This window comes from Paenibacillus sp. FSL H3-0457 (genome assembly GCF_037981725.1).
Taxonomy (GTDB): domain Bacteria; phylum Bacillota; class Bacilli; order Paenibacillales; family Paenibacillaceae; genus Paenibacillus; species Paenibacillus amylolyticus.
On the sequence record NZ_CP150283.1, the window covers coordinates 2,595,218 to 2,825,903 of the forward strand.

A 230,686-nucleotide genomic window follows, 5' to 3' on the forward strand; every position below is an offset into this window, starting at 1 on the left:
GTTCAATTATTCGAATTTGCAGTGAAACATGCGGCCGGTCGGTGCAAAATTATAGCCGGAACGGGAAGCAATAACACGGCACATTCCATCCATTTGACACAGGAAGCTGAACGTGCCGGAGTGGATGGCATTTTGTTGGTTGTTCCGTATTACAACAAACCTAGCCAAGAAGGTTTGTTCAAACATTTTGAAGCGATTGCAGGCTCCACCAAGCTGCCAATTATGCTCTACAACGTGCCTGGGCGTACAGTAACCAGCCTGTCAGCAGAGACAACGCTTCGTCTTGCACAGATTCCTAACATCGTCGCTACGAAGGAATGTGCGTCTATGGAGCAGGTTACGCTGATTGCAGCAAGTGCTCCGGAAAATTTCAGAGTTTATTCCGGTGATGATGCTTCAGGCTTACCAGCGATTGCGGTTGGAGCACATGGAATTGTCAGCGTGGCCAGTCATGTCGTAGGAGCAGAAATGAAGAAAATGATTGACGCCTTCTATGGCGGAGCACCTCTTCAGGCTGCTCAGATTCATCAGCAGTTGTTCCCGGTGTTCAAAGGCCTGTTTGAGTGTCCACAGCCTCTACCAAACCCTGTAGCGGTGAAATATGCGCTGACATTGCGTGGTCTAGACGTTGGTTCCGTACGGTTGCCCCTTATTCCCCCAACGGAAGAGGAGCAGGTTTATATCAAAGGTTTGCTTAATTTGTAATCATTTTGGTTGTATATGGACTATTTTATTAATCATGGGAATATCCTTCAGATCAGCAAAAGAACCGCTCCTCTTCGTAGAGGCTGCGGTTCTTTTTTTTACGAGTAATGTGAGGTTTCTTTTCCACTGCTAAGGGGAAACCTACAGGTTAACGAGAGAGTGACTTGTTTTTTTTGTTTTTAATCATGTATAATGATGTCAAGTGACTGGGTGCGGTATTTTTTTGAAATTGAAAGCGACATCGCTTCGTGGTGTAGCTTTGCGGTGAAAAAGGAAGGAACGGCTAAGAGGGAATTTCAACTCCAACTTGTTGGTCAAAGGGAATAACTTCGAAGAACTTCTTCCAAATATCGTGAATAAAGGTGTTCTTTTGCATTCATCCCGATAGGTGGGTATGTGATGTATGGACTACTTTTCTTAACTTACAAATAAATAATAAGGTACGACGTCCAACTACCATAGGAGGTTTAGATTCATTTGTCTAAGAAAAATAATAACGATAAACTGATGATTTTTGCTTTGGGCGGCGTAGGCGAGATTGGTAAAAACATGTACGTCATCCAATACGCCAACGACATTGTAGTCGTAGATGCTGGTCTTAAATTCCCGGAAGAAGATATGCTTGGTATTGATATTGTCATCCCTGACATTTCTTACCTGACTGAGAACCGTGACAAAGTAAGAGGAATCATTCTTACTCACGGACATGAGGATCACATTGGTGGTCTGCCATATGTTCTCAAACATCTGAATGTTCCTGTATACGGAACAAGACTTACGCTTGGACTTGTAGAAAACAAGTTGAAAGAAGCGAATTTGCTGGGTGATACAAAACGTATTCTGATTGATGCTGATTCCGAGATCCAACTTGGATCTGTTCTGAAAGCATCGTTCTTCGCTACTAACCATAGTATTCCGGATTCTGTTGGTGTATGTGTCGAAACACCGGAAGGTGCAGTTGTTCACACAGGTGACTTCAAATTCGACCATACTCCAGTCAATGGTCAATATGCAGATCTTCAGCGTATGGCACAGATCGGAACAAATGGCGTGTTAGCGCTGTTGTCCGACAGTACGAACGCTGAGAAACCTGGATTCACACCATCGGAGAAAAATGTGGGTATCGTGCTGGAAGATATCTTCCGTAAAGCAAGTCAACGTGTTGTTGTAGCGACATTTGCTTCCAACGTACACCGTATCCAACAGGTGATCAATGCAGCAGAAGTGACTGGACGTAAAGTTGCAGTTATCGGACGCAGCATGGTGAACGTGGTTGGTATTGCTTCAGAACTGGGTTATCTTGAGATTCCGGATGGCATGATCATTGAACCTGAAGAAGTAGGCAAGATGGCAGCTGATCGTGTCGTGATTCTCTGCACAGGAAGTCAAGGAGAGCCAATGTCAGCACTGACACGTATGGCTCGTTCCACACACCGTAAAGTGGACATCCTGCCAGGTGACACCGTCATTATCGCAGCAACTCCGGTTCCAGGTAATGAGAAATATGTAGGCCGTACGATTGATGAACTGTTCCGTCTGGGTGCTAACGTGCATTACAGCGGTGCTAACAGTGGCGTCCACGTATCTGGTCACGGTAGCCAGGAAGAGCTGAAACTGATGCTCAACCTGATGAAACCGAAATTCTTCTTGCCAATTCACGGTGAATTCCGTATGCAGCGTCGCCACGCGGTTCTTGCTGAATCTGTAGGGGTAGAACCTGAGAACATTTTCATCACGGATATCGGTGAAGTGATTGAAATTCAAGGTGGAGCAGCACGTAGAGCAGGTAAAGTTACTGCAGGTAATGTGTTGATCGACGGCTTGGGTGTAGGCGATGTGGGTAACATTGTACTTCGTGACCGCAAATTGTTGTCACAAGATGGTATCCTTGTTGTTGTGGTAACACTGAGCAAACAGGATGGAAAAATTGTTTCCGGTCCTGACATCATCTCTCGCGGATTTGTGTATGTACGTGAATCGGAAGGACTACTGGATGAGGCCAACCGGATCGTTAGCAGCACATTGCAGAAGTTGATGAGTGAGAACGTTAACGAGTGGGCTTCACTCAAAACAAATGTTAAAGATGCACTGGGACGCTTCCTGTATGAGCAAACTCGTCGTAGACCGATGATTTTGCCAATCATTATGGAAGTTTAAAATAGGCTAAACAAAAACATATATTCAGGCACACAGTCGCCCCTTCTCTACGAGTAATATTGGACGGTTCCTCGTAGAGAAGGGGCTTTTTTTGCGTTTTCAGGAAGATCTGCGATAAGTCAATATGTGAAGCAATTTGATGTAGCGGGTATAAGGCGGTTGGAAAAGTCCCCATACTAAGGAAATACATTAAATGTTTCTGGAGAAGGGGATTATTGAAATGAATGAACGTATGAATGACAAGCAGGCATCAAGATCCAATCAACCGGAAGTTGAAGCGCCGGAAATTCCGATTCAGGAGGAAAAGGCCATCTCTCCCGTGACAGAGACTATTCAGCAATTTGGGCAGACACAGTCTCCTGCAGGTGAGTCGAATATTTTCTGCATGACCATTATTGGACAGGTCGAAGGGCATTTGATTTTGCCGCCACAAAATAAAACAACAAAGTATGAACATATCATTCCACAGCTGGTGGCCGCAGAACAAAATCAGCGTATTGAAGGTATACTGATCATTTTGAACACGGTAGGTGGAGATGTAGAGGCGGGTCTAGCCATTGCAGAGATGATTGCTTCTCTAAGCAAACCTACGGTGACTGTGGTCATTGGAGGCGGGCATAGCATTGGAGTACCGATTGCTGTAGCTTCAACATATTCCCTGATTGCCGGAAGTGCAACGATGACGATCCATCCGATTCGGATGAACGGCCTTGTCATTGGTGTACCTCAAACGTTTGAGTATATGGAGAAAATGCAGGAAAGGGTTGTTCGGTTCGTGACTTCTCATTCGAATATCTCTGAAGAGATGTTCAAAGAACTAATGTTTAAGACTGGTGAGTTGAATCGGGATATTGGTACAGCTGTAGGAAGCGCAGATGCAGTGAAACATGGATTAATGGATGCAGTGGGCGGGATTGGACAGGCTATTGCTCAGTTAAATCAGCTCATAGGAGACAAGAGACAGACCCTGCAGGCGGGAGGTTATACCCAATGACACTATATACCGTGATGCCTCCTGAACAACTCTGGTCGGGAATGTGGAAAGAGGGCGAAGATACGAGGGAGATCAAGATGAATGGTTTATTGATGCAGGTGAGACCTGTTAATGACAATGAAGCCGTTATCGTACGTTTGCTGGATTGTCCACTTGAAGCCTATCTCAATCCTGCTAATATGCCTGGTTCGACCATTCCGCTTTCGGGTAACTTGGGATCAGCATAACGCGACGAATTCAGACAAATTGAGCAGAAAAAGAACATATGTACGGATTATATTTGTATGGTATAATATTCTTCTGGGGGTGACCTGATTTTGGCCAGAAGAAAAAAGAGGAAAAAAAAGGGCGCTGGTTTTAGCGGCGTTTTAAAATATGAAATTTACGGGATTGTGCTTATTACCCTTGCTGTCATAGCATTATCGGGTGAAGCCACCGTTGGACGTTCGCTTTCCAAGATGTTCGGACTGATGCTTGGTAAGTTTTATTTTGCGATTCCACTTGTTGGTATTTATTATGGTCTCATGGTGATGATTCACCGGAAATGGCCGAGTGGTTGGACCACACGCAAGACAGGACTTGTTTTGCTGGTCTTTGCCTTAACCTTGATGAGTACTGTCTCTGCAATGCACCAGAAGCTCATTCCGGTTGGTGCGCTTGAGCCTGGTGCTGTGATTACGCAGGTACATAATGATATGCAAACCGAGTTGCTAACCCCTGCTGTGCCAGGTGAGAGGGACTCCATGCTTAACAAGGACATCAGCGGTGGTTATCTCGGAGCTGGGCAATTTGCTCTTTTCCTGTGGCTGTTCGGCAGTCTTGGGGCGAGACTCATCATGATTGTCATGTTTATCATCAGTTTTATGCTGATTACGAGTCTATCTTATGTGGATTTGATACGAATATTCCGAACAAAGATTTGGGATGCCGGGAGTTCGATGTACAAAAAGCTGGAGTCGAGACCCTCTGCACGTTCTGCTTCAACTTCTGATGCCAGAAAGAAAGGTAACGCCCGTAAAGTGGTACCTGTTCCTGTTGAAGATGACGAAGACGAGTATGAGGATGAATTAGAGGAACAGCATCTACCAAAACGAAACTCGCCCATATTCTTCCAACTTTTTGGGAAATGGGGAGCTAAACGGGAACAGGCGACATCAGGACGTGAAATGGATGAGGTCGATTCGGCAGAAACAGAACAGATTGTGTACCGCGCCGAACAAGATCACAATCTAGAGGCGTGGCAGGATGCAACCGAAGACGTAACTAACAAATCAGCTTCATCACGTGTTCCTGTTCAGGCTAAACCTAACTCAGCGCCGATCATTCGAGACTTTTTTGAGCATGTCAGAACAGAAGAGGCAAGCATTGAAGATGATCTGGACGATGCTTATCCTTTCCCGGATAATCTGGCCGATCCAAACCTAGTACAACAGGGCGAGCATACCATTAAAATAACGGATGAACTGGTAGAGACAGAGTGGTCTGCATCCGATGCAGGTACAAACGGGATGAATGCTGTGGATGAGATTCAGAGTGGAGAAGAAGTACCTAATGATGCAATGCAGGGAACAGATACTCCAACTCCTGAAGGGCAGGACACACAACCGGTGAAACCACCACCGCCACCTCCTAAGCCGTACAAGCTACCATCATTCCGTCTACTTGCCAAGCCAAACAATGGGGGCAAGGCGGGTGACCAGAAGGATTATATGCAAACAGCACGTAAGCTGGAAGCCACACTGGAAAGCTTCGGTGTTCGTGCCAAAGTACTTGAAGTGGTTCGTGGTCCTGCCGTTACAAGATATGAAATTCAACCTGACATTGGTGTCAAGGTCAGCAGAATTGTCAGCCTAACTGATGATATCGCGTTGGCTCTGGCGGCAAAAGATATTCGGATGGAAGCACCGATTCCCGGAAAGTCTGCTATTGGTATCGAAGTACCTAATGGTGAAGTATCGGTTGTAACGATGCGTGAAGTAATGGAGACAGCAACGTTCCAGGAGGCAGAATCCAAAGTGACCATTGCATTTGGCCGAGATATCTCGGGACAGACGATTATTGGTAACTTGGCTCGTATGCCCCATTTGTTGGTTGCGGGTGCTACAGGTTCCGGTAAGTCGGTGTGTATTAACGGAATTATTACCAGCATATTGTACAAAGCCAAGCCGGATGAAGTGAAGTTCCTGATGGTCGATCCTAAGATGGTTGAGTTGAACGTATATAACGGGATTCCCCATTTGCTGGCACCGGTAGTAACTGATCCTAAGAGAGCGTCACTTGCTCTCAAAAAGATTGTGGTTGAGATGGAGAAACGATATGAACTGTTCTCCAAATCAGGCACTCGTAACGTTGAAGGTTACAATAATCTGATGAAAGATAATCCTGCGGCTGTTCTGCCTTATATTGTTGTCATAGTGGATGAGCTTGCAGATCTCATGATGGTTGCTGCCGGAGATGTGGAGGATGCCATTGCACGACTCGCTCAGATGGCTCGTGCAGCCGGTATCCATTTGATTATTGCTACACAGCGGCCTTCTGTGGATGTTATTACTGGCGTAATCAAAGCCAACATACCTTCTCGTATCGCCTTCGGTGTATCCTCACAGGTGGATTCTCGAACCATTCTGGATATGGGTGGGGCCGAGAAACTGTTGGGTCGCGGAGACATGTTATTCATGCCAATGGGCGCATCGAAACCGGTTCGTGTACAAGGTGCTTTTATGAGTGATGAAGAAGTGGAAAATATTGTTAATTATGTACGTGGTCAAGGTGAAGCACAGTATGATGAGTCCCTTGTACCTGAGGTGGACGACTCTATCCAGGCTGAAGATGAAGTACAGGACGAGTTATACGAAAAGGCAGTGCAGATTATTCTGGAGGCCAAGCAAGCGTCTGTTTCTCTGCTACAACGTCGAATGCGAGTAGGATACACCCGTGCCGCACGTTTGATTGACTCCATGGAATCCCGGGGCGTGATTGGTCCTTACGAGGGTAGCAAACCACGGGAAGTGTTGGTCTCGCTTGAAGAGTACCAACAAAACAAAATAAGCTCGTAGCTTGTAATGCACATGAATATTCAGGCGATTCGAGCCCTCAACCTTAATGGTTGGGGGCTTTTTTCATACAATTTGACTGAAGTTTTACCATGATGTCCAATGATCGGATGATTTGGTGCATAGGAAGCAAGCAGGCTTGTCATAATAACCTTAGCGATTCTGTTAATCCCACAAGAGAAAGGTAGAGCACAGTCGATGCGAAAAATGAACATATGGCTTTTCACTGCTATTTTGCTGATGTCCGCATTGGGAATCCGTTATTTGCTTCCTGAGAATGCAGCAACCGAAAGTTCGAATCAAAGCACATCACAAGTTGAAGAGAAAGCCTTGCCTACTTTCAGCAGCAACGCTGTGAAATATGGAAGTTACGGTCAGGATGTATATGAGCTTCAGGGGCGTCTGAAGTACCTGGGATTTTACAATGGTAAAATCGACAGTAATTTTGGCAGCAGCACACTGAAATCCGTCAAATGGTTTCAATCCGAGTTTGGAATGAAGGCAGATGGTGTGGTTGGAGCTGAGACCAAGCTCAAGCTGTACAATGCGTCAACCAAATGGTCGCCAACAGAGCCGCCGCTACACAAGGAATCCTCAGGTGGAGGTGGAGGTAGCAACAATACGGCAGATAAAGAGCAAGACAATATGGGATCTGCCAATGCCCTTGGTCTCTCAGAGAATGAACTCAAGATTATGGCTAACGCTGTATATGGTGAAGCCCGGGGTGAACCGTTTGAAGGTCAAGTCGCAGTAGCAGCAGTAATTATGAATCGCGTGAAATCACCAAGCTTTCCAAATACGCCTTCAGGCGTGATCTTTCAACCAGGTGCATTTACGGCTGTAGCGGACGGACAGATCTATCTGGAACCAAACGCACAAGCCAAAAAGGCAGTTGAGCAGGCCCTGAATGGATGGGATCCGTCCGGTGGATGTCTCTATTATTTTAACCCGAAGACAGCAACATCCAAATGGATCTGGACCCGCCCACAAGTGAAAACAATCGGACAGCATATCTTTTGTATGTGATGATGTTGGAAGCAACCAGAAGGCGTGACTTCGGTTGCTTCTTGCCTTTTGCATGGGTTAAAATGGTTGTTACGTTTAGCTTAATACGATTGCATGATAAATGACGCCGTAAAGGGGTTTTGACATTTGAATACATCAGGATTCGAACGAGGTAGCAAGAGACAGTTTCGTATACATGTGCTTCCCACTAAACGTTTTAAAACGTTTGCTATATCGTTATATGCAGGAGTTCCCTTACGGGAAGATACAGTAACCAAAGTAGCGCTGACACCTTTTGTTCTGCGACGCGGCACGGAGTCCTATCCGGAAACAACGCAATTTCGTGAGCAACTGGAGCATCTGTATGGAGCAGGTTTTGGTTTTGACGTCTATAAACGCGGGGATTACCAGATTGTACAGTTCCGAATGGATACCATTAATGATTCCTTTGTTGGAGGGGATGAACAGCTACTGGATCGTTCATTTGCTTTCCTAGGAGAGGTTCTTACCCGACCTGCACAGGAGAATGGACATTTCAGGACGTCTTATGTACAAGCAGAGCGAGAGACTGTTCGTAAAAAGCTGGAGTCCATCGTGAACGATAAAATGCGCTATGCCGCTGAACGCAGTATCGAGGAAATGTGCAAGAACGAGCCGTACCGTCTTCATCCACTGGGTGAGCGAAAGGATCTGCCCGGGATTGAGCCTGACACACTTACTGCGTCTTATCAGGAGTGGCTGCAGCAGGCGAGTATGGATCTGTACGTGGTAGGGGATACGACACTGGAGGAGGTCGAGAACCTTGTTCAGCGTCATTTCAATGTAGATCGAACGTCCTCCTCTGATTACCAGACACAGGCAGCGGTTCGAGGAGATAAGGAAGTGGAGACCGTTGTTGAGCGACTGAATGTGAGTCAGGGAAAACTAAATATGGGACTCCGTACATCTATCACTTATGGAGATCCACAGTATGCCGCAGCACTAATGTACAACGGGATTCTCGGTGGTTATCCTCATTCCAAACTGTTTGTCAATGTTCGTGAAAAAGAAAGCCTGGCGTATTACGCGTCATCGCGATATGACGGACATAAGGGCATTGCAACGATTCAATCCGGGATTGAAATCCCTAATTATGAGAAGGCTGTCACCATTATCAAGCAGCAGCTGGAAGAAATGAAAAGCGGTACAATCAGTGATCTGGAAATGTCTCAGACCAAAGCAATGATCCGTAACCTGCTTAAGGAAATGCAGGATTCTGCTTTTGAGATGATCGCTTATGACTTCAATCGACAGTTGTCTGGCAAAGAAAGAACGGCTGAAGAACTGTTGGCTCAGGTAGAACATATTAGCAAGGAAGATGTACGTGAGGCGGCAGAACAATTCCGTCTGGATACGATTTATTTCTTGCGGGATGAGAAGGAGGAATAATCGGTGGAGAGCATTCGGTATGAGCATTTGCAGGAGACACTATATTACGAAGTAATGGATAACGGACTGCATGTCTATATTTTGCCTAAACCGGGATTCCAGAAAACGTATGCCACGTTTGCAACCAAGTATGGATCGGTGGATAATCATTTTCAGGTTGAAGGACAGGAAGAAGTAAAGGTCCCGGATGGGATTGCCCATTTCCTGGAGCATAAAATGTTTGAAGAACCAACAGGCGATATTTTTGCAACATTTGCGTCTCACGGTGCCTCAGCTAATGCGTTTACGAGCTTTGATCAGACGGTTTATTTGTTTTCAGCGACTGAATATGTGAATGAAAATATACAAACATTAGTCAACTTTGTGCAAAATCCTTACTTCACGGATCAAAATGTGGAAAAGGAAAAAGGCATTATTGGACAGGAAATTGACATGTATGCTGATAATCCGGATTGGCGTGTTTATTTTGGATTGATCGAAGCCATGTATCAGAAACATCCGGTGCATATCGATATTGCAGGAACGGTGGAATCCATCCGTACGATTACAAAAGAGATGTTGTATGAGTGTTATAACACCTTCTATCACCCGAGTAATATGCTTTTGTTTGTGGTGGGTGGTGTAGATCCACAAGAAGTCATTGATATGGTTCGATCGAACCAGGAGCAGAAGGATTATAAGCCACAGGGGAGCATTCAACGTTTCTTCGAACCGGAGCCTGAGCAGGTAGGAGAAGCCAGACGGGAAGCGAAACTGGCTGTTTCACTGCCCAAATGTCTGTTTGGATTCAAGGAGACGGACGTTGGACTTACTGGGGAACAATTGTTACGGCGAGATATGACAACACAGCTGATGATGGATCTTTTGTTTGGCTCAAGCACACGATTATTTCAGAAGCTCTATGATGAAGATCTGATCTCGGACAGCTTTGGACATGAGTATAACAGTTCGCCGCAATATGCGTTTTCAGCCATTGGTGGTGATACAAAAGACCCGGATCAACTGCTTGCGCGTATACGTGAAGAAGTGGATGCCATTGTAGAAAAAGGGTTCGAATCCACGGATTTTGAACGTGCACGCAAAAAGAAAATAGGCGGATATTTGCGTATGCTCAATTCTCCGGAGAACATTGCGCATGAATTTACACGTCAGCAATTCCGTGGCGGTGATTTTTTCAATATGCTGCCGCTCTATGAATCGATTACACTGGAAGATGTAAATCTCAGACTGAGAGAGCATATTCGGTGGGATCATCTGGCTGTATCGCTAGTCGTGAGTCCTTGATATGGAGAGGAGAACGGGACAATTGAAGGCAATCGGGGAAATGACTGTACTGGTAACTGGCGCAAGCGGTGGCATCGGAGCGGCTATCGCAGAACGCTTTGCCAGAGTGGGAATGAATGTTGTTATACACTATATGAAATCGCATGAAGCAGCGAATGAAGCCGCCAGACGGTGCATGGAACAAGGCAGCGGAAAAATCATGACCGTGTCTGCGGATCTTCGCAGCCGGGAACAGATTGAGCGTATGCGTGAGAAGCTGGAGTCGCACAATCTCATGCCAGATATCCTTGTGAACAATGCAGGAATCTCGCACTATGGGATGTTGGCTGATGTTACAGAGGAGATCTGGGATGAAGTGATGGCGATTAACCTCAAAGGCACGTTTATGTGTACACAGGAAATGATGCCTCACATGATCTCCCAAAGGTACGGCCGGATCATTAATGTATCGTCGATCTGGGGGCTGTCTGGTGCTTCTTGTGAGGTGCTGTATTCCACAACCAAGGGTGGGGTGAATGCATTCACCAAAGCGCTTGCGAAAGAACTCGCGCCTTCCGGAGTAACCGTAAATGCCGTTGCTCCTGGTGCCGTTCAGACATCCATGCTGAGCCATCTGGATCAGAGTGAACTGAAGATGCTGGAAGAGGAAATTCCGGCAGGAAGACTTGCTCAACCTGATGAAATCTCATCATTGGTTTATTTTTTGGCTCTCCCTGAATCGGGTTATATCAATGGGCAGATCATCAGTCCAAATGGCGGTTGGTTAACGTAAAAAAAGCAAGAAAACTTGACTGGCTGTGAATGAACCAGGTGAAGGTTGCTGAGAAGCAGTCGTCTTCCGGATTATTTTCAAAATGCTCGTATATAAAATGCTTCGAAAGCACATATTACAACTGTTGATTTTAAATCTCATGCGTCATCTAAGGAGGATTTATCATGTCAACAGAAAAAACAGTGCTCTCCAGTTTTGACACATGGAAGAAGTTCCTGGGTGACCGCGTACTGCAAGCAGAGAAGATGGGGATGAGTGAAGAAACCATCAACAAACTTGCGTATGAAATCGGCGACTTCCTTGATGAGAAAGTCGATCCGGCGAACCATTCCAACCGGGCATTGAAAGAGTTATGGGATGTCGGCGATGCTGATGAGCGTCGTACGATTGCGTGCCTGATGGTCAAATTGGCCAAACAAAACGCATAAGATTACAGATGAAGAGCTCCCGCAAGGGGGCTTTTCTCTAATGATTACAAACGGATTACAGAGCTGTTCTTGTAATTCATTTTCATTTTATATATCATTAACGTGACCCATTTGTAGAAGATGTCTCAGATTGTTGTCCAGTGGATATGTTCTGTTGCTGTCGAATAATGGGGAATAATGCATTACGGGGTGTTGAAATGGAATCTAAACAATGGTACATGGAATATAAAATACATAAGAACAGACCCGGTTTGTTAGGCGATATTGCCTCTATGCTGGGGATGCTTGAAGTGAATATATTGACCATTAACGGTGTTGAAGGCAAAACTCGAGGCATGTTGCTTGAATCGGATGATGATGAAAAAATCCGTTTGCTTGGTGAAATGCTTGGCAAAGTAAACAGCATCACCGTATCGGCTTTGCGGCAACCTAAATTGGTGGATATTTTGGCCGTACGTCATGGCAGATACATTGACCGTGACTCGGATGATCGCAAGACATTTCGTTTTACACGAGATGAACTTGGGTTACTTGTGGACTTTTTGGGTGAAGTATTTAAGAGGGAAGGCAATCAGGTCATCGGTTTGCGCGGAATGCCTCGTGTTGGCAAAACGGAGTCTATTATTGCGGGCAGCGTATGTGCAATGAAGCGATGGACGTTTGTTTCCTCCACACTTCTTCGTCAGACGATAAGGAGTCAAATGTCCGAAGACGAATTGAACCCGAACAATGTCTTCATCATTGACGGAATTGTAAGTACGATTCGTTCCAGTGAGCGGCATTACAACCTGTTGCAGGATATTATGTCCATGCCTAGCACCAAAGTTATTGAACATCCGGATATTTTTGTACAGGAATCCGAATATGATTTTAATGATTTTGATATTATTATTGAATTGCGTAACATTCCCAATGAAGAGATTATTTATGATACGTTTACGGCTAGCTACACCGATGAATTGTAAGGAACCGTACGGAATCATGGAATAGATTAGCAACAACTCAAGAGATAAACATAAGGAGGAGATGGCATGTCTGAACTGGGTCAGCAGTTAAGGGAGGCCCGGCTGCAAAAAGGGATGAGTCTTGACGATGTACAGGAAATGACAAAAATTCGCAAGAGGTATCTGGAGGCCATAGAAGCAGGAGACTATAAAGTGCTGCCGGGTAGCTTCTATGTGCGTGCTTTCATCAAAACCTATGCGGAGACCGTGGGACTGAACCCTGATGAGCTGCTGGAGGGACACAAAAAAGACGTACCCGAAGAAGAGACGGAAGCAACGATGGAACCGGTTATTCAGAAGCGTTCCAGCCGTCCGGTTGAGCGTAGTAATCGGTGGATGTCTGTCGCGTTGATGTGGACATTCCCTGTATTGATCGTAGTACTGTTGTATGTATACGTGGTGTATAACAATGGTGATGAATCAGATAATCCGGGTCTTGATCAGGTCAAAATTACAGACAGTCAACAACAGCCTGAGGATAAACCAGATCCACCTGCCGACAACGGACAGGCATCTAATCCGCCTGCGACAGATTCAGGTACTGACGGTACTGGTGAGGGCGACGCTGGGGGTAATGGTGGCGGTACAGACACTGAAGGACAGACGGACGGTCAAACTGATGGCCAAACGGACGGACAGACGGATGAAACTGAGGAAAAACCAACTGACAATTCACCGTCTAATGTGACTGTTGCAGAAGATGGGAAATCAGGGAATATTACGAACTTTAAAGTTAACGGTAGTGCAGGGCAACCTGTAACGGTTACGATCAAAGCAACAGGTCATAGCTGGCTGGAAGTGTATAAAGGCGAAAACTCCAGTGGAGAGAAGTTGGAGTATGGTAACACAGCCGAAGGTGACAGCTATACCTTTGAGCTTGATAGTACAGGCATGTATATTAAGTCCGGTTACGCTGCAGCGACCACGATTGAGGTTGGCGGGCAGGTTGTAACGGATGGCAAGGCGACCAATCGGATCCGTTTGAAGCTTGGTGAAGATAGTAGTGACACTACTTCTTCCACAGGTGTTGAAAATGGATCAACGGACGGTACAGGGGGTACCACGGGTAGCGAATAACCGGGTCAACTGCAGGAGACAATAATCGTGTCTTAACTTGCAGTTAACTTTTGGTGAAGTGAGGTGGATGGCTGTGACAGTCAGCTGGATCGTAACAGGTTTAGGGATCATTGTCAGCCTCCTAGGTTATTACCTGACTCCAAGTGCTTGGGGTTACGGAATATTGGGTTTTGGACTTGCACATGTACTTTTGGGTGTGCTCGATATGTTCAGACAGCCCAACCGCAGCCGCTATTAGGTTGGAAGCTAAACCAGCAAGCATTTTTGGCAGCCACTTGAAGTGGAAGCCAAAAATGCTTTTTTCTTTGTGTAAAACAGCTTGAAATTAGACTTTTGCTTAAGGTATCCTCTATAATGTTACAGAACATACGATTAACTGAAAGGGTGACTGGTTTGAGCTCAGAAAATTCATTTGATATCGTGTCCAAAATGGACTTGCAAGAACTGACAAATGCCGTTACACAAACCGAGAAAGAAATTGGCGCTCGTTATGACTTCAAGGGCAGCAAGAGCAGCCTGAAGCTGGATAAGGATGCGTTAACGATCGTATCTGATGATGAGACCAAACTCAAGGCTGTCATTGAAGTGCTGCAATCCAAAATGGCGAAGCGTGGTCTACCATTGAAAAACATTGATTACGCAAAGGTAGAGCCAGCGTCTTCTGGTACAGTCCGCCAGCGTTTGAATTTTAAACAGGGGATTGATCAGGACATCGCCAAGAAAATCAATATCCTGATTCGGGATTCCAAGATGAAGGTGAAGAGTCAGATTCAGGGAGATCAACTTCGGGTAACTGGTAAGAGTAAAAATGATTTGCAAGCTGTCATGCAGTTGCTAAATGGTGCTAACCTGCCTCTGGATTTGCAATATACAAATTTCAAGTAATAAGGCCTTTTTGTAGCAAAAGTGTTTTTTGACACGGTATTGGGCGTATATTATACTAAGTGTGCATTGCTGGCAGTCAAGCATCAAGTCCAGTCCTCATCGTTTGCTGACTTTGTGAAAAGCAGTACATCTTCTGGAAGTCACCGGAACGTTTAAAGCGTTTTGCTTTTGAGCGGTTGACTTTATTTTTTGCGTTTCTACATAGTGGGATCATGTTAATATGGATTGACATTGAAACTGTACATTTCATGTTCCGGATGATGATAACGGGATTATGATGATTGTTTGGAGTAATGGAGGATATGAGGGAGGGCGTCTTGTGAATTTACCCAACCGGATTACGCTTGCACGAATTTGCTTAATCCCTTTTTTGATGGTGTTCCTGCTCGTGGATTTTCCATTTTATCCAGAGCCGTTGCAGCTTGGAAGCTTGTCGCTTCCGTATAATCAACTGATTGCTGCTGTTATTTTTATCATCGCCGCAAGCACAGATGGAATTGACGGATACCTTGCGCGGAAAAATAACATGGTTACCAATCTGGGGAAACTGCTCGATCCACTCGCAGACAAGTTGCTGGTTACTGCAGTTTTGATCTCGCTTGTGGAGATGGGCAAGCTGGATTCCTGGATTGCAGTTGTCATTATTAGTCGTGAATTTGCAGTTACCGGCTTGCGTCAAATTGCATTGCTGGATGGTTCGGTTGTTGCCGCCAGTGCTTGGGGCAAGCTGAAGACTGTAGTGCAGATTGTGGCGATTGTGCTGTTGCTGTTGAACAATTTCCCGTTTTCATACACGGGTATTCACGTCGATATTATCGCGGTATGGGCAGCAGCGCTTATTACCATCTGGTCGGGTATCGATTACTTTATCAAAAACAAAAACCTGCTTCATTTAACAAAAGCATAATGGTTTGTTCTTAATTGGGTAATCATGAAGGAAGCATTGGGTCAGGGGCAATAGGAAATTATCCTATTGCCCTTTGATCACTCACCACGTGTACAGGAGGATGCTCAATGAAGGCAGAAATCATTGCAGTTGGCACAGAGCTATTGCTTGGACAAATCGTCAATACCAATGCCAGATACCTATCCCGTGAATTGGCTGCGATGGGGATCGATGTATATTTCCAAACGGTGGTTGGGGATAACCTGAACCGACTTAGTGAAGCTATTCGCATTGCGCAGAGCCGTGCAGACGTTATTTTATTTTCCGGTGGCATCGGACCTACACAAGATGATCTGACCAAGGATGCGCTCGCAGCTGTTCTTAACCGGAAACTGCATACAGATCGAATGGCAATGGACAAAATTGAGAGCTTTTTCAGAGATCGTAATGTGGATATGACAAAGAATAACCGACGTCAGGCGATCGTTATTGATGGCGGAACACCTCTGGCCAATGAAACGGGCCTCGCGGCAGGAAATGCGATTTCTGACAATGACAAATATTATGTTGTGATGCCTGGACCACCTAAAGAGTTGATTCCAATGTTTGAACAGGAAGTCAAACCTTGGCTGTTCCAGCATGTACTCACAGAAGAGATGCCGATCTATTCCCGAATGCTCAAATTCGCAGGTATTGGTGAATCTGCTCTGGAAGATCGACTTCTGGATCTGATTGACGCGCAGACAGACCCTACGATTGCTCCTTACGCGAGCGAAGGCGAAGTTACGGTACGCGTCTCCACAAAGGCTGCGAGTGAGGGAGAGGCGAAGCTGAAGCTGGATGCGATGGAGGTTCAGATTCGGGAGCGTTTGACAGAACATCTCTACGCGAACGAGGATGTGCCTATAGAGTACACGATTGTAACCATGATGTCTGACATGGGGCTGACGCTCAGCGCTGCTGAGAGCTGTACAGGAGGGCTTGTCATGCAAAGTCTGACCTCTATACCCGGAAGTGCGTCAATGCTCAAAGGTGGAATTGTTTGTTACTCCAATGAAATTAAAGAAAAGCTGCTGAATGTGCCTCATGATTATCTGGAAGGTGAAGATGCACCTGGGGCGGTAAGTCCTGAGGTTGCAAAAGTGCTTGCTGAGCAGATTCGCATGATTGGCGATGCTGATTTTGGCTTGGCTGTTACCGGTGTAGCTGGACCGGGATATTCGGAACGCAAACCACCCGGACTTGTCTTCATCGCTCTTGCTGAACGTGGAAAAGAGACGGAAATTCATGAGCTGCGTATTAATGGTAATCGCGAGACGGTTCGCATTCGTTCAGCCAAAGCGATTCTCTATCGCTTATGGCAAAAACTTGTGGCGATGGATTGATTAGTTAATAGCTTCGATTGCATTTACAGTTCCAAGCAAGTATAATTAAGGAAGACGGAAGAACCGTAGAATTAGGCTTTACAGCCTTGTTTACGGTTCTTTTTTCTGTTTAATGGAAAGTTTCCTTGAGGAAGAGGCGCCTCGGCCTTTACAAAAAAAACGAATGTATGTTCGAAAAAAAGCTTGGCAAACGTGTTAAAACAAGGTATCATTATCTTATAAACAGTAAAGGGTGTGAGCTTATTGTCAGACCGTCGTGCCGCGCTTGATATGGCGCTCCGTCAAATAGAGAAGCAATTTGGTAAAGGATCCATCATGAAACTGGGTGAGTCCACTCATATGAATGTGGAAATTATTCCCAGTGGTTCCTTGGCTTTGGATATTGCATTAGGAACAGGCGGCTTGCCTAAAGGCCGTATTGTTGAAATATATGGACCTGAATCCTCTGGTAAAACAACCGTAGCATTGCATGCTATCGCTGAAGTACAAAGAGCGGGTGGACAAGCTGCATTTATCGATGCCGAGCATGCTCTTGACCCACAATATGCAAGCAAACTTGGTGTTAATATTGATGAATTGCTTCTGTCTCAGCCAGATACGGGTGAGCAAGGGCTGGAAATTGCAGAAGCTCTTGTACGCAGTGGTGCAGTAGATATCGTCGTTATTGACTCTGTAGCCGCATTGGTTCCAAAAGCAGAGATTGAAGGCGAAATGGGCGATTCACACGTTGGTTTGCAAGCGCGTTTGATGTCTCAGGCGCTGCGTAAACTGTCTGGTGCAATCAGCAAATCCAAAACAATCGCAATCTTCATTAACCAGCTTCGTGAGAAAGTCGGCGTTATGTTTGGTAACCCGGAAACAACACCTGGTGGTCGTGCTCTGAAGTTTTATTCCACAGTACGTCTGGATGTGCGTCGTATTGAGAGTATCAAATCAGGCAATGACATGATTGGTAACCGTACTCGTATTAAAGTTGTGAAAAACAAAGTGGCACCTCCGTTTAAACAAGCGGAAGTGGATATCATGTATGGCGAGGGTATTTCGAGAGAAGGCAGTATCATTGACATTGGTACAGAGCTGGACATCGTTAATAAAAGTGGTGCTTGGTACTCCTACGAAGGCGAGCGTTTAGGACAAGGTCGTGAGAACGCAAAGCAGTTCATGAAAGAGCATAAAGATATTGCTGACATCATTGAACAAAAAATTCGTGTAGCCAGTAACTTGGTTACTGCAGTTCCTGCGCCAACGAGTGAAGAGCAACAAAAAGAAGCAGCAGAAGAACAAGAACTGTTTGAAATCAACGAGTAATCTCTCAAAACCTCCCTTGTAGGGAGGACCCTGAGGGTGTTCCCCACTGGACTCCGTAAACTTATCTGATTGAGCTTGGATCAATCTGGATAATGGATTGTAGTGGGAGTACTCGTGCTGTCTAACAGCCCCTGTCCCAATGGACAGGGGCTGTTAGCACGCTAACTGTGGAGTAAAGGCCGGGCAGAGTTCCCGGTCTTTTGTATTATTGGTGTTCTTTGTCTTATGTGAAGATGTGCTTGGCGTAGTCAGAATGAAAATGTTATGAAAGGGGAGACCAGAATGGATCAACATGACGAGGATTTATATGAAGAAGCAGAACAGGACGGCCTATCCCAATTTCCGGACAACGAAGAACTTATTATTACACGTGTAGAACGAACGAAGAGCAGGCAAGCTCGTTATCGAATCACTTTTGGCATCCACTCCATTACGGTTCTTGAAGATGTGATGATTAAATACAGGATGACTCAAGGTAATACGTTTATGAAGAAGGATCTGGAAGATATCATTCTAGCTGATGAGCGACAGCGGACGTATGCACAGTCTCTGCGTTTTTTGGAGCATAAGCCACGTACGCGCCATGAATTAAGTCAGAAACTTCGTCAGAAGGAGTTTGCTGCACCTTTGATTGAAGAGGCGCTGGATCGGCTTGAGCGGGAGAACCTGGTGGATGACGATCTATTTGCGAAGGAATGGACAAGACAGCGTATGGAGGGCAAGCGGAAGGGAAAACTGTGGATAAGGCAAGAGCTGCGTCAAAAGGGCATTGCCAATGATCTCATTGTTGAGGCACTAGAAGGGATCAGTACAGATGCGGAATTTGAGACTGCCTTGAGTGCCGGACGCAAAAAATGGAATCAGGTCAAAGGGGACGTCAAAGAGAAGAAAAATAAAACGCTTCCCTTCCTAATGAGACGTGGTTTTTCAATGGATATGGTGCGCAAGGTCGTGAATTGTTTAATTGAAGAAGATGAGGCTGGGGACCCTGAAGATGACGAAGCGTTGTTATGGGATTAGCAGACTAGAGTCTCTATACTGCATTCTCTTGACAATTTCTTTCGTCAAATACTAAAATGGACATGAGTCTGTAAGAAATGGACAACCCTTTTTCCTTCCAAAAAAGCGGTTTCGGTTTCTTAAGATTTATACCATTCTTAATTATGGGTTCGCTGGAAACAGTGAATAGTACGTGGAAACATGTACATGTGAAATGAAAATCGGCGGGGGATCGCCGTGAGTATTCGTTATTCCCAAACATATGTAAGGTTTGAAAACTGCAAATTGACCCAAGGAATGCCTTGGAGGAACCAACGAGGAGGTGAACAGTATGGAAATTGCAATCACGATCGCTCTCGTTGCAGCCGCGCTATTCATTGGGTTCGGAGTAGGATATTTTATTCGCAAATCTCTTGCAGAGGCTAAAATCTCTAGTGCGGAACAAGCTGCCGTACAAATCGTGGAGAACGCGAAGAAAGAGGCAGAAGCACTGAAGAAAGAAACGGTGCTGGAGGCGAAGGATGAAATCCATCGCATTCGCGCTGAAGCTGAAAAAGACACTCGTGAACGTCGGAATGAAATTCAACGACAAGAAAGACGATTGTTGCAAAAAGAAGAGTCGCTGGATAAAAAATTGGAATCACTCGAACGTAAAGAAGAGCAAGTGGCTAACAAAGAGAAACGAATTGATGAGACTCAGCAGCAGATCGAAATGATTTACAAAAACCAGGTGACAGAGTTGGAACGTATATCCAACCTCACCATGGAAGACGCACGCAGTATCATACTGTCCAACGTAGAACAGGAAGTTCGTCATGAGACGGCTCAAATGATCAAGGACATTGAACAACAAGCGAAGGAAGAAGCGGACAAAAAGTCCCGCGAGATTATTACACTCGCCATCCAACGTTGTGCGGCTGACCACGTAGCGGAAACAACGGTATCTGTTGTTACCCTGCCAAATGAAGAAATGAAAGGCCGGATTATCGGTCGTGAAGGACGTAACATCCGTGCGCTTGAAACCCTTACAGGGATTGACCTCATTATCGATGATACGCCAGAAGCTGTTATTCTGTCGGGCTTTGACCCGATTCGCCGTGAAATCGCCCGTACTGCCCTGGAGAAACTGGTGGCTGATGGACGTATTCACCCGGCACGGATTGAAGAGATGGTTGAGAAATCCCGCAAAGAAGTGGATGAGCGCATCCGTGAATACGGTGAGCAAGCTACCTTTGAAGTGGGCGTGCATGGTCTGCATCCGGATCTGATCAAAATTTTGGGCCGGTTGAAGTTCCGTACAAGTTACGGTCAGAACGTCTTGAAACATTCCATGGAAGTCGCTTATCTGGCTGGACTGATGGCTGGCGAACTGGGAGAAGACGTAACTCTGGCAAGACGTGCAGGTCTATTGCATGACATCGGTAAAGCGCTGGATCACGAAGTGGAAGGATCACACGTCGAAATTGGCGTGGAACTGGCGAAGAAATACAAAGAACATCCGGTTGTAATCAACAGTATCGCGTCCCATCACGGAGATTGCGAAGCGACTTCGGTCATTGCCATGTTGGTTGGCGCAGCAGATGCGCTCTCCGCAGCAAGACCAGGCGCACGCCGCGAAACGCTGGAAACGTATATCAAACGACTGGAGAAGCTGGAAGAAATCTCAGAGTCCTTCGAAGGTGTCGAGAAATCGTACGCCATTCAGGCCGGACGCGAAGTTCGCGTTATGGTACAGCCTGAGAAGATCGATGATGCTGAAGCCTTCCGCTTAGCCCGTGACATCACGAAGATGATTGAGAATGAACTCGACTATCCGGGTCACATCAAAGTCACCGTCATCCGGGAAACCCGTGCGGTTGAATACGCAAAATAGAGCATTACGGAAAAGTGGCCGCAGTAGTGGGCCACTTTTCCTGTTGATAGCCTGTTAAAAGGCAACTACACATCATGGAGCATGAGATAGAGTCCTGCAAAGGTTCAACATTTGAAGTAAGAGGACTTTGCAGGAATTGAGGAGGCAGTAATCAATGAAAGTTTTGTTTATTGGTGACATTGTAGGTAACGTGGGACGTAAGGCATTAAAGGAAAATTTACCGTACCTGAAATCAAAGTATAAGCCACATGTGGTGATTGTGAATGGTGAAAATGCGGCAGCAGGTCGTGGCATTACCGGTGCAATCGCAAATGAGTTTTTCAACTGGGGTGTACATGGTATTACACTTGGTAATCATACTTGGGACAATAAGGATATTTTTGATTTTATAGATGATGAGCCCCGCATGATTCGTCCAGCGAACTTTCCACCAGGCACACCAGGACGAGGGTACACGGTTGTCAAAGGCGAAGGGAAAGAGCTAGCGATTGTCAATCTTCAAGGAAGAACGTTCCTGCCTGCTCTGGATTGTCCATTCCGTGTAGCTGATGAAATTGTAGATGAGCTGCGCCAAGACCATAAATGTATTTTGGTCGATATGCATGCTGAAGCAACGTCAGAAAAGATTGCCATGGGATGGCATCTGGATGGACGTGCGTCTCTCGTTGTAGGTACACATACGCATGTACAGAGTAATGATGATCGGATTTTGCCAGGAGGAACAGCTTACTTGACGGATGCGGGCATGGTAGGACCTCGTGACGGCATATTGGGTATGGAGCGTGAGGCCGTGCTGCGTAAGTTCTACACCCAGCTACCTGTACGTTTCGTTGTAGATGATGGCAAATGGCACTTCCACGGTGTTTTTGTTGAAATTGATGAAGCCACAGGTGCGGCAACACGCATCGAAAAAATTCGTCTGACGGAGGACGAGTGGCGCATGGAATAGGGGTATTGTCCCAATTTGCAGGGAAACCCGTCTAAAAAGAAGGAATTTTTTTGCCTCCCGCGAATAACATCTAGTAAGTGGAAACAAACTTTCAACATTCCCAGGGAGGTACTTACCATGGATGTATTAAAAGTTTCAGCAAAGTCCAATCCTAATTCTGTAGCCGGCGCTCTTGCAGGGGTTCTTCGTGAACGTGGAAATGCTGAACTGCAGGCAATTGGAGCGGGAGCACTGAACCAAGCCATTAAAGCGGTAGCGATAGCCCGGGGATTTGTAGCACCAAGCGGAGTTGACCTGATTTGTATTCCAGCTTTTACAGACATTGTGATCGACGGCGAGGACCGAACGGCCATTAAGCTGATTGTGGAGCCCAGATAATACATGCAGTATGCATTGAACCTGTTTACGATGTAGACAGGTTTTTTTGCGTTTTTTTGCAATAACATATGGAGGAGGGTTTAAGATGTCCATGTCTGATTGGCGTGTAGCTGATTTTCACTGTGATGCACTGAGCAAAATTTTGATGCAGCCTGCCCTTTCATTTGAAAATGCTCCACAACTGGATGTGAACTTGCAACGTTTGAAAGAGGGGGATGTAGGGTTGCAGGCGTTCGCCATCTATTTACCCGAAGTGCTTGGCAGAGGCAAGTTTGAACATGTGATGGGGCAGTTGGAGATTTATCGTAGACGTGTGGAGAGAAGTCAGGAGCGGCCTGGCGGCACACAGACGTTGTTATGGCGTGAACAGGTGGCTCAGGTGGGGCAAACAGGGGGGCCGTGGGGATTAATCACACTGGAGGGTGTGGATGGCCTGGAGGGCAACCTGTTCTATCTGGAGTTATGTTATCAGATGGGCGTCCGAATTATTGGACTAACGTGGAATTATGCCAATTGGGCGGCTGACGGAGTAATGGAGAAGCGTGGAGCAGGTCTGACCGAGAAGGGGAAGGAACTGGTGCGCCAGTGTAATGAAATCGGAATGCTGCTCGACGTGTCACATCTGACAGAGAAAGGTTTCTGGGAACTGGCTGACTTGAGTAAACGTCCTTTTATCGCCTCCCACTCCAACAGCTACAGCGTATGTCCCCATGTGCGTAATCTGAAAGATGATCAGATTCAGGCTATCATTGCCCGGGAAGGGCGGATCGGACTGACGTTTGTACCCTGGTTTGTAAAGCAGGAGGGTGAGGTACGTATAAAAGATCTGCTGCCTCATATTGAGGAGATTTGTTCTCTCGGCGGGCAGCATCATCTGATGATGGGGTCTGATTTTGATGGAATTTCAACGTATATTCAGAGACTTGAACATTCAGGACATTATCCGAGACTGACGGAAATCCTGCTCAAGCATTATGATGAACATTTAGTGCGCGGCTGGTTGTGGGGGAATGCGATGAGTTATCTGGGGGAACACTTGCCAGAGAGCAATCCGAAGATGCAGATGAAGGGGAATTCCATGAAATAGTGAACTGGTGTGTGCTTTGAATGTGTTGAATTGAAACTTGCTTTCCAAATAAAGGAGGGGAATGATGGTGAAATAAGTGTATTTCATGAATTTTCACCAGTTCGTTTTCATTTCACTCCAAAAAGGGGTATAATACCATTGGATTGTTAAGAGCCTGAGTACAGGCCATAGATAAACAAGGAGTGAATTTACAATGAGTAAAACAGTACCTGTGGGCGTATCTGCCCGTCACATTCATGTATCCCAAGAGCACGTTGAAATTTTGTTTGGCAAAGGTTATGAACTGACTGAATTTAAACCTCTGTCCCAGCCTGGCCAATACGCTGCTAACGAAACTGTAGCGGTAATTGGTTCGAAAGGACAGTTTGATAAAGTGCGTATCCTTGGACCTGTTCGCCCTGAAACGCAACTGGAAATCTCCATGACAGATTCATTTGCGATTGGTGTTAAAGCACCTGTACGTGAATCTGGAAGCATTGAAGGTACACCAGGAATCACAATTAAAGGTCCTGCTGGCGAAGTAACGATTGATAAAGGTGTTATCGTTGCTGCTCGTCACATTCACTTCCATACTTCTGATGCTGCTAAATGGGGTATCGAGGACAAACAAATGTTGAAAGTTCGTCTGGGTGGAGATCGTGGTCTGGTACTGGAAAATGTACTGGCTCGTGTATCCGATTCTTTCGCACTGGACATGCATATTGATACAGATGAAGCTAACGCTGCTGGCGCTCGTAATGGCGACACTGCTGAAATCATCGATTAATTACATGTAATAGCTTCAGCCCCCAATTATGGCGGTCTGAATAACATATAAACCTGAGCACAGCCAACAGGGGCCGGTTAATTCCAGCCCTGACGGCAAGGCTCAGGTTTTTGTGTTTTCTGAGTGCTCTTCTGAGCATGGCATGTTTCGGATTAGACGAAGGGAGATGCGCTTTGGATGTGGAACTACAGCCCAATTCATGCTATAATTTGCTGTAATGCTCTTTTAATGTTCCAAGCAAGATATTCATGTGGAACAGGGATGAATGAACGATTTTTTATTAATAGAGGCTGTAAGGAGTGACCGAAGGAAATGGCTAAAGACTCAAAAAAGGATTACTCCCAATATTTTGATTTTTCCGATGCCAAAGTAATTTCGCAAGATGAATTCAGCAAAAAGATAAGAATCCGGGGCCGTGAGATTAACATCAAATCGGAACCCAATCATCGTCAGGAGAAACAGCGGGGCAAGGAAGACGTCCGGGTGCTTTACGAAAATGCCGTTCCCGATGAACTGAAAAACATAGGGAAAGGTAAACACTATATTGTATATACGTATGGATGTCAGATGAACGAGCATGACTCGGAGACCATCAAAGGACTCCTTGAGTCTATGGGATATCAGGCTACAGAGAATCGCAAAGAAGCTGATATTATTCTGCTCAATACGTGTGCCATACGAGAAAATGCGGAAGATAAAGTATTTGGTGAGCTTGGTCACCTCAAAACGCTAAAACTCGAACGTCCGGGATTGTTACTTGGCGTATGCGGTTGTATGTCCCAAGAAGAAGGCGTCGTCAACCGAATCATGCAGAAGCATGGCTTTGTGGATATGATCTTTGGTACACATAACGTGCATCGACTGCCACATCTAATCCAGGAAGCGTTGTTCAGCAAAGAAATGGTTGTTGAGGTATGGTCCAAGGAAGGCGACATTATTGAGAACCTGCCGAAGAAACGTGAGGGTATGCGCGGCTGGGTGAACATTATGTATGGCTGCGACAAATTCTGTACATATTGCATCGTTCCGTTTACGCGGGGCAAAGAACGCAGTCGTCGTCCGGAAGATGTCATTGCTGAAGTACGTGATTTGGCACGACAAGGCTTTAAGGAGATCACGCTGCTTGGTCAAAATGTGAATGCGTACGGCAAGGACTTCACCGACCTGAACTACAGTTTTGGTGACTTGATGGATGCCATTCGCCAAATTGATATTCCGCGGGTACGTTTTACAACCAGTCACCCACGTGACTTTGATGACCACTTGATTGAAGTGCTGGCCAAGGGCGGAAATCTGGTGGAGCACATTCATCTTCCGGTGCAATCTGGCAGTTCAGAAGTACTCAAACGTATGAGCCGCAAGTATAACCGGGAACACTATCTGAAGCTGGCTGACAAAATTAAAAAGGCCATCCCGGATGTTGTGTTGACAACGGATATTATTGTTGGTTTTCCGGGGGAAACGGAAGAACAGTTTGAAGATACACTTTCCCTTGTCCGTGAAGTAGGGTATGATTTTGCCTATACCTTTATTTATTCCCCGCGTGAAGGTACACCGGCTGCAGTGATGGAAGACAACGTACCGATGGAAGTGAAGAAGGAACGTTTGAAGCGCTTGAACGAAACGATCAACGAATACAGCCACCGAAGCAATGAAGAGCAACGCGGCAAAATCGTTGAAGTGCTCGTTGAAGGCGAGAGCAAACGGAATTCCGAAGTTCTGGCAGGACGTACACGCAGCAACAAGCTGGTGCATTTTGAAGGACCTAAAGATTTGATCGGTACTTTCGTACAAGTGGAAATCACCGATCCGATGACTTTTTATATTCGGGGCAACCTGCTCTCCGAGCCGGTAGCTGCCAATCAGTAATACACACACAAAAATAAGATGAATGATTTTTTGCACTTAGCGGGGTTACGCCGAGCGTAGCGAAGGTGACGGAATCGATTCTGTAGAAGCGAAGCGTTCGCCTTTGTCTCCGAATTTTAACCTTGAACAATCTCAATCGAAAAAATTCGGAGACAACAGCGATCAAAAGAACGATCCGACACCGCAGCGGTCACTCAGCAGTCGACTGAACTTAGTGCAACAGTGAGTTTCATCTTATATCATCTCATAGAATGGAGCGATTTCAGTGGCGCAGGAAGAAGTGCAGTACAACCATTATGGAATGCCAACCTACGATACGCGCAATCTGGTCATACGCGACGACATTATGGGAAAAGCCAAAGAATTGGCTGATATGCTCGGAACGAGTGAGGAAGTTAGACAGTTTCAACAGGCTGAAACCAAAATTCGGGATCATGAGCGTATCCAGCAGTTGATTGCAACGATTAAGAAAAAACAAAAAGAGATTGTTGCTTTTGAAAGCTTCAAAAATGTGGAGATGGTCAGCAAAATTGAACAGGAAATTGAAGATCTGCAAAGCGAACTGGACAGTATTCCATTGGTTACGGAATTCCAGCAGAGCCAGAGCGACATCAACTACTTGCTTCAACTAGTGATCTCTGTAATCCGGGATACGGTTTCTGAAAAAGTAAACGTGGAGGCTGGAACGGATTCACCTCCGACCAGTTGCGGTTAAATGACGGAAGGGTGCGGACGCTGTCCGCGCCTTTTTTGACATTACATAACCGTTAACGTGGAGTGGCTATCGCCAAGTACTCGGAATATAATTCCAAGCAAAGCTCCACGCTGTGGGGTTATTTTGTGTGGCGCGGCTGATTTTTAATGATAAAGGCACATGACATCAAGAGAGCTTGATACGTACAGTGAATAAAGGAGAAATGAATAATGAGTATTTTGGACAAAATGGTGAAAGACGGAGACGGACGATTCTGGGGATTTCTAGGTTGTCGTTATATTAAAGGAGACGGAAAAGAAGTACAGATTGCGTTGACAGCAGGCGAACATCATACCAACTCCATGGGGATTATTCATGGGGGTGTATTGACTTCACTGATGGACCAGGCGATGGGTATGGTTGCAACAGCAGCAATGGAAGTAGACGGCTGTGTGACAACAAATCTGAACGTACATTTTCTTGCACCAATGAAACAAGGGGAATTAACGGTGACAGCTACGGTACTGCATCAAGCAGGACGCAGTGTTACGACTCAATCGGAGGTTCGTGATGCATCGGGCACGTTGGGATGTATGGCTACGGCGACATTCCGCATAGCACGCCCGAGAACGTAATGCATGAATCCTGCGGTTGACAAAAGATATTATTATGTCATAATGAAATTATCAAAATGAAAATAGTCGGTGGTGCCCATGAGCGAAAACTACGAACACTTCAATGCAGAGAGCGACGAACAAGCAGCACGTGCTTATAGTTCCCAAAAATATCGTACCCCCGATGGTGTTCCTGCGGATATCGTTATGTTCACCTTAACCAAGCGGGAGCGCAAGACGGTGACGAAGACACTTCCCATTCGGGAACTGAAAGTGATGCTGATCAAGCGCAAAGGCTGGCCTTTTGCAGGCAGATGGGCATTACCCGGTGGATTTTGTCAGGAGAATGAATCCATCTACGGTGCAGCTAAGCGTGAGTTGATGGAAGAGACAGGTGTAGACGGTGGACATCTGGAATACTTGAATGTATACAGTCAGCCGGGTCGTGACCCGAGGGGCTGGATTATCTCACACGCATTTTTCGCGCTTGTGGAAGAATGGATGCTGGATCAACGCCAAGCGGCAGATGATGCTGAGGATGTTGGGTTGTTCACGATTCAGGAGGCGCTGCAAGAACTGGAACTGGCCTTTGATCACAGAACAATCATCGAAGATGCTTATCGGCGTATTCAACAACAGATGCTGGAAACGACGATTGCCCGTCAGTTCCTGCCACGTGATTTTACATTAAGTGAATTATATCAGGTTATTCAAAGTGTTGTACCGGATTTTGAAGAACCAAACTTCATTCGCAAGATTACGTCGACCCGCAGCCGTAAAGGCATTGTGGAAGAAGTACGGGATGAAGAGGGGAACCTGGTGAGTTCCAACCAGTACTCGCAGCGTCCGGCGCAGCTATATCGTTTTACAGAACTCGTACCACGCCTTTCCATCTATACGTAATAAGGTGTAGATGTGTCAATCTGATTAATCAGGATCAACCATTTCTGGGATAAGGGAGTGTTGACGATGAAAGCACTGATTGTCATTGATTTTACGAAGGATTTTGTGACAGGTTCTTTGCCTGTAGGTCAGCCAGCAGTAGAGATCGAAGAGACGATTGCAGCTGTAACCGAGGCCTATTGTAAGAACAAACATGAGGTAATCATGGCTGTGGATCTGCATGAAGAAAATGATCCGTATCACCCGGAGACTGTACTTTTCCCACCTCATAACATCAGAAATACGGAGGGAAGACAGTTGTATGGTCGTCTTGCCCAAGTGATGGAAGAACGGAAAACAGATATACAGTGGATGGATAAGACGAGATATAGTGCATTCTGTGGGACCGATCTGGAACTCAGACTGCGTGCACGTGGTATTACGGATATTGCACTGATTGGGGTATGTACGGATATTTGCATATTGCATACCGCAGTGGACGCTTACAATAAAGGTTTTCATATTACGGTATATGAAGATGCCGTTGCCAGCTTCAATCCGGCAGGGCATGAGTGGGCACTTGGACATTTTCGTTCCAGCCTGGGTGCTTCGGTGGTTAAGGCGAACGAGACAGTCTTGGCTTAATTTACTCCATAGTCATGTTTGGTTGACCTCATGTTAGGAACCGGATGAATGTGGTGAATGGTGTATAGAGTTTTTTACGGGAGACTTGTTTGTTTAATACGGATGAACAGAATCATGAAGAATAAGTCTCCATATGTTAACCCGTGTTCACAGTTCAAATCTGGGGGCACGAGCGGAAGTCAGAGAGGATGAGACAAATGCAGACAACTAGCCTGGCTTTACATACGGATAAATATCAGATCAATATGATGTACGCCCATTGGGTGAATGGTACTCACAAGCGGAAGGCGGTATTTGAAGCCTATTTCCGTAAGCTTCCTTTTGGCAACGGATATGCGGTATTTGCCGGATTGGAACGTATTGTGAACTATATCAGCCAGCTTCGGTTCACGATGGACGACATCAAATTTTTATCCAAACAAGAGGAAAATTACGATCCGGTCTTTCTGGAAGAGTTGCTCCAGTTTTCATTTCAGGGGACAATTCATTCCATGAAGGAGGGTGCAATTGTTTTCCCTGACGAACCGCTCATTCGGGTAGAAGGCTCCATTATGGAGACACAATTGGTGGAGACGGCGATACTTAACTTCATGAATTATCAGACGTTGATTGCAACCAAGGCTTCGCGGATCAAACAGGTAGCGCAGCAGGATACGTTGCTCGAATTCGGCACCCGGCGTGCGCAGGAAGCGGATGCTGCCATCTGGGGCGCACGTGCCTCGTATGTAGCAGGCTTCGATGCAACGTCTAATATGCTGGCCGGAGAGCGCTTCGGAATCCCAACAGCAGGTACTCATGCCCATTCCTGGGTACAGAGCTTTATGAGCGAACAGGAGGCGTTTGACGTGTATGCCAAAGTGTTGCCTGATCAGGTTACGCTGCTGGTTGATACCTTTGACACATTGAACAGTGGAGTACCTCACGCCATCAAGACAGCCAAGAAGTTGGAGAGCCAAGGCAAAAAGATGAATGCCATTCGTCTCGACAGTGGTGACCTAGCGTACTTGTCGATTCAGGCACGTCAGATGTTGGATGAGGCTGGCTTGGATTATGTGAAAATTGTTGCATCTAATGATTTGGATGAAAATACGATTTTCAACCTGAAGGCTCAAGGAGCACGGATTGATACATGGGGTGTTGGTACACAGTTGATTACCGCTTCTGACCAGCCATCTTTGGGTGGAGTGTACAAATTGGTGGAGCGTGAAGTGGACGGTGCCATGCTGCCTACGATCAAAATATCTGCCAATCCTGAAAAGGTGTCCACTCCAGGTAAAAAGGAAGTGTTCCGGATCATTGATCCGAAACATGGCAAAGCGATTGCGGATTATATCTGCTATCCAGAGGAAGAGCAGCCGCTACAGGGCGGACCGCTCAAGCTGTTCAACCCGCTACACCCTTATCTGAAAAAGACGGTTACCCGCTACGAAGCGGTGAATATGCTGGAGCCAATCTTTGTGAATGGACGTAAAGTGTATGAACTGCCTAATTTGGATGAGATTCGGGCGTACCACCGGGAACAGATGAACCTCTTCTGGCCTGAATACCAACGGAAGCTCAACCCGGAGATCTACCGTGTGAACATCAGCCCTGCGGCATGGAATATGAAGCAGAAGCTCATTGCGGAACATGTGAAATCCACAGAGGAATAATTCACACATAAGAATTACAGAGAGGCATAACCAGTGAGGTATACTGGCTTATGCCTTTTTGATGCCTATAAAATGTATACGTTCTTAGCGGAGTTGAACAATTCGATGATCGCAAGAAGTAATTTCAGCTATACGCGTTCTGTCTTCTGTGAAAGTACGTCGACAGTTGATAGACGTTATTCTATATGATCCCGATGAGGTGGACCAGTGATGTAAGAAATCTCATGGACAGACTGCCATGGTAACAGGCTATACTGGAAATAGTCATGCCCAATTCAAGAGGTTGTAGGGGAAAAGTAGTAATTATTTCTCGGGAAAGCGCAGGAGCCGCCAAATTCTGCATCGCATTGTTTCAATCCCGTAGCTGTAGGGGATGAAAGTAAGAGGAGGTGCAGACATGAGATGGATACTAGGACTGGTCTGGATCGCTTTTATTGCCTATGCATTGTTGTTGGCACCGGGGCAGTCACCTGGAAGTGATCCGATATTCAAAGAACTGATCACAATGCAAAACAAAGAACCTTGGTTACTTACGGTGTTTTCGTGGTTAGGTATTTTCCCGGCAGTTTATGCCTGTATGCTGTTAAGAACATCTGTGAAAGAACGAGGTGGCCATGTACCGGCTTGGCCTTTTGTCATACTTTCTTTTGGACTGGGTGCTTTTGCCCTGCTTCCCTATTATGCATGGTCATCGTCCGCAAATAGAGCTTCGGGTTACGTAAGCTTACATTTTGGTCGTCGGCGGGAGTCGGGAATTGGACGGGTAGCAGCCCACAAGCTGACGCATGTAGTCTTTCTGCTGTTGACGCTGGGGACAGCTTTCTATGCCGTGACGCAAGGTCATCCGGATGTATATATGGAAGCATTCAAGCAATCTGCCTTTGTACATATCATGACAATTGATTTTGTACTGCTGACCTTACTTTCCATGATTGCGATATACAGGGATACTAAAGTGAGTCGACGTTCAGCAGCTTGGACCGCGGCAGGCATCATCCCTATTGTGGGTCCACTAATCTATCTGTTGACGCTCAGGAGAGACAGAGTTTGATCATCAATATTTGAAGAATTCCACAGGTAAAAGGAGCCGTTAAGCTGAATGCGAACAATTCATGTGCTTAATGGAAAAATATATAAAATCCAAAGAAGGAGTGGCTATCGATGAAAAATCATTTTAACGCATATGTTGTCCGTAAAGAAGAACAGGGCGGAGTGAAAGCTGCTATAGAGCAACTGAAGAAGGAAGATCTGCCAAATGGAGATGTAACGGTACAGGTGCAGTACTCCAGTGTCAATTATAAAGACGGACTCGCTACCCTTGAGAAAGGCGGTGTCGTTCGTGAGTACCCGATGGTACCAGGAATTGATCTGGCAGGAACGGTAGAAGAGTCGGTCAGTGGACGTTTTGCACCAGGAGATCGGGTGATCAGTACAGGATTTGAACCGGGCGTATCCCATTACGGAGGGTACAGCGAGTATGCTCGTCTGCGCAGTGAATGGCTGGTGCCTCTGCCACCGGGTCTCAGTGAAAAAGAGGCCATGGCAATTGGAACCGCAGGATTTACGGCTGCACTTTCGGTAGATGCACTGTTACAGGCTGGAGTGACACCGGAGATGGGCAAGGTTCTGGTTACGGGTGCAACGGGTGGTGTTGGCAGTATGGCAGTAGCGATTCTGGCGAAGCTTGGCTTTGAAGTAACAGCCAGCACAGGCAAGAAGGATCAGGAGGAGTCATTGCTCCGAAACTTGGGCGCCTCAGAGGTTATTACTCGTGAAGAAGCTGATGCTCCAGCTAAAGGAGCCATGGGGAAACAGCTATGGGCGGGAGTTGTTGATCCAACAGGAGGACCGGCTCTTGCGGAGCGATTGAAACAGATTCAATACGGAGGTGCGGTAGCGGTATCCGGGTTAACTGGAGGCACAGCTTTTGAATCTACGGTACTTCCGTTTATTTTGCGTGGCATCCAGCTTATTGGTATAGACTCTGTATATTGTCCGATGGAACGTCGGGAACGATTGTGGAAACTGCTCGGCGGAGAATGGAAACCGGAGCGCGCGCTGGAACTGGGAATCCGGGAGATCTCTCTAGATCAATTGCCTCATACGCTGGAGACGATACTCCAAGGTGGTGCAGTAGGTCGTACGGTGGTCAATACAATATCAAATCTGCCATCCGCATAAGATTCTAAGTCCTTAGACATGCTAATTCTACCTGATTGGGTCACAGTACAAGTGGCTGGAAAGGAAGGATTGGTATGTGGTTTGCTAGAAAAGGGCGAAGTCTGGTTGGAAAAACAATGAAGTCGGTACTTGTAAGTGGTGTGTTGATCACGAGTGTCTGGTCCCTGGCGGCTTGTTCGGCATCATCCATTGAGCAGGAGCGGAAGGTCTACACCCGTGAAGCGACAGATGAAGGAAATGTGCGGGCACAGAGTCAAGGACACGGATTAAACGGTGAATTGGTGAGTGAGATCAGTAAGAGTTTTGAAGCAAAAGGCATTCAACTTATGAATAACATGTCTGCCGATGACGACCATGGCGGGATCTCTTATATGTATTTGTTGAATGGAAGTGGCAGACACATCGTGAAAGTCCATATTTTCAGTGATGCGACAACCCGTGCTGCCAGCATGAAACAAATGTATAGTGAGAATCGTGATGAGGCTGTCTTGGAGAATGCGCTTGGCCGAACAACGATTCGCAGCAAAGGGTACGTCTCACTCGTTTATACAGCTTCCGGTGGGGAAAAGGACAAGTATGAACAGGATGTTATGCAGGTGTTCCAACATGTGTTGGGGCAACTAAGGTAAGAGAAGATGGGAGCACACAAAACTTTCAATCCTTACCGTACAGCTGAAAATAAACCCGAAAAACCCGTCTGATCTTTCAGACGGGTTTATATATTTCACGCATTACATGCCGCAGCTCGGGCAGAATGAGTTTTTCCATGGCCAATTTGACGGCTCCTTTGGAACCCGGCATGGAGAATACGGCTGTGCGTCCAATCGTTCCAGCGACGGCTCTGCTCAGGATGGCAGCGGAACCGATATCTTCGGTGTAACTGAGAAAACGGAAGATCTCACCAAAGCCCGGGAGTTCCTTGTCGAGTAGTGAGGATACTGCTTCATAAGTTGTATCTCGGGGTGCAATCCCTGTTCCGCCGCTAAGTAACACGGCTTCAATATCATCACGAACAGCTGCATCTTGCAGGATGCTTCGAATGTTCTCCGTCTCATCGGGTGTGATGATGTATTCAACAATCTGATAACCCGCTTCATTCAAAAGCTGGTGCATGAGCTGGCCACTGGTATCGGTGTCTTTAGTTCGTGTGTCAGACACTGTAACAATCATGCACGATACCGTGTCAGGGGCTTCCTGGCGATGTTGTTCCACTGAATTAGTCATGAAACTTCCTCCTTCAATCAACATGTCCTCATAGCATAGACCATCCGTTAGAATCAGGCAATGTACTGGGGAAGAGTTGAACGTTATTGCACAACGAATGCGGGATGGTGTACACTCGCTAGATATAGATAGACTAGGTTACAAGAAGGACAATCAGAGAGGTGTATACGCATGAATGAAACGATTATAAAAGAACAATCCATACCTGTATATATACTGTCAGGTTTTTTGGGGAGTGGAAAAACAACACTGCTTGTTCAATTGATTGAACATTGGCAACAGCAGGGTTTGCGCCCCGCAGTGGTTATGAATGAGTTAGGCGAAGTCAATCTGGATGGTCAGATTGTGGATTCCACTGTTCCGATGACAGAGATGTTAGGTGGATGCATCTGTTGTACCGTACGTGGTGACTTGGGATTGCAACTTGCTGATCTCGTTCAGGAGGAATCACCGGATGTGATCATCATTGAAGCAACCGGTGCGGCGAATCCAATGGAGATTCTGGATGCAGTAACAGAGACTTCACTTTACATGCGATTGGAACTGAAAAGTCTCATTACCGTTGTGGATGCAGCACATCTATCTGGTCTGTATCAGGAGCAGAAGGGGCAGACCTTCAAGCTAATGCAGGAGCAGATTCGTTGTGCGTCTGTGGTTCTCTTGAATAAAACGGATCGGGTGAGTGCACAGGAACTGAAGGATCTGGAGCAGCTTTTGGCAAAATGGAATGGTTTCGCACCTGTAATCCCTACGGTCAAATGTGAGGTGGAGATGGATCTGTTGCTTCGCAGCGGGGCAGACGTGCACGTACGTGATTCAGCTTCTGAAGCAGGTAAGCCGGCTCACCAAGAGCATCATGTGCATACAGTAGCCTGTGGTACACATGGCTGCAATCATGGTCATGAACATACAGATCATACACTCCAAGGCGATGATACGAATACTGACGCATCCCATAGGCATGTCCATGCCCACAGTCACGAGCATTCCGCTCCTCATGCATCACACGAACATGTCATGGTGTATACGCATTATTTCAGTCATCCGGTGAACAGCGAAGCATTTGAACAATTTGTATCTGCTTTGCCACGAGACGTGTATCGAGCGAAAGGTATTTTATCGTTTAGTGACACGGCGAGCCGTTTCTGGTTCCAGTATGCCTACCGTGAATCGGATTACATGAAGATCACACCTCAGGGAGATGTCCCTAATGTTGCTGTGTTTATAGGTGAACATTTTGACCAAACTGTCATTCGTGACCAATTACTGGAATTGGAAGCGATAAAGTAGGTTAGATGATTCAATATTCCTCCGAACTGGGTATTAAGATGCATAGCAAACTTTGCCTGGGAGGTAACTTTAAATGACACAACAACAATATCAACAATGTATCGATGCTTGCCTGGAGTGCATGAATGCATGCAACGTATGTTACATATCGAGTCTGAAAGAATATGATCTGGCGATGTTGCGTGATTGCATTCGTTTGAATCGGGAATGTGCGGAGATCTGCAGTTTTGCTGCACAAGCGATGACACGTGGAAGTGATTTCATTGCTGAAATATGCGAATTGTGTGTGAAAGCTTGTGAAGCTTGCGCCGCTGAGTGTGGCAAACACCACCATGATCACTGCCAAGCATGTGCAGAGGCTTGCCGCAGATGTGCAGAAGCTTGCCGGTTGATGGCAGCAGTAGCGTAAATATTATTTCACTGGAATATATAACTAAACCGATAATGACCGTTGTCCCCTAAGGGAAGGCAGTGAACACAAGCATCTGAGACGATGTGCCTATGTGTTGCCTTTCAGTAGGGGATTTTTAATGCAGGTTGCCAAGTCTGATCGTGGTATGTATAATGATGGCAATGAATTGAATTGAAGAATATCAATGATCGGGAGAGTAGCCAGATCCATACATGACAGCGAGCCGGGAGAGGTGGAAGCCGGTATGACATGACCTGAGTGAACCGCACCCGTGAGATGGTTATCCGAAAAGATGTGCGTATCCCGATTGGGATAGACCATATCTGTCTGAGGGTAACCCGGCTTGCGACCGTTATACGCATCGAGCGGAACAGTTTTACTGGTATGCATGTTGATGCATATTAGGAGTAGCCTGTTCACCTAGAGTGGTACCGCGGGAACTGTTAATTCAGCTCTCGTCTCTTATTTAGAGACGAGAGCTTTTTTGTGTTTAATTTCAGCCAATAATGAATGGATAAGGAGTGTTTGACATGTTGATGAAGCAGGCTGCGGCCGATATTACCCCTTTAACGGGTTTGAATGAAGAAGAGGTTCTGAGATTACTGGAAGTCCCACCACAGGCGGAGATGGGTGATGCAGCATTCCCTTGTTTTGTATTAGCGAAGTCATTAAAAAAAGCACCGGCAGTCATTGCGACCGAGCTCGCAACGGGATTGCAGGCATCTGGAATTGAAGCGACTCCCGCCGGGCCGTATGTAAATATCCGTTTCAATCGGGAGAAGCTCGCGCCGAATCTGCTGAAAGAACTGGGGAATGCGGCATTTGGTAAGCTTCAGCTTGGTCAAGGTTCACGTGTTGTAATTGATATGTCTTCCCCTAACATCGCAAAACCCTTCGGAATTGGACATTTGCGTTCTACTGTAATCGGTGCAGCACTGTATCGGCTGTATAACGAAGCGGGTTATACCTCCGTAAGTGTGAATCACTTGGGAGACTGGGGAACCCAGTTTGGCAAGCAGATCGCAGCGTACAAACGGTGGGGCAATGATGAAGCGTTGCAGGCAGACCCGATCCGTACGTCCCTGGAACTGTATGTGCGCTTCCACGATGAGGCGGAGAACGATCCTTCTCTGGAGATTGAGGCACGCGAGTGGTTCCGCAAGCTGGAGCAAGGGGATGATGAAGCACAGCGGTTATGGGCGTTCTTTGTGGAAGTGAGCATGAAGGAATTCAACCGGATGTATGAACGCCTGAATGTACAGTTCGACCATACGCTGGGAGAAAGCTTTTACAATGACAAGATGGGCGCAGTGGTTGAAGAACTGAAGGCAAAAGGTTTACTTGAAGAGAGTGATGGTGCACTCGTGGTACGTCTGGAAGATGAGAACATGCCCCCATGCCTGATTATCAAAAAAGATGGAACAACAATCTATCCTACTCGGGATTTGGCTACGGCAGTTTATCGTCATGGGGTGATGAAGGCAGATCGGTTGTTATACGTGGTCGGAGGCGAGCAGAAGTTACATTTCCGGCAGGTATTTGCGGTCCTATCCCGGATGGGTCATGAATGGTCTGCGAAGTGTGAACATATCCCGTTTGGATTAATGCGTTTTGAGGGACGGAAAATGTCTACCCGCCGCGGTAAAGTCGTCTTTTTGCAGGAAGTGTTGGATGAGGCAGTTGCTCGTGCTTTGCAAATTATTCAGGAGAAAAACCCGAATCTGGAGAACCCTCAGAAGGTGGCTGAGGCGGTCGGTGTAGGGGCCATTGTCTTCGGTGATCTGCGTAATAATCGGTTAAACGATGTGGATTTCTCCTTGGAGGATGCGGTGAGTTTTGAAGGAGAGACCGGACCTTATGTGCAGTATACCCATGCCCGGATTCAAAGTGTGCTTGCCAAGGCAGAAGAGGCGATCCGCGTGGAAAATGAAAACCCTTTGACTAAACCCAACCTTGCGGAAGGTGAGAATAACACAGTAACCACTCTATCCCCTATCGGAGATACCTCATGGGCATTGCTGAAACTGCTTGGTGATTATCCCGAGTATTTGGAAAAAGCGATTCATCGGAATGAGCCTTCGGTCATTGCCAAATATACTATAGATGTCGCTCAAGCATTCAACCGTTTCTATCACGCAGAACGGATTGCGGATGCGTCATCTGATGTAAGATCCTTCCGAGTGGCATTGGCCAAACGGACTGCCGAACGCCTCGCGTACAGTTTACATTTGCTAGGTGTGCAAGCTCCAGAGCGGATGTGATCCCAGGTGATATGGAGTAAACGTGGACTTTTCAAGAAAGCCAATCAAGATGTACCAGACTCATTAGGTCGAGGTATGTTGCTTCAACGAGTGAGCAAGCGATTAGGTAATGCTCAAGTACTTGATGAAATTAATCTGGAAGTGAAGCAGGGAGAATGTGCTGTACTTATTGGCAGAAACGGTTCTGGCAAAAGTACGTTGCTACGTATGTTGGCAGGTATTTTGTTACCCGATACAGGATCGATCCAGCGCACAATGAAGGGTTCTGATGGGTATGCAGTAGATGGCCTGCCACGTTTACCCTTTACTTCTGGAGAGTACTTGTGGGACATGGGACGGATTCGGGGCATTCGCCCCGAAATACTGCGTGAGCGAATTAGAGAACTTAGTGAACTTTTATATCTGGATACCGCGATCGATCAGAAGTTACCCTTAATATCCAAGGGCACATTGCAAAAAGTAAATTTGATTCAGGCCCTGTTACCTGGACCGGGTGGTCTTTTGTTGCTGGATGAACCGTTGTCAGGATTGGATATTCCAGCTCAAGAGGGCATTGTATCCTTATTGAGGCAATGGAAGGATGAAGGGACATCCATCGTTACAGCTTGCCATGAACCGTTGCTTATTGAACGTTTGGCAGACCAGGTAATTGTGTTGAAGAAAGGCCGCGTGCTCCGCTACTGGAGTCGTGAAGATATACTACAAGCTGGCGAACCCGTTGTACGTATTCAAAGTCTGACGAAAGCTGGAGAGGATCTGGCTAACGATCTATCCGATATACAACAACCGGGAGTACTGTCTTTAGTTCGTAATACAAGCTCGGAGAAATCCAATTCTTGGTTGTGGGATTGGAAAGTAGTTCAACAATCAACTGATGATGTCCTCAGAATGATTCTGGCATCCGGAGGTTCGGTTGTGTCTGTACAACAGGAAGATAGTCAATTACATATGGAAAGTCTGCTGGAAGGACAACATCCAGCTGTACATGCGAGTCGTGGAGGTGTCACAGAATCTGTGGACTTAAGCTCTTCCATGGATGATGCGGGGAGAGAAGCTGAATGATCTATCTGACCCGATATTTGTTAAGGCATCACATTCGCTCACAGAAATATTTTGCACCGGTTATCTTTTATATCATCGCCATGTTGCTAATCTATTCCTACAAACCCAACCCTATTGCGGACAGTTACAGTGTCACGGCTATGCTGTTATTTCTGGCAGCTGCTTGGCTCGGAGTAATGGTGATGAATACCGAACCTGCAAAGCAGTATCAATTACTTGTCCTTCATACAGGAAGCAGGCGTAAAGTTGTATTAAGTCAACTCATCTGTGCCTGGATAATGCAATTCATGCTCACCGCAATCACTGTGCTGTATCCCGTGTTCGCTGGGATGTTCGAGAGACAACCCACAGGTGAGGAGTGGATGATGACTTGGTTAGGACATTTGGGGTTATCACTGCTGGGATTAGGCATCAGTGTATTTTTTCAAAAATCGTACATTCCCTTGCTTAGTCGCAGTATGCCTGCCCTCATTATTGTATTATTACTATCGTTTATCCAAGGTTCCTTAAGTGAACGTTTGCCTGGATCGTTAGAATGGCTTGGCCGCATTCTTCCACCAGCCTTTTATCTGGTTCGTGAGATGATGTTATTTGATGAATCAAAGATGGATTCTTTTGTTTCGGTTATGCTGTGGACTGTGCTCTATGCATTAGGGTTACTAATCATCCATGTGTGGCTGTCCGGAAGAAGAGATCTGCGGAGTTAGAAGACGCGCTTCCCGATAACTTGAATGTTGCTCTTGGTTTGGTTAGGATAGAGGGACATGGAATGGTTAACATTGTACGGTTGAAGGGGGCGCTCGCATATGCAAAATACAGATATCCAGAATGGTGACATGCTGGACAGCGAACACTCCAGGGAATTGTTTGCCTATTACGGATTGGCAGTGTACTACGGGCAGGCGCTTGAACAGCAGCTGGTCAATCTGATTTTATTAATGAAAATGTCTCAGGGCAAAGCCGTGTCTGAAGAGGATCTGGAAGATCTGTACGAACGAAAGATGAGCAGTTCACTGGGGCAGCTCATTCACGAAGTGCGCCATCATTTTACATTCTCTGAGGAAGAGACTCGCCAGTTGAATGAGTTATGGCAGCAACGTAACCGTATTGTACATCATTATTTCAAGGAACGAATTCATGAGACATTCAGTCCGGAAGGACGATCACGCATGATTAAGGAATTGGAGGATTTCAAAGACCGTGCACAGGAGTTGGAGATCCGTCTTCAGCAATATACGGGTGCATGGATTGCAGAGCTTGGTCTGGATGCCGAATCTGCAGCAGCTCTGCAAACGCTGGAGCGGATGCATACCGAGAGTATGCAAGCAAGGGCTTTGGAAGAGAATGAATGACAAGCAAACGGATAACGAAACGCTGGATATTAATGACGGCTCTGGCTGTAGTATTGGTTGGAATCCTGTGGACTGTGGTTACGGCAGTAAGTATATCAGCATATACGGATGAGGATTCATCCAGGATATCGGATGCAGCAATCATTCTGGGCGCAGCCGTGGCGGGGGATAACCCTTCACCTGTATTTCGCGAACGTATTGAACACGGGATTGAGTTATACCGTCAGGGTACCGTTCGTAATCTGCTTTTCACAGGTGGATCAGGTGATGATGGAGAACATACGGAAGCTGAAGTGGGTCAGAAGTATGCCATTGCACATGGAGTAGATCCTGCGGACATTCGCATCGAGACCAAATCCAGAATTACCGAGGAGAATCTGATCAATTCAATTCCAATTGGTGAACAGGCCGGTTATCAAACCTATACGATTGTGAGTGATCCATTACATATGAAACGGGCCATGAAGCTGGCTGCCGGACTGGGTATGGATGCCGTACCTTCTCCGACACGAACAACGGCTTATAGAACCTGGCGCAGCAAGTTTCCTTTTCTCGCAAGAGAGACCGTGATGTACATGGGATATACGATCAAAGGATGGATAGACAATCCGCAGCAGCCATGAGGTTGCACGCGGATTGTTTTTTTTGTCTGGCCGAAATAAACAGTAACCGAACATGCCTTCAGATGAAAATACAAAAAAACCGATCTACACCGCAAACCCTGAGGTAGCTGTGTAGATCGGTTTTTGTTTTGCCCTCGAGTACATCATTTTGATTGGTTACTTAAAGAGCTATCTGTTTTACTCTGTTATGCATTGCCTCCGGCAAAGGAGGTTGAGGTTGGAATGATCTCACCCGACGGATTCTCGCTGGTTGCACTCGCTGCTGCTTGCGCACCTTGCTGGAGCTGATACATTTTATAATAGCGGCCTTTAAGCTCCATCAGTTCATCATGTGCACCTTGCTCAACGATACGCCCGCGATGCAAAACCAGAATCTGATCTGCCGAACGAATAGTGGACAGACGGTGAGCAATGATGAAGGTGGTACGTCCTTTTTTGAGGACTTCGAGTGCGTTCTGAATCAAAGCTTCTGTTTCCGTATCGATATTGGCTGTCGCTTCATCCAAAATGAGGATGGCCGGATCAAACGCCAGTGCACGAGCAAAGGAGATCAACTGACGCTGTCCAGCAGACAATGTGCTTCCTTTTTCGATGACGGGTTCGTCAAAGCCTTGAGGCAAATGAGCCAGGATACGTTCAGCGCCTACATCACGCAGCGCCTGTTCAATTCGTTCACGGGAGATCTTCTCATCGCCGAGACTGACGTTGGAAGCAATGGTGCCTGTGAACAGATACGGGTCCTGCAATACAATCCCTATATGCTCGCGAATCCACTGTTTAGGCAGATCTTTGACGTTCTGACCGTCAATCGTGATCTTGCCTTTTTGCGGGTCATAGAACCGGAACAGCAGGTTGATGATTGAGCTTTTACCCGAACCGGTATGACCGACCAGAGCGACCGTCTGACCTTGGGATGCTTTAAACGAGATATTGTTAAGCACATAATCCTTCTTATAGGCAAAGGATACATCGTCGAAGACAACATTTCCCTTGTATCTTGGCATGGAACCATCGGTTACAGCTTCTCCCTTTTCATCCATCAGCTCAAAGACGCGACCAGCAGATACGAGGGAGGAGTCCAGGTTGGCGAGTTGATTCACCATACCGGTGATTGGCTGGAACAAGCGACCCAGAACATCAACGAAGGCATACAGAACACCTAATGAGATAATACTTGTGCCATCCAGCACACTGGAACCGAAGTACCACAGGACCACCGCAAATGCGATATTCCGTAATACGTTAACCAGGTTGTGTGAGGTGAAGGCATTCAGGTTCAGCATTTTGTTCTGGTGTTTCATATAGTCATCATTCAGATCTTCGAATTCCTGTTTGGTTTGTTTCTGATGGCGGAATACGCGGATAATGGACATCCCCTGAATGGACTCGTTAATGATTGCATTGATCTCACTCAGTCGGGATCGAATAATCGTATTGTAACGAGTGGCGAATTTGCGATAGAGCACAATCCACGCAATGAGCATCGGCACGACGAATAATGAGATCAGGCCCAGGCGAACATCGAGCAGGAAGAGCGCGACATATACACCTGTAATCGTGATGATTCCTGAGAAAAAGTTCGAAAGAACAGCAACGAACAGATCTTTTACGGCTTCTGTATCGTTTGTGACCCGAGATACAACTTTACCTGCGGGCAGGTTATCAAAAAAGTGCACCGGCAGTCGCTGAATATGGGCATACACATCGTTACGCAATCTTTGAATGACCTTGTTGGCCGAGGATTGCAGCCAGAAAGTTTTACCAAACTCCATAATGACCGAGATCACGAGGAAGATCATGTAATACACAATTAATTGATAGATGCTGGGCATCTCCGGTTTGTAAAAAGCAAACAGTTCACCAGCGGACAGGGGTGTTGCCGCATATTGGCCTGTTACCTCACCTGCGCGTGTAACCGTGAGGGTTCCATCCGTATATGTGCGGTCCCCGTCAGGTGCGCTTACCGATTCGTTTACAAAATAAAAACTTCTGCCGGCTTGTAATACCCGGACTTCGGAACCTTTGTTTTCATCCGGTTCGAACAAGCCTTCGCGTTTGTAGTTCTTACCGTTGTAGACTGCGGCTTCATCTGAAGCTGTCGTCTCATAGAAAGGCTGCTCAATCGCGAGCAAGTGATTGTCGATCATGGATTTGGCGATGAACGGCCCCGCAAGCTCGGCCGCAACCCCAATGGTAAGCATAATTAATGCAGCGATAAATGTTCCTTTGGCTTTCAAGGCGTAATCAAGCAGCCTTTTGCCTGTATTAGACTTCAATGAATTGACCTCCTACGTGGACAGATTGGACTCGACCTGTTGCCGTTCATACTGTTCACGGTACCAGCCGTTCATGGCTAACAATTCCTGGTGAGTGCCTTCTTCCGTAATTTTTCCGTGCTCCAGTACGATGATTCGGTCAGCATGTTCAATAGCAGACAGGCGATGAGTCGAGATCAGCGTGGTTTTGCCCGAGCGTTTGTTGCGTATATTTTCAATGATTTTGGCTTCAGTACGTGCATCGACCGCAGATAAGGCATCATCGAGGATCAGAATATCAGGATTAGCAATAAAGGCACGCGCCAGCGATACCCGCTGTTTCTGTCCACCGGACAGAGAGATTCCTTTTTCACCAACGAGTGTATCCAGTCCATCGGATAAGGTTCCCAGATCCCCGTCAAAAGCGGCGGTACGAATGGCTTCCATGATGATTTCATCACTGGCCCCAGGTTGACCGAATTGAATGTTCTGACGAACAGATTTGGAGAACAGAACTTGTTCTTGTGGTACGTACCCGATCCAGCTGTGCAAGTCATCTTTGGCGATATCCTGAATCGGATGACCCGAGATGCTTAATGTACCCGAACCGGCAGGGTATTCATGAAGCAGTTGTTTGAGCAAAGTAGACTTACCGCTACCCGTACGACCCACAACACCCAATGTTTGACCCCGTCGCAGCGAAAAGCTGATATGACTGAGATTGTCGACAGTGGAACTTGGGTAACGGAATGTAACATCCTGCATCGCAATTTCTTCCGGATTCGTAACGTGAGCAGGTTGCTCCACATCTTGTACGGCAGGTTCTACCGATAAAGTCTCGTTGACCCGATCAAGCGAAGCGCTACCACGTTGCATCAGGTTAATTAATTCGCCGATGGCAAACATGGGCCAGATCATCATCCCCAGGTACATGTTAAACGATACGAGATCCCCCAGGGTAATTTCATTATGAAATACAAGATATATGCCGTAGGCAAGTGCAATCACATAACTGAGTCCAACGAAGAGGCGGATGGTGGGTTCAAATAAGGCATCCATTCTGGCAACAGCCAGGTTTTTGCGATACACATCTTCGGTCACGTCGGCGAACCGTTTCTCGTCCAGACGTTCCTGCACATAAGCACGCACGACACGAATCCCGGCGATGGATTCCAGCACCTGGTCATTCATATCTCCGAATGCATCCTGTGCAAGGGTGTAACGTTGATGTACAGCTTTACCATAGATCATCATGGCAATGGCGATAAAAGGTAATGGCAGGATTGCCGCCAGGGTCAGTTTCCAACTAACCAGGAAACCCATGGCGAACAATACGGTGGCCAGAAAGGCTGTAGAGTCTGTTAAGGTCAACATGCCGAAGCCTGCTGTAGTGGCAATGGAACGAAGATCATTGGTGGCCCGAGCCATCAGATCTCCTGTTCTGTTTTTCTCAAAAAAGGGAGGAGTCATCCGTAACAAGTGGTCCATAAAGCGTGAACGAAGCAGCCGCTCCACCAGATTGGCACCACCAAACAGTTTGTGCATCCAAACGTATGTAACGAGATAGATAATGATGACTGTTCCCAGAATAAGCAGAATATAACGCGTAAGTGAGGTGCCGGTAATGGAACCGCGCACAATCTCGTCGATGGCATTACCAAGAAGACGAGGAGGCAGCAGTTCGGCAATGCCCACCAGAATAAGCAAAATGACACCGGTTAGGTATCGTTTGCGTTCCAGCCGGAAGAACCAGGCCAGGTTTTTAAGTACAGAGAACAAGTGTTATCCCTTCCTTTCGATGTCCGAGAAATGCAAATTCCGTTCATGAATGCCGAAATGTACCCACAAAAAAAGACATACCGCACGCAGGCGGTATGTCTTCATATAATCATACGGCAGCATGGCTCAGAGAACAGAGCCGTCACCATATATAAGTTCGATTGTGAGTATACATCACAGAGGTTCTAATGAAAGATCGCCTGTCATGCCGACTTATGAACGGAATAATGATTTCGGGTGTGCTCCGGTATTTAGTTGTGTGCTGAATTGACCTATCATATGTTTGTTAAACACCGTAATCACCCTTTCTTTTTTTGGAAATAAATACAATGTAGACCTCGTATGTTTGCATCTTAACACCGGCTTTTACAATCTGTCAAACATTTTTCACAACTTATTTTGTCTTTATGTGGTCACTCGGGTTTGTATTCAAGTCCCTGTCGAGATATGATGGAACATATATATACAGAAGGAGCTGACACCAAATGAGTACCATACATGTATCCGATCAAGCTGCTCGCTGGTACAAGGAAGAGCTGAATTTGAACGAGGGAGACAGCATTCGATTTTTTGCACGTTATAGCTCTGGCGGAGGTCTTCACCCTGGATTTTCGCTAGGTATTGCTGTAGAGAAACCAAGACATCCTGCGGATCAAACCGAAGTTTCGGGGATTCAATTCTTTATGGAAGATCACGATTATTGGTATCTGAAAGGGCACCAACTGCATGTGGACATCGTTGATGAAGGTCAGGATATCGAATATCGTTACACGGAAGTCTAATGCTTGAAGTATTCTGTTAAGCAATAGGTGGATTACAGGTCGCCACCGGCTTCCGAGTAGGAGGAGGGGATAAGCAGTGAATCTGCCACCACGAGATTTGGCCCAGTATATCGCAAAACGCTCACATATTGTTGTAAAAGCGGCGGTGCGGGCTGAGAACGAACAAGGTGAATTACTGCTGATTCAGCATGCTGAACATGGTCACTGGCGGTTGCCATCAGGTGAGATGCGCCCGGGTGAAGCCATTGAAGGTGCTGCACATCGGGAGTTATGGGAAGAGACAGGTTGGACTGCTGATACCATGACACTGGAAGGTCTCTATTCGGGGCCTGACCTTCGGCATCTGCATTCAAGCGGAGATGAAGAGTATTATGTCATTGCCCTGTTTCGGACAGTGATCATTCAGGATGACCTTGTGGAGTCGCGTGTAAATAGTGATGCAGGTCTGAAGTTTTTTGCGCTGGAGTCGTTACCACCTCTGAATCAGATTAGCCGAATCCTGTTAGCGCGGGATATTGTAGAATAAAATAAGTGTTGACGCAAAAAATGACCTTGGCATGCACTATATAGTGGGTGCCAAGGTCATTTTTTATAAAAAAATCCGATTCACGTGCTCAGAGCATAAATTACACCTGATCCAGTGGTTCATCATCCATCGCAAAATCAAAATCATCAATATCAAATACCTGTACAGGTGATTCAGACTCAATTATGCGTGCAATCAGTTCAACCTGATCGGTAAGAATCGGGATACTCAGGCGCTGAGATGTCAGCAGCAGTTCGGTCTCAATGGGATCGAAATACTCCCCGTACTGTGCCGTATCTATTGCATTGATAATGGCAATGGATACTTGGTCACCAAATAAAATGGAGGGGCTTTTGGCCCATGGAACAAGTAACGCACGCTCTATTTTTTTCTTATTCAGCGGTTCCTCGAAATAAGAAATCATTTCATTGATTTTGGATTTCACATGCTGATCATCTGCCGGGTTATCCATCATGGGATCAGGACTGGTCTGGAATTCATATAGCTCAAGGATGGTGGTATAAGGAACAATATATTCAACAGGCGCGGGCGGCGCTAACAATTGACCGTAAATGGCCACCATCACGGCTTCTGTAATAAACTGACGTGACATGGTTCCTGAATCCTCCTGCGCCATTAATAGTTGCAAAGTGAATCTATACGTTTATGCAACAGCATAACCATAATAGTACGTGTTCAAATAGGACGGTTTTCAGTACCGAGAAGATGGGATGAAGCTAGAAATGGAGTAGCGGAGCGTAGGGAAAACTACGTGAGCAACCAAAATGTTTCCTTCGGAAACATACTTCGTAAGCCTTCCGCTTATTTCGGCTGAATTCCATATTCGATGCTGATGATGCCGATAGGCATCCTTCGTAATCAAAAGCGGACTTTTTGAACAACCTCTAATGTGGATTATTCTGCTGTAGGCTCGTGTACATGATTTGCATGAATAGAAGTATATCACACAACGGTGGGAAATACAGCCAATCTGCATAGCATGTCAGGTCACAACCTTCACAACTTGAATCAGGATTTGCCCAGCAGCAATGATAAAATTCCCGCCGCAATCAATGGACCCACAGGTACACCCTTGAACAGGGCAACCCCAAGTACCGTTCCGATTAACAGCCCGGCAACGACAGTTGGCTGTGTACCCATCAACGTAGCGCCACGTCCTCCGAGATATGCCACCAGTAATCCTACGCCAATGGCGAGCAGTGATTTCCAGTGCAGGAAAGACTCACCGATCGTCTGCAGACTCATCTTGCCACTGGCAAGAGGTGCCATCACGCCAATGGTCAGAATGATAATGCCCAGTGTAAGTCCGTATTTTTCAAGCCATGGAAATGCCTGATTCAGGTTCAGGACTCGTAGCAACAACAGAAATACCATCGCTACGGTCACAGGTGTGTTGCTGCTGATAATCCCGAGAGCCGCAAATACGAGCAACAGCAGGGAAGTCATATCCATTGTTTTCATTTCCCTTCAGTCTGTCCACGTTGTTTGCTAACGATATGTTCCGCAATGTAACGTCCATGCCAGCGCCCGGATTCAATAAAGACTTCATTGGCATTACGCCCCGAAGCGATGACTCCGCCCACATATACACCAGGTACGCTGCTTTCCATCGTTTGTGCATCATATAGAGGTTTATCCATATCATCAGACATCTCCACACCTACCGACGTGAGTAGTTGACGATCTGGACGGAAACCGGTCATTGCCAGTACGAAGTCATTATCCAGTTCCCGAGTGGAACCATCCGTGTGTATCAGACGAATCGAATCATCGAGTATTTCATTCACGCGTGATTCCAGGTGGAGTGTGATATGACCTTTTGTCACCATGCTCTCGAATAGCGGACGTACCCATGGTTTAATATGCTGGGACAGACCACTGCCGCGATAAACCATATCAATATGTGCTCCGACCCGAACCAGTTCCATGGCTGCATCCACGGCTGAGTTGCTTCCGCCAATAATGGCGACACGTGTACGGGTATAAGGGTGGGCTTCCCGGAAGTAGTGGGTTACTTTATCTTTATCTTCTCCAGGGATGCCCAGATAGTTAGGATGGTCAAAATAACCGGTAGCTACAACTACATTGCGTCCAACATGTACGATGGCCTCCCCGCGGCGATTGAGCGTATGTACCTCAAACGTACCATCATCCTTGCGTTTAATTTCACGGGCTTCCTCATAGTTATGAACACGCAGACCAAAATGTTCGGCTACCCTGCGATAATAGGCAAGTGCTTCATAACGAAACGGTTTATCATTAGGTGTGCTGAACGGAACGTTTCCGATCTCAAGCAGCGGGGCTGTGCTGAAAAACTGCATATGGGTTGGATACAGATAAATAGATTGAACGATATTGTATTTCTCAACGATCACAGCGGACAGTCCCAGCCGCTCACATTCAATGGCAGCAGACAGACCGCATGGGCCTCCGCCGATAATAATGACATCTTCCATGTTCTTAATCCTCCTTATTTCAAGCAATATAATCCTACCGTAAATAACGAGCCAATGCCAGTTCAAGCGTGGAGTTTAATTAGACAAGCTTACTTGAAACCAAAGGAGTTGACGTGCAGAGAAGAAAAGACTAATATCAAATTAGATATATATCTAATTGAAAGCGAGATGAACGATGATGCAGCTGGAGAAAATTGTGGCTTATCATAAAGCGTTGGCTGACCCGACCCGGCTTCGCATGCTGCTGTTGTTGGCACAGGGTGAACTGCACGGACAGGCACTTGCCGAGCGGCTGAATCTGTCACAGCCAACCGTGACACATCATGCATCCAAGCTGAGAGAGGCGGCGCTGATTAAGGAACGACGGGAGAAAAATACAGTGTATTTCACACTCAATCCTTCGTTTATCCGCGAGAATGCACAGGCTTCGGTTGATTTTATCTTTAATCGAGAGGAGGTTGAGGATATGAGTGATGTGAACGAAACATTGAAAGCGTCGGTCATGAGGAATTTTTTCTCCAAAGATGGACGACTGCGTCAGATTCCGGCTCAATACAAGAAAAAACTGATTGTACTTGGTCATCTGGTCGAGCAGCTTGAATTTGGTCGGAAGTATACGGAGAAAGAAATCAATACATTTATAAAGCAATACCATGAAGACTTTGCCACGATTCGGCGGGAATTTATCATGCATCAGTTCATGTATCGGGAAGAGGATATCTATGAATTGAATCCGAAGGAAATGTGGACACGCTGGGATCAGGTCAAATAGAGTAGCTGGTGGTAAAAAAAGTTTGGGCTTGACAACTGTAAAGCTCAGTGTGTAACATAATGGATAATTCTACAAGGGAGGCGATTGTTTATGACAAATTTAAATGCAGTATACGTTAATTTGAATATGAACAGCGTCTCCGGAACGGATCAAAGCATGTAATTTTGCGTTAGCTGGATAGCAGTATCCATTGTAACGTGAAGTATCGCATGCTCAGATGAAGCCACGGTGACGCACCCGTGGCTTTTTTGTTTGCCGATAAAGGGTGTTCCTGAATTGTTTATATCGGAGGGTTAAGTATTCTATCCGGTAGATCTACAAGAAGGGATGATCTTTGATTCGGCTAACTACTTATTGCCACGGGTGTATTTCTACTCGTGGTTTTTTGTTTTGATCTGAACCGGAGATGATTGTTCACTCGGCTTGAACGAAGTAAACAACTTATTTTGGGAGGAATTTTTATTTTAGATAACCATATTGAGAAGTACGGCTGGTCAGCAAAGTGGCAGGAACTGTGGCAAGAGACAGGGATGGAAGAGCAGGAGAAAAAGCCAGCCAGAATTATCGCAGACCATGGACATCTGCAACGTTTGATTACAGAAGAGGGCGAATGCTGGGGAAGAATTTCGGGCCGAATGCGTCATGATAGTCTGGAGACCAGCTTGGTACCAGCGGTTGGAGATTGGGTGGCGATTACAGGTCAGGCAGGTGAAGAAGCAATTATTCACAATCTGGTGCCACGTCGGAGCAGGGTATCGAGACAGGCGGCAGGTCCGGTGACCAAGGAACAATTAATCGCCGCAAACGTAGATACACTGTTAATCGTGGCTGCACTTAATCATGATTTCAACCTTAGAAGGCTCGAAAGATACGTGCTGATGGCTTGGAGTGGTGGCGTAAGGCCGGTCATTGTCTTGAGCAAAAGTGATCTGTGCAACAATGTGGAAGAACAGATCCGAAGTGTAGAAGGAATCGCCCCAGGCGTTGAAGTGCTTGCGATATCTGCAGTGGAGGGTCAAGGTAAATCCTTACTGGAACGATACTTGCAACCAGGGCTGACTGTTGCGCTCACAGGATCTTCTGGCAGTGGCAAGTCTACGCTGGTGAACTGGATGATGGGTGAGGATGTGCAGCTTACGCAATCCGTTCGCGAGGGAGACAGTCGTGGGAGACATACGACAACACACCGGGAGATGTTTGTACTTCCACAGGGAGCCGTATTGATCGATACTCCAGGAATGCGCGAGCTTAATCTCTGGGATGAGGGCAATGATGGGCTGTCGCATGCGTTTGGAGAAATTGAAGAACTTGCCGCCACGTGCCGATTTCTGGATTGCAGTCATACACGGGAAGCTGGATGTACAGTGAAAGAGGCCATACAGGGTGGTTCATTGGATGAAAAAAGACTGAATAATTATCTGAAAATGCAGAAAGAATTGCAATATCAGCAACGCAAGGAAGAAGTGGCATCCAGAAGGCGTACCGCCTCCAGCAAACCGGCCAATAGTCGTAAACCCAAGCACTCCCGTAGTGTGAAAGAGTGGGAGGAAGCCTGAAATCAGGCGGGCATCATCCTGTATCTTGCATAAGATAGGTCAGGAGGGATGTCATTATGCCAGATTACAGGATTATTGTAGATCTGTCTGACCACATGTTATATCTTCTGGATGGCAATCAGGTGATTAAGGGCTATCCCGTTGCCACCGGCAAGATGCTCACGCAGACTCCAAACGGGGAGTTCACTATTATTAACAAACAATCGAATCCAGGTGGGCCATTTGGCGTGCTCTGGATGGGGCTGTCTGCTCCCCATTATGGCATACACGGAACCAATGAGCCTTGGTCTATTGGCAAATCTGTCTCCCACGGTTGTATACGCATGTACAACTCGGATGTACTGGATCTGTCTTCCAAGGTATCTGTAGGCACTAGGGTAACGATCCGGCCGTAGGGCCGGATTTTACTTTTATAAGAGGTAGTTCAAAAAGTCCACTTTTGATTACGAATCATGCCTAGCGGCATCAGGACTGAAGTGGATGAATTTGGAATTATAAAAAGAAGAACATATAATATGGTAAAAATAAGGTAGTTACGTGAGAAAGTGAGTGATAGCTATGCTGATCAGGCGGGCGCGTGAAGGGGATGCGCAGGGGATAGCCCATGTACATACGGAGAGTTGGAAAACAACGTATCGGGGAATTGTGCCTGACGATTTTTTGGATCATTTGACTATAGAATCAAGATTGCCCCAGTGGGAGAAGACCATTCGTTCTGGCGAAAAGGATCAGATCTTGGTGGTAGCTGAACAGGATGATGGGAACATTGTCGGATTTGCTTGTGGGGGTAAGGAGCGTGAAGGAAAATTACCTTATGATGGAGAGTTGTACGCTATATATTTGCTGAAGGAAGTGCAACACGCGGGGATAGGTCAGCAACTGGCGACACATGTCGTTCATCATCTACAGACCCATAATATGAAACGTTTGATCATATGGGCTTTGGAGCGTAATTCAGCTTGTGGCTTCTATGAAAAGATGGGAGGCACTCCAGTCCAGACACAGTCCATCCGCATTGGTGGTCAAGATCTGATCGAAGTTGGCTACGGATGGGAGGACTTGAGCCTCTTTGGAGAGAAGAGCCTGCCCGACTGTTGAAAGACGTCCAGATGCTGAGAGAATAGTGGGGGTTGTATTGTTTCCCTTAAGCTTAAAGAATGGAAGAGCTAATTCAGGTCTACACGTTTGCGTAATTCTGAACAAGGTTAATGATGTATTACACCGTTGTGCAGGTGTGACATTTAATCTTGATCAGGAGGCGTATTCACATGACTTTAATGGACACTGAACATACAACATGGACGAAACAATATATTAATGGCAGCTGGGTAGATGGCTCCGGTGAGAAAACAATGGAGAATATCAATCCTTATTCGGGAGAAGTTATTGCCACATGGCGCTCTTCCAATAAGAAAGACATAGATAAGGCTTATGAGTCAGCTCAGAAAAATTCGATTGAATGGGCGAAGTCATTACCTGCTGCGAAAGAAGAGGTATTGCGTAAAGTTTCATCCCTGATGGCGGAGCGAAAAGAGGAGATTATTCAGCTGCTGATCACGGAATCCGGGAGTACCCGAATCAAATCGGAGGCGGAGTTTGCAGCGGCTAAACGCATTGTGGACGAAGCATCATCTTTTCCTTATCGCATGAAGGGTGAGATCATCCCGTCCAATACCCCTGGCAAAGAGAACCGTGTGGTTCGTGAGCCGAAGGGAGTGATTGGTGTTATCGGGCCATGGAATTTCCCTTTGCATCTATGCCTGCGATCTGTAGCTCCAGCGATTGCTCTTGGTAATGGTGTAGTGATTAAACCAGCATCGGACACTCCAATTACGGCAGGTTGGCTCATTGCCGATTTGTTTGAACAAGCGAGTCTGCCTGAGGGCGTGCTGAATGTCGTTGCGGGAAGTGGCAGCGAGATCGGGGATTACTTTGTCGCTCATCCGGTTCCCAAAGTAATTTCATTCACGGGTTCCACAGAAGTTGGACAAGGGATCGGTAAACTGGCGGGTGAACATTTAAAAGAAACGGCACTGGAACTAGGTGGCAACAACGCGATGGTTGTGCTGGAAGATGCGGACATTGAACGTGCTGCTGAAGCGGCAGTCTTTGGCAAGTTTCTGCATCAGGGACAGATCTGCATGGCTCTGAATCGTATCATTGTGCATGCCGATATTTATGACCAATTCGTCGAATCATTTGTTGCCAAAACGAAGAATGTCCAGGCAGGTGATCCAGCGGATGCCAAAACACTCGTGGGTCCTCTCATTCGGGAAAAAGAGGTAGAACGATTGCTGGAGCTTGTGAACAAAACCAAGGCCGAAGGTGCACGGTTATTGCTCGGGGGGACCAGTAAAGGCAGCGTGCTGTCTCCTACTGTACTTGCCGATGTTAAACCTGAACAGGATATCGTGCAGCAGGAATTGTTTGGCCCAGTGGCAGTGATCATGAAGGCTCATGATGAGCAGGAAGCTATACGTTTGGCGAATGATACTCCTTATGGACTTAGTGGTTCTGTATTCACCAAAGATCTGAATCGAGGATATCAGGTTGCCCAGCGCATTGAATCGGGTATGGTGCATGTAAATGATCAGTCTGTGAACGATGAAGCGCATGTGATGTTTGGCGGTGAAAAAGCTTCAGGGATTGGACGTTTCGGTGGGGATTGGGCCATTGAGAAGTTTACACGTACGCGTTGGATCAGCATTCAGCACCAATATCGGGAATATCCGGGAGTGAAATAAGTCGAAAAAGGGTGAACAAGCAGGGGCATTTATGAATGATTAGAGTAGGTTATAAAAAGATCGACAAATCATGCGAAAGTCCGTATCCAGCTTGGTTGGACGGGCTTTTTGCACAATATTACACCTCGGAAAAATACGGCTTAATATAAGAGTGGAAAAGCTGTTTGGGGCTGACGCTATCTGGTTATTTATGGATACACGGAAGAATCGATCCGTAAATCCAATGGCAAAGGGGCTTAAATTCATGTCCATTGACCGCTTTATTCTGAGGAAACTGAATACCTGTCAGGAAGAACATACACGTGCCAATTTGGTTCGGCTGTTTGTCATTCGTATTCGTAAAGCCGAGATTGCGGAAGAACATGATGCCGCCTATGTCCTGAGCAAACTACACTGAGTGATGGCTGATAATAATTGCGATCCACTGTTAACGTGTATACAACTCAAAAAAGGAAGCTTGTCTATAACGACAGCTTCCTTTTTTCATGTCTTGTAATGACTGTGTCTTACTTGACTCCTTTTAATATAACGATAAAGCAAGGGAGTCGTTTTCACTTCGACTGTGGAGAATGGCTTCTCCATTAACAATCTCAATACTAATTAAAGAATGCAGACATTTTTGAATGGCGCGTTTACCGTTGCTAATTTTATGCTCAAGAGCACTGCTAAGCAATCTTAATGTCTTCTGCATAGGTTGTTTGTTTTCTTGATTAAAATATACAGGGATTGATTTGTTTTGAAAGGTTATTAGGGTTCTCACTTGAAATCACCTCACGGTTGTTATTTCATACAGCTAATATTAAATTCCAATGCTTAAAATTACCTTAAAATCAGCTTATGAAAACATAAAGGTGGGTAATGTTTGAAAAGTGTTCACAATTCAATTGTGAGCGAAGGAATAAAAGTCCTGAAAAACGTAACTTAATTACCATTTAAATGGAACAAAAAACGATAATTTTCGTATCCTCGCAATATTAAATTGCATAACTGCCACAAAAGTTCTGAGTCGAATGTACGATATTTTAATATATACGTGGGTCATATGTAACAAAATTACAAGTGGTACATTGCAAACAGGGTGTTTATGTAAGAAAATAGGGTTGATATAACGATTCATTCTCTTTTTTTGATTTAATCTGACATTAGGACAATTTACATATGAGACCATGGGAGGGATTCGGATGATTCTAACCGTGCATTCCGGCCGCGAGGAAGGAGAATGGTTCGACATCGATGTTCCGGACGAATGTACCATCGAACATTTGAAGACATTACTCGGCGTTCGCATTTTTGGACAGGCACCGGGAGACGGCATTCAGTACATCCTTGAAGGCAAGTTTCCGGAAGGTCTGTGGTTCTCTCCGCAGAACGCACAGCAGTTAATGGAAACGGGGCTACGACAAGGCAGTTGCGTACGTGTCCAGCGGGCTTTTTCAACAACTTCGGAAGAAGCGCCTGTATATGGAAGACGTTCATTGTTTCAACAGGACAGCAACGAATAGGGCTTTTGAACGTATACATTCATTATTGAACGAACTAAAGGAGGTCTTCTCTTCGTGAATGTGTTATATCAGCGTTCTCCAAGAATGACACCGGTTCTCAAGGAAGAGAGACTCGAAATACTCAGGCCTCCAACAGAACCGAGCAAACCCACGTTTTCCATGATATCCATTATTGTGCCGATCATGATGACCATGGTTAGCATTGGTTTCTACGTATATATCAATATGACCGGCAAAATGGGCAACAGCAATTATATGATGTTTCAGATGATGACGGTCATGATGATGCTTACTTCTTACACCATTCCATTCTTCGTGTATCTGAGCAACAAGAAATCATATCGCAAAAAATTGGAAGAACGAAAAATAATGTATCTTGCCCAATTGGACAAACACCGGGAAGAACTGAAAGAAGCTCAGGCGGAGCAAGTGAAGAGCCTGTACGAAATTCATGGTGATCCGGGTGTGTGTCTTCAAGTGGTGAAGAACCGGAACAGTTCCTTGTGGGAGCGTTCACCAGAGGATGATGATTTCCTTCAGGTGCGCATTGGTACGGGAGAGATTCCATTCCGAATCAAACTTCAGGTTCCGCGGATTGATGGTTACGAGAAGGATGAGCTGATTGAAGCGGCCCATGAACTTGCGGCTGAATTCCAGACGGTACCAGATGCTTCCATTACATTGCCTTTGTTCCAATCGAAGGTTATGGGACTTGTCGGTGATCGGGAGGAAGTGCTTGCTTCCCTGCGAGTCATCATCTCACAACTGACGGTACGCCATTCCCCGGATGAACTGAAGCTTGCTGCTTTCTATGAAGAAAAGGACAGCAAGGAATGGGACTGGCTTCGCTGGATGCCCCATATCTGGGATGAAGACCAAGGACAACGCTATATGGCCGACAGGCACAGCGGTGCGCATCAATTGGCGGACAGCTTGTTTTCCGTGTTGAATCGGCGTCGTAACAATAAGGAAGACCGCTACAAGAAAAGCGTACAAACGCCGTGCTACGTTGTAATTCTCTCCGATACGCAATTAATTGAAGAAGAACCGTTGCTTCCGCTGCTGCTGGAGTCGGCTCACGAGATTGATGTATGCACCATCATACTGGCTAATCGCAAGGAGTCTCTACCGATGCATTGTCAGTTGATTATGGATGCCTCCAAAGGCAAAGGGGTGTATATCAAAAAAACGGAAGATGCGGATGTTATTCAACAAACGTACAAGCCTGATGTGATCTCGAAGGAGATGGCAGAGGCTCTTTCCCGTTATATGTCACCGATCCGGTTAAAGCGGTCATCTGCTTCAGATATCCCGCAAGTGCTTCCGTTATTCGATATGCTGAGCACATCACGCGTGGAAGATCTGGATGTGGTGTCCAGGTGGGGACAGACGAGATATCCTGACACGCTGCCCGTACCAATGGGTGTACGCGCTGGCGGCAAAAAAATTGCGATAAACCTGCATGACAAAATTGAACGTCAGGGTCATGGTCCCCATGGTCTGATTGCAGGTACAACCGGTTCAGGTAAAAGTGAAGTCATCCAGTCCATCGTAGCTTCACTCGCTGCTGAATTCCATCCACATGATCTGGCCTTCATGCTGATTGACTATAAAGGTGGCGGGATGTCCAATACATTTGTTGATCTGCCTCATGTGGTAGGGACAATCACCAATCTGGATGGGAATCTGATCGAGCGGGCGAATATTTCACTTCGTGCCGAACTGGTCAGAAGGCAAAAAATATTAAATGATGCGGGAAACCTCCAGCATATTGATGAATATTACAAGATTCTGCGTTCCAGACATGAACAGCCACTGCCACATCTGGTTATTATCATTGACGAGTTTGCTCAATTGAAGCGGGACCAGCCGGAGTTCATGGATGAATTGATCAGTATCGCGGCCATTGGTCGGACACTTGGGGTTCATCTAATTCTGGCAACCCAAAAGCCAGCTGGTGTTGTAGACGATAAAATATGGAGTAATTCTCGTTTCCGGATCTGCCTTCGCGTACAGAGTGAGGGAGATAGCAGGGATATGATCAAGATTCCAAATGCTGCCTGGATTACAAAGCCTGGTCGCGGATATTTCCAGGTTGGTAGTGATGAAGTGTTTGAAGAAATGCAATTCGCCTGGAGTGGTGCACCTTATAACCAGCAGGAGGATTCAACAACGGTATTACCTGTTATGGAAGTGCGCCTGAACGGTAAGCGGGAGCCTCTGTTAACTGGAGAGCGCAGAGCCGTTCTCAAAGGTGAAGATGTTCCGAAACAGCTTCAGGTATTTATTGATTATGTTGCGCAGTCTGCAGCGGATGCGGGTATCCGTCGTTTGCCAGGACCATGGTTGCCACCTTTACCAGAGACACTGGAATGGGAAGGTCTTCAGGACTGGCAGGAAGAAGAGAATCGGGATCTGCTGCTTGATGGCGGGGCGAATGGTCTGAAACCACTGGTTGGTTTGCTGGATGATCTCCCTAATCAGCGCCAACAACCGCTCGCATTGCCTGTGGATCAAGGACATCTGGTCGTGTACGGCATGCCAGGACTGGGCAAAACAACATTTGTTCAGACCTTGCTTATGTCTTTGGCCCGTTCCCATAGAACTGAACCTTGGCATGGTTACATTATCGATATGGGCCGTATGATGAAAGACTTTGCAGCACTACCTCAGATCGGTGGCGTGATGATGGCTGAAGAGGAAGACCGGATCAAGCGGTTATTCCGCTATATTCTCAAGCTGTCAGCACAACGCAAAGATATCATCTCGGAGGCGGGGGTTAAAACGATTTCGGCGTACCGCCGGACAGCTCACGCGGCTGTCCCGCAGGTTGTGGTCGTTATCGATGGTTATCTTTCATTCCGCAATGCCTATCCGGAAGAGAATGAACTTCTGGAGACGATCCTGCGTGAAGGCGGAAGTCTGGGTATCACCTTTGTGCTCACAGCCAATCGGGTAACAGATGTATTTGAAAAATTCAGAAGCAATATTCCCAATGCGGTTTCATTTGAGTTATCCGATCCAAGCGATTATTATTATGCCGTGGGAAGACCTTCCAAGGCGCCAAGCCAACTTCCGCCAGGAAGAGGCCTGGTCAAAGGGCAAGTGCCTCCATTAATGTTCCAGGCGGCATTACCATCTTCAGGGGCAGATGAGGGCAAGCGTTCATCGGCACTGCGCCGTACGATTGCTGAGATTCGCCAAGGCTGGACAGGGGAAGAAGCGCCGCAGATTGCTCCACTTCCGGAAGAGATCAAACTGAAGGATCTGCTCATTCGGACAGGATCATATGGTCAGGCTTGGGATACATCGTCTGTAACTGTCCCTGTGGGATTGCTTACGGATGATCTGGAACCATTCGAGCTTAATCTGCGTGAAGGTCCGCATTTCATGGTAACGAGTCCGATGGAAGGCGGCAAAACGACATTTTTATTGACATGGATGTTATCACTGGCTTATCATGCTTCTCCGGAAGATGTGCAAATATACACAGTAGATATGCGTTATGGCTCAGGTGGGCTGGGGGAAATCAGCAGTTTGCCCCATGTCCGTGGACATGTATCGCGAGAAGAACAGCTTGCACCTGTCATTCAACAGTTGTACGATGAAGTTCTGAAAAGAGGCGAGATTTCCGGTGGACCGGAACTTGTGCTCGTCATCGACGATGCGGACACCTTGTCCAAGCAGCTAAACGATTTTAATGTGAAAGATCAATTGGGAGCGATTGTTCGTCAAGGAAGGGATCGCGGTGTACACGTGATTCTATCCGGAGTTCCGGCAGACTTCCCAACCTTTGGTTCTGACTGGGTAACGGATGTGAAGGCTTCCCAGAGTGGAATGCTGTTCGGGACTTTAGACCCTAACGATCTCTCGTTCTTCCGTATACCTTATTCCGAATCTGGAGGTAGTTCAGGTGGGCTGAAGGTACTGCCTCCGGGTCAAGGTTATTATGTAAAACGTAAATATTCCAGGGTTAAAGGTGCAGTTCCATGTGATGACAGCTGGAAAATGACCGATTGGATTTCTGAAATTCGTGACCGATGGCATGTTGTAGTTTGAGGGGAGGTGGCTCATAATGTTGACGGTTCATGATTCTAAGCAAAAGGTAGTCACGTTGCAAACAAAGGAACTTTTTTTCCTGGCTGGTATTCTCGGTTCAGACCGACTGCTTGGTGTGGAAGATCCGTTTCGCGGCTATATGGCGGAGGATATCGCGATGGAGTGGGAGCGTGTCAAAACCTCCCTGCTTGACAAAGGATATCTGATTCGGGATCAGGATACCGATGAGCTGATCATGACACCGACCGTTTTCTCCAGGGTAGCCATTGCCGGATTGTCCGACAGAGCTTGTTGGATTCGCTACACGATCAACGGCAAGTCGTATGAGAGTTATATCCATTGCACGGATGAGCGGGTCGTTGAAGTTTCCCGTGTTGACGACGTACCGGACTCGTTCCGGCTCAGCGATCTGGGAAGTGTTCGTGAAGCCATTGATGTTCTGATAGAGCGGATGAAATGGAGCGGCCATTCTCCTGCGGAGAAACCGGCCCTAATGTGCTCCAAGAAAAAATTTTATGATGTCATGAATGAGCTCGAAAACAGCGGAGTACAGACCGTAGCAGCGGAACTCGAACAGGAGACAAGTGATCCTGAGGGCTCACTTGCACTGGCACGCTGTCTGGTGGGTAAGGAGTCAGACGGGGAGCTTAGGTTGCTTGTATGGAATGAAGACGGGTGGAAGTCGCAGTCGGCAGCATTTGCTGCAAGTGCGGTATCCAACTGGTTGTTCCGGATGAGCACTGCGGCTTCAGATGATTGGCTTGTTGCAGCACTAACGACTAGAGAACAGTTTCACGAGATGCTGCTGGACTGGCTTAAACAGCCTGCAGGGGAAGAGGAAAGGTGATGGTAAATGCGCATTCGTGTGGAACCGGATGTGCTTCGGGCACTGAGCAAGCAGATTCAGTATGCAGCGGAGCAAATACAGCAAAAGATGACAGTGTTGGATCAGGCGATTCATTCGCTGGAGTGGGAGGTTGAATCCCGCGCAGCGGTGATGAATGAATGGAATCACAGTAAACGACTGGGCGAGGATGCGCTGCGTCGATTAATGGACTTAAGCGTACAGCTGGGACGCAAAGCGTTGTTATTCCAGCAGGCAGACATGGAGTATCGTTCCGTGCTGAGTCATGTGAACACAGCCTATGGTAATGCGGTCAATATGCTGAATGTTCTTCAGAACAATCGTACAGGAGAAATCATGCCTGCACATTCTGCAACTGTAGCTGTAGTATCCGATCCCCTTTCCGCAATGGCGGCCGTATATCGTGTACAGGATGCCGCTCCGCCTGATGGCTCCCCGGCTACACTGGTGCAGGCTATGCAGCCTGAGCCTGTAGCATGGAGATTCACAGATCCTTCCTTTCGGGGAAGAAGAGGGACCGAGCCTGTTGTTTCCTGAACAGGGTGAATAAAAGTAACAGCAGAAAGTGAATATTTTTTTGTAAATAGGCTGTTAGGAGAAGTTTCAAGTGCTGAAAATGGGGTAAATAGGATTAGGTCCTTCGGCTTTTGTCCGATCGATCCTGGTATAGTACAATTTGAACAAGTAAAAATTTAATTGCACAAACCAAGGAGGAATTTACAAATGGCAGGACGTATTTTAGTTACCCCAGAGCAGCTTGATCAGGTTTCCAACCAATTTAAACAAAGCGGTGAGCAAAGTCAGCAAATCGTATCTACATTGACTCAATCCATCACAAGCATGGAAGGACAATGGGAAGGTATGACAAAGCAACGCTTCTTCCAAGAGTTCCAAGAAGCTAGCAAACAAATGCAATCATTCGTTCAAACGCTGAACAGTATCAGCGCTGAACTTACAGCTATTGCTAACAAATTCCGTACAGCTGACCAAGCTCGTTAATCTGCTTTACATAGATCAGGCCGATGTGAAGTCTGAATTCGTCCTGAATTATAGGTGGATAGCAAGCTGAAGATGTACAACTACAGCAAAAACCGGGAGTTTTCACAACACCCGGTTTTTGTTGCAACTATGACACTAGGACAGAGAGAGGGATAAGCATGTCTTTTCAACCAAATCCCGGGGATGAAGTGGTGATTAACGACATTGCCTATACGATTGGGCAACATCCGGCTGCGCCGGGTCTGGCTTATGCCCAAGCCGGAAGGCAGGGGATTGTTTATCAGTTGTTACCCCGAAATGGTTCCATTCATGGGGCTAAAGCACTAAAAGTATTTTTTCCTAAATTCCGTATTCCGGCTATGGTATATCAGTCTGAGCATATGGAGTCTTATAGTGAACTGCCAGGTTTGCAGGTATGCAAGCGTGATGTGCTCACTCCGGAAAGAAACGGAGCGCTCATTGGAAAACATCCCGATCTGTTATATGCGGTGTTGATGCCATGGGTGCAAGGTCAGACCTGGTTCGATGTGATCAGTGATCAGAGACAGTTGACGGCTGAGGAGAGCCTGAAGCTGGCTAGAGCGCTTGCTGGAACAGGTTCGGCTATGGAACAACGTGGACTGGCTCATTGCGATATGTCCGCTCCCAATGTAATGATTCCGTTTTTTTCCGAAGTGGAGAACCTGGGGAAGATGTCTGCGGTAGAACTTGTGGATGTCGAGCAGATGTACGGTTCCAAGATGGATCGTCCGGATGCCCTGCTTGCCGGGTCACCAGGTTATGCAGCCCATCGAACAGTGCACAGCGGTTTGTGGAGTTCATATGCTGACCGATTTGCCGGAGCGGTTATCATTGCTGAAATGTTAAGCTGGTCCGACCCTGTGATTGTAGAGAAAGCGTGGGGCGAAAGTTATTTTGACCAGCATGAAATGCAAACGGTGAGTGAACGGTATTATGCGATGCGGGAGTCCCTTGAGAAGCGTTGGGGTTCCAAACTGTCCGATCTGTTTATTCGAGCTTGGGAAAGTCACGATCTGAGCAGTTGTCCGACGTTTGGTGAGTGGTATGTTGCATTGGCTGCGGTAGACGTGGATCAGGCCAATGCAGCGGCTGCTGTGACAGCGGAAGAAGAAGCTGCCAATTCGTCCGAAGCTGATGTGAATCTGAAAAAGAGCTCAGAACCAGTAAGTGAACCGGTGAATACGCAAGACGGGAACCGTCCTCAAACGCCGCACTCTCCCGATCAGGAAGCGGTTGTGAACCGTCTGTTCCTGCAAGCAAGAGCCCTGGAGGATGAAGATAAACCGGCTGCAGCACTGGAAGTGTACCGCTCGCTTTATCATTTTATTCCTCATAACAGCGCGATGCAGATGGAAGTCGAGGCTGCAATTAAGGAACTGGATGCAAAGCTTAATCCAAAAGAAGACACAGACAAACCTGTACCTGTGCCATTCTACAGATCCAAAAAGTTCATGATTTCCTCCGCTGTGCTTATTGTATTGCTGGCAGGTGGCGTGCCAACGGTCAAAATACTCGCCGATCAGGCAGAGGTGAAACAGAAAGAACAGCAGGAAGCCACACGACTGGCAGATATCAAAGCTGCGGAAGAGGCTGAAGCAGCAAAGGCAGCTGCGCTCAAACAGCAGGAAGAACAAGAGAAACAAAAGGCAGCAGATGCTGCAAAACTGGACGCGGAGGAAAAGAAAAAGCTTGCTGAAGCCAAGCAGAAGGCAGCTGAAGCAAAGAAAAAAGAAGAAGAACGTAAGGCGTTACAGGCCAAGTACGACAAACAGGCGAAATATGAGGCCTTTCTGGTGAAGCAGGAACAGCAGAAGAAAGAAGCGGCTAAGAGAGCGGAGCAGGAAAAATACGATAAACAGGCGAAATATGAAGCTTATCTGGTCTGGAAAAAAGAGAATGATGCCAAGCTTGCAAAACAGGAAGCGGAGCGTAAAGCGGCAGCTGAAGTTAAACGTCAGCAGGAGATTGCTCAGAAAGCAGCTCTGAAGAAAAAACGTGCCCAGAATGTGGTCACGCTGATTGCTCACTACAATAAAACGTATAACGCGCAAAAAGGCAGAAAAATTGAAAATGCGGAATCGTATGCCCGTGATTTCAAAAATCTTTACAATACCGATGCTTCCTATTTCAAAGGTGTTGGCAAAGTAGCCGCTCGAATGAGTGCCATTAACAAATTTCTGAGCAACAACAGTTATACGTTGCCTAACTTATAAATTAATGTGAATGATGGAGGTGACTCACCCTAGATGAACTACACGATTCAAGCATCACAGCGTACACCTGCACTTATTATATATTTAATTGATATTAGCGCCTCCATGAACATGGTTCTGGAAAATCGTCGACGGATTGACGTCGTCTATGATGCCTTATCTCTCGCGATCCGCCAAATGGTGTTTCGGTCTACCAAGGGAAATCGTCTGACACCTCGCTATCGTATAGCCATATTGGCTTACAGTGATGATGTATATGACTTGTTGAACGGAATCAAAGGGATTGACGAGATTGCTGCCGTTGGTTCTTTGCCTGACCTGACACCGAGACGGTTTTCAGATTCTGCGAAGGCTTTCCTGCAGGCGGAAAAGATTCTACAGGCTGAAATTCCAAATATGCAGGATTGTCCTGCGCCACTTGTATGCCACATGACGGATGGGGTAGCCACAGGTGAAGATCCCGAACCTATTGCAAAAAGAATTATGGGTATGAGTGTACCTGACGGCAATGTACTGGTGGAGAATATTTTTATATCGGATCATTTGCTGGAAGGGCCAATTGCTGAACCTAGAAGATGGAAGGGAATCTCTTCGGAAACGAATCTACAGGATGAGCATGGAGAGAAGCTGCGGAATATGTCATCCATCCTGCCCGAAAGTTATCGGGAAATGCTTGTTGAAGCTGATTATTTGCTTGCACCCGGTGCACTCATGATGCTGCCAGGTACATGTGCAGAATTGGTATCAATCGGGTTCCAGATGTCCGCTGCTACGCCTGTGAGATAGGAGGGGAATCATGAGAGCGATGCGTTTGGCAACATTGTCTGCTGGAGATAAGGGGGGCCATGCCGAGCAACGGCATGGCAACTTTCGCTATGTGAGTGTACAGACCGGGGAACAGCCGCTAACTCGCTATCAAGGCATATTTAAGTGCAGATATGGTTATGGCAGAGCGGCTGAGACGGTTCATCAGGGAGATACCGGACAGGACTTTGCTGCGGTACGTATAAAAGGGAATATCTGCAATTTTGTTTTGTGTGATGGCGTAGGCATGAGTTACCTGGGCGATTTTGCAGCGCGTTTTCTAGGGAATGCTTTGCTGGATTGGTTGGAAACGACGCAACACACAACAGAAGAGGGTGTTGAGCGTCTTCTTCATGATCTTACCCTTCCCGCATCAGAGCAATTGGAGAAATTACAGCCACTGGAAAGTTCCCCTTTGTTGCTGCGTGAAGTGTTGATGGAAAAGCGAAGTCGGGGCAGTCAGGCGATGTATGTGTGTGGGCGGATCGAGCTCACGGGAGGCGGCCGCAAAAGCCGGGTATGGCTTGCATGGCAAGGAGATTCCCGTATTCGCCTGTGGCGTAATGGTCAGGAACAGTCTGAATTATTTCAGACTCACTGCAAGACAAATGAGCGTTGGTCTACACTTGAAGGACCAGTTGGTGGTAAGCCGCACATCTGCGAGATGAAAGGGTCCGCAGGAGATTCACTGCGTCTTCAGTTATATACGGATGGACTGAACGATCTGGATGCCATTCAAGCCTATGTCCCGGATGAACACATTCAGGTATTGCTGGATGCGACACATACCGGCGGTCTTGAAGATGATGCCGCTTTCATTGAGCTGGAATGGTGAGTGCGGGATATCAAGATGTGGATTGATCCTGATGAAGCTGTGACAGCGGCGAAGATCAACTGTGAAAAAACTTGCTGGTGTTGATTTAAAAGACACTCTTTTTGGGTAATCTTGTGAAGAATTGGCTTTCACGATGAGTATGAACGTACATTCTTACATAATTGCTAAAATGAAGGAGTGGGATGGATAATGACACAGCATAACGGCAAGTCACGGTTCCAAGGTAAGGTTGCGATTATTACCGGAGCAGGCTCCGGGATTGGGAAAGCCACTGCGGTCAAGCTGGCTAAAGAGGGTGCACATGTTGCATTGTTTGATCTGGTGAATGATCGGATCTCGGAAACGGAAGCAGAGATTAATGCGCTGCACCCCGGTGCGGCAAGAGCATTTGATGTAGACATTTCCGACCCGGCACGTGTGGAAAAGGCTGTACTGGAAACCGTTGAGTTATTCGGCGGTTTGGATATTGTTTTTGCCAATGCGGGCATTAACGGTGTATCGGCACCCATTGAGGAGATTCAGGTTGAAGATTGGCAGCAGATTATTACAACCAACTTGAATGGTACATTTTTCACGATTAAATATGCATTGCCTCACGTGAAAAAACGGGGTGGCGGCAGTATTATCATTACGAGTTCCATTAACGGCAATCAACGCTTCTCAAGCTTTGGCATGTCGGCGTACAGCACGTCCAAGGCAGGACAGGTTGCTTTTGCCAAGATGGCTGCACTTGAGCTGGCGAAGTTCAAGATACGTGTAAACGTGATCTGTCCAGGAGCGATTGCAACAAATATCGATCAAAGTACGGTCAAAACGGATGATCTACAGCAGATCATTATTCCGATGGAGTTCCCGGAAGGACAGCAACCACTTGCGGACGGGCCGGGTCAACCGGAACATGTTGCCGATCTGGTAAGTTTCCTCGCATCGTCCGAATCCAGACATATTACCGGAGCAGAAATCGTCATAGATGGTGCCGAATCATTGCTCAGCTAAGTGAGTATTCTGGATAAATTTCATTTTTGCTAAGGCGTGTCTTAGGGTGTGTCTACGATAGTCGTTCCTCTGGAACGGCTTTTTTTGTTATAATGCTAACATTCGAATAGAGATACTGAAGAGCAGTAGGGTACATTCATTAGGAGCGATTATATGCATATAGAGTTACCGATACAAGAGGTTATTCCTGAGTTAAGACAGTTATTTCGGGATCAAGATACAGGTGTGTTAATTGCAGAGCCAGGAGCGGGAAAAACGACTGTTGTACCGCTGGCTTTGCTGGAGGAGCCGTGGGTTGCGGGACGGAAAATCATTATGCTGGAACCCCGAAGGCTGGCCGCGCGTTCAGCTGCATCGAGACTGGCGGCTACGCTAGGGGAAAAGGCGGGTCAGACTGTAGGATATCGTGTACGCATGGATACCCGGGTGAGTCAGGCGACACGTATTGAAGTTGTGACGGAAGGGGTATTGACCCGGATGTTGCAGCAGGACCAGGGTCTTGAGGATACGGCGATGATTATATTTGATGAATTCCATGAGCGTCATTTACACGGAGACTTGGGCTTGGCTCTGGCATTGGAATCGCGAGCGATGTTACGTCCAGATCTGAAATTGCTGGTGATGTCGGCGACCCTTGATCCTGTTCCCGTCTGTGTATTGCTTGGCGAAGGTACAAAATCAATTCACTGTCCCGGGCGCACGTTTCCGGTGGAAACACGATATGTACCGAGACCAGCAGCCATGCCACTGGAACAATTCACGGCTCAGACGGTGACCAGGGCATTAGCCAAACAGGAAGGAGACGTGCTTGTTTTTCTTCCTGGTGCAAGAGAGATACACCGTACAGAGCGGGAGTTATCGAATGGATCTCTTCCTGGGCATGTGAAAGTTCATTCCCTGTATGGCAGTATGCCGGTGGAACAACAGGATGAGGCTATACGCCCAGCGGCTGAGGGCTCGCGCAAAGTGGTGTTGTCCACCTCCATTGCGGAATCCAGTCTCACACTTGCTGGAGTTAAGATTGTGGTGGATGCAGGGCTGAGTCGTGCATCGGCATTTTCGCCGCGCACGGGCATGAGCCGGCTTGTCACTCTGCCGGTGTCCAAGGCGTCAGCCGATCAACGGCGGGGTCGTGCAGGGCGAATTGCCCCGGGGGTATGTTACCGGCTATGGAGCGAAGAGGTTCATGGGGGACTGCCTGAGGCAGCTCGCCCGGAGATCACCTCCGCGGATCTTGCGCCGCTGGCGCTGGAGCTTGCCGTCTGGGGTGTCCAGTCCCCAGCAGAGCTGCAATGGCTGGACACCCCGCCTGACGCCGCCTACGGCCAGGCTCAGGCGCTGCTGCGCCAGCTGGGCGGCCTGGACGACGCAGGCCGCATCACGCCCTTCGGGCGGCGGATGAACACGCTTGGCGTGCATCCGCGACTGGCCAGCATGTTGCTCCGCGCAGCGGAGCTTGGGCTGGCCAGCTACGCCAGCATGCTGGCGGCACTGCTGCAGGAGCCTGCCGGCCTCCGCAGCAGTGGCAGTGCAGGCGCGGGCACGGACCTCCGCCCGCGCGTAGAGGCGCTGCTGACAGCGGACAGCAGCGGCATGCCGCAAGCGGCAGCGGCTATCGCAGACGGCGCGGCCGTGCGGCGCATGCTCCAGGAGAGCCGCCAGCTGCGCTCGGCGCTCGGCCCGGCGGCCGATCCGGTGCGGCCGGATGAGGACAGCTGCGGATTGCTGCTGTCCTTCGCCTATCCGGACCGGATCGGGCAACGCCGGGAGGACGGCCGCTATCTGCTGAGCAGCGGCCGCGGTGTAAGGCTCGCAGCGACAGAATCGCTGAGCCGTGCAGCGTATCTGGTCGCAGCCGAGGCAGACGACCAGGGCGCAGATGCGCGCATCCTGCTGGCTGCGCCGTTGCAGGAGCAGACATTGGTGCAGGCAGGTCAGCACTTGCTGCACAATGAAGTGCAAGTGGCCTGGGATTCCAACACTCGCAGCGTGCGCGCACATAAGAGACTTCGGATTGGAGCCCTTGTGATTAAAGAGAGCAGTATTGCACAGCCACCTGAAGATCAGGTGCTGGAAGCACTGTTAACCGGAATACGAATGGAAGGGCTGGATTGTCTGCCTTGGACAAAAACATCCAGACAACTTGCGGACAGGCTACGGTTCCTGCATCTCCATCTACCTGAGTGGCCTGACCTGATTGAAGATGATCTGACCGAAGAGCTGGCAGAACATCTTACCCCTTATCTGACAGGCATGCGATCGGCAGCCGACCTCAAGAGATTGTCGATGCAAGATGTATTACTTGGTGGCCTGAGCTGGACGCAACGACAACAACTGGACGATGAAGCTCCGACGCATATACAGGTGCCCAGTGGCTCACGTATTCCTGTGGACTACAGTCGTCCAGAGGACCCGGCGCTGGCAGTAAGATTACAGGAGATGTTTGGACAACAGGAGACACCGCGTATAGCGGGTGGGCGAGTCCCGTTGACCATCCACCTATTATCACCGGCTCAGCGACCTGTACAGGTCACACGAGACTTGGCGAATTTCTGGCGAGAGACGTACTTTGACGTCAAAAAAGATCTGAAAGGTCGTTATCCGAAGCATTACTGGCCGGATAATCCACTTGAAGCGGTCGCCACAAATCGGGCCAAACCACGGGGCAAATAGATGAATTACTTCATTTTTAAAGACATCAACGATTTGGTTCCCAAAGGGCGCGTTATCAGGGTTAGACTTTGCTGAACAACAGTCAGTTTTGTAGCTGATCGAATCATTCTCTGTCTTAAAGAATCACCCTTTAACCAGAACGTGTCTCAAAACTAGCTAACGTGATCTTTTACTATCTTTTCGCCCCATGTTACGTCACTTTGCCTTTTCGTCCCATGCTGCGTCACTTTCCCTTGACGTGCCCCGGCACGCCTGCTGAAAACTTCCGGCATGGAACGATAATTTGGCAAAATCTGCTTCTTTTGAGGTTGAAGACACATCCTAGAGCGTATCTTCAAACCTGCCGAAGCCGAAGCTTAACTGAACGTGCCTGGAGCTGATGATGGAGCAGAAACATGGAGCGGAGCGCTAACGAACCTGTGACGACTTATTCAGCGATTTGAAGTACCCGCAGTAATCTAAGGAATCTGAAACACGCTATATTTGAATAACCAGCCATTTACAACGGGTTTGTCAGGTAATTTTGGTAAATAACGTGTCTCATGTTCCTTACAAAATAAAATGAGGACCCGAAGGCTAAATAAGACGTCCTCGGTTCCTTAGAAAATCGTCTGGGACAATCCGCCAAGATCAGCCAGTCTAGACTTCAAGATGTTCTGGACGCCGACGTGCTTCAACGTAGAACATGCCTGATAACGTATCACATACCTGAGTTTGAAGGCACACCCTGATGAGGATTAATAAGGAATGAACTTCAGCAATTTTTTACTATCAACACATAGTATATTGACTTGCAAACGTTTAAAAGAAACTTAGGCGGGTAATAACATAGCGAACCACTCAATAATATGAGGAGGGATTCACTATGCAGAAGAAAATCGTAGGTGTGTTTAATACAGAACGTGAAGCATCGCAGGCTATCGAGGGTTTGAAAGCACAAGGATTCACTTCAGACGAAATCTCTGTTGTTACACAAGATCGGGATGAACTGAAGGCAATTCGGGAAGAGACAGGTACCAAAGCCCCTGAAGGCGTGGCTGCGGGTGCAGCAACAGGTGGTGTACTTGGTGGTGTAGCCGGTCTGCTCGCAGGTATCGGTGCACTAGCCATACCCGGCATAGGACCGATTCTGGCCGCAGGCCCTATCGCGGCAGCATTTACCGGTGCAGCTGTGGGTGCAGGAGCTGGCGGATTGGTGGGTGGACTTGTGGGTCTTGGTATTCCGGAAGAGGACGCTAAACAGTATGAGGAGTATGTACAGAATGGTAAAATCCTGCTGCTCGTAGATTCTACGGATCGGGACTACGATGTGTACGATGTGTTCAGTGGCAACAGCCAGCTTAACCGAGACAGAGCCGAAGCAGCTCATCGCGGAGATGTGCCAGCCGAACGTCCGGATCTGGATATGGAAGAACGCAGATTGGAAGCCCAAAACAAGGCAGCGCGATTCGGTAACAATACATTCCTGTAATCTTGCCGCGAATTTAATCGATATGAAATAAAACCCAATGACTTATTATCTGTAAAATGGAATGACATATATGATCCACCAGATGGTCATTAGCCGGTTTCCTTAAGGGAAGCCGGCTTTTGTCCCTGTGTTGCATATGGGTGGGTGTCAATAATGTCGGATGGTGTTTTTACCCAGTCAAGCAGGGAATAACAATACATATAACAGTACAGCCAAAGCGAGTCCAATCACCAGTAGCATCATGGTAAGAAACCGGATTAATCCGGTCGATGCCTGAAACGTCTGTTCATTGATTTGGGTACGCTTCCGATGATAGGCTGCTGCCGAATACACAATGATGGATATGCCGCCAATCAGAGAAGTGATACCCGTAATAATCGCCGAAATATGTGCAAGCCGATCATACGCCGACGAATTGAAACCAAATCCGGCAGCAAGAAAGCCGATGCCCGCCATGGCAATACCGGTGCGCACCCAGGCCAGAAAAGTTCGCTCGTTAGCCAGATGTTGCTGGACATACTTGGAATCGGTAGTGGTTACGTCTTTTTCTGTTAAAGAAATGTGAATCAACTCCGTTCAATAAATATACGGCTTCATTGTACTTTGTTTTTATCGCAAAACCAAGAAAGGATGGCTGAATGTATGCCTCGCAAAGAACGAATTACAGAAATAGAGAGTTTAAGGGGAATTGCCTTTGGAGCGGTGGTTCTCCAGCATTCCATCGCACATTACTCATTAGTCCCGGAAACGAGACTGGAGGATGGCGTGTTACTGGCCATACTGCTGATGCTCTCCAAATTTGCAGTTCCTTTATTCATATTCATAACAGGTATGGTGCTCTTCTATAACACGGGAGACAAGCTGAATTACGGCAAGTTTATGAGAAAAAGAGTAAACGACGTGATCGTGCCTTACCTGATCTGGTCACTCATTTATTTTACACTTGCACCGCGGGGCTGGACCGGATTTGGATGGAATGACATCCCAGACCTAGGCCTGAAGTTGCTTACGGGCAAAACGACTTCACACTTTTGGTACATCATTATGTTGATTCAGTTTTATCTGTTATTTCCGCTCTTTTTGCGAGCCATTCGTTATGTATATAACCGATATGAGGCCAAGGGGCGCTTGATCGCATTATTGATTTCTGGTGTGGTGTATCTTGTACTTGCGGATCAATTAAGAAACATCGCCAAGTTCATGGAACGGGTGAATATCCCGGTGCTAACAGATGCTTTTACAACGTATGCAGACCGTAATTTCCTTTATTTCTTTATTTATTTTGTACTTGGTGCAGCAGCGGGGTTATCCGTCCAGCACTGGAATGAATGGATTCATCGATTGCGCTGGATGTACTGGACAGTGTTTATTGTTCTGGGTCTGCGGTTTACTTATTTATTAATGCTAGAGTTTCAGAAGCCGGAAGGAATCAAAATTACGTTCTACACAGTCAGCTTGATCCGCCCTGATATGGCACTCTTTCTGATCGCTTCCATTATGGTCATGTACCAGCTGGCCGGAAAACTTCACAACCTCAGGGCTACACGATTGCTGGGATGGATTGGTGGTGTATCGTATGGCGGTTATCTGATGCATATGTTGATGCTGCGGTATAGCTACATTCCGGATGAGTTGTTTTACGTTGCTATGGGTTGGAACCCTGTCGTCCGAATGATCATCACCTGGTTGTTGGCTCTTACATTATCCTGTGTAGTGACATGGCTTATCTCGCGTGTAAGCTGGGGCAAATGGATTGTGGGAGCCGTACCGAAATCTGTCCGCAATAAATGAAAACATCAACATATGAAAAATTCACAATAGATCACCACAGCCGCACAGAAGTGTACGGGAGTACGAGAGTATACGAACACAAGATACAGAGCACAGGTATTACAGCTTTTACAGCTTTTGCACAGACTTTCTTGTCATTAAAATTCGATCTCACGACACCCTGAGCCCTGAAATAAACAACTTTTGAATCAATTTCATAACTCACTAAAAATGAATTTCTGTAACTGGATATAGACAAATTGAACCGTTTCGATCTATATCCAGCCTTGATTGAAGCAGCTAAAGGTATTATGAAATTGATTCTTTTGAATAAAAAATAAAATTTCATTACATGAAAAATTCACAAAAGCAAACCTTTTTCCGTGCTTCCCCCAGGTCAACGCGTATTCACACGATTTCTTGCTCGCCCTCCTTGAAGATAGATAAAAGGGAGAGGCAAAGCGGAGAAAGATGGCAGAACCCGAACATAAGTTTTATAATACTAGATATATAGGTTCTGACAGGAGGGGAATGAACGTGGCTTTTATGATTGCACAGCGGGCATTTATCAAGCTGTATCTGATTACGATGGTTGAACAGCACAGGGGGTATGGTTACGAGATGCTGGAGGCGATGAAGCAGGAATTCAAAGACTACGGTTATGTACCACCCCAGAGCGAGGTATATCGGGCACTGCATGAATTGGTACAGCAAGGTGTTTTTTATCGCACAAAGAAGCTGAAGGGTAATGATCCAAAGGTCGATTTTCAGGAAATCGTTTTATATCATTTCACGGATGATGGTGCGGAAAAAGCTGAGTTATACAAGAAACAGGTCAAAACGGATCTGGATCGTTGTCTCGGCATGTTACACAAGGCAGAAGAGGACAATTATGGTACGAAAGGAAGATGAGCATGAACAGACAGTTACAGTGGGGTGTACTCGGTACGTCAACCATTGCCAAAAATGCAGTCATTCCGGCGATCCAGCAGTCTGAACGTGGTGAGGTGTTGGCGATTGCCAGCCGCAGCAAAGAAAAAGCGGAAACCCTTGCCGAAGAACTCGGCATTGCCAGATCGTATGGCAGTTATGAAGAGCTCATCGCTGATCCGGACATTGAAGCCGTCTATATTCCTTTGCCTAACCATATGCACAAAGAATGGACCATCAAAGCGGCACAGGCTGGCAAACACGTGTTGTGTGAGAAACCTGCTGCACTGAATGCAGATGAATCGGCAGAAATGATTGAGGCATGTCATCAGCAAGGTGTTCTTTTTGCAGAAGCAATTATGTATCGATATCATCCCAAGCACAGACGTGTGCAAGAGATTATAGCTAGTGGAGAGATTGGTATCGTCAGAGCCATCCATGGTAACTTTACCTGTAATACCGCTGATGACAAGGAGAATGTAAGGTTCAAAAGAGAGATGGGCGGCGGATCGTTATTCGATCTTGGCGTGTATCCGATCTCGGCAGCCCGGATGTATCTGGGACAGGAACCGGAAGCGGTAACAGTTCACGCTCTATTCTCGGACGAGCATGATGGCGTGGATATGATGGCGTCGGGACTGGTAGAATTTCCGAATTCGGTAGCTTTAACTTTTGACTGTGGCATGTGGGCTTCAGGTCGAGCGGAGATGGAGATTCTCGGGACGGAAGGGCGGATTGAACTGCCAAAAGTGTTTGGCTGGGAGAACAGTGATATTCCACCTCAGATTATTGTACACACCGATTCGGTCAGCCGTGAGGAACGTGTATCCGTGTCGAATTCCTATGTGCTTCAGGTGGAGACGTTTGCAACGGCTGTGCTTGATGGAGCATCCCTACCTTTCAGTCCGGAAAATACCATTCAAAACATGCGCGTTATTGATGCGTGCCTGGAATCGGCTCGAACTCGTCAACGTGTGAAATTGATCGGTTAGATTAGGTCAGGTCAGTTTAAACATACTAGAAAAGTAGACTCCATCTTCCGGGATGAGAGTTTTTTTTCTGTCTTAAAATGTTACAATTATAATATTTTACAAATTAAACTTCTTTATTTGATATTTCTACCAAAATGATGTGATATAAATAGTCATGAGATGACTTGTTTACTATAATCTAGCAGAACATACAACTAGACTGTTACAGCTTGCAGAACGCATATCGAAACAACGTTCATCTACTTTGAAGGATCGGGAGGCCGGATTGATGAAAAAGTTGATATCCACCGCATTACTGGCATTGTTGTTAACGTTTGTTTTCCTCACAGGTTCACAGTTCACTCCAGTCGGACAGCAGAAGGCATCTGCTGCAACATGTACCATCATCAATACGTTTACAGGTGTAGCAAATTATTTGAGTGCAAATGGAAAGTTGCCATGTAACTTTATTACCAAATCACAGGCAACAGGACTTGGCTGGGTAGCGTCAAAAGGAAACTTGGCTGTAGTTGCTCCTGGAAAAAGCATCGGTGGGGATACATTTGGCAATCGGGAGGGGCTCCTGCCTTCGGCCAGCGGACGTACATGGCGCGAAGCGGATATTAACTATACTTCCGGCTTCCGTAATTCGGATCGGATTGTGTACTCCAATGATGGACTCATCTACAAAACGACAGATCACTATGCATCATTTACACGCATGAAATAGTGGAAGGAGCAGCCATGAATACCGTGATTCTGGATGGAGAAGACCTTGCGAGTAGCACTGAACTTCATCAACAATTAAAGGTTAAGCTGAAGCTGCCGGATTTTTATGGCGGTAATCTTGATGCATTGTGGGATTGCCTGACGGGTACGATTGAACTTCCACTAGAGTTAAAATGGACCAACTACCAAATCAGCGAAGAACGACTGGGGAATGAAGCAGGCCGGGTACGTGATTTGATGTGGGAGGTACAGGCTGAACAGTCTGGATTTCAATTGCGAGTTGAGAAGTAGGCAGCAAATAAAGGCAGTTCAAATACAATACGTCCAGCCGAGCAGACCACATGTGGTCTGTTTTTTTTGTGTTATAGGAGGTTGTTCAAAAAGGTTGTCCCAAAAGTCCCTGTGTTGATTACGAATTCTCTGAAAGAATAGCGAGCTATAACTTTGCTTATCTATCGTTAAAATTATTTTCACGGAGGTATTGATTTCTGCATAACTTACGTTAAAATAAAATTAACATGAAAAATATTTTAACGTTGAGGAGTGAAAAGGGATGAGCGATAACACAGCAGTTGGCAAGCAAGGTATGGGTGAGTTAATACGAATCAGACCGTACATGCAATTTATGCTTAGTAAAGTTGTATCCAGATTTGGTGATTCGATTGACTCGATTGCCTACAGTTGGATGGTTTACATTCTAACCGGTTCGAAAGTGTTGATGGGTACGTTGCTGGCGGTGAATTTTTTGCCCAATATCCTTCTGGGTCTGTTCGCCGGGGCTTTGGTTGATCGCATGTCTCCCAAAAAAGTGATTGTGATTACGAATACGGGTCGCGGGTTGTTGGTGGGTATTACAGCTCTGCTGTTTGGATTGGGCCAACTTGAAGTCTGGCATCTGTTTGTCATTACAATTCTGAATTCTTTGCTGGAATGCTTCACTAGTCCTGCAGAAGTGTCCAGTGTCCCCCGATTGCTTCCCCCATCAATGCTGCTTTCGGGTAATGCCATGTCCTCTTCCGCAACCAGAGTGGCCGAACTCGCAGGACTTGCAGTGGCTGGTGCCCTTATTGCTACAATAGGCATTGCCTGGACGATCCTGATTGATGCGGGGTTGTTTGCGCTAAGTGCTTTAATTATGAGCCGAGTAGGCTACCCTGAAGTCATAACATCTGCTAACAATGAAGATAAAACATCAACTGAAATGAATTCTCATCCATCCGACAAAAGTAGCATATTTTCCGAAATGGCGGAAGCTTTTCATTTTCTCCGTAAACATGCCTTATTGTTAATTGTCTCCATCCTGTTTGCCTTCGTTAATTTCTGCCTGATGCCGTTTAATGTTCTTCGTACACCTTATGTCATTGAAACGCTGCATGCTGGCGCTGGGGGATTAAGTCTGCTTAGTGGGCTGCTGGTGGGAGGTATGTTGCTCAGTGGTGTATGGTTGACACAAAGGGGAGCGAATTATCGTAAAAGTGTGCTGGTCATCAGCGGTATTGTCATGTTGGGTCTCAGTTATGCGATGACGGCACTACCCGCTTACATGACTTCCTTCCAACTGCCGGTTGCAGCGGTCTTTTGTCTAATGATGGGTATGGGGATTCCGCTGGCTACAACACCGCTGGCCACCTATCTTATGGAAGTTACCCCTTCGGAGATGCTAGGCAGAGTGTACGCCCTTCAAAGTATGCTTGTCTTGAGTGTCGCACCACTTGGAAGTCTGGTTTCGGGAGCACTTGCAGATTGGATGACCATGCCTGTTCTGTTTATTGTCTTTGGTATTATGCTTGCCATGTCAGCAGGTATGTTGTTATTTAGCAAAAGTTTTCGAAGTGCTCTGTGAAGATATTCAGAAGTGATCATTAGCCAATTTTCTGTATCAAGTCATTTCTCGCTCGTTTTGACCGAAGTCCTGACGCAACGTTATAATAGAGATATCGATGGACAACAGGTACCCCGGAAATGAGGATACAGGGATGGCGCACAAGGTTCTTTCAACAATTGAAGAAATTAAAATCTACTCCGATCCGTATCGGATACAGATCATGAATATGTTTAACAAGCAGGGCAGACCATCCACTGTCAAAGAGATCGCCGACCAGATGGGTGAGGTGCCAGCCAAAGTTCACTATCATGTAAAAAAGCTGGAGAAAATTGGTCTGCTGACGATCGTTTCCACACGTGAGATTAATGGGATTATCGCAAAATACTACGAACCATTCACCGGAGAGATCCATCTCCGTCACGAAGATGAAGACAAGGAAAACTCTCCATTGAAACAGGTGTTTCGGTCCGAGACACTCAAATTATTAAATGAGATGTTCGAACAGAGTCGTCAGCGATTCATGCATCAGGCGGAAAACGAAGATCGGATGTTTCTCTCGGACATCACGCTGTATGCAACCCGTGAGGAAGTAGAGCAATTGTATAAAAACATCATAAAACTCTGTGAACCTTATACTACAAAAGAGAATCGACAAGGGGAACATGAGGTCTTTCAGTTATTCTCTGCTCTCTCTAAACCTATAGTGAAAATACCTGCTTCTAAGACAAATGCAAAAGAGAAAAAGAAAGCTACGTCTGATAAGGGTAAAGCAACTCCGAAAACGTCTCGATCTGTGTCTAAGCGGCAGGAATCTGCATCATCTGGTAGTGAGTCAGAAGAATAAACGGATGGAATACATGGGTTCAGCGTTATCGCTGGAAGCAAGTAACCGCAAACGTGAGAGACTGCTTAGGAGAAAACTAGAAAAAGCCGCCCAATGGCGGCTTTTTAATGCGTGATAAGGAAGGCTAATGGTGGAGCAACCTATGGAATCAATCAATTTTAACGCTTAACGTTTCAGTTCATAACGAAGTTACATGTTCTCATCGTAACCCTTCACATCACGTTTGGCTGCGGTTGCGGGGGAGTTGGATGTGCCATATTCTTCGACCGCTTCCCAGGCATCTGCGTTGTCGAACTTGCCGGCCCGCTGCTGTCTTCCTTCCCCAGCACCACTCGGAGGCAGGGTCATTACTTCTTCTTCAACGGGCCGATCGTTGCTGATCTCCCGATTAGGTGTGTCGTCAATACAGTAAGCGGTGTAGGGGATAGCCTCAAGTCGTTCGAAGGGAATATCTTCGCCGCACGTTACACAGGTTCCATATGTACCTTGCTCCATACGTTCCAATGCATCGTTCACTTGATTGAATTCGTCTGTTAATGTATCGTCAATCGCCAGATCACGGCTACGTTCAAATGTTTCCGTACCGGCATCTGCCGGATGATTATCGTAGGAGGACAGCTCACCGGTTGAATCTTTCAGCGACTCGACTGGAGCACCGTCTTCCATGCTGGATTCAAAATGACGCTGTAAGTTTTCACGTTGCTCCAAAAGGGCGTTTTTCAGTATTTGATGTTGATCTTTAGTTAATGTACTCATAAGGACATGCTCCTTTCCCGTTGTGGGGTGTAGTGTGTCTTTACCCGAATTGGATGAAAAGCAATCATTTTCGTGAGGAATAGGGCTGTATCGTTTTATATCTGACGGATTATGTGTTATAAAAAATAGAGAGAGAAAATGCCGTATGATCTTTACAGGAAATAGAAACACGGCTTGGCTTATAATGGAGGTTGTCAATATGGATGAACATATGAAACGAAGATTGGATAAACAGAGACAGTTGTTCAAACAATTGGGTGTGCAGCTAGATGCGTTATCGATTCATGAAAAACAATTTAATTATAAACTTCGTGGTTATGATCCGGATGAGGTAGATGCTTATCTTGACCTGGTCATCAAAGATTACGAACGTTTCTATGCCAATATTGCAGATCTGATGGACAAATGGCAAGAACAGCAGTTAACGATCCGTGATCTCAAGTCGTCCGCAAAACCGGTGGAAGATCCGACCAAGATTGATCGCAAACAACTGGATGATATTGTGAAACAACTGGAATACAGTGTGCGACAGCTCAAGATCAGAGCACGTCCCGAAAAGGATCTGTTCTCTGAATAAGGTCAGCATGTCCTGGATTATATTAAATAAAGGTGGTTAATCATGAGTACTCATTTTTCGGTCAGTGTGCATTGTTTGTTGTTATTGTCACTCAGCGCGCCTGAACGAATCACGTCTGCACATATTGCAGGTAGCGTGAATACCAACCCTGTCGTCGTCAGACGTATTCTGGGCGGGCTGAAAAAGGTGGGCTTGGTGAACTCCTCTCCTGGAACAAGAGGTTTTTACTTAGCGAAGCCATCAAGTGAAATCACATTAGCCATGATCTATCAGGCTGCCAAGGACGAAGGTCCATTGTTCCCGATTCACGGCAATTGTAACCCGGATTGTGAAGTGGGCTTGCATATAGACAGCTTGCTGACCAATCTGTATCAGGTTGCCGAGGCGAAGGTGGAGCAGTTCTTTGCATCCATTACACTCGAAGATATGGAACGTTCCTGTACTCAGATGCAAGCTGTTACATCACAGACAGAGTAGATTGCAATAAAGACTTAAAGTGCATGTTCAAAAAGGCTTAAAGGAAAGGTGGGTTGTTATATGAAAATTGTAGTCATTTCTGACACGCATTTATCACGTAAATCACGGAAGTTACCGACTAGGCTCCTGGATGTATTGCCGAGTGCCGATCTCATTCTTCATGCCGGTGACTGGTCGGATTGGAGTGTGTACCCATTGCTTAGTGAGTATGCACCAGTTGAAGGGGTAGCGGGTAATACAGACCCGTCCGAAATCGCTGAAAAACTGGGATATTCTCGTATTGTTGAAGTGGAAGGGCTTCGTCTGGGTCTTGTGCACGGTCATCTGGGATCAAAGGGTACGGAGCAGAATGCAATTCATACCTTTGCAGGCCAGCATGTGGATGCTGTGATCTACGGACACTCACACATCCCGGTGATGCATACCGTGGACAACACACTGGTATTTAATCCGGGGTCGCCTACGGATCGACGTTTTCAGAAACAATACTCATTTGGCATCATGACAATAGATCAGGGGAAAATACAGGCTGAACATGTGTTCTTTGATCGGGATTAGAGAGATAAGCGCTGGTTGCAAGTTGGACGAGTACAAGAACCAGAACCAGCTACTGAAGTGGCGACTTGATAACTGATAGGGAACCTTCTCCTTAAATTTCATCTTATATATATGATTATTGTACAAGGCATCTTTGAGCAGAATTCAAATCTGTTCCAGAGATGTCTTTTTTGATTTCTGATCACATCATTCTCTTGAGAAGTTATCTCTGAATGGGGAATGTGCTCTGTTCGTTATCTGTCATTCATCTGTTGGCGTTTTCCCCTATGGTGACGTTCAGTGGAGTGATACAATGCCTTTACGACATGAAATGAATACGTTTACATAAGGAGATGGATCATGATGAAACTGTCTGTATTCACGGTGGCTACCCCTGATCTGAATGCAGAAGAACTGGCATCGGCTGCGGCAGCAGCGGGAATTGATGGAATTGAGTGGAGATTCCGTGGAATTCCTGAAGATGCTATGTCTGAAGAGCCTTCTTACTGGAGAAATAATCGATGCTCCGTAGATCCGAGCCGCTGGGAGGAACAGGTTCCTGCTTTTCGTAAAGCAGCGATAGGGCAAGGAAGGAAATCCACCGCACTTGTACCGTATCTGAATTGTGGAGATCTGCCTGCCACCGAGCAGGCGTTTCAGGCTGCGGCTGGATTGGGAGCATCTATGATGCGTGTAGGTGTTCCTGGATATGATCGCAAGACCAGTTATCCTGAGTTGTATCGTAAAGCCGTTGATTACCTGAGTGAAGTACAGGATTTGGCCAAACAGTACAACATCAAGGCGATTGTAGAGACACATCACCAGACGATAGCACCGACGGCATCGCTGGCCTATCGGCTTGTGCAATCGCTCGACCCGCAGCATGTGGGTGTATTGTACGATCCAGGCAATATGGTGCATGAAGGATATGAGAATCATCGGATGGGACTTGAGTTGCTGGGGCCTTATCTGGCTCATGTACATGTAAAAAATGCCGGGTGGTTTGAACCAAAAGGGAAAGATTCGCAAAAGGCTAATGTGACTGAGAAGAGCAGCGGATTGGCTCTGAATACAGCCTGGAAATGTCACTGGACACCGCTGACTGAAGGCATGGTCGATTGGGTACAGATGGTGCGAGATCTTCGTGCCGTTGGGTATGACGGATACTACGGAATTGAGGACTTTAGTGGTGCCTTGGAATCCAAGGCGATGTTACAGCATTTTGCAGACGTTTTCGCCGAAATTGAGCGTCGTGTGGACGAGGAGGAGCAGTCATGAGTATCGTACGAGTAGCGGTGATTGGCATTGGAAACATGGGGGCAGCACATGCCAGAACGTTGGTGGCTGGAGAAGTACCCGGTGCAGAGCTGGTCGCCGTATGTGATGTAAGAAGAGAGATGGAGAGCTGGGTATCCAGTCATCTTCCGGCAACGGTCACCTATTGGCAGGATGCTGAGCAGATGATGGCTTCGGGTACGATTGATGCAGTCATTATTGCAACGCCGCATTATGATCATCCGGAACAGGCCATTCAGGCTTTCCAGCATGGCTTGCATGTCATGATCGAGAAGCCGGCCGGTGTATATACGAAACAGGTACGCAAGATGAATGAAGCGGCCGCAGCCAGCGGTAAAGTCTTTTCCATGATGTACAACCAGCGTACCAATCCACTCTATATTAAACTGAGAGACTTGATTGCTTCAGGGGAACTGGGAGAGGTACGGCGTACCAACTGGATTATTACGAACTGGTATCGATCCCAAAGTTACTATGATTCAGGCGGCTGGCGGGCAACATGGGCAGGTGAAGGGGGCGGTGTACTGATTAACCAGGACCCGCATCAACTGGATCTGTGGCAGTGGACCATCGGCATGATGCCGGTGCGCATGCGTGCTTTCTGTTCGTTTGGCAAGTATCGGAACATTGAAGTGGAAGATGATGTAACGGCTTATGTGGAGTATGAAAATGGAGCAACAGGTGTCTTCGTAACGACTACTGGCGAAGCACCGGGTACCAATCGATTCGAGGTCAACGGAGACCGGGGTAAAATCGTGATCGAAGATGGAAAACTTACGTTCTGGCGACTTCGGGAATCTGAGCCTGAATTCAATCAGCGGTTTACCGGAGGTTTTGGACAGCCAGAATGCTGGAAATGTGAAATCCCGATTACAGGTGTGGAAACGGGGCACCCGGGTCTGATTCGTAACTGGGTTGATGCGATTCGTACAGGCGTACCACTTATTGCTCCCGGTGAGGATGGTATACACGGATTGACGTTATCGAACGCTATGTTGCTGTCCACCTGGACGGATAACTGGGTGGATCTGCCGATCGATGAGGATCTGTTCTATGAGCATCTGCAGGAACGCATTGCTGGATCAACGACGAAGAAAGACAAGGCATTCAGTGGCAGTCAACCTGCTGATTTGAGTCAGACGTTTAAATGAAGACGATTTGTTATGTAAGACGAGTTCATTGTAATCAACATTTTATAAAAAGGATGGGATGACATGGCTAAAGACGGGATGTTCTATGCACCAAAAAGTGTTACAAAAGAGGTCGTATGTGGTCCGGGTGAGTTCACGATTGCTGCTGTTGCGCTGGATCATGGACACATCTACGGCATGGTTGGGGCATTGTTGGAGGCTGGAGCTACTCTCAAGTGGGTGTATGATCCGGACCCGGCGAAGGTAGAGGCATTTCGGAAGCAGTTCCCACAGGCTCAAGTCGCTGGATCTGAAGCAGAGGTGCTTGCAGATGATGAGGTGTTATTGGTGGCAAGTGCAGCGATCCCTTCAGATCGTGCGCCGCTTGGTATGAGAGTTCTGGCCGCAGGCAAGGATTATTTTACAGACAAAGCCCCGTTTACCACGCTGGAGCAATTAAAGCTTGCACGAGAAGAAGTGAAGCGAACAGGCAAGAAGTACATGGTGTATTACAGTGAACGACTGCATGTAGAAAGTGCGATCTATGCGGGGCAGCTTATCGAACAAGGGGCAATCGGCAAAGTAGTGCAAGTTATGGGCACAGGCCCGCATCGCTTAAATGCCGGAGGAAGACCTGACTGGTTCTTCAAGCATGAGCAGTATGGCGGCATTCTCTGTGATATCGGGAGTCACCAGATCGAACAATTCCTGACGTTTGCATCATGTACGGACGCTGAGGTAGGGTTCAGTCGTGTGCATAACTTCAATCACCCACAGTTCCCGGAACTGGAAGACTTCGGCGAAGCTTCTCTGATCGGGGACAACGGAGCGTCCGGTTACTTCCGAGTGGATTGGTTCACACCCGATGGTCTGGGCACATGGGGCGATGGGCGTACAGTTATTCTGGGAACGGACGGTTATATTGAGCTGCGGAAGTATATCGACATCGCAAGGGAACCTCAGGGGGATCAGGTGTACCTGGTGAATCATGAAGGGGAGTACCGTTACAATGTAAAGGGCAAGGTCGGCTACCCGTTCTTCGGTCAGCTCATCCGCGATTGCCTGGACCGGACCGAGACAGCCATGACACAAGAACATGCATTCAAAGCGGCAGAACTCTGTCTGATTGCACAACATAAAGCGATGAGCGAGCGTGTGGTGTGGAGTAGCGGAGCGAAGTAAATGTTTTAGGTGAAGGAGAGCAAAGGTTGATCACTAAAGGTTATCCGTAAATCTTCTTTTGTTGAGTGAAGAAAGAGCAGCCCAAATGTTAAACTGCATCCAACAGGTTAGTCTTTTCTAACGAATGGAGCAGCTCGCACTGGGGCTGCTTTTTTGAGTATGTTCGTGACTTCGCATATGGATTAATCTGGGTTATATTATATGTAGTTCGGATATTGTTTGAAAAGAGAGGTATTTACGAAGTTCGTAGAGATGATGTTATAGGAAATCCATGCGAAGTTAATTCAGGAGGGACTAAAGAAGATGAACAAGAAACTATTAGAGCAGTTTGAATATTTCAATAAATTTGTAAAATCAATTGATGATGTGACTTGGCAAAAGTCGATTGCTCCTGGAAAGTGGACGGTGAAGGAAGTCGTGACCCATCTATGGAATTGGGATATATATACTTTAAATACAATGCTCCCACACATAAAAGACCAAGTGAAACTCCCAGGATTCGTCGATCATGATACCCATAACTTAAAAGCAATAGAGAAGGCTAAAGAATTTACAGACAGAGAAAGTATGATTAAAACCTTTATTGAAACTCGAACCCATTTAGTCAACCAATTCCGTGAGGTAGATCATTCAGAAATTCACTTTTTTATAGGCAATGATAAACGACCTTATACCTATGAAAGATATCTAAAAATATTCGTACACCATGATGAACATCATAAGAAACAAATCGAAAACCTATTAGCGTGATTCAGAGAAGACATGGACATCCTATAACATCATATTCACGCTGCGGACATTCGTCCTTGGTTGGAAGATGTGAATACAATAGAAGTAAATCACCAACACAGACTTCATCCTAAGATAAGAGCTATCTAAGGATGAAGCCCGTCGTGAACCTTTGAACGTTATGTGCAATCAGCTTAAATAAGAGAAAGAAAGAGTGAGATAGATGATTCAGAGTAGATATTTATTTGTATCGCGTGAAGGCAAAGTCGTGAAGATCGCTCGTCCTAAAGATCATAAATATAAATCTGTTCCTCAGTTAGCAGGTGAGGACGTACTTGAAGTAATCTTATATTACAGAAATAAAGATAGGAAGCCACATGAGCTGCTGATGGTGGGATTTGATAGATTCCGTTTGGATTCTCAGGGGAATTATGTACAGACAGAAGAGGATAGAAAAAGAGCTTTTCATAATTTTCATTCTTTTGGAATGGCCGATTTGCTTGAAGGAATAGAAGATGAAAAGGAAGACAAGCCACTACCTATACCTGTTGCTCCAATAATTCCAACAACTGCTGAAAAAAGATCATTATACGTTTATATAAATGAGAAACTACCGAATTTTTCGGATGATGCTCCCTATGTAATAGAAAACAAAATCAAAGCTGCTAAAGAGAAGTATGAAGAGTTCAAAAGCATGGCAAGGAAATCAAGAAATCCTTCTAAGTAGTTCGAAGAAGAAGCTGACAACACATAACATAATATTCACGCTGCGGGCATACGCCCTAGGTCCGGCATTCGCCGGACACTCGACATGCGTCGAGTCGTGAATACAGAAACGTTATACGCAACCCCTTAAGAAGGTTAAACCATGCAACCAATTAATATAATAAATATAGGTGAAAGAATACATTTACAACGTAGCAGTTGAAAACCAGGATGAACGGAATATTAGAAGGTGTACCATATAACAATAAATTTTCACATTGATAGTTATGCTCCTTGGTCATCAAGAGGAATACCAGAGAAGCGGATTCATAATAAAGTGCAAACTAAAGAATATTTCTATTATGCGAAAGAGAGGATCAAATGAATTATCATTTTGGTTTTTCATGGAAGGGTCTGATAATCTTTTTCTTGCCAATGATACCAAATATATTTTATTTTTTAATTCCTGCGTCAGATATATCAGGAAACAATGCAAATAGCCATTTGATTTTAGATGTTTTGGAGCACGGAAGTCAGGCGATATTTTTCTTTCTTCTGATATTTGTTGTAAAAAAACAAGCATCGGAAATGCGATGTCCGTATATAATTGGTATGGCAATAATGTTGATTTTTTATTATGGGCTATGGATATTGTATTTTACAGGCAATGCAAACTCGATTATTTTTTTGGGGATGGCCGTTCTCCCGGTAGTATATTTTATATTAGCTGAGATTTGGCTTCAAAATTATCTGGCTATTATACCAACAGTACTTTTTGGTATTGTGCATGTCATTAATACATATTTGTCTATTGCGAATTAAAGGGAGGACAACAATCCTCTTAAATTTTGATTGTGCGTTCAGCATGTATTCTATATTAAGGATTAAGTCCCGAATGGTGAGGGTAGAAGTAAGCCATAGCTTAAGGCAGGGGTGTCCAACGTGAGCAGGAATCTGAATGAAGCCATCGGCAAATCTCCGGTCCGAGGAACACGAGCCTCTTATAAGGCTAGCGTTCTTTGGATGAAGTTACTACACAAACCAAAGTTGATACTGCTGAAGGCGTACGAGAGTAAATGAGGGGATCTTTCCTATGCGAAACGGATTTGATAGGAGCAAAAGATAGAACCAAAAGATAAAACACGTAAAGACATATTAAATATATAAAACACACAAGACATATAAGGATGTGGAATCGAAGAAGAAGGGGCAGCGTATAACAATGCATTTTTGCTTCGTCGCTGACGCTCCTCGGTCTTCAAGAGGGATTTCGGAGAAGTGGAATCAGGCGACACATCCAACCGGCTAAGTGGCAAAGCCACCCGGACCTCCGGTCCTTAAGACGTTTGGACATCAGAAATGCGCAACGTTATACGCAATACCCTAAAATTAAGAAGAAACTAAAGAACAATAAAAGAAGAAACATAATAAAACTTAATTGAAGGTGATAATTATGAAAGATTGGGACTACAGTAAGCCTTGGTTCCATGGCTCGCCATTATTTCTAAATGAATTACTAGTCGGAAGCACAATAACTCAAGATCGAGAGTTAGCGAGAATCTTTTCGCAGAAACCATCTATTGTTTCTTTTGATGAGAATGGCGCAAGATTTCATAATGGTAAGTTATGTGGATACATTTACATAATTGATGAGGAAATTATAAGTGAGGATGTATATCCACATCCAGCAACTACCATGAAACCTGGTGAAGAATGGCTCATAAAAAGAGGATTAAAAGTACGAAAGATAGATGAGACGAGAACAAGAGCGGAAGAACAACTTTCAGAGCAAGAGGAGTTAGAATTATTGGAAAAGCTAAACAACAGATAGCCCATAGCTTGGTCACAGAAGAGGGTACTGCAAATAACAATATATTCACGCCTCGGGCCATTCGGCCCTGGGTCAGGCAGGGGAATTGGGAGCAACCGGACAACCCTGCACTGGCTAAGTCCGTCAGACCCGGCTGTAGCCCTTAAGCCAGTGAGGGTTTGTGAATACAAGAACGTTATCTGTAAGATTGAAAAATGATTAAAACTGTAAAAAGAAAAAGTATATATTATCTAATTATAGAGTTAATTCAATTGCAACGTTCTGTTGCTAGAGGGGAAGTGATCAAGGTGCTAATTTTGATCCTGCTTATAATTATTGTTATGGGAGTAGCAATTATAGATGGGAGATTAAAAAAGAAACTTGAAAATGATAAAAGAATTATTGAAAGATTAGATGTGTTAATTAATGAAGTGAGAGATATCCGTAAAAAATAGAGAAATAATAATCACAAAAGAAAATAAAGGTTTATTGTTAATTGTAAATCGCTGAAACCTATCAAATTCAAATCAGATGGAAAATAGGATTAAGTGGACTTGTTTACAAAATGTTAATAAGAAATATTATGATTATCAATAAATAAGTTATAATTCAACGTGTTATTTCTGCTCGAAGAAAGTCAATCCATCAGATAACATAATATTCAAGCTGTGGCTCCGATGGAGTCTTGGTCTGCGGGAAGGAATTCAGAGAGGCAATTCAGCAGACAACCGTTGGGGTTCATGAATACAGGAACGTTAGATGAAATCCCCAATCAATAAAGACTAATACTTTTGAGTGCATTTCATTTTTAAGGGGGAAACATAAATGATAGAACTTAGGAAAATAACATTTGATAATTTTTCAGAATGTCTGGACTTAAGAGTTGAGGAAGAGCAAGGCAGATTTGTAGCATCTATTATATATACTCTTGCGGAATTGTATGTTGTTATAACAAATAAAAGCAGTTTTATTCCAATGCCATATGCGATTTATTGTAATGATAAGATGGTTGGATTTATCGCAATGTCATATGTTATTTCTGAGAGTGAAGATTCTGAAAATTATTATGACATATATAGATTTATGATAGATAAACGATATCAGCGCAAAGGATATGGCAAAAAAGCAATAGAAAAGTCAATTGAGTTACTTCGAACTTTGCCGCATGGAAAGGCCTCAGAAGTCGTGATTCTTTATTCGCCCGAGAATAAGGTAGCAAGGAAACTTTATTCTTCTCTTGGTTTTGTAGAAACAGGGGAGTTAGATGAAGACGGCGATATTTTCGCAAAACTGATCATATAAAGCAAGCAGGATTTCTATGTAGTAATTCGAAAAAATAAGGTGAATCATCTAATATCATATTAACGCATCTGGTATTCGCCCTAGGTCGCTAGGAGGGATATCGAGGGAGATGTGTCATGCGACAATCCTGCACTGACTAAGTCCGTCGGACCCGTGCTGTCGCGTTAAGCCAGTGAGTGTTCGTGAATACAAGAACGTTATAGGAAATCAAGAGAAAGCTTAATTAAATTATAAAGATTAGATAAATCATTAGTTAAGGACGGTGATTTCAATGAGTAGCTTGTTACTAACCTCTTGTGGTTTTTATACTGAAGATATTAAAAATCAATTTCTGGATTTTATTGATGGAGATATTTCTCAATTAAAAGTCTCAATTATTACAACAGCATCCCCTAGAAAAGAAACTAATAGATATGCACAAAGAGCAATGCAAGAGTTTAAGGACATGGGATTTCAGCATATCAATTTTGTAGATATTGAATTTGATGACCCGCAAATACTCTTACATAGAGATGTTATATATATTAATGGTGGGAATCCATTTACACTATTGTATTACGCTAAGAAAAGTGGTGCTGATGAAATTATCAAAACACTGGCCGCACAGAATGTAATTATAGTTGGAGTAAGTGCAGGAACGTTATTACTGGGGCCGAATATTAACATTGTCGATTTCTTTACTCCACAAATGAACACAATGAATTTAACGGATTTTAAGGCATTAGGAGTAACCGACAAGTTTATTTTTCCTCACTATGATAGAGAGGACATATTTAAAGATAGTACTAATAAAACAATTGAAGAGAGAATAGCAGAATTTGAATTCATTGAGAACTGTAAGGTTACAAGACTTAAAGATGAAGAATATATCTCAATCTTATGAACCAAGCACATTGAATCGAAGAAGCCCCTGAAATCTTGCTAACACCGTATTCACGCTGGGGCTACGCCCTATAGTCTGCCAGTAGGGTTTCGAGGAAGTAGTATCCAGCAGACAACTCCTGTGAGGATAAGTCTTCAGCACGCTCCTTTAAGTCTCTTGGGTTTGTGAATACAACAACGGTAAATAAAATAACGAAGAAGTTTATATTGGGAGTTGATTCATTGAAGTATTCAACTGTAGTTCTTGACTTGGACGGAACATTATTAAATTCAAAAAAAGAAGTATCTAAAAGAAACGTAGATGCGGTCTTATATTGTTATCAGAAAGGAATGAGAATAATATTTGCAACAGCTCGACCGCCGCGGGCGGTTAATTGGTTGCTTCCACAAGGATTAGTAGATATCGGGGCTTTTGTATATTACAACGGAGCTCAAGTGATATGTAAGGAAACTAAGATAGAAATTAATGAATCAATCCCTGCTAATGTAACTACAGAAATTCTTGATTACTGTTTGAAGTGTGACCCTCAAATTGAACTGACTATGGAAGTGAAGGATGAGTGGTTTAGTTTAAGAGAGCTTGATTATATGAGCTCAATGAACACACAATCAAACCCCATAGTAAAACCCTTAAAAGAAATAAAGCAATATGATGCCACGAAGATACTTCTGACTGGCAATAATCACAATTCTGGATTGTTTGAAAAATTCGAGGGTAGAGTGAATATACTAATTACGGATAATAAGAAATTAGTACAAATCATGCCTCTTCTGGCATCTAAGGAAATGGCAATTACTAAACTCTGTGAATTATATAATGTAGAATTGGATTCCGTTATTGTATTTGGTGATGATCATAATGATGTAGGCCTCTTTAAGATGGCGGGATATTCTATTGCTATGGGAAATGCGATTAGGGAATTGAAGGAAATCGCTGATGAAATAACCGTTAATAATGATGAAAACGGTGTTGCTGTAAGTCTAGAAAGATTTTGTGGGTAACTCAAGGTTACTTTATCTAACAGTACATTCATACACCGTCGCACTTGCTCCTCGGTCGCCAAGAAGGATATCGGAGAAGTTGATTAAGGTGACACATTCAATCAGCTAAGTCTATTGACCCGTTCCCTACGGTAAGGTGCTTGAACGTCAGGAATACAACAACGTTAGCCGAAAGAAGTTCTTATTTTAGGAGGAGTCTATATGATATTAGAAAAAGTTATAAATAGAATTGAAATACAAAGTGAATATAAGGATCTGGTTGATAAGTATATAGATCATATACTTAACGAATTCAAAGATAAGATTCATAGCATTTATATGTGTGGCTCGATTCCCAAAGGAACGGCTAAACCTTTTAAGTCAGATGCAGACTTTACTATTGTATGTGCAAATCCCAAAGATATTGATTACGAAAGATTGTCAATGATTAAAGACAGGCTTTTGGAAGAATATCCATTCGTCACTAAGATGGATACGATCATTTGCTCGATTGATGATGTATTAAGTAGACCGAATGATTGGGGTTTTTGGATTAAGATTATTTGTGTTTGCATACATGGGGAGGACATTGGTGAAAAAGTACCCCCGATCAACATTTCTCCAGAATTCATTTTAGACTTAAATACAGATACTAAGGAGGAAGTAGATCGTGTACATTTTTCACTTTCTAATGTTAGTGATCACTCAATGAAAACTAGATATATTAAAGGTTACTCTAAGAGATTAATTCGTGCATTATACTCTTTGGTTTTAGAAGATACAGGGGTATGGGAAGATGAAATCATTAAGATGAAAAATGCCATATTAAACTATTGTGAGATTAACTCCGCTTTAGTTGAGTATCTATATGCTTGTTACTTGGATAGTAGCAATGTACTTGTTGAAGAGTTTCTGGAAACCGCAGATGAAGTATATAGCTATTTTGAGAACGCCTTAAATAAAATGGCTGCTTCCAGAAATTCAGTTGGCTAACAACATATTGACGCTCGTAGTCACTCTGAGAAGCGATCCAGCCCCTAAGTCCGTCGGGACATCACTGGCAAGATTGAAAGGAGAAAATATGATACTTGGGTTGTATGAAGCACATTTACCAGTAAGTAACTTACATCAATCTATCGAATTTTATTCTAAATTAGGATTAGAGCTGGCCTGGAGAGATGAAGATACAGCGTTCTTCTGGATTGAAAAAGAAAAGAGTTGGGTCGGTCTATGGCAAGGCAAAGAGCATAAAACTTCTTATCATCCATCATTAAGGCATATAGCATTTCGAGTTAGTTATGAAGATCTTCGAGACAGTGTGAAATGGCTTCAATCAATTGAAATAGAGCCTGTCCCATTTGGAAAAAGAGATTCAATAAATCCATTTGTAAGGCCTAATCAGGGAAATGCTTCAGTCTACTTCAATGATCCAGATGGAAATAGTTTAGAATTAATGTGTTTTGTAAGTGTCCCTGAAAACTTAAAGAATATATCCAATAAATTATCAATCGAAGAATGGGAAGACCTTTTGAAGAGATAAAAACTAAAGAATGTATTTGGGGATTTAAAAGAAGTATCAGCATCAGATAACATAATATTCAGGCTGCGGCTCCTTCGGAGCCTTGGTCTACCGAATGAAAGCGCTTCATAAAAAATATTAAACTACGTTGAACGTATGAATACAGTAACGTTAGGCGAAATAATTGCTAGTGGAAGGAGATATAAATGCATATTAGAGGAGTAATTCTTGAGGGGTACTCAAATGCCGGGAAGACTTCAGTATTAAAAGCAATTAAACGATATCAATCACAAGAAGAATCCTCAGAACGGAGCGTAGTTATCCTTGGAGAACATTATACTCAAATTTTGAATAATAAACATGGAGAATATGTAAGTCTAACCCGGGAAGGACACATTGAGTTACTTAAAGAGCGGGTTGACATGCTAAAGAAACTTAACGAATGGGCAATTCAACTTGGTCCTGCATCTAGAGGATCTAGGGGACTATTTTATGTTCTGGAGAGGTTTCACTTAAATCATAGAGCTGCATTTGTAGATTCGGATTTGGATGAGATAAATAAAATAGAAGAACAGCTTGAGTCTTTAGGTGCCAGGTGTATTTTGCTTACAATCTCGCCCGAAGTTGTAGAAGAAAGAATTAAAAGTAGACAACCAGAAGAATGGATCTATAAAACAGAAGAAGAAGTAAGATCGTCGGTAAGTGAATTATTAAGAATCCAAAATGTATTAAGACATCAAGCTCAAATCTCAAGAGTTCCAACAATAGAAATCAATACAGATGATAAGAATTGGGATGAGTATGTAAGGGTAATCATGGAGGGCAACGACATTGCCTAACCAGATGTTCAAGCATAGTCGCTACTGCTACTTGGTCGGGTAGAAACTATAAGCAGAAGAATGTATCCAGCCAGTCGTCGTGAACACAAAATGTTAGATGAAATCAGTTAAAATCAAAATCAATATGAGGTGCGTAATGGATCGTAAGATTATTCAAACCGCAAAAGAGATAGCAATAAGAATTATTCGCGAAGCAGGTCTAATCTCTAAAGAGAAGTTTGATAACTTTGTTGAACTGAGATCTAAACATGAATTTGGGGATGTGGTTACTGAAGTAGATCATATCTGTGAAGAAATCATCATCAAACAAATACAAGGCGTATTTCCAAATCATCAGATACACAGTGAAGAGGCAGGGCTTATCGGAACTAAGCACGATTGGTTATGGTTAATTGATCCTTTAGACGGAACTAATAATTTTGCGATTGGTTTACCTGTTTTTACGATATCAATTACCTTAATGTACAAAAGAGAGCCTGTGCTTGGAGTGGTCTATGAACCTCTAACAGAACGTTTATTTGTATCTGTTATTGGTGAAGGGACAAGCTGCAATAATCGACAAATACAAATTAAGAGTAACCCGAATATTTTCAAAGGAAATATAGGTTGGATTCAAGGTCACAGAGTACAAAACGACCCACAAGCAGTAAAACTAAGACAATACATTGATATTAGATTTGAACGAATGTTAAGATTGTGGGCTCCAACGCTTCAATGGTGTATGTTGGCTAAAGGAGATATTGATGGAATTGTTCTGTACAATTCTGAAGGTGATGACTTGTATTCAGGTATCTTAATGGTTAAGGAAGCAGGGGGGCTTGTTATAGATTTTGAAGGAAATAAGTTTAATGGAATGAAAGAAGAACCTTATTTAATTGCATGTCACCCAGACCACAAAGAAGAACTATTGCAAATTGTAAGAGAAGGATTGAGCTAACACCTAGAAGCAACTGACTTCGACTAACATTATATCCACGTTTGGGAGCCTGACAGTTCCTCGATCGGCGAGAAGCAATCGGCAGGGAAGAGAATTCAGCGGACACATCCGTACGACTAACCGCATCGCGCCCGCTCCAATTGGTCGCTTAAGTTGGTGGGAGGGTCGTGGATACAGTAACGTTATGCGCCATTAAAGGAGATAATTTATGAAAGGTAAGATACTCTTATTAGTTTTTATTACAATAGTGTTTTCATCTTGCCAAAATAGTAGTCAATCGACTACCTTGAACAGCGAAACTAAATCAAAAATGAATTCTGAACTGCCTCCTGATGAAGAGAGTACAGGTAATGGAACAGAACCGAAAGAAATAACTGAAGGTCGATCAGATGCTTCTAACAATGAAGTGTTATCCATGAGCATTGGGAACTATGAATTGAAAGGAGAATTTTATGATGAAATGCTTCGAAATCCTATAGATCATGATTATGAAGTGGAATTTAATGAGGCTCAAAATTCAAAAGAGATTATTACAACAATGGGATGGGGGGCGTTGGAAAGTAAATATACAGAGATTTGGGATAAAGAGTTGAATCAAATATATAAAAAGCTTCGTTCTAAGTTGGATAGAGAACCAAGAGAAGCACTAATCGAATCGCAGAAAGAATGGTTACAGTATCACTTAAAGGAAACAAAATTTGTAGAGAAGGCATTTATTAATAATGGTTACCTTGGATCAAAAGGATCGGTAAGCCTAGGCACGGTTATACGGGAGAGAATTAGGGAAAGAACAATGCAATTATTTGAATATCGATATTTGTTAGATGGTGAAGTTGAGTTTTTATACCAAAGTAAAAAATAAAGTTGGAATGTTTATTATAGGTTCTAGGTGATGCTTCGAAGAGAGTAACGGCGCATAATAATGTATTCAAGCTGTAGGGATACCACCCTTTGGTTGTAAGATGTATAATCATGGAAGAACACTTAGAAAATACGACTCAGCTTAAGATAAGAGCTATCTAAGGCTGGGTATTTTCGTGAACGTGCAGGACGTTATACGACAGAATCAAAAACAATAGAAAAGAGGGTCATATAGCCCTCTAAATACTAGAATTCTGCAATACACTAAATAGTTGTAGGGCATCTTTGCAACCTTGTATGTAGATACTTCTTTCTAGGATGGATTGGAGTGAGATTTGTGCGTCTTCGTAAAGAAAAACTGTATGTTGAAGTTTATCGGGCAAAGCATCACGAAGTGTTTTAAAATATTCATCTGTCTCCACAGAAAGCTGAGTGTACTCCCTATGACACTCCAGAAGATAGAATTATGGAGGGAAAAAGATGAACATAATCAAATGTAATATACGAGAACTCATGGCAGAACATCGAATAGATGATATAACAGAATTGATGGCAAAATCGGGCTTAAGTCGGAATTCGATCAATAAGCTCTATAGGGAAACGAATATAGAAACAACAAAGCTGGAAACCTTATTCAAGCTATGCGATACATTTAATTGTAAATTATCTGATTTAATTGAATACGTACCAGGAGAAAAATAAATCGTGAAGGTCAATTCGAGAAGCGATTCAGTCCTATAATATAATATTCAAGCATTGCTCCTTCGGAGCCTGGGGCTGCGGATGGATTTCGAGAAAATTTTCAACGGACACCCCCCTTTGGGGTTCATGATTACAGAAACGGTATCCAATACTCTCAATCAAAACAACAAGCATAGGAGCAATATTATGACAATCATTTTCAAAGAAATAAAAGACATTGATACACAGGCAATTCAAGAACTGTTTCATTCGGTGGACTGGAAATCAGGAGATTTCCCAGAAGATCTTAGACAAGCAATAAACAACTCGCATACGGTTATTACTGCATGGGATGATAACAAATTAGTTGGTTTAATAAATGCATTGTCTGACGGCGTGATGACAGTATATTTTCATTACATGTTAGTACACAAAGAATATCAATCATTAGGAATTGGAAAGAGAATGATGGAACAAATGCTTAGTCGATATTCTAATATCAAGACAAAAGTGCTTATATCTTATGATAGTGCAGAAAAATTCTATGGATTATTTGGATTTAAGCCAGAAGAAGGAACTAAAGCCATGTTTATTTCAGATATGGTATAGCATTGAAGTAAAGATTCCGATCAGATGAGAATTGATTATAGATGAATTTGTTTTTGAGAAGGTCCTATATAAAGCTTCAATTCGGATATGAAGGGATACCAGATGATAAGTTATAAACCATTTCAAAATTTATTGATTGACAGGGAGATTAAGAAGCAGGATTTATTAAAAATCACGGGGATCTCATCGGCAACGATGGCAAAACTTAATACGAATGAGTATGTATCGTTAGAAGTAATCGATAAATTATGTACGGCATTGGGATGTCAGCCTGGAAATCTATTGGAGCATATAGCAGATTCGAAACTCAGTTGAAGAAATAAATAATATGTTAGTCAAATCAGAGAATCGATTCCGCCGTATAACATTATATTTATGCTGTGGCTCCTAACGGAGCCATAGTCTACTGGAAGTGTATTTTATGGAAGCGCTTCAGCATACATATTTAAAAATGAACGTCGTGAGTACGGGAACTTTTTGTGAGATTATCGCTAATGTTAAAATCAGGGAGGAATAACAGTGGTTTGAAGACAGACTTTAGCTAGATTTAGAATCAATTCTTAGATGTTTTCCAAGAGATAATCTTAATATTGGTCTCGAGTGGTGATTACAGAAACGTTATCGAAAGCTTAGTGAAGGTGTATTTATAAATGATCAAAATCCGATAATTGGAGGTTAATTATGAGAGTATTCACTGTAGACGCAGTTTTTATCGATCGTGATGGAACGATCGGTGGTTCAGATGAAGTCCTTTACCCGGGGGAATTTGAATTGTTTCCATACACTAAAAAATCTCTGGAAAAATTAAAAGTACTTGGAATTAAACTGTACGGATTTACGAACCAGCCCGGTATTTCAAAAGGTGAAGCTACAAAAGAAGCATTTGTAAGAGAAATGATAGAATTTGGCTTTGATTATGTTTTTATATGTCCGCATCAACATACGGAGAGATGTGAATGCCGCAAACCGAACCCCGGAATGTTACTTGACGCTGCTAAGAAAAACAATTTAGATTTAAGTAAATGTATTGTAATTGGGGATCGATGGTCTGATATTTTAGCAGGTCATCATGCTGGATGCAAAAAGATATTAGTTTTGACTGGAGCAGGGAATGAAGCTTTAAATAAATACAGACATAAATGGTCAAACACAGAAGCGGATTTTATTGCAAGTGATTTCGAAGAAGCAGTTAATTATATTATTAGTCTGGAAGGAACGATTGAAGCGGACCTAAGATAGGAACTATCTAAGGTCTGCTTGTGTTGTGAATATGGGAACGTAATATCAGATAGATACTAACAGAAAAACTTGGAAAAGAGCCTATAAAAACTATGTTAGATGTAGAAATAAGACATTTAAGAATAGTAAATATTGGATTTTATTTGTATGATTATTTTAAAAAAATTGATTTTATAGGAGGAATTAGAATGAAATTTATCGTTTCTGCTAGTGTAATCGTTCACAATGAACATAATGAGATTTTACTTATGAAAGGTCGAAGAGGCTGGGAAATGCCTCAAGGTTGTGTTGAAGAAGGAGAGACTATTAGGCAGGCAGCAGTTCGAGAAGTGAAAGAGGAAACAGGGATTGACATTGAATTAATTAAATTTTGTGGTTTGTATCAGAACATAACTCGCGGCGTATGCAACAATATATTTACTGGAAAACCGATTGGTGGAGTTTTAACTACCAGTGATGAAAGTGAAGAGGTGGGCTACTTTAATTTAGAAGAAGCTCGACAAATGATAACATGGGGAAATTTCTATGACAGAATTCATAATGCATTAGATGAGAAAAGTCATCCTTTTTTGATTGAATTTTCAGAATAAGGACATCCATCAGATCCTAGTTTTCTAATCCAAATACAGATATGAGAGTAGTTTAATATAAGGAGCAGCCCGAGAACAAAGGTTGCTTCTTTTTTTGCTTTTACACTTCGCAAATGGAACATTGTGGGTTATATTGGATATGATTTGGTTCTATAGTAGAGAAATGGAGAGGTGGTCAACCTTGAATGAAAAAATACGCTTTCCGATAGGACACTTTGAGCCAAGTTTTAAATTCTCTAATGAGGACCGAATCCACATCATTCGTCAAATTCCCGGAATTACGAAGACCTTAAGAGAGATTACACAACATCTCAATGATGATCAACTTTGTACTCCTTATCGTGATGGCGGTTGGACGATCACACAGATTGTGCACCACCTTGCGGACAATAACATGAACGCTTATATCAGATTTAAGAGAGCCTTGACTGAAGATGAACCGATGGCAAGCTCATATCGAGAAAATTTATGGGCATCATTACATGATTACAGGAATACGCCCATCGAAAATTCAATTTTGCTGATGGAGATACTGCACAAGCGATTTCTCACTCTGCTGCTTGGTTTACATCCCGATCAGTTTAGACGAACACTCCGAACAGAAGTGTTAGGTACAATTACATTGGATATCGCGATTCAAAGATTTGTATGGCACGGGCAGCATCATATTGCTCAAATTAAATCTTGTATAACATCGCAGAGGTGGTAGGGTCTTATCTCAGGTGTGGAGGTAACATAATAGGAAATGGAAGGATTCTGGGCATTGCATATAATGTAATTCCAGTGAAAGATTTAGAAATGTCAGCCGCCTGGTTTGTAAAACATTTTGGATTTAACATTCGCCACCAACGGGAAGGATATTTGAGTTTATTTAGGGGCAATCGCCCAATTTTGGACTTGATTCAAAGCGACAATGAAACCCGAGCGACATTTGAAGTGCATCAGAAAAAGAGATGGGTCATTACATTTTTCACTGATGACATTGGTTCTTTACATGACTACTTAACATCAGAGAATGTGAAAGTAGGGGCTGTTAGTGATGAGGGACAGTATGGGAAGTTTTTTGTGTTAGAAGATCTGGACGGTAACTTATTTGATATGTGGGAACACCGTGACTGTGAATTGAATTTCTAATGAGGAGCCTTGATCTGCTGCTATCCATTACCTAGGATTAGTATGTAAACGGATTCAGAAATAAGTGAGTGACTGCGTTTTAAATATAAAGTCAATATAGAAGTAATCTTGATTAGGGGGATACAAATGTTGATTGAAGACGAAAAAGTATACCCTGATTGCGCAGTTGAAATTAGAATAGTAGACGTTGGCGGTTTAACAAAACCACAGCTTATACAGAAACTGGACCAACACTCTATTTTATTGAATAAATATGGAGAACAGTTGTTATATGATGATAGATTTGTAGTTTCCGGTACAAAGCAAAGCTTGCAAACGGTTGAGTTGACCGTCAGACAACTTGGATTTTCGGATGGTGCTACGACTTTTCAGCTCTTTCGAAGAGCAAATGATCTTGGGTTGGAATGTTGTCCAGTTGAGTTAGGTCCTTATCTAAGAATGCAATATTTAGATCAGCCTGAGATATGTTCTACCAATATTTCAGAGGGTAACAAAGCTCCGTCCGGCTCCATTACCATAGCATCTGCAGCCCTTACGGAGGATAATGAATTTCCAAAAGGTTTTTATCTCAGACGAATAAACGACAAGTTATGGTTACGAGGATATCTTGCCGACCATTTGCATATTTGGAGTCCTCATGATCGCTTTATCTTTTGCAGGGCTCAGCTTCTATTGTATTAGGATCGGGAAGATGTTTTGAAAGGAAAGGAGTGAAGATCAATGGATATCAAAAACAAAAGCGGAGATGTGCTTGGAAAAATTCAAATTGAATCCTTACGCGATAATGCGATTGACCGAATCGTCATTGACTTAAAGCCTGGTGACGGGAAAGCGATATACACCGCAGATGTTATAGAGAACCAATTCACGCAACAGACCAATTATGCACCCATTTCATGGGGAGACGGTTTGGAACAATTGCAGAAACATTATTCTCCATGGCAGCCGAAATTTCCGATTGATTCTGATATAGATGCCATTCATGTATTTTATGGATTTGATAATTTTACTCCGCAAGAAATCGATGAAATGATTGAAGAAAGTAACAGGTCAGGTAGAAATGTAGTGATACGAGACCTGAAGCCCAATAAGAAGGTTGTGGGCATCAGCATAACGTATAAAGAATACGGTGGTTATAAACTTAATATTTTCGGGACAACAAAGAGCCGGATCGCATTGTCTGATCATGATGGTACTAAGGTTAAACAGGTAGCCATACGTGGCGTCCAAGCATTTTATATTTTCAATAACGAAACTTCCCAATTGATATGGATCGAAGAGGATGTGCATGGGAAGGCGTTGCAATACGAGATCAATCGTAGAAACATGTCAGAAGATCTTGTGATGAAGATTGCGAAGTCAATGAACGGATAAATGATGATGTTAATCTGAGTGAGGTGCAACGATGAGTTACAAAGCTATTCTCATAGACCAATTAAACGCCTGTTATCATGACAAGAGCTGGTTTATTCCACTTCATGATATTTTGACAGACCTCAATGCGGCGGAAGCCTCTTATGTAAAGAATGAGGGAGAGCATTCCATTTGGGCGATCGTCAATCATCTTATTTTCTGGAATGAGAAGTGGCTTGAGAGATATATTGCCGAACAGGTCAACGGGCAGAATTCAGTGAATAATGAGGATACATTCGAGATAGATACGTCTAACCTGAATGATGTGGAGTGGCGCAAGACATTACATAGACTGAAAACCGTGTTTAGTGATTGGAACAGGGCACTCGAAGATAGTGAAGAACATAAATTGACCCGTGAAATCCCTACCTATTTCAACGCGCCATGGTGGGGAATTGTATCAAATCTATGTATTCATAACGCCTATCATATTGGCCAGATCATGCTGCTCAAAAAATCAATGAAACACACGTAGTACACGCTGTATTACATTTATGAAATTATACTTAAGCAAAGGAAGATGACTATCATGGAAAAAGGCAAAATTATATTTTTGAACGGTGTAACCAGCTCTGGTAAAACTTCAATTGTAGAGGCGATGCAATCATACGATGATCCGTTTTTCTATGTTGTGGCTAATGATTTATTTGAAAATACGATTGGTGATAAACATCTTCAGACGGATTACTGGAAGTATCTGAGTGAAGCGATAGTAATGATGTATCATACGGCAAAAGTATTTTCAGACCATGGCAAGCATGTTCTGATTGATGGCATTCTTGTGGAAAGACCGGAGCTCGCGCCGCATTATGAACAAGTCAAACAGATTTTTGAAGGGTATCCACTGGATATCGTTGAACTGCACTGTCCTCTCGATATCTGTCGTCAGCGTAACATTGAGCGTGGTGATCGCAGAGAAGAGCAATCGGATGAGCAACATCAAATTATGGCTAAACACATCAACTATAGCTATTCGATTGATACAAGTATGAACACACCGGAAGAATGTGCAGAGAAGATTATTGCAGCGCTGTTCTAAACACAACGTTATGGGAGATGGTGACCATTCGTTCCGCATACTGGAGGTATTTTCTATATGTTGTTGAGCATAAATTGAACGTGCTGATCGAATGTTGGCAAGAAGGTCTGTATGTGCAAGGTTTAATTCATGATATATCCAAGTTCTTTCCGCAAGAATTTATTCCCTATGCAATTCATTTTTATTCAGAACAGAAGGATGAAGACACCCATCTAAGATGGAAGAATGCATGGCTACATCACCAAAATCATAACAAACATCATTGGGAGTATTGGATTGTAAATAGGAATACAAAAGAAGCTCTGCCCATGCCTACGAAATATTTGATAGAAATGGTATGTGATTGGAGGTCTTTTTCAAGAAAATGGGGACGTAAAGTGAAAGATTCTAATCTGGTAGAACGAATGATAAATTCACAAGATATTATTTTACATCCAGTGACGAGAGAAGAGCTTGAACAGTTATTTATTAGAAAGGATGAGAAGTTCATATGATCATGGAAGCGGATCGTTATTGCTAATAAAGATACTCGATACCGTGATAATTAAGCAAAAAGCTGAATTCCGAAACTGTGGAGGTTATGATGACCATTCATACGATTGAATTAACTCAGGAAAATCTGATCGGTTCATTTACCAATGAGGTAACCCCCATTTTGAGCGTGAAATCTGGTGATTCCATTCGTTTTCAGACGCTAGATGCGGGCTGGGGAACAGGTGTGAGTTATGTGGAACGCATGAAACCTTTTGATCGTCAAGGTGAAAAAGATGGAGGTCATGCCTTAATCGGTCCGATCTATATCGATGAGGCGAAGCAAGGACAGACGTTGGAGATTATTTTCAATGAGATCGTACCCGGGAGTTACGGGTTTACTTCCGCTGGCGGATATCCGAACTGGCAGAACCAGAAGTTACATCTAACAGAGGTTGAAGAACTGTCGTTGAGCTGGACACTTGATCGCCAAACGATGAATGGAACCTGTGAAATAAAAGGAAAGTCCTTCACTGTATCTCTCTCGCCGTTTATAGGTGTAGTGGGCATGCCGCCAGAGTCAGGTGGAATTCATACGACTTGGCCACCTCGCTATTGCGGAGGAAACATCGACTGCAAGGAACTGGTGCAGGGAAGTAAATTATATTTACCTATCCCCGTAGACGGAGGTTATCTCGCGATTGGTGATGGTCATGCACGGCAGGGAGACGGTGAAGTCAGCTGTCAGGCCATTGAATGTCCGATGGAAGTGGTGGATGTCACGCTTAATGTGATTGATGATATGATTTTGACCAATCCTCGTGCACATACGCCATCCGGCTGGATTACCTTCGGGTTTCATGAAGATCTGAATGAGGCTACGGTTCAAGCATTAGACGGGATGCTCAATCTTATGGGTGAGATGTACGGACTAGATCGAGTGGAAGCGATCGCACTTGGAAGCGCGGTAATTGACCTGCGTATCACCCAAATTGTGAATGGCGTTAAGGGTGTGCATGCTGTCCTTCCACATGACGCTTTTAAGTAACTTGGGTCTGTTATACGTCGTATTAGTTGAACTCGGGGGTCGATAAAATGAAAGGCAGACCACAGATCGTTTTAGATATCGCAGGGGTTTTGTTAAGTAATATGTCGTTGACGTGCTGGAAAGATATGAGTGAGGAAACCAACCTATCGGCAGAATCTTTGAAAGTACATTTTGCAGGAATCAAACGAAAGCTCTGGACAGGAATGATGAGGGAAGAAGAGTTCTGGCAATCGTTGAAGGAGATGTATCCCGAATTATCGATAAGCCGAGCGAAGGACATCTTATACAATTCAATTGTTCCCTTACCAGCCGCTCAATACCTTGAGCGATGGAGTGAGTTCGCAGATATCCATCTACTCAGCAATCATTGTAAGGAATGGATTGAGCCGAATCTGAGCCGTTTAAGCTCATTTACCAAAAGTGTAACCATTTCTAATCAAGTGGGTTTATGCAAACCTGAGATTGAAATATACCAACGGGTTGAAACCTTCCTGGCAGCTGGAGAAGAGGTTCTATTTATAGATGATCAAGAGAAGAATTTACATTCGGCTAAGTTACTTGGCTGGGAGACTTTACTGGCTGACGAAGAAGGAGATTGGGTTAATGAAGTTGAGTCATTGCTAATTTAGAATGTAATCCAGAAACCAATCAGTTCCGGATATTACCTGCTGAACTCGTCAGTCAATGAAAGAGAGTAATAGAACAGCATGCATAACTGGCACACCGTGCATAACCGCTAAACTCCAAATTGCTTTAAATGATGATCTAAATGCTTATATATGCCTTTACCCCATTGCTCGACTGTTAATTTTCCGAAGAAGGGATGGGGGTGGCGGGAGAATTTTTCTGAAGCACCTTGTTGAAAGATATTAATCTGCTGCTCAAGCTTTTCTTTTTCTTCCATAAACTGTCGTTGGTCATCAATAATGATTGTGGGGATCGTAGACATATTGTGGGGCAAGGGCTTGTCATTATAAAACATTGGTTTTGCGAACCGTCCTATAAGTCTCCCAAGTAATCCTCTAGGTGGAAAAGCATTTCCTAAGGGGATATCATGAAATGCTGAACAGTGAGCCAGCATTTGAGAGACCTGCATCGTGCCCCATTCAGGGATGGATTTTTCACTAAGTTGAGCCATGCGCTCTGTAATTTCAGCAGCATTCATCGTATCAAATATACTTTTCACAAGAACACCTCAGTCCTCTAGGATATAAAATTTGGACTTAAACTATCATCATTCTCCTATTGAAAGGTTTATCCTCTTACTATCAAGAATAATAAGATATGGTAAGTTTAGTCAATGTATTATGGGAAAACCACAATTGAAATCGGAGGATGCGAACTTGGAAAATAAGGAAACGTTTAATCTCGTAGCAAATGAATATGAACGATATAGACCCGTCTATCCGAGTGAAATGTTTGATGATATTTTTACATACCTGAATCTTAGTAAAGAGGATTCCATTCTTGAGATTGGCTGCGGAACGGGGCAGGCCACTGGCGGATTGGTGAGCAAGGACTATACAAACATCACGTGTATTGAATTAGGCAGCAACTTGGCACAGTTCACCGCAGACAAATTCAAGTCATATCCATCGATTCAAGTAATCAACACTTCCTTTGAGGAGTGGAATAACGAAGGAAAGCTATTTCAATTGATTGTGTCAGGAACGGCCTTTCACTTCATTGATCCGGAGGTCGGTTACCACCGGGCTTGGGAATTGCTAGAGAATACAGGCGGCATTGGACTTTTCTGGACGATTCATGTACCGGTCTATGACCAGCTGCACAATGAAATTCGTTCCCACTACACAGCATTATCCCCTCATCTCGATGATTCGCACTATCCTTCGCCAGATGAAGTTATCCAAGAGCGTAAAGAAATAACAGAAAAATCCGGCTTGTTCACGGATATTGAGGTTAAGGAGTATAACTGGATACAGACTTGCTCCAGCGAAGAATATGTCGCTTTATTAAATACCAACTCCAAACATCAGCAGCTTTCTATTGATGTTCGGCGTTCACTTCTAGAGCGAATCAAACATTCCATTGATGCTGCAGGTGGAACGATAGAGAAACAACATAAGGTTGCGCTTTTTCTAGGGAAGAAAAAGGTCTAAGAATATATGTTTTTATTATTCTACTTAAGAACAGGAGAGAATATATGAGTGATCCGCGTTCAACATACAGTATCCAAACGGCAGTGTTAAGTTTACAAGAGGAATTAGAGAGGTTAAAGATACAGGCGGTAATGGGGTGGTCCAAAGAATTCCGAAATCTAGAATGGTATGGTTTGAAAAATGGAATGCGTGTATTGGAGGTCGGAAGCGGACCAGGTTACATTACAGAGCAACTATTGAACAGTCTGCCGGACAGCGAGCTTACCTCGCTTGAGATTGATCGTTCACTGCAAGCACAAGCCAAAGAACGGCTGAAAGATATTCCTTCCAAGCGATTACAATTTGTAGAGTCTTCCATCTACCAGATGGATCTGCCGGATGATTCTTTTGATTTTGTCGTGGCAAGACTTATCTTTCTACACTTGAACAATCCTGAGGAAGCTGCAAAAGAGATATATCGTGTACTGAAGCCTGGCGGCCGTCTTGCTATTATTGATGTGGATGACGGCGTTTTTGGAGCAGTGAATCCTGATGTTCCTGCTTTGCATACGGTATTAATGAAAATTTCGGACTATGTGGCACAACACGGCGGTAATCGTTTAATTGGTAGAAGTCTGCCGCGTCTCCTTTCTGAGAACGGATACATCGATGTCGACATTGATTCTGTCCTTCAACATAGTGATCTGTTAGGCATAGAAGGCTTTAAGCACCAGTTTAATCTTAATCGTTTTGTACATTTTGCTGAAAAAGGTGTGATCAGTTCGGAGGAATTTGCTCAGCTGCAACAAGCTTCTGAAGCGATAAATCATTCGCCGGAAGCCTATGCCATGATGAATTTCATTACAGCTTGCGGCACGAAGCCATTGACATGCTGGGTTGAAACTAATTAGGGACGGAGAATGGGGATGAATATCGTTCAATCTTTTCAGGAATTAGTAGTTCGAGGGGATCATCAGGGTATGATTGAGTTACTGAAAAACTTCGAACAATCCAGGAAATTGTCTGTCCATGAACAAGGCTGGGTCTACTGGAATGTTTCCGACGGTTATGCCTTGTTAAGAGAGCCGGAACTGCTTTATGCCAATCACCGGGCATTCTTCGAATGGGGGAAAGAAAATCTCGCTCCGGAGCAGTTACACTGGATCGTTTCGGATTCAACACAAACGTTGTCATTATCTCTGGGAAACTACTTTGACCATTGGATGGATTGGTACCAATATGCTTGTGATCATGCTCCGAAGTTGGATACCAACCGAGGTGTTCGATTCGAGAGCCATCGGGCATTGGGTGGTTCGCTTTGGGTTTTGGAGAGATACAGTGAAATGGACAGTGTGCTTGAAAATATGAACCAGCTCATACAAGAAGATGAGACATGGTACAATATTCTTTTTGCCCGGATTACATATAACAAACAGCGTCTGGCCTATCTGTATCATGCCGGGGAGGTTGCGGGAGTCGAAGCTCTTTTGAACGAAACGATGGACTGGATTGATGAAATCAATGATGGAGCACTGAGCATTTCAAGAAAAGATGAAGTGGTAGGCAGCTGGGAGGATATTAATGCCTCCAGAAATTCGCAGAGAGATATCAACATTGCGTTAAACAATTTGGCCTGTATTTTAACGGATATCGAAAGGTATGAGGAAAGTGTTAAATTGTTTATGCAGATACAGGAACGGGGTCACCACGTGAATGCATATGGTTTTTCCAAATGTATATATTCGATCTGGAAGACAAGAGGGGCTAAGGCAGTTAAAGATGCATTAGTAGCTAATGCATCTTATGAAATAGCGGACCTTGTGAAACATACTCCTAAATTATTAGAGATCAAAGGTTTAGCATGAGGTGATTTAAGTCGCAAGAGGCCTGCACAACAACATGAAAGGAGTGATGTGATATGAGAAACATTACAAATCCGAGTAGAAGAAATGAAGTTGCCAGAGGTGTTTTTGTCTAGCGCAGAGGACCCAGGGGAAGGGTTCCGAGGGATTCCTCTGTGTAATTTTCACTAGGAGGAATTTCAATTTATGATTCATTTAAAACGTGTGTCGGTGGATAATTGGTATGCTTGCACCCAACTGGATGTAACTGAAGAGCAGAGAAAAAGTTTTCCCGCGCCAGTTGTATATTGGATTGCTGAATCCAAGGTCGTGACCGATTTTCGACCCATGGCCATCTATTATGATTCGGATCTGGTTGGTTTTGCTGTGTACTCAGATAAGCCCGATCATGAGGATAACTACTGGCTTCTTGCTCTAATGATAGATACAAAATATCAGGGCAGAGGTTATGGAAGAGAAGCATTGAGGAAGTTAATTGATCTAATGAAAGAATCGCAGAATTGCAAACGCATCATGATTGGACACAGGCCGGAAAATGGTATCGCCGGAAATCTGTATGAATCACTTGGTTTTCACAGCGTAAGTGAAGGGCTGATCGATGGAGAAGTTGTTCGGCTTCTAAGATGCAAGTAGTGCCAAATCACAAGCGATTTGGATTGTAAAGGAGGTAATTTGTCTTTGAAGCGTGTACACATTATTTTCTCATTACTCTTTATCATGTTAGGAATTGTGATTATTACAATCTCGAAAATGATTGAAGAGGTAATTCCCAAGCTAGGGTATACAGCATTCCAGTCAGCAGCAGCTGGCAGTTATGATTCGAGTGCTTATCAAGTGAATTTTGCACTGAATTATTGGATAGGCGCGATATGTATTTTGGGTGGAGTTATCTGTTTAATTAGTACAATGAATGTTGTCAGAAACTACATTCATGAAATGAATTTAAGAAACAGAGCGTTTGATGAAACTCATAATTATGAAGACACAAGAGAACTGAAATAGGTTATGATATGACATAAAAAAGAAAGGGCGGATATACATGATTACATTCCAATACTTTGAACCGGAAGATTTTGATCAACTGATCGAATGGAGTGGGGATGAAGCATTTTTGCTCCAGTGGGCCGGCCCTCAGTTCCAATATCCACTTTCCAGAGAGCAACTATCGGATTATTTGCAGGGTGCCAATGATAAGAACACTTCAAATAAGTTCATTTATAAAGTGATAGATGAATCGACTCAGGAGATCGTAGGTCATATTGCTCTTGGCGGTATCGATCGATATAATCGTTCAGGGCGTATCGGTAAGGTGCTTCTTGGTAAGCCGTATCAGGGTAAAGGTTATGGGAAGCAAATGATCGATGAGGCACTTCGAATTGGATTTGAAGAGGAGAAGTTGCACCGGATCAGTCTGGGCGTATTTGATTTTAATGTCTCAGCCATCCGATGTTATGAAAAAGCGGGCTTTGTACAAGAAGGACTTATTCGTGATGCGAGAAGATATGAAGATACATTCTGGAATCTTATCGAGATGAGCATATTAGAAAACGAATGGAAAAAATGACTTCTCAAAAGGAACATCATACTTGAGAGTCATCTTTCTTGAGAAACACTTCGATGAACGGATGTAATAACTACGTGTATTAAAATTTAAGTGGGGATGTCCTCCTGTCATCAGAATGACAGGAGGACATCCCCTTAATTACTTTCTTTCTGGTTTATTTCAATGATCCCCGTATCAATAAATTCCTTCACAGGCACACCGTCGCTGGCGAGTAACAGGGTCTCCATCATTTTGGCACCCCAGACTCCTTCATTCTGCGAAATAACGGCAGACAATTGACCGTTAAGCAACCCGTTTTCACTGGTCGGGCTGTCACCGAACGCGATTAAATGCCGGTTAAGGCCTTTTGCTTTCCAGATCAGGGTAGAAGCAGAGACAGAAACAAAATCGAGCCCGATAATTGCATTGAAGTGAGGGTGAGCTTGAATCATGTTCTCCATATCGGACATGGCTTGATCTTCATTCCCTTGATGATAACGAACTTCCAAGATTTCGATGTCTGTTTCACTGCGGATATAATCAATGAATCCATTAAGCCGCTGCTGCAAACCTTGCATCTCCTCCAAACCATTCTCGACAAGAATCATGCCTTGATTATGCAGAAGTCTTGTAGTCGTCATCGCGAACTGCTGGCCAGTGCGATAGTTATCGGCGCCCACATAAGCGATTCGATGACTGGATGGGACATCTGACTCAAATGTAATGACAGGAATACCTGCAGCTTGGGCTGCATCAATAACGGGTGTAAGTGCAGCAGCATCCACAGGAGATATAGCTATCCCGTCCACATGCTGTTTAATCATATTCTCCATGATACGGATCTGTTGTTCGGTATTGGCTTCATCAGGTGCGTTTACAATTAACGTGATATTATGTTTCCCTGCATACTCCGTTGCATCCTTCGTGATCATCTCATAGGTTGGATACGTCATTGGATAAATAATACCGAAAGTTTTGCTCGCTGCAAATTTCTCTACAGGTGAAGTCGCAGGAAGTGTTGCAGCCATCTGCTGTGGGCGAATGTGTGCCGAACCGGATGAAATGATCATCGGGAACAGAAGGCTTAGTGTAAGTAAAAGTGCAAATCTGGCTTTATTCATACATTGACTCTTTTCTCATATCTGATGGTCTGGCCTGCGATTCCTCGGTTCCTTGAGTTCGGTATTCTCTTGGCGTAAAACCTGTTGTTTTCTTGAATATATTAGAAAAATAGTGAGAGTCATTGTAACCAACTTTGTAAGCAATCTCAAAGGTTTTGTTGCTGGTTGTTTTCAACAGCTCCTTGGCTTTACCGATTCGAATCTGGGTTAGATACTCCGTTATCGTTTGACCAGTTTCCTGACTGAAAATCTTGCTTAGATGACTTGGACTGATTCTGACGTGTGCAGAAATCATCTTCAACGAGACCTGTTCGTTATTGTATTCACGGGATACATAAGCTTTCACCTGATCAATGACATCACTGTATTTTCCGGAGCATGCTGCTCTTCTCTGCCATAACAGATTAAGCAGGGAACACAGATATTGGGTACAATCCTCCCAGCACGTAATCTTCCGAATCGTCTGTTGCAGGGAAGTAATGTTCTTATCCGAATGGTCACTCATGCGGAACAACTGATTCGCGAGCCGAAACGACTCCAGCGTAAGATCATTCAACAGATAGAAGCCATACGATGAGGACTTCCAGTCGAAGGACTGTAATGGAGCGGCAAACTCCTGCACAAAATGGTCACGCAGATTGGGGCTGCCGATTTTGAGAAATTCAAGAAACGAATTCCTGTCGAGAAAAAGAGTCGTCTGCTCATCCAGGTTAATTTCACGTAGAGAAGCTCTGTTCTGAAGGGTGAGTCGATTAATATATTTATCCTCCTCCGCTTCCAGATAAGAGACATGAATTCCTTGCAGACGCTCCTGCTGACTGCCAATGCCCAGAATAATATTACAATTGAACGTATGCTCAAGTTCCATACGAATCCGCCCGCGAAGCTGCTCCAGATATACGGATATGTTGTCATCGGAGTGGTACTTGAGCAGAAGCACCAACTCGGTCCGGCTTCGAATATAAGGAAGAAGTTCAACGTGGGGATCACGAGTTTCCTCCAGTATGGGAAGCAGCTTCTTCATCAGGGATTCCGGGTCCCGGGAATCATCTGTTAATCTAACGTCGATAATGACAATTGTATAATACCTGGCCGAGAGAGGAAGTGAGAGTTGTTTAGCTGATTCAATCGCATCAGTTGTACCGATGAGTCCTCCGCACAGATCGGCCAGCAGTTTTTCTTTGGTGATCGTCCGGTTTGTCATGCGTTGATGTTCTTCATCCATTTGTTTGCTGACCTTATGAAGCATTTGGATTAGCTCTACTGCGCTAATGGGCTTTAGACAGTACTCGGTCACACCAAGTCGGATAGCCTCCTGGGCATAACTGAATTCATCATGACCGCTCATGATAATGATTTTGATATCAGGTTGTTGAGTGCGAACGATGGAGGTCAGTTCCAATCCGTTCATAAATGGCATTTTGATATCCGTAATCAGAATATCCGGAGCCCATTCATGAATTAAAGGTAACGCAAGCTCGCCGTCGGGTGCATCCCCGCAATAGTGAAAACCTTCCTTTTCCCAATCGATGCAGCTCCGTATATTCTCCCGAATTCCAATTTCGTCATCCACAATCATCACCTTTTTCAACGGTTAACCTCCTTGCTTTTGGGGATACGAATCATAAATGTGCTGCCTTCCATATAGGTACTTTCCATTTCAACGCCATAAGCTGGTCCGAAATAGAGTCGAATCCGGTGATGTACATTGAGCAGACCGAATCCGCCTTCCTGCTCGGCATCTTGGGGTGAACGGGAACCGGCCGGCTTCTCCAGCTCTTCACGTAATTGTGCCAATCGATCCGCAGACATGCCAATTCCGTTGTCCTGTACGGTGAGAATGATGCTATTGTCCTCTACATATCCGTGTATGGATATCAGCCCTTGACCGCGTTTGTTCTTGATCCCATGGTAGAGCGCGTTTTCAATCAGGGGCTGCAGCGTCATCTTCAAAATGGGATAATCCTGAAGCTCACGATCAACGCTGATCTCGTAAGTGAGAATATCGTGGTACCTCATCTGTTGAATAACCAAGTAACTTCGCGCATGTTCAAGCTCGGTTTGAATGGATACCCAGTCGAATCCTTTGTTCAGACTCAAACGAAAGAACTTCGAGAGGGCCTGCACAAGTTTGATTACATTTTCTTTTTTCTCTGCTTCAGCCATCCATAGAATAGATTCCAACGTGTTATACAGGAAATGAGGGTTGATCTGAGCTTGCAGCGTACGTAGTTCAGCTATTTTCACCTGTTCATTCTCTCGAATGCTCTTTTCGATTAGCATTTTGAGTTTATCCAGCATCACGTTGAAGCTTTTGCCCAGATCAGCAATTTCGTCCGAGCCGTGTGGTGTGACTTTGGCTTCCAAGTAACCGTTTGCAGCTTTACGCATCTTGTTCATCAGAATCCGGATGGGAAGAATCAGTCGATTATTCAGGAAAAAATATAACGATATCGCAAAGAAAGCACTTAACAAAACCGTAATGATGATCAATTGGCGAATGCTATTGGCCTCTGCAATGATTTCCTGATAAGGAGCTACCCCGATCATTTTCCATCCGGTCTGTTTTGAGGTGCTGTATACAACAAACTGGGGTTTGGATCCTGCAGACAGGATAAAGCTGTCGTGCTGTAGATGTAAAGGGACCGATCGGATCTGATCCATCATGGTTATGGATGCAGGGGTGACATCTGGCCTAAAGAGTGTATTTCCGTATTGATCACTAATATAGAAAAAACCGGAATCCTTAATGGGGGTATTCGTCAAAAAATCATCAATGAATGAATCATTCAAATCAATTACTATGAACCCGATGACCTCATGCGTAATTCGCTCTTTGACCGTGGTTATAATTGAAAGCGCATTCTGTTTGGGGTAAGCAAACCCATCCAGCCTGTTATATTCGGCATAGGCTGCAGAATGAGGGATGCGCAGAATGGCATCCGGATACTGTATCAGATACTTGAAGTACGGGTTACGCAGCGGATTTCGTTCCAGCTTGAACACGCCTTTTCGTTCACTTATGCCTTTTCCATAGAAATTCACGAACGAGATATTAAGTACCTTGTCATACTTGTAGGTTTCCCGATAAAGATTGTATGTCTGAAGGATGGCTTTGGCTTCTGGGTAGGACTCCGATTGAGAATACAAGTATTGAAGCACTTGCGGGTTCTTGCCCAGTTCGAGCAGCCGTTCCGTATCCTCAAACAAGATGTCAATGTTCCTGGCAAGCTGGTCGGCAACCAGCTGTGTCGAGGCCTTATTATGATTGGATACGACCGTATAGGATTTGTGGTAAGAAATCAATCCAACCACGATCAGTGGCACTGAACTGAGGATAATAAACATGCTGAGTAATTTAAGCCTGAGGCTTGAAGCAATCCATTGAATGAGTTTCAACGTATTCCACTCCATCTGAAGGGATCAAAAATGTATCATTAGTATAACATGATTTTCTAATATGTAAGAGAATCGCTAAATACTACACAATTAAACAAAGAAATTACACTTTTTAAACTCCATTTTTTGAAATTACTAAATTATTACATAAATAAAGTATGAGACTCCATATAAGCTCGGAATGAAAGCGTTCTATAATGTGGTCACACCACAAGGTGAAACGAAAAAAGGGAGGATCACAACATGCGAACCAAAAAAAAGTGGGGACTTGCCATAACATTGGCTATGGTGATGCTGGTCAGCACGGCATGTAGCAGTACCAATGGAGGAGCAGGCTCCGATAATGAAACTTCAACGAGTGGGAATGGCAGTACACCTGCCAGCGCCAAAACAATTACGCTTGGTTTTTCGCAGGTTGGTGCGGAGAGTGGCTGGCGTTCGGCGAATACCAAGTCGATTCAGGATTCAGCCAAAGAAGCGGGTTATGATTTGAAATTCTCCGATGCGCAGCAGAAGCAGGAAAATCAAATTAAAGCTTTGCGATCCTTCATACAGCAGAAGGTGACGGTGATTGCTTTTTCCCCTGTTGTAGAATCCGGTTGGGATACCGTATTGAAGGAAGCGAAGGATGCAGGCATTCCCGTCATTTTGACGGACCGTGCTGTGGATTCGCCGGATAAAACCCTCTACAAAACCTTTATTGGCTCCGACTTTGTAGAAGAAGGACGCAAAGCAGGTCAGTGGCTTAGTGACCAATACAAGGACACACAAGACGAGATCAATATCGTTGAGCTGCAGGGTACAACAGGCTCCGCACCAGCGAATGACCGTCAAGAGGGCTTTATGGAATTAATTGCTTCCAATTCGAAGCTTAAAGTGATTGCTTCACAATCGGGTGACTTTACACGTGCCAAAGGCAAAGAAGTCATGCAAGCTTTCCTCAAAGCACATAAAAAAATAGATGTTCTCTATGCACATAATGACGATATGGCACTTGGGGCAATTCAGGCCATTGAAGCGGCAGGATTGAAACCAGGCGTAGATATTACCATTATCTCTGTGGATGCCGTGAAGGATGGTATGCAGGCTGCTGCTGATGGCAAAATCAACTTTATCGTTGAATGTAATCCGTTGTTAGGACCTCAATTAATGGAAGCGGTTCAATCGGTAGTGGACGGGAAAGATATCGAACCCCGAATCGTTACGGATGAGACGACCTTCACATCGGAGCAAGCCAAAGAAGCATTGCCATCACGTGAATATTAAAAGCAGATTCGTATAACACCGAAAAGTCATTTTTCGACCAGGCTGTCGCTAAATGACTTTTTTCCATAACAAAGGAGAGGGTTATATGGCCGAGCAAGCACCCATTTTGCAAATGACAGGCATCACCAAACAATTTCCCGGGGTTAAAGCGCTATCCAGCGTCAGCTTTCGCTTGTTTCCGGGCGAGATTCATGCCTTGATGGGTGAGAACGGAGCGGGGAAGTCGACGCTTATTAAAGTTCTGACCGGCGTTTATTCCATTGACGAAGGAACGGTAACCATGGATAACCGGCATCTTTCGATCTCCGGTCCGCTTGAAGCGCAAAAGGCGGGAATCAGTACCGTTTACCAAGAGGTCAATCTCTGTCCAAACTTAACGGTTGCAGAGAATATTTTCATCGGTCGGGAGCCGATGCGATTTGGCAAAATCAATTGGAAGCAAATGAACAAAGATGCGGAGAACCTTCTGCGAGATAGATTACATCTGTCCATCGACGTTAAGGCTCCTTTACAGACCTATTCGGTCGCGATGCAACAACTGATTGCAATTGCAAGAGCACTCAGCATCTCGGCAAAAGTGCTCATATTGGATGAACCCACATCCAGTCTGGACAAAAACGAGGTTCAGCAACTGTTTCGTATTATGCACAAATTAAAGAGTGAAGGTCTCGCAATTCTTTTTGTTACTCATTTTCTTGATCAGGTATACGAAATGTCGGATCGTCTAACGGTGCTCCGTAACGGGGAATTGGAAGGAGAGTACATAGCCGCAGAACTTCCACGCATGGAACTGGTTCTCAAGATGATCGGCAAGGAACTCGAGGTGCTTGAGGAGCTTCCGAAGGAAGCGGATGCTGCCCAGGCGGAGTCGGGTGAACTGTTAATTACCGCTAAGGCACTTGGACGCAAAGGAGCAATTGAGCCATTTGATCTGGACATTCGCAAGGGAGAAGTCGTGGGCTTGGCTGGGTTATTGGGGTCTGGTCGTACCGAGATCGCTCGCCTTTTCTTTGGTGCAGATCGTTCAGATGTAGGCAAGCTGCTCGTTGTAGATACAGGAAGTACGGTCAAGTCGCCGCGTCATGCAATTGATCAGAATATTGCTTTTTGCTCCGAGAACCGTAAAACCGAAGGCATAATCGATGATTTGACCATTCGGGAGAACATTATTCTGGCTTTACAAGCGACACGAGGCTGGTCCAAACCCATCTCACGCAAGAAACAGGATGAGATCGCCGAAAAGTACATCAACCTGTTAAATATCCATCCGAAAAACCCGGAGCATTTAATTAAAAATCTGAGCGGCGGTAATCAGCAAAAGGTGTTGCTTGCACGGTGGCTGCTGATGAACCCCGATCTGTTGATTCTCGATGAACCTACGCGTGGAATTGATATCGGTGCCAAGACTGAAATACAGAAGCTGGTGCTCTCTCTGTCGAAGCAGGGCATGGCCGTGCTGTTCATTTCGTCCGAGCTGGAAGAAGTGATTCGTGTCAGCCACCGGATTGCCGTAATCCGGGACCACAAAAAAGTGCAAGAACTTAGCGGGGATCAGATCCATCAACAGCAAATCATGAAAGCAATGGCAGGAGGTTAAAGAGATGGCGGGCAAGATGCGTAAACATCATTTGTTTTGGCCGTTATGTATGCTTGGTTTACTTTTAATCTTTAATTTGCTGTACTCTCCGGATTTCTTCTCCCTCGTCATGCGTGAAGGGAATCTGTACGGCAGCTTGATTGATATTCTCAATTTTGGAGCGCCTTTAATTCTGGTATCGATCGGCATGACACTGGTGATTGCGACCGGAGGTATCGATTTGTCCGTGGGCTCCATTGTAGCGATCTCCGGTGCCGTGGCTTGTATGAGCATCAGCAGAGGAGTAGATCAAAGTTCGTTCGGGCTTATGTTGGGTGCACTTGGATTATCTATAGGTCTCTCACTGATCTTGGGCATATGGAATGGGGCGCTGGTTTCGGTTGCCCGAATCCAACCCATTATTGCAACGCTTATTCTGATGGTAGCTGGACGTGGGATTGCGCAATTGATTACGAGTGGACAGATTATTACTGTATCCAACGCGAACTACGCCTATATCGGGGCAGGTTCGCTTGCAGCATTGCCTTTTTCCATCTTCATCGTATTAACTGTGCTGCTTGTTGCCTCACTGTTGACGAGAAAAACGGCACTGGGTCTGTTTATCGAATCGGTCGGAAGTAACGCAAACGCGAGCCAACTGGCAGGTATTCGTTCAAAAACGGTTATTCTCACAGTATATGTCTTCTGTGGTCTGTGTGCCGGCATTGCCGGGCTTATTCTCAGCTCAAATGTATCCAGTGCGGATGGAAATAACGCAGGTCTGTGGTATGAACTCGATGCCATTCTTGCTGTAGTCATCGGAGGTACTTCGCTCAATGGTGGTCGTTTCTATCTAATGGGTACCGTCGTTGGAGCACTCATTATCCAAACCTTAACAACGACGATCTATATGATTGGAGTCCCGCCAGAAGTTACGTTGGTTGTCAAAGCCTTTGTTGTACTGGCCGTTTGTTTGATTCAATCCGATTCATTCCGCAATTCCATGGTGATCCGTTGGAAAAAACGGAAGTTTCCAGCCGAACAGGGGGTTAACCGCCATGTTTCTTAATCGTAAGTATCTCCCGGTCTTTGTCACCTTCGGTTTGCTGGCCGTGATGTTTGCCATAGGCTCTTTCCGCTATACGGGGTTCTTCTCCACTCAGGTACTGCTTAATCTTCTCATTGATAACGCCTTTCTGATTATCACGGCAATTGGCATGACTTTTGTGATTGTATCGGGAGGAATCGACCTGTCGGTAGGTTCTGTCATTGCGCTGACGACCATCATTAGCGCAAGTCTGGTCGAGAAGCAAGGATGGTCGCCTGCGATCGTTATACCTATGGTGCTTGTCATGGGTGCGTTGTTTGGCACAGTCATGGGGGCGATCATCCACTATTTTAAAATTCAGCCTTTCATCGTGACACTGGCAGGTATGTTTTTGGCGCGGGGGCTGTGTTATGTCATCAGTCTCGACACCATTACCATTACGAATCCATTTTACACACAGGTTGCGCAGGCGAAGATTTCCCTGCCAGGGGGCAGCTTTGTCTCCATTAATGTGATTATTGCTCTGGTCATTGTACTACTCGCGATCTACCTGGCACATTACACCCGGTTTGGGCGCAACGTTTACGCCATCGGCGGAAGCGAGCAATCCGCGTTGCTCATGGGACTGCCGGTTGCACGTACCAAAATCCTGGTGTACACGTTCAGCGGTTTGTGCTCCGCGCTTGCCGGTGTTGTCTTTACCTTCTATATGTTATCCGGTTATGGATTACACGCCATGGGTCTTGAACTCGATACCATCGCGGCTGTTGTGATAGGAGGCACCTTGTTAACAGGTGGTGTGGGGTATGTAGCGGGAACCTTTATTGGTGTATTGATCCAGGGGGCTATCCAAACTATAATTAGCTTCGAAGGTACGCTCAGCTCATGGTGGACCAAGATTGTGATTGGCCTGATGCTGTTTGTTTTTATTTTGTTCCAGCGACTTCTTAGCGGGCGGCGAGTATCCTCGAAATCACTGCATTAAGTTGATCGAATTAAAATGATATTGAATACGGATACCGAAACAATGATATAACAATATGCGCTCTGCATTGGTGAATGCTGAGCGTAACATGGAGATGGGGGATACGTGAGTGAGAAGACATGTGAACGGGTTGTGTTTGTTCATTCTACTGCTGCTTGTCGGCTGCACAACCCCTGAGTCTGGATCTGTTGCTCCTCCCATCTCGTCTAACAACTTCGAAACTCTTCCCTCCGTTGAGGAATGGATGGAATCAGCGGTAGCAAGGGATACCTCTACGAAACCGATTGTCTTGGGTTTTTCACAACTGGGCAGAGAGAGTGCCTGGCGTCTGGCAAACTCCACGTCTATTCGGAATGCTGCGGCTGAATCGGGAATATCCCTTGTGATAAAAAATGCAGAACAGTCTCAGACAAAACAGTTCGAGGCTGTTCGGTCGTTCATCAGGCAAAGGGTGGATGTCATTGCCATTGCACCGGTCGTGGAATCGGGCTGGGATGGTATTCTTCAGGAGGCCAGGGATGCAGGTATACCCGTGATTATCGTAGACCGGTCAGTTGATGTCAAAGACACTTCACTTTTTGTGACAACGATTGGATCGGACTTTTATGAGGAAGGTGTGAAGGCCGGGAAGTACATTCAGGATCGGATGCGAAATCATCCGGGTTTGATACGGATTGCCGAACTGCAAGGCACGAGTGGTTCTACACCCTCTATCCAGCGTGGCGAGGGCTTTAGAAGCATTTTCGAAACCAGAGCAGATATCATCTTCTCACAAAGTGCTCCTGCCGATTTTACGGAGGACAATGGCAAACAAGTGATGAAAGAATTCCTTCAGGTCCCGGAAGACAAACGGCCGCAGGTTCTTTTTGCCCATAATGATGAAATGGCGTTTGGCGCCATACAAGCGATAGAAGAAGTTGGGCTGAAGCCGGGAGAGGACATTATCATTGTCTCGGTGGACGGCTCCCGCAAAGCACTTGAAATTCTGGCGAGTGGGAAAATCAACGCTGTGGTGGAATGTAACCCACTGCTTGGTCCTCAGCTTATGCAGGCTACAAAAGAAATTATTGCAGGGCGTACACTCCCGAAGCGCATGGCGCCCCCGGAGGACATTTTTACACAGGAGAGTGCTAAACGGGAGATGTACAACAGGCGATTCTAGAATTCGTGAATAAATAGAACATTTTGGATAAAATTCAATTTACTTTAAATAAACTTATCGTTTATACTGAACTCACCTTGAACTAAAAGCTCTTCTCTATGAGAAAGGACGTAGCGGATTACATACTTTTGAAAGCGCTTTTTTCGAGGGGTGAAAGTTCGATAAAGAGAGGGAGTGTAGAAGGTATTATGCTGTGAATATAATATGAGGGAGGTAATTTTATGTTCAAAGTAAAGCTAGCAAAGGCGGTAATATCTCTCGCACTTTTCGGTACCTTGTTTTCTATTCCGGGGGTGCCTGATGCTCGTGCTGCAGATGCAAGTTGTCCGAATGGTTATGTAGGTCTGACGTTTGATGATGGCCCATCTGGAAATACAACAAACATGCTTAACGCGTTGAAGCAGGCTGGCTTACGGGCAACGATGTTCAATATTGGGCAAAATGCACAAAATAATAAATCTCTGGTTACTGCACAAGTAGCAGCTGGTATGTGGATTGGCAATCATTCCTATACACATCCAAACATGACTACATTAAACAGTTCTCAGATGTCGTCAGAGATTACTCGGACACAACAGACGATCCAGTCCATTACCGGAAGTTCACCTAAACTGTTCAGACCTCCTTACGGTGCGACAAATGCGACCTTGAAATCCGTTGTGAGCCAAAACGGCCTGAAGGAAGTACTGTGGAACGTAGATTCCCAAGACTGGAATGGTGCCAGCGCAGCCCAGATCGTAGCAGCTGTGAATACGATGAAAAGTGGTGACGTCATTCTAATGCACGATCAGTACCAGACGACACTTCAGGCCATTCCGCAGATTGCACAAAATCTGAAGAATCGCGGCCTTTGCTCCGGCATGATCTCATCAACTACCGGTCGGGCAGTCGCACCCGATAATAGCACTACTAATCCCCCGAGTAACGGAACAAAAGTGGAAGCTGAGAACATGACCAAAGGTGGACAATACACCGGCAATATCAGTTCTCCTTTCAATGGTGTGGTCCTTTATGCCAACAATGATTTGGTTAAATACACTCAGAATTTTGCAACGAGCACTCATAATTTCTCGCTTCGTGGAGCTTCAAACAATGCCAACATGGCTAGAGTTGATTTGAAGATTGGCGGACAGACGAAGGGAACCTTTTACTTTGGCGGAAGCGCTCCAGCGGTTTATACCCTGAATAATATCAGCCATGGGACGGGAAATCAGGTCATTGAGTTGGTTGTAACAGCCGATGACGGGACATGGGATATATATATCGATTACTTGGAAATACATTAACAAGATTAGGTTGATTGAAAAATAATGCACTATAATGAAATCCCGTTGGGTTGACCCAATGGGATTTCATTATGTTTTTTTCCATTTTGTAACACAAAAGTGGAAGGAAAACATTTATAATGGATGAAATTGTATGTGAAGAATCTGGTTTCTATTGAAAAATTTCATTGAATGGGAGTGAAATCATCAAATGATCATCATGATTAACGGAGCGTTTGGTTCGGGAAAAACTTCTGCAGCTGAAGCACTTCAGCCCTTAATTGCCAATAGCATGATCTACGATACTTAATTATCCCCATGACCATCTATAAAGAGGAAAACTTTAATTACATCTATAACGGGTTGAAAGAGATCGATCAGGACATTCATCATTTTTGCCTTACGGCTACAGAAGAGACGATTTATCATCGTTTGGCTAAACGTGGAGATGAATATGGAGGCTGGCAGTATCAACAAGCACCAAAGTGTGTTGAAGCTTTCAAAGATGAAAAATTTCAAACTCGCATTATTACCGATCATCTGGAGACTAGTGAAATCATAGAACTCATATTGAGGAAGGTCCTATCCAAATAATTATCATTTTTTATTAAGGAGGATTTTAGGATGATGATTGTACATGTACTCTTAAGAAAAGAGTGGGAAGCCGCGTTGATTAATGGGATTCTAAAATAAAGTCAGAAGCTATATGGGAAGATCTGTATAATGAAGGCAGGGAATATCCTCATATTTACGGTGAATTAAATCTAGACGCGGTATTTCATACATATGATGAAGACATGAACAGAAGAGGATGGAACCTAATTGACGACAGTGACTTTTGAAGAGGTAACCGAACAACACCTCCCTGAAATTAGAGAGATTTATAACTATTATGTAATGAATACAACGATTTCGTTTCATACGGAGGAATTAGATCATGATCAGATTAAATCCTCTGTCATGAACAAGGATACGCGGTATAAAACTTATGTAATTCTTGAATACAATCAAATGATGGGTTATGTTCTGATCACCCAATATAAGAGTAAACAGGCATATGACATTTGCGGTGAAGTCACCATATATTTGAAGCCCGATATTTTGGGAAAAGGCTTGGGGAAACAAGCATTACGTTTTATTGAGAAGATTGCAAAAGAACAAAGATTCCATACCTTAATTGCGACGATTTGCATGGAGAATACAAGAAGTAATTCATTATTTGAGAGAAATGGTTATGAACAATGTGCTCTGTTTAAAGAGATTGGATATAAATTCGATAGAAAACTGGATATTGGAAGTTTCCAAAAGATATTGTAAGGAGAATACGAAATGAGTAGAAACCTATATATTATATCTGGACCCCCTGGAGTAGGGAAATCTACAACTTCCAAGCTGCTAGTTCAGACTTTAGATAAAAGTGCCTACATTTCTGGAGATGCGGTTAGTCACTTTCCGGTCAAAGGGAGAGGTAAACCCTGGCTTGATAAGGATACAAACGACTTAACTTGGAAAAATATATCTAGCCTAGTGAAAAACTTGTTGGATTATAAATACGATGTAGTGCTGGACTATGTGGCCTTTCCGGAAGACATTGATGGGTTAATGACAGAATTGGCAGACTATCATGTTCGCATAATCTATGTTGTATTAATGGTTGATCGTCAAACCATTATTCGTAGAGACCGTCTAAGAGCAGAAGAATATCAAATGAAAGAAAGAAGTATAATTCTGCTGGATGAGTTTGAAAATCATCCCGATCTGAGAGTAGATAACAAGCTGTATACTAATCATTTTACAGAAGCACAATTACCTGAAATAGTAAGTGGAATTATAAATAACGAGAAATATCGAGTGAAATAACTGTACTGTTATTGTGCTTCGAATTGAAAATAATAAGAGGGTGAGTAGATGAACAGAGGAATACGTTTTGAAATACCAAATGCCTATGGTCGCTTTCTTGGGGAGATTTTAAAACCAATGGAAGTATCTAATTTCGATTGGTTTATTGGTGAGGAGGAGTCCTATTTCGTTGTTGATGATACGTTAGGGGATGATCTTTTTCCGGATATGATTATGGGCATGAATGGAGAAGAATTACAGAAGCTTATTGATAACAACGAGTATTATTTAATATTTGCGAATTTAAAAGCATTTCCAAAAGGCACACAAATAACAGATATTATCACCTATGAAGATTATATTTTGAGTGACTGTCAGATGGTTCTTCTTGTGATCGATAGTATCTACGTTACTGTTTATTGTAAAGATCTAGAAAAAGTAGAGGAATTATATAAACATATAAATAGACAGGGATTTGAATCTCTCGAATATTTAACAGATGATAATGATACGAGGACAATACTATCGATCTGGTGATAAAGGAGCATGGGATTAACTGCTGAGGTTTGATAGACCATCCCATGCATACGTTGATATGCATTAGTATAGCGTTGAGTTTAGTGTTAGGGATTAAACGCTAGCTATGATGAACGTAACCGCAAAAAATAGCCCTCCATATTGCTGCACATCGTAGGTTAAAATGGACAGTAAGAAGACCACCATTTCAGAGCTACACAGCAAAGGAGAGCTATCCCTATGAAGTCTACCACAAAATTCATTGGTTTAGATGTATCCAAAGAAAAAATTTCTGTCGCTATTGCTGACGAGGGTAAAGACAAGCCGCGGTATTACGGTACCATTGCTCATGCGCCTGCTGCCTTACGCAAACTCATCAAAGAGTTGGGTCCGGCAAGCTCCCTCTCGTTTTGTTATGAGGCCGGTCCTACAGGATACGAAACCTACCGCTGGATCGAATCCATGGGGGCCCATTGTGTCGTCATTGCCCCTTCACTCATCCCCAAACGCTCCGGCGATCACGTGAAAACCGATCGACGGGATGCCGAGCAACTGGCACGTCTGTTCCGTGCAGGCGAGCTTACGCCGATTTACGTTCCAGCACGTGAAGATGAGGCGCTTCGTGAATTGGTTCGGGCACGCGAATCGGCAAAAGAAGATGCTCACCGGGCTCGTCAACGCGTGCTCAAATTTTTATTGCGTCACCAGATCCATCCGCCTGAACAAATCAAACGTCGCTGGACGAAAAAATATCGCGTATGGCTTGGACAACTGACCTTCCCGAATGCGCCTATGCAGATTGCGTTTACGGAGTACCTTCATGCCATGGACGAGATCGAGCAACGCATCGGTCGACTGGAAAAAGCCTTGATTGAAGAGGCAGCGACCAGTTCCAAAGCCGATTTGATTCAGATTTTACAGTCTCTGCGTGGCATTGGATTTCTCACGGCCGTCACGCTTGCTGCGGAGATCGGTTCCTTTGCCCGGTTCCGTTCTCCTGCTCAGCTCATGGCTTACTTGGGCCTGGTTCCGCGTGAGCATTCGTCTGGAGTCCGTACCCAACGAGGCTCGCTCACCAAAGCGGGAAATGGACGATTGCGTCGCACCTTGATTGAATCGGCATGGAGTTACCGCCATCGGCCTGCGATTAAAGGGGACTTGGCCCGCCGTTTGGAAGGTCTGCCTGCGGACATACAGCTCATTTCATGGAAAGCCCAGGAACGGCTGCACCGAAAATTCCGCCGTTTAGTTTATGGATTAAACAAACACAAAAATGTCGCGGTCACCGCGGTGGCCAGGGAACTGACCGGGTTCATTTGGGCGGTCGCCCGAACGTTGGAGCTACCGAACGCTCAGTAATCTGTTATTCATCTTGAAGAGACGGATGGTTTAAAAGGAAAAAGGGGAAAACTCCGGAGCCTTAGGCCCGGGAGTTCATGGAAGGTTCAGGAGAGAATGTACGAGGTTCGTTTGCACTAGGCTTTTAATGGGCTGAACGTGCGTGGCTAGCTTGTAAAAGCTCTCCTTGACGAAGGCATACCATGTGGTAACCAACCCACGGATAGCAGCGTGCCAACCGTCGCTCGCATATGGACTCCCGCGCTTAGGGCTTCGGGGAAAAGCAGCTTTTTGTGATGGACTTGACAAAAACGTTCATAGCAACGAACCTGACACGTCTTATTCGGGAATTTGAAACGCCCTCCGAAATCTAAGAAATCTGAGACACGCTATACCAGAAAAAATAGACTTTTGTAGCATTTTTGTCAGATGATTTTGAGAAATAAGATGTCTCATGTTCCCTACAATTTTAAAAGAGGACCTGAAGGCCGAATAAGATGTCCTGTGTTCCTTAGAAAATCGCCTGGCGATTCGCCAGCATCAGCCACCCTGAACTTTAGGGATTTTCGGACGGTAAGCTGGCACCCATCATCGTTTAACTTGCCTGAGTATGAAAACAGACTCTAGTCCGTTTCCCCATGATATTTGAATGTTTATGAATACGATTACATCTTATGAATGAAAAAGGAGTTGAGAGAAAGATGGAGACAGAACGACTTATATTTCGGAAATATACCAAAAATGATTTTGATTTACTTTTTGAGATGACACGTGAGCCAAATATGATGAAATTTATAAGACATGGAGGACCCTGGACCAAGGAAGAAACCATGCAAAGCCTGGAAAAGTTCATCAACTGGAATAAAGATGATAAAGGGCTGTTCCTCGCATTTAATAAAGAGGATAACAAGTTAATTGGAACCTCTGGACTGATTCCTCAAATCATTGAAGGCACTGATGAGCTTGAAGTTGGTTACTGGGTTGTAGAGCAATACTGGGGAATGGGTTATGGTTATGAACAAGCAAAAGCGTGGAAAGAATATGGCATGGATCACTTGAAGCAGAAAAGATTAATATCGTTAATTCAACATGGCAATGTGGGTTCTATGAAAGTCGCGCAAAAGAATGGCATGAAACACGAGAAGGACGTAGATATAATTGGGAAAAATGTAGCAGTATACTCGATTGAGGTGAAGTGAATATGACTCCATTTCCTGAGCTAGAAACCAAAGGACTGCTGTTAAGAGAGATTAGACAGAGTGATTCCCAAGACATATTTCATATTTTTTCTTCAGATGAAGTTACAAGATTCTACGATGTAGAAAGTTTTAAGAATACAAAACAAGCAGAAGAACTCATACAAAGATGGACTGAACGATTCGAAAATGGTCAGGTCATCCGCTGGGGAATTGCTTTGAAATCGGATAACAGAATTATTGGAACATGCGGATTTCATGGTTGGATGAAACAACATCATAAAGCTGTGTTGGGATATGAGTTAGCACCAGAGTTCTGGCGGCAGGGTTACATGACCGAGGTAACTCAGAAAATCGTTGAATATGGATTCAAGAATCTTGAATTAAACAGAATTGAAGCATTTGTAGAGCCAGAGAACGCGGGATCAAGGAAGTTACTTGAGAAAATTGGGTTCAGTGAAGAAGGCATATTGAAAGAACATTATTATTGGAAAAATCGATTTGTTGATAATGTCATCTATGCATTTTTGAAGAAAGAATATGTATGAGAATACGAATTATTGGATCTTGCGGTAGTGGGAAATCAACATTAGCCAAAGAATTGTCGGATAAATACGGTATTCCTTCCTATGAATTAGACAATCTCATATGGGACAGAAGCGCCGAAAATCTGAGATATCCTGAAAGTGTTAGGGATGACTCGATCCAATCTATTATCAGTTCAGAGGCTTGGATTATAGAAGGAGTGCAGTGCAAAGATTGGACCATTAAGTCCATCCAGGAAGCGGATTTGATTTTTGTATTAGCTCCAAATGTTCTCATTAGAGATTATCGAATTATAAAGAGGTTTGTATTGTCCAGAATGGGCTTGCAACCGTGGAATTACAAGCAGTCATTTAAGAACTTATGCAAGATGATTGTGAAATGGAACCATCAATATAATATAGAAGAAGTTATATGTACAATTAACAAAAACCATAAGACTGCAACAATCACGAAGAATAAAAAACAAGTGATACAGTTGATTGAACATCATTTGGAAGTGGTTGTAAGTGAGAGTGAAAAGAACCTTAGAGGTAATCAAAGATTATCGAAAGAGGAGATACAGTGGTGAATATAAAGATACAACCAGTCACACGGGAGAATTGGGAAGAGGCGCTGAAGATCTCTTTGTATGAACACCAAGTCTCATTAGTTCCATCTGTTATTGAGGGGATCGCTTACGCCTATATAAAACCGTGGGATGAAGCATTTGATCCTTACGTACTTGAGATTGATGGGAAGGTATTTGGTTTCTTTTATCTAAGTTATACGCCAGATAGTACAGATAATTACTGGATTGGTGGTTTTCAAATCGATAAATCCTATCAAAGTAAAGGAATGGGAAAGCGCGCTATAAGAGCCATTCTAGATTACATTACGAAACAGCATCCGGTATGCAAGGTTATTTCATTAACGGTTGAACGTGATAACGAAATAGCACAGAACTTGTACAAGAGCATGTCCTTCATTAGTGAGAACAAAACCAATTCAGATGATGAAGTGATCTACAGGTTGGCAATAAAATAAGAAATTTGCATAGTGTAAAGATTACATGTGATGATTTTCTAAATGAGGGGGAGTTACACAATGAATCGTATGAATCATGAGGAAGAATTACAAATCGTATTTGATGATCATGAAGAAGACTACAAAAAGGTTTGTAATAACTTATATAACTATAACGTCTCTGAAACAAATGGATTATTAAAGAAGCCTGGAAAGACTATCAATCTGTTTTTACGAGAGAAGACAGGTAAGGCAGTTGGTGGGATCTTCTGTGCTACATATTGTGAAACATTATATATTGATAATTTTTGGATAGATGAGGAATACAGAAAGAAAGGATATGGGAAGTCTTTAATCATGCAAGCAGAAAGCATGGCTTCTGAATTAGGATGTAAGCTTGCACACACAAGCACATTTTCATATCAATCACCGAAATTCTATCAAAAAATGGGCTATGAAGTGTTTGGATTAATTGATGAGTATCCTGATGGAATCATTCAATATTTTATGAAAAAAAGATTATAAGACGAGTACCTAACATAGTATTGGGTTTAACGAAAGATGAATTTTAGAGAAACAAAAGGATGGCGGAAAGTATGCGAGCCACAAGGGAGTTTTATATATCACTGAATTTAATGATCTCGAAAGAGAGATAAAACGAAATAAAGCGGAGAGCTGCATGATATACCGAGAAAACTCAATTCAATATGAATTTTATCGAAATCGAAAAACGAAAGAAAAACAACATAAAGTGAATTCAATTACAAAAAGTGTGGTATCCGCATTGGTGTGAATAGCTATAGAACAGGGCTACATTGAGAATGAGGATATTCCAATTGTGAATTATTTTAACGATCTGGATGATAGCAAAAAGGGGATTACGATTAAGTATCTGTTAACGATGTCCTCGGGCCTACACTATCCGGGGAATGAAGGGATGATTCCATCTAGGAATTGGACGGAATTTGTTCTTGAGCAGCCTGTTGAATTCGAACCTGGAGTTCAAATGAAATATAGTTGCGGGAGTTCGCATATACTTAGCGCCATATTGCAGAAGGCAACTGGTATGAACACTTTGGAATTTGCAAGAAAGAACTTATTTGCACCTCTAGGTATTAACGATTTCCATTGGTATCAGGATACACAAGGGATTGCGATCGGTGGTTTTGGTTTGCGAATGAAGATCGAAGATATGCTGAAGTTTGGAGTGTTATACGCTCAGAATGGAGCGTGGAATTCGAAACAACTCATCTCTGCTGACTGGATTGCTAGAAGTGTAAGTCCTTCTCTTACTTCCGAAACCTTATATAGCTACCACTGGCGCATAATGAAAAGCATTAAGAAAGAAGACGCTAAAAATAAAACGTTTTATGCTATGGGTATGGGCGGTGGAAGAGGGCAATACATATTTGTTAACCAAGAGCTACCATTGGTTGCGGTATTCACTACAATTATATCCAATGATAGCTTGTTATCACTTCATTGGTTTAACAATTTTATATTGAAGAATAGTTGTTTATAGGAGAGATAACATGAGCCACTGGTTTGATCTAGATGAACTTGATCCAGAGTTAATCAAATTTGCAGTTATGATCGCTAAATATAATAATAAATTCATCATTATAAAAAATAGGAAAAGAGGAGGTTGGGAGATCCCAGGAGGCAACAAAGAAATAGGGGAAACACTTTTACACACGGCAAGTCGAGAACTCTATGAAGAGACAGGGGCAGTACACTTCGAATTAATACCTTATGGTGTATATGAATGGAATGGGAGCTTTGGTATGGTTTCTTATGCTGAGGTTAAATTGCTGGAGAGCTTACCGGAGTCTGAAATCGATGAAATAAAGCTTGTGGATGTATTACCTGAAGGCATGAACTTCGGAGATATGTTTTATCGTTTCTCAGACAGATGGGATGGACTTGAGAACCATAAGCTTAAGAAATACACTATCGAAATAAATCATTTGAATGAGTTACCTGAAATTAAAATAAGCTAGTTTTAGTTGGAGGAACTCTGTTTTGAAACTAAAGGAGATGAAAAGAACTAGTGAATAAGAATAAGGGACTCATCATGTCACTATTACTTTTATTGCTTTTAATTTTGTTATGGGATTCCTTTCGAACTTCAATTTTTGAAGCAGTTACTGTTCAAAAGATTAGTGAAAATGAAATGACTGTAATTAATTTTAATAATCACGAAAGAACAATAGCCGTTCCAATGGATATGTCAAAACTAATTGAAGAGAACAAGGAATACACTATTTTGTACGATAAAAGGGTCTTTGATAAATACAGACTTCGATCTATAAAGCCATAGGATCTTAGAAATAACATGGGGAAGGAGAGATGGCAACGATCATGATAACGTATAGAACGTTGACCCTTGATGATGTGAATCAGCTGCAGGAAATAGATCGTTCGGAACATATTGATCTCATTTATGAAATGAGAGAGAACCGATTGGTTGAACTTGAACAAAATCATGAATGCTCAAACTGGGATGAGATGCTTTTGAAAGAGATTCAAAATCGATATGTCTATGAATTAGAACAAGGTGGCATGGCATATGGCGCGTTTGCTGACGATCAATTAATCGGATTTGGTGTGCTGGCACATCAATATAGAGGAAAAGAACGAAATCAAATACAAGTTGACTTGATGTATGTCTCACGCGGGTACAGAAGACAAGGCGTTGGAAAACGTATTCTAAACGAGTTAGGTGAAGAGGCTAAGAAACGTGGTGCACAGTATCTGTATATCTCCTCCACAGAGACGAAATCAGCGGTATCCTTTTATAGAAGTCAGGGCAGTCAGATTGCAAGTGAGATTGATCAAGAACTCTATGACAAAGAGCCGAAAGATATACACATGATAAAAGAGCTGGGCACATGACAACGGTTGGGATACTCGGAACCATTCATAAGTATCGTTGGAGCCGATCACAATTACATCTTCCAAGAAGAGCTGATGATAGAACCCGTTGAATTGTTGTATCCGTTACGATAAAGGAACCGTTGGTAGAATTACAAATGAAACTTATTATTTAAGGAGCATTACATGCGCAAAAAAATACGTAAAACACTCAAATACAGCATACTTAGTATTATTTTAATAGTTATAGTAGCTCTGATATTTCCCACATGGACACCCAAAATTAAAGGTGAAAACAGCATCAGCATGTTAGAACAGGTCGAAATTAACGGTACAGGACATGAAGTCATGATCAGGGGTGTTGATCGGACTAACCCTATCCTGATTTTTGTGCATGGCGGGCCGGGATGCTCGGAGATTCCATATGTAAGGAAGTATCAGAAAGAGCTTGAGCAACACTTCACGGTGGTGCATTACGATCAACGTGGGAGTGGGAAGTCCTATCACTTTTTTGAAGATTACTCGAATCTCACAACAGATGTATTAGTAGATGATTTGTTAGCGTTAAGGGATTATGTATCTAAGGAGTTAGGTCAAGAGAAGGTTATATTAATCGGTCATTCATTTGGTACATACATCGGGATGAAAGCTGCGGCTAAAGCACCTACTCAGTTTCACGCTTATATAGGCATTGGACAGATGGCTAATACACTTCAGAGCGAACTGGAAAGTTTGGAGTACACGTACGAGCAAGCGAAACAAGCCGGTAATGAAGATGATGTTAAAAAACTGGAGCTAATCCGCAGCTCGATCGAGCAAGGAAAGGAACTTACGCCTAGAATTTTGTTGCAAAAGTACGGTGGTGCAGCCAGACTCATCAACGAGAATAGAGATTATATTTCAGGATTCCTTTTAAATCCCGAATATAATGGGCTGGATATGATTCGCTTTTATTCAGGGATGTTCAGTTCACAAGACATCTTACTGAGGGAAGCATTTGATCAAAATTTACCTGATATTGTTGATCATCTGGAGATTCCTACCTATTTTGTAACGGGTAAATATGATTATATGACCACTGCAAATGCAGCACGTGATTATTTTGACGTATTGGATGCACCGATCAAAGACTTCATTGTATTCAACGAGTCGGCGCATTACCCACAGTTTGAAGAGAAAGTAAAATTCGTAAAGTGGTTAAATGAGCTATTTTAATATGCATTGAGAGGAGCAAGATCATATTGTTAAATGAATTCATTGAGCTTGAAGAAGAGAGTGATGAGAGTTACCGGTGTTACACTCTGCAAAATACTGTGCAAATATTTAAACATTGCATACAGGATGAGGATTTAAATGACTTTCGAATATATGTGTCCACTAATACACCGTTAGATTCAATTGTTCATAAAATAGAAGATTACATTAAGTGGTTTTCAACTTGTGAGACTGTCTTTCGAGATTATTATGAGAATGAACTTCAGGAAAAAGTACATCAGAATTGGTTTAATGAGATTGAAGTCTATCGTGTGGATATCACATTTAACAGTATAGCCGATTACGGCGCAACAATATCTTGCGGAGATCATATTTTGCGCGATCACATTATGATTATTGATTTTGATAGAGAACAAATCCAAGCAATCCACTTAAACGGATAGATGGATTATTTTGTAGTAAATAGTCACAAAAAACAATAAAGATATCGCTTTATTTTCCATAAATGTGTTATTATGTTGTTGTTGGACGAAGAATTCATTTGTTTGATCGATAGAGAGAGGAGGCACGTATTCTCGAATCATTCAATCTGTATGCATAGATTAACTTCACTGCTTGTTAAAAATAATAGAATAAGCGGAGGTATGGTTATGTTCAAAAAATGGAAGAGATTTGGCATCAGCAGCTTGGCACTGGTATTAGTGGCTGCGGTAGCCTTTACGGGATGGAGCGCTAAAGCATCAGCAGCGGACGCTTCGCAAATAGTGTCTGAGATGGGTGCAGGATGGAATCTCGGCAATCAGCTGGAAGCAGCGGTGAACGGTACACCGAATGAGACAGCTTGGGGCAATCCTACGGTAAATCCAGAGTTAATCAAAAAGGTAAAAGCGGCAGGCTTCAAATCCATTCGTATTCCCGTTTCCTATTTGAGTAACATTGGAAGCGCTCCCAATTATACAATCAATGCGGCATGGCTGAATCGAATTCAGCAAGTCGTGGATTATGCGTACAATGAAGGTCTGTATGTGATCATCAATATTCATGGTGATGGGTTTAATTCCGTACAGGGTGGATGGCTACTCGTGAATGGTGGCAATCAGACTGCCATTAAGGAAAAATATAAGAAGGTGTGGCAGCAGATTGCCACCAAGTTTAGCAACTACAATGACCGTCTTATTTTCGAATCCATGAACGAAGTATTCGATGGTACCTATGGCAATCCAAACTCGGCCTATTACGCCAATCTGAACGCATACAATCAAATCTTCGTGGATACGGTTCGTCAGACTGGAGGTAACAACAATGCCAGATGGTTGCTGATTCCAGGCTGGAATACCAATATTGACTACACTGTTGGTAATTATGGCTTTGCTCTTCCGACAGATAATTACAGATCCTCGGCTATTCCTAGTTCGCAGAAGAGAATCATGATCTCGGCACATTATTACTCTCCGTGGGATTTTGCAGGTGAGGAAAACGGTAATATCACACAGTGGGGTGCAACTTCTACGAATCCTGCCAAGAAGTCTACTTGGGGACAAGAGGATTATCTTGAATCGCAGTTCAAGTCCATGTACGACAAATTTGTGACTCAGGGCTATCCCGTAGTGATTGGTGAGTTCGGTTCCATTGATAAAACGTCCTATGATTCCAGCAACAATGTATATCGTGCTGCTTACGCCAAAGCAGTTACAGCAAAAGCTAAGAAATACAAAATGGTTCCTGTTTATTGGGATAACGGGCATAACGGTCAACATGGATTCGCCTTGTTTAACCGTTCAAACAAAACCGTGACGCAGCAAAATATCATTAATGCCATCATGCAAGGTATGCAATAAATTACTGTCTGGCTGTATCCATGTAAACGGCGTGTTCCTGTAAAAGGGACATGCCGTTTTTTTGTGCTACCGGAGATGAAGATGAACAACATTTACCAATGCATTTTACATAAGCCACATACAGAATTCATTAAATCCCACAATAGCTTTTATATACTTAATTTGCTTGATATAGCGAACTAAAAGGACTAGGTGGTAGACAGAATGTTAAAAAAACGTGATTTGCAGGAATGCCTTTCACTGTACAGCTTAATGATGGACCCCGCAGTTTCTCCTTACGTTCGTTATCAATGCCAATCGTATGAAGAATATCTATTCCTGACCAAACAATTGATGGTCGAAGAAGAGCAAAAGACAGTGATTTCCCGAACGATTTTGAATGAAACAGGGCAGCCTATTGGAACCATTGATCTATATCATATTGAGCATCAAACCGGTTTTTTAGCCACATGGATTGGTTCACCGTTTTTTGGAAATGGGTATAGCCAAAGAGCCAAATCAGCCTTTTTTGTTGAATTGTTTCTGGAACATGGGATTGAAACGGTATTTATGAAGATTCGCAAGCAGAATATAAGATCCAGAAAAGCGGTACAAAAACTGCCTTATGTGAAATTAGCGAATGATGTGTATCCAGATGTATATCAACGGATTAATATGAATGAACAGATGTATGATCTGTATTATGTTGAACGATCAGCCTTTTTCGAAAATAGTATGGATCTGCACCAAGTGGTAGCTACGTAACTTATACCGTTAATATAACATGCAGGAATATAGACTAGAGAATCGAAAGACATTAAGTAGATAACCTCATAAAAAGTGGATGGTTAATTAAGGAGGCATGAAATGAATAATATTAACAAGATTTTGGGTGTAGTCCTCATGCTTGGCAGTGTGTTTATTTCGACAATGGAGCGAATCTCAATACGAGTATCTGTCGCTATAGTAGAAGCAGGATATGCGTCAGGAGGGACTAACGTGCCCCAATTCGCTCAGATGAACGAGCATCCAACAGGTTTACTCGTATACTTCATGTTCTTCGTTGGATTCATACTATTGGTCGCGGGATTCCCAGGGAGTTATAAGAAAAATCGTAATCATGGGCATAGCAAGGAAGTTTAGCTTGAGGAGGGATGAAAGTGGCAAAACAGGAGGAAGTGTTATCGGGAGGTAATGTGAATCAGGTTGTCCGAATAGGTGAGACGGTTCGCCGGCATGCGAAACCAAATCCATATGTGCATGAATTGCTATTACATCTCGAAAAAGTTGGTTATGATCATGCCCCTCGATTTCTGGGAATAGATGAACAGGGGCGAGAAATCCTTTCTTACCTCGAAGGCATCGTTCCAGGCAATGACTACCCTGATCTAGAAGAGTATATGTGGTCAGACGAATCTTTGATTGAAGTCGCAAAACTGTTGAGGAGTTACCATGATGCGACCGTTGGATTTACAACAACATCAGTTTCAACGAACAGATATCCAGGCATAACAGAAGATGAAGTTGTATGTCATAACGATTTTGCGCCGTATAATGTGGTGTACAAGGATGGCCGTCCTCAAGGCATTATTGATTTTGATATGGCGGGTCCGGGTCCGCGAATGTGGGATATCGCCTATGTCTTGTATACATCCGTTCCACTCGCAAATTTCTCACCAGAGATGGACGGAAAGGGTGTAATGCCATACGTCAGCCAGGCACACGGAACTGTTCGAAAAGAACGGATTGCCTTATTCATGGCTACGTACGGGCTGAGTGTTCCAGCAGATTTGAAGGATTGGGTCATATCCCGTATCCGTTTCATGTGTAAAACACTGACTGATCGTGCGGCTGATGGAGATGTCGCTTTTATGAAGATGGTCGAAGAGGGGCATCTGGCCCACTATGAGAAAGAAGTCATTTTTCTTGAAAACCATTGGGATGAATGGGTTTGAAAGGTAATGCTAATGGACCGCGTGATAGCCTACGGGCTGGACAGCGGTTTTTTTTGTTTTCATCTTTCAAATCCCTATAAATTCCTTTCTAATCATTTTCAACAATTGTGATCAACAATACAGCAATATAGTTCAGATTAGATCGAAATAACTGTGATACAATTCATTGTAAAGCGCTATCATTGTAAATTATTAAACTATATTGCTTTTTATATTCTGGGAAGGGAGATCTTACTGATGCTAACCATACACACCCCGACGAATATTGCTTTGCAGGAAAATGAAGTTTATGTGCGATCAGAAGCAGATAATTTTCAGGATGAATGGCCTGTTCATACGCATAATGGGTATGAGATACATTATTTTATTCAAGGAGATGCAACCTTTTTAATCGGTGACCGAATATATAAGCCGCTGCCTGGAGATATGTTTATATTCAGAGGCGGTGTTCCCCACCGAATCAATCCTTCAAGAGAAATGGTGTACAAGCGAAGTTTTGTCAATTTCACGGAATTATTACTTTTGGACATGCTTGCTGTCAGTCAGTTAGAGAATCTGATGTCCATATTCCGTCATCCCAATGGGTTATTGGTGCATTGGCCTCCGGAGGAGCGTGAGTATATCACAGCTATATTTAAGGGAATCAAGGAGGAGATGGGGGCAGGAAATACAGGGTACAAAACAATGGTCAAATTGAGTCTTACCCAATTGCTACTGCGGATTTACCGGAAAACAACCAGTGAGCAATCCGCCAATCCTATCTTATGTTCTTCCCAGAAGCAGACAAGCGTAAGCCGGGTTCTTCATTATTTAAACCAGAACTATACGGAGAATGTTTCATTGGATGAACTGTCCAAAACACTCCATTTGAATAAATACTACATTTGTCATTCTTTCAAAGAGACGACGGGATATACCATAAGCAACTATGTTATACGGAAAAGAGTTGCAGAGGCCAAAAAATTGTTGCTGTCTACGGATGCACCGATTTTGTCCATATCTGAGACGCTAGGTTTTAACACACCTGTATATTTTAGCAGGGCCTTTAAACAATATGTGGGTGTATCACCACAGTTATTCCGTAAAAGTGAATTGCTCAACGAAGCCAAAATTCATTAGAACCTTCCAAGGAGATGTTGATATGACAAGAAGAACAACGTTTAAGCTCATCACTAGCATGGTATTGGTCATGTTACTCATCGTATTGACTGCTTGCGGAAATTCAGGTACCAATGCTAATCCAAAACAAACAACCCTGGATTTCCTGTGGTTCTCTGACGGAAAAGAAGGAGAAGTCATCAAGGAAATCATTAAAGAGTATGAGCAGACCAATACCAAGGTTAAAATCAACCTGATTGAAGTTGGCTTCAAGGATATCCAAACCAAATTAAAAACAATGTTATCCGGTGGAAAGCCGCCTGCCCTGAGCCGGGTCACGGATACCGGATCATTTGCTAATCAGGCGGTTGATCTGACACCTTACGTGGACAATGCGGATCAATTCGAGGATCAATTTATTGACTCACTTAAACCTTATTATGTTATTAATGACAAGCTGGTAGCGGCGCCTATGGATGTTACAGCGAATGGGCTTATTTATAACAAAACCTTATTTGATAAAGCTGGCGTCAAAGTACCGACCTCTCCTGACCAGGTATGGACGTGGGATGAATACACAGCTGCGTTAAAAGAGGTTATGGACAAAGGCGGAGCACGTTATGGCATGGTATGGGATGTCACACCGCATAGATGGTCCACTCTTTTGTATCAGAATGGCGGAAGCATCTTAACAGAGGATGGCACTGCAGCAGCGATTAACAGTGAAGCCGGAATCCGTAGCATGGAGCAGTTCAAGCAGCTTCATCAAGAAGGGATCATGCCCGAATCCGTATGGCTCGGAGGGGAAAATCCGAACAACCTGTTCCGTTCCGGGACGGTGGCTACCCACTGGGCTGGCAACTGGATGATCAGCAATTACAAGGATATCACCGATTTTGAATGGGGAGTCACCTATATGCCAAAAGGAACACAACGTTCTTCAGTGCCAGGCGGGAAGTTTCTGATGGCTTTCAAAGGCAGCGGATATGAGCAGGAGGCAGCAGAATTTATTGAATACTTAACGTCCAAAGAAGTGAATTCAAAATATAACCAAGAATCATTGTTTATGAGTCCGCGGAAGGACAGCGCTGTATTGAATTATGAATTCGGCAAGGAGATGTTTGAAATTTTCGCGGATGAACTGAAGAACAGTTCGCCTCTTGCAGCTAATGACTGGTCCAGACAGACGATTATATCCAAAATTTCAACGGACCTGAAAAATAATATTGTTGAGGTTTTATCCGATAAGGCAACTCCACAGGAGGCATTGGATCGAACAGCCAAGCTGATTAACGAGGCTATTGGCAGTCAATAAACGTAAAGCCATGTGATTAATTCGTATACGGGGGCTTAGCGATTCCTGTAAAGCCTCCCTTTCGAATAACGCATAAGGAAGGGGCAAGCAGATGAGTGAAGGACAACGATTAAACAAAAATACGCTGGCAAAACAGAACAGGAAGCTCGTTATTGCTCCTTATCTGTTTATACTACCCAACCTCCTGATCTTTGGAACTTTTATCGTATTTCCCTCTTTATTGGGCCTCTATTATTCCTTTCATGTCTATGATGGATTGAACCCAATGAAGTTCAACGGGCTGGATAATTATATCAAAATTATAGGGGATGGGGAATTTTGGTCGACCATCGGACGAACGGGGATTTATGCAGCAATTGTTGTCCCGCTAATATATGCAGCAGCGTTAGGCATTGCTTTGCTGCTTGCGCGCGAGATTAGAATGCGCGGGTTCTTCAGGGCCGTATTTTACTGGCCGACCATGATTTCTTACATTATCGTTGGATTGACCTGGAAGTGGATTTTCGGAGATTCATTTGGCATTTTGAATCATCTGTTAACCGTGGTTGGTGTGGAACCTGTCGGCTTTTTAACCTCTTCCTTTTGGGCAAATACGGCTGTAATCATCGCGACAGTATGGTCACGTGCAGGCTTTTTCATGGTCATTTTTATCGCGGGTTTGCAGGCTATACCTACAGATTATTATGAGGCTGCCCGCTTGGACGGGGCAACGGGAATGAAGGTGTTTCGCTATATCACGCTCCCGCTTTTGAAGCCCACAAGTTTGCTTGTTGTTATGCTGACTCTGATTGACGCGTTCAAAGCATTTCCACTTATGTTTGCGCTTACAGGTGGTGGGCCGGGCAAAGATACTACCTATATTGTTCAATATATTTATGAGATTGGCTTTAACAGACAGGAGCTCGGTCTGGCCAGTGCCATGTCGGTGATACTGTTTATCCTTATTGGTGGATTCTCGGCTCTGCAATTCCGTCTATCGAAAGGAGGGGCTACGTAATGGTCATGAAGCCTATGGTCAAAATCTTCATCTACAGTCTGTTAAGTGTTGCCGCAGTGGTGTGGCTCCTGCCTGTCCTGTGGGTCGTGATTTCTTCTCTAAAAACGAATAGCGATCTGTACAGCTTCCCTCCCAAGTTATGGCCGCAGCCAATCACCTTCGAGCATTTCAAGGAGGCATTCAGTAAAGGCGATTTTGGCTTGTATTTTATGAATAGTACGATCGTAACTGTAAGCTCAACGCTGCTACTGTTATTGATTAACTCCATGGCAGGTTTTGCATTGGCGAAATATCGCTTCCGCGGAAGCGCGATCATATTAATCGCTTTTGTCTCAACACTCATGATTCCGATTGAGGTAATTATGATCCCTATATTCAAGGTGCTGAGCGCACTGGGGCTGTATAATAGCCTACTCGCGATTATTATCCCGCCAGCAGCAACCCCGACAGGTGTGTTCCTTATGCGGCAGTATTTGTTGTCCGTACCGGACGAGCTGTTGGAAGCTGCCCGGATGGATGGAGCGGGCGAATGGAAAATTTACTGGAGTATTATTCTTCCGATAGCGAAGCCGATTCTTGCGGTGCTCGCAATCTTCTCCTTCATGTGGAGATGGGATGATTTTGTATGGCCGTTAATTGCGATTAGTGATCCATCGAAATATACGATTCAGCTTGCGCTCTCTAATTTTATTGGTGAATACAACGTGGATTGGGGAAGTTTGCTTGCGATGTCCGTCATCACGATGCTTCCGGTACTGATTGTTTTTATGGTTTTCCAGCGGTATTTTGTCAGCGGTATGATTACTTCAGGAATGAAAGGATGAGTTGAATGTCAGATACCACCCGGAGTGGGATGGATACCTTGAATTATAAACCTATGAAATTAGGTCACAATCAGGTCATTAATCATTGGATGATCAGCGGCATATATACGAAGCCTGTTGCCTTTGTTCCAACAACGATGGAGGGAGATATTAATGATTGGCTTATCGATGGTTTTGCCATTCATGAGAATCCATGCAGAAAGGAATTTGTAGAACATAGGAGAACGCAGCCTGTGAACAGATTTTTTGATCAATGGAGCGAGTTTCCTAGCCCGGGAGACGATTTCGTTGGAGAAGAGAACGGAATGCCTTGGGCACTGTATTCTCCTTGGAATAATCCACGGGTGGAGCAATCAGGATTTTGGTTTGTACCGACACATCTGCGCAGTTACGCGGCGACAAGACTCATTTCTCCGACTGCTCATACCGCTTCTTTGAGGATTAAGACCTATGGCAGTCTGACGTTGTGGGTGAATGGGGAAATGGTAACGGATTTTGCGCCACTCATGCGTAACAAAGAGCAGGAAATCGTTATTAAAGCTGAACTTGTAGCTGGAATCAATGAGATCTATGCCTGCTGGGAGGATCTGGCTGAGCGGGATACCATGTATGCTTTTGCGGTGGAATATTTGGGAGACGAGGAATTGGTGATTTCCCTGCCTATTGCTTCTCATTTGGCGGAGTCTGTAAAATCCGCAGAGGAAGCTCTCGAACAGGCTTATTTTCCTTCTGATCTCTTCAGAGGTGAGCAGATTAAGCTCAAGCTGCCGCTTCCCTTGCCGGACATCGTTAGAGAGATTGATATTCAGTATGGCAATTTTTTTGATGGCACCGAAAATAAGACGATACACATAGCTGAGCAGGAAACGGACCTGGTCCTGGCACATACGAATCAACTCGGTCATCATTACGTATATTTCACTCTGGCCATTTCAGTTTCAAATATTGTACTAACCAAGAAGTTTGGCTGCCAATCCTATGATACGAGCTATGATGAGGCTGCTCAGCAAGCTGCGGATATTGAAGCCCGCAAATCCCTGGCTCTGCAATGCATTGCTGAGAAGGGCAGTCCCAATATTCATAAGGCCATCGCCATGCTCAAAACAGGAGGCAATCTGCAAGAAGCGGAGAACATATTGCTTGAGGGTGTCGAAGGTATCGAGCAACGGAAGGATTGCAGTGACTTCTATCTGGTGGGACTGTTCCGTCTATGGAGAGATGAGCGAAATAGCGGTCTGTTCAGTGAACCGTTCTGGGATCGGGTAAAAGCAAGTATTCTTGGCTATCGATATTGGATTGATGAACCTGGCGATGATGTGATGTGGTTCTTCAGTGAGAACCATGCCTTGTTGTTCCATACCAATGAACTGTTAGCCGGACAGCTGTTTGGGGATGAAATGTTCAGCAACAGTGGTGAATCCGGTGAAGTACACCGTCAAAAAGCAGAGCAGAGGCTTGCATTATGGTTTGAGCGCTTTTTGGATGAAGGATTGGCAGAATGGAATTCAAGTGCATACATTCCGATTGATGCGGTTGGGCTATTGCATATCTATGAATTTGCCCATAATGAACAGCTCAGACAGCAAGCCAAAAAGGCAATGGACCTGTTATTCTATTATATTACCGTTCAGATGCATCAAGGAGTCTTGTCCACAACGTTTGGGCGCAGCTATGAGAAGGAACTGCTGGGTGGTTATGCAGCGGGAACCACTTCAATGTGCTGGATCGCTTATGGCGTTGGCAATGTAAACAATTATTCAATAAGCAATGTTGCCTTGAGTTTATCGGATTACAGTCCTCCAGCAGCATATCAGGAGCATCTGTTGCTCGGGGACAATCAGCAGTTGGTGTTCGCCAATCAGCAGGGCAAGGGAGGTTACGCCAAGCTCTATCACTGTCGGACCAAGGAATACTCCTTATCCTCAATCATTCGCTTTCGTCCAGGCAAGCCAGGTTATCAGGAGCATGTCCAGCATTTATCTCTGTCACCTGAGGCGCTGATTTGGGTGAATCATCCGGCAGAAATATACAAGCATGGGGATGGTCGACCTTGCTTCTGGGCTGGGAATGGGATATTGCCCGATGTTGTTCAGCATGAGGGGATCGCTTTGATGATGTTTGATATTCCTGCGGATCACAACTCTGACTGGACACATGCTTATTTTCCTACTCACTCCTTCACGGAATGGGTAAGGCATGAGAACTGGCATTTTGCTCGTTTGGATAAGGGTTATGCAGCTATATATGCGGCCAATGGGACGAGTATGGAGAGCAACGGGGTGACAAGAGAACGTGAGCTTATTTCCCCTGGCTTGCGTAACGCCTGGATTATAAGAGCAGGAAGCGAACAGCAATTCGGGTCATTTGACGCTTTTATCAACCAAGTTTGTTCTGCAAGCCCGCAATTCGATAATCAAGCTTTAACTCTCACTCTAACAGACCCGGTATATGGTCCAATTCAATGGGGAATGAACAAGCCTTTTCTGATTAAAGAAGAGGAAATTATACACGAAGGTTATGGAGTAAAGGGACAACTGAAGTTACTGGACATGGAGCGCTGAATCGTGTGTAAGAAACCAAGGGAGTGATAACCAACATGCTGAATCAAATGGTGCTGCAGGAGAGAATAAGCAAGGTATCCCAAGCGATGGAGTCTATGAAAAACACAAGCATCAATGAACAGTTTCCCATCGGACTAATCGACATACATCTATGGGAATGGCCGCAAGGTGTTGGTCTGTATGGCTTGCTCCAGCTCCATGAGGCAACGAAAGATCCTAAAGTGCTGGAATTTCTGGAATCATGGTACAATGCAAGGCTGATGGAAGGGTTACCGGAAAAAAATGTGAACACCTGTGCTCCGCTCCTTACTTTGATCTCACTATGCGAGCTGACCGAAAACAGGGAGTACGAACAGGTCTGTGAGGAGTGGAGCAGTTGGATCATGGATGGACTGTTGCGAACCGGAGATGGTGCGTTTCAACATATGATTACGGGAGATGCCAATGATGGTCAAATTCTGATTGATACCCTGTTTATGACGGTGCTATTTTTGGCCAAGGCAGGGGTATACTTCAAGAAACCCGACATGGTGGAAGAAGCCAAACGACAGTTCCTTGTGCATATCAAATATCTATATAACAAGAAAACCAGATTGTTCTATCATGGCTGGGATTTCAATGAAAATCATAACTATGGTGCTGTTCATTGGGGAAGAGGCAATGCATGGTATACGGCGGGAGTTATGGATTTCCTGAATATCATTCCGATCGAAGACGGGTTAAAGGCCTATCTGTTGGATACAGCAACCGCTCAAGTCAGAGCACTGAGCAAGCTTCAAGGTGAGGATGGCATGTGGCACACTGTGCTGGATGATCCAACCTCTTACAAAGAAACCTCGGCAACGGCAGCGATTGGATACGGCATTCTTAAGGGAATTCGGTATGGATACCTGGATGAATCCTATCGCCAGAATGGCTTGAGTGCGCTTGAAGCGGTGTTGAAACAGATTGATGATAACGGCGTTGTACAGCAGGTGTCCTATGGTACACCTGTGGGGCAGGATGCTCAGTTTTATAAAGATATAGCGATCAGTCCGATGGGATATGGACAAGCACTTACGTTGTTTATCCTGATTGAGGGCTTGCGGGCTCCAACCGCCGAATAGAATCAGGCGGACTTGTACGGAGGATAGGGGATACAGTTTCCTGTATCCTCCTTTTTGTTTTAGTAAGCTCGAATCTCGATTAATTGGGCATATCTGCTGCCATTTGTGGCATCAATTATGATTCTCAGAGCCTGAGCTGACACAGGGACATCCAGGGAATGAATAACTTTTCTTTTGTGATTTTCTTGAACACTTGCGACTTGTGTCCATTCGCCAGCAGGAGTCAGTACCTCCACGTGATAATCACGCACCAGCTCAGGCATCACACGGAATGTTGTGTGATGGTGATGTAAATTAACCAGATCCTCGTTCACATCATCATTAAACGTCAAGTGCAACTCAGCCAAGGTTTGTGGCTCTTCCCATGTCAGTTGCACCCATTCAGGATTGCCAGACTGCATCGGCTGCGACATCCACTGTTGCGGCCCACCGTAAGGGCGATGATAACCGTTAATCGTGTTGTCCGCTGAATATGCCGAAGTCTCAGAGAGGGTACGACAGCAGAATGGCTGACGCGCCAACCCCTGCATGGACCATAATACGACAGGCTGATTCGTGGCATGATCCTCCAGATTTTTGGACACGTGGTTTTCTTCTGTTTTGAAGAAGATCAGCACTCCGCTGTGTGCTTCTGTCGAATGGTAGAGTGAGACGGCTTTATTGGAGCGGATGATTATAAAAGCATTCTGCGGTTCTTCCGGTCGCCATTCGAGCGGCAGCTTCACCCACTGCGCATTTCCTGTTGTAACGTTAACAGTCGCCGTAACTTGTAACGAATGCGGGACGTAGTTCTCCTTACGCCCCGTATCCCACAGCTCTACCGTCAGTGCGGTATCGCTGGATGCATCCAGCAGTAGCTCCAGGCCGCTGAGCACTGGATGCACAGGCAGCAACAGGGCGACATCTGTACCCAGCGGGTACGTCTCGCCAGGCTGCTCAAGGGCGATGCCCGTCAGCGTGCTGGAGGCTGTAACCTGGGCACGCCGGGCCAGATCCAGCTCATCGTGGCTGCGCACCCCGATGATGGAAGCGTCCTGCCGCAGCAACGTCTGCTGCAGGACCGCCAGATGCCTCGCGTGCAGCTCGCGCGGCGACACCCCCATGGCCGCGCAGAGCGCCGCGCCCGTACCCGCGGCTTCGCCGATGACCGCGCATGTTGCCATGACGCGCGTTGTGCCGAAGGCGACATGTGATGCACTGATGTCGCGCCCGGCCATGAGCATATTCCGCACATTCGCGGAATACAGCGAGCGGAACGGCACGTGATATACGCCATCGGCATGCATATGCTTCGAGCCACTCGCTTCGGCGTACATGCCCTGCGGAGGATGCAGGTCAATGGACCAGCCGCCAAAGGCAACGGCATCCGGGAACTCCCGCTGGCTGATAATATCGTTCTGGGTGAGCACATAGTCACCCGTGAAGCGGCGGTACTCCCTTTTGCCAGGTAGAGAACCAATCCACTCCAGCGTCATATGATCTGCATCAAACTTGCCGGAGTTCTTGATATAGTCCCAGATCCCGTAGATCACGGACCACAGTTCATCACGGATCAGCTCATTGTCATGAACGGTGTCATGTTCACCGCCCCATTCAATCCACCAATAATGACAACCGGAATCCCCGCTGCGAATGACCCGGCGAATCGGAATGCTGGTCTGTGTAATATCCTTGGCAAAAGAGGGCGGGATATAGCGGACAGGCGCACCAGCATCTTTGGTATAAAAGAGAAGTGTACTGCCCAGCGTGATCTGATCAGCCACCTCAGGTGCCCACTCTTCGCCATATTCGCTGCGGGCTTCCCGGCCGAGTGCAAACTTGGCTCCAGCCAGAAAGCCGACCAATCCATCACCCGTACAGTCCAGATAGATCTGGCTTTCGAATCGGATTTTGCGCTCAGAACCCATCATCCACCCGGTAACAGAGGTGATCATGCGTTCATCTCCATCCCCAGTGGCCTCGACTTCATGTACATCCGTGTTCAGGTACAGGCTGATGTTGGGTTCAGCTCGAACGGCTTCCAGAATGATCAAGTCCCAGAGATACGGGTTGCCTTCCGGGTTGCGGTACTGGTTCTCTACAAATAGTTCTCCCATGATGCCTGTCTCGCGGGCATAACGGTTAATTCCGTGGGCGGTAGCGCCGCAGACCCAGACCCGAACCTCGCTGCTGGAATTGCCGCCAAGCACGGGGCGGTTCTGCACCAGCGCCACCTGCTGCCCCATGCGGGCAGCGGCTATCGCGGCGCATACACCAGCAAGTCCTCCGCCGATGACGGTGATGTCGTATTGTACATGCTCTTGTTTCATATCTGTGACCTCCTTAACTGAAGTTAGATCCACCTTGACTCCAACTACATATCTATAATTTCATCTTAGATTTATATATTCACTTTTTAAATGCACTATACTATCATCAAACATATACTTTATTTCACAGAAAGGGTGGTCAAGTCATGGAGCTGCTTAACCACATCTACTGGAAGCAAAAAGGGGAATTTGCTCTTACGGAAGATATCTATACGACTTGGGTGGCTTTTGCCGTCGAAGAGGGAATATTCCATTATGAGATTGGGGGTCAGATCGGAGAAGCGAGTTTTGGCGATCTGGTGCTGTGCCCCCCGGCGGTTCCTTTTCGGCGGACAGTCATTACCCCGCTGACATTTCACTATTTACAGTTTAGCAGTAGCCCGGAGGAGGAGGAGTTTCTGCCACCAGCCGGAAAATCGCTGATTAATGACACGAAGCGGTTAGCCTCGACGTACGCTTATTTACGCCAGGACAGTGAGGAGAATAAGGGGGAAGTTGCCCGTTGGAAGGCACATTTTATGATGGATTTGTGGCAGTTGTATCAGGTGGAACGCAGACAGAATCGCTTAAAGGAGCGGAGATTCACCGAAGACGCACGAATGGCTGAAGCGGCAGCGCTGCTGGAGGAACGGGCGGAAGAGGAGATCAGCCTTCAGGAATTGGCACAGCGACTGGCCTTGAGTCCGGTGCAGTTGACAAGGCGTTTCCGGGAAGCTTTTCAGGAGACGCCATCAGGCTATCTCAAACGGGTCCGTCTGAAAAAAGCGCAGAACCTCTTGGCTGACAGTAGCCTGACCCTTAACCAAATTGCCGAGCGATGCGGATATGAGAACGGTTTTTATCTGAGTAGAGTGTTCTCCAAAACGTTGGGCATAAGTCCATCTGAGTATCGCAGGAGACACAGGGTGTAAGCTGAAAGAAGTGAGCAGAAAGCTTGAAGACAACTTTAAAGACAACTTTTGAAGCCAGCGGAGCACCAGGTATACACCTTCGTTACGGGTTGTCAGATTATGGAGGAGCTGGTGTGAATGAGTGCAGAAGCAACGGATACTGCATTTCTAACCGAAATTAGAGGGGGAAGTACATTTCAGTTGTAGATCATAGATAATTTATACTATAATTTACCATATGGAGTCCTTATACGAACGTATGCCCCCCGTATCCGTTTGAATGAGGACTCTGATTTTATAACTAAAACCAAGGAGGTGGATATGGCCTTAGCCTTTGGAATAAGGAATTTATCCTAATATTCGATAAAGGAGAATGGAAGCGATGAGAAAAATGATATTTTTGAAAGCGCTTAAATTTGTTTTGATGATAACTTTGTTAGTTCCTTTGTATTGGGCGGCTCCATCTGTCCATGCGGCAGAAGGGGAAAATACCTTGATTCTGAGTCATGATTTTGAAGATGGCACGGTCCAGAGCTGGAGCGGACGCGGTGAAGTAGAAACGCTTCATGCAAGCGCCGTTGCAGCGCGTACCGGAGATTATGGACTGGAAGTGAGCGGGCGTGCTATGACATGGCATGGGCCAGCGCTGGATGTGACAGAACTTTTGGAGGTGGGACAGACGTATGTGTTCACTGGCTGGGTGAAGCTTCCGGCGGGAGCGTCCAGCACAAACCTCAATATGTCTTTACAGCGTACCCTGCCAGATACAACACATTATGAAAATTTAACATTCGGTACCGCATCCGCAGGCGGATGGACCAAGCTTACTGCACAGTTTAAAATGCTGGAACCAGCGAATCAGTTATCGGTTTATTTTGAAGTGCCAGACCGTGCCACAGCTTCTTTTTATGTGGATGATTTCCGTTTGGAGAAACTGCCAGATCTCGGACCCATTGTGATCGAAGAAGACATTCCTTCCCTACAGGATGTTTTTGCGGGCAAGTTTCGAATTGGGACGGCCTTCACGAACAATGAACTGCTGACCGAACCGGACAAGCAGCTGCTTACGAAGCATTTTGATAGTCTGACACCAGGCAATGTTCTGAAATGGGACAGTACCGAGCCGCAAGAGGGTATGTATAATTTCAGCGGGGCGGATGCCGCAGTCGCTTTTGCAGCAGCGAACGGACAAGAGATACGCGGGCATACCCTCGTTTGGCATACACAAACTCCGGATTGGGTATTCCACGATGCCAACGGCAATCTGGTGAGCAAAACGGTGCTGTATGAACGGATGCAGCAGCATATTGAGACGGTAATGGAGCGTTATCAAGGCCAGATCTACGCTTGGGACGTTGTGAATGAAGTCATTGATGCCTCCGAGCCGGATGGCCTGCGGCGCAGTCTGTGGTACCAGATTGCCGGGGAAGAATATATTGAGAAGGCATTTGAATTCGCCCATGCAGCGGACCCGGATGCCAAGTTGTTTATTAATGACTACAATACCCATGAGCCGGCCAAAAGCCAGGCCCTCTACAATCTGATCACTCGCCTTCAAGCCAAGGGTGTACCTGTTGACGGAGTCGGCCATCAAACACACATCAGCCTCTTTTATCCAACCCTTTCGGAAATTGAGAGTTCCATTGTCAAATTTAAGGCGCTGGGCCTCGAAACACATATTACTGAGCTTGATGTAAGTGTGTATTCCAATGATTCGCAATCTTATGATATCTTCCCGGAAGAACTGAAGATACAGCAGGCGGCGCTGTACAAGTCCCTGTTCCAGATCTTCCTGAGGCATACGGACACAGTCAAAAATGTTACCTTGTGGGGCAAGGATGATGCCAATACCTGGCTACGAACTTTCCCGGTCGCCCGCAACAACTGGCCGCTGCTTTTCGACGAGCGACTCCAGTCCAAGCCAGCCTATTGGTCCGTATTAGAGACGGTCCAGGTCGAGGCAGTACCAGCCGCTCCGCAGAATCTGACCGCCACTGCGGTTAGTGATAACAGCATCAATTTAAGCTGGAGTGCATCTGTAAGTGCGACCTCCTATACGGTAAACAGGTCGCTGACAGCAGCCGGACCGTATACATCTGTGGCTGCTGTATCGGGAACAAGCTATAAAGATATGGCGGTATCTGCTGGAACCACCTACTACTATGTGGTGAATGCGGTTAACAGTGTTGGGAAGAGTGTGAACTCCGTTCAAGCTTCCGCAAAGGTCCAGGGTGGAGGGCCGCCAGAGCCTGCTGGCAATCTGACTCTAGCCTATCGTGCAGGGGATACAAATCTGCTCGATAACCAAATGAAACCGCAGTTTGTCATTCACAACAACGGTACCTCCACAGTTAGCCTGAATGAACTGACAATTCGTTACTGGTATACAGTGGATGGGGAGAAACAACAATCCTTTTTCTGTGATTATGCACAGCTTGGAGGCAGTCAGATCAGCGGCAGCATAGTGAAACTGCCTGCACCTGTTCCTGGAGCGGACCATTATCTGGAACTGAAGTTCGGTACCGGAGCAGGCGTGATCCCGGTCGGAGGAACCTCTGGGGAGATACATACCCGGTTGCACAAAGCAGACTGGTCCAATTACAGCGAAGGGGATGATTATTCCTTTAACCCGCTGCAGACCTCTTTTGCCGATTGGACCAAGGTAACTCTTTACCGGAACGGCGAGCTTGTCTGGGGAGTGGAGCCTGTATCCTAATTTGATAAGTCGTTATACCCAGCCTAGCCGGAGAGCCCAGATCTCCGGTTTTTTTTAATGCAATAGAACAAATCTGTGTATCCCTATCCCGTCCTTGGCGACTGGTATCACATATCCATGCGAATGAGCCCGGCCCCGGCCGAAGCGGGGGAACTGATGGTATAATGATCTCAATAATTGCAGGGGGAGCGCTGAGGGGATGACAAAGCCCGACTGGAAGACCTTTTTGCCGCATAAGCTCAGGTATCGGCTGTTTGGTGCGTTTGTGGTGTTGATTCTGCTGCCATTCAGCGTACTTAATGTCTACAACTATGGACAGATCGAATCTCTGGTTGAGCAAAAAATCAGCGAACAGAGCCACGAGCAACTGGTGCAGATGTATGGTTCTCTGGAGGACCAGATGAGTATTGCATTCAAAACCCTGATTTTTCTGGAACAGGATTCAGCCGTAAGAAACGTCCTGTCTTCACCAGACAATCGTTCTCCTCTTGAGAATAAGTCGTTGGTGGAAGAGAAGTTCAAGATGATCAACAACAGCTTTTTTCTATATAATCCTTCCGTGTACTTCACACTGTTAGATTTTCATGATAACGTTTACACTTCGTATTTGCCCAAAAAAGCTCTAGCCTATGGCCCTTATCGGGAACAATTTCGCAAGCATCTTGGAGAAATGACCTTTATCAAGGGCAACACTGATTCAAACTCGTTTCCATCAGAAGAGTTACTCTACCGCTGGGATGCCCGGGATACCAACCATGTCCTGCGGGAGTTATCCTCCAGCCCGTATCTGTTGTCCCTCTATGCGTATATGAAGGACAGTGGCGGCAAAAGGTACGGAATGGCACGGATCAGCATCGATTATTCGTACTGGTTTCAGTCTATGCTGAAGGATTCGCAGAGCAATCAGGAGTATTTCCTGATTACTGGCAATGGGGAAACAATTGCCCGCTCGTCCGAAAAAGCGGTACTTTCCCCAGACGTGACCCGGGAAATTGCACTTCATCCGGCAGAGGCCTATCTGACGGATAATGATTCAGATACGCTGATTAACTACGTATACATCGAGTCACTGGACTGGTACATGGTAAATCGTATTCCACTAGCTGTGTTGTTTACGGAGATATCGGGGCTTAAGCAGCGCTATTTTTTAACGTTTTTTGGCTTCACAGCAGCATTTGTGCTCATGGCCTTTATGATCTCGGCGACGTTCACTCGGCCTTTATCACATCTGCAGAACCAGATGAAGGAGGTTGTACGCAAAAACCTCAAGGTCCGTATCCCTGAAGGCCGCAGCCGCGGAGAAGTGCTGGAACTGACCCGTACGTTCAATACGATGCTGGATGATGCCAATCAGATGATCGCCAGACTCAAGGCGGAGGAACGCCAGAAGGAAGCGGTACATTTTCATATGCTTTTGGCCCAGATGAATCCGCACTTTCTCCTGAATACATTGAATACAATGAAATGGAGTGCGATCCGCAGCGGGAATGAAGAGATTTCCGAGATGTGTGTTTCCTTGGGCAAATTACTGGAGGTCAGCCTGAATTCACAGGTTGAATTGGTATACTTGAAGGATGAGATAGAGTTGGTTCAAGCCTACCTTCATATTCAGCGGATTCGTTACCGCGATAGCTTTGAGGTGACTTGTGAATTTGACGATAAACTGGAGTATGCGCTCGTGCCCAAGCTGAGCTTGCAGCCACTGGTAGAGAATGCTATTCATCACGGTGTCGGGCCATTGGAACAGCTTGGTCAGATCCGCATCGGCATTTACAGGCAAGACACAGGAAAGCTGATGCTGGAGGTGGCAGACAACGGAATTGGAATGGAGGAATCCCGGCGTTTGCAGATGACCCGCACACGTCCGGGGATCGGCCTGTCTAACCTTAAGGAACGATTGCGATTATTGTTCAAAGGCCAAAGTGAACTTGAAGTGATTGATACCAAGCCGGGGACATTAGTGAGGTTCAGCATTCCTTTTTTATTGTCGACGCCGTACGTACAGAAGCGATCTCACTAGACGACTGGAGAGGGGAATCTGGCATGTGGAAAGTATTACTTGTAGAGGATGAGGTATTCGTACGAGAGTCGGTGAGAGAGATTATTTCCTGGGAAGAGCTGGGTTTCACGGTCATCGGAGAATCCGGTAACGGGACCGAAGCGCTGGCGATGATTATACAGGATACACCGGATCTGGTACTGACCGATATTGTCATGCCAGGTATGGATGGTCTGGAATTACTCAAACAGACCCGTCAGGCCGGGTTAAAAACCAAATTTGTCATGCTCACCTGTATGGGGGAGTTCGAATATGTACGCCGTGCAATGGAATACGGGGCTTCCAATTATATTCTGAAACTGTCCATGAGTGTGAATTCACTTCGTGATACACTCCGTAAAGTAAGTGCAGAACTGGGAGCTTCAACTGAAACCCGGACAGAGACAGATCATCATGAAGTGCCACCTTCCACACCGGTTCTCACATCAACGCTTGTTTCGCCTGATTCTCTTACGGTCTCTTCTGCGCCCCCGTCTGAAACTGATCTTCCATTTACACCTGTTCGTGAGCCGATTGTGAAGCATCCGGAGATTAGCAAAATAATTCAGTATATCGGGCAGCATTACGACCAGGACATTACCGTCAAATCCATGTCACGATATGTGATGATGGGCGAGAATTATGTGAGTGCTCTGTTTAAAAAGAAAACCGGCCATACCCTGATTCACTACCTGCATGGGGTACGGATGGAGAAAGCGGCTGAATACTTGCGCGAGACGGACCTCCCTGTACAGGAGATTGGTTACCGGGTAGGGTTCGGAAGTGATAATTATTTCATTAAAATATTCAAGCGTTGGACCGGTTGCACGCCCAGCCAGTATCGCCATCGTTCGTGACTCACAGGATGAGTAGAAGGAATATGTGTACCGAGTGCTCAGGCAAGCACAAGTAAATCCGTATTTTTGTTCAATCCGAATCATGGATATGTATCTTATGAACCCAGCAAGGTCCCTGCTACGATGTAACGGAAGGTACACTTCAATTCAGGGAGGTCATGTGACCAGATGAGAATCAAAAAAGGATTAACGGGATTAATCGTAGGTGCGCTGATGCTGGGCTTGCTTGCCGGCTGTGTAGGTAAAAATGAGACGAACGGTGGAGATAACGGAGGTGGAGCGGCAGGGGGAAAAGTGAAGCTCACCATGTGGGGCGCGGTGCCGCCCGAGAATGGCCCACAGGAAGTGGTGGATACCTGGAATGCGGAACATCCTGATATTCAGGTGGAATATGTGCGGTTTGTGAATGACGATGATGGCAACCTGAAGCTGGATACGGCGCTGTCCACCGGGCAAAACGTTGACCTGTATGTCAACTATACCCTCACGAATCTGGATAAACGCATCAAGGGTGGTACAGCACTGGATCTGGGCGAGTTCACCGACTACAACATTGATGAGAAAATGGGTGAAGATGCGGCTTCCTGGAAAGTGGACGGCAAATATTACGGGATGCCAACCAAGAAAAACGCTGCCTTCTTCGCTTTAAATATGAAAGCGCTTGATCAGGCCGGACTGAGTGTACCAAAAGCCTGGACATGGGGTGAAGCTCGTGAATATGCACTCAAACTGAAAGCTGCTGGCTTCAAATACGGATTGGTGCAGCATACTGCTTCCTATGTAGACCCGCTCGATTCTGTTCTGGTGAAGAACGGCTATGTTAAGGCAGACGGTTCTTCCAATCTTGATGATCCACTCGTTACCAAATGGCTGGAGACTTTGAACGGAATGATGAAGGAGGATGCAACCACTCCTCCGCTCGGAGAGCAGCTGACTTCCAAAATGCCGGTGGAAAACATGTTCCTTGGCGGTGAGTCTGCCATGATCAACATCGGCGAATGGCTGATCCGCACATCAAACAATATGACCGAATTCCCTCGGGATTGGAAAATCGCCTTTGCCCCTGTACCGAGACTGGCTGCACAAGAAGCAGATATGGTGAAAAGTGGAGGACTTGGTGACTTTATTGCGATCAATTCCAAGTCAAAAAATCAAGAAGCCGCATGGGAGTTCCTGAAATGGTACGCCGATGGGGGAATGATGCCGATGGCTGCGGGTGGGCGTTTACCTTCCTCGAATGCGGTCGATCAGCAGACTGCCATTGATCATTTGCTTGGCGATTATGCCGATTCTTATGATAAAGAGTCACTGGAATTTGTGTTGTACGGTGACGAGACACCTACGTTTGTCCGCAGCATTGCGCAGGAAGTGGTTGATCTGCGTGCACAGGAGTATGAAAAGTTCTTCCTCGGTAACCAGACTGCCGAAGTTACGGTACAGAACATGGTCAAACGCCATAATGACTGGCTGAAGCAGAATCAATAGAAAGCAAAAGCAATGAGTCCAAAGGCCGTCCCAATGGGGCGGTTTTTTCTATATAAGCAATAGAACAATTCCATGTTGTTTCTCTCCAGAAAGGCACTGCCGAAATACATATATCTGTGATATCAGGTACAGGGTTATGTTCCTTAAATGTTAGAGGACATCTTGTTATGCTTAATTCCAGAACAGATGTTAAGGAGTGGGGGAGCATATGCATAAATCCTGGATGAAACGGCAGAGCAGGCTCGGGTATCTGTTTATTGGGCCCAATATGATTGGCGTGCTGTTGTTTTTTATTATACCGGCTGTTTATTCGTTCTATCTCATGTTCACTGATTACAAATTCATGAGCCCGGAGACAAATTTCGTCGGGCTGGACAATATCCGCCGGATGTTGAATGATGATCTGTTTGGCGTGGCGCTGCGAAATACATTTGTATTTCTGTTAGCGGTTCCGGTATCGATGGGGTTGGCATTTATCGTGGCGGTGGCGCTGAACAAGTCGGTGTATTGGCAAAAAACGCTGCGTGCCCTCTATTTCATGCCCTATATCACCAGCGGCGTTGCCATCGCTTTTGTCTGGATGCTGCTGTTCCAGCCAACATCGGGGCCCATTAATGGCTTCTTGCGGGGAATCGGTATTACGAACCCTCCCGGCTGGTTATCAACAACCGAATGGTCCATGTATGCGATTGATATCATCTGGATTTGGTTCATGCTGGGTTACAACATGATTATTTATCTGGCCGCTTTGCAGGAAATCCCGGAGGAATTGGTTGAGGCAGCACGGATTGATGGAGCCCGGCCTTGGCAGACCATACGCCAAGTGATTTGGCCTCTTGTGAGTCCAACGACCTTTTTGCTGCTGATCACTGGGCTGATTATGACCATCAAAAACTTTGGTATCATTCAAGCGATTACCCAGGGTGGGCCGGGGAACAGCACAACCGTGCTGTCGCTCTTTATTTATCAAAATGCCTTCCGATATTACGAGATGGGATACGCTGCTGCCATTAGCTGGGCACTCTTTGCCATCATCATGATCTTCACTGTATTGCAGTGGCTCGGTCAGAAACGTTGGGTTCACTATTAAGGAGGGGAGGGAATCGTTATGGAGAAACCAATTGTCACGAATGCGAAGCCCACAGCTCCACATTCACCTAAAGTTAAAGTCCGCATGGAGTCCTTGAGCCAGATTCGAAAAATCATACTGACACTTCTGATGTCCGGGTTTGCCCTGCTGATGATTATGCCGTTTATCTGGATGATCAGCACGTCGTTCAAATCTCCTGCGGACGTATTCACCTATCCCATCCAGTGGATACCCTCCAGCCTGAACTGGGAGCATCATATTAAGGTTTGGAGTGGAGCGGATACCTTTGCCACATATTATCTGAACTCGTTGAAAATATCGCTAATTAGCACGATCGGAGCTGTATTTCTCTCGGCTTTTGCAGCCTATGGCTTCGCACGGATTCAATTCAAAGGTCGGGAGACATTGTTCCTGATCTATCTCTCGATGATGATGGTGCCTCCGCAGGTGCTCTTTGTACCGAAGTTCCTGATGTTTGAATGGGTCGGCATATATAATACGCATTGGGCATTGATCCTGCCCGGAATGTTCACGATCTTTGGCGTGTTTATGTTGCGACAATTTTTTCTGTCCGTGCCATCAGAGATATCGGAAGCGGCGTTCATCGACGGTGCCGGTCACCTGCGCATATTCTTCAGGCTGATTCTACCCTTGGCGAAGCCAGCGCTGGCTACCCTGGCGATTATAGATTTCTCATGGCATTGGAATGACTATGAGAATGCGCTTGTGTTCCTGATCGACAAAGACCTGTACACCGTTCCGCTGGGTCTGCAGAACTTTATTCTGGAGAACAATGTAGACTACAACGGCATGATGGCCGCTGCCACGGCAGGCATTATTCCGATGATCATCGTTTTCCTCGTGGGTCAGCATTATATCATTCAGGGCGTGGCCGGAAGTGCCGTGAAGGGCTGAAGCTGCTGTCACTGTGATCCCATATAATAACCCTTTTGCTGAACGAAGAGATTTTCGCGGCAGAAGGGTTTTCTGTTGAAAGGGAGAATTAATCCATGATCTGAGTTTATCCATTGGAGGCGATTCTTTATCGGGATTCATGGGACATATTTAAATGAAGGAAGAGGATGTTGTTGAAGATGAGTATAATCATATTTATTGTTTTTATATTGGTTGGTGTTTCTTCGTTCTTTCTAACCTTTTTTCCTAGTTGGATCTTTTTAAATTTGATTGGAGCAGCCATGGCAGTATTTACACTTGGTATGGGGTTGTTTCATGGCATGAAGCAGATAAAAAACATCGTAAAACGAATATCTTTCAAGTGCTGTTGCATCATTTTTGGTATCGGCTTGATATTACTTTTTGCTCCTAAGATAGTGTCGGGTATTCAGGATATAGGTCCTTATCTCTCCCAAGATTACGAAACAGTAACAGGTAAACCGAACTACATAGGATACATGGGCAAGAAATGGAGGGAACAAACCATCGAAATAAATCAAATGGAATTGATTAACACTCGGGATATCGCCTGGGAAAATCGAGATAAAACACTGGAAATAAAGTATCTGCCCAGAACGAAATATGTTATGAGTATTAGAGCAGTTGAGTAATCGATATATTTTCAAATATCTCTGAGTCTAATCTGAACGATCAATATCTTCTCCAATACAATAGTTCAAACTTCGTATATAATTAACATTGACATATGATGCTGTATGACTACATAACTATCGCGAGGTGCACTAGACTTATGCCAACCATCTACGACTTTACCGTAACCAGAACCAGTGGAGAGCGTTTCCCACTCTATCAATATGAAGGAAAACCTGTGCTCATCGTAAACACGGCAAGTAAATGTAAATATACGCACCAGTTTGATGACATGCAGAAGCTGTATGACCAGTACAAGGATCAAGGGCTTCAGATTATTGGTTTCCCGTGTAACCAGTTTGCAGAGCAAGAGCCTGGAAGCAGTTCGGAAGCGGAGTCCTTTTGCCAGATTAACTATGGTGTGAAATTTCCGATGTTCTCCAAACTGGATGTGAATGGAGAAGCGGCGCACCCGCTCTACGACTTTTTGAAAAGATCAGGGCCTTTTGCAGGCTTTGATGAAACAGATATACAGGCCAAATTATTGAAATTAATGGTGGCCGATAAAGCACCGGAATGGTTACACGGCGATGCAATCAAATGGAATTTCACGAAATTCCTGATTGATGCAGAGGGTCGTGTGGTCAGACGCTTCGAACCTATCGACTCCATCGATGAGATTCAAGAAAGTATTAAACAGCTTCTATAATTTCACTTTCATATATCCTACAGGGGAATGACACAAATCGTTTCCCTCTTCCGAACAGGAGGTGCATGAATGTGCCGAGCATGATGCAATTTAGTGCTTCACTGGAGTATAGTTACCGATCCACCAGCACGTTTAACCCAGGCAAGTCAGATGGATTCCATTCACATCCACATTATGAGATTTATTATTTTCATGATGGAGAATGTACCTATATCATAGGAGACCGGGTATATAACCTGGAGCCGGGTGATCTGGTGTTAATGCATGGCCTGACTCTTCATCGACCACATCCGAAGCCAGGCAGTGCTTATGAGCGAAGCACACTGCATTTTGATCCGTCTGCAATCCGCAGCAGCCTGCATCCGGACCGTATGGCTGAGGTCCTGAGACCATTTGAAGAACTCAGAAACTGTCGGGTCAATCTGAAGGGGGATAACCGCTCTGAATTCGAAGCTCTCTTGCATGATCTTCATCGTCTGTCTCAAAGTCAGAGCAATTTCAGGCAAGAGCGAATGAATGTCAGACTGTGTGATCTGTTGTATTTTGTAGCAGAGATCTGCCAGGGTGATGTCCAGGAACAACTTCCCTCATCGGAGAGGGAGCGGCATGTCCAACACATCATTCGTTATGTGGATACCCATTATATGAAGGACATTGGTCTGGATGATTTGGCACTGGAATTACATCTGTCCAAGCCATATCTGGCAGGCATGTTTAAGGAAATGACAGGTTTGACGATATTCAAATACCTGTATGACCGTCGTATCAATCAGGCGAAGCTTTTGTTTCAGTTTCAGCCTGAGATCACCGTGACAGAAGCAAGTCGATTGTCCGGTTTCAAACGCCTTTCGCATTTTAGTCGCATGTTCAAACAAAGTGTGGGATGTTCGCCTGATCTGTACCGTACCCAATTGCATCGTCAATCATAGAAGTCGTCTTTGAGCTGACCAGCTTGTCTGGTTGGCTTTTTTTGTTGATTTTCGTTTGAGGAATGCATACCACTGTGTTTAGAGGACACGCAGAACAGGTAAAGAAAGGTAATGAACCCAGAGGAGGCGAATATGAATGAAACAGCGCACACCGGATCAGAATAACAACGATACCCATCAGGAACAATCCCATGACAATCCTGAACAATATAAGACAGAGCACGAAAGTCTGCTGGACCGACATGAAGAAGAACAGACTGTAGATCCAATTCCGATGGAAGATCTGAATATGGAAGCTCAGGAAGAGAAGAATAAAGATCAGACAAAAAGCAACTCGTCTACGGAAGGGAAATACCGGGCGGATTATCGTAAAAAGACGGGCGAAGGATAATTTCAATTGCTGTATTGGGCAAACTTGTTGAAATGTTTTCAGTGAATGTATATTTAGTGAAAATAAATTAGTTTGTTGACTAATGTATGTTACTATATTATAGTTACTGTGTTGGCAATTGAAAAAAAATTTTGGGAGGCGAATAAGAATGACAACTTTTTTTGATGCGTTGAAAAACAGAAGATCTTATTATGGAATCAGCAAGGAATCTACAATTTCGGATGCTAAAATCCAGGAAATCGTAGAAGAAGCGGTGAAATATACACCAACTTCCTTTAACTCACAAACATCCCGTGCCGTTGTATTGCTCGGTGAACAACATGATAAATTGTGGAATCACACAGAAGAAATTTTGCGTGAAGTGGTAGGTAATGAAGAAGCCTTCAAATCCACAGCAGAAAAAATGACTGGATTCCGCAGCGGATATGGTACGGTTCTCTTCTTTGAAGATAACAATGCGATCGCACAGCTTCAACAAAATTTTGCAGCTTATGCAGATAACTTCCCAATCTGGGCTAACCAATCCAACGGTATGTTACAACTGGTAATCTGGACTGCTCTGGAACAAGAAGGTCTGGGTGCATCTTTGCAGCACTACAACCCGTTGATTGACGAGAAAGTGAAGCAAGAATGGAGCATTCCTGAGAACTGGAGATTGATCGCTCAAATGCCATTTGGTAAACCAACGGCAGCACCGGGTGAGAAAGAATTCCAACCAATTGAAGAGCGCGTAAAAGTACACAAGTAAGCTTCGCATTTCCCAACATTTAACCACATACGGCCTCGCTTCAATTTGATACGATGATAGTTGATCGTAATCCAATGAAGCGAGGCTTTTTAATGTGAATAATAGATTAAAAGACATAACGAACCAACGGATATGGAAAACGGTTTTATGCGGGTTATTAACACTTGGATCGGTGGCTGGATACAGCTCTACCGTTCAGGCCGCAACCGTGCAGCAACAGTTTCAGGATACGCACACCAGTTACGCCAAGGATGCCATTACACATCTGGTGGCAAAAGGCATTGCTGCCGGTACGTCAGAGACTACGTTTGAACCGAAGAAAGCCGTTACTCGTGCAGAATTTGCGACGTTTGCGGTGAGATTACTAGGTTTGAAGCCCGTTAAAAATAATATTAATCCCTATCAGGATATAAGCATGAATGCTTGGTATTACGGCAATGTTGCCGCCATGACGAATCTTTTTATTCTGGAGGGTAAGGGTCAGGGAACGTTCCAGCCTAATGCTTCTATTACGCGCGAAGAAGCGGCTGCCCTTCTTGTTCGAATGTTAAAACAACAACCCGTAGAGACATCACTCTTATCTTCAACGTATTTTGACGCAGCGGATATCTCGGACTGGGCACGTCCTTATGTTCAGACGGTATATCAACTTGGACTAATGCGGGGAAGCGGAGGCGTGTTTCGACCACATGACCAGGTAACGCGAGAAGAAGCAGCCGTAATGCTCGATGCCATTTTACAAAAGAAAACATGGTCTGAGCAGTTACAACGTGGGGATGAACTTGGCGTTCAGCTGGGCTGGCAATATAACTCCACTACAACTGAATTCAAGAAACAAGTGGAACAGTCTGAGGTCAACACACTTGTCCCACGCTGGTTTTTCCTGAACAGCAGTATGAAAGTAACAGATCACGCGGACCCTGCATTGATCTCCTGGGCATCAGCCACCGACAGGCAGCTATGGCCATTACTTGGGAATCGTTCCGATTCGGCACTTACCCATCAGATGTTATCCAGCTCAGCCAACCGAGCGGCAGTGATTTCACAGGTAGCCGCTTATGTCAAAACCTATAAATTGGACGGCATTAATGTGGACTTCGAGAATGTTGATCCTGCGGATCGTGAAGGGCTGACGGCATTTGTGACCTCTTTGACAGCTACGTTGCACGCACTCGGTGCTGTGGTGTCCGTGGACGTTTCGCCCGACCTGGGTACTGATTGGACGGATGCATTTGATTATGCCAAACTGGGCGCTGTATCAGATTATATGGTGCTGATGGGATACGAGGAACACTGGAACGGTGATCCGAAAGCAGGATCAGTGGCGTCTCTTCCATGGGTAGAAAAGGCTTTGGATACCATGCTCTCCGAGGTGGTACGTGCCAAAACAATTTTGGCCCTTCCGTTATATACACGAGACTGGTCTTCCGTGAATCCGGCAACCAGTTCTTGGGACATTACACTGGCAGACCAGGGAATGCGTGCGCATGCTACGGGATCTGTAAGACGATGGGATGCAAGTCTGGTTCAATATATTATCGGGTACAACAGTAATGGTAAGCCAAGATATATATGGGCAGAGGACAGTCGTTCGTTATCAGCCAAAGTGTTAATGAGTGAGCAACGGCAAATTGCTGGACTGGCTTACTGGTATATGGGCGGCGAAACAGCGGATGTATGGAACGCCATCTCGAATGCATCGCGATTTGAATCTTATAACTTCTAAGTAATCATAAATCTTATAGGCCCAAACTCACCGTGATTCCTACGGATGGTTTGGGCCTGTTTATTTTGGTATAAGATAAGGAATATGAGGAATCGTTTAAGCTTGGCTGAACGGTTTAATGTATATAAGGACAAACTGTTTAATTAAATTAGATAAATGGAAGTTCAGGAGGAGAAGGAGCATGCGAGAGGTTGATTGCATAATTGTAGGTGGAGGGCTCGCAGGGCTTCAGGCAGCCATTCAGCTTGGACGTTATTCAGCTCATCAGGTGTTGGTAATCGACGCGGGAGAAGGCAGATCGACGTTATGCCGGACTTATCATAATATCCTCGGTTTCCCCGATGGGGTATCCGGTGAAGAGCTTAGAGAACGAGGCAGGATGCAGGCAGAGCGGACCGGTGTATCTTTTGAGAAAGACCGTATTGTTAAAGCAGGACGTCATGGAGAGAAGATCCAATTGTTCGGTACTTCAGGAACTGAATATAGGAGCAAAACCGTGTTATTGGCAACGGGGCTCACGGATAGAGTTCCGGACATTCCGGGACTAACCCCTACGCTGGGCCGAACGGTGTATGTCTGCCCTGATTGCGATGGTTATGAGATTCAGGATCAACGTACGGTACTATTGGGATCTGGCGAACCAGGTGCCAATATGGCGATGATTTTAATTCAGCGTACGAATGATCTGTTATATATCAATCATGAGCAGGCTCCCATATCTGCAGAGCTGCATCGGAGCATGAAAGAGGCGGGAGTTCGTTATCTGGAAGCGGCTGTTCAGGAAGTACAACAGATTGAGGATGGCCATATCACCGGTGTTCTGACCGAAGATGGGCAGATTTTTGAGTCGGAGCGTGGATTTATCGCATTTGGCGGCAACCGGGTACACTATGAACTGGCGGAGCAGCTGGGAGCTGTAATCGCAGATAATAAACATGTGGAAGCCGATCCGCGCAGCTTGCAGGCAGCGACTAATGTGTGGATTGCCGGGGATCTGGGCCTGCACGCAGAACAAGCAACCGTTGCGATGGGTGAAGGTTCCATTGCCGCGATCTGGATTCATAAGGCGTTACAGCAGATGACCAAGGATTCACGATGAATTTCACCTCCAACTATGAGGTTGATTATTCCATTGCTCATTACCAAAAAAGTCCTCCCAAGCCATGCATGTGGCAGGAGGACTTTTTGAGCTATCTTTTGCTAGGGAGAAAAGGATTACGCTTGTTTATCCGATGAATCCGTTGACTTGGAAGAAGAGCTCTTGTCCTTCGAGTTATGTGAGAAATCTTTGCGAATGTTGTCCACGATATCACCAACCACACCTTCGATCATATCGGTTGGTCCGGGATTGTTTTTGTCTGGATGGATAACGGTATTCACTCCTGGTTCAAGTTCATCGTTTGTCTTCTCATGTTTGGTTTTATCACGCATGGGAAATCCCTCCTGGTTCGATATTGTATAAGGTGTTCATTAACATATCCAAACACCGTTACGTATATGTAAACGATTAACCACTGTAGTTCTTTTGAAACGTGTACTTGCTCATATATAGAAGATATATACAGAATTGAACGTACTGATTAAACTTCTGCAATACGTTTATATTATAGATAACCAATGAGTATTGAGTTTAAAGCTTGAAACCAATAAATAACTATTATGCAGGAGGTTATTCAAATGAATGAAGAAAATCATGTAATCCATAAAGATGGCCAAGTATCAACTGACAAGGTGGACAATGTAATTGAGAAGATTGCGCCGGAAGAAAGAGAACAGATTTTACAGAACTTTGATGCGTTCAAAGAATACCTGGGTAAGCGAATTGCCATGGGAGAATCGATTGGACTAAGTGAGGAGCAGATGGCCAAAATTGCCGAGAAAGTAGCGGATTATCTGGCAGCTCGGGAGGAACCCCGTAATCGTGAAGAAAAACTGCTGCAGGAGTTGTGGAATGTCGGCAAGGAAGACGAACGCCACATGTTGGCTCATATGCTCGTTCGTTTGGCGCAAAGCTCCACACCCAATCATTAAGATTAGTAAGTTAATAACCTCTGAATGGCGATGCCTTCAGGGGTTATTGCCGTTTACGGAGACTACAGACAGGAGTGATGACGCACATTGTAACTATTTTTAATCTGGCTGATACTTTTATAATCCCTGTTCGAAGTATGATAGGAAAAGAAAGAACGTTGGAATCGATAGTTCACATGAGCGTTTGAAAAGCAAGACTTCCGGTTAAGGAATAGTAACGTTCATATTAAGGAGAGATGTTACCTATGAAGAACGCGACAAAACAATGGAAACTAGGAATGATCGGTGCAGTTGTTGCTTTACTTGGTATGATTGTGCTGACTACATATTTACTTACCCCTGCGAATGCTCAAGGTAGTACGGACGCTCAACAAACTTCTGCGAAAGAAGCTCAAGTTGCAAACTCCGAGATGTTTACAGCCTATGTTGAAGGTATGCATATAGAAGACGGAAAATTGTTTATGACAGTGGACAAGATTGGCTGGTATCAGGGTGAAGAAGCCGATGCGATTTTTGCACAGCGTAATCCGGAAGCTGGTATAGACGGTGCTCCAGATGGTTACTATATTGTCAATGATAGCAAAGAGCAGGAACAAGTTGAAGTTAGTGCCAATGCTGAAGTGTTGATGCAGTTGTATGATCGGGATGGTACGATGCAGGGCGCAGACATTCAGTGGAATGAACCTGTGACATTATCCAAGTTCGAATCGTTGTATGAGAATACCCGTATTCTTGATCTCTCCGTATTCCCGTATCACCTGACGGTGCAGGACGGAAAAGTTACTAAAATTGTGCAACAATACATCCCATAAAATAAGATGAAATTCATCATCAAGCATTCCTCCTGTTCATTGGAACGGTGAGGGATGCTTTTTGGTTATGACAAATTCATGAAAGCGATTGTAATTAATGGTAGGTACATGTATCATTATTGGAATGGCGTTTTTACATAGTTCAGGAGGAGCCTCATGCTTAAAGACATGATTGCATTAACTAAGCCCGGACTTCTAAGGTTAAATGTGTTTGCGGTGGCGGTAGGATTCTGGGTAGCTTCAAAATGGGATATCAACTGGTTAACTCTGCTCATGGTCGTGATTGGATCAACCTTGGTTATTGCTTCAGCTTGTGTAATCAACAATTATTGGGATCGTGAATTGGACCAAAAGATGGAGCGTACCAAAAAAAGGATGGATTACATTAACCATCTGAAGCCAGGGTTTGTACTTGGCTATGGCATTATCCTTGGTATTGTGGGACTAGCAGTACTGTATCTCCTGGTGAACCCATTATCAGGCTGGATGGCACTGCTTGGGTGGTTCGCTTACATCGTGATTTACACGATGTGGTTGAAACGAAGTTCAACGTGGAGCACGTCACTGGGTGGAATTGCGGGAGCGATGCCGCCTGTCATCGGTTATACGTCTGTAACCAATGAGATTGATGCAGGTGCCTGGTTGCTGTTTGCACTATTATTCTTGTGGCAACCACCACACTTCTGGTCATTGGGTATTCGCCGGGTAGAGGAGTATCGTGCTGCGGGCTTCCCGTTGTTGCCAGTGGTTAAAGGGGTGAAACGCACCAAGTTTCAGATGATTCCTTATGTTTTTCTGCTGCTTCCTGCCGTATTCCTGTTGTATTATTACAACTACGTAGGTCTGGTATTTCTGATTGTATCTCTGGTCGGTGGACTGATCTGGTTCGTGCATACACTTAGCGGACTGAAGACACAGGATGATGAGAAGTGGGCAAAAGTGAACTTTCTGATCTCGGTGAACTATCTGATGCTCGTATTTATTGTCATGGTAGCGAATACGGTATGGTCTTAATTAGGTGATGAACAGATCATTTTCAGAGAGATTTTAGCTTAAGCTATATAAATTGAACTAAACATTTACACAAAACGGAGAGGACAGAAAGAAGCTGAAGAAGTGAAAGCGTTCGCCTTTATCCCCGGATTTTCACCTTTGTTAAAATGATTCGAAAAATCCGGGGATAACTGCGATCGGAAGGTTGTTCTGTCATCGAAGTGTCCAGAGGAAATATGCTTTAGTCCATTTTTTATAACAAGCTGCATCGAATGAAAAAGCACACGATGGAATAGCGTTTGGACAACCTTGAGTTGTTACAACATATTCTCTAGGGTGCTTTTTTGGTATAATAAAACAATTGAATTATATAAGTGGAAATTATAATGCAAGATGGGAAGTGACAGCATGAGTAATTTGGAACAGGCCGTGCGATGGAGACAAGAAGGTAAGGTGCAGGAAGCGATTGAACTACTGCAAGAGATTACAGTCCAGGAACCCGAAAATGCAAATGTCTGGTATCAGCTGGCTTGGGCACATGATTCACTTGGATTGGAGCGGGAAGCTGTCCCGCATTATGAGAAGGCACTAAGTCTTGGTCTTTCTGATGAGGACAGAGCAGGGGCGATACTTGGGTTGGGCAGCACATATCGAACGCTTGGACAGTATGGGCAGGCAAAGGTTTGGTTTGAAAAAGGGATGAAAGAATTCCCGGCGTACCGGGAATTTGAAGTTTTCTATGCCATGGTGCTCTACAATCTGGGTGAACATGCAGAAGCGATGCAACGACTGCTCGTGCAACTTGCGGACACATCAAGTGACAAGAGAATCAATGACTATAACAGAGCCATCCGTAACTACGCAGATCAGCTCGATCGGGTGTGGGAATAGATTGAATACAAAGAAAAGGTAGATGGATGAATGAACTCCAATCAAGATCTGAAACAGGTAAATGAAAGGTTGGATCAAATTGAGCGAAAATTGGATAACCTGGGAGGCAGCCATCAGAACAAACGCTCACCTGGCGTGCGCTTCCTGATTGGTTTTGGCATCACGATTGGGATTATATCTGTACTGATATTGACCCTCGGCGTTATCCAATTTGTGAGTAACGGATAGGAGAAATCGATCTTAACGACAGAGGTAGTGAGTTCTCCAAATTTACATTACCTGGCCGAGCCACTGTTGTACCTCTTCAATGAAACGCCGCGTAGCTGGCGATAGATTGCCCAAAGATGGGCAGGCCATGCCAATTGTACGATAAGGATCTCCAGAGAGTGACACGAGCGCGAGTGAATCGGTATGATTTTGAAGAACCATTTCCGGAAGCAGGCTGATACCGAGGCCATTACGGACCATCGCCATAATGGCTTGATCCTCGGCTACTTCATAGACGACATTGAGCTTGGCCGCATGCTGCCGGATCAGTCGTTCAATCTCGTTATCTCCGCCCCACTTGGGCAGAATAAAGGGTTGTTCCAGTAAAACATCAAACGAAACAGACTCCTCTGAGGCGAGAGGATGATCCAGAGGCAGGATGCACATCATCCTGTCTTTTTGTAATGGGATCGTCTCAAAAGGTGATGAATCGCCGAGGGATAGAAATCCGAGATCGATGGCGCCTCCAGCCAACCAGCCCTCAATCTCAGCATAATCGCCCTCCCACAACTTAATCTCAATTCCGGGATGACGCAGGCGAAATTGTTTCAGGATGCCCGGCAACCATTGTGTGGAGACACTTGCGAAGGTACCAATACGCACCGTACCAATCTCCGCGCCGCGAATGAGGGAGATTTCCTGGTTCATCAGTTCCGTCCAGCGCAGAATCTCACGTGTGTATCCCAGAATGCGTTCCCCTTCAGCGGTAACCCGCACACCCGAGCGGCTGCGATGGAGCAGGGAAAAACCACATTCTGTCTCCAGACTGGCGATGGCATGGCTGACTGCGGATTGGGTGATGTTCAACGCTTCTGCCGCTTTGGTGAGACTGCCATATTCCACAACGGTATTCAATATTTCGTATTTGATCAGGGACATGAATGGTTCCGTTCCTTTCCATTTTTGATGTATGAGTTTATTTCATATAATATATTATAAATATTCATTTTTATAATGCAAAGAGATCGTTTATACTTGCCAAGGCGAGTTAGTTTGACGCACGATCACACAGCTCAGAATACATAGAATGAAGGTTGAAGCAAGATGAATGGTGTACAGGTTAATCAAGGTCAGGCAACAAGAAGAGCGGACATACAGATGCTGCTCGCAACGGTTATATGGGGATCTTCCTATCTGTTTATGAAATCGGGTCTGGAGTCCATGCAAGAATTGAATCTGGTCGCATTTCGTTTTGGAATTGCCTTTATTGCGGCAGGACTTCTTTTTCATCGGCGGTTGTTTAACATGGATCGCAGAACACTTGTGGCAGGCGCTATTATGGGGACAGCTTTATTCGCTGCATTTGTATTCATCACCTATGGTGTGCAACGAACCACGACATCCCAAGCGGGATTCCTAATAAGTTTGGCCGTTATTTTTGTACCGATCCTGACGACGATCCAGCATCGTCGTATGCCGGATAAACGATTGACACTCAGTATCCTGGTTGCCGTTACCGGGCTTGGCTTGCTGACGCTTCAGCATCAGCTTAGTCTGCACACGGGAGATATTCTCTGCATACTAGCAGCACTTGTGTATGCCATCTATATAATGATTGCTGGCAAGTTCACACCGAAGCATGATCCGTTAACATTGGGGACAGTTCAATTGGGTGTTGCAGCGATGTGGGGAATTGCAGCTACATTTATGCTGGAAACGCCACGTATGCCCGATACGGCTGAATCCTGGGCAGCCATTCTTGGCTTAGGTGTTTTGTGTAGCGGCTTGGGGTACATTCTGCAGACACTCGCGCAGCGCCATGCCTCTCCCACAAGAACAAGTCTGATTTTTTCACTCGAACCACTGTTTGCAGCAGCCTTTGCATTTACCTTTCAAGGGGAATCGCTAACGTTGCAAGGGTACGCGGGAGCAGCTTTGATGTTGGTTGGTGTTCTGATCACAGAGATCAAACTTCCACAGCCTATCTTCTGGCGCAGAAAACGCCCGGTTTTACAGTCGGAACTTGGCGATCAGGGAGCACCAGGCATATAATTGGGGGATAAAAGGTCCTTTCGTCATCTTCTATGGAAGGTGGGGAGAGGGCCTTTTTTGGTTATGTCGTACACCTTGTGAAACAGATAAACAACTACCTAACAAAAACAAAATAACATAACCTTGTTTTGTTGATTTTTGTTTTTTATGCTACACTGAATGGAAAATTAGGAAAAACGGGTGAGTAGGATGGCCAAAAGAGTAACGATGCAGCAAATTGCGGATGCTGCGGGGGTGTCCAAATTCGCAGTCTCCCGTGCGCTGACGGGCAAGCCTGGTGTGAGTGAGCATACACGCGAGATGATTGTCAGAACAGCGGGGCAGCTCGGGTATTTCAGAACTGAGCCTAAGCGTTATCCGGGGGAGACACAGATATCAACGGAGATGAAGCCAGAAGCGGAGCGACAAGGCACCATATTGATTTTGTTTCCCAACATTCGTTCTCAGAATCGAGCTTCCTTATACTGGGGGCCTGTATTTGATGGCATTTCTGAGAGGTTGAATGAGAAGGGGATGGATATTTTAACGCTGACAGAACCCTCTTCCGATCGAATGTTCTCGGTCCTTAATCCCGAAGCAATCAGCGGAGTCATAACCGTGGGCACCATCTCGACATCGGTATTGCTGGAGATTTACAGACTGCGTATTCCGCTTGTCATGGTGGATCATGAAGACCCTGCCATATACGCAGACTCGGTTTTTACGGACAATATGAAATGTATGAAAGAACTGGTTCTCATGCTCGTTGGAAAAGGGTATAGAAGATTCCAGTTTGCCGGGCAACTGCCCGATGCAGCAAGTTTTAGAGAACGCTGGCTTGGATATCGTATGGTGCTGGAAGAGAAACAGTTGGAGGGGTCCCAGCAAGACGGCTTGCTGGGACCCGAGTATGATCAGATCCGAAGATCCATTGCTGAAATGGAGCTGGAGGATATCCCTGAAGTTATTGTATGTGCAAATGACCATACAGCTGTCATTGTCATTCAGGCACTCCAAAGTCGAGGCATTCAGGTGCCCGAACGTTGTACCGTAACCGGATTTGACAATACGCAGACGGATGAACCCATTCTTGCTTCGGTACATATTAACAAAGAGAATCTGGGAACGAGAGCAGTAGACCAGCTATTGTGGCGGATCAAACACCTGGATGAACCTTATGAACGCAAGCTGATCTATTCGGAATTAATTATTCGTGATGAATATAACGCCAGTATACTGTAATGGGATATGAATTTACGGGCTCATTTTAACAATGATCATAGGTGTAAATGAAATGAGGTGAAAGACATGGAGAGGTTAGAGCTTCATGTCTTTTTGTTATGCAGAGATTGTTTAACAAATTAAATCACAAAACAGATTGACTATAAGAAGCATATCGTGTTAATTTTGTTTTGTAAGTTATTTGTTTTTATAATAACAAAACCTAACAAAATAATATTTACCAACTCTAACAACAATGGAGGCTGTCATGAGCACAATACAATCACATGTTTTTCAGAATTGGACGTTCAAGGCTTGCGAAGATCAAGAGTGGATGCCGGCTCAGGTACCCGGCTGTGTGCATACAGATTTGCTGAAGCTGGGCAAGATTCCAGATCCTTTTTATGGAACAAACGAGAAGGAAGTACAATGGATTGATAAGATAGATTGGGAATATCAGACGGAATTTGACGTTGCCGAAGGGTTGTTCTCCCAAGAACATCTGGAACTGGTGTTTGATGGTCTGGATACATATGCGGATGTGTATGTGAATGATGTGCATGTGTTATCAGCAGATAATATGTTCCGGGTATGGAAGGCAGATGTAAAGTCTGTATTGAAGGGGAACGGCAACATTCTTCGAATACGTTTTCGGTCACCAATTCAGGAAGATCTGCCGAAGCTGGAGAAGCTCGGATATGCATTACCTGCATCGAATGATCAGTCCGATGTTGGTGGACTTGGCGACAAGAGAGTAAGTATTTTTGCACGTAAAGCCCCGTATCACTATGGTTGGGACTGGGGGCCGCGTTTTGTAACCAGTGGGATCTGGCGTGAAGCACGTCTTGAAGGTTGGACACAGGTACGAATCAATGATGTGTATATCCAGCAAAATGAAGTAAGCGCTACCTCAGCTTCATTAACTGCTGTTGTGGAAGTCGAGACATCACAAGCGGTAGATACGATTATTCGTATCGGCGCAGATGGACAGAGATGGGAAAGATCCGTATCACTACAACCCGGAACTCAGACTGTGGAGATTCCAATCTCTATTAATGAACCGAAACTGTGGTGGAGCCGTGGACTTGGTGATCCGCATATGTACAACTTCCTTACCGAAGTGCTTCAAGGTGAGCGAGCTGTGGCTGAATCTACAGTGAAGACGGGGCTTCGTTCCATTCGGCTGGTACGTGACAAAGATGAAGCAGGAGCATCCTTTTACTTTGAACTAAATGGTGTTGCGGTCTTTGCCAAAGGGGCCAATCACATTCCAAATGATAGCTTCATCACTGAAATTACTCATGAACGTTATCGTCATGAGATCATATCCGCAGCCGAGTCTAATATGAATATGCTACGCGTGTGGGGTGGCGGAATCTATGAGCAGGATGTGTTCTACGAACTGTGTGATGAATACGGAATCCTGGTATGGCAAGACTTCATGTTTGCATGCAGCATGTATCCAGGAGATGAAGCGTTCCTGAACAGTGTGAGACATGAGGCGATTGATAATGTGAAACGTCTGCGCAACCATCCAAGTATTGCACTCTGGTGTGGGAATAACGAGATTGATTCGGCTTGGGCTCACTATGTTGAGAATGGTGGCTGGGGTTGGAAAAAGGAATATACTGCCGAGCAGCGTGAGAGCATCTGGGCCGATTACGAAGCCATCTTCCATGATCTGCTGCCAGAAGTCGTTGAAGCGTATTCGCCAGGTGTGGATTACTGGCCTTCCTCACCACTGGTATCACTGACAGGGGATGAGACGCAGCATGCGCACCCATCCACAGCTGAAGGGGATATCCACTACTGGGGCGTGTGGCACAATGTAGAACCATTCGAGAACTACAACGTGCATGTGGGTCGTTTCATGAGTGAATACGGATTCCAGTCTTTCCCGGAGTACAAGTCAGTACGCACTTACGCAGAAGAAGAGGATCTGGCTCTGGAGTCGGAAGTCATGCTGGCTCATCAAAAGAATGGAGCAGGTAATCGTCTGATCAAACAGTACATGGATATGTACATGCATGAATCGAAGGACTTCCCATCGTTCCTGTATATGAGTCAGGTGCTTCAAGCGGAAGCGATGAAGACAGCCATTGAAGCGCACCGTCGCCGCAAACCATTCTGCATGGGCACACTTTACTGGCAAATGAATGACTGCTGGCCAGTGGCTTCATGGGCAGGTATGGACTACCTTGGTCGTTGGAAAGCATTGCAATATTATGCGAAACGCAGCTTCAGCGATGTGTTGGTATCGGTAGATGGAACAAAAGAAGATACAACAGATATATATATCATCTCGGATCAATTACAACCTGTAAAAGGGCAGTTACAGATTCGTTTGCTCGGGTTCGATGGAACGGTGCATCGTGATGAAACACATGACGTGACCTTGGCATCTAATACAGGTGATCGAGTGCTGTCATTACGTAACGTGGAATGGCTTGAAGGTCATGATACAGCTAACACGCTGCTGCGCCTGGATCTGAAACAGGAAGGTGCGACGAATATCGTACAGGAACACTATTTTGTACCGTCCAAAGACCTTGCTCTGCAGCCTGCAAACATCAATGTAAGCGGGGGAGCGGATGAGAACGGCGTTCATCTGGTACTGGAAAGTGACGTGCTTGCTAAACAGGTATGGTTATCTTCGGATGTGGAGGGTGTCTTCTCAGATAACTTCTTCGACTTGATTCCTGGCATTCCGGTGAAGGTGCAGTTCACTTCCAGAGAGGGATTGCAGTCTAATGATGTGATATCAAATCCGGGACCGATCGAGGTTCGATCCATGATTGATTTTATTCGTTTGACCTAGAAGACACGGTTGGAGTCTCTCGTAAGAGAGATTTCAACCGTTTTTTTATTGAAACCTGACCTCATTTATATATCGTAATGGTTTCGTAATACTTCGCTTAGAGAATCGTAAGCTGTCTTGCTTATTGTAATCCATGTAAGTAATAAACGAATGGAGAGTGATAAGAATGATGAAAACAATTAAGAGCAAAAAAGTGATGGTAGCAGCGGTATTGGTGATGTCTATGGCCTTTTCTGGATTGGCAAGTGCTGCAGATATGAAAACGATTAAAAAGGATGGCATGGAGCTTGTTCAATTGAGACAGGCGGCGAAAATGTATGATTACAGCATTATGTGGGACAGCAAGGATAGATCTGTAACTCTGATGTATATGGGCAAAATGGACGACAAGATGATGAAAGACGACACCATGATGGAAGACGACATGAAGCTGAAAGACGACAAAATGATGGAAGATGACATGATGATGAAAGATGACATGATGATGGAAGAAACGATGATGCCTGCGGGAAAAACGATTAAATTGTGGATTGGATCGAAAAAAATCATGGTAGACGGTATGCAAGTTAACTTGAAATCGATGCCTGTCATCCATGATGGGAATACGTATGCGGCTGAGTCAGTAATTAAACAATACATGATGCCAGCCATGGGAATGAAGTAATTTAAGGGCTAAGCATCGCCATCACCATATGATATGATTGGCTCAAATGTATTTTCTGGAATATGGGGTGGGTTCGTTTGAATGAATGTGTACTGGTTGCTGATGATGATACAAATATTACGGACGTTTGTCGCAGGTATCTGGAACGGGAAGGTTATCTTGTCGTGACGGCTAAGGACGGTTTGGAGGCTATTGAGCTGTGGCGCAGCGAAACGCCAAGCTTGATTGTGCTCGACCTGATGATGCCACATAAGAATGGCTGGGAAGTTTGCAACGAGATTCGGCAAACTGAGGATGTGCCCATTGTAATGCTGACGGCCCGGGGTGAGGAACAGGACCGTCTGATGGGACTGACGATGGGGGCGGATGATTATCTGACCAAACCATTCAGTCCAAGAGAACTTGTTTTGCGTGTGAAGGCAATCCTGCGGAGAATGCGAACTGCGCAGGCATCACCTGTAACAACATCTGAATATACGATTAATTATGAAGGGCTTACCATTGATTTTACCAAGCGTGAAGTGCACATCAACGGGCAGGCCATTGAATTGACCGTTACAGAGTTTGAGATGTTGTATTTGCTGGCAAGTCACCCGGGTCAGGTGTTCTCCCGTAACCAGATGTTAAGCAAGATTTGGGATTTTAGCTATGAGGGAGATACAACAACGGTGACTGTACATGTTCGGAGATTACGAGAGAAGATCGAACAGAATCCTTCTGAGCCAAAATATATTAAAACAGTTTGGGGCATAGGCTACAAGTTTGCGGGTGGCAGTTCATGAAACTTCGCACATACTTGGTGTTGTCCAGTCTCACAGGCATTGGCGTATTATTAATTTGTTTGTTCATCAGTTATTCCAAAATGCTGCTTACGATCGAACAATTGTATTGGTTATCGGCTATAACGGCAGGGGTAGGCTTACTTTCGTTTATTCTTCAATATTTGCTGACTAAGCCATTAGAGAAATCAATTGCGCGAATTACACAGCAGACGATACGAATTGCCGAAGGGGATTTCCATACGGAAGTCCCTCTCATCGGTACGCAGGAATTTAAGCTTCTGGCACAGCAATTTAATGAAATGAGTTCCAAGCTGAAGGAAAGCTTTGATCATCTGCATCACTCAGAAACCGCGAGACGAGAGTTGATCGCCAATGTTTCCCATGATTTACGGACTCCCTTGGCATCCATTCAGTCATTCGTCGAAGCGTTGGAGGATGATGTCATTAAGGATAAAGAAACCTTTCAACGTTACCTGAACACGATACGACTTGAGACGAAGCGTTTGGGAGGGCTTATTCAAGACTTGTTTGAATTATCCAGCCTGGAAGCGCAAGGGGAGGTATTCGACCCTCAGCCTTGTCACGTCGATGAGTTGCTGCTCAGTACGTTGGAGAGTTTTTCGTTTCATCTCGCCGAGAAAACGCTGAACGTTGAAATCGATTTGCCCGATAAATTACCAGCCGCGGTCATGATGCCTGCACAAATGAAGCGGGTCCTTTCCAATTTGCTACAAAATGCCATTCAATACTCTCCTGTTGAAGGGAAAATCATTCTGGCTGCCGAAGAAAAGGGGCCGTTTATACGAATTTCAGTTACGGATGAAGGGGAAGGCATTGAAGCCGAGGAAACTTCACGTATATTTGAACGTTTTTATCGAATTGACAAATCACGCAGCAAGAGTAATGGGGGGGCCGGGCTTGGCCTTGCCATCGCTCAATCAATTGTGGAACTCCATGGTGGCGAGATCGGGGTTCAGAGTACAAAAGGAGAAGGAAGCTGCTTCTGGTTCACGCTTCCGATCTACGTCAGTCGTTAACCTTGGTTAATCAAACGTAGTATTTATTCAGGTGGTGAATGACTTGACCAGTGATTTGGTTTTTCTTTTCGGGGTTTTTGGTGCAGGATTGTTATCGTTTTTTGCGCCATGTATTCTGCCGCTGATCCCGGTATACGTGTCTTATCTATCCGGAAGCATGGTCAACGGTACGAATCAGCAGCAGCCTGACACCCATTCGGTTCGGTTGCGGTCCACACTTGTTTTGCGGACATTTTTATTTGTTCTTGGGCTGTCCCTGGTATTTGTTTTACTCGGTTTTGGTTCCGGCATGGTTGGTAATTTGATCTCAAGTCCTGTGTTTATTGCGATCTGCGGAGCCATCGTGGTGCTTTTTGGGATTTATCAAACCGGTTTGATCCGACTATCCTGGCTGGAACGGGAGAGAAAGCTGTCAAGCAATCAAGCCAAACGGGGAGGGTATGTCGGAGCATTCCTGTTGGGTCTAACGTTTAGTTTTGGCTGGACGCCTTGTATCGGGCCTGTGCTGGCGGCCATTCTTGGTATCGCCGCAGGAGAAGGCTCTCCACTGTATGGCGGGTTTCTCATGTTCCTGTATACCCTTGGATTGGCGATTCCTTTCCTGATTCTGTCCGTTTTTTCGGAATATGTTATGAAGCGGATACGTCGTTTATACAAGTACATGGGCGTCATCAAAATAACTTCCGGCTGTATTCTTATTGTCATGGGACTATTGTTAATGACAGACCGACTAAACAGCTTGGTGACCTGGTTTCAATAATCATTGGAGGAATTTGGTATGAAGACGGCACGGAAATGGATGGTATCTGTAATCGTATTTGCTGGAACCCTGTTGATCTTGAGCGCATGTGGAGCACAGCAAACTGAATCAAAACAAACGGGGTCATCATCAGCCCCAGCATCAACATCCGATATGAGTTCGTCAACCATGATGAACAAGGGCGAGACGGCTCCTGAATTTTCATTGCGTGATTTGAAAGGAAACACGGTTGGACTTTCTGATGTTCAAGGCAAGAAAGTGTATGTGAAATACTGGGCTTCCTGGTGTTCCATCTGCCTTGCGGGTTTGGAAGACCTGAACAATCTGGCTGGTCAAAACAATGATTTTCAAGTCATTACGATTGTGACGCCAGACTACAAGGGAGAGAAATCCTCCCAAGCGTTTACTGAATGGTTTGACCAACAGCCATATGATAACATAACTGTTCTTTTGGATGAGAAAGGTGTATGGGCCAAGAAATTTGGTGTAAGAGCATATCCTAGTTCCTTTTATATTGGCTCTGATGGTATTTTAACGAAATCGCAGCCAGGGCATGCATCCAATGAACAGATCATGGAATCATTACAAGAGATTTTGTGAGAAAGGAGGAAGTGTCATGAAAAGGACGTTGCTGGGCCTGTGCCTCCTTGTTATAGCGATAGTTGTGTCTGCTTGTGGAAACAGGGCTGAGAGCCATTCATCTTCATCTTCGATATCCACTCAACCTGTCAAGGCATCGAGTGTCTCCGAGGAAAACCTGAGTAACCTGTACTTGGCAGGAGGCTGTTTCTGGGGTGTGGAGGCATATATGGCTCGTATTCCGGGGGTTCAGGATGTGACTTCCGGTTATGCCAACGGTGAAGGAGAGAATCCAACCTATGAGGATGTTATTCGCGGGGAGCAGGGGTTTGCGGAGACTGTTCATGTAAAATATGATCCGCAGCAAGTATCTTTGCAGAAATTGCTTGAATCTTATTTTCGAGTTATTGATCCTACCAGCTTGAATAAGCAGGGCAATGATCGTGGAGTTCAGTATCGGACTGGCATATATTATACGTTACCTGAAGATGCCAAAATTATCGAGCAGGCTGTAGAGGCAGAGCAAGAAAAATATGACCAACCCATTGTAACGGAAGTGATGCCTCTGCAGAATTATTATTTGGCGGAGGAGTACCATCAGGATTATTTGGAAAAAAATCCGAACGGATATTGTCACATTGATATGACTGTCCTGGATGACCTGGAGATTGGAATTGATCCCGCTCAATATCCACGTCCAACAGATGAACAATTAAAGGAACGATTAACAGACGAACAGTATGCGGTCACGGTAAACAATGATACGGAGCATGCGTTCAGTAACGAATACTGGGATAATGAGGAGCCCGGTCTGTATGTGGATATTGCAACGGGAGAGCCGTTATTCACCAGCCGGGATAAGTACGATTCCGGTTGCGGGTGGCCGAGTTTTACAAAGCCGATTGTACCTGAGGTTGTTACCTATACAACGGATACGAGCTTTGGGATGGAACGCACGGAGGTACGAAGCCGGGCAGGTGACATCCACCTCGGTCATGTGTTCGATGATGGTCCCGAAGATCGCGGCGGCAAACGTTACTGTATTAACAGTGCATCGATCCGGTTTATTCCGTTAGACAAGATGGAGGAAGAACGGTACGGGTATTTATTGTCATTTATCGAGTAGAGAAGGGCAGCTGACTTTATCAAAACATAATAAGGCCATAATCTTAGAACGGTTGAGATCTCTCTATGAGGGATTTCGACCGTTTTTTATTTTGCAGCATCTAACAAAAACGAAGGTAGGCTTCAAAGATGGTTCCATCATTGTTATAATTGATAATCATTATCAATTATAGGTGGGTTTTTAGTTACAATACCAAGGTATTGTGTGTGTTTGATCGCTTAGGAGAGGGAGTTTATATGGGAATTCAGAATGACATCAAGCTGTGGGATCAGGTTCAGGTTCGCGTGCTTGATGTGCGTCTTATATCACTCGCAACACACGAGTTCATACGCAATTATGTGTTACCAACCAGTGCATTTGTGTATGTTCAAGGCAGGGGTCATGTCTGGCTGGATGAAGAGGTATGGACTACAAACCAGTTCTTGCTGCTGCATGGGGGAAAAGGAAGACGTCTGACACTTGAAGCGACAGGGGTTATGGAGGTACATCTGATTTTGTACAAATCAACCTTGCCCTCCAATGTGCTTGTGGAGTACCGAATGATGTTGAACCAGCGTAATCCGTTTGAAGAGTCCTGGGCGACAGTGCCGGATCATACACTTGAGCTGCGTGAGCTTGTGCGGAATATACATGAATGCTGGTCAGGGCAGGAGCGAGTGGGCAAAATTCAGGTCAAAGTGTATTTTTTTCAACTGGTACAGCTTGTCTTGTTACAGCGGAGTCGCATGTCTAACGAATTTGAACAGCCTTCGCTTACCGATCAGGTTTTGCGATATATCAAAGCTCATTACCGGGAATCCATCTCACTTGATTTGCTTGCCCAATCCTTGAGTTACAGTCCGCAATATTTATCACGCAAATTCAAGGAACAGACGGGATGTACACCTACAGAATATGTGATTCGGTTACGAATGGGTGAGGCAAGGAGTCTGCTTGCGTCCACAGAAGCTTCATTACAGGAGATTGCTGCGTATGTGGGTTATATGGACCCGTTTTATTTCAATCGTATATTCAAAAAAGAGACTGGAATCACACCAGGGCAATATCGGTTGAAGCAGCAGGAAAACTCGAAATCAGTTTCAAAAAGTACATTAAATGCAACAAATCAATCCATTGTAACAGGAGGGGATGAACGTTATCCTTTAATTGATGATGATAATCATTATCAATATAAGGGAGATGAGGAAATCAACATGTTTAACCATTTTAAATCAGCGATCATGTCGCTTGCGCTTGTACTCACATTGAGTGCTTGTGGAACAGCCCAGCAGGGGGCAGAAACATCCGAAGTTGCGGCTGAACCCGAACAACCGGCAGTCGTGGAGACCCAAATGGTAAATACGACCTTTGGTGAGGTAGAGATTCCTGCACATCCCGAGCGAGTTGCTGCCATAGATTATCTGGGAACGGTGCTTGCTCTTGGTGTCAAACCGATTGGTGGAGGCCAATTTCTAATGAACAGTCCTTATCTGGAAGGTCACATGGATGGTCTTGAAACGATAGGGGATTCCGTTGAACAATTGATGGAGCTGGAACCTGATCTCATTATTACATTGAATCCGGACAAGGCGGCTTATGAGAAATATAGCAAGATTGCTCCGACCGTTTCGATCGCATCCATCACTTTTCCGACACTCAAGGACGAAGTGAACTATTTCGGTAAAGTCCTTGGCAAAGAAGCGGAAGCAGAGAAGTGGCTGGCTGATTTTGATGAGGAGATTGCCAAAATCAAGCAGGAGGTGCAGAGTGTTGTTCCAGCTGATGCTACATTCTCCGTTATGCAGGAATATGATCGCCAAGTCTTCATTTTTGGCAATCAGTCGGGCCGGGGAGGGCGTAACATCTACGAATTGCTTGGTTTGCAAGCACCAAAGAACATTCCATCCGAGTTGATGCAGGGCGCCTATCATGAATTCTCCATAGAACTGCTCTCCAAATACGCTGGAGATTACATTGTGCTGACCAGCAAGTCTCAGTTGAAAGACCTTCAGGCAGATCCGATCTGGGGTTCATTGCCTGCTATCAAAAATGGAAAAGTGTACATATGGACGGAAGAACATTCCTGGTTCCGTGACCCTATTGCCTTGTTGAAACAGACACAGGATCTGGCTGAATGGATTATTGGACTTAATACACCGTCTAAATAAGGAACTTCAAAAAACCGTGCCGCCCAGTTTGCTGAGCAGCACGGTTTTCATTTTCTTATGTAGGACTGAACAGTAGAGGGGATTAGCTGCCTGTACGGAGATGAAATAACAGTGTGGTGTGATTACCGTATAAAGAGTTTATTCGCTCTTTTGTTCGTTCTGAATTTCTTGCAGATCCTCCAGTTGCAGTGTGAGGTCATTCTCGGGGTTTGCGCTCACAATGACTTCTGACTGTGATTGTTGCTGACCTGGCTGATTCGACTTGGCCTCAGGTTTGATCACGTAGAGACTTTGAACGGAGTTGAGCAGGCTGGCAGGGGTGTCTTCATACGTTTCCAGGAAGAGTACATAGTCTTTGGTAGGAATCAGCTTGAGGTTGTCATCATTAATAATCTCGGTGTTGCCTAGTTGTCCGCCAAGTTGCTTCACTTCAAGTTTTTCCCCGGCAGTGTAACCGCCCTTATAGGATTCAGCGACCTGAATCGTGTGGATCGTATAGATTTTGTCAAAAGAAGCTGGCTCTCCGCCTGGATCGGACGCGGGGTTTAACTCGTTTTCATTGGCAGCATCGGTAACTTGTACGATATCGTTTAAAGCTTCCACACGAGTCTCAACAACACTGCCTTTCACAATGGTATTTGCTCTCTCGGACAGGTCACCAATGCTGGCATAACTCGGGTAATCTTCAGAAGCAATAATGGTCATGGGTGCATCGGATGGGGACGCGGTAGGTATAACAGAAGAACATCCAACAGCAGATAAAATGAAAATGGAAGAGAGAAGCAGCGTTAATACTCGATTTTTGTTCATGGACAGGAATCCTCCTTGGATTTTTGGAATAAGTTCGTAGCGGATTAGTACTTGGATTTTACGTTATTGATATCAAAAGTTTGGGGTTGGGTCATGGAATTGCGGTTGCGGGAGTAAGACATAATGGAAGGACTGCTTGTTGTCGGGTTGTCACCGAGCCAGATGGAGTGTCCGAGTTCGTGGACAAATACGCTTTGAATGAAGTTGGATAAGTTGGTCGCGTCAGGGGTGATCGTGGATGCATTGAGTTCGATGCGGAAGCTTACGACCTGACTGCCGGATACGGAGGCGTAGTTGACACCATATGCTGTATTATTGAAGTTTCCTGCGGTGATGGTGTTTGGGGAGTTACTTGTTTTGGTGAATTTAACTTTGGCACCTGCATTGTTCCAGTTGGTAAGGGATGCGTCCATGGGAGTCTGCCATGCGGAGGCGTAATTATACGTACGAATGGGGATGGTGGTGCTGGGGTAACCGTAGGTCAGAAAGGTTGCCGCATAGATGGTACTGCCAAACATCGCAATCGCTGAGAACAACATGATGCTCATCAAAATCTTCCTTTTCATACTTAAAACCTCCAATAAATGTATTTTATTCTCTATTATAGTAACAAGTAATATTGGAGTTGAAATGAGTCCGAGGTCGTTGTTTTTGTCGTGAAAAACATGAAATATATCTTGATCCGACCATAATGGTGTCAAAATAAGTCATTTCCTGTTCAATGTTCATGAATAATTTCCCTAAAATTACAAACAATACGTTCAACTTCTCATAGGGAAAGGTAGTGCTTGAACATGTGCAACCGTTTTTCATTGGCAGCCGATTTGGACGATGTCAGAGATCATTTCAAGATTCAGCGAGTGATGTATTATTACAAAAACCGATACAATATCAGTCCAACCCAGCATACGCCGATTATTTTGCATCAGGATGGTGAGCGTGTACTGGATGAGTTCCGGTGGGGGTTCATTCCATTCTGGGGTCGTGATGCCGTTAACGCAAATCTCATGACGGTGCATGAGAATCCTTCCTATTACAAACTGGTAGAGACCAAGCGCTGCGTTATTCCCTGCAATGGATTATATTACTGGCGGCAAGAGGGCAAAAAAAGTTATGCGGTTCGTGTTGTTATGCCGGATCGTGGCCTGTTCGGTATTGCTGGGTTATATGAGGTGTGGAGAGATACACGGAAAGAGCCGCTTCGTACCTGCACGATGCTTATGACAGGCGCAAACATGGTTACACGTGAGTTTGGCAGTAAAATGCCAGCGATCCTTTCCGAAGAAGAGATCAACACCTGGCTTGACCCGGCAAATACACGGGTGACTCAGTTGTTACCGCTATTGAAATCGTATAACAGTACAGAGATGAATCTGTATCCAGTAACCCCAATGGTCGCCAACGATGAACACGATTGTTACGAATGCGTAGAAGAGATGGATCAGAAGCTGGCTTACGTTCGGAGTTTCTGAGTATCTTTTGGATGATGTGAAGAAAATGAAGAGGGCTGAGAGTCTGGAGACACTCTGCTCTTTTTTTCCTTTCTGAAAATGAAAAGTTGCAATTGCAGTGAAACGTAACTATAATCATTACAGTAAGTGAACGCATATATTCATATATCTATTAAAAGAGATATTTATAATCAGGAGGGAACCACGAATGAATCCAAAGTTTAACCAGATGTTTGAACAAGTTTCACTACCGACTGGCATTACACTGAAAAACCGAATCGTGCTCGCTCCCATGACTCATATGTCCTCGAATGCTGATGGTACAATATCCGACGCTGAACTTGCTTATTATGCACGTCGCACCGGTGGTGCGGGCATGTCAATTACGGCTGTAGGGCATGTAACAGAGACAGGCATTGGTTTCCCAGCTCAATTTGGCGTATATGACGACCGCTTCATTCCTGGTCTGAAAAAACTGGCTGATACCATGAAACAACAGGGCTCCGTAGCTGTATTGCAAATTTTCCATGCGGGCCGTCTGACGCCTGAACAAGCTGTACCTGCGGGTCAAGTGGTTGCTCCTAGTGCGGTTGCAAGTGAGCGTCCAGGATCTCCTGAACCAAGAGAATTGACGGATGCCGAGATTACTTCGATTATCAAAGACTTTGGTGAAGCGACACGTCGTGCAATCAAAGCCGGCTTTGATGGTGTTGAGATTCACGGTGCTAATGGTTACTTGATCCAACAATTCTTCTCCCCGCATTCCAACCGACGTGAAGACCGTTGGGGTGGTAGTGTCGAGAAACGTCTGACATTCCCACTTGCTGTAGTGGATGAGATTCAGAAAGTGGTTGCCAAACATACCAAACTGCCGTTCATCATTGGTTACCGTTTCTCCCCGGAAGAACCGGAAACACCGGGACTCACAATGGAAGATACGTATCTACTAGTGGATGCGCTTAAAGATAAAAACCTGGATTACCTGCACGTTTCCCTGAACGAATTCTGGTCCAAGCCAAGACGTGGCGAAGCAGACACGCGTTCGAGAATGGAATTCATCCTGGATCGTGTGAATGGCAAATTGCCTGTAATCGGCGTAGGTTCAATTCATACTGCTGATCAGGCCGCTGAGGCGCTCCAAACGGGAGTACCTCTGCTAGCCATTGGACGTGAACTGATTATCGAACCGGATTGGGTCGAGAAAATCGAGAGCGGACGTGAAGAAGATATCGAGACGATTCTGACCAAATCCGATCAGGAACGTCTGGTTATCCCTGACGGATTGTGGAATGCAATCATCCACACACCGGGCTGGTTCCCTATGGCAGAAGATAAATAAGATACACTTCAGAACTGGAATGGAGGGGGCGAAAGCTCCCTCTTTTTGCACATGGTCCAAATTCTCCTTGTCATCGCTCTGTGGTATGATGTATGAACAGGATCAACTGGATAATCAACGGTTTGGAGTGAAGGAATATGCTCGTAGCTGAACGGTATGAGAAAATAGTGGAATGGGTGGATACGCAAGGCAGCATGCGTGTGACCGAACTTAGTGAGCGCTGCGGGGTGACGGAAGAGACGATTCGTCGTGATCTGGACAAGCTCGAACAGGCGGGCAGGCTCAGACGGTCCCATGGCGGGGCGGTCAGCGTAAAATACAAGGATGAGTTACAGTCGGAGATTCCATATCCGGAACGGGCTGTAGCCCATGCAGAAGAGAAGCGCAGAATTGCAAGCGAAGCGGTGAAAATGGTGGAATCCGGCGACCGGATCGCCCTGGATGCAAGTACAACGGCGTGGTATATGGCGGCAGGATTGCCAAACATTCCACTGACGGTATTAACCAACTCAATTAAGGTCGCCGCAGAGCTGAGTAACAAGGAGCAGATTCGAGTTATTGCCACAGGTGGGCAACTGGCTTCGAAGTCACTGTCTTTTGTAGGACCGCTGGCGGAACGTTCGCTTGATGCCTATCATGTGGATAAAGTATTTCTGTCTTGCAAAGGAGTACATCTGACCAAAGGCATCAGTGAATCCAATGAATTACAGGCCTTGGTGAAGCAGAAAATGATTCATATTGCGGATGAAGTCATTTTACTTGCAGATTCCAGCAAATTTAACATACAGGCGTTTACCAGAGTTGCTGAGATGAGCAGTGTGGGCAAAGTGATTACAGATCAGGGTGTAGACGAAGAGCACGTTAGCGCATTGATTGAGCAGAATATTACGTGTATACGTGTGTAAACAAGAAAGGAATGAATGTCATGAAACATCCTTTTCATCTGAGAGCGGTATGGAATGGTGGGCGTAACAGTGAGGGAACAATCGATGCAGGCGGATTAAAAACGGTCATATCGATTCCGCAGGAGATGGGCGGACCCGGTACGGGAACTAACCCGGACGAGATGCTGCTGGGTGCAGCCTCCACCTGTTACCTGATCACGCTGGCAGCGATGCTGGAGCGTTCGGATATTACGCCGGATGAATTAACGCTTGAATCGGAAGCTACGGTAGATGTTACAAATAACGTATTTACGTACGAACGGATCGTACATAGACCCCGGATTGTACTCAGCCAAGATGCTTCGGAAGCGGATCTGACCAAGGCTGAGCGCCTGGCGCATAAGGCTGAATCCTCCTGTATGATCTCCCGAGCGGTGGCAGGTAATGTCCAGATGGAGACACAACCGGTCATTGTTACTACAGGTGCTAACGCGGTGTGATATACTGAAGAATAGACGATTCAAGTTGTCATTTGTGTAAAATAAGGAGTAATTCGGTATGAACACACAGAAGCGCAAGACTAACCGCTGGGTACGTTTAACACGTGCTATGAAGCTGAATTTCCTCAAATTGTTACGTGCTCCCGGAGGTGCTCATAAAGTATCCACCGGATTTGCAATAGGGTTCGGACTGGAGCTGATCGTGATCTCGACCGCATCCCTGATATATCTCATATTCTACCCAATTGTGCGACTGTCTGGGGGTTCGATGCCAGCAGCGATTGTTGGTAACGTGATTGGAAAACTTACGTTTTTGCCTATCATTCTGATGCCGCTCGCGAAGCAGATTGGTTCCTGGATTCTACCTGCTCACAGCATGGGACAAGGACCGGTACATGAGAGTGCATTCATGGAGCTGTTTCGCGGGAACTGGTCGGCCGTGAGTGAATTGTTGCTTGGTGGACTGGATATTCTGGCAGGCATGTCCGTGTTTGGTGTCATTCTGGGTGTGATTTCGTACTTTGTCGTGAAATTCTTCTACGTCAGAGCGCTCAACCGGCGTTATGAACGCCGGCTGGAGAAACGCCGCCAAGCGGATATCGCTTCGGTATCACCTCCGGTATTAATCAGGAAGCCATCACAATCATAATGGGTAGCATCAACATGGATGCAGCGGTGGTCCACAGAATGCAGCGGGATACAAACTGCGGAGAAGCATTGAACTGTTCAGCCAAAATAACGGCGTTCACTGCGGTCGGCATCGATGCGAGGATCAGCAGTACACTGAACAACGTACCTTCGACCTGAAGCGCGGTCAGTATCAGCCAGGACAGGATTGGCGCAGCTGCGAGACGGACTACAAGTCCGGTCCAGAAAGCTCGGCGTACATTGGGCAACCAAGGCACCGTTGCACCTTTTGGTCTGAGCATCTGTGCTCCCAGAATAGCGAGAACGACAGGAGAGTAGCCCGCAGCCAGCATGGAGATCCCTCCATCCAGCGCTTCAGGCAGCCTCAGATTGGACGCACGCAGCGCAATGGCGATGCCAGCAGCATAGATGGATGGCATACGGAAAACGGACAGAATCGCATCTTTCACCGTGAATTCGGATCGCGCGGCAAAAAAGATACCTACCGTATTAACAATAATCATCTGTCCAATAACGTAGACAGAAGCCTTGTCCAGTCCAAGCTGACCAAAGGCAAGCAGTACAAGCGGGAGCCCGTAATTCACGCAGTTTGTAAACGTGGAGACGAGGGTGAGACCCGCTTTTTCGCTTGCACCCAGACGGAAAACCCGGCTTAATAGCTCGGCGAGGGCCCACAGAGCAATCAGATTAATAATAGAGAACCAGAACGTGCTGGTGACGTCCGTCCAGGTAATCTCTGCATGCAGCAATGTATTGAAGATGAGCGCAGGGCTCAAAATATAAAGGGAAAAGGTCGAGAGCGACCGGGTATCCCAATTCTTAAAGCGTTTTAACAGAATACCTCCAATCACGGGAAGTGATATCGGCAGGAACACATGGTATAACGTGAGTAAAAATGAGTGAAGCAATGCAATTCAGTCCCTTCTGGATGAAAAACCTATCTTATCATAGCAGAAGATGCATCTCATATGAATGGATTTCAGTATGATGATGTGTAGTAATCGCCTTGCTTAACTAAGGATTTCCCTGATGGGTAGCGACAGCGGATTGCTATTTTGATATGGCAGATTTATTATAGAAGAGGTGCAACAAGATTACATACACATAGAGGAGGAAACTGTAATGAGTGAATCAAAACGCTTGCTCGTACTTGCCGGCTCTTACGCCGAAGCGGAAAATGAGGGCATTTATGCATATGAATTGAATGAGGATACAGGTAGCTTGTCCAAGCTTGATGGCATCGCGGGCGTGAAAAACCCAACGTTTGTCAACGTGGATGCTGAGGGTAACAAACTGTATGCGATTGGTGAAACAGCGTCAGCTGAAGGCAACAAAATGTCTGAAGCTGTAGCTCTGAGCATTGATCCTTATACAGGAAAATTAACGTTGCTGAACCGGAATAACTCCATTTCAGCTCCACCATGTCATATCCAGCGTGATCCTTCCGGCAAATACTTGATCCTCTCCAGCTACCACGGTGGTCTGGTAGGTCTGCAAGCCTTGACGGATAACGGTGAAGTTGGAGCGCTTCTGGACGAGAAGAAACATGAAGGACAAGGTGCGCATCCTGAACGTCAGGACAAGCCACATGTTCACTCCGCATTCTTCAGCCCGGATGGAAAATACATGATGGTACAGGATCTGGGCGCAGATAACATCGCGATTTATTCCATTGATGCAGACAAGAATGAACTTGTGCTGCACAGTGAAACCAAAACACATCCGGGAGCAGGCCCACGTCACTTGGCGTTCCACCCGAATGGTCAGTTCGCATATGTCATCAATGAAGTGGATTCTTCCATTACTTCGTTCAAATATGATGCAGCAGCGGGCACGTTGACTGAATTGTCTACTGTATCCACACTGCCTGATGGATATGATGGCAAAGAGAATACAACAGCAGAAATCACAGTTTCCAATGATGGACGTTATGTATATGGTTCTAACCGTGGACATGACAGCATCGTTGTATTTGCAGTAGATGCAGACAAAGGTCACCTGACACTGGTTGAGCATGTATCTGCAGAAGGTGAGCACCCGCGTCACTTTGCGCTGACACCTAACGGCAAATTGCTGATTGCAGCTAACCGCGATACGAACAACCTTGTGACATTCACGGTAGATCAGGAGAGCGGACGTCTGAAATACACTGGTCACAGCACAGGTGTATCCAAGCCGGTATGCGTGAAACCTGTATATCTGTAAAATGATAAATTTCTAAACCAGCTTTGGCTGGATTGAAAATGAAACGATAAAGATAAAGACCCTGCCATGTGGCGGGGTCTTTTATATTGAATATATAATTGGAAGATTAGGCTGCTGTTCAGCTGTAAGCGTGTGGATTGGAATAGAGCATTAATTCTATATAGGTTCACCTAACAACGAACAATTATCAATAGTATCGTGCAAGTAACTACCCCACTTCAAAGTGCGTACTTCCTGAATGGATAGTCAGGGTCTACAATGAGTGAGTAGCCAAAACAAACACTGCATGCATCTGAACAGACCAATTGGTGCAGGCTAAATATCTGATTATTATTTTTACAGGAACGAATCATATTTGAACAACAAAGGAGAAATAAATGATGAAATTGCAATTGGCGCTTGACTTGGTAAATATCCCTGAAGGTATCGCATTGGTTAAAGAGGTTGAACAATATATTGATATCGTTGAGATTGGTACTCCAATCATTATTAATGAAGGTTTGCACGCGGTTAAAGCAATGAAAGAAGCATTCCCTAATCTGCAAGTTCTTGCAGACCTTAAAATCATGGATGCTGGTGGTTATGAAATCATGAAAGCAGCTGAAGCTGGTGCGGATCTAATCACTGTGCTTGGGGCAACCAATGACAGTACGATCAAAGGTGCAGTAGCAGAAGCGAAGAAACAAAACAAACAAGTTCTTGTGGACATGATCAACGTGCCTAACCTGGAACAACGTGCTCGTGAAATTGATGCGCTTGGCGTAGATTACATCTGTGTACACACAGGTTATGACCTACAAGCTGAAGGACAAAGCCCGTTCGAAGATCTGCAAACGATCAAAGCTGCTGTGAAAAATGCTAAAACGGCTGTTGCTGGTGGAATCAAGCTGGAAACATTGCCAGAAGTAATCAAAGCACAACCGGATCTGGTTATTGTAGGCGGCGGTATCACAGGACAAGCAGACAAAGCGGCAGTTGCAGCTGAAATGCAACGTCTCGTTAAACAAGGGTAAGCAGATGAGCAAAACACAGTACGCAGCTGACATCTTGAAGGAGCTGGAACGTACGTTAAGCCAGATCGACGATGCAGAGATGCAAGCGATGGCTGAGCACATTCTGGCTGCGGAACAGATTTTTGTAGCAGGAGCAGGCCGGTCAGGACTTATGGGGAAGGCTTTTGCCATGAGACTGATGCAGATGGGGCTTCGTGTATATGTGGTGGGCGAAACCGTAACACCTGGGATCAGCTCGAAAGATTTCCTCTTGCTGTGCTCTGGCTCAGGAGAGACAGGCAGTCTGGTGGCCATGGCTCAAAAGGCTAGTCAGGCTGGTGCGCCTGTAGGTCTCATTACGATTAAGCCAGAGTCCACGATTGGGAAATTGGCAACTACGGTAGTGCGTCTCCCGGCTTCAGCCAAAGAGGACACAGCAACTTCCGGAGCGGCAGTAACCATTCAGCCGATGGGCTCGTTGTTCGAACAAGGACTGTTAATCGGCATGGATGCTCTCATCCTTACGATGATGGAAATGAAGGGTATGACCGGAGCGGATATGTTTGGCCGCCACGCGAACCTGGAATAGTGAATAGATGAAAGACCGGAATCCTTTGATTATGAAGGGTTCTGGTCTTTTCTGCGATACATAATCATTCATCTGTATAGGTTTTATCCGTGATTTTCAGTTAAACTTTGCATCCCGACCAGGCTGTAGTAGAATTAATAGATAGCTGTATCGAATGAATGTACTTATTACATCATGCATGGAGCGGAAAACTTACCTCGTGTGAAGTGTCCCCGTGATATGCGTAATATACGCGATATAAGATTGAAGATGAGGGGGCTCGGAGCCATGGCGTCCGAAGTGAAGGAACGGATTAATCTGAAAGAAATCAACTGTGAGAAAGAATTGACCCTTGCGGTGATCGGTGGCAAGTGGAAACTGATTATTTTGTGGCACTTGGGCCTGGAAGGCACCAAACGTTTCAGTGAGCTGAAACGCCTAATCCCTCATATTACCCAGAAGATGCTGACCAACCAGTTACGTGAGCTGGAGGAAGACAAACTGATTGAGCGCAAGGTGTATGCAGAGGTACCACCTCGGGTGGAATATACGTTGACAGATCACGGTCAAAGCCTGATGCCCGTCCTGCACGCAATGTATAACTGGGGTAAAAATTACGGTGAAAATGTAATCTGGAAAGAAAGCTAAATAAGTAAGTTCTATAATGAACCGCCGGGTAAATGGATTCTTCCATTACCTGGCGGTTTTTTTAGTTACTTTCAGACCATGGTCACATGAGCAAAAGCATATACTGGCCTTTATCCTAGATACCCCTTTTATATAGATGGAACTAAACATTCACACGAGAACGTAGAGGACAGAAAGAACCTGAAGAAGCGGAGCGTGCGCCTTTATCACCGGATTTTTACCTTTGAAAAAGGGGAATCAAAAAATCTGGGGATAACAGCGATCGGAAGGTTGTTCTGTCATCGAAGTGGTAAGTGAGAATAATCTTTAGTCCAATCTATACTCCCTTGAACTGGAATATGATACGATGAGAGATATTGGAAAATGCAAGGAGGATGACAACTAAAGATGGAAAAAATACGTACACGTGCTGAGGTAAACCCAGAAACCACTTGGGATCTGAGAGACTTGTTTGTAACCGATGTAGAGTGGGAGCAGGAGCTTCGATCACTTCCTCAGGCTGCTGCCCAGATCGAAACGTTCAAAGGACGTCTGGGCGAAGGCGCTGAACAATTGCTGGCTTGTCTGGATGCGCGTGAAGCTTTACAGGAGCGGATCGGCAAGACGACTTCTTATGCTCGACTGAAGCAGTCAGAGGACAGCACCAATCCGGTCAATATTGAGAATTCAGCCAAGGCAGGAGATATCCTATCAAATCTGTCTTCGTCCTTGTCTTTTGTCAATTCGGAGATCGTTGATCTGCCGGAGGGAACCGTTGAACGTTACCTTGAAGAACTTCCGGGATTGGAGCCGTATGCGCGCAGTTTGGAGCGTTTAATTCGAGAAAAAGCACATCGGCTTACGCCCGAGACCGAGAAGGTACTTGCTTCATTAGGAGAGGTACTGGATTCGCCATACCGTATCTATCTGCGCGGTAAACTGGCAGACATGACGTTTGACGATGCTCTTGATGGAGAGGACAATAATCGTCCACTGTCCTGGTCATTCTATGAAAATAATTATGAGATGTCGTCTGATACAAAGCTGCGCCGTTCTGCTTATGCTGCATTCAGCTCGACATTAAATGATTACAAAAATACGTTTGCAGAAGGTTATGCAACCGAGGTGAAGAAACAGGTTGTTTTATCCAGGCTGCGTGGTTACGACGATGTTACAGATATGCTTCTCAGCCCACAGCAAGTGAGCAAAGAGATGTACAATAATATTCTGGATATTATCCAGCAGGAACTCGCACCTCATATGCGCAGACTGGCGGCTCTCAAGAAACGTGAGCTGGGTCTGGACAAACTGATGTTTTGTGATCTGAAGGCGCCGCTTGATCCTGAATTTAGCCCTGCCATTACATATGATGAGGCGTGCATACTCATTCGAGAAGCACTTGATGTGCTTGGGCCGGAGTACGGCGAGATCGTAGAGCGCGCATTCAGTGATCGCTGGGTGGATTACGCAGATAACGCAGGCAAATCAACAGGTGCATTCTGCTCCTCGATATATGGTTCACACTCCTATATCTTAATTTCATGGGCAAACAATATGCGCGGAGCATTTACACTTGCCCATGAAGTGGGGCATGCAGGCCACTTCATGCTTGCGGGACGTTACCAACGGCTCACGAATACACGGCCATCTCTTTATTTCATTGAGGCACCATCGACCATGAATGAAATGTTGCTGGCCGATCATCTATTGAAGCGTTCCGATAATCCGAGAATGCGTCGCTGGGTCATTTTGCAACTGTTGAACACGTATTACCATAACTTTGTTACACATCTGCTGGAAGGTGAATTACAGCGCAGGGTGTATGCACGCGCAACCAATGATGAGCCCATTACGGCGAAGACGTTGAGTCAGCTCAAGGGAGACATCCTTTCCGAATTCTGGGGACCTGATCTGGTAATTGATGAAGGGGCCAAGCTCACATGGATGAGACAGCCTCATTATTATATGGGACTATATCCGTATACCTATGCGGCAGGCTTGACGGCTTCCACAGCGGCTGCACAGCAGATTCGTGAAGAAGGACAGCCTGCGGTAGACCGCTGGCTTGATGCACTCAAAGCTGGTGGAAGTCTCACACCACAGGAGTTAATGAAGCTTGCGGGTGTGGATATGTCCGGACCTGAGCCGATTCGCTCTGCGGTTGCTTATGTCGGCAGTCTGGTCGACGAACTTGAACGTCTGTATTCCTGATCTGGTTCATATAGTATATGGACAAGGCAGGACGGGTTGTCTGCATGCACCGCCTTCCTTGCGTGGGGGCGGTGCATCTTATTTTTGCAAGGGGAAAGGAACGATGATGAATGGCGTTAACAAGCGTGTCCTCATCGATGGGCCGATTAAGCGTAGATGGCTTTGGTGTGTTTGACGACATGAATGGAGTACCAGGTTTTGAAGGCAATCAGGGTGGTTTTTTTTCGGGATTTAGTGAGTTTGCTGCAATGAATGCATTTGCTTCGATTTTCATTGGTGCCATATTTCTCATCATTGCGGGAGTCATTGTTTTTGTTATTTTTTCAGGCATACGCTCAGGGATGTCAAATAACGCAGCAGCCTTGTTAACCCTGCACTCAACAGTGGTGGCTAAACGAACGGAAGTCTCAGGTGGAAGCGGCGATAGCAGTGCGACTACCCGGTATTATGTTACATTTGAATTCGACAATGGGGAGCGCACTGAACTGATTGTTGGCGGAAACCATTATGGCATGATGGTGGAAAATGATCGAGGGATGCTGACGTATCAGGGGACACGCTTCAAGCATTTTGAGAGAGATGTACAACCCCAGTCGGGGGTAAGCAAAGGTCAATTTTATACGTGAAAGAAGAACTGCGGCTCCTCCCAGGTGGGAGAGAGTCGTTTTTGCTATACCCAAAAGAAAGAAAAACCGAAGGGTATTCAAACGCTTACAATGGTGATATACTCGTAAAATAAAGTTAAACAGTATTAAACAAAAACAAACAAACAACAAATACAGAATAAAGTACAGGGTTACGGACTGAATCAAGTGATACGGTTTGGAAAATAGGATTGGTTCGAAAGGTTGGTGAAGCGCGGTGAGTGTGCTGGCATATGATTTGGGCGCTGGGAGCGGGAGAGCGCTACTGGGACATCTGAATGATCGTGGGATCGAAACAAGCGAAATTCATCGGTTCAAGAATGAACCAGTGAAGGTTGGCGAGCGGATGCACTGGGATATTCTGCGATTGCATCATGAATTGTTGCAGGGGCTTACCTTGGTGAAACAGCAGGGAGAAAAGCCAGAGAGCTTGGGGATCGATTCCTGGGGCGTTGATTTTGGTTTGCTTGGCAGTAATGGTGAGTTGCTTGGTAACCCGTATCATTACCGTGATACACAGTTTAACGGCATGATGGATCAGGTACGCCAAGAGCTGAGCTCTCAGCGAATCTTCGAACGTACAGGGATACAGTTTCTTAGCTTTAATACCCTGTATCAATTGGCAACGCTTCAACGCAGCGGTTCCCCGTTGCTTCATGAAGCAGAGCGTTTTCTCATGATTCCGGATTTGCTACGTTATTTCCTGACAGGGGAAGCGGTGAATGAGTTCACCAATGCAACCACAACACAATTATACAATCCATCAGCGGGGCAGTGGGATAGTGAGTTGCTGGCGCATATTCGTATTTCGGAGAAACTGTTTGGTAAAGCCGTGCTGCCAGGTACCCGTGTTGGACAATTGCGAAGCAGTATCTGTAACGATCTGGGATTGTCCCCGATTCCCGTGATCGCTGTTGCGGAGCATGATACGGGTTCAGCCGTTGTGGCTGTTCCTGCAACGGAACGTTCATTTGCTTATCTGAGCTGTGGAACCTGGTCCCTGATGGGTACGGAGATAGATCATCCTGCGATAAGTAGCCAGAGTCTGGCCTTGAACTTCACGAATGAAGGCGGGGCGGGCGGAACATTCCGTCTGCTGAAGAACATTATGGGACTATGGATTTTGCAGGAAAGCATGCGGGAGTGGGAGCGCCAGGGGCAGGGAATTAGCTATGATGCGTTATTGGCGCAGGCGGAACAAGCACCTCCATTTGCCAGTTTGTTTGATCCGGATGATGAACTATTCATGCCAGCAGGAGATATGACGACCCGTATACGTCAGTATTGCCGTGATACAGGGCAAGTGGTACCAGAGGATCAGGGGGCTATTGCCCGGGCAATTCTGGAGAGTCTTGCATTGAAGTATAGAAGAGTGCTGGAATGGACGGAGCAATTGTCGGGTCAGACGTTCAACGGATTGCATATGGTCGGTGGAGGCATCCAGAACCGCCTGTTATGTCAGTGGACTGCAAATTCCATTGGTAAGCCGGTATGGGCAGGTCCGGCAGAGGGAAGTGCCATCGGGAATATGGCTGTGCAATGGATGGCGAGCGGAGCTTTTAAAGATATCTGGGAAGCTCGTAAGGCCATTCGTGATTCATTTCCGGTAACTGTGTATGAGCCGCAGGACGGATCAATCTGGGAAGATGCTTACGGCAGATTTCTGCGTGTGACGGCTTCATCTAATTCACAAGCGGGGAGTGAGGTGTAACATGCTGGCAGCCGAGCGGTATGACCGGATTGTGGAGATGGTGAATGTAAAGGGCAGTATGCGTGTATCCGAGCTTAGTGAGCGCTGCCGGGTGACGGAGGAAACCATCCGGCGTGACCTGGATCGGCTGGAACAGGCAGGACGACTACGCCGATCTCACGGTGGTGCAGTGAGTGTAAAGGAAGATCAACCGGAGATCCCTTACCGGATCAGGGAGACAACCCATGCGGAAGAGAAAAAACGGATTGCACAAGCGGCTCTGACGATGATTAATCCGGGTGATCGCATTCTGTTGGATGCGAGCACAACGGCAGGTTATATGGCAGCGAACATGCCGGATTTTCCGCTGACGGTCTTAACCAACTCGATCCAAATCGCCACTGAACTCAGCAACCGTGACAAGGTTGAGGTCATCTCAACAGGGGGCCAGTTGGCATCGCGCTCGTTGTCTTTTGTTGGGCCGCTCGCGGAGCGTTCTCTGGAAACGTATCACGTGGATAAAATGTTCATGTCGTGCAAAGGTGTACATCTCGAAGGCGGCGGAATCAGTGAATCCAATGAACTCCAGGCAAGGCTGAAGCAGAAGATGGTTGGCATATCAGATCAAGTCATCTTACTTGCAGATGCCAGTAAATTTGGTGTACGTGCTTTTGCCCGAGTATCCGGGTTAAATGCAGTCCATATGATCGTTACCGATCAGCCATTGGAGGCTGAACAGACAGAACGTTTGAGCGGATACGACATAGGGATTATTACAGTTTAAGATTTTAGAATTTACTTATATTAATTGAACTAAACATTTACACGAAACGGAGAGGACAGAAATAACTTGAAGAAGCGAAGCGTGCGCCTTTATCCCCGGATTTTACCCTTTAAAAAGTAAATTAAAAAATCTGGGGATAATAGCGATCGGAAGGTTATTCTGTCATCGGAGTGTCCAGTGTAAATATTCTTAGTCAATTTATCTACTAATCAGTTAATAGGAGCGTGTAATTATGAAGGTCTCCTTATTCATTACCTGCCTCAGCGATGCCATCTATCCCCGAGTGGGGGAAGCCATGGTCAGATTGCTCGCCGCTCATGGCGTTCGGCTGGATTTCCCGCCGGTGCAGACCTGCTGCGGTCAGCCTTCCTACAATAGCGGGTACTGGGATGAGACTCGGGTAGCGGCCAAAACGATTCTTGAAGCGTTTGACGACAGTGATTTTGTGGTATGTCCTTCGGGATCGTGTACGTATATGATTCATCATTATCCCGAGCTGTTCGCGGATGAACCAGTATGGTTGGAGAAGGCAAAACGATTGGAAGCCAAAGCTTATGAGTTTACTCAATTCCTCGTTCAGGTACTCGGGATAACCGATCTGGGCGCACATTTTCCGCACAAAGTAACCTATCATCCATCCTGTCATGGCAGCCGTCTGCTTGGTGTGAAGGATGAGCCGATGGCGCTACTCTCTCAAGTAAAAGGTCTGGAATTGGTTCCGCTCCCATTTGCTGAGGATTGCTGCGGGTTCGGGGGCACGTTTGCCATCAAAATGTCCGATATTTCAGGAGCGATGGTGACGGAGAAGGTTGATCATGTCAAAGAGACGCAAGCCGAAGTATTGGTGGGGCTGGACATGGCCTGTCTGATGAATATCGCAGGTAATCTGCGTTATCGGAATGAACCGGTGCGTGTAATGCATCTGGCGGAACTACTGTATGAGGGGGTGCGAACAGGATGAGCCAACCGGGAGTCATGGATACTACGGTCAAAGAACGTGCCGGACTGGCCTTGAACGATGATTTTCTGCGTAAAGCGGTCAAATTCACGACAGAACGATTGCGTAACGGAAAGAAGTCTGCCTCAGAAGAACATGGGAATTGGGATGAATGGCGGGAGCGTGGCCGTCAGATTCGCCTGCATACGATTGCGTATCTGGATTATTATCTGAATGAATTTGTGAATAACGCCCGTGCGAACGGGGTTCATATTCATTTTGCAGATACATCGGTGGAAGCAGCGGCGATTGCGCTGGATATTGCGGCGCATAAGCAAGCTTCTACGGTGGTGAAGTCCAAATCGATGGTGTCGGAAGAAGTACATCTCAATCATGTGCTGGAGTCGGCGGGCATTGAAGCCATTGAGACCGATCTGGGTGAATACATCATACAGTTGGCAGGTGAAGCCCCTTCTCATATTGTCATTCCAGCCATCCATAAGAACCGCTACCAGATTGCAGAGTTGTTATCGAGGGAAGCGGGTGAAATTCTGGAGCCGGACACAACGGTACTTGCTGGATTTGTTCGCAAAAAGTTGCGCGAGAAGTTCCTCGAAGCAGATATCGGCATGACCGGCTGCAATTTTGCGATTGCAGAGACAGGTTCCATAGTTTTGTTCGAAAATGAAGGCAATGCCCGTATGGTATCCACTGTTCCAAAAACGCAGATTACACTGATGGGCATGGAGCGGATCATCCCGTCGTGGACGGATCTGGAGGTCATGGCAACCTTGTTGCCACGCTCCGCAACAGGTCAGAAATTAACGATGTACATGTCAGGCATCACAGGTCCTCGCCGAACAGCGGATGCGGATGGACCGGATGAAATGCACATTATAATCGTGGACAACGGTCGATCTTTACAGCTCGGTGATCCTGAATTCCAGGAGTTGCTGAATTGTATTCGCTGTGGTGCTTGTCTGAATGCTTGCCCGGTATATCGTCATATTGGAGGTCATGCCTACGGTGGAACATACAGTGGTCCGATTGGCGCGGTACTGACACCTGCACTCAATGGCAACATTGATGAATGGAACGATATTGCGGGAGCTTCGAGTCTGTGCGGAGCCTGTTATGAAGCATGTCCAGTTAAAATTCCGCTGCATGATATGCTCGTTTATTTACGTAGGCGTAAAGTGGAAGACGGTCATGGAAACAAAATGGAAAGCATGGGCATGAAGGGGTTTGCCGCTGTTGTATCCAATTCCAAACGTTTCAGTGCGGCCATACGTCTCGGACAGATCGGGCAGAAGGCAGTTGTACGCAACAACGGCATTTCACTCAAATTGGGTCCACTTAAAGGCTGGAACAATTATCGGGTTGCGCCAAGCCTCGCCAAGAAATCCTTCCGGCAACAATGGAACAAGCTGGATCAGGAACTGAACCAGAAGCAATCGGCCATGGATTCTTCCATTCGCAGCCGTATGGAGCAGATTATTCGTGAACGAGAAGAAGGGGGAGGGTACTAAGCATGGTCACTGAACATCAGCAATGGCTTGCACAATTGGAGAAGAAGTCCATGGAGAAACAGGAGCAGTTCATGAATGATATTGCTTCGAAATTGAGAAGACCAAGGCAACGCCATGCACCGACCCAACCCTTTCGGGGAGCACCCGACTTTTGGACTGAACTGGAATGGGATGAAGAGAAGCGTATTCAAGCATTTACGGATAACTTTGTGAGTGTAGGCGCACACATCGCCCGGGTTCAGAACATGGAAGAAGTATCTCAATTTATAGCCAACAAATCTCATGAACTGAGTGCCAGGTATATCATTCGTCAGAATGAACAGGCGTTACAGGATCTCGGATTGGAAGAGCAGCTTCCCGATGTGCAGATCTCAGTCTGGAATAGTCAGGCTGATGAGAATTGGAAGGCTCGGGCAGCTGAGGCGGATATCGGTGTGGTTGTGGCGGATTATGCAACAGCATACACAGGCTCGGTCACTGTGCTTTCTTCACCGGAAAAAGGTCGTTCAGTCAGTCTCTTGCCTACGGTACTCATCATCATTATTCCAGTAGATCGACTGTACACCAGACTGGGTGAGACGCTGGATCGATTTGACGAAGCGGGAAGAGAGAATCTTCCAGCAGGCATCCACTTTATTTCAGGGCCAAGCCGATCTTCCGATATTGAAAATGATTTAACCATTGGCGTTCACGGACCAGGCATTGTATATGGTTTAATTATGGGTTAACGGTGTGTTGAGTGTGATGGCACATCATGATTTTGATAACTGTCCGAGATGCAGTATTTGACTGCTGAGGGCAGTTTTTTGTTCACGATTTATAGTTAAAAGCTATTAAAATTATATTAATTATATATTTCACCTATTAATAATGGAGGTGTATAATCCATTTCAAGAGAGAGTTCATATGAGATATAAAAGAGAAAGAGGAGGATGAATACAGATGAGTATATTTTCTTACCAAGTTCCGTTTATGGATAAACACAAGGGTGATTTTTCTGCTTTTAAAGGGAAGGTGCTACTTATTGTGAATACAGCAAGTCGGTGCAGCTACTCCCGGCAATTCAGTGAACTTCAGCAGATGTATGAGAAATATGGTGATCAGGGGCTGGAGATTCTGGCGTTCCCGTGCAACCAGTTTAACGACAAAGAACCTGGTAGTAGCGCTGAGGTAGCTGAGTATTGCAGAAGTCAGTTTCAGATATCCTTTCCGATTTTGGAGAAGGTTGAGGTCGTTGGGCAATCGATGCATCCTGTGTTTCGTTATCTGACTACAGAAGCGCCATTTCAAGGTTATGATCTGGACACGAAGGAAGGAGAGTGGATGGACACCTTTGTGAAAGAGAAGCATCCAGAATTGTATCAAGGTGACGGCATCAAATGGAATTTCACCAAATTCCTGATTGACCGTAATGGGGACATCCATGGCCGTTATGAAACGACAGTTGCTCCATTAGAGATGGAGTCTGTTATTCAGGTTCTGTTAAAGAATTCATAATTATACCTTAATCCCTGTCCTGAGGTCCTATGACTTTGGGACTGTTGAAGATTAGAACTGGAAATGTTAGGGTAAAAGAAGATAACGAAGGGCTCCATTTTTTTTAATCAAAAATGACCAATATACCATTTTGGTCAGTTAGTTCTATTGTGGTTTTATCGTTATCTGGATGAAATATGAAAATGTGCAAAAAATAACTTGAATCTGTTGATCTGAAGAGTAAGTGTAATCGAGTCTGTAAATCAAGTCATTATTTTTTAGTTGTAGAACTCTTAACTTGGAAAGAAGGAGTGAGTGTCATGCCACCAATTTCAGTGCCTCAACCAAAAACATTTGGCCCACTGGGCAATTTGCCGCAATTGAACTTTGAAGAGCCGGTACAATCTTTGGTGAAACTGGCTGAAGAATACGGACCGATCTTTCGTATGGAGTACCCCGGACGAAGTGAATTGTATATTTCCGGTCACGAACTGGTCGCCGAGGTAACAGATGAATCCAAATTCGACAAACGGGTGTGGGCACCCCTTGCGAAGGTTCGTGCTTTTGCAGGAGATGGGCTATTTACGAGTTGGACCGAGGAACCGAATTGGAAAAAAGCCCATAACGTACTGCTGCCAAGTTTCAGTCAACGTGCGATGCAGGGATATCACAACAAAATGATTGATCTGGCTGTGCAGCTGGTTCAGAAATGGTCACGATTGAACCCGGATGAGACGGTTAACGTTCCGGATGATATGACACGTCTTACGCTCGACACGATTGGCCTGTGTGGGTTCAACTATCGGTTTAACAGCTTCTATCGGGAAGAACCACATCCATTCATTACGAGTATGGTTCGTGCGTTGGATGAATCCATGAGTTCATTGCAGCGACTGCGTCTGCAAGACAAGTTGATGATCACCAAAAAGAAACAGTTTGAACAGGATATCCGTTCCATGTTTTCTTTGGTGGATCACATTATTGCCGAGCGCAAAGAGAAACCGCAGGAAGGCGCAGATGATCTGTTGTCCCACATGCTCAGCGGCAAGGACCCGGAAACAGGAGAAACGCTGGATGATGAGAACATCCGTTATCAGATTATTACATTCCTGATCGCTGGACATGAGACCACAAGTGGACTGTTATCCTTCGCTGTTTATTATCTGATGAAGAATCCGGATACGCTGGCTAAAGCCCAAGCTGAGGTGGATCAGATTCTGAAAGATCCGGTTCCAACGTACAACCAGGTTCGCAATCTGAAGTACGTTCGTATGGTTTTGAATGAAGCATTGCGGTTATGGCCTACGGCCCCGGCATTTTCTCTGTATGCAAAAGAGGACACTGTACTTGCGGGTCAATATCCTTTGCAAAAAGGAGACAGTGTCAGTGTACTTATTCCCAAGCTGCATCGTGACCGCGAAGCCTGGGGAGACGACGTAGAGGAATTCCGCCCGGAACGGTTCGAAGATCCGAGCAAAGTGCCGCATGATGCCTATAAACCTTTTGGTAATGGTCAACGGGCCTGTATTGGTCAGCAGTTTGCACTTCAGGAAGCAACGCTGGTACTGGGCATGGTGTTGAAGCATTTTGACTTCATAGATCATTCTGATTATCAGTTAAAAGTGAAAGAAACGCTGACGCTCAAACCGGATAACTTCACAATTCGTGTACGTGCGCGTGGCGGGCAGCCAGTCATGGCCGTTCCGGGTGTAGCGGTTGAAGAACCAAAGCCGGTTGCCAAAAGAACGGAGCCGGATGCAGCCAATGCCCACCACACACCGATGCTTGTTCTGTACGGTTCCAATCTGGGTACCGCTGAAGGCATTGCACGTGAAATTGCAGATACCGCCAGATATCAGGGTTTCCGGAGTGAGGTTGCTACGCTGGATGATCGTGTTGGCAAACTGCCAAAGGAGGGTGCCGTCATTATTGTCAGTGCATCCTATAATGGTCAGCCGCCAAGTAATGCCAAGATGTTTGTCGAGTGGATCGAACATGCAGATGCGAATGAATTCAAAGGTGTGCGTTTCGCCGTTCTTGGATGCGGTGACCACAACTGGGCCAGCACCTATCAGCGTATTCCGCGTTTAATAGATGAACAGTTATCTTCCAGAGGAGCAGAGCGGTTATCACCGCTGGGTGAGTCAGATGCCAGCGGTGATTTTGAGAAACAGGTGGGGGATTGGACGGAGCAATTATGGCCAGATCTCGCACGAACGATGGGACTGAAACTGAACACAAGCTCCAATAGCGAACGCAGTTCACTGTCTGTACAGTTTGTCAGCGGACTCGCCGTAACACCGCTTGCCGATACGTATGATGCACATGTGGCAGAAGTATTTGAGAACAGGGAGCTTCACGACGCGGGCAGTGAACGCAGCACACGTCACTTGGAGATCAAATTGCCTGAAGGCATAACCTACAAGGAAGGGGATCACCTGGGCATTCTGCCGCAGAACCCACCGGAGCTGGTGGAACGTGTACTTCGTCGTTATGGATTCACCGGAACGGAGCATCTGGTTCTGGATGCATCCGGTCGCAGTGCCGCGCATCTGCCGCTGCATCAACCGGTTAATCTGTATGATCTGCTCAGTCATAGCGTTGAGCTTCAGGAGGCGGCAACTCGTGCGCAGTTGAGAGAAATGGCAGCATACACCGTATGTCCACCACATAAGAAGGAGCTTGAAGCGCTGCTTGATGAATCTGTGTATATGGATGTAGTTCGGAACAAACGGATCTCCATGCTGGATTATCTGGAGAAATATGAGGCATGTGAATTGCCGTTTGAGCGTTTCCTTGAATTATTGCCTTCATTAAAAGCCAGATATTATTCGATCTCCAGTTCACCGCGTGTTCAGCCTGATCAAGCGAGTATTACGGTCAGTGTTGTTCGCGCCCCGGCATGGAGTGGACAGGGAGAATACAAAGGCATTGCGTCCAACTATCTGGCTAACCTGAAGTCGGGTGACGAGATCGTAATGTTCACGCGGACACCGGAATCCGGGTTCCAACTGCCTGAGGATGCACAAGTTCCCGTCATCATGGTAGGGCCGGGTACAGGTGTTGCTCCATTCCGAGGTTTCTTGCAAGCAAGGCATGTATTGAAGGAACAAGGTCAAGAGGTTGGCGAAGCCCACCTGTACTTTGGATGCCGGAATCCCGAGCATGATTATCTGTATAAAAATGAACTGGAAGCAGCCCAGCAAGAAGGGCTTGTAAAACTTCATACGGCCTTCTCCCGTGTAGATGGGGAGGATAAATGTTATGTACAGCATCTGATGAGAGACGATGCCCATCATCTGATTCCTTTGTTTGAAGAGGGTGCGCATCTGTATATCTGCGGTGATGGCAGCAAGATGGCACCTGATGTGGAAGCTACACTCCAGCAGGCATACGCTGATATTCATGGCAAATCCGCGAAGGAAGCAGAAGATTGGCTTAATCAGCTTCAGCAGGAAGGTCGTTATGCCAAGGACGTATGGACAGGCATCTGATGTACACATGTGAAGGGTCAGCTTGATCCGTAACTGGCTGAGCGGTGAGATACAGAAGCAGTTCTGTTCTCACCGCTTTTTGACATAAAATGATTCTTCAGCAGATAAGTGGTTGCATGGGTTATAATTATATATTGGAAGGGAGCACCCGTATGCAGACATTAGGGAACCATTGTATGGCTTGCGAAAAGAACCAGCTTTACTTCCGCCTACAAGGCCGTTTCAGGTTTTTTCTTCCGGTGGTTGGCCGATAGATCGACTCGACGCTGGAGAGAGGAAATAATATACGGGAAGGGACTCTGCCTTTTCCCTGGAGTTCAAGATAATCCAGTCCCACGCCCACAAGTCTGATATTGTTAAATGCATTCCTGGAAGGGAAAGTCGTACGGATTCCCACTCTGACGCCTCGCCGTGTTCGAGGAATATCAAATACCCGAATGGAATTCAGACTGAGTGGAATGAATAACTGCCGGTTTACTTTGATAAACTGCCTTGGATAGACACGACGAATACGTCCCGGTTCCAACCCGGAGAGTGGAGTATTCAGTTCTGCAAGGTGCCCCTGGAGTTCTGCCAGACGCTGCTGAAGTGTTTTTCCAGTATGGAGATGCTGCCAGCTCATAAGTATTCCTCCGTTCGCCATTTGTACCTAGTATATGAAGGAACGGGGTAGGAAGGTGTACGTTTGATAGCCCATGTTCGTTAAGGCTAACGGGGTTTCTTTTATAATAGAGGAGTGATTCACATGATCGTAGAGATGTATAAAGACCTCATTAAGGATGAGCGTGGCAATTATTATATGGCAGTGCAGATCGAGGGCAATGAGCTTACGCTCGTTAATGCTTTCGTTGAAGCGGCATTCACGCCTGAACTGATCTACAATGAAGAGTTCCGTGCCAAGCATAAGGAGATGGAAGGCGGATTTGTAGGCAAAATTGCGATGGACCTGCTAAGGCATGATGTGGTCATGGGGATGAAGCAAATCGACCGCAAACTGTTGAACCTGTCGGATGTGGAACAGCAGTTCACGGTAAATTATATTGATACGATTGAATTTTATCGTCACCCGGCGTGGAACCGGAAGGTGTAAGGTGAAACTCATCTCCACTGTAACCAGAGAGAGAATGATTTCCGCAGTGGTAGTCAATTTCTATCTTGTGTCCTTATGAATAAGAAATAAAGAAATATAAACGCGCAAAAGGGAAAAGCGCAAGTGCAGGGAAGTATACCTCGGCAACTTGCGCTTTTTGCATACAAACAATTAACGATACGTAGGATGGATGATGCCAATATCGCGCTCGGTGCTCAAACTTCCATCAGCGTAACGCTGCATTTCATTTCCTTTGACCCGAATCGGAATGCGCTCTCCTTGATAGAAAAGCTCTCCCTCAACGGTGCGAACGCTCATTCCAATAACGTCTTCCAGATGTCCACTATGATCCGTCACCAGTCGAATCCCTGACGGGCCATCCAGATGAACCTTGCCATCCAGATATACCGTCATGCGATCAGACGTGTTGACCAATTCATATCCTACTCCGTTGACTTTCCGGCTATAAGCTGTGTTGCCAGATACGATCTCGCCATGATCCATGTCGATGGGGAGCAGTCCGGTAAACCAGAGCTGATTCGATCCAACAGGCATAATTCCGCATAGTCGCTCCACATAATCGAGGAGACAGAGGATGGAGGGGGAGTACGTCTCGGTAAAACCTTGTTCTCCGGTCCATGGGCTTAGTACCTGACCAAATCGCTTATCTTTGGATAGGGCGGACAAGATAGGCTGCATTACCCAGGTTAGCTCCACATATCGATGATGATACTCGAATGCGTGTGGCGCCCGAATCAGACTCAGGAAATTGGATGCCCCTCCCCAGCTGTTGTAGGAAGAAAAGGGATCAAATCTGGGATCATCCATTGAAATCGATGTAAACGGGTATTTAGCGAAAAACTTACTTGTATTCAACAGGTACCGACGCAGTAGGTTATCGAACAATTCACGGTCGCCCACCTCGCAGGCCATTACGCGGAGCAACACATCGGATTGGACTCTGACCAATTCGTCATTGCGATCCCGATCATAGAAGAACATATCCTGTTCGTCGTAACAATAACGGAAAAGACTTTCCAGGCTAGACTCGGCTTTTGCTTTCCAATCCGTTCCCGATTCTCCCAGTTCTTCAGCCATACGGGACAGATACATGCGCTGACAATAGATATTGGCGGTCAGATCCGGTGCCAGAAAAGGCAGAATCGGAGAATCCGGATGATAGGCAGAAGCATCATTCATATAAGGTGTATCCGGAACATGCCAGAAACGCGGGGATAAGTCATGTCCGGTGTCAAACGTACTGAAGGCCTCTACACAGCCAGTTCCTCGGGTATTACGGTTGTGTGCAATCCACTCATCGTAACGAACCATAGCCTTATACATCGTGTTCAGGAAAGGCGACTGCTTGCCATGATTGCTATGAAGCTGATAGTGGTTCCATACACTGCGTGCCAGTGGAGTGACCAACTGGATTTGCCGGAAAGAGGGCCCGTTTGCCGTGAGTTTATACGGGAACAATCCATCTTCTCTTTGCTGCTCGGCAAATGCGAGGTATGTTGTTTCGGACACGGAAGGAAGCAGGCGAGACAGCAGCTCCGCATTGATGGTACCTGTGCTCTCTAACCAACATCCCAGATAGATGCCACCTTCTTGTAAAATAGGATCGTTGTCTCCCATGGGCAGGATACAAGCAAGCAACTTCTCCACCGCTGCATAATACGTAGCTTCCAGTTGTCCGCCCGATGCCGCAAACCGGATACCCGACGCATGCCATTCTTGTAATAACTGCTGATCTTCCGGTTTAACTGGCTGAACTTGATCCATAATCGAAATGTTGCGCAGCCGATTTAATATCTCTTCTGTCATATGTTCCTCCTCACAGTGTCTGGTTTCTGGTTATTGATTCGATTCAAAGATTCGAACGGTCCCGTTATAGAAGTCGGAGACAGCTTGCTCCACACTTTTCCGTCCAAATCCGATCTCTTGATTTGTCTTCTGAGCTAACTTGGAGAACTCTGCAAATCCCGGAGGATTGTAACTCACCTCAAAAGGTTCAGTTTTCGTAGCTTCAGAGACAAGGTTTGTATAGTTATAGACAATCTCCTCCACAGGGCCTGCACCTTCCTGAAGAAGATTTCGATTGGCTTCCGTAACGGGCACGCCACGGTCATTACCAAGGATTTTGGTTGCTTCAGGATCATGAATCCAGAAGTCCATTAATATAGCTACTTCCTTCGGATGTTTGGTATTTGCATAACCCGATAATCCCTGACTGGATTCAAATACAACACCCGTTCCCTTAGGGCCTCGTGGTACAGGGAGTAGCACCAGAGGATCTTCCGTCAAGCTCTGGAATGCAGCAAGTTGGTTGGATGGTAGTAGAGTCATGGCTGCTTTGCCTGTGATTAACAGGGATTTACTGGTGTCATCATGCGGGTTGGACACCTGCAATTCCGGTGTGACTACACCGCCGGATGCCGAAGTCTTCTCCCAATACTGGAACCATTCCAGAATGTCTTCCTTGGTGAATCCGAGTGTGCCGTTTTTCATGTCATACAGTTGTTTACCCCTTTGTTTTAGAAAAATATCCATCCCGTCGACGGTAAAATTGTACGTCCCATAGAAGCCATCTCCGAGCTTGTCGGACAACTCTTTGCTGATGGCGGCATAGTCCGTCCAGTCCCAATCGGATGCTGGCAAAGGCACGCCGGCTTTCTCAAAGAGTGCCTTGTTAACAACAATTCCTCGTGCGTTCGCACCGGCAGAGATATGTTGCAACTTCCCGTCAAGACGTCCGTATTCGATCATAGTTTCATCCATACCGTCCAAATTCAGTTCGTTGCCAACATACGGGTCCAGATTGAGCAGGACATCTTTTTTGGCATAGTCCACGACATTTCCGCCAAGGAAAAAGATATCTGGTGCTGTGCCTGATGCCAGCTGGGTATTCAGTTTGTCGAAATATCCGGAGGAGGGTGCAAATTCACCTACAATTTTAATATCCGGATGTTTCGCCTGAAAGATCTTCAGGGCTTCATTCGTAATATCTGCCCGTTTCTGGTCACCCCACCACATGATGCGAAGTTCGACCTGTCCGCCCTCGGTCGTTCCATTATCATTACCATTGCCTGCATTATCATTGGCACCTGTATGGTCTGTTCCAGAGCAAGCTGTTACGAGTAACAAAAGTGAAGTAATCATACCAATCATGAAACGTTTGAACATGGTAAATCCCCCTGTCTATTGATATGAGAAACGTGTTGTTACTTCAGACCTGTGGTTGCAATGCCCTCAAGGAAATATCGCTGAAACAATAAAAAGATGATAGTCACGGGAAGCAGTGACAGGGTGGACATGGCAAGTAATGCGCCCCAATCGGATTGTCCTGATGGATCGAAGAGTGAGCGAATGCCCAACTGCACGGTGAACAGATCAATTTTGCTCAGATAGATCATCTGACTGAAAAAATCATCCCAGCTCCACAGGAAGGTGAAGATCGCGGTTGTAATCAGTGCTGGAACGAGCAGTGGCACTACGATTCGGAAAAAGATCTGTGATTGCCCGCAACCGTCAATGGTTGCACTCTCGTCCAGCTCCCGCGGTATACCGCGTATGAATTGAACCATGAGCAAGATGAAGAAGGAATCCTGCGCAAGCCACTTAGGCAGAATCAGCGGGAAATACGTATTAATCCATTGAAGCTCATTATAGAGAATGTACTGAGGCACCAGGGTAACATGGTAAGGCAACATAATCGTAACCAACATCATGCTGAACCACAGGCCTTTGAATCTGAACTTTAATCTGGAGAAGGCGAAGGCTGCAAGGGAACAGGAGATCACATTACCTAACACACTCATGACCGAGATCAGCACGGAGTTGCCGAAGAAACGGCCGAAAGAAATGCCCTGCAGACCTTTCCAGCCATTAATATAGTGCTCCAGCGTGAAGCTGGTTGGGAATAGACTGCCGCTGGTGAAAATGAGATGGTTTGGTTTAAACGAACTGAGAATCAACCATAGTACTGGATATAACATCAGTAGACCGAAGAGTATAATGGCGGCATGCCTCCCGGCCTGAACCAGTTGTCGTTTGATTGGCATATGCATTACCTCCCCTCCTGATTGTCCCCGTAGAACACCCAAAATCGGGATGTAACAAAGACGATTGCGGTGAATACCCCGATAATGACCAACATGATCCAAGCCAGAGCTGAAGCATAACCCATATCAAAGAACGAGAAACCTTTCAGATACAGATACAAGGTATAAAACATCGTTGCGTCGAGTGGACCCCCGCGGCCATCTCCGATCACGTAAGCTGGTGTAAACGCCTGAAATGAATTGATCATGCTCATGATCAGGTTAAAAAAGATAACGGGGGAGAGCATGGGCAGAGTGATTCCGAAAAATTGACGTATTTTTCCCGCTCCATCGACATCGGACGCTTCATATAAGTCTGCCGGGATCTGTTTCAGGCCAGCAAGAAAGATGACCATGGCAGACCCGAATTGCCACACGGATAGTGTAATGATGGTGTAGACCACATAATCTGGATGCGCAATCCAGGATGGTCCCGAGATACCAAACCAGCTTAAAAACTGATTGACCAATCCATTCCCCTCAAAGAGTTGCCGCCAGACGATTGCAATCGCAACGCTGCCGCCCAAGAGGGAAGGGATGTAATATACAGTCCGGTAGATGCCGAGGGCTCGAATACCTTTGTTCAGCGCCATCGCCACCAGTAGAGCAAAGGCAAGCCTTAGTGGAACAGATAGAAAAACATAATAAAACGTCAGCCCAAGGGACCTGCGAAAGGTATCGTCCTCGGTAAAGATGTGAACATAGTTGCTAAGTCCAGTCCAAGTCGGTGATGACAGTAGATTGAATTTGGTCATGGATAAGTATAGGGACGCAACCATCGGTCCCAGTGTCAGACAGAAGAGTCCGATCAGCCAGGGCAGAAGAAACAAGTAGGCTGTGGTATTGTGCTGACCGTATAAGGGTTTGGTCTGTTTTTTCATCATGTGCCTCCCTTCTGAATGGGTAAGAATAATAGTTACCAGTTATGAATCCGCTTACAACATGCGGCGTTCTCTTGGTAACCACATCATACCGGGGAAGGGGAGAAGCTTGAATCTCATTTCTTCGGATCATGGCTATCGATTTTTTCGGAATGCAGCAAGCGATAGTCTGACGGACTCATGTTGAACATTCTTTTGAATTTCGAGCTGAAATAACTTGGTGAACTGAAGCCGGTCAGTTCTGTAATATCCCACACGGTTAATTGGGTTTCCTTCAGCAGTTGCAAGGCGTGTTTCATCCGAACACCCGTCACATACTGAATAAAAGAGGTCCCTGCACCTTCCTTAAACAGTTCGGAGAAATAGGTAGGATAATAGTTAAACCGTTCAGCGAGTAACGTCAAGGTTAGCTCCTGCATGTAGTTCTCCTCGATATATCGCTTGGCTAAGTCTATAACCGTCTCATCCCCATCTTCTGAAGGAAGTTGTCGACTCAGGAAGTCTTGAGCCCATTGCATTAATAAGCGTTCTGCTTGATCTGGCGTCTTAAGCCACAGTATCCATTCCGGGGCTATAGGAAAATCCATCAACAGTGAAATTTGAAAAATACTTCGTGTCATTCGAGAGGGAGAAAGCTGGAATGCCTCGTGAAGTTCCTTGTGGATGATGCTGCGGAAGGAGTCCAATTCTCCTCGAATGAGGCAACGATGCAGCTTGCGTGTTGTTTCTTCAGGCAGTAATGGACTATAGTCTGTTCCTGCCTGAAGGTTTGGCCCGCTGACAGCCCGTTCAGCTGAATTCCATGCCAGAAGGGAATGGATATAACCTTCTTTCCAGTGCTCAAGTCCGGAACCAGAAAGCCCCACCCCAATCTTGAGTTCCATGGAAAAAACGGATGCCGTATGTTCCGTAAGCTGTTGGATGAATTCATGCTGCATACCATCTTGCACTATGAAATGCATGATCCCTGCGTGTGCCGAATCATGAAAAACCTGGACATTGTCTGAATCAGACTGGGCGATTTCATAACATACCATCTCAAAAGGAAGATGCATCTGCTCGTGTGAGCGATCTTTTCGAATATCCTGCTTGTCCGATTGACTTATACTGGCGGTGATGAAACAGACCTTCTGATCTTGCCATGATTCGAGATGAAATAATCTGAGCCGTTCTGGCATGGAGGAAGGCGGTAGGCGATTGCCTTTAACGAGATCAAGAAGGAAACGTTCCTTCATTTCCCGGTAATACTGAGAGAGTCGCCATTGCATCAATTCGGAATTGCCTCGAACTTTACGTTGTTCATCCAGATCCGCTTTGATTTTGCCTAATGTGGCTTTCAGTTCATCCCGGGTTACAGGCTTCAGTAAATAATCCATGACCTGACTGCGGACCCCCGCTCTGGCATATTGAAAATCTTCATAACCCGTGATAATGATAATCTGAATAGAAGGATTATAACTGCGGCAGACATCCAATAGTCTGATGCCATCCATGACAGGCATATTCATATCGGTAATCAGCAAGTCAAAATGTTCAGATTTCAAAAGTTCATCCGCTTCGATCCCATTAGAGGCTTCTCCTGTTATGACAAAACCCATGCCATGCCAATCGACTTTCAATTTTAATCCTTCGCGAACTTCGATCTCGTCATCTGCGATTAATACGTTGTACATCATATTCCTCCTGTACGGGTAGAGTCAGTTCAATACATGCGCCTCCGTTTTCATCGTTCTCCATGTGGACCGTGAACAAGCCACCATAATGCAGACGGCAACGAGCAATAACATTGCCCAGTCCAATATGCCAGCCTCCATTATGCAATATGGATTCCAATGAGGAGGGAGCAACCGGATGTTGCAACTTATTGATTATTTCTGCTGGAATACCCGGTCCGTTGTCTGAAACGCTGATGTGCAGACGATCATACATCCGGTTGATCCGTATCTGTACCTGAGCTGTCGTCTGATGCTGGAAGCTGTATTTCACTGCATTTTCAATAAGTGGTTGAAGAATAAACTTGATGATGACCACGGAGTTCAGTGTACCTTCTAACGTTACCGAAATGTCGAGTTTATGACCGAAACGAGTCTGCAAAATGGAGATATAACGCTGCACATAATCCAGCTCTTCGGTTAGCGGAACACGGTCGTCATTGGTATTGATAGAAAAGCGCATCATTTTACCCAGATCCTCAATGACCTGAACCGTATCATCCGTTCGGCGCTGAATGGCAAGACTGCTTACCAGCTCCAGAGTATTAAACATAAAATGTGGATTAATCTGTATGAGAAGTGCTTTGTACTCTGCTTGCTGGCGAAGCAGTTTCAGTTCAAATTCATTCTGGATATGCTGCCGCAGCTGACTGATCATATAACGGAAAGTGAAGATTACATAACTGATTTCGCTCTTTACATTTTTATCTGGAGGCAGAAGTGAATCCGCTTGGTCAAAAGCACCTCGTTGAACCTGTCTCATCGCCAGCACCAGTCTGGTCAAAGGTTTGGTTACGCCATGGGATAGCCATGCAGCAGCCAAGAGGGAGACCAGAATCAGGGCAATCGTCACCACGACAATCGTGCTTTGGAGCTTATGGAGAGAGAGGTACATTTCCTTTTCGGGTGCGATACCCGCCAACATCCAGCCGGTACGTCCCAGTTTCTTGAATACAAGAATGTCTCGCTGTCCTTCCTGGTTTGTGAGGTATGCCACACCGGATTTGAGCGGGCTGTTTCGAATACGATCGATCTCTGCGGTAGCTACAGCACCCAACGTTTCTACCTGCTGTGACAGAATAGGATTTCCTTGCTCGCCCAGCAGAAAAATAGTGCTATTCTCCGCAAGATGTATGCGCCGGAGCGGCTCCAGAAAATAAGATTCACTGACATTCACCTTCATGACACTCTGCGCTGTAGCATGATGAAAAGTGCCAATGGGCATCAGCAGACTGACCACCGGATTACCATGATCTCTGACACGTTCATGTTGGTCGATGTGTGCAGGTAACCAGCGTTCCCCCAACGTGTAGAAATTCGTATACCAGGATTCTTGTTGAAAGGCAGGATCATACGCTACTTGATTCTCGCTGCCAATTCGCAGTCCATTCCGACGATAGATGGATACATCCGAGATACTGGTGTAACTGTTGGTTGCCTGAGTAAGAAAACGGCTCATCGCAAGATTGGCCAGCATCTTTTCTCCTTCGGGCAGGTTCGGATCACCGATCGCGTTATCCCAGTTTTTGCCCATATCACTATTGAAAACAAGAGAGGCGACATCGTAGATCTGCAACTGCACCATGTCTACGTATGAACCGTATTCCTCCATTTTCTCAAGAGCAGAGGATTCGATGTAAGAGCGAATGACCGTGCGTGATTCCTTGAAGAGCAGGTAGGAGAGTGTGCCAAAAGCGAGGACAAACAGGACAACGATAAAGGCAATCAGGCGGTTTTTTAAAGAGAAGAACATAGATTTCCTCCTTCTACCGAGTCGACGTGCAGATTAATTATAAAAATATAAAAAAGACTGCGTGATATGCGCAGCCTTTAAATGAAATTAATAATGTAGTGCAGACCTGGGAGACTTAGAAACGAACCAGATTATTGACATTGACAGGCAAACCCGTCGCGATGGCGCGATTGGCAGCAATACCCGTCAGAATGGATCTGGCACCGTCCACGTGGTTAGCAGCGCGATGGAACGGATCTTCAACAGGCTCTCCAAACAGATCATTCAGCAGAACCGGGTCACCTCCGCCATGTCCACCTGCTTTCTCTTCCACTTCAACCTCATATGGCGTATCAAACATTGGAAGAACCCGCAACGTTTTACCGATTAAAGCACCTTCTTTACTTTTGTCACCCAATGAATTGACATAGGATTGCTCCACAATGTTCATTTCAATCCGGCCTTTGGTGCCATTAATGGCAATGCGATAACCCTCCCATGGCTGGTAGGCAACGAGGGAATAGGTCAGAATGGCTTTGTTCCGATACTTCACAAGAACACCCATCGTATCCTCAATGTTGATGCCATCCCCAAATACACTCTGATCGCGCTGGTAACCATCTTCCGATTCGGCATCCAGATACATGGACTTCATATGTGCGTCTGAATCCAAATGCAGTGCAAAAGGGTCATCCTTTGCGATCGGGTTGCCGGTTGCCCGGTTGTAGAATTGCGTTACACCGCGTTCTTCTGCGTTTTCTCTGCCGTAATACATCAGATCACCAAATGCAAACACGGTATCCGGTTGCGAGCCAATCCAGAAATTCACCAAATCGAAGTGATGGGTGGATTTGTGCACGAGTAATCCGCCGCTATTACGCTTGTCCCGATGCCAACGGCGGAAATAATCTGCCCCGTGGCGGGTATTCAGCAGCCATTCAAAGTGAACGGAAGTGACTTTCCCGATGGTATCATTCAGAATAAGTTCTCGAATCTTAGTATGGTGCGGTGCATAACGGTAGTTAAAGGTGACTCTTACGTTCTGGCCAGTCCGCTTGACAGCATCCAGAATCTCCTGACATTTCTCCTCATCGATGGTCATCGGTTTTTCGGTGACAACGTCACAACCCAGTTCCATCGCACGAATGATGTACTTGTGATGGGTGCGGTCAACACTCGTTACGATGACATAGTCAGGTTTCTCGTTCTCAATCATCTGATCAAACTGATCTGCAGGATAAGTGGGTACCTCAGGATACTCGTACTTTTCCTTCAATAGTTGATTCGCGTAGTTCATGCGGACTTGATTTATATCACAAAAGCCGACAAGCTCGGATGTATCCCTATAATCCCGGGTCAAAGCACCATAAAAAAATTCGGCGCGGCCGCCAGTTCCGACTAATACATAACGTTTCTTGTTACTCATGTCTATCGCCTCCTTGAATATAGCTCTAGACTATAACAAGGGAGTACTTCTTTCGCCGCATTTTATGCGTAACCGCTTTCAAATGCCGCATATTTTGCTATAATTTATGGAAAGGAGAGAGGGCGACATGACAGAACCTTTCAGTGCAGATTTTCATGATCCCTCGGATTTACTGCACATCGAATATGATCGTCGCATTGGATATTTCTCGATGACGGATGACCATCTGCATGATCATTATGAGTTATATTACTTGTTGTCTGGTGAGCGTATCTATTTCATCAAGGACCGGACTTACCGGGTAAAGGCTGGTGATCTGGTGTTTGTTGACCGAAATACGGTTCATAAAACATTGGAGAGCGGTATGCCTGACCATGAGCGGATGGTGCTGTATTTGAAGCCTGAGCTTTTTGCAGCCATAGCTATTTCCGCGGAGTTAGTTGAAGGCTTGAAGGAACCCTTCTGTTGGGAGATTCCTATTGTAAGGTTTCCATCTCAAGTCACTGAGGTTCTAGAACGGATGGTTAGCGAAATGGTGGATGAAATGCTTCGTCCTCAACCTGGAAGCAACCTGTTGCTCCGTCACCGGGCTGTTGAATTGTTGCTCCATGCCTATCGTAATCAACACTTGGGCAGGTTAAGCTCCGATGATCGTGAGCCGGTTCTTCATCCCAAGACACAGGCAGTTGTACGTTACCTGAATGAGAACTATCAGAAACCACTGACATTACCGGAGGTGGCGGGCATGTTTCGCATTAGTCCGCATTATCTGAGTCGATTGTTCAAACAAACGACGGGGTTTACCTTCAGTGATTATCTGAATCTGTTACGGGTAAAGGAAGCACAGCGTTTGCTGCGAGAAAGTGAAGAATCCGTTACGGATATCGCCTGGCTTGCGGGATTCAGTAACTTCTCTCATTTTGGCAAGATGTTCAAACGTACCGTTCAGGTATCACCCAGAGTTTATAGACAGGAATACAAGGAATCGGGTTCCGTGAGGACCCTAAAAGAGGGAGAGAATATACGATGATTGAAGCGAGATTAAATGAACTGGGGATCATTTTGCCACAGGCCAGTGCCCCTGCAGCGAAATACGCCAATGCCGTTATTGTGAATGGAATTATGTATGTATCCGGGAAAGGACCGGATACCTCCGAACGCGGCAAACTGGGATCAGACTTCACAACAGAGCAGGGGTATGATTTTGCCCGGAATGCTGGACTGGAGGTGCTTGCTGTCGTTCGAGATGTGTTGGGTTCACTGGATCGGGTGAAGAGAGTGGTTAAAGTGCAGGGATTCATTAATGCGTCCGCTTCGTATCAGGAGCATCATAAAGTGCTAAATGGATTCTCGGATCTGATGATGGAGGTATTTGGGGATCAGGGAGTACACGCTCGTTCAGTATTCGGTACAGTGTCCGTAAGGGATAATTTGCCGCTGATCATTGATTCTATTTTTCAAGTGGAGGAGTAGGTATAACGATGACAGAATCGTCTTCATTTAATCCAATTATGCTAACGATTCCCGAGAGCTTCCACACGGAACGCCTCACAATTCGAGCACCGCAGTGGGGGGATGGCGTAGCCGTTAATGAAGCGGTCCGTGAGAGTGCGGAGCAGCTGCGGTTGTGGTTACCTTTTGCCGAGAAAATCCCTTCGTTGGAAGAGTCTGAAGTGACTGTTCGCAAAGCAAGGCTGCAATATCTGGAACGTACCGACATGATGTTACATTTGCGTGATAGACATACGGATGAATTCGTAGGCAGCAGCGGGTTACATCGTATTGACTGGAATGCACGCTGTTTTGAGATTGGTTACTGGATTCGAACATCGCGAGCTGGTGAGGGTTTGATGACAGAAGCGGTGAAAGGCATTGAGCAATTTGCCATTACTCATCTGGAGGCGAACCGGCTGGAGATCCGCTGTGATGCCCGCAATGTGCGAAGTGCCAAAGTAGCCGAACGAGCGGGTTATACGCTGGAAGGTACACTACGTAAGATGCGGCGGGACAGTACAGGTACGCTGGTTGATTATATGGTTTTCTCCAAAATCAGAGGCAGTGAGTTCGAGTAAAGGGAGGGTAGATATGGAGCGAATCGGTCAAGGAAGAACTGCGGAAATCTATGCGTATTCGAACGAGCACATTATGAAGTTATATCGAATGGATTTTCCTCACGAAGCCGTCCAGAATGAATTTAGAATAAGTGAGTTGGCATTCAAAAAAGGACTCCCCGTCCCACAGGCAGTATCCTTGATAGAACATACTACGTCGCGTGCTGGCATTGTTTTTGAGCGAATCCAGGGGATTACCCTGTTATCACTTATCATTCAGCAACCGGAGTTACTAGAGCAGCTGGCGTTTAAAATGGCTGACTGCCATTACAGACTTCATTGCGAGCGAGATGATGAAGGAACACTCCCCTTACAGAAGCAGATTTTATCTGGAGCGATTCACAATGTTCAATTATTGTCGGAGGACGATCAAGCGCGAGTCCTTTCTTACTTAACAACATTGCCTGATCAACAACAGATCTGTCATGGCGATTTTCACCCTGATAATGTTATGCTCAGTGAGGCTGGCGATCAATACTGGGTCATTGATTGGATGACTGGTATGTCGGGTGATCCTGCGGGTGATGTGGCTCGAAGCTGGGTAATATTAATGAGTGCCACATTGCCGGAAGATACAGATTCTGCTATACGAATGGGTTTTGAAAAGGCTCGTGAATCGCTGGTCGAATTTTACATCCATCATTATATGCAACTCTCCGGGATTACACGTGAAGCAATAGAGTCCTGGATGCTGCCAGTTGCTGCCGCGCGTCTTGACGAGGATTTGCCCGCTCAAGAGGTAGAACAGCTGCTCAAGTTTGTTCAGGAACGAATTCGTCTGTTATAAAAGTTGAATTACATATTATTTACACTGACACTACGATGACAGAATAACCTTTCAATCGCTGTTATCCCCAGATTTTTTGGATTCCCTTTTCCGAAGGGGAAAATCCGGGGATAAAGGCGAGCGCTTCACTTTTTCAGGTTTTTTCTGACCTCTTCGTTATAGTGTTAATAATTAGTTCAACTTCTATAGACGAATCTAATGATTTTATAAAAAAGGCTAGAGAAAGAGAGGGGACATATTTATGCTGCATTCATTAAAGGCCATACAATCATACAAGTCAGGTAATACGCCGGAAGCCCAGCAGTTATGGCTGCAACTGCTGGCAGCAGCGGAGAAACCCCATATTAACCTCGAACGCATTCATTCCATTGCCGAACTTGAGGGAACAAATCCGGTACTGGAGTACACCGAGCGTACACTGCATGTGTTGGAGGAGCTTCAGGTTTCTTTTTGGGTGCGAGAAATTCTGGAAGACGTATTAACCTGGTCAGAGACGGCGAAGGCCGGATCACGGGAGCAACGGCGGGTATGGCAAAAGCAGGGCGTTAACTTGTTTGTACACAATGTGGGGTCCGCTCAGTTATATGACTTATACGCAGTGGCAGAGCACCTGGATAATGACATCGATAAGACCAAGGAGACGAGTATATATCAACTTGGTTCTCCGAGTGGTGCTCTAAGTAACAATGCGGATATAAGCGAGCATGATGCGCTGAATACACACACTCCAAGGCATGAGATTATACGTACTCTAATTGCTACACATGGACTTATTGGTCAATACATACGGGGTGAGATTCCATTTGCCGAAAATGCTCCGCTTCACGGCTTGATCGTCAAAGGATGGCTTGCTACAGATGAATTGCACACCATACTGATGGCATTAAATGAGTGCATTATTGCAGGCGTTGATCGAGCGTTATGGAATCAGGTTCAGGCTGAGGTACAGCGAATTGTAGGCTGGATTATCACCGGACCGAATCATGAGGACTGGAGCGTGAAGGAACGGTTATCCCGCTTAAGAAGTTCATCCATTCGGCAAGGAGAAGCTATGGATACGGCTTATGCCAGGCTCCAAACGGAACTGGATGTAGAACAGGCGCTGGCTCCGCTGGCTCATCGCACATTATGGTATGTGGAGTCGGCCATGCAGGATTTTTCGTTGCAGGAGATGGTGAAAGTGTTCCTGTTGACACTTCGCAGCGAGAGAATGCATCCAACATCCATGGAGAGTCGATCTGAAATCGTTCGCCATATCAGCTTTGAACCATTGATGAATACGATGTATTACGACTATAAGGGCGTCAAGAAGCTCAATATTTACAAGAAACGAATGATTGAAAAATATTTGGAACAGTATTCGTGGGAACAGATTGTGGCAGGGGAGCAGATCGTCTATCCCCATCTAACCCATCGCATTGAACGTCATACGGATCTGCCGGATACATTATTCGTGACCTTCGAATTTTCTCCGGCTGCCGAGAAGCTGATTGCATTCTGTATTGAAGCGGAGAAGTCGCCGTTATACGAGAAGGCTGTACTGCTGTTATTTGACCTGTTCGGATTACGCCGGGATGCGTATGATCGTTTCCACAACGAAGAGACGTATTTGTCCGATATGAACAGCTCCGGTGATTACAAAAAAGTACTGCTCGACTATATCGTTGGTAAACGAGTACTGGATATTGGTCCAGGTGGAGGAATTCTGCTGGATCTGATTGAGCAGGAAAAACCGGAAGTGGAGCCGATTGGTATCGATATCTCAGCCAATGTCATTGAAGCGCTGGAACGCAAAAAACAACGTGAGGGACATCGCTGGCAAGTGATGAAGGGCGATGCCCTACAACTGGAGCAATATGTGCAGCCGGGCACAGTGGATACGGTTATTTTTTCATCCATTCTGCATGAATTATATTCATATATTGAACTGGACGGTCGAAGATTTAATTCCGATACGGTTGTAGCAGCGCTGAGAAGTTCATTCCGTGTGCTGTCACCTGGAGGAAGAATTCTGATTCGGGATGGGATCATGAGTGAGCCGGAGGCGCAGAAGCGCCGGATTCGTTTCCTGGAACCGGATGGGATGCGCTGGCTGGAGCGGTATGCAGAGGATTTTCAGGGACGTGCAATTCAATATGAGCGGGTCTCAGACAATGAGGTCGTATTGCCGATCAACGATGCAATGGAGTTTCTCTACACCTATACGTGGGGCGAAGAGGCATACGTGCATGAAATTCAGGAACAGTTCGGTATATTCACGCCGACAGCCTATGAGAACTGTATTCGAGAAGCGCTGGGTGAACAAGCCGAGATGATTACGTTCCGACATTTTCTCCAGGAGGGGTACACGGAAGCACTTGGAGAACGAATGATCTTCATGAAGGAAAATGGTGAGCCTGCGCCTTTGCCAGACAGTACCTGCCTGATTGTCATTGAGAAGAAAAAAGGGTTGGCGGATGAATGATGAGTGAGGCCAGTACGTTTTTGTATTTTGTCAGACATGCGGAGTCTCGATATGTTGAAGGACAGGAACGCGAGCGTGGACTGACAGAGCAAGGTCATCAAGATGCGGGAACGGTTGCCAGTCTGCTCCATGGGGAGCAGATTCAACTGTTTTATTCTAGCCCCTACAGGCGAGCGGTAGATACGATTCAGATTCTGGCAGATTGGTCAGATGGAATTGTGGTGACAGAGGAGGATTTGCGTGAACGCCAGTTGTCGAGTTCAGATGTGAAGCATGCTAATTTTCGTGAAGCCAAGCAGCAGTTGTATCGTGATCCTACGTATGCGTATTCAGGTGGGGAGTCTGGTGCACAGGCTCGCTCAAGGGCAGTAGCGGTAATCGAGAAAATTTTGGATAAACATGTGGGTCACAAGGTAGTCATCGGAACCCATGGAGATGTAATGACACTTATTTTACAACACTATGATTCTTCCTACGGTTATGATTTCTGGGAGAAGACTACGATGCCGGATATCTATAAGTTGCAGTTTGATGGAACGCGCAAGTTGGTCCAGGTCACCCGATTGTGGGAGTGACAGAGTTATATATGAGAAATGCATTTGCCAGAATGATAGTGGGGAGGAGTGAGTTGGCCGATGAAAATTACGCTGTTGCCTGATACATACTTTATTGAAAATCTAAGCGTATCTTCATTACAGGATAGAATGTACTGCATATTTGATCTCGAAGGTACAGGCATTAATCCGTCTCTACGGATTTTCTGATTCGGTATTACGATCTGAATACAGATGGAATTCACAGGCACAATGCTTTGGCAGATTGTGGTGTGATCGCTGGTATCTTTGAAAGTATCCTTAGCGAATATGAGGAACTTCAATTGGATCATTTTACAGCCGATCCAAAGCAGATGATGAAACGTTTCGTTATACCAGAGATGTATCTGACTTGACGAGGAACTGGAGGAGAGATCAATGAGCAAAACGGATGTGGAGAAGCTACTGTTGGATCTTAACGAGGGACGGATTCTGACTCAGCAGACATTCGAAGGATTGGATGTGGAAATTTACTTGGATGAAAGGGATGCTTCTGCATTTGCTGACGAGTGGATGCAAGCTTTTGTACGATGGGCTCAAGATACCGCGGTAGCTGAAGAAGAGGTGCTGCGCGCATGCAGGGAACAGGCGTTTAAACAGACTTTGGCTCTCACCGGCGAACCTGAGTTAGCGGGGTATGTGAGTGATGATATGGGTTTAATTGGTGCTGCATTGTTACAGGGTACGGCGAACGATTTCTTTGTGGATCAGTTGTTGGAAAGTTATCGTCAAGGCAGGTTGCCCCTGCGATAAGCGGGGGAGGACCAACAGGGTTGTTTTCGTTTGTATAAAAAAACAACATCAAATGTACATTGTGGGTCGGCTGAGGCATAAGGTACAATTCACCTAAGCAATCGATGAGAATGATAATCATTATATGTGAGATATTCTCACGGTTACATCAACAGATCACATAGGGGTGAAGGGTAACATGGTAGGTTTAGTTAAAAGTTTCAAAGGGTGGACGATTACATTACTGCTCATGGGTCTGGTTATTTCAGGATGTAGTACAAATACCGCTACGAATGCGGAACAGACTCCTGCAACTGAAAGTGCAGCTTCTGGAGAAAATACTACTGAAACCGAGACAGAGCCTGCTACACGGGTTGTACAGGATGAATTTGGAGATGTGACGATTCCGGTTCAACCACAGCGGATTGCTGGAATATATGTGGAGGATTATCTGAAGGCGCTCGATATTACACCTGTAGTGCAGTGGTATCATCCTTTGTGGGGTGTACAGGATTATTTAGGACTGGATGTTCCGCAATTTGACACCACAGGGAGCATTGAAGCTTTGTTGGCATATGATCCGGATCTCATCATTGTAGATGGTGGAGTGGATATGGAGAAATATGAGATGTATTCCAAGGTGGCACCGACGTATCGCTTGCCTGAGAGCGTATTGCAGGATTCGAATCAAATTTTGAAAACTATTGCCGATGTTGTGGGTAAACCGGAAAAGGGTGAAGAAGTTGCTACGGCATTCGGAGCTAAGGTTGCAGATGCTAAGGCGAAGTTGCAGGAAGCGGTTGGAGACGAGACCGTCGCAGTTGTCCGGTTGAATGTTAACGATGATACACTGGCGTTGTTCGGTGTGAAGAATCGATTTACCGGATTTATTTATTCGGAGCTTGGTCTAACACCTCATCCTCTGGTTAGCAAGATGGAAGAATATCAGGAAATCTTGTCTGAGGAGGCCATCCCGCAACTTGATGCGGATCATCTTATTATTTTCCCTTCCAATGGAGAATGGTCATCCCCTGAGAACAAGGAAGCTTTGAAGGTACTTGACAGCAAGTTGTGGCAGTCGCTTCCAGCGGTTAAGAACAATCAGGTGTATATCATGGAAAGAGCACATTGGCAATCAGGTGCGATTACAGCAAATTCCATGAAAATTGATGATCTGTTGGAAAAAATGACTCCATAATTGAATCGATTACTTAAAGAAAGTTCTTCAGCCAGGGTTGAAGAGCTTTCTTTTTTCGTATACACTATTTTAAATGATAATAATTCTCAGTTAAGGACGATGAACATGTGCCCCACGATAATACAACTGATTCCCAAGCCCTGGCTATGCTCACTTCAGCATATGGAATACGTAGATCACCATCAATCTCATATCGATAAACGTTTGTTATACAGAATGTCGTCTTCACACGCTATATTCGTTGTAACGTCTGGGAAAGGTTCAATAGTTTGCTCAGATCGGGAATCTCATCTGGAAAAAGGAATGATTATGTTTGTTCCGGCTGGAACATCCGTTAAAATAGAAGGTTCGTCTTGGAGAGAAAGTGAATTGCAGTACTATAAGCTTGATCTAATGGTGGCTGAGCTAAAAGAAGATATTTCGAACGCTTTGTCTAGAAGAAACACGGAGGAGCAGCAGGAACTTTCCCAAAGTCCAGATTCTCCGACATTATTACCGCCGCTTATGCAACTCAGCTTCAGTCCGTGGAGTTCCTGTCTGGAAGCCTTGGAACAAATACTGCGTCAACAGATCACTAGCGATTGGATCGAGCAATGGGAGGTACAGCTTCGTTTCCAGGAGTGGTTCCGTGCCTTGCTTCGCCAGAGTGCCTCCGAAACAGAAGTGCCTGATGATCGTGCCCGTCTTCAAAGTTCAATTCGTTATATTGGCGACCACTATGATCAGACGATAACCGTGGATGAGCTCGCGGCAGATATTGGTCTTACCAGAGCCAGCTACACTCGACAATTTAAAAGGATTACAGGCAAGCTTCCCCTTGATTATGTAAATGCGGTTCGGCTGGAGCGCTCGAAACAACTATTGCAGCTGACGGATGATCGCATCCATGAAATTGCACAGAATGTGGGCTTTAGCAGTGAGTATTATTTTGGTCGCCGTTTCAAGCAATATGCTGGTATTTCACCTGGATTGTATCGCCGTCATCATCGTCAAGATGTTCGTGTCTTTGCCCCGTATCTGGAAGACTTTGTGTTGGCTCTTGGCGTAAAACCCGTATTGCAATGTTCGCATCACTCCTGGGGTAGACAGCATTATTTGGGGTTGGATGACGTACCTGAATTTGATGTGAGTCAGATGGATGCGCAGTTTAATCTGGGCAATGTACCTGATTTTATCATGCTGGACAAGGGATATGATCGATGGAATCTGGACCGCTTCGAGCAGGTAGCACCTACGTTTTACGTGGAACATCTGGGAGAAGATTGGCGCTCCATCTTGAGATCAACCGCCGATGTGTTGGGAAAGGTGAATCGGGTTCAAGATGTAATTGGTGCGTATGAGGACAAGGCAATGGAAGCTAAGAGTCGGTTATCACGTTATATGCGTGGTCAGACGGTAGCTTTTTTACGCATATCTGCTTCGGATATTACTCTCTATGGGGATCAGCAGGGCTACGTTGGCCCTGTAATATATCATGATCTTGGACTGACTCCGCACTCCCGTGTGCAGCAATGGACAAGACACGAGCGGAGGATTTTCATTGGGTTGGAGCAGTTAAGTCAGCTTAATGCGGATCACTTGTTGATTACATTTGACACTGGAAATTCTGCTAAACCTGGAGATGAGCGCGAACTGCTCGATAGGGATGAATGGAAACGTCTGCCTGCGGTGAAGAGCGGCAATGTGTATGAGGTGGACTTTATGTCGTGGATGAATTACGGTGTGATCTCACATGGGAAGAAGATTGAGGATGTACTGAGGTTTATGGCTTGAGGGATCGCATCCTGGTGCACCAATTTAAGATGGAAGAAATGTCATAGGGTTAAGACGCTATTTCTTAGCAGTGTTCCGCGAGGTAAATGGAGACATGAGAGACCCGAAAGCAGAAGGATAAGTGTGGTAGTTTGGGAAAAATAATTCCGAAGACAATGGTAAAAGGGGTTGTCAGTATTTTGATGGCGGCCCTCTTATTTTGTTTGAAAGGATGAGTTTATGGATGTTGTATCTGAAGTTTTTACTCAAATAGGTCAAACTGCAGTGATAGTGGGTGGGGCTGGTTGGCTTACAAAGTCCATATTTTCTAGTTGGCTCAATAAAAATGTTGAATCCCACAAATCCGAATTAAATAAATCAGTGGAGCAATATAAGTATGAAATTCAAAGAGAGTTGCAGTTGCATCAAATTAGAAATATTAAATTGCATAATGATCGGGCAGAAGTGATAAAAATTATGTATAGCCATTTAGTGAAAATGGAGCATTGGTTGGTGCAAACTTTTTGGCCAAAAGAGTACATAGGGCCATTAAACCTTGAAGATAGAGCAAAAGAGGCATACAAAGCTGTTGGAGAATTTCTGAGGTTTTATCAGCTTAATAAGATATTTTTCGGTAAGTCTACTTGCGAAAGTATAGATATGCTAATTAAGGAGTCCTTGCGTATTATAGAAGCTATGAGAGATTCATTAATAGACGGCACTGAAGACTCGCAAGTAAGACAAAAAGATGTATGGCACGATGCATGGAACTCTATAAATGCATCCATACCTCATTTGAAAGAAGAGTTAGAGAATGATTTCAGACAATTAATGGGGGTACTTTAACTTCAATTATACATAAGGCTTTTTTTTTCGTATCTCTATGTATCTTATTAGATGCAATGTAATTAAACTCAGTTTTTATGAATAGAAACGAGTATTTTGTGAAGTGTAAAATCCAATAAAAAATAAAATTTCAAGAAATTAGCTGATATTTATAGATCAGCAAGTTTATGTTTAGACGTTAATCTGGAAGGTCGCTATAGTTAGTTCAAGAATAATGAATAAGGAGATTAACGATGAAAAAAAATTGTTTGGCGTTTATGACTGTTTTGCTTATAGTACTGTTGTTTTCTCAGTCGACAACAAGAGCGGCATCTCCATTGAGTAATAAGGTAGATGGCATGCTTGGATTTTCTCCACCTACAGGAACTGAAGTTAAGGCAAGTAGTGAGTATTCTATTTACGTTGCGAAAAATGTAATTGATAGGAAATTAAAAAACGAATGGAATGCTGGTACATATAATGGTAGCATAGAGCTTAAATTTCCCGAGCCAACTGAGTTAAACTTTGTTCATATTAGCACTGCAGCAGAGCCTATTAGAGCGGTTTCATATCAAATATATGGTCTAAAGGATGGAAAATGGACCGCTATAAGTCAAAAAGAAACACAATCATTATCAGAAAGGTTCAACACACCTCCGCCAATTAAAGTTACACAAGGAAAATACGAAGGAATAAAGATTGATGGAGAAGGTGGGTCTTCTTGGTTGGCAATTGATGAGATAACTTTAGGTATTTTAGAAGATATTAGATTAAATGGTTCCGTTAAAGGAACGACTGCCACCTTAAATTGGAATACAATAAATGATGCAACAGGATATAAACTGCAATATGGTACTGATTCATGGAGTTATAAAGATTCGGTTACAATTGAAGGGAAAGAAAGTTCAGTTTACCAAGTGCCTAATTTAGAATACGGTAAAACTTACTACTTTCAAATTGTTGCCATATTTAATGGAGTGGAAACCGTAATTTCCAATGAAGTTGTATTAGCTGTGAATGAGAAGGAGACCGACACTCCAACACCAGAACAACCTCCTGGCGACCGTGCGATTCTCGTCGTTACCATGACAACGGGCTTGGAGAAGGAATTCGACCTAAGCTTGAAAGAAGTGAATGATTTCATCGACTGGTATGAAGCCAAGCAAGCTGGAAGCGGAAAAGCTTCGTATGCGATCGATAAACACGACAACAACAAAGGGCCATTTAAGAGTCGGAAGGATTATATCCTGTTTGATCGGGTGTTGACGTTTGAGGTAAGTGAATACTAAAAAATGTGAAGTTCCTCCAGCTTAGCTGAAGGGGCTTCTTTTTGCTTCCCAGTGAAATGCAACTGCTCGAAAGGCTTGTTTCATCTTATTTTAGTGTAACGTTTACAAAAAAAAAGGATAACGAGCACAAAATGCAAAAGCGGATGTCCTTGACTGAACGATTGTGACATACCATTAGAGTGAAGGCTGATCTGTAACGCAGGGATTGAAGTCTTCAAGCATAGCCATGAATGGCGGATGGGAGAGCTGTAATGACAAAACGGGTAATTCTGTTGGAAGAAGGTACGGCAGAGATGAAAGGGCTAATGGGCAGTAAAGGGGCTGATCTTGCAGAGCTAATCCATGCAGGGTGGTCTGTCCCGGCCGGATTTGTAGTCACAACGGAATGCTGTCGCGAGTTCTGTACCCGTCTTGGACATCTTTCCGGTGAAGGAGAGGAAGAGATTATTAACGCTATCCGGCATCTGGAACAGCAAACCGGGAAGTTCTTCGGACATTCGGAGAATCCGCTACTACTCGCGGTACGTACGGACCAGGATCGAGCCTCAGCAACTGCGACACGATCACTGCTCAATGTTGGTCTGAATGATATTACTGTGGAAGGACTCGCACGTCAAACCGGTGATCGGTTGTATGCACTCCAATGTTATCTAGATTACTTAAAGGAATATGGACAGCTGGTATATGCAATTCCGTCTGAATTTTTCACAGAAATATCGAGTCACGTCAAGGGTCGGGATGAAACGGAACTTGAATTAACCATTACCGAATTTAAATATTTAATTGAAGGGGAGGGGCGTAACCCTTTTCCTCAAGATGTTCAACTTCAATTCAAAGAAGCAGTACGTGCGGTATATCATTCACAGCGTATTAAAGCATCCAGATCTCAGGACGAGATCATGCGTAAATCATATTACATCTCTTCGGAGCAAAGCGCTCCTGTTCTTATACAGACGATGATGCATGGAAAATGTGGAGAATCAAGCGGGACAGGAACAATATATACGTGTAACCCACTTACAGGAGAAAAGGGAATTACAGGACAATATGTCCCAACCGGGAACGCGAGCCAAACAGATCACAGCCTGGAGCGTTTACGGAATGACGAACCTGAGCTGTACACAAGTTTGCTGGAGATAGGTAGCCAGCTGGAGACGCATAAGGGAGAAGTGCAGGAAATCACCTTTGTGATTGAATCCGGCGCGTTGTATGTTGTGCAGACCCAGCCCGCACGATTATCCTCAACAGCCACACTGAGGAGTACTGTGGATTTTGTCCATGAAGGACTCCTCACCAAGGAGGATGCACTTCTTCGCATCGAACCTGCGCATATCACGGAAGTGTTGAAGCAACACTACACAGATTCTAACAGCGAAGCGAGCAATGGACATCTGCCCGTACAGATCCAGCCAGTAACTAATGATGAATGTCCAGCTTATAACAACTCAGATTCACTTTTATCAGCAGATCTGCAACTACTGCTCAATTGGGCTGATGAAGTGAAAGAGTTGAAGGTACTGGCCAATGTAGATCATCCACAGGATGCCATGACAGCACGGCTACAAGGGGCCGAGGGAATAGGTCTATGCCGGACGGAGAACATGCTGTTATCGCCTGCGCGGTTACCATTTGTACAAAAAATGATCCTGGCAGACAGTGAATCCGAACGCAGGCGTGGTTTGGAGCGTCTGTTGCCGATGCAGCAGTCTGATTTTGAACAGATATTCGAAGCGATGGATGGATATCCGGTAACGATACGTTTGCTGGATTCGCCGTTGCATGAACTGTTACCGGATCTGGGAGTGTTGGAGAAACGACGTGAGTGGTTACAAGCAGAGGAGTGGCAGGAGCAAAAAGACCATCAGATTGAACTGGAGGAACTGGAGCGTGTCATTCGCAGAGTCAGTGAATTGCATGAACATAATCCGACATTGGAGCAACAGGCTTGTCGGCTGAGTACGGTGTTCCCGGAGATCGTTGATATGCAGCTGGAAGCGATATTCCGCGCAGCGGTGAAAGGCATCCGGCAAGGCTGGTGGGTACGTCCCGAGATTATGATCCCGCACATCGGTCATGTGCATGAACTTCAGGTGATGAGAGATCTGGTGGATCATGTGGCTGACCAAGTGCTGGGTGAGGAGAAGCGGCATTGTCACTATAGAGTGGGGGCCATGATCGAAGCTCCGAGAGCGGCGCTGACGGCGACACACATTGCTCGCCAGGCTGACTTTTTCTCGTTTGGCACGGATGAGCTGACAGAGATGACATTTGGATATAGTCGTCATGAAGCTGAGAAGCGGCTCCTTCTCCTTCAACGTGATACGGACTCTCGTCCGATAACGAATAATCCATTTCATGTGCTGGACATTGAGGGAGTCGGACAACTGATCGAGATGGCTGTCGTCCAAGGTCGAATTCGAAAACCTCATCTGAAGACAGGGATCTGTGGAGAAAATGTTGTGGACCTGGAGTCGATTACGTTCTGCCACCGCATTGGTCTGGATTACGTAAGTTGTTTGCCTGAACAGATCCCTTATGCACGAATTGCTGCTGCACAAGCAGCCATTAAGGGACAGAGAGAGGGAGCGGACACGCAGAACACGGATATCTCTACAATTGCGTAACGATCACTCTGTCCTACACGGAACTTCCATGGAATAGCAACCAGAAAACTGTTATACTGAAATATACGTTTTGTAAAAGGAACGTAAAATTTCAGGGTAAGGGTTGAAAGCGACCATGTATAATTCCAAAAATGAACGAACTTCATCACGGACCTTATTCGCCGTGTTATTCATTCTTATGCTGCTCAAGCTGTCACTACTGCGGTATTTCTTTTTCCAGGGTCTGTCCGGCATCGGTCTGTTAACTGACGCATTAGGTGCATTAACGTTGGTATGCCTGCTGGATCTGATCGTGCCCAAAGGCTGGAAGCGAGCAGTATACGGGGGATTCAATATTCTGTTTTCTCTGGTTCTGTTCGCGGCTACGCTGTATAACGTTCATTTCAGTTCGGTACCTACCTATACCGTGCTAAGTGAGCTGGGGCAGGTTGCCCAAGTGCGGGGAAGTATCGGACCGCTGGTGCGACCGGAACACTTTCTGTTTTTTGCAGACATCGTACTGGCATTGCCAATATGGTTGATTATGCGCAGACGTGCTGGCGGGCGTAACTACAGCAGTTACCGCGATAGCGGTTTGACGTTTGGCAGAATTCGCAGACGTTACTGGGGCAAACTCGGCGTTGCGCTTACGGCTGCATTCTGCATCGTGCTGTCTGGCAGTTTTATTGTCAAAGGTGAAACGATTGATAACGAGCTGGTTCGAGCCGAGAATCTCGGTTTCCTGAACTATCAGGTATCGTCTGCCATTCTGACGAGCAAAGAAAATGAGGCCATTGCGAATGGCAACATTAACGAAACCATTGCCAAGATCAATGAGCTGGTTAGCCAGTATCCGTATCAGGATACACCAAGTGACGGCACAGCTGTGAAAGCCAAATATTTTGGTCAGGCCAAAGGCAGCAATCTGATCGTACTGCAACTGGAGTCCTTTCAGAATTTCCCGATTAATGCTTCATTAGACGGTCAGGAGTTAACACCGGTACTGAATGATCTGGCCAAAGAAAGCTATTATTTCTCTCATTTTTTCCAACAGATCGGACAGGGAAACACATCAGACGCTGAGTTCATGTCGAACACGTCTATCTATCCAACCGGAGTTGTTCCCATGTCGGCAGGGTACAGTGACCGCGAACTGCCGAGTCTTCCCAAGTTATTGGGGAAAGAGGGATATGAGTCCGAGACGTACCACGTCAATGACGTCACCTTCTGGAACCGGAACAAGATGTATCCGGCACTCGGATTCACTCGTTACTTCGACAAGCCCAGCTTTGAGAATGACAGATTCAATGACTTTGGACCATCGGATGAAGAGTTGTACCGTGTAGGTGTGGAAAAAATGACTGCGCATCAGGCTGCGAATCAGCCGTTCTATGCTCAGTTCATTACGGCATCGAGCCACTCGCCGTTTACGGTTCCCGCTGATCGCGCACGGATCACGATTCCTGCGACCATTACGAACAAACTGCTTCACGATTATCTGCAAGCGATCAACTATACGGATTATGCCATCGGTCAACTCATTAATGAGTTGAAGGCGAATGGATTATGGGATAATACTACTTTAGTGCTCTACGGAGACCACTTTGGTCTGCCTGCTGACGAAGAGATTACACAGCAGATTCAGGCCAATCTGGGCGTCCCGTATGATGGCAAAGTAAGTCGTTTCAACATTCCGTTAATGATTCATACGCCGAAACAGACCAAAGGACAAGTGATTGAGCAGCCAGGCGGTCAGTTGGATATGTTGCCAACGATCATGAACCTGATGGGAGTTTCCCTTCAAGATGAGAAATTCACTGCCTTCGGACATGATCTGCTCAACATGGACCACAATGCCTTTGGTATCCGGTATTACTTGCCAACGGGTTCATTTGTCAACGATGACATTATGTTTATCCCGGGTGCGGGCTTTGACGATGGAACAGCCTATTCGCTGAAGACATACGAGCCGGTAACGGATTTGGAACCGTATCGTGCCGATTATGAACATGTGCTCAGCCTGATGAAACTGTCTGACGAGTATGTGAAGTTGTTACCAAAACGTGCACCATAAGTTATTATTTCTCCAATAGTAGTTAGTAAAAACGTCACCGGTCTAAGAACTGGTGGCGTTTTTTGCATGTTTCTTGCACAAGTGTGGTAATAAAGAGAATAACTAAAGTTTGAAACTGTAATAATTAATGTTACAATGTAATGAGCAAGAATGAAGTGAGCAAGAGCGCGTAATATACGCAGATCTCATATTCACAGCACTTATGAACCTAACAGACGAGAGGATTGAATATATATGAAGCTGAGTGTACTCGAACATGGACATATCAATGAAGGACGAAGTGTACAGGATACGTTGCAGGAAACGGTGAAACTCGCACAACATGCGGATCAATTGGGGTACTCCCGTTTCTGGATGTCGGAGCATCACGGTAGTGGTGCACTGTCATTCTCCAGTCCTGAAGTTATGATTGCACATGTGGCTGCACATACGGATCGAATTCGCGTAGGTTCCGGTGGCGTTATGCTTCCTCATTATAGTGCCTATAAGGTTGCAGAGAATTTCCGTCTGCTGGAAGCTTTGCATCCGGGACGGATTGACCTTGGGATTGGCAGAGCACCGGGCGGCATGCCGATTGCCAGCAGAGCTCTGAATGAAGGCAAATCATCGAATGTACAATTTTTCCCGCAACAGATCGCGGATCTGGGCGGATACTTCCACGAGCAGTTGCCCGAGGATCATCGGTTCGCATCCCTGGTAGCCGGACCATCGGTTCCAACGGTTCCTGAAGTATGGTTGCTGGGTTCCAGCTCCGAAGGTGCTAGAATTGCTGCAGCGCAAGGGACATCGTATGCGTTTGCCCAATTCTTCGGAACACCAGGCGGCGAAGAAGCGATGAAGCATTACCGCAGACATTTCAAGCCGTCTATCCTGAATGACAAACCACATTCAATGATCGCTGTTTCGGCATTCTGCGCGGAGACAGAGGAAGAAGCCGCTGAACTTGCGCGCAGCAATGAACTTTTCTTCTTACGCCTTGGACGAGGTCTTGAACAAAGTTCATTCCCATCTCTGGAGACGGTGAACAACTATCCATACACAGCGATGGAGATGGAACAGATTCGTCAACGTCGTTCTTTTTCCATCGTGGGAACACCGGATCAGGTGAGAGACAAAATTACCGCAATGGCTGAACGCCATGAAGCGGATGAAGTCATTATTGCGTCAGCGGTCCATTCGTTTGAAGCACGTCTGCGCTCATTCGGCTTGATTGCAGAAGCCTTTGGACTCAAGCAGGACTAATGGTGAGCAAGCGGGAATAACTACTCTAAACAGACTGGAATCTTGCTCATGCAAGGTTCCGGTTATACTCTTGCGTGATCAGGGGGAGGAGAGATTCACATGCGCAGATGTGTCATTAGTGATATTCATGGCTGTTACGATGAATTTAATGCACTGCTTAAGCTTGCAGATTATAATCCGCAGCAGGATGAATTGATTTTACTCGGTGATTATGTGGATCGCGGTCCAAGCAGTAAACAGGTCATCGAACAGATTATGCAGCTTCAGCAACAGCACCATATTATAGTGATCAAAGGCAATCACGATGCCATGATGGTCAAGGCGTTAACCCAGGATGTTGAGCAATATGATCAACACTGGATCCGTAATGGTGGATTACAGACGATGGCAAGTTATCTGGATCTGGAGCTTACTTATGATGAGCAACAGATAGATTGGGAAGCTTATGCTGAAGCCAAAAAGTGGATACGTACACACTATGAACACCATCTTCGTTTTCTGGAACAGCTTCCGCTGGTGTACGAGATTCCGGGTTATATTTTTGTGCATGCCGGGATCAACCCGGATATCGAGGATTGGAGAAGCCAGTCCGAGCGGGACTTCATCTGGATTCGTGAATCATTCTATTCCAGACCAACGACGATTAGAGAGACAGTCGTATTTGGACACACCCCCGTGAAGCATTTGCATGATGAGACAGGTATTTGGTTTGACCCGAGCGGAGACAAAATTGGCATTGATGGTGGTTGTGCCTACGGAGCACAATTGAACCTGCTGGAGATTAGCGAAGACGGCAGTCTACAGACCTTTTTTGTACGGCAAGGGCAGAGCGCGGAAGAGCCTGAGATTTAATGTTTTCGTTGCGTATCAGAGTTTCGTATGCTAATTTATAAGGTTGTACGATGGAGTAAATAGGATACATACCATATCGACTTGAGGGTAATGAACCAAGCTTGGCTATTTTCCAAAATGACTTGCCTGAGAATGATTTGCAATTAATTCGCTGTAAAGGGATTGGAATTAAGCCTTATTAGCGCTATAATCAGTAGGGTATGATTGAAATATGACATATATTTTCTATATAAGTTCAACAAAATTTTTTACACGAGAACGGAGAGGACAGAAAAAAGCTGTAGAAGCGGAGCGTTCGCCTTTATCACCGGATTTTCCCTTTAAAAGGGAATCAAAAAATCTGGGGATAACAGCGATCGGAAGGTTATTCTGTCATCGGAGTGGCAAGTGTAAACATTCTTTGGTTAAACTTATATAAATCAGAATTGACGGAGGGCTATGAATATGGAAAAAGCGTTAATCTTCGGTCACAAAAATCCCGACACGGATACGATCTGTTCGGCAATCGCCTATGCGGATCTCAAAACAAAATTGGGTCAAGATGTTGAAGCTGTTCGCCTCGGCGAAGTCAATGGTGAAACCCAGTTTGCACTGGATCAATTCAAAATTGCAGCACCACGTCTGATTAAAACAGCTGCAAATGAAGTAAACAAAGTTATTCTGGTTGACCACAACGAGCGTCAGCAAAGTGTAAGCGATATTGAGGAAGTGACTGTTGTTGAAGTTATCGACCATCACCGTATTGCTAACTTTGAGACAAGCGGTCCTCTGTATTTCCGTGCAGAGCCTGTAGGTTGTACAGCAACCATTTTGAATAAAATGTACAAAGAAAATGGCATCGAAGTGAGTGCACCGATTGCTGGCCTGATGCTGTCTGCGATTATCTCCGATTCCCTGTTGTTCAAATCCCCGACTTGCACAGAGCAGGACGTAGCCGCTGCACGTGAACTGGCTGCCATTGCTGGTGTAGATGCAGACACTTATGGTCTGGACATGCTGAAAGCCGGCGCGGATCTGAGCCAAAAAACAATTGCTGAACTGATTTCCC

General features: G+C 45.3%; 228 protein-coding genes (2 of these 228 cut by a window edge). 201 read left to right on the forward strand and 27 right to left on the reverse strand.

Going from position 1 to position 230,686, the window contains the following annotated elements:
• From dapA to MHH25_RS11835, 32 genes are all read left to right on the forward strand, one after another.
• On the forward strand, window positions 1-705 hold the 3' portion of the coding sequence (dapA, locus tag MHH25_RS11680) for a 4-hydroxy-tetrahydrodipicolinate synthase (RefSeq protein WP_036670403.1). It extends 174 nt beyond the left edge of the window; only the last 705 of its 879 coding nucleotides appear in the window; its start codon lies off the left edge, out of view; the stop codon is at window positions 703-705.
• Window positions 706-1,182: 477 nt separating this feature from the next.
• Window positions 1,183-2,862, forward strand: coding sequence for a ribonuclease J (locus MHH25_RS11685; RefSeq protein ID WP_036609284.1), 1,680 nt, complete (start codon window positions 1,183-1,185; stop codon window positions 2,860-2,862).
• A 220-nt stretch (window positions 2,863-3,082) separates the two neighbouring features.
• On the forward strand, window positions 3,083-3,856 hold the full coding sequence (locus tag MHH25_RS11690) for an ATP-dependent Clp protease proteolytic subunit (protein WP_235193785.1): 774 nt from the start codon (window positions 3,083-3,085) through the stop codon (window positions 3,854-3,856).
• A complete protein-coding gene (locus tag MHH25_RS11695; protein WP_036609282.1) occupies window positions 3,853-4,083 on the forward strand; it encodes a YlzJ-like family protein in 231 nt (76 codons plus the stop codon). The genes MHH25_RS11690 and MHH25_RS11695 overlap by 4 nt, the downstream gene beginning before the upstream one ends.
• Before the next feature lie 90 nt (window positions 4,084-4,173).
• Window positions 4,174-6,912 carry a DNA translocase FtsK gene (locus MHH25_RS11700; RefSeq protein WP_340020015.1) on the forward strand — a complete coding sequence of 913 codons (2,739 nt, stop codon included), beginning with the start codon at window positions 4,174-4,176 and terminating at the stop codon, window positions 6,910-6,912.
• A 195-nt stretch (window positions 6,913-7,107) separates the two neighbouring features.
• Window positions 7,108-7,935: a spore cortex-lytic enzyme gene (sleB, locus tag MHH25_RS11705; protein WP_076318532.1), complete on the forward strand. Its 828-nt coding sequence runs from the start codon at window positions 7,108-7,110 to the stop codon at window positions 7,933-7,935.
• A 126-nt stretch (window positions 7,936-8,061) separates the two neighbouring features.
• A complete protein-coding gene (locus MHH25_RS11710) occupies window positions 8,062-9,342 on the forward strand; it encodes a pitrilysin family protein (RefSeq protein WP_340020016.1) in 1,281 nt (426 codons plus the stop codon).
• A gap of 3 nt (window positions 9,343-9,345) precedes the next feature.
• Window positions 9,346-10,626, forward strand: a complete 1,281-nt coding sequence (locus MHH25_RS11715; protein ID WP_076249795.1) for a pitrilysin family protein — start codon at window positions 9,346-9,348, stop codon at window positions 10,624-10,626.
• Between the two features lies 1 nt (window position 10,627).
• The gene (gene fabG / locus MHH25_RS11720) at window positions 10,628-11,398 is read left to right on the forward strand and encodes a 3-oxoacyl-ACP reductase FabG (RefSeq protein WP_340020017.1); all 771 of its coding nucleotides are present in this window, start codon (window positions 10,628-10,630) and stop codon (window positions 11,396-11,398) included.
• A 164-nt stretch (window positions 11,399-11,562) separates the two neighbouring features.
• A complete protein-coding gene (locus tag MHH25_RS11725) occupies window positions 11,563-11,826 on the forward strand; it encodes a DUF3243 domain-containing protein (RefSeq protein ID WP_017689119.1) in 264 nt (87 codons plus the stop codon).
• Between the two features lie 197 nt (window positions 11,827-12,023).
• The gene (locus MHH25_RS11730; protein WP_036609270.1) at window positions 12,024-12,791 is read left to right on the forward strand and encodes a DUF3388 domain-containing protein; all 768 of its coding nucleotides are present in this window, start codon (window positions 12,024-12,026) and stop codon (window positions 12,789-12,791) included.
• 66 nt (window positions 12,792-12,857) lie between these two features.
• On the forward strand, window positions 12,858-13,907 hold the full coding sequence (locus MHH25_RS11735; RefSeq protein ID WP_340020018.1) for a RodZ domain-containing protein: 1,050 nt from the start codon (window positions 12,858-12,860) through the stop codon (window positions 13,905-13,907).
• A gap of 67 nt (window positions 13,908-13,974) precedes the next feature.
• Window positions 13,975-14,145, forward strand: a complete 171-nt coding sequence (locus MHH25_RS11740; protein ID WP_017689116.1) for a hypothetical protein — start codon at window positions 13,975-13,977, stop codon at window positions 14,143-14,145.
• Between the two features lie 155 nt (window positions 14,146-14,300).
• Window positions 14,301-14,792: a YajQ family cyclic di-GMP-binding protein gene (locus MHH25_RS11745; protein ID WP_036609266.1), complete on the forward strand. Its 492-nt coding sequence runs from the start codon at window positions 14,301-14,303 to the stop codon at window positions 14,790-14,792.
• Window positions 14,793-15,111: 319 nt separating this feature from the next.
• A complete protein-coding gene (gene pgsA, locus MHH25_RS11750) occupies window positions 15,112-15,699 on the forward strand; it encodes a CDP-diacylglycerol--glycerol-3-phosphate 3-phosphatidyltransferase (RefSeq protein ID WP_017689114.1) in 588 nt (195 codons plus the stop codon).
• Window positions 15,700-15,806: 107 nt separating this feature from the next.
• The gene (locus MHH25_RS11755) at window positions 15,807-17,063 is read left to right on the forward strand and encodes a competence/damage-inducible protein A (RefSeq protein WP_340020019.1); all 1,257 of its coding nucleotides are present in this window, start codon (window positions 15,807-15,809) and stop codon (window positions 17,061-17,063) included.
• A 243-nt stretch (window positions 17,064-17,306) separates the two neighbouring features.
• On the forward strand, window positions 17,307-18,371 hold the full coding sequence (gene recA, locus MHH25_RS11760; protein WP_036609261.1) for a recombinase RecA: 1,065 nt from the start codon (window positions 17,307-17,309) through the stop codon (window positions 18,369-18,371).
• Window positions 18,372-18,653: 282 nt separating this feature from the next.
• A complete protein-coding gene (locus MHH25_RS11765; RefSeq protein ID WP_036670417.1) occupies window positions 18,654-19,391 on the forward strand; it encodes a regulatory protein RecX in 738 nt (245 codons plus the stop codon).
• Window positions 19,392-19,701: 310 nt separating this feature from the next.
• Window positions 19,702-21,243 carry a ribonuclease Y gene (rny, locus tag MHH25_RS11770; protein ID WP_036670418.1) on the forward strand — a complete coding sequence of 514 codons (1,542 nt, stop codon included), beginning with the start codon at window positions 19,702-19,704 and terminating at the stop codon, window positions 21,241-21,243.
• Window positions 21,244-21,397: 154 nt separating this feature from the next.
• Complete coding sequence (locus MHH25_RS11775; RefSeq protein ID WP_036609256.1) at window positions 21,398-22,192, forward strand: TIGR00282 family metallophosphoesterase; 795 nt, start codon at window positions 21,398-21,400, stop codon at window positions 22,190-22,192.
• 117 nt (window positions 22,193-22,309) lie between these two features.
• On the forward strand, window positions 22,310-22,570 hold the full coding sequence (locus MHH25_RS11780; RefSeq protein WP_007430104.1) for a stage V sporulation protein S: 261 nt from the start codon (window positions 22,310-22,312) through the stop codon (window positions 22,568-22,570).
• A gap of 85 nt (window positions 22,571-22,655) precedes the next feature.
• Complete coding sequence (locus MHH25_RS11785; RefSeq protein WP_340020020.1) at window positions 22,656-23,657, forward strand: dipeptidase; 1,002 nt, start codon at window positions 22,656-22,658, stop codon at window positions 23,655-23,657.
• A 193-nt stretch (window positions 23,658-23,850) separates the two neighbouring features.
• A complete protein-coding gene (locus tag MHH25_RS11790; RefSeq protein WP_017689107.1) occupies window positions 23,851-24,423 on the forward strand; it encodes a phosphate propanoyltransferase in 573 nt (190 codons plus the stop codon).
• Between the two features lie 312 nt (window positions 24,424-24,735).
• Window positions 24,736-26,292: a tRNA (N6-isopentenyl adenosine(37)-C2)-methylthiotransferase MiaB gene (miaB, locus tag MHH25_RS11795; RefSeq protein WP_340020021.1), complete on the forward strand. Its 1,557-nt coding sequence runs from the start codon at window positions 24,736-24,738 to the stop codon at window positions 26,290-26,292.
• A gap of 265 nt (window positions 26,293-26,557) precedes the next feature.
• Window positions 26,558-27,007, forward strand: coding sequence for a YlbF family regulator (locus tag MHH25_RS11800; protein ID WP_036609251.1), 450 nt, complete (start codon window positions 26,558-26,560; stop codon window positions 27,005-27,007).
• A gap of 209 nt (window positions 27,008-27,216) precedes the next feature.
• Window positions 27,217-27,621, forward strand: coding sequence for a PaaI family thioesterase (locus MHH25_RS11805; RefSeq protein ID WP_340020022.1), 405 nt, complete (start codon window positions 27,217-27,219; stop codon window positions 27,619-27,621).
• Between the two features lie 78 nt (window positions 27,622-27,699).
• A complete protein-coding gene (locus MHH25_RS11810; protein WP_036609248.1) occupies window positions 27,700-28,503 on the forward strand; it encodes an NUDIX domain-containing protein in 804 nt (267 codons plus the stop codon).
• Window positions 28,504-28,569: 66 nt separating this feature from the next.
• Window positions 28,570-29,127 (forward strand): isochorismatase family cysteine hydrolase, encoded by a 558-nt coding sequence (locus MHH25_RS11815; protein ID WP_340020023.1) that lies wholly within the window; start codon window positions 28,570-28,572, stop codon window positions 29,125-29,127.
• Window positions 29,128-29,324: 197 nt separating this feature from the next.
• Window positions 29,325-30,779, forward strand: a complete 1,455-nt coding sequence (locus MHH25_RS11820) for a nicotinate phosphoribosyltransferase (RefSeq protein ID WP_036609243.1) — start codon at window positions 29,325-29,327, stop codon at window positions 30,777-30,779.
• Between the two features lie 397 nt (window positions 30,780-31,176).
• Window positions 31,177-31,830: a hypothetical protein gene (locus MHH25_RS11825; protein WP_340020024.1), complete on the forward strand. Its 654-nt coding sequence runs from the start codon at window positions 31,177-31,179 to the stop codon at window positions 31,828-31,830.
• A gap of 110 nt (window positions 31,831-31,940) precedes the next feature.
• Window positions 31,941-32,960: an oxidoreductase gene (locus MHH25_RS11830; RefSeq protein WP_340020025.1), complete on the forward strand. Its 1,020-nt coding sequence runs from the start codon at window positions 31,941-31,943 to the stop codon at window positions 32,958-32,960.
• A gap of 74 nt (window positions 32,961-33,034) precedes the next feature.
• The gene (locus MHH25_RS11835) at window positions 33,035-33,589 is read left to right on the forward strand and encodes a hypothetical protein (protein ID WP_076249791.1); all 555 of its coding nucleotides are present in this window, start codon (window positions 33,035-33,037) and stop codon (window positions 33,587-33,589) included.
• A gap of 76 nt (window positions 33,590-33,665) precedes the next feature.
• Here the strand turns inward: MHH25_RS11835 and MHH25_RS11840 are convergent, their stop codons facing one another.
• A complete protein-coding gene (locus MHH25_RS11840; RefSeq protein ID WP_036609234.1) occupies window positions 33,666-34,184 on the reverse strand; it encodes a MogA/MoaB family molybdenum cofactor biosynthesis protein in 519 nt (172 codons plus the stop codon).
• A 171-nt stretch (window positions 34,185-34,355) separates the two neighbouring features.
• On the opposite strand from MHH25_RS11840, the gene MHH25_RS11845 reads away from it, so the two are divergent.
• The 7 genes from MHH25_RS11845 (at window position 34,356) to MHH25_RS11875 (ending at window position 41,184) form a co-directional block, all read left to right on the forward strand.
• Complete coding sequence (locus MHH25_RS11845; protein WP_340020026.1) at window positions 34,356-35,474, forward strand: GTP-binding protein; 1,119 nt, start codon at window positions 34,356-34,358, stop codon at window positions 35,472-35,474.
• A gap of 73 nt (window positions 35,475-35,547) precedes the next feature.
• Window positions 35,548-35,883: a four-helix bundle copper-binding protein gene (locus MHH25_RS11850; protein WP_036609230.1), complete on the forward strand. Its 336-nt coding sequence runs from the start codon at window positions 35,548-35,550 to the stop codon at window positions 35,881-35,883.
• A gap of 533 nt (window positions 35,884-36,416) precedes the next feature.
• Window positions 36,417-38,147 carry an arginine--tRNA ligase gene (gene argS, locus MHH25_RS11855; protein WP_282321832.1) on the forward strand — a complete coding sequence of 577 codons (1,731 nt, stop codon included), beginning with the start codon at window positions 36,417-36,419 and terminating at the stop codon, window positions 38,145-38,147.
• A gap of 6 nt (window positions 38,148-38,153) precedes the next feature.
• Window positions 38,154-39,209: an ABC transporter ATP-binding protein gene (locus MHH25_RS11860; RefSeq protein WP_340020027.1), complete on the forward strand. Its 1,056-nt coding sequence runs from the start codon at window positions 38,154-38,156 to the stop codon at window positions 39,207-39,209.
• The gene (locus MHH25_RS11865) at window positions 39,206-39,916 is read left to right on the forward strand and encodes a hypothetical protein (protein WP_340020028.1); all 711 of its coding nucleotides are present in this window, start codon (window positions 39,206-39,208) and stop codon (window positions 39,914-39,916) included. Before MHH25_RS11860 ends, MHH25_RS11865 begins: the two co-directional genes overlap by 4 nt.
• A gap of 99 nt (window positions 39,917-40,015) precedes the next feature.
• Window positions 40,016-40,561, forward strand: coding sequence for a hypothetical protein (locus MHH25_RS11870; protein ID WP_340020029.1), 546 nt, complete (start codon window positions 40,016-40,018; stop codon window positions 40,559-40,561).
• Window positions 40,558-41,184: a YdcF family protein gene (locus MHH25_RS11875; protein ID WP_340020030.1), complete on the forward strand. Its 627-nt coding sequence runs from the start codon at window positions 40,558-40,560 to the stop codon at window positions 41,182-41,184. The genes MHH25_RS11870 and MHH25_RS11875 overlap by 4 nt, the downstream gene beginning before the upstream one ends.
• 185 nt (window positions 41,185-41,369) lie before the next feature.
• On the opposite strand, the gene MHH25_RS11880 is transcribed toward MHH25_RS11875, so the two are convergent.
• Window positions 41,370-43,460, reverse strand: a complete 2,091-nt coding sequence (locus MHH25_RS11880) for an ABC transporter ATP-binding protein (protein WP_340020031.1) — start codon at window positions 43,458-43,460, stop codon at window positions 41,370-41,372.
• A gap of 12 nt (window positions 43,461-43,472) precedes the next feature.
• Window positions 43,473-45,218 (reverse strand): ABC transporter transmembrane domain-containing protein, encoded by a 1,746-nt coding sequence (locus MHH25_RS11885; RefSeq protein WP_340020032.1) that lies wholly within the window; start codon window positions 45,216-45,218, stop codon window positions 43,473-43,475.
• A 485-nt stretch (window positions 45,219-45,703) separates the two neighbouring features.
• On the opposite strand from MHH25_RS11885, the gene MHH25_RS11890 reads away from it, so the two are divergent.
• A complete protein-coding gene (locus tag MHH25_RS11890; protein ID WP_036609218.1) occupies window positions 45,704-46,000 on the forward strand; it encodes a HesB/YadR/YfhF family protein in 297 nt (98 codons plus the stop codon).
• A 76-nt stretch (window positions 46,001-46,076) separates the two neighbouring features.
• Entirely contained in the window at window positions 46,077-46,526 is a 450-nt protein-coding gene (locus MHH25_RS11895; RefSeq protein WP_340020033.1) for an NUDIX domain-containing protein, read from the forward strand.
• A gap of 100 nt (window positions 46,527-46,626) precedes the next feature.
• Here MHH25_RS11895 and MHH25_RS11900 read toward each other — a convergent pair whose 3' ends face one another.
• From MHH25_RS11900 to MHH25_RS11910, 3 genes are all read right to left on the reverse strand, one after another.
• A complete protein-coding gene (locus MHH25_RS11900) occupies window positions 46,627-47,139 on the reverse strand; it encodes a hypothetical protein (RefSeq protein WP_036609214.1) in 513 nt (170 codons plus the stop codon).
• 416 nt (window positions 47,140-47,555) lie between these two features.
• Window positions 47,556-47,999, reverse strand: coding sequence for a DUF441 domain-containing protein (locus tag MHH25_RS11905; protein WP_036609212.1), 444 nt, complete (start codon window positions 47,997-47,999; stop codon window positions 47,556-47,558).
• Between the two features lie 5 nt (window positions 48,000-48,004).
• Complete coding sequence (locus MHH25_RS11910; protein WP_076249782.1) at window positions 48,005-49,003, reverse strand: YpdA family putative bacillithiol disulfide reductase; 999 nt, start codon at window positions 49,001-49,003, stop codon at window positions 48,005-48,007.
• 178 nt (window positions 49,004-49,181) lie between these two features.
• Between MHH25_RS11910 and MHH25_RS11915 the strand changes: the two genes are divergently transcribed.
• From MHH25_RS11915 to MHH25_RS11940, 6 genes are all read left to right on the forward strand, one after another.
• Window positions 49,182-49,775 carry a metalloregulator ArsR/SmtB family transcription factor gene (locus tag MHH25_RS11915; protein WP_036671025.1) on the forward strand — a complete coding sequence of 198 codons (594 nt, stop codon included), beginning with the start codon at window positions 49,182-49,184 and terminating at the stop codon, window positions 49,773-49,775.
• Between the two features lie 410 nt (window positions 49,776-50,185).
• On the forward strand, window positions 50,186-51,331 hold the full coding sequence (rsgA, locus tag MHH25_RS11920) for a ribosome small subunit-dependent GTPase A (RefSeq protein WP_340020035.1): 1,146 nt from the start codon (window positions 50,186-50,188) through the stop codon (window positions 51,329-51,331).
• 56 nt (window positions 51,332-51,387) lie between these two features.
• Window positions 51,388-51,726, forward strand: a complete 339-nt coding sequence (locus tag MHH25_RS11925; protein ID WP_076318547.1) for a L,D-transpeptidase — start codon at window positions 51,388-51,390, stop codon at window positions 51,724-51,726.
• 163 nt (window positions 51,727-51,889) lie between these two features.
• Window positions 51,890-52,429, forward strand: coding sequence for a GNAT family N-acetyltransferase (locus tag MHH25_RS11930; protein ID WP_340020036.1), 540 nt, complete (start codon window positions 51,890-51,892; stop codon window positions 52,427-52,429).
• Window positions 52,430-52,599: 170 nt separating this feature from the next.
• On the forward strand, window positions 52,600-54,075 hold the full coding sequence (locus tag MHH25_RS11935; RefSeq protein WP_340020037.1) for an aldehyde dehydrogenase family protein: 1,476 nt from the start codon (window positions 52,600-52,602) through the stop codon (window positions 54,073-54,075).
• 244 nt (window positions 54,076-54,319) lie between these two features.
• Window positions 54,320-54,472 carry a hypothetical protein gene (locus MHH25_RS11940; protein WP_164783094.1) on the forward strand — a complete coding sequence of 51 codons (153 nt, stop codon included), beginning with the start codon at window positions 54,320-54,322 and terminating at the stop codon, window positions 54,470-54,472.
• A 123-nt stretch (window positions 54,473-54,595) separates the two neighbouring features.
• Here MHH25_RS11940 and MHH25_RS11945 read toward each other — a convergent pair whose 3' ends face one another.
• Window positions 54,596-54,835: a hypothetical protein gene (locus MHH25_RS11945; protein WP_074094612.1), complete on the reverse strand. Its 240-nt coding sequence runs from the start codon at window positions 54,833-54,835 to the stop codon at window positions 54,596-54,598.
• Between the two features lie 421 nt (window positions 54,836-55,256).
• Here MHH25_RS11945 and MHH25_RS11950 point away from each other — a divergent pair, with 421 nt between their 5' ends.
• The 11 genes from MHH25_RS11950 (at window position 55,257) to MHH25_RS12000 (ending at window position 70,513) form a co-directional block, all read left to right on the forward strand.
• The gene (locus MHH25_RS11950; protein WP_340020038.1) at window positions 55,257-55,577 is read left to right on the forward strand and encodes a hypothetical protein; all 321 of its coding nucleotides are present in this window, start codon (window positions 55,257-55,259) and stop codon (window positions 55,575-55,577) included.
• 54 nt (window positions 55,578-55,631) lie between these two features.
• Window positions 55,632-59,636: a type VII secretion protein EssC gene (gene essC, locus MHH25_RS11955; protein ID WP_340020039.1), complete on the forward strand. Its 4,005-nt coding sequence runs from the start codon at window positions 55,632-55,634 to the stop codon at window positions 59,634-59,636.
• A gap of 16 nt (window positions 59,637-59,652) precedes the next feature.
• Window positions 59,653-60,483, forward strand: coding sequence for a hypothetical protein (locus tag MHH25_RS11960; RefSeq protein ID WP_047842537.1), 831 nt, complete (start codon window positions 59,653-59,655; stop codon window positions 60,481-60,483).
• Between the two features lie 6 nt (window positions 60,484-60,489).
• Window positions 60,490-61,038 carry a WXG100 family type VII secretion target gene (locus tag MHH25_RS11965; RefSeq protein WP_017689072.1) on the forward strand — a complete coding sequence of 183 codons (549 nt, stop codon included), beginning with the start codon at window positions 60,490-60,492 and terminating at the stop codon, window positions 61,036-61,038.
• A 186-nt stretch (window positions 61,039-61,224) separates the two neighbouring features.
• Window positions 61,225-61,500: a WXG100 family type VII secretion target gene (locus MHH25_RS11970; protein WP_017689071.1), complete on the forward strand. Its 276-nt coding sequence runs from the start codon at window positions 61,225-61,227 to the stop codon at window positions 61,498-61,500.
• Window positions 61,501-61,658: 158 nt separating this feature from the next.
• The gene (locus MHH25_RS11975; RefSeq protein ID WP_340020040.1) at window positions 61,659-63,734 is read left to right on the forward strand and encodes a hypothetical protein; all 2,076 of its coding nucleotides are present in this window, start codon (window positions 61,659-61,661) and stop codon (window positions 63,732-63,734) included.
• 33 nt (window positions 63,735-63,767) lie between these two features.
• Window positions 63,768-64,520, forward strand: coding sequence for a vWA domain-containing protein (locus MHH25_RS11980; protein WP_127543696.1), 753 nt, complete (start codon window positions 63,768-63,770; stop codon window positions 64,518-64,520).
• A gap of 10 nt (window positions 64,521-64,530) precedes the next feature.
• On the forward strand, window positions 64,531-65,373 hold the full coding sequence (locus MHH25_RS11985; protein ID WP_340020041.1) for a protein phosphatase 2C domain-containing protein: 843 nt from the start codon (window positions 64,531-64,533) through the stop codon (window positions 65,371-65,373).
• Between the two features lie 189 nt (window positions 65,374-65,562).
• Window positions 65,563-66,369, forward strand: coding sequence for an SDR family NAD(P)-dependent oxidoreductase (locus tag MHH25_RS11990; RefSeq protein ID WP_017689067.1), 807 nt, complete (start codon window positions 65,563-65,565; stop codon window positions 66,367-66,369).
• 153 nt (window positions 66,370-66,522) lie between these two features.
• Window positions 66,523-69,042, forward strand: a complete 2,520-nt coding sequence (gene hrpB / locus MHH25_RS11995) for an ATP-dependent helicase HrpB (protein WP_340020042.1) — start codon at window positions 66,523-66,525, stop codon at window positions 69,040-69,042.
• A gap of 865 nt (window positions 69,043-69,907) precedes the next feature.
• Entirely contained in the window at window positions 69,908-70,513 is a 606-nt protein-coding gene (locus MHH25_RS12000; RefSeq protein WP_340020043.1) for a general stress protein, read from the forward strand.
• Between the two features lie 177 nt (window positions 70,514-70,690).
• On the opposite strand, the gene MHH25_RS12005 is transcribed toward MHH25_RS12000, so the two are convergent.
• Window positions 70,691-71,083 (reverse strand): DUF202 domain-containing protein, encoded by a 393-nt coding sequence (locus tag MHH25_RS12005; protein WP_235193787.1) that lies wholly within the window; start codon window positions 71,081-71,083, stop codon window positions 70,691-70,693.
• Window positions 71,084-71,155: 72 nt separating this feature from the next.
• Here MHH25_RS12005 and MHH25_RS12010 point away from each other — a divergent pair, with 72 nt between their 5' ends.
• The 7 genes from MHH25_RS12010 (at window position 71,156) to MHH25_RS12040 (ending at window position 77,582) form a co-directional block, all read left to right on the forward strand.
• Window positions 71,156-72,304 (forward strand): acyltransferase, encoded by a 1,149-nt coding sequence (locus tag MHH25_RS12010; protein WP_340020044.1) that lies wholly within the window; start codon window positions 71,156-71,158, stop codon window positions 72,302-72,304.
• Between the two features lie 516 nt (window positions 72,305-72,820).
• A complete protein-coding gene (locus tag MHH25_RS12015) occupies window positions 72,821-73,195 on the forward strand; it encodes a helix-turn-helix transcriptional regulator (protein ID WP_036609188.1) in 375 nt (124 codons plus the stop codon).
• 2 nt (window positions 73,196-73,197) lie between these two features.
• Window positions 73,198-74,205 carry a Gfo/Idh/MocA family oxidoreductase gene (locus MHH25_RS12020; protein ID WP_340020045.1) on the forward strand — a complete coding sequence of 336 codons (1,008 nt, stop codon included), beginning with the start codon at window positions 73,198-73,200 and terminating at the stop codon, window positions 74,203-74,205.
• Window positions 74,206-74,473: 268 nt separating this feature from the next.
• Window positions 74,474-74,914 carry a ribonuclease gene (locus MHH25_RS12025; RefSeq protein ID WP_036670445.1) on the forward strand — a complete coding sequence of 147 codons (441 nt, stop codon included), beginning with the start codon at window positions 74,474-74,476 and terminating at the stop codon, window positions 74,912-74,914.
• 14 nt (window positions 74,915-74,928) lie between these two features.
• Window positions 74,929-75,204, forward strand: coding sequence for a barstar family protein (locus MHH25_RS12030; protein WP_340020046.1), 276 nt, complete (start codon window positions 74,929-74,931; stop codon window positions 75,202-75,204).
• Window positions 75,205-75,466: 262 nt separating this feature from the next.
• Window positions 75,467-76,756: an MFS transporter gene (locus MHH25_RS12035; protein ID WP_340020047.1), complete on the forward strand. Its 1,290-nt coding sequence runs from the start codon at window positions 75,467-75,469 to the stop codon at window positions 76,754-76,756.
• Window positions 76,757-76,889: 133 nt separating this feature from the next.
• Window positions 76,890-77,582: a helix-turn-helix domain-containing protein gene (locus tag MHH25_RS12040; protein ID WP_036670450.1), complete on the forward strand. Its 693-nt coding sequence runs from the start codon at window positions 76,890-76,892 to the stop codon at window positions 77,580-77,582.
• A 189-nt stretch (window positions 77,583-77,771) separates the two neighbouring features.
• Here the strand turns inward: MHH25_RS12040 and MHH25_RS12045 are convergent, their stop codons facing one another.
• The gene (locus tag MHH25_RS12045; RefSeq protein ID WP_047842547.1) at window positions 77,772-78,338 is read right to left on the reverse strand and encodes a TraR/DksA C4-type zinc finger protein; all 567 of its coding nucleotides are present in this window, start codon (window positions 78,336-78,338) and stop codon (window positions 77,772-77,774) included.
• 199 nt (window positions 78,339-78,537) lie between these two features.
• Between MHH25_RS12045 and MHH25_RS12050 the strand changes: the two genes are divergently transcribed.
• From MHH25_RS12050 to MHH25_RS12210, 33 genes are all read left to right on the forward strand, one after another.
• Window positions 78,538-78,915: a DivIVA domain-containing protein gene (locus MHH25_RS12050; RefSeq protein ID WP_017689054.1), complete on the forward strand. Its 378-nt coding sequence runs from the start codon at window positions 78,538-78,540 to the stop codon at window positions 78,913-78,915.
• A 42-nt stretch (window positions 78,916-78,957) separates the two neighbouring features.
• Window positions 78,958-79,392, forward strand: a complete 435-nt coding sequence (locus MHH25_RS12055) for an Rrf2 family transcriptional regulator (RefSeq protein ID WP_340020049.1) — start codon at window positions 78,958-78,960, stop codon at window positions 79,390-79,392.
• A gap of 60 nt (window positions 79,393-79,452) precedes the next feature.
• Complete coding sequence (locus MHH25_RS12060) at window positions 79,453-79,950, forward strand: metallophosphoesterase (protein ID WP_036670453.1); 498 nt, start codon at window positions 79,453-79,455, stop codon at window positions 79,948-79,950.
• Window positions 79,951-80,292: 342 nt separating this feature from the next.
• Window positions 80,293-81,207 carry a sugar phosphate isomerase/epimerase family protein gene (locus MHH25_RS12065; RefSeq protein ID WP_340020488.1) on the forward strand — a complete coding sequence of 305 codons (915 nt, stop codon included), beginning with the start codon at window positions 80,293-80,295 and terminating at the stop codon, window positions 81,205-81,207.
• Window positions 81,204-82,376: a Gfo/Idh/MocA family oxidoreductase gene (locus MHH25_RS12070; protein WP_036609172.1), complete on the forward strand. Its 1,173-nt coding sequence runs from the start codon at window positions 81,204-81,206 to the stop codon at window positions 82,374-82,376. The genes MHH25_RS12065 and MHH25_RS12070 overlap by 4 nt, the downstream gene beginning before the upstream one ends.
• Before the next feature lie 63 nt (window positions 82,377-82,439).
• Window positions 82,440-83,537 carry a Gfo/Idh/MocA family oxidoreductase gene (locus MHH25_RS12075; RefSeq protein WP_047842549.1) on the forward strand — a complete coding sequence of 366 codons (1,098 nt, stop codon included), beginning with the start codon at window positions 82,440-82,442 and terminating at the stop codon, window positions 83,535-83,537.
• 303 nt (window positions 83,538-83,840) lie between these two features.
• Window positions 83,841-84,287, forward strand: a complete 447-nt coding sequence (locus MHH25_RS12080) for a DinB family protein (protein ID WP_340020051.1) — start codon at window positions 83,841-83,843, stop codon at window positions 84,285-84,287.
• 202 nt (window positions 84,288-84,489) lie between these two features.
• Window positions 84,490-84,993, forward strand: a complete 504-nt coding sequence (locus MHH25_RS12085; protein WP_340020052.1) for a hypothetical protein — start codon at window positions 84,490-84,492, stop codon at window positions 84,991-84,993.
• A gap of 359 nt (window positions 84,994-85,352) precedes the next feature.
• A complete protein-coding gene (locus tag MHH25_RS12090; RefSeq protein ID WP_340020053.1) occupies window positions 85,353-85,793 on the forward strand; it encodes a hypothetical protein in 441 nt (146 codons plus the stop codon).
• A 631-nt stretch (window positions 85,794-86,424) separates the two neighbouring features.
• Window positions 86,425-86,802: a hypothetical protein gene (locus tag MHH25_RS12095; protein WP_340020054.1), complete on the forward strand. Its 378-nt coding sequence runs from the start codon at window positions 86,425-86,427 to the stop codon at window positions 86,800-86,802.
• Window positions 86,803-86,996: 194 nt separating this feature from the next.
• The gene (locus MHH25_RS12100) at window positions 86,997-87,236 is read left to right on the forward strand and encodes a hypothetical protein (RefSeq protein ID WP_192132250.1); all 240 of its coding nucleotides are present in this window, start codon (window positions 86,997-86,999) and stop codon (window positions 87,234-87,236) included.
• Window positions 87,237-87,606: 370 nt separating this feature from the next.
• Window positions 87,607-88,083, forward strand: a complete 477-nt coding sequence (locus MHH25_RS12105; protein WP_076249759.1) for a GNAT family N-acetyltransferase — start codon at window positions 87,607-87,609, stop codon at window positions 88,081-88,083.
• A gap of 271 nt (window positions 88,084-88,354) precedes the next feature.
• Window positions 88,355-88,966, forward strand: coding sequence for a Type 1 glutamine amidotransferase-like domain-containing protein (locus MHH25_RS12110; RefSeq protein ID WP_340020055.1), 612 nt, complete (start codon window positions 88,355-88,357; stop codon window positions 88,964-88,966).
• A 221-nt stretch (window positions 88,967-89,187) separates the two neighbouring features.
• Window positions 89,188-89,967, forward strand: coding sequence for a Cof-type HAD-IIB family hydrolase (locus MHH25_RS12115; RefSeq protein WP_340020056.1), 780 nt, complete (start codon window positions 89,188-89,190; stop codon window positions 89,965-89,967).
• A 201-nt stretch (window positions 89,968-90,168) separates the two neighbouring features.
• Window positions 90,169-90,939 carry a nucleotidyltransferase domain-containing protein gene (locus MHH25_RS12120; protein ID WP_340020058.1) on the forward strand — a complete coding sequence of 257 codons (771 nt, stop codon included), beginning with the start codon at window positions 90,169-90,171 and terminating at the stop codon, window positions 90,937-90,939.
• Window positions 90,940-91,027: 88 nt separating this feature from the next.
• The gene (locus tag MHH25_RS12125; RefSeq protein WP_127545963.1) at window positions 91,028-91,486 is read left to right on the forward strand and encodes a VOC family protein; all 459 of its coding nucleotides are present in this window, start codon (window positions 91,028-91,030) and stop codon (window positions 91,484-91,486) included.
• 185 nt (window positions 91,487-91,671) lie between these two features.
• Window positions 91,672-92,304 carry a hypothetical protein gene (locus tag MHH25_RS12130; RefSeq protein ID WP_017689038.1) on the forward strand — a complete coding sequence of 211 codons (633 nt, stop codon included), beginning with the start codon at window positions 91,672-91,674 and terminating at the stop codon, window positions 92,302-92,304.
• 136 nt (window positions 92,305-92,440) lie between these two features.
• Window positions 92,441-93,241: an inositol monophosphatase gene (locus tag MHH25_RS12135; protein ID WP_340020059.1), complete on the forward strand. Its 801-nt coding sequence runs from the start codon at window positions 92,441-92,443 to the stop codon at window positions 93,239-93,241.
• A 208-nt stretch (window positions 93,242-93,449) separates the two neighbouring features.
• Window positions 93,450-94,103, forward strand: coding sequence for a lysozyme inhibitor LprI family protein (locus MHH25_RS12140; RefSeq protein WP_036670467.1), 654 nt, complete (start codon window positions 93,450-93,452; stop codon window positions 94,101-94,103).
• 479 nt (window positions 94,104-94,582) lie between these two features.
• Window positions 94,583-94,804: a helix-turn-helix transcriptional regulator gene (locus tag MHH25_RS12145; RefSeq protein WP_179086413.1), complete on the forward strand. Its 222-nt coding sequence runs from the start codon at window positions 94,583-94,585 to the stop codon at window positions 94,802-94,804.
• Between the two features lie 186 nt (window positions 94,805-94,990).
• On the forward strand, window positions 94,991-95,392 hold the full coding sequence (locus tag MHH25_RS12150) for a GNAT family N-acetyltransferase (protein ID WP_076249971.1): 402 nt from the start codon (window positions 94,991-94,993) through the stop codon (window positions 95,390-95,392).
• A gap of 102 nt (window positions 95,393-95,494) precedes the next feature.
• Entirely contained in the window at window positions 95,495-95,707 is a 213-nt protein-coding gene (locus MHH25_RS12155; RefSeq protein ID WP_340020060.1) for a helix-turn-helix transcriptional regulator, read from the forward strand.
• 366 nt (window positions 95,708-96,073) lie between these two features.
• The gene (locus tag MHH25_RS12160) at window positions 96,074-96,631 is read left to right on the forward strand and encodes an HAD-IIIA family hydrolase (RefSeq protein WP_340020061.1); all 558 of its coding nucleotides are present in this window, start codon (window positions 96,074-96,076) and stop codon (window positions 96,629-96,631) included.
• 188 nt (window positions 96,632-96,819) lie between these two features.
• The gene (locus tag MHH25_RS12165; RefSeq protein WP_340020489.1) at window positions 96,820-97,221 is read left to right on the forward strand and encodes an NUDIX hydrolase; all 402 of its coding nucleotides are present in this window, start codon (window positions 96,820-96,822) and stop codon (window positions 97,219-97,221) included.
• Between the two features lie 181 nt (window positions 97,222-97,402).
• Window positions 97,403-97,930, forward strand: coding sequence for a YfiT family bacillithiol transferase (locus MHH25_RS12170; protein ID WP_340020062.1), 528 nt, complete (start codon window positions 97,403-97,405; stop codon window positions 97,928-97,930).
• On the forward strand, window positions 97,924-98,355 hold the full coding sequence (locus tag MHH25_RS12175) for a VOC family protein (protein WP_340020490.1): 432 nt from the start codon (window positions 97,924-97,926) through the stop codon (window positions 98,353-98,355). The genes MHH25_RS12170 and MHH25_RS12175 overlap by 7 nt, the downstream gene beginning before the upstream one ends.
• A 126-nt stretch (window positions 98,356-98,481) precedes the next feature.
• Window positions 98,482-99,036, forward strand: coding sequence for a helicase (locus MHH25_RS12180; RefSeq protein ID WP_340020063.1), 555 nt, complete (start codon window positions 98,482-98,484; stop codon window positions 99,034-99,036).
• 39 nt (window positions 99,037-99,075) lie between these two features.
• Window positions 99,076-99,729, forward strand: coding sequence for a DUF4367 domain-containing protein (locus MHH25_RS12185; RefSeq protein WP_340020064.1), 654 nt, complete (start codon window positions 99,076-99,078; stop codon window positions 99,727-99,729).
• A 31-nt stretch (window positions 99,730-99,760) separates the two neighbouring features.
• Entirely contained in the window at window positions 99,761-100,243 is a 483-nt protein-coding gene (locus tag MHH25_RS12190) for a DinB family protein (RefSeq protein WP_076249745.1), read from the forward strand.
• Between the two features lie 54 nt (window positions 100,244-100,297).
• A complete protein-coding gene (locus MHH25_RS12195; RefSeq protein WP_340020065.1) occupies window positions 100,298-100,807 on the forward strand; it encodes an AAA family ATPase in 510 nt (169 codons plus the stop codon).
• 17 nt (window positions 100,808-100,824) lie between these two features.
• Complete coding sequence (locus MHH25_RS12200) at window positions 100,825-101,301, forward strand: DUF5662 family protein (protein ID WP_047842568.1); 477 nt, start codon at window positions 100,825-100,827, stop codon at window positions 101,299-101,301.
• 89 nt (window positions 101,302-101,390) lie between these two features.
• Entirely contained in the window at window positions 101,391-102,326 is a 936-nt protein-coding gene (locus MHH25_RS12205; RefSeq protein WP_340020491.1) for an acetamidase/formamidase family protein, read from the forward strand.
• Between the two features lie 47 nt (window positions 102,327-102,373).
• Window positions 102,374-102,955, forward strand: a complete 582-nt coding sequence (locus MHH25_RS12210) for an HAD-IA family hydrolase (protein WP_340020066.1) — start codon at window positions 102,374-102,376, stop codon at window positions 102,953-102,955.
• A 107-nt stretch (window positions 102,956-103,062) separates the two neighbouring features.
• Here the strand turns inward: MHH25_RS12210 and MHH25_RS12215 are convergent, their stop codons facing one another.
• Entirely contained in the window at window positions 103,063-103,512 is a 450-nt protein-coding gene (locus tag MHH25_RS12215; RefSeq protein ID WP_340020067.1) for a DUF1569 domain-containing protein, read from the reverse strand.
• A 157-nt stretch (window positions 103,513-103,669) separates the two neighbouring features.
• Between MHH25_RS12215 and MHH25_RS12220 the strand changes: the two genes are divergently transcribed.
• From MHH25_RS12220 to MHH25_RS12245, 6 genes are all read left to right on the forward strand, one after another.
• A complete protein-coding gene (locus MHH25_RS12220) occupies window positions 103,670-104,446 on the forward strand; it encodes an rRNA adenine N-6-methyltransferase family protein (protein WP_340020068.1) in 777 nt (258 codons plus the stop codon).
• 44 nt (window positions 104,447-104,490) lie between these two features.
• On the forward strand, window positions 104,491-105,336 hold the full coding sequence (locus tag MHH25_RS12225) for a methyltransferase domain-containing protein (protein ID WP_340020069.1): 846 nt from the start codon (window positions 104,491-104,493) through the stop codon (window positions 105,334-105,336).
• A 15-nt stretch (window positions 105,337-105,351) separates the two neighbouring features.
• Window positions 105,352-106,290: a hypothetical protein gene (locus tag MHH25_RS12230; RefSeq protein WP_340020070.1), complete on the forward strand. Its 939-nt coding sequence runs from the start codon at window positions 105,352-105,354 to the stop codon at window positions 106,288-106,290.
• Between the two features lie 183 nt (window positions 106,291-106,473).
• Window positions 106,474-106,920, forward strand: coding sequence for a GNAT family N-acetyltransferase (locus MHH25_RS12235; RefSeq protein ID WP_340020071.1), 447 nt, complete (start codon window positions 106,474-106,476; stop codon window positions 106,918-106,920).
• A gap of 45 nt (window positions 106,921-106,965) precedes the next feature.
• Window positions 106,966-107,289, forward strand: coding sequence for a hypothetical protein (locus MHH25_RS12240; RefSeq protein WP_340020072.1), 324 nt, complete (start codon window positions 106,966-106,968; stop codon window positions 107,287-107,289).
• A 37-nt stretch (window positions 107,290-107,326) separates the two neighbouring features.
• Complete coding sequence (locus MHH25_RS12245; RefSeq protein ID WP_340020073.1) at window positions 107,327-107,851, forward strand: GNAT family protein; 525 nt, start codon at window positions 107,327-107,329, stop codon at window positions 107,849-107,851.
• 134 nt (window positions 107,852-107,985) lie between these two features.
• Here the strand turns inward: MHH25_RS12245 and MHH25_RS12250 are convergent, their stop codons facing one another.
• The 3 genes from MHH25_RS12250 to MHH25_RS12260 are packed head-to-tail and all read right to left on the reverse strand — an operon-like array spanning window position 107,986 to window position 112,350.
• Window positions 107,986-108,951, reverse strand: coding sequence for a substrate-binding domain-containing protein (locus MHH25_RS12250; protein WP_340020074.1), 966 nt, complete (start codon window positions 108,949-108,951; stop codon window positions 107,986-107,988).
• Entirely contained in the window at window positions 108,944-110,533 is a 1,590-nt protein-coding gene (locus MHH25_RS12255; protein WP_340020492.1) for a response regulator, read from the reverse strand. The genes MHH25_RS12250 and MHH25_RS12255 overlap by 8 nt, the downstream gene beginning before the upstream one ends.
• A gap of 5 nt (window positions 110,534-110,538) precedes the next feature.
• A complete protein-coding gene (locus tag MHH25_RS12260) occupies window positions 110,539-112,350 on the reverse strand; it encodes a sensor histidine kinase (RefSeq protein ID WP_047842576.1) in 1,812 nt (603 codons plus the stop codon).
• 243 nt (window positions 112,351-112,593) lie between these two features.
• Between MHH25_RS12260 and MHH25_RS12265 the strand changes: the two genes are divergently transcribed.
• The 32 genes from MHH25_RS12265 (at window position 112,594) to MHH25_RS12420 (ending at window position 141,851) form a co-directional block, all read left to right on the forward strand.
• Window positions 112,594-113,616, forward strand: coding sequence for an ABC transporter substrate-binding protein (locus MHH25_RS12265; RefSeq protein WP_100528760.1), 1,023 nt, complete (start codon window positions 112,594-112,596; stop codon window positions 113,614-113,616).
• 85 nt (window positions 113,617-113,701) lie between these two features.
• Window positions 113,702-115,213: a sugar ABC transporter ATP-binding protein gene (locus MHH25_RS12270; protein ID WP_340020075.1), complete on the forward strand. Its 1,512-nt coding sequence runs from the start codon at window positions 113,702-113,704 to the stop codon at window positions 115,211-115,213.
• Window positions 115,214-115,217: 4 nt separating this feature from the next.
• A complete protein-coding gene (locus tag MHH25_RS12275) occupies window positions 115,218-116,261 on the forward strand; it encodes an ABC transporter permease (RefSeq protein WP_017689007.1) in 1,044 nt (347 codons plus the stop codon).
• Entirely contained in the window at window positions 116,251-117,225 is a 975-nt protein-coding gene (gene yjfF, locus MHH25_RS12280; RefSeq protein WP_017689006.1) for a galactofuranose ABC transporter, permease protein YjfF, read from the forward strand. The genes MHH25_RS12275 and yjfF overlap by 11 nt, the downstream gene beginning before the upstream one ends.
• 109 nt (window positions 117,226-117,334) lie before the next feature.
• A complete protein-coding gene (locus MHH25_RS12285; protein ID WP_340020076.1) occupies window positions 117,335-118,387 on the forward strand; it encodes an ABC transporter substrate-binding protein in 1,053 nt (350 codons plus the stop codon).
• A 221-nt stretch (window positions 118,388-118,608) separates the two neighbouring features.
• A complete protein-coding gene (locus MHH25_RS12290) occupies window positions 118,609-119,673 on the forward strand; it encodes a polysaccharide deacetylase family protein (RefSeq protein ID WP_340020077.1) in 1,065 nt (354 codons plus the stop codon).
• A gap of 297 nt (window positions 119,674-119,970) precedes the next feature.
• On the forward strand, window positions 119,971-120,246 hold the full coding sequence (locus MHH25_RS12295) for a hypothetical protein (protein WP_340020078.1): 276 nt from the start codon (window positions 119,971-119,973) through the stop codon (window positions 120,244-120,246).
• A 122-nt stretch (window positions 120,247-120,368) separates the two neighbouring features.
• Window positions 120,369-120,494, forward strand: a complete 126-nt coding sequence (locus tag MHH25_RS12300) for a hypothetical protein (protein WP_340020493.1) — start codon at window positions 120,369-120,371, stop codon at window positions 120,492-120,494.
• Window positions 120,484-120,969 (forward strand): N-acetyltransferase family protein, encoded by a 486-nt coding sequence (locus MHH25_RS12305; protein WP_340020494.1) that lies wholly within the window; start codon window positions 120,484-120,486, stop codon window positions 120,967-120,969. The genes MHH25_RS12300 and MHH25_RS12305 overlap by 11 nt, the downstream gene beginning before the upstream one ends.
• 12 nt (window positions 120,970-120,981) lie before the next feature.
• Window positions 120,982-121,512 (forward strand): AAA family ATPase, encoded by a 531-nt coding sequence (locus MHH25_RS12310; protein ID WP_340020079.1) that lies wholly within the window; start codon window positions 120,982-120,984, stop codon window positions 121,510-121,512.
• Between the two features lie 48 nt (window positions 121,513-121,560).
• Window positions 121,561-122,028, forward strand: coding sequence for a DUF2691 family protein (locus tag MHH25_RS12315; protein WP_340020080.1), 468 nt, complete (start codon window positions 121,561-121,563; stop codon window positions 122,026-122,028).
• Window positions 122,029-122,247: 219 nt separating this feature from the next.
• Window positions 122,248-123,366, forward strand: coding sequence for an IS110 family transposase (locus MHH25_RS12320; protein WP_339187772.1), 1,119 nt, complete (start codon window positions 122,248-122,250; stop codon window positions 123,364-123,366).
• Window positions 123,367-124,019: 653 nt separating this feature from the next.
• Window positions 124,020-124,544 carry a GNAT family N-acetyltransferase gene (locus MHH25_RS12325; protein ID WP_340020081.1) on the forward strand — a complete coding sequence of 175 codons (525 nt, stop codon included), beginning with the start codon at window positions 124,020-124,022 and terminating at the stop codon, window positions 124,542-124,544.
• Window positions 124,545-124,546: 2 nt separating this feature from the next.
• Window positions 124,547-125,089, forward strand: coding sequence for a GNAT family protein (locus MHH25_RS12330; RefSeq protein ID WP_340020082.1), 543 nt, complete (start codon window positions 124,547-124,549; stop codon window positions 125,087-125,089).
• Window positions 125,086-125,655, forward strand: coding sequence for a hypothetical protein (locus MHH25_RS12335; RefSeq protein ID WP_340020083.1), 570 nt, complete (start codon window positions 125,086-125,088; stop codon window positions 125,653-125,655). The genes MHH25_RS12330 and MHH25_RS12335 overlap by 4 nt, the downstream gene beginning before the upstream one ends.
• Window positions 125,652-126,110: a GNAT family N-acetyltransferase gene (locus MHH25_RS12340; protein ID WP_340020084.1), complete on the forward strand. Its 459-nt coding sequence runs from the start codon at window positions 125,652-125,654 to the stop codon at window positions 126,108-126,110. Before MHH25_RS12335 ends, MHH25_RS12340 begins: the two co-directional genes overlap by 4 nt.
• Window positions 126,111-126,170: 60 nt before the next feature.
• Entirely contained in the window at window positions 126,171-126,614 is a 444-nt protein-coding gene (locus MHH25_RS12345; protein ID WP_340020085.1) for a GNAT family N-acetyltransferase, read from the forward strand.
• Window positions 126,615-126,927: 313 nt separating this feature from the next.
• Complete coding sequence (locus tag MHH25_RS12350) at window positions 126,928-127,611, forward strand: serine hydrolase (protein WP_340020086.1); 684 nt, start codon at window positions 126,928-126,930, stop codon at window positions 127,609-127,611.
• Window positions 127,612-127,621: 10 nt separating this feature from the next.
• Window positions 127,622-128,089: an NUDIX domain-containing protein gene (locus tag MHH25_RS12355; protein WP_211081392.1), complete on the forward strand. Its 468-nt coding sequence runs from the start codon at window positions 127,622-127,624 to the stop codon at window positions 128,087-128,089.
• A gap of 361 nt (window positions 128,090-128,450) precedes the next feature.
• Complete coding sequence (locus MHH25_RS12360; protein ID WP_076318588.1) at window positions 128,451-128,984, forward strand: GNAT family N-acetyltransferase; 534 nt, start codon at window positions 128,451-128,453, stop codon at window positions 128,982-128,984.
• A 165-nt stretch (window positions 128,985-129,149) separates the two neighbouring features.
• A complete protein-coding gene (locus tag MHH25_RS12365) occupies window positions 129,150-130,178 on the forward strand; it encodes an alpha/beta hydrolase (RefSeq protein ID WP_340020087.1) in 1,029 nt (342 codons plus the stop codon).
• A 26-nt stretch (window positions 130,179-130,204) separates the two neighbouring features.
• On the forward strand, window positions 130,205-130,621 hold the full coding sequence (locus MHH25_RS12370) for a hypothetical protein (protein WP_253507730.1): 417 nt from the start codon (window positions 130,205-130,207) through the stop codon (window positions 130,619-130,621).
• A 207-nt stretch (window positions 130,622-130,828) separates the two neighbouring features.
• Complete coding sequence (locus tag MHH25_RS12375; protein WP_340020089.1) at window positions 130,829-132,016, forward strand: glycoside hydrolase family 5 protein; 1,188 nt, start codon at window positions 130,829-130,831, stop codon at window positions 132,014-132,016.
• Window positions 132,017-132,220: 204 nt separating this feature from the next.
• Window positions 132,221-132,760 carry a GNAT family protein gene (locus MHH25_RS12380; RefSeq protein WP_076327776.1) on the forward strand — a complete coding sequence of 180 codons (540 nt, stop codon included), beginning with the start codon at window positions 132,221-132,223 and terminating at the stop codon, window positions 132,758-132,760.
• A 102-nt stretch (window positions 132,761-132,862) separates the two neighbouring features.
• The gene (locus tag MHH25_RS12385; RefSeq protein WP_017688984.1) at window positions 132,863-133,138 is read left to right on the forward strand and encodes a hypothetical protein; all 276 of its coding nucleotides are present in this window, start codon (window positions 132,863-132,865) and stop codon (window positions 133,136-133,138) included.
• Between the two features lie 11 nt (window positions 133,139-133,149).
• Entirely contained in the window at window positions 133,150-133,950 is an 801-nt protein-coding gene (locus MHH25_RS12390) for a phosphotransferase (protein WP_340020090.1), read from the forward strand.
• Between the two features lie 237 nt (window positions 133,951-134,187).
• Window positions 134,188-135,069 carry an AraC family transcriptional regulator gene (locus MHH25_RS12395; RefSeq protein ID WP_036609061.1) on the forward strand — a complete coding sequence of 294 codons (882 nt, stop codon included), beginning with the start codon at window positions 134,188-134,190 and terminating at the stop codon, window positions 135,067-135,069.
• Between the two features lie 22 nt (window positions 135,070-135,091).
• On the forward strand, window positions 135,092-136,363 hold the full coding sequence (locus MHH25_RS12400; protein ID WP_340020091.1) for a sugar ABC transporter substrate-binding protein: 1,272 nt from the start codon (window positions 135,092-135,094) through the stop codon (window positions 136,361-136,363).
• Window positions 136,364-136,454: 91 nt separating this feature from the next.
• Window positions 136,455-137,360, forward strand: a complete 906-nt coding sequence (locus MHH25_RS12405) for a sugar ABC transporter permease (protein WP_340020092.1) — start codon at window positions 136,455-136,457, stop codon at window positions 137,358-137,360.
• Complete coding sequence (locus MHH25_RS12410; RefSeq protein WP_036609056.1) at window positions 137,360-138,184, forward strand: carbohydrate ABC transporter permease; 825 nt, start codon at window positions 137,360-137,362, stop codon at window positions 138,182-138,184. The genes MHH25_RS12405 and MHH25_RS12410 overlap by 1 nt, the downstream gene beginning before the upstream one ends.
• A 5-nt stretch (window positions 138,185-138,189) precedes the next feature.
• Entirely contained in the window at window positions 138,190-140,745 is a 2,556-nt protein-coding gene (locus MHH25_RS12415) for a hypothetical protein (protein ID WP_340020093.1), read from the forward strand.
• Window positions 140,746-140,780: 35 nt separating this feature from the next.
• Window positions 140,781-141,851, forward strand: coding sequence for a glycoside hydrolase family 88 protein (locus MHH25_RS12420; RefSeq protein WP_340020094.1), 1,071 nt, complete (start codon window positions 140,781-140,783; stop codon window positions 141,849-141,851).
• 59 nt (window positions 141,852-141,910) lie between these two features.
• On the opposite strand, the gene MHH25_RS12425 is transcribed toward MHH25_RS12420, so the two are convergent.
• Complete coding sequence (locus tag MHH25_RS12425; RefSeq protein WP_340020096.1) at window positions 141,911-144,160, reverse strand: FAD-dependent oxidoreductase; 2,250 nt, start codon at window positions 144,158-144,160, stop codon at window positions 141,911-141,913.
• Window positions 144,161-144,306: 146 nt separating this feature from the next.
• Here MHH25_RS12425 and MHH25_RS12430 point away from each other — a divergent pair, with 146 nt between their 5' ends.
• The 14 genes from MHH25_RS12430 to MHH25_RS12495 all read left to right on the forward strand — a co-directional run bounded on the left by MHH25_RS12430 (window position 144,307) and on the right by MHH25_RS12495 (window position 160,383).
• Window positions 144,307-145,071 (forward strand): AraC family transcriptional regulator, encoded by a 765-nt coding sequence (locus MHH25_RS12430; protein ID WP_076318596.1) that lies wholly within the window; start codon window positions 144,307-144,309, stop codon window positions 145,069-145,071.
• Between the two features lie 361 nt (window positions 145,072-145,432).
• The gene (locus MHH25_RS12435; protein WP_340020097.1) at window positions 145,433-147,766 is read left to right on the forward strand and encodes an endo-1,4-beta-xylanase; all 2,334 of its coding nucleotides are present in this window, start codon (window positions 145,433-145,435) and stop codon (window positions 147,764-147,766) included.
• Between the two features lie 199 nt (window positions 147,767-147,965).
• On the forward strand, window positions 147,966-149,786 hold the full coding sequence (locus MHH25_RS12440; protein ID WP_340020099.1) for a histidine kinase: 1,821 nt from the start codon (window positions 147,966-147,968) through the stop codon (window positions 149,784-149,786).
• Window positions 149,787-149,809: 23 nt separating this feature from the next.
• Window positions 149,810-150,661, forward strand: coding sequence for a helix-turn-helix domain-containing protein (locus tag MHH25_RS12445; protein WP_340020100.1), 852 nt, complete (start codon window positions 149,810-149,812; stop codon window positions 150,659-150,661).
• A 168-nt stretch (window positions 150,662-150,829) separates the two neighbouring features.
• On the forward strand, window positions 150,830-152,146 hold the full coding sequence (locus MHH25_RS12450) for an ABC transporter substrate-binding protein (RefSeq protein WP_340020101.1): 1,317 nt from the start codon (window positions 150,830-150,832) through the stop codon (window positions 152,144-152,146).
• A 208-nt stretch (window positions 152,147-152,354) separates the two neighbouring features.
• Window positions 152,355-153,236 (forward strand): sugar ABC transporter permease, encoded by an 882-nt coding sequence (locus MHH25_RS12455; RefSeq protein ID WP_036670532.1) that lies wholly within the window; start codon window positions 152,355-152,357, stop codon window positions 153,234-153,236.
• 18 nt (window positions 153,237-153,254) lie between these two features.
• On the forward strand, window positions 153,255-154,151 hold the full coding sequence (locus MHH25_RS12460) for a carbohydrate ABC transporter permease (RefSeq protein ID WP_235193792.1): 897 nt from the start codon (window positions 153,255-153,257) through the stop codon (window positions 154,149-154,151).
• A gap of 179 nt (window positions 154,152-154,330) precedes the next feature.
• Entirely contained in the window at window positions 154,331-154,801 is a 471-nt protein-coding gene (locus MHH25_RS12465) for a hypothetical protein (protein ID WP_340020102.1), read from the forward strand.
• A gap of 140 nt (window positions 154,802-154,941) precedes the next feature.
• Window positions 154,942-155,490: a glutathione peroxidase gene (locus MHH25_RS12470; RefSeq protein ID WP_062833964.1), complete on the forward strand. Its 549-nt coding sequence runs from the start codon at window positions 154,942-154,944 to the stop codon at window positions 155,488-155,490.
• A gap of 65 nt (window positions 155,491-155,555) precedes the next feature.
• Window positions 155,556-156,419, forward strand: a complete 864-nt coding sequence (locus tag MHH25_RS12475) for an AraC family transcriptional regulator (RefSeq protein WP_036609035.1) — start codon at window positions 155,556-155,558, stop codon at window positions 156,417-156,419.
• A gap of 136 nt (window positions 156,420-156,555) precedes the next feature.
• The gene (locus tag MHH25_RS12480) at window positions 156,556-156,810 is read left to right on the forward strand and encodes a hypothetical protein (RefSeq protein WP_340020103.1); all 255 of its coding nucleotides are present in this window, start codon (window positions 156,556-156,558) and stop codon (window positions 156,808-156,810) included.
• A gap of 148 nt (window positions 156,811-156,958) precedes the next feature.
• Window positions 156,959-157,558: a nitroreductase family protein gene (locus tag MHH25_RS12485; protein WP_074094703.1), complete on the forward strand. Its 600-nt coding sequence runs from the start codon at window positions 156,959-156,961 to the stop codon at window positions 157,556-157,558.
• Window positions 157,559-157,652: 94 nt separating this feature from the next.
• Window positions 157,653-159,284, forward strand: a complete 1,632-nt coding sequence (locus tag MHH25_RS12490) for an S-layer homology domain-containing protein (protein ID WP_253507756.1) — start codon at window positions 157,653-157,655, stop codon at window positions 159,282-159,284.
• Window positions 159,285-159,465: 181 nt separating this feature from the next.
• On the forward strand, window positions 159,466-160,383 hold the full coding sequence (locus MHH25_RS12495) for an NAD(P)/FAD-dependent oxidoreductase (RefSeq protein WP_091017013.1): 918 nt from the start codon (window positions 159,466-159,468) through the stop codon (window positions 160,381-160,383).
• A 116-nt stretch (window positions 160,384-160,499) separates the two neighbouring features.
• On the opposite strand, the gene MHH25_RS12500 is transcribed toward MHH25_RS12495, so the two are convergent.
• Window positions 160,500-160,715, reverse strand: a complete 216-nt coding sequence (locus tag MHH25_RS12500) for a hypothetical protein (RefSeq protein ID WP_036670540.1) — start codon at window positions 160,713-160,715, stop codon at window positions 160,500-160,502.
• A gap of 246 nt (window positions 160,716-160,961) precedes the next feature.
• Here MHH25_RS12500 and MHH25_RS12505 point away from each other — a divergent pair, with 246 nt between their 5' ends.
• From MHH25_RS12505 to MHH25_RS12525, 5 genes are all read left to right on the forward strand, one after another.
• The gene (locus MHH25_RS12505; protein ID WP_340020104.1) at window positions 160,962-161,315 is read left to right on the forward strand and encodes a DUF3243 domain-containing protein; all 354 of its coding nucleotides are present in this window, start codon (window positions 160,962-160,964) and stop codon (window positions 161,313-161,315) included.
• 245 nt (window positions 161,316-161,560) lie between these two features.
• Window positions 161,561-162,127: a hypothetical protein gene (locus MHH25_RS12510; protein ID WP_017688959.1), complete on the forward strand. Its 567-nt coding sequence runs from the start codon at window positions 161,561-161,563 to the stop codon at window positions 162,125-162,127.
• 156 nt (window positions 162,128-162,283) lie between these two features.
• Window positions 162,284-163,141, forward strand: a complete 858-nt coding sequence (gene cyoE / locus MHH25_RS12515; RefSeq protein ID WP_340020105.1) for a heme o synthase — start codon at window positions 162,284-162,286, stop codon at window positions 163,139-163,141.
• Between the two features lie 387 nt (window positions 163,142-163,528).
• On the forward strand, window positions 163,529-164,011 hold the full coding sequence (locus MHH25_RS12520; RefSeq protein ID WP_340020106.1) for a tetratricopeptide repeat protein: 483 nt from the start codon (window positions 163,529-163,531) through the stop codon (window positions 164,009-164,011).
• 30 nt (window positions 164,012-164,041) lie between these two features.
• Window positions 164,042-164,239, forward strand: a complete 198-nt coding sequence (locus MHH25_RS12525) for a hypothetical protein (protein ID WP_036670545.1) — start codon at window positions 164,042-164,044, stop codon at window positions 164,237-164,239.
• A gap of 42 nt (window positions 164,240-164,281) precedes the next feature.
• Here MHH25_RS12525 and MHH25_RS12530 read toward each other — a convergent pair whose 3' ends face one another.
• On the reverse strand, window positions 164,282-165,157 hold the full coding sequence (locus MHH25_RS12530; RefSeq protein WP_340020107.1) for a LysR family transcriptional regulator: 876 nt from the start codon (window positions 165,155-165,157) through the stop codon (window positions 164,282-164,284).
• Between the two features lie 165 nt (window positions 165,158-165,322).
• On the opposite strand from MHH25_RS12530, the gene MHH25_RS12535 reads away from it, so the two are divergent.
• The 10 genes from MHH25_RS12535 to MHH25_RS12580 all read left to right on the forward strand — a co-directional run bounded on the left by MHH25_RS12535 (window position 165,323) and on the right by MHH25_RS12580 (window position 177,383).
• Window positions 165,323-166,270: a DMT family transporter gene (locus MHH25_RS12535; protein ID WP_036609019.1), complete on the forward strand. Its 948-nt coding sequence runs from the start codon at window positions 165,323-165,325 to the stop codon at window positions 166,268-166,270.
• A 189-nt stretch (window positions 166,271-166,459) separates the two neighbouring features.
• Complete coding sequence (locus tag MHH25_RS12540) at window positions 166,460-167,491, forward strand: LacI family DNA-binding transcriptional regulator (RefSeq protein ID WP_340020108.1); 1,032 nt, start codon at window positions 166,460-166,462, stop codon at window positions 167,489-167,491.
• A 247-nt stretch (window positions 167,492-167,738) separates the two neighbouring features.
• A complete protein-coding gene (locus MHH25_RS12545) occupies window positions 167,739-170,288 on the forward strand; it encodes a glycoside hydrolase family 2 protein (protein WP_340020109.1) in 2,550 nt (849 codons plus the stop codon).
• Window positions 170,289-170,454: 166 nt separating this feature from the next.
• A complete protein-coding gene (locus MHH25_RS12550) occupies window positions 170,455-170,952 on the forward strand; it encodes a hypothetical protein (RefSeq protein ID WP_340020110.1) in 498 nt (165 codons plus the stop codon).
• Between the two features lie 77 nt (window positions 170,953-171,029).
• Window positions 171,030-171,734 (forward strand): response regulator transcription factor, encoded by a 705-nt coding sequence (locus MHH25_RS12555; RefSeq protein WP_340020112.1) that lies wholly within the window; start codon window positions 171,030-171,032, stop codon window positions 171,732-171,734.
• The gene (locus MHH25_RS12560) at window positions 171,731-172,771 is read left to right on the forward strand and encodes an ATP-binding protein (RefSeq protein WP_036670551.1); all 1,041 of its coding nucleotides are present in this window, start codon (window positions 171,731-171,733) and stop codon (window positions 172,769-172,771) included. The genes MHH25_RS12555 and MHH25_RS12560 overlap by 4 nt, the downstream gene beginning before the upstream one ends.
• Window positions 172,772-172,805: 34 nt before the next feature.
• Window positions 172,806-173,531, forward strand: coding sequence for a cytochrome c biogenesis protein CcdA (locus tag MHH25_RS12565; protein ID WP_338708934.1), 726 nt, complete (start codon window positions 172,806-172,808; stop codon window positions 173,529-173,531).
• Window positions 173,532-173,549: 18 nt separating this feature from the next.
• The gene (locus MHH25_RS12570; RefSeq protein WP_340020113.1) at window positions 173,550-174,131 is read left to right on the forward strand and encodes a redoxin family protein; all 582 of its coding nucleotides are present in this window, start codon (window positions 173,550-173,552) and stop codon (window positions 174,129-174,131) included.
• Window positions 174,132-174,147: 16 nt separating this feature from the next.
• Complete coding sequence (gene msrB / locus MHH25_RS12575; protein ID WP_340020114.1) at window positions 174,148-175,236, forward strand: peptide-methionine (R)-S-oxide reductase MsrB; 1,089 nt, start codon at window positions 174,148-174,150, stop codon at window positions 175,234-175,236.
• Window positions 175,237-175,472: 236 nt separating this feature from the next.
• A complete protein-coding gene (locus tag MHH25_RS12580; protein ID WP_340020115.1) occupies window positions 175,473-177,383 on the forward strand; it encodes an AraC family transcriptional regulator in 1,911 nt (636 codons plus the stop codon).
• Between the two features lie 138 nt (window positions 177,384-177,521).
• Here MHH25_RS12580 and MHH25_RS12585 read toward each other — a convergent pair whose 3' ends face one another.
• Together MHH25_RS12585 and MHH25_RS12590 are read right to left on the reverse strand one after the other, a co-directional pair.
• Complete coding sequence (locus MHH25_RS12585; protein WP_340020116.1) at window positions 177,522-178,193, reverse strand: hypothetical protein; 672 nt, start codon at window positions 178,191-178,193, stop codon at window positions 177,522-177,524.
• A 44-nt stretch (window positions 178,194-178,237) separates the two neighbouring features.
• A complete protein-coding gene (locus MHH25_RS12590) occupies window positions 178,238-178,759 on the reverse strand; it encodes a hypothetical protein (protein WP_101313892.1) in 522 nt (173 codons plus the stop codon).
• Between the two features lie 228 nt (window positions 178,760-178,987).
• Between MHH25_RS12590 and MHH25_RS12595 the strand changes: the two genes are divergently transcribed.
• From MHH25_RS12595 to MHH25_RS12615, 5 genes are all read left to right on the forward strand, one after another.
• Window positions 178,988-179,665, forward strand: coding sequence for an SOS response-associated peptidase (locus tag MHH25_RS12595; protein WP_036608866.1), 678 nt, complete (start codon window positions 178,988-178,990; stop codon window positions 179,663-179,665).
• 187 nt (window positions 179,666-179,852) lie between these two features.
• Window positions 179,853-180,983: an NADH-dependent flavin oxidoreductase gene (locus MHH25_RS12600; RefSeq protein ID WP_340020117.1), complete on the forward strand. Its 1,131-nt coding sequence runs from the start codon at window positions 179,853-179,855 to the stop codon at window positions 180,981-180,983.
• A 137-nt stretch (window positions 180,984-181,120) separates the two neighbouring features.
• Window positions 181,121-181,888 carry a DeoR/GlpR family DNA-binding transcription regulator gene (locus MHH25_RS12605; RefSeq protein WP_036608860.1) on the forward strand — a complete coding sequence of 256 codons (768 nt, stop codon included), beginning with the start codon at window positions 181,121-181,123 and terminating at the stop codon, window positions 181,886-181,888.
• A gap of 20 nt (window positions 181,889-181,908) precedes the next feature.
• The gene (locus MHH25_RS12610; RefSeq protein WP_253507789.1) at window positions 181,909-182,367 is read left to right on the forward strand and encodes an OsmC family protein; all 459 of its coding nucleotides are present in this window, start codon (window positions 181,909-181,911) and stop codon (window positions 182,365-182,367) included.
• A gap of 58 nt (window positions 182,368-182,425) precedes the next feature.
• Window positions 182,426-183,016 (forward strand): DUF2062 domain-containing protein, encoded by a 591-nt coding sequence (locus MHH25_RS12615; RefSeq protein ID WP_340020119.1) that lies wholly within the window; start codon window positions 182,426-182,428, stop codon window positions 183,014-183,016.
• Here MHH25_RS12615 and MHH25_RS12620 read toward each other — a convergent pair.
• A complete protein-coding gene (locus MHH25_RS12620; RefSeq protein WP_340020120.1) occupies window positions 182,994-183,923 on the reverse strand; it encodes an AEC family transporter in 930 nt (309 codons plus the stop codon). The two genes, MHH25_RS12615 and MHH25_RS12620, sit on opposite strands and share 23 nt — an antisense overlap.
• A 214-nt stretch (window positions 183,924-184,137) precedes the next feature.
• Here MHH25_RS12620 and MHH25_RS12625 point away from each other — a divergent pair, with 214 nt between their 5' ends.
• The 13 genes from MHH25_RS12625 (at window position 184,138) to MHH25_RS12685 (ending at window position 200,172) form a co-directional block, all read left to right on the forward strand.
• Entirely contained in the window at window positions 184,138-185,220 is a 1,083-nt protein-coding gene (locus MHH25_RS12625) for a lactonase family protein (RefSeq protein WP_340020122.1), read from the forward strand.
• A 380-nt stretch (window positions 185,221-185,600) separates the two neighbouring features.
• A complete protein-coding gene (hxlA, locus tag MHH25_RS12630; protein ID WP_340020495.1) occupies window positions 185,601-186,233 on the forward strand; it encodes a 3-hexulose-6-phosphate synthase in 633 nt (210 codons plus the stop codon).
• A 4-nt stretch (window positions 186,234-186,237) separates the two neighbouring features.
• On the forward strand, window positions 186,238-186,801 hold the full coding sequence (gene hxlB / locus MHH25_RS12635) for a 6-phospho-3-hexuloisomerase (RefSeq protein ID WP_047842632.1): 564 nt from the start codon (window positions 186,238-186,240) through the stop codon (window positions 186,799-186,801).
• A gap of 267 nt (window positions 186,802-187,068) precedes the next feature.
• Window positions 187,069-187,428 (forward strand): helix-turn-helix domain-containing protein, encoded by a 360-nt coding sequence (locus tag MHH25_RS12640; RefSeq protein WP_036608849.1) that lies wholly within the window; start codon window positions 187,069-187,071, stop codon window positions 187,426-187,428.
• Window positions 187,429-187,815: 387 nt separating this feature from the next.
• Window positions 187,816-189,618 carry an oligoendopeptidase F gene (gene pepF / locus MHH25_RS12645; RefSeq protein WP_340020123.1) on the forward strand — a complete coding sequence of 601 codons (1,803 nt, stop codon included), beginning with the start codon at window positions 187,816-187,818 and terminating at the stop codon, window positions 189,616-189,618.
• Window positions 189,619-189,728: 110 nt separating this feature from the next.
• Entirely contained in the window at window positions 189,729-190,244 is a 516-nt protein-coding gene (locus MHH25_RS12650; protein WP_340020124.1) for a DUF2500 domain-containing protein, read from the forward strand.
• A 235-nt stretch (window positions 190,245-190,479) separates the two neighbouring features.
• Window positions 190,480-191,973: a rhamnulokinase family protein gene (locus MHH25_RS12655; RefSeq protein WP_340020125.1), complete on the forward strand. Its 1,494-nt coding sequence runs from the start codon at window positions 190,480-190,482 to the stop codon at window positions 191,971-191,973.
• 1 nt (window position 191,974) lies between these two features.
• Window positions 191,975-192,736 carry a DeoR/GlpR family DNA-binding transcription regulator gene (locus MHH25_RS12660; protein ID WP_282321717.1) on the forward strand — a complete coding sequence of 254 codons (762 nt, stop codon included), beginning with the start codon at window positions 191,975-191,977 and terminating at the stop codon, window positions 192,734-192,736.
• A 232-nt stretch (window positions 192,737-192,968) separates the two neighbouring features.
• Complete coding sequence (locus MHH25_RS12665; protein WP_017688927.1) at window positions 192,969-193,697, forward strand: (Fe-S)-binding protein; 729 nt, start codon at window positions 192,969-192,971, stop codon at window positions 193,695-193,697.
• Complete coding sequence (locus MHH25_RS12670; RefSeq protein WP_340020126.1) at window positions 193,694-195,202, forward strand: LutB/LldF family L-lactate oxidation iron-sulfur protein; 1,509 nt, start codon at window positions 193,694-193,696, stop codon at window positions 195,200-195,202. Before MHH25_RS12665 ends, MHH25_RS12670 begins: the two co-directional genes overlap by 4 nt.
• A 2-nt stretch (window positions 195,203-195,204) precedes the next feature.
• A complete protein-coding gene (locus MHH25_RS12675) occupies window positions 195,205-195,930 on the forward strand; it encodes an LUD domain-containing protein (RefSeq protein ID WP_340020127.1) in 726 nt (241 codons plus the stop codon).
• Between the two features lie 214 nt (window positions 195,931-196,144).
• Complete coding sequence (locus tag MHH25_RS12680; RefSeq protein WP_076327812.1) at window positions 196,145-196,699, forward strand: glutathione peroxidase; 555 nt, start codon at window positions 196,145-196,147, stop codon at window positions 196,697-196,699.
• Between the two features lie 299 nt (window positions 196,700-196,998).
• Window positions 196,999-200,172, forward strand: a complete 3,174-nt coding sequence (locus tag MHH25_RS12685) for a bifunctional cytochrome P450/NADPH--P450 reductase (RefSeq protein WP_340020128.1) — start codon at window positions 196,999-197,001, stop codon at window positions 200,170-200,172.
• A gap of 199 nt (window positions 200,173-200,371) precedes the next feature.
• On the opposite strand, the gene MHH25_RS12690 is transcribed toward MHH25_RS12685, so the two are convergent.
• Entirely contained in the window at window positions 200,372-200,794 is a 423-nt protein-coding gene (locus MHH25_RS12690; protein WP_036608832.1) for a hypothetical protein, read from the reverse strand.
• A 123-nt stretch (window positions 200,795-200,917) separates the two neighbouring features.
• On the opposite strand from MHH25_RS12690, the gene MHH25_RS12695 reads away from it, so the two are divergent.
• Window positions 200,918-201,262, forward strand: coding sequence for a hypothetical protein (locus MHH25_RS12695; RefSeq protein ID WP_340020129.1), 345 nt, complete (start codon window positions 200,918-200,920; stop codon window positions 201,260-201,262).
• A gap of 171 nt (window positions 201,263-201,433) precedes the next feature.
• Here the strand turns inward: MHH25_RS12695 and MHH25_RS12700 are convergent, their stop codons facing one another.
• The 7 genes from MHH25_RS12700 to MHH25_RS12730 all read right to left on the reverse strand — a co-directional run bounded on the left by MHH25_RS12700 (window position 201,434) and on the right by MHH25_RS12730 (window position 211,116).
• Window positions 201,434-203,089: a hypothetical protein gene (locus MHH25_RS12700; RefSeq protein ID WP_340020130.1), complete on the reverse strand. Its 1,656-nt coding sequence runs from the start codon at window positions 203,087-203,089 to the stop codon at window positions 201,434-201,436.
• A gap of 30 nt (window positions 203,090-203,119) precedes the next feature.
• Window positions 203,120-204,448: an extracellular solute-binding protein gene (locus MHH25_RS12705; RefSeq protein WP_340020131.1), complete on the reverse strand. Its 1,329-nt coding sequence runs from the start codon at window positions 204,446-204,448 to the stop codon at window positions 203,120-203,122.
• Between the two features lie 38 nt (window positions 204,449-204,486).
• Window positions 204,487-205,326 (reverse strand): carbohydrate ABC transporter permease, encoded by an 840-nt coding sequence (locus tag MHH25_RS12710; RefSeq protein ID WP_047844271.1) that lies wholly within the window; start codon window positions 205,324-205,326, stop codon window positions 204,487-204,489.
• 5 nt (window positions 205,327-205,331) lie between these two features.
• On the reverse strand, window positions 205,332-206,246 hold the full coding sequence (locus tag MHH25_RS12715; protein ID WP_047842642.1) for a sugar ABC transporter permease: 915 nt from the start codon (window positions 206,244-206,246) through the stop codon (window positions 205,332-205,334).
• 116 nt (window positions 206,247-206,362) lie between these two features.
• Window positions 206,363-207,922, reverse strand: coding sequence for a response regulator (locus tag MHH25_RS12720; protein WP_339187993.1), 1,560 nt, complete (start codon window positions 207,920-207,922; stop codon window positions 206,363-206,365).
• Window positions 207,894-209,711: a sensor histidine kinase gene (locus tag MHH25_RS12725; RefSeq protein ID WP_340020133.1), complete on the reverse strand. Its 1,818-nt coding sequence runs from the start codon at window positions 209,709-209,711 to the stop codon at window positions 207,894-207,896. The genes MHH25_RS12720 and MHH25_RS12725 overlap by 29 nt, the downstream gene beginning before the upstream one ends.
• Before the next feature lie 115 nt (window positions 209,712-209,826).
• Window positions 209,827-211,116: a Gfo/Idh/MocA family oxidoreductase gene (locus tag MHH25_RS12730; protein ID WP_340020134.1), complete on the reverse strand. Its 1,290-nt coding sequence runs from the start codon at window positions 211,114-211,116 to the stop codon at window positions 209,827-209,829.
• 127 nt (window positions 211,117-211,243) lie between these two features.
• On the opposite strand from MHH25_RS12730, the gene MHH25_RS12735 reads away from it, so the two are divergent.
• The 17 genes from MHH25_RS12735 to MHH25_RS12815 form a co-directional block, all read left to right on the forward strand.
• Window positions 211,244-212,146 carry an AraC family transcriptional regulator gene (locus tag MHH25_RS12735; protein ID WP_339199179.1) on the forward strand — a complete coding sequence of 301 codons (903 nt, stop codon included), beginning with the start codon at window positions 211,244-211,246 and terminating at the stop codon, window positions 212,144-212,146.
• A complete protein-coding gene (locus MHH25_RS12740) occupies window positions 212,143-212,589 on the forward strand; it encodes a RidA family protein (protein WP_036670586.1) in 447 nt (148 codons plus the stop codon). Before MHH25_RS12735 ends, MHH25_RS12740 begins: the two co-directional genes overlap by 4 nt.
• 8 nt (window positions 212,590-212,597) lie before the next feature.
• The gene (locus MHH25_RS12745; protein ID WP_036670588.1) at window positions 212,598-213,188 is read left to right on the forward strand and encodes a GNAT family N-acetyltransferase; all 591 of its coding nucleotides are present in this window, start codon (window positions 212,598-212,600) and stop codon (window positions 213,186-213,188) included.
• A 13-nt stretch (window positions 213,189-213,201) separates the two neighbouring features.
• Window positions 213,202-214,014: an aminoglycoside phosphotransferase family protein gene (locus tag MHH25_RS12750; protein ID WP_036670589.1), complete on the forward strand. Its 813-nt coding sequence runs from the start codon at window positions 213,202-213,204 to the stop codon at window positions 214,012-214,014.
• 241 nt (window positions 214,015-214,255) lie between these two features.
• The gene (locus MHH25_RS12755) at window positions 214,256-216,478 is read left to right on the forward strand and encodes a class I SAM-dependent methyltransferase (protein WP_340020135.1); all 2,223 of its coding nucleotides are present in this window, start codon (window positions 214,256-214,258) and stop codon (window positions 216,476-216,478) included.
• The gene (locus tag MHH25_RS12760; protein WP_235193796.1) at window positions 216,475-217,053 is read left to right on the forward strand and encodes a histidine phosphatase family protein; all 579 of its coding nucleotides are present in this window, start codon (window positions 216,475-216,477) and stop codon (window positions 217,051-217,053) included. Before MHH25_RS12755 ends, MHH25_RS12760 begins: the two co-directional genes overlap by 4 nt.
• Before the next feature lie 60 nt (window positions 217,054-217,113).
• A complete protein-coding gene (locus tag MHH25_RS12765) occupies window positions 217,114-217,242 on the forward strand; it encodes a hypothetical protein (RefSeq protein ID WP_268745225.1) in 129 nt (42 codons plus the stop codon).
• A 207-nt stretch (window positions 217,243-217,449) separates the two neighbouring features.
• Window positions 217,450-217,824 (forward strand): hypothetical protein, encoded by a 375-nt coding sequence (locus tag MHH25_RS12770; protein WP_053061528.1) that lies wholly within the window; start codon window positions 217,450-217,452, stop codon window positions 217,822-217,824.
• 178 nt (window positions 217,825-218,002) lie between these two features.
• Window positions 218,003-219,001 (forward strand): ABC transporter substrate-binding protein, encoded by a 999-nt coding sequence (locus MHH25_RS12775; protein WP_339199189.1) that lies wholly within the window; start codon window positions 218,003-218,005, stop codon window positions 218,999-219,001.
• Window positions 219,002-219,217: 216 nt separating this feature from the next.
• A complete protein-coding gene (locus MHH25_RS12780) occupies window positions 219,218-220,774 on the forward strand; it encodes a helix-turn-helix domain-containing protein (RefSeq protein WP_340020496.1) in 1,557 nt (518 codons plus the stop codon).
• 219 nt (window positions 220,775-220,993) lie between these two features.
• Entirely contained in the window at window positions 220,994-221,599 is a 606-nt protein-coding gene (locus tag MHH25_RS12785; RefSeq protein WP_339199191.1) for a hypothetical protein, read from the forward strand.
• 233 nt (window positions 221,600-221,832) lie between these two features.
• Window positions 221,833-222,867 (forward strand): fibronectin type III domain-containing protein, encoded by a 1,035-nt coding sequence (locus tag MHH25_RS12790; RefSeq protein ID WP_340020136.1) that lies wholly within the window; start codon window positions 221,833-221,835, stop codon window positions 222,865-222,867.
• A gap of 251 nt (window positions 222,868-223,118) precedes the next feature.
• Window positions 223,119-225,491 (forward strand): putative PEP-binding protein, encoded by a 2,373-nt coding sequence (locus tag MHH25_RS12795; RefSeq protein ID WP_339199197.1) that lies wholly within the window; start codon window positions 223,119-223,121, stop codon window positions 225,489-225,491.
• A 115-nt stretch (window positions 225,492-225,606) separates the two neighbouring features.
• Entirely contained in the window at window positions 225,607-227,544 is a 1,938-nt protein-coding gene (locus MHH25_RS12800) for an LTA synthase family protein (RefSeq protein ID WP_339199200.1), read from the forward strand.
• A 234-nt stretch (window positions 227,545-227,778) separates the two neighbouring features.
• Complete coding sequence (locus MHH25_RS12805; protein WP_339199203.1) at window positions 227,779-228,786, forward strand: LLM class flavin-dependent oxidoreductase; 1,008 nt, start codon at window positions 227,779-227,781, stop codon at window positions 228,784-228,786.
• A gap of 99 nt (window positions 228,787-228,885) precedes the next feature.
• Complete coding sequence (locus MHH25_RS12810) at window positions 228,886-229,638, forward strand: metallophosphoesterase family protein (protein WP_339199206.1); 753 nt, start codon at window positions 228,886-228,888, stop codon at window positions 229,636-229,638.
• A 444-nt stretch (window positions 229,639-230,082) separates the two neighbouring features.
• A protein-coding gene (locus MHH25_RS12815; RefSeq protein ID WP_076217128.1) for a manganese-dependent inorganic pyrophosphatase crosses the window boundary here: on the forward strand, window positions 230,083-230,686 show its 5' portion. 329 nt of this gene lie beyond the right edge of the window; 604 of the gene's 933 nt are visible here — the first part of the coding sequence; it begins with the start codon at window positions 230,083-230,085; its stop codon lies off the right edge, out of view.

Excerpts from the sequence above, each read along its gene's own strand:
- MHH25_RS12400 (WP_340020091.1), top strand. The coding sequence starts at position 135,092 with ATGACAAGAAGAACAACGTTTAAGCTCATCACTAGCATGGTATTGGTC.
- MHH25_RS12360 (WP_076318588.1), top strand. The coding sequence starts at position 128,451 with ATGATAACGTATAGAACGTTGACCCTTGATGATGTGAATCAGCTGCAG.
- MHH25_RS12355 (WP_211081392.1), top strand. The coding sequence starts at position 127,622 with ATGAGCCACTGGTTTGATCTAGATGAACTTGATCCAGAGTTAATCAAA.
- MHH25_RS12650 (WP_340020124.1), top strand. The coding sequence starts at position 189,729 with ATGGCGTTAACAAGCGTGTCCTCATCGATGGGCCGATTAAGCGTAGAT.
- MHH25_RS12055 (WP_340020049.1), top strand. The coding sequence starts at position 78,958 with ATGAGTACTCATTTTTCGGTCAGTGTGCATTGTTTGTTGTTATTGTCA.
- MHH25_RS12010 (WP_340020044.1), top strand. The coding sequence starts at position 71,156 with ATGCCTCGCAAAGAACGAATTACAGAAATAGAGAGTTTAAGGGGAATT.
- MHH25_RS12530 (WP_340020107.1), bottom strand. The coding sequence starts at position 165,157 with ATGTCCCTGATCAAATACGAAATATTGAATACCGTTGTGGAATATGGC.
- MHH25_RS12740 (WP_036670586.1), top strand. The coding sequence starts at position 212,143 with ATGATTGAAGCGAGATTAAATGAACTGGGGATCATTTTGCCACAGGCC.
- MHH25_RS12040 (WP_036670450.1), top strand. The coding sequence starts at position 76,890 with ATGGCGCACAAGGTTCTTTCAACAATTGAAGAAATTAAAATCTACTCC.
- MHH25_RS12585 (WP_340020116.1), bottom strand. The coding sequence starts at position 178,193 with ATGAACAAAAATCGAGTATTAACGCTGCTTCTCTCTTCCATTTTCATT.
- MHH25_RS12550 (WP_340020110.1), top strand. The coding sequence starts at position 170,455 with ATGATGAAAACAATTAAGAGCAAAAAAGTGATGGTAGCAGCGGTATTG.
- MHH25_RS11975 (WP_340020040.1), top strand. The coding sequence starts at position 61,659 with ATGTCTTTTCAACCAAATCCCGGGGATGAAGTGGTGATTAACGACATT.
- MHH25_RS12750 (WP_036670589.1), top strand. The coding sequence starts at position 213,202 with ATGGAGCGAATCGGTCAAGGAAGAACTGCGGAAATCTATGCGTATTCG.
- MHH25_RS12195 (WP_340020065.1), top strand. The coding sequence starts at position 100,298 with ATGGAAAAAGGCAAAATTATATTTTTGAACGGTGTAACCAGCTCTGGT.
- hxlB (WP_047842632.1), top strand. The coding sequence starts at position 186,238 with ATGAGCAAAACACAGTACGCAGCTGACATCTTGAAGGAGCTGGAACGT.
- MHH25_RS12800 (WP_339199200.1), top strand. The coding sequence starts at position 225,607 with ATGTATAATTCCAAAAATGAACGAACTTCATCACGGACCTTATTCGCC.
- MHH25_RS11695 (WP_036609282.1), top strand. The coding sequence starts at position 3,853 with ATGACACTATATACCGTGATGCCTCCTGAACAACTCTGGTCGGGAATG.
- MHH25_RS12245 (WP_340020073.1), top strand. The coding sequence starts at position 107,327 with ATGATTACATTCCAATACTTTGAACCGGAAGATTTTGATCAACTGATC.
- MHH25_RS12310 (WP_340020079.1), top strand. The coding sequence starts at position 120,982 with ATGAGTAGAAACCTATATATTATATCTGGACCCCCTGGAGTAGGGAAA.
- MHH25_RS12510 (WP_017688959.1), top strand. The coding sequence starts at position 161,561 with ATGAAGAACGCGACAAAACAATGGAAACTAGGAATGATCGGTGCAGTT.
- MHH25_RS12570 (WP_340020113.1), top strand. The coding sequence starts at position 173,550 with ATGAAGACGGCACGGAAATGGATGGTATCTGTAATCGTATTTGCTGGA.
- MHH25_RS12145 (WP_179086413.1), top strand. The coding sequence starts at position 94,583 with ATGAACATAATCAAATGTAATATACGAGAACTCATGGCAGAACATCGA.
- MHH25_RS12395 (WP_036609061.1), top strand. The coding sequence starts at position 134,188 with ATGCTAACCATACACACCCCGACGAATATTGCTTTGCAGGAAAATGAA.
- MHH25_RS12460 (WP_235193792.1), top strand. The coding sequence starts at position 153,255 with ATGGAGAAACCAATTGTCACGAATGCGAAGCCCACAGCTCCACATTCA.
- MHH25_RS12450 (WP_340020101.1), top strand. The coding sequence starts at position 150,830 with ATGAGAATCAAAAAAGGATTAACGGGATTAATCGTAGGTGCGCTGATG.
- MHH25_RS12155 (WP_340020060.1), top strand. The coding sequence starts at position 95,495 with ATGATAAGTTATAAACCATTTCAAAATTTATTGATTGACAGGGAGATT.
- MHH25_RS12760 (WP_235193796.1), top strand. The coding sequence starts at position 216,475 with ATGATGAGTGAGGCCAGTACGTTTTTGTATTTTGTCAGACATGCGGAG.
- MHH25_RS12470 (WP_062833964.1), top strand. The coding sequence starts at position 154,942 with ATGCCAACCATCTACGACTTTACCGTAACCAGAACCAGTGGAGAGCGT.
- MHH25_RS12100 (WP_192132250.1), top strand. The coding sequence starts at position 86,997 with ATGATTAAAACTGTAAAAAGAAAAAGTATATATTATCTAATTATAGAG.
- MHH25_RS12755 (WP_340020135.1), top strand. The coding sequence starts at position 214,256 with ATGCTGCATTCATTAAAGGCCATACAATCATACAAGTCAGGTAATACG.
- MHH25_RS12680 (WP_076327812.1), top strand. The coding sequence starts at position 196,145 with ATGAGTATATTTTCTTACCAAGTTCCGTTTATGGATAAACACAAGGGT.
- MHH25_RS12125 (WP_127545963.1), top strand. The coding sequence starts at position 91,028 with ATGATACTTGGGTTGTATGAAGCACATTTACCAGTAAGTAACTTACAT.
- MHH25_RS12385 (WP_017688984.1), top strand. The coding sequence starts at position 132,863 with ATGAATAATATTAACAAGATTTTGGGTGTAGTCCTCATGCTTGGCAGT.
- MHH25_RS12095 (WP_340020054.1), top strand. The coding sequence starts at position 86,425 with ATGAAAGATTGGGACTACAGTAAGCCTTGGTTCCATGGCTCGCCATTA.
- MHH25_RS12505 (WP_340020104.1), top strand. The coding sequence starts at position 160,962 with ATGAATGAAGAAAATCATGTAATCCATAAAGATGGCCAAGTATCAACT.
- MHH25_RS12295 (WP_340020078.1), top strand. The coding sequence starts at position 119,971 with ATGACCATCTATAAAGAGGAAAACTTTAATTACATCTATAACGGGTTG.
- MHH25_RS12485 (WP_074094703.1), top strand. The coding sequence starts at position 156,959 with ATGACAACTTTTTTTGATGCGTTGAAAAACAGAAGATCTTATTATGGA.
- MHH25_RS12605 (WP_036608860.1), top strand. The coding sequence starts at position 181,121 with ATGCTCGTAGCTGAACGGTATGAGAAAATAGTGGAATGGGTGGATACG.
- MHH25_RS12160 (WP_340020061.1), top strand. The coding sequence starts at position 96,074 with ATGAGAGTATTCACTGTAGACGCAGTTTTTATCGATCGTGATGGAACG.
- cyoE (WP_340020105.1), top strand. The coding sequence starts at position 162,284 with ATGCTTAAAGACATGATTGCATTAACTAAGCCCGGACTTCTAAGGTTA.
- MHH25_RS12520 (WP_340020106.1), top strand. The coding sequence starts at position 163,529 with ATGAGTAATTTGGAACAGGCCGTGCGATGGAGACAAGAAGGTAAGGTG.
- MHH25_RS12150 (WP_076249971.1), top strand. The coding sequence starts at position 94,991 with ATGACAATCATTTTCAAAGAAATAAAAGACATTGATACACAGGCAATT.
- MHH25_RS11790 (WP_017689107.1), top strand. The coding sequence starts at position 23,851 with ATGAGTAAAACAGTACCTGTGGGCGTATCTGCCCGTCACATTCATGTA.
- MHH25_RS12500 (WP_036670540.1), bottom strand. The coding sequence starts at position 160,715 with ATGCGTGATAAAACCAAACATGAGAAGACAAACGATGAACTTGAACCA.
- MHH25_RS12735 (WP_339199179.1), top strand. The coding sequence starts at position 211,244 with ATGACAGAACCTTTCAGTGCAGATTTTCATGATCCCTCGGATTTACTG.
- MHH25_RS12235 (WP_340020071.1), top strand. The coding sequence starts at position 106,474 with ATGATTCATTTAAAACGTGTGTCGGTGGATAATTGGTATGCTTGCACC.
- MHH25_RS11950 (WP_340020038.1), top strand. The coding sequence starts at position 55,257 with ATGATTCTAACCGTGCATTCCGGCCGCGAGGAAGGAGAATGGTTCGAC.
- MHH25_RS12660 (WP_282321717.1), top strand. The coding sequence starts at position 191,975 with ATGCTGGCAGCCGAGCGGTATGACCGGATTGTGGAGATGGTGAATGTA.
- MHH25_RS12535 (WP_036609019.1), top strand. The coding sequence starts at position 165,323 with ATGAATGGTGTACAGGTTAATCAAGGTCAGGCAACAAGAAGAGCGGAC.
- MHH25_RS11730 (WP_036609270.1), top strand. The coding sequence starts at position 12,024 with ATGGAATCTAAACAATGGTACATGGAATATAAAATACATAAGAACAGA.
- MHH25_RS12440 (WP_340020099.1), top strand. The coding sequence starts at position 147,966 with ATGACAAAGCCCGACTGGAAGACCTTTTTGCCGCATAAGCTCAGGTAT.
- MHH25_RS12080 (WP_340020051.1), top strand. The coding sequence starts at position 83,841 with ATGAACAAGAAACTATTAGAGCAGTTTGAATATTTCAATAAATTTGTA.
- MHH25_RS11940 (WP_164783094.1), top strand. The coding sequence starts at position 54,320 with ATGTCCATTGACCGCTTTATTCTGAGGAAACTGAATACCTGTCAGGAA.
- MHH25_RS11850 (WP_036609230.1), top strand. The coding sequence starts at position 35,548 with ATGACACAACAACAATATCAACAATGTATCGATGCTTGCCTGGAGTGC.
- MHH25_RS12690 (WP_036608832.1), bottom strand. The coding sequence starts at position 200,794 with ATGAGCTGGCAGCATCTCCATACTGGAAAAACACTTCAGCAGCGTCTG.
- MHH25_RS12785 (WP_339199191.1), top strand. The coding sequence starts at position 220,994 with ATGGATGTTGTATCTGAAGTTTTTACTCAAATAGGTCAAACTGCAGTG.
- MHH25_RS12200 (WP_047842568.1), top strand. The coding sequence starts at position 100,825 with ATGGTGACCATTCGTTCCGCATACTGGAGGTATTTTCTATATGTTGTT.
- MHH25_RS12475 (WP_036609035.1), top strand. The coding sequence starts at position 155,556 with ATGAATGTGCCGAGCATGATGCAATTTAGTGCTTCACTGGAGTATAGT.
- MHH25_RS11740 (WP_017689116.1), top strand. The coding sequence starts at position 13,975 with ATGGCTGTGACAGTCAGCTGGATCGTAACAGGTTTAGGGATCATTGTC.
- MHH25_RS12180 (WP_340020063.1), top strand. The coding sequence starts at position 98,482 with ATGTTGATTGAAGACGAAAAAGTATACCCTGATTGCGCAGTTGAAATT.
- MHH25_RS11835 (WP_076249791.1), top strand. The coding sequence starts at position 33,035 with ATGTGGTTTGCTAGAAAAGGGCGAAGTCTGGTTGGAAAAACAATGAAG.
- MHH25_RS11810 (WP_036609248.1), top strand. The coding sequence starts at position 27,700 with ATGAGCGAAAACTACGAACACTTCAATGCAGAGAGCGACGAACAAGCA.
- MHH25_RS12675 (WP_340020127.1), top strand. The coding sequence starts at position 195,205 with ATGGTCACTGAACATCAGCAATGGCTTGCACAATTGGAGAAGAAGTCC.
- MHH25_RS12720 (WP_339187993.1), bottom strand. The coding sequence starts at position 207,922 with ATGATGTACAACGTATTAATCGCAGATGACGAGATCGAAGTTCGCGAA.
- MHH25_RS12365 (WP_340020087.1), top strand. The coding sequence starts at position 129,150 with ATGCGCAAAAAAATACGTAAAACACTCAAATACAGCATACTTAGTATT.
- MHH25_RS11755 (WP_340020019.1), top strand. The coding sequence starts at position 15,807 with ATGAAGGCAGAAATCATTGCAGTTGGCACAGAGCTATTGCTTGGACAA.
- MHH25_RS12270 (WP_340020075.1), top strand. The coding sequence starts at position 113,702 with ATGGCCGAGCAAGCACCCATTTTGCAAATGACAGGCATCACCAAACAA.
- MHH25_RS12480 (WP_340020103.1), top strand. The coding sequence starts at position 156,556 with ATGAAACAGCGCACACCGGATCAGAATAACAACGATACCCATCAGGAA.
- MHH25_RS12795 (WP_339199197.1), top strand. The coding sequence starts at position 223,119 with ATGACAAAACGGGTAATTCTGTTGGAAGAAGGTACGGCAGAGATGAAA.
- MHH25_RS11910 (WP_076249782.1), bottom strand. The coding sequence starts at position 49,003 with ATGGAAGATGTCATTATTATCGGCGGAGGCCCATGCGGTCTGTCTGCT.
- MHH25_RS12715 (WP_047842642.1), bottom strand. The coding sequence starts at position 206,246 with ATGAAAAAACAGACCAAACCCTTATACGGTCAGCACAATACCACAGCC.
- MHH25_RS12390 (WP_340020090.1), top strand. The coding sequence starts at position 133,150 with ATGAAAGTGGCAAAACAGGAGGAAGTGTTATCGGGAGGTAATGTGAAT.
- MHH25_RS12775 (WP_339199189.1), top strand. The coding sequence starts at position 218,003 with ATGGTAGGTTTAGTTAAAAGTTTCAAAGGGTGGACGATTACATTACTG.
- MHH25_RS12205 (WP_340020491.1), top strand. The coding sequence starts at position 101,391 with ATGACCATTCATACGATTGAATTAACTCAGGAAAATCTGATCGGTTCA.
- MHH25_RS11805 (WP_340020022.1), top strand. The coding sequence starts at position 27,217 with ATGAGTATTTTGGACAAAATGGTGAAAGACGGAGACGGACGATTCTGG.
- MHH25_RS11915 (WP_036671025.1), top strand. The coding sequence starts at position 49,182 with ATGCAGCTGGAGAAAATTGTGGCTTATCATAAAGCGTTGGCTGACCCG.
- MHH25_RS12710 (WP_047844271.1), bottom strand. The coding sequence starts at position 205,326 with ATGCCAATCAAACGACAACTGGTTCAGGCCGGGAGGCATGCCGCCATT.
- MHH25_RS12805 (WP_339199203.1), top strand. The coding sequence starts at position 227,779 with ATGAAGCTGAGTGTACTCGAACATGGACATATCAATGAAGGACGAAGT.
- MHH25_RS12600 (WP_340020117.1), top strand. The coding sequence starts at position 179,853 with ATGAATCCAAAGTTTAACCAGATGTTTGAACAAGTTTCACTACCGACT.
- MHH25_RS11870 (WP_340020029.1), top strand. The coding sequence starts at position 40,016 with ATGCAAAATACAGATATCCAGAATGGTGACATGCTGGACAGCGAACAC.
- MHH25_RS11960 (WP_047842537.1), top strand. The coding sequence starts at position 59,653 with ATGTTGACGGTTCATGATTCTAAGCAAAAGGTAGTCACGTTGCAAACA.
- MHH25_RS12050 (WP_017689054.1), top strand. The coding sequence starts at position 78,538 with ATGGATGAACATATGAAACGAAGATTGGATAAACAGAGACAGTTGTTC.
- MHH25_RS12320 (WP_339187772.1), top strand. The coding sequence starts at position 122,248 with ATGAAGTCTACCACAAAATTCATTGGTTTAGATGTATCCAAAGAAAAA.
- MHH25_RS12540 (WP_340020108.1), top strand. The coding sequence starts at position 166,460 with ATGGCCAAAAGAGTAACGATGCAGCAAATTGCGGATGCTGCGGGGGTG.
- MHH25_RS12250 (WP_340020074.1), bottom strand. The coding sequence starts at position 108,951 with ATGAATAAAGCCAGATTTGCACTTTTACTTACACTAAGCCTTCTGTTC.
- MHH25_RS12105 (WP_076249759.1), top strand. The coding sequence starts at position 87,607 with ATGATAGAACTTAGGAAAATAACATTTGATAATTTTTCAGAATGTCTG.
- MHH25_RS12140 (WP_036670467.1), top strand. The coding sequence starts at position 93,450 with ATGAAAGGTAAGATACTCTTATTAGTTTTTATTACAATAGTGTTTTCA.
- MHH25_RS12790 (WP_340020136.1), top strand. The coding sequence starts at position 221,833 with ATGAAAAAAAATTGTTTGGCGTTTATGACTGTTTTGCTTATAGTACTG.
- pepF (WP_340020123.1), top strand. The coding sequence starts at position 187,816 with ATGGAAAAAATACGTACACGTGCTGAGGTAAACCCAGAAACCACTTGG.
- MHH25_RS12695 (WP_340020129.1), top strand. The coding sequence starts at position 200,918 with ATGATCGTAGAGATGTATAAAGACCTCATTAAGGATGAGCGTGGCAAT.
- yjfF (WP_017689006.1), top strand. The coding sequence starts at position 116,251 with ATGTTTCTTAATCGTAAGTATCTCCCGGTCTTTGTCACCTTCGGTTTG.
- MHH25_RS12465 (WP_340020102.1), top strand. The coding sequence starts at position 154,331 with ATGAGTATAATCATATTTATTGTTTTTATATTGGTTGGTGTTTCTTCG.
- hxlA (WP_340020495.1), top strand. The coding sequence starts at position 185,601 with ATGAAATTGCAATTGGCGCTTGACTTGGTAAATATCCCTGAAGGTATC.
- MHH25_RS11725 (WP_017689119.1), top strand. The coding sequence starts at position 11,563 with ATGTCAACAGAAAAAACAGTGCTCTCCAGTTTTGACACATGGAAGAAG.
- MHH25_RS11840 (WP_036609234.1), bottom strand. The coding sequence starts at position 34,184 with ATGACTAATTCAGTGGAACAACATCGCCAGGAAGCCCCTGACACGGTA.
- MHH25_RS12685 (WP_340020128.1), top strand. The coding sequence starts at position 196,999 with ATGCCACCAATTTCAGTGCCTCAACCAAAAACATTTGGCCCACTGGGC.
- MHH25_RS12445 (WP_340020100.1), top strand. The coding sequence starts at position 149,810 with ATGTGGAAAGTATTACTTGTAGAGGATGAGGTATTCGTACGAGAGTCG.
- rny (WP_036670418.1), top strand. The coding sequence starts at position 19,702 with ATGGAAATTGCAATCACGATCGCTCTCGTTGCAGCCGCGCTATTCATT.
- MHH25_RS12780 (WP_340020496.1), top strand. The coding sequence starts at position 219,218 with ATGTCGTCTTCACACGCTATATTCGTTGTAACGTCTGGGAAAGGTTCA.
- MHH25_RS11780 (WP_007430104.1), top strand. The coding sequence starts at position 22,310 with ATGGATGTATTAAAAGTTTCAGCAAAGTCCAATCCTAATTCTGTAGCC.
- MHH25_RS12810 (WP_339199206.1), top strand. The coding sequence starts at position 228,886 with ATGCGCAGATGTGTCATTAGTGATATTCATGGCTGTTACGATGAATTT.
- MHH25_RS12665 (WP_017688927.1), top strand. The coding sequence starts at position 192,969 with ATGAAGGTCTCCTTATTCATTACCTGCCTCAGCGATGCCATCTATCCC.
- MHH25_RS12560 (WP_036670551.1), top strand. The coding sequence starts at position 171,731 with ATGAAACTTCGCACATACTTGGTGTTGTCCAGTCTCACAGGCATTGGC.
- MHH25_RS11690 (WP_235193785.1), top strand. The coding sequence starts at position 3,083 with ATGAATGAACGTATGAATGACAAGCAGGCATCAAGATCCAATCAACCG.
- MHH25_RS11930 (WP_340020036.1), top strand. The coding sequence starts at position 51,890 with ATGCTGATCAGGCGGGCGCGTGAAGGGGATGCGCAGGGGATAGCCCAT.
- MHH25_RS12410 (WP_036609056.1), top strand. The coding sequence starts at position 137,360 with ATGGTCATGAAGCCTATGGTCAAAATCTTCATCTACAGTCTGTTAAGT.
- MHH25_RS12380 (WP_076327776.1), top strand. The coding sequence starts at position 132,221 with ATGTTAAAAAAACGTGATTTGCAGGAATGCCTTTCACTGTACAGCTTA.
- MHH25_RS11905 (WP_036609212.1), bottom strand. The coding sequence starts at position 47,999 with ATGGATATGACTTCCCTGCTGTTGCTCGTATTTGCGGCTCTCGGGATT.
- MHH25_RS12595 (WP_036608866.1), top strand. The coding sequence starts at position 178,988 with ATGTGCAACCGTTTTTCATTGGCAGCCGATTTGGACGATGTCAGAGAT.
- MHH25_RS12420 (WP_340020094.1), top strand. The coding sequence starts at position 140,781 with ATGCTGAATCAAATGGTGCTGCAGGAGAGAATAAGCAAGGTATCCCAA.
- MHH25_RS12090 (WP_340020053.1), top strand. The coding sequence starts at position 85,353 with ATGAATTATCATTTTGGTTTTTCATGGAAGGGTCTGATAATCTTTTTC.
- MHH25_RS11825 (WP_340020024.1), top strand. The coding sequence starts at position 31,177 with ATGAGATGGATACTAGGACTGGTCTGGATCGCTTTTATTGCCTATGCA.
- MHH25_RS11980 (WP_127543696.1), top strand. The coding sequence starts at position 63,768 with ATGAACTACACGATTCAAGCATCACAGCGTACACCTGCACTTATTATA.
- MHH25_RS12035 (WP_340020047.1), top strand. The coding sequence starts at position 75,467 with ATGAGCGATAACACAGCAGTTGGCAAGCAAGGTATGGGTGAGTTAATA.
- MHH25_RS12025 (WP_036670445.1), top strand. The coding sequence starts at position 74,474 with ATGAAAAAGTTGATATCCACCGCATTACTGGCATTGTTGTTAACGTTT.
- MHH25_RS12415 (WP_340020093.1), top strand. The coding sequence starts at position 138,190 with ATGTCAGATACCACCCGGAGTGGGATGGATACCTTGAATTATAAACCT.
- MHH25_RS12265 (WP_100528760.1), top strand. The coding sequence starts at position 112,594 with ATGCGAACCAAAAAAAAGTGGGGACTTGCCATAACATTGGCTATGGTG.
- MHH25_RS12315 (WP_340020080.1), top strand. The coding sequence starts at position 121,561 with ATGAACAGAGGAATACGTTTTGAAATACCAAATGCCTATGGTCGCTTT.
- MHH25_RS12000 (WP_340020043.1), top strand. The coding sequence starts at position 69,908 with ATGCAGAAGAAAATCGTAGGTGTGTTTAATACAGAACGTGAAGCATCG.
- MHH25_RS12430 (WP_076318596.1), top strand. The coding sequence starts at position 144,307 with ATGGAGCTGCTTAACCACATCTACTGGAAGCAAAAAGGGGAATTTGCT.
- MHH25_RS12020 (WP_340020045.1), top strand. The coding sequence starts at position 73,198 with ATGAACAGACAGTTACAGTGGGGTGTACTCGGTACGTCAACCATTGCC.
- MHH25_RS12375 (WP_340020089.1), top strand. The coding sequence starts at position 130,829 with ATGTTCAAAAAATGGAAGAGATTTGGCATCAGCAGCTTGGCACTGGTA.
- MHH25_RS12130 (WP_017689038.1), top strand. The coding sequence starts at position 91,672 with ATGCATATTAGAGGAGTAATTCTTGAGGGGTACTCAAATGCCGGGAAG.
- MHH25_RS12225 (WP_340020069.1), top strand. The coding sequence starts at position 104,491 with ATGAGTGATCCGCGTTCAACATACAGTATCCAAACGGCAGTGTTAAGT.
- MHH25_RS11925 (WP_076318547.1), top strand. The coding sequence starts at position 51,388 with ATGCCAGATTACAGGATTATTGTAGATCTGTCTGACCACATGTTATAT.
- MHH25_RS12345 (WP_340020085.1), top strand. The coding sequence starts at position 126,171 with ATGAATCGTATGAATCATGAGGAAGAATTACAAATCGTATTTGATGAT.
- MHH25_RS12070 (WP_036609172.1), top strand. The coding sequence starts at position 81,204 with ATGAGTATCGTACGAGTAGCGGTGATTGGCATTGGAAACATGGGGGCA.
- MHH25_RS12135 (WP_340020059.1), top strand. The coding sequence starts at position 92,441 with ATGGATCGTAAGATTATTCAAACCGCAAAAGAGATAGCAATAAGAATT.
- MHH25_RS11815 (WP_340020023.1), top strand. The coding sequence starts at position 28,570 with ATGAAAGCACTGATTGTCATTGATTTTACGAAGGATTTTGTGACAGGT.
- MHH25_RS12110 (WP_340020055.1), top strand. The coding sequence starts at position 88,355 with ATGAGTAGCTTGTTACTAACCTCTTGTGGTTTTTATACTGAAGATATT.
- MHH25_RS12030 (WP_340020046.1), top strand. The coding sequence starts at position 74,929 with ATGAATACCGTGATTCTGGATGGAGAAGACCTTGCGAGTAGCACTGAA.
- MHH25_RS12435 (WP_340020097.1), top strand. The coding sequence starts at position 145,433 with ATGAGAAAAATGATATTTTTGAAAGCGCTTAAATTTGTTTTGATGATA.
- MHH25_RS12590 (WP_101313892.1), bottom strand. The coding sequence starts at position 178,759 with ATGAAAAGGAAGATTTTGATGAGCATCATGTTGTTCTCAGCGATTGCG.
- MHH25_RS12210 (WP_340020066.1), top strand. The coding sequence starts at position 102,374 with ATGAAAGGCAGACCACAGATCGTTTTAGATATCGCAGGGGTTTTGTTA.
- MHH25_RS12165 (WP_340020489.1), top strand. The coding sequence starts at position 96,820 with ATGAAATTTATCGTTTCTGCTAGTGTAATCGTTCACAATGAACATAAT.
- MHH25_RS12765 (WP_268745225.1), top strand. The coding sequence starts at position 217,114 with ATGAAAATTACGCTGTTGCCTGATACATACTTTATTGAAAATCTAAGC.
- MHH25_RS12330 (WP_340020082.1), top strand. The coding sequence starts at position 124,547 with ATGACTCCATTTCCTGAGCTAGAAACCAAAGGACTGCTGTTAAGAGAG.
- fabG (WP_340020017.1), top strand. The coding sequence starts at position 10,628 with ATGGAGAGGAGAACGGGACAATTGAAGGCAATCGGGGAAATGACTGTA.
- MHH25_RS12185 (WP_340020064.1), top strand. The coding sequence starts at position 99,076 with ATGGATATCAAAAACAAAAGCGGAGATGTGCTTGGAAAAATTCAAATT.
- MHH25_RS11900 (WP_036609214.1), bottom strand. The coding sequence starts at position 47,139 with ATGTCACGTCAGTTTATTACAGAAGCCGTGATGGTGGCCATTTACGGT.
- MHH25_RS11970 (WP_017689071.1), top strand. The coding sequence starts at position 61,225 with ATGGCAGGACGTATTTTAGTTACCCCAGAGCAGCTTGATCAGGTTTCC.
- MHH25_RS12770 (WP_053061528.1), top strand. The coding sequence starts at position 217,450 with ATGAGCAAAACGGATGTGGAGAAGCTACTGTTGGATCTTAACGAGGGA.
- MHH25_RS12670 (WP_340020126.1), top strand. The coding sequence starts at position 193,694 with ATGAGCCAACCGGGAGTCATGGATACTACGGTCAAAGAACGTGCCGGA.
- MHH25_RS11935 (WP_340020037.1), top strand. The coding sequence starts at position 52,600 with ATGACTTTAATGGACACTGAACATACAACATGGACGAAACAATATATT.
- MHH25_RS12495 (WP_091017013.1), top strand. The coding sequence starts at position 159,466 with ATGCGAGAGGTTGATTGCATAATTGTAGGTGGAGGGCTCGCAGGGCTT.
- MHH25_RS11875 (WP_340020030.1), top strand. The coding sequence starts at position 40,558 with ATGACAAGCAAACGGATAACGAAACGCTGGATATTAATGACGGCTCTG.
- MHH25_RS12290 (WP_340020077.1), top strand. The coding sequence starts at position 118,609 with ATGTTCAAAGTAAAGCTAGCAAAGGCGGTAATATCTCTCGCACTTTTC.
- MHH25_RS12580 (WP_340020115.1), top strand. The coding sequence starts at position 175,473 with ATGGGAATTCAGAATGACATCAAGCTGTGGGATCAGGTTCAGGTTCGC.
- MHH25_RS12455 (WP_036670532.1), top strand. The coding sequence starts at position 152,355 with ATGCATAAATCCTGGATGAAACGGCAGAGCAGGCTCGGGTATCTGTTT.
- MHH25_RS12725 (WP_340020133.1), bottom strand. The coding sequence starts at position 209,711 with ATGTTCTTCTCTTTAAAAAACCGCCTGATTGCCTTTATCGTTGTCCTG.
- MHH25_RS12625 (WP_340020122.1), top strand. The coding sequence starts at position 184,138 with ATGAGTGAATCAAAACGCTTGCTCGTACTTGCCGGCTCTTACGCCGAA.
- MHH25_RS12045 (WP_047842547.1), bottom strand. The coding sequence starts at position 78,338 with ATGAGTACATTAACTAAAGATCAACATCAAATACTGAAAAACGCCCTT.
- argS (WP_282321832.1), top strand. The coding sequence starts at position 36,417 with ATGTTGATGAAGCAGGCTGCGGCCGATATTACCCCTTTAACGGGTTTG.
- MHH25_RS12525 (WP_036670545.1), top strand. The coding sequence starts at position 164,042 with ATGAACTCCAATCAAGATCTGAAACAGGTAAATGAAAGGTTGGATCAA.
- MHH25_RS12700 (WP_340020130.1), bottom strand. The coding sequence starts at position 203,089 with ATGACAGAAGAGATATTAAATCGGCTGCGCAACATTTCGATTATGGAT.
- MHH25_RS11890 (WP_036609218.1), top strand. The coding sequence starts at position 45,704 with ATGAGTACCATACATGTATCCGATCAAGCTGCTCGCTGGTACAAGGAA.
- MHH25_RS12425 (WP_340020096.1), bottom strand. The coding sequence starts at position 144,160 with ATGAAACAAGAGCATGTACAATACGACATCACCGTCATCGGCGGAGGA.
- MHH25_RS11985 (WP_340020041.1), top strand. The coding sequence starts at position 64,531 with ATGAGAGCGATGCGTTTGGCAACATTGTCTGCTGGAGATAAGGGGGGC.
- MHH25_RS11765 (WP_036670417.1), top strand. The coding sequence starts at position 18,654 with ATGGATCAACATGACGAGGATTTATATGAAGAAGCAGAACAGGACGGC.
- MHH25_RS12545 (WP_340020109.1), top strand. The coding sequence starts at position 167,739 with ATGAGCACAATACAATCACATGTTTTTCAGAATTGGACGTTCAAGGCT.
- MHH25_RS12190 (WP_076249745.1), top strand. The coding sequence starts at position 99,761 with ATGAGTTACAAAGCTATTCTCATAGACCAATTAAACGCCTGTTATCAT.
- MHH25_RS12640 (WP_036608849.1), top strand. The coding sequence starts at position 187,069 with ATGGCGTCCGAAGTGAAGGAACGGATTAATCTGAAAGAAATCAACTGT.
- MHH25_RS12730 (WP_340020134.1), bottom strand. The coding sequence starts at position 211,116 with ATGAGTAACAAGAAACGTTATGTATTAGTCGGAACTGGCGGCCGCGCC.
- MHH25_RS11830 (WP_340020025.1), top strand. The coding sequence starts at position 31,941 with ATGAAAAATCATTTTAACGCATATGTTGTCCGTAAAGAAGAACAGGGC.
- MHH25_RS12060 (WP_036670453.1), top strand. The coding sequence starts at position 79,453 with ATGAAAATTGTAGTCATTTCTGACACGCATTTATCACGTAAATCACGG.
- miaB (WP_340020021.1), top strand. The coding sequence starts at position 24,736 with ATGGCTAAAGACTCAAAAAAGGATTACTCCCAATATTTTGATTTTTCC.
- msrB (WP_340020114.1), top strand. The coding sequence starts at position 174,148 with ATGAAAAGGACGTTGCTGGGCCTGTGCCTCCTTGTTATAGCGATAGTT.
- hrpB (WP_340020042.1), top strand. The coding sequence starts at position 66,523 with ATGCATATAGAGTTACCGATACAAGAGGTTATTCCTGAGTTAAGACAG.
- MHH25_RS12075 (WP_047842549.1), top strand. The coding sequence starts at position 82,440 with ATGGCTAAAGACGGGATGTTCTATGCACCAAAAAGTGTTACAAAAGAG.
- MHH25_RS12745 (WP_036670588.1), top strand. The coding sequence starts at position 212,598 with ATGACAGAATCGTCTTCATTTAATCCAATTATGCTAACGATTCCCGAG.
- MHH25_RS12335 (WP_340020083.1), top strand. The coding sequence starts at position 125,086 with ATGAGAATACGAATTATTGGATCTTGCGGTAGTGGGAAATCAACATTA.
- MHH25_RS12230 (WP_340020070.1), top strand. The coding sequence starts at position 105,352 with ATGAATATCGTTCAATCTTTTCAGGAATTAGTAGTTCGAGGGGATCAT.
- MHH25_RS12325 (WP_340020081.1), top strand. The coding sequence starts at position 124,020 with ATGAATGAAAAAGGAGTTGAGAGAAAGATGGAGACAGAACGACTTATA.
- MHH25_RS11775 (WP_036609256.1), top strand. The coding sequence starts at position 21,398 with ATGAAAGTTTTGTTTATTGGTGACATTGTAGGTAACGTGGGACGTAAG.
- MHH25_RS11965 (WP_017689072.1), top strand. The coding sequence starts at position 60,490 with ATGCGCATTCGTGTGGAACCGGATGTGCTTCGGGCACTGAGCAAGCAG.
- MHH25_RS12405 (WP_340020092.1), top strand. The coding sequence starts at position 136,455 with ATGAGTGAAGGACAACGATTAAACAAAAATACGCTGGCAAAACAGAAC.
- MHH25_RS11820 (WP_036609243.1), top strand. The coding sequence starts at position 29,325 with ATGCAGACAACTAGCCTGGCTTTACATACGGATAAATATCAGATCAAT.
- MHH25_RS11865 (WP_340020028.1), top strand. The coding sequence starts at position 39,206 with ATGATCTATCTGACCCGATATTTGTTAAGGCATCACATTCGCTCACAG.
- MHH25_RS12705 (WP_340020131.1), bottom strand. The coding sequence starts at position 204,448 with ATGTTCAAACGTTTCATGATTGGTATGATTACTTCACTTTTGTTACTC.
- MHH25_RS12085 (WP_340020052.1), top strand. The coding sequence starts at position 84,490 with ATGATTCAGAGTAGATATTTATTTGTATCGCGTGAAGGCAAAGTCGTG.
- MHH25_RS11990 (WP_017689067.1), top strand. The coding sequence starts at position 65,563 with ATGACACAGCATAACGGCAAGTCACGGTTCCAAGGTAAGGTTGCGATT.
- MHH25_RS12615 (WP_340020119.1), top strand. The coding sequence starts at position 182,426 with ATGAACACACAGAAGCGCAAGACTAACCGCTGGGTACGTTTAACACGT.
- MHH25_RS11735 (WP_340020018.1), top strand. The coding sequence starts at position 12,858 with ATGTCTGAACTGGGTCAGCAGTTAAGGGAGGCCCGGCTGCAAAAAGGG.
- MHH25_RS12610 (WP_253507789.1), top strand. The coding sequence starts at position 181,909 with ATGAAACATCCTTTTCATCTGAGAGCGGTATGGAATGGTGGGCGTAAC.
- MHH25_RS11845 (WP_340020026.1), top strand. The coding sequence starts at position 34,356 with ATGAATGAAACGATTATAAAAGAACAATCCATACCTGTATATATACTG.
- MHH25_RS12120 (WP_340020058.1), top strand. The coding sequence starts at position 90,169 with ATGATATTAGAAAAAGTTATAAATAGAATTGAAATACAAAGTGAATAT.
- MHH25_RS11785 (WP_340020020.1), top strand. The coding sequence starts at position 22,656 with ATGTCCATGTCTGATTGGCGTGTAGCTGATTTTCACTGTGATGCACTG.
- sleB (WP_076318532.1), top strand. The coding sequence starts at position 7,108 with ATGCGAAAAATGAACATATGGCTTTTCACTGCTATTTTGCTGATGTCC.
- MHH25_RS12065 (WP_340020488.1), top strand. The coding sequence starts at position 80,293 with ATGAAACTGTCTGTATTCACGGTGGCTACCCCTGATCTGAATGCAGAA.
- MHH25_RS12275 (WP_017689007.1), top strand. The coding sequence starts at position 115,218 with ATGGCGGGCAAGATGCGTAAACATCATTTGTTTTGGCCGTTATGTATG.